Below are 230686 nucleotides of genomic sequence, written 5' to 3'. Positions count from 1 at the left end.
TTGAAAGACGACGGGTATACACCCATCAAGAAGAGGATATCTATATGAGTACCGCTAAACTGGTGAAAACGAAATCTTCTGACCTGTTGTACACACGTAATGACGTGGATGAGCAAACCAAGCAGGCCGCAATCAAGGCGCTGAACCATCAGGTTGTGCAGTTCATCGATCTGTCGTTGATCACCAAGCAGGCGCATTGGAACATGCGTGGTGCCAATTTTATTGCCGTGCATGAAATGCTCGACGGCTTCCGCACCGCCATCACCGACCATCAAGATACTTTTGCAGAACGTGTCGTACAGCTCGGTGGCGTTGCGCTGGGTACGGTACAGGTGGTGAATGACAAAACCCCGCTGAAAAGCTACCCGACCAATATTCACAGCGTGCAAGATCACCTGAAAGCGCTGGCCGATCGTTATGCAGCCGTCGCCAACGACATCCGCCAAGCCATCACGGAAGTTCCGGATGAAGACACCGCAGACATGTTCACCGCTGCATCGCGCGATCTGGACAAGTTCCTGTGGTTTATCGAATCCAATATCGAATAAAGCCAGGCATATTGGCACGAAACAACAGGTTGTGGGCCTTGCCCCAGCCTGTTTTTTTATCTGCAAGCCGAGTTGTATAAAAAACAGGCTGGATTACACTGATTATGATCCAATCAGGGTTGCAAGCATTCACAGGTTCAATAGTGAGGTGGTCATGGCAGGCGGATGGACAGCGGACGGCGCGGTGCAGGATCAAATCGACTCAACGGTAGATGATGCCGTACAACGTGCTCGTCAGGCGCTCGGCCACGGCGAAAGCGAACACTATTGCCAGGAATGTGGCACAGAGATCCCCGAAGCCCGGCGTCTGGCGCTACAAGGGGTGCGTTACTGTGTTAACTGCCAGGCTGAAATGGATAAAAAACAGGCCGACAGCAGCCTGTTCAATCGCCGGGGCAGCAAAGACAGCCAGCTGCGTTAACCCGACGTCCCTTCAAAACACGCCTGTTTGCACCAAATGAAATCGGACTATGGCTATAAAGTTAGAGTTAGTTATCATTATTGATCGATAATTGTTAATTATCGGTTGTTTCCCGGCTATTGTTTAGTTGATGATAGCTCAGTTGCACCACCACGGTCGCGCCGCACCATTTTGGTGCCCACCCATGGTGCATAAAAATTATAATTGGCTATCCAAACCCAACATCACAACGCAACCCCTTGTTTTTATAATGATTGCAAACTTGGCACGATTCTTCCATAGCACAAAATGCAACATAAAAAATGGGTAATCCGCAACCTGTACAGGAATTCCTCTCATGAAGTCTATTTTTAAAGTTTCCCTGGCCGCACTTTCCCTGGCCTTCGCCGTTAGCTCTCACGCAGCAGACAAGCTGGTTGTCGCCACGGACACCGCTTTCGTGCCGTTTGAATTCAAACAAGGTGACCAATACGTCGGTTTCGATATCGACCTGTGGGCAGCGATTGCCAAAGAGCTGAAGCTGGATTACACCCTGAAGCCAATGGACTTTAGCGGCATCATTCCTGCGCTGCAAACCAAGAACGTCGATCTGGCGCTGGCCGGTATCACCATTACCGACGAACGCAAAAAAGCGATCGACTTCTCCGACGGCTACTATAAAAGCGGCCTGCTGGTGATGGTCAACGCTAACAATGACAGCGTGAAAGGCATCCAGGATCTGGACGGCAAAGTGGTGGCAGTGAAGAGCGGCACCGGCTCGGTGGATTACGCCAAGCAGCACATCAAAACCAAAGATCTGCGTCAGTTCCCGAACATCGACAACGCCTATATGGAACTGGGCACCAAGCGTGCTGACGCCGTGCTGCACGATACGCCAAACATCCTGTACTTCATCAAAACTGCAGGCGCTGGCAAGTTCAAAACCGTAGGCGAATCCCTTGAAGCCCAGCAGTATGGCATCGCCTTCCCGAAAGGCAGCGACGAGCTGCGTGAAAAGGTCAACGCCGCACTGAAAACGCTGCGCGACAACGGGACTTACAACGAAATCTATAAAAAATGGTTTGGTACCGAACCTAAGTAATTGATGAAGTTAATAAGCCAATAAGTTAATAGTTAAGCACAGGGGAGGTGTACCCGCCCCCTGTGCTTTGTTGTTTATTGATCCCCTTGCTTGGATCACCGGGAGATAACACTATGCAATTCGACTGGAGCGCCATTTGGCCCGCCATCCCAATTTTGTTAGAAGGCGCCAAGATGACCCTGTGGATTTCGGTCCTCGGTCTGATTGGCGGCCTGATCATCGGCCTGGTTGCCGGCTTCGCCCGCACCTATGGCGGCTGGATCGCCAACCATGTGGCACTGGTATTCATTGAAGTGATCCGCGGTACGCCGATTGTGGTACAGGTGATGTTTATCTACTTCGCCCTGCCAATGGCCTTTAGCGATTTCCGCATTGATCCTTTCACCGCCGCCGTGGTCACCATCATGATCAACTCGGGCGCCTATATTGCGGAAATTACCCGTGGTGCGGTGTTGTCGATCCACAGCGGTTTCCGCGAAGCCGGGCTGGCGCTGGGGCTGTCACGCCGCGAGACCATTCGCTATGTCATCATGCCGCTGGCACTGCGCCGCATGCTGCCGCCATTGGGAAACCAGTGGATCATCAGCATCAAGGATACTTCGCTGTTCATCGTGATCGGTGTAGCGGAACTGACCCGTCAGGGGCAGGAAATTATTGCCGGTAACTTCCGTGCGCTGGAAATCTGGAGCGCCGTTGCGGTGGTGTACCTGATTATTACCCTGATGCTTAGCTTCGTGCTGCGTCGTCTGGAAAGAAGGATGAAAATCCTGTGATTGAATTTAGAAACGTCTCCAAGCACTTTGGCCCGACCCAGGTGCTGCACAATATCGATCTGCATATCAAACAGGGTGAAGTGGTGGTGATCATCGGGCCTTCTGGTTCCGGTAAATCAACCCTGCTGCGCTGCATCAACAAGCTTGAAGAGATCACCAGCGGTGAACTGGTGGTCGACGGCCTGAGGGTGAACGATCCGAAGGTGGACGACCGCCTGATCCGCCAGGAAGCCGGTATGGTGTTCCAACAGTTCTACCTGTTCCCGCACCTGACGGCGCTGGAAAACGTGGCCTTTGGCCCAATCCGCGTACGCGGTTTGAAAAAGGCCGATGCCGAAAAGCTGGCACACACGCTGTTAGCCAAGGTTGGGTTGGCCGAGCGTTCTCACCACTACCCTTCCGAGCTTTCGGGTGGGCAGCAGCAGCGGGTGGCCATTGCCCGGGCGTTGGCGGTGAAGCCTAAAATGATGCTGTTCGATGAACCCACCTCGGCGCTCGATCCGGAATTGCGCCACGAGGTGCTGAAGGTTATGCAGGATCTGGCCGAAGAAGGCATGACGATGGTGATCGTGACTCACGAAGTCGGCTTTGCCGAAAAGGTGGCCTCACGCCTGATCTTTATCGACAAAGGCCGGATTGCCGAAGATGGCAACCCTCATGACCTGATCAACAACCCGCCAAGCCCACGCCTGCGCGAGTTCTTGCAGCACGTTTCCTGAAGCGATAAACAAAAAGCCCCGCAAGGGGCTTGAGACTGCTGACAAACCCTCACCGGGCTTACAATGTAGGGGCGCTGCATGCTGCGCCCGTCTGGATAATCAATGGGTTAGCAAATACTGGTAAAGATAGATCCCGACCCATTCAGCAATATTGCCACTTTGTCATCAATCTGAAGCCCCGCAAGGGGCTTTTTATTGATGGCAATTTTGCTCAATCACATGTTCAACCGCAGAATCATGCTCGCTGCCCCCGTTTAACAGTATGCAACTCTGCAAAACCTCAGTGGATCACATCACCCTGTTTGACCGAGGTAAACGCCTGCATCAGCTTGACCACGTCCTGCATACCCACATTGACCTGATTGATCACCTCTCCCGCATCCTTGGCTAGCGCCACGCCGCCGCCCGCCTGCTCCACACAGGTCACCATCTTGTTGATAGCCGCCGTTACCCCTTGCTGAATGGTCTTGGTGACTTGCTCAATTTCGCTGGCGGCTTTACGGGACTGCTCGGCCAAGGTACGCACCTCATTAGCCACTACGGAGAAACCGCGCCCATGCTCGCCCGCATGCGCTGCTTCAATCGAGGCGTTAATCGCCAGTAGATTGGTCTGGGCGGCAATTTTGCGGATCGCCTCAACCATATTGCCAATCTGTTGCGAACAGCGCCCCAAGTCGCTGACCACGTCCGAAGTCTGCCGCGCGGCCATCTCCACCTGCTGCATCCCCTGCACCGCCTGCTGAACAATGATCGCCCCTTGGGCAGCGGTTTTATCGGTCCCCATGGAGAGATGGTGGACATTTCGCACCATTTCCTCTTCATGCTGCTGTTGGAAAGTCTGGCGGGTGATGTCCTGGGCGATTTTCACCACCTTTAATACCCGCCCTTCATTGTCGATGATTGGGTTATAGCTGGCCTCCAGCCATACCCGCTCCCCACGCCGGTTGAGGCGTTCGAAACGCCCGGTCAAAAACTCCCCCTGGGCCAACCGTTGCCAGTGCTGATGATACTCGTCAGAGCCGGCGAACTCCGGCGTACAAAGTATGCTGTGCGCCTGGCCGCGTGCCTCTTCCAGCCGATAGCCCATCAGATCGAGCATATTGTCGTTGGCATCCAGGATGATGCCGGTTGGCGAGAAGGTGATCATCGCCATTGAGCGATTCAGCGCCGTTAACAGGCTCTGATGCTCCTGGGCCTGAGTGATACGGCTGGTCACCTCGCTGGCAATCTTGATGATCTCCACCACCTCACCGTACTTATTTAACACCGGGGTATAAGTTCCCTGCAGCCAGACCACTTCACCATCCTTGCGAATGCGTCTGATATTATCGGTAATGGCTTCGCCGCTATTTAACTTTTGCCAGTGGCGCTGGTAGGCCGGGCTGGCGACATAGCTTTGATCGCAGAAAATACGATGATGCTGACCAATGACTTCCTGGCGCTCAAACCCCATCGTTTGCAAGAACAGATCGTTGGCACGTAATACGGTGCCGTCGGGTTTAAATACGATCATCGCTACCGCGTCTTCAATGGCTGCCAATTCAGCATGCCACGGGCTATTCGACTGACGGAGGTTTAAAAACATCGGGTAAATCCTTCTGGCAGATGGAGTTAACGGCAAGCACTCTCTATTTTTTCTGCATCTATTGCTCGCCAGTAAGCGCGCTATCGCCCTGAACATTGCGCACGACAATGCTCCAGATTAACTGGATAAAAACGGTTATTAAGCTAGGTAATTATTGTTTTTTTAACTAATGAGCAGCGTGGGAATTTATTAACAGTATTGAGGATAACGCAAGCCAGACAGAATGAAAGGAACCAAAGAATAAATAATCGTTGCCGGCACGATCGCCGGCAACGGTCGGGCAATTACTGCCAGCGTTCTGCCGCCCAGGCGGCTTGCTGCTCGGCATCAAGGAAGGTCCAGGCCACAAAGCGGCTAATCTTCTGCCCCTGTGCCATTTCGATGGTGCGCACCTCAGCGGCCCCGGCCTGCTTGAGCGCGTAGTAAATGGCAGGCAGCGTGGTGTTTTTCGAGATCAGCGAGGTGAACCACAGGCAGTTCTGCGCTTTGCCGACGCTCTCTTCCACCATCTTGCGAACAAAGGCCTCTTCGCCTCCTTCGCACCACAGTTCGTTGTTCTTGCCACCGAAGTTCTGCACCGGCTTTTCTGCCACCGCCCCTTTGCCCAACTTATGCAACTTGAGGCGAGTGCTGGCGCGCGCTTCCTGCTCGGAACCGTGGAAAGGCGGGTTACACAAGGTGGCATCGAAGCGCTCGGCAACGCCGATAATGCCGTTGAAGATACACTCCAGCTGTTTCTGTTGGCGCAGGCGCACGGTATTTTTTAACGTCGGGTTCATGGCCACGATCATCTTGGCTGCCCCCAGCGAGACCGGATCGGTTTCCGAGCCGGTAAAGCGCCAGCCATATTCGCGCTGGCCGATGATCGGGTAAATACAGTTGGCCCCCACGCCGATATCCAGGATCGCCACGCCTTTACCACGCGGGATCTCGCCGCCGTTGCTAGTCGCCAGCAGATCGGCCAGGTGATGCAGATAATCGGCACGCCCCGGGATTGGCGGGCAAAGATAGTCGGCAGGGATATCCCAATGTTCGATGCCGTAAAAGTGCATCAGCAAGGCACGGTTGAGCATTTTCACCGCGGCAGGATCGGCGAAATCCACCGAGATATCGCCCCAGGCGTTGGGCTTCACAAAGGGTTCCAATCCCGGACAGGTAGCGATCAAGGTAGGGAAATCATAGCGTGAGCGATGGCGATTGCGCGGATGCAGGCCGCTTTTCTGCTGCGGGAAACTTTTCTTTTTTTCCACCGTGACGGGCTCTCTGAAAGGGTTTTCTGGCGCGTAAGATAGCACAAAGCCCGGCGAGGCGCTTGCCGCTGAGGTGAGAAGCGCCAAAATGGTAAGAATGCGGGACTGGTGAATGGCCCCTCACCCTAACCCTCTCCCAAGGAGAGGGGACCGATCGAGTTGGCTTAAAGTTCGAGTGAATCACCTTAGATGAGGGGGTGATCGAGTTTGCTGAGACTACATCTTTACTTCCAAACGAGCAGGGGCTATCAGCTCCCTCTCCCTGTGGGAGAGGGTTGGGGTGAGGGGACAAGTTGGCTGCGCTGCGCCCAGTAGGCCAGCAGGTGCAGGCTGGCAGAATAGTAGTCCTCATCAGGCGCCAGGCGATCTTTCAGCGGCCCCCGATCTCCCACCGTCAGATCCCTGACCGCCCTCATTCCCGGACTTTGATTATACTCTGAGCGTTGGCCGCTAAGCACATCCAGCCAGGCCGGTGTCGCCCGGCGATCAAAGCCGCGCCAAAAGCTGGCAAACGGACTCAGTGACAGGCTGTCGGCCTTGTCCCAATAGAGATAGAGCGGAACCCGCACCGCATCAAAACCAAAGCGCGGCGCCCAGTCGCTAGCCGGAGCCATTTGCCCATTGGCCTGTAGCGTGACCCAGTCGCTGGGCAGATGCTGTTTGCCAAAGCGCATTCTGCTGACCATGGTCATGCTATCGTCGATAAGCTTTTTCCACGCCGGCAAATGGCTTTCCTGGTAAAACGCGTGCCAGGCGGGAAAGACAAAATAGGAAGGATTAACGATCACCGAACCGTTTTGCCTGAAACCGTTAGCACCGGGTAACATCACCCTATAACCGCCGTAGTCGATCACAGTATGTTTGAGCAGGGCCTGCTGTATCTGCGCCGAGGAGGCTAGGTAGGCAGGCACATTCCAGCGTTTCCCCGCCTTCAACAAGGCCCAGGCGATTAGGATATCGCCATCGGTGGCATTATTTTTATCGGCTATCGGCACCGCCTTCCCCGGCTCATAGCGCCAGGAAAACAGGCCGATATCCTGGCGATACAAGGTGTTGCGGGTCCATTGCCAGACGTTGTCAAACGCAGGACGGTCGTCATTGTAGACCGCCAACAGCATGGCAAACCCTTGCCCTTCGGTATGGCTGACGTTGTTATTACCGGTATCGACAATCCGTCCGTCAGCTAACAGGAAACGCTGTTTGTATTGCGCCCAACCGCTGTCGGCAGCCTGGGCACCAAGGGAAAACACCAACCCCAGCCAAAGCAGGAGTACGCGGAGCCTACCAAACCTGCTTTTCGTCATCATGTTTACCTGCGTTGCTCGTTTCTGTAGCAAAAGACCAGGGTGTTATCTTTGGCCGGGCTGCGCCAGCGCAGGGAAACATGCGGCTCACCGCCCTGAGCCAGCAGCCAGGTGTCATAGGCCCCCTCAAGCACCGTGGCAAAAGAGAGTGCCCAGACGTCCTCGTTGGCCGGATCGGCACTGTGCGGGTAGGCATAATGGGTCAGGATCATCTGTTCGCCATTCGCCTCAATCTGCACCCTGCCCCAGTCAAACTGACGTAGTAAGGCATTGAGAGCATCCTCCAACTCTCCCACCGTTTCCGCCTCCGGCAATGGCAGCTTCTTCGCCAGGTTACTCCCCATCAAACGCAGAAAATCGCGGCTGTCCGTATCATCAGCAGAAGCAAGAATGCCGGAGAACACCACTTCGATCAGATCCTGCCAACCCGCCTTAAACTGACGCTGGCGATAATAATCAAGCTCATACCAGGTATTATTAATATCTTGCATGGTTATTTTCCATCTAACAGATATTTAAAATAGAGCAAAGCCGTGCTCTCGGAATAGCTGCCGAAAGTGTCATAACCCAACTGCCCCCCAACCAACACGCTTGGCGTAACCTTATAGGTTCCCCCCGCCTTCAGGCTGTAACCAATACCACTCTTGTCCTCGCTGGCATACCTGGCTTCAGCGCCGTAACCCTGGCTGACCAGGCTTTCCAACTGAGACTGGAGCTCCGGATCGTTCGGGTAATACAGGCTTTCCTGATTGTTATAGGTCTGATAACCGACGTTGCCACTCAGAATATAGGTGAAGTTATCCTGCCTTTTGGTGTACTCCACCGGCAGCGAGATGCTGAGATAGTCCTGCGGGCTGAAGTAACCCCCTTGGCCGTAGCTGAAGTAGCTGAGGTTTTTGTCAAAATCCATATAGTTGACGTTAACGCCCACCTTCAGCTCGCTATCATCATCCTTATAAGGGCGGATGTAGGCCCCCAGGATGCCGGTCACGCTATGGTTATCCGCCACGTTATCACCCACGTAGCTGTAATATCCCGCGCCACCGTAAGCTCCGAGCACGCCATCATCGTATCCAAGATTTACGCCGCCGCCGTTCTTGGTCACCGCCCCCCATTTCTTGCCGGTAATGGTATCTTCGGTCCCGACATAGGAGAGCAGGCTATCTTTTACCGCGCGGCGTTCAAGCGTCATATCCAGCGTTGAGTGCTCGGTCAGCTTGGGCGACCATTTCACCCCGCCCACCACCGAACTGATGCCGCTGCCCATCGGCGTACTGCCAACGTCCAGTTTATAGCTGTCACCGCTTAGTGCTAACGCCAGCTCTACCCCGGTATCTTGCTGCTGCCCCGGTGAATCGGCATAGATATCGTTCGGGCCAAAGGTCTTCGGCTGCGTCACCAGGCCAGCCAGCGTCTGCCTTTCGTTAAAGGCCTGATCCTGCGCCACCGTGGCGGCGGCACACTCCGGCGAAGTGGCGTCAATAGAACACATACTATCGCGGGTGGCATGCAGTTGCTGATAACGCAAATCGGCGGCCTGTGCAGCAGCAATCGAGGTCTGTGAGGCAATGACGGAGGCTTGCGTCGCGGCCTCGATAGCCCTGGCCTGTTGCAGAGCCCCGGTACCAAAACGACTGTTGGCGCTGTCGGATGGCGTACCCGATTTCAGCATCACCGGCGTGACATCAAAACTGATCCTGCCATTATCGAACGGCATGCCTGACAGGGTGATCGGGCTTCTCACTTCCGTGATATTACTCAGGCCGTTTTCACCGCTGCTGTTATCGCGCAGAGAAATGTTTCCCTGTACCCAGGTGGCAGTCTTGCCCTGCACCTCGTCCATCAACTTATCAATCTGCTGCAAGGTAGGATTTTTCGCCACCGCAGCTGGAGCGCGGGCATAGCCCGGAGCTGCAACCTGCCAAGGCAGCACCTCGCCATAAGCCGAGGAAGAGGTATTCACGCTCGACGAGGCCGTGCTCTGCGCGGCAAACGGGTTATCCGCCAGCCGCAAACCGCCAATCACTGCCGGTCCCCCGCTTGGCGCACCGGTTACACCATTGACCCGGTTTTTCGCCTCGCGCAGAAACACCATCGCCTGCGGATAGTTACCGTCCGCTTGAGCAACGCGCGCGGCCAGCAGCAACTGATCCGGCGTTTTCAGCGCAGGCAAGCCACGCAGCAACTGTTTGGCCCGATCGACATCGCCTTCGGATAACGCGACCCCAACGGCACCTTCGCGCGCGCCCTGGTTCAGGCTATCGCGGCTGAGCAGGTAGTTGTAAACCTGCCCGGCCTCTTTATTCATGTTGCCAGACTGATAGAGTCGCCCCATCGCCAGCATGATATCGGCATTTTGCGGATCGTTTTGCAGCGCGCCGATCAGCTTGTCATACGCGGCACTGTATTGCCCCTGCAAACGCAGTTTATCCGCCTCATTGATCACGCTGGCGTTGCGCAGTTGGCCAATCTCGCGGGTTGAACTGCGCGCCCGCAGAGCCGGGTTATTCAGCCAGGCATCGGCCTCCTGGCTTAACCCAGCCTGATTGAGCACCGCGATCTGGGCCGCGTAATCACCCGCATTGCCTTTAACTCCCAGGCGCATGTTGTCACGCACCAGCTGTACCGCCGTTGAGGTGTCCCCCACCGTCATCAAATCTTTTGCCAGTTCCCCAAGGGCTGCCGGTTCAGTCGGCGGCTTTTGCGCCAGCTGCCGCAAGATGACCGCCGCGCTGGCCGTGTTGCCCTGGCGAAGATAACTTTCTGCGCTGGCTCGCTGCTGGTTGGCCGACGCGGTGGCCGCCAGAGCCCGCATGCTGCTGTTCTGCCTCCCTTGCGGAATACGCGCCATCAGGGTGGAAACGTTCAGCCAGTCGTTACGTTCTGAGGCAAACAGCGCTGCCGCATACAGGCTATCTGGCGAAGCGCCAACCTGCATCAGCGGGGAGATCAAAGTTTGCGCCTGCAACTCTTGCCCCTGTTTATTCAGGATGCGTGCCATATCCAGCCGCACCCAAACGTTCGAGGGCTGCTTTTCCAGCGCCTGTTGCAGGATCATCATCGCACGCTGCGGATCGCCATTCTGCATGGCGGCCTCGGCCTGCCTGCGCTGAGGATCGACATTTACCCCCACTACCGCCTGCGGAACTTTAGGCCGTTGATCGGCTGGAATAGTTTGCAGGATCTGTGCGGCTTCAGGGCCTTTGTCACGCTGTTGCTGCAACAGATAATACAACCCCAGCCTGGCGTCATTATTCTGCGGATTTTGCGTCAGCAAGCCGCGATACATCTGCTCAGACGCCGTGAAATCCCCTTTCTTGCGAGCCAGATCGGCCCGGAACAGCGTCGCCGCATTGCCTTTATCCCCTGTGGCACGGCTCAGGGGTGCACTGATCGCCAAGGCTTCATCCAATTGGCCTGCGTTGGCAGCCTGCTTGGCTTTGTCCAATGTCGCGTAAAACGCCGCTTCCTGAGCCAAAGCTCCCCACTGCGCACTCTGTGGGCCGCCCTGTTTTGCCGCCTGGGTGAGGTAGTTTTCTGCCTGCGCGAAGTCTCCGCTGCGCATCGCCGTAAATCCCATCCCGGCCAGTGCATCCGCATCATTCGGATTGCTGGCAAGAATAGCGGCAAACTGGTCCTTGGCGCTGCCCAGATCCCCTTTATTCAGTTCGGAGAACCCAACGCCTTTGGCCGAGCCGGCAATATTCTGCTGATAATAGGCTGCCACGGCCTTGTCTGCCGGGTGCCGTTGCTGATAGGCATCATACAGTGGCTTGTCAGCCGGAAGCGGAGCCAGCCACAGCAGCGCCTGTTTCAACGCCTGATCCGCTTCATTATTGTTCGGGGCCATCGCCGCCAACATATCGATCCCCTCACGACGGGTCGATTCCTGATAGGTCAGCACCTTGCCCAGCACCACGCGGGTTTGCGTGTCATTGGGTTGCATAGCCAGCCGCTGCTTGAGGCCATCAATCGCCTCCTGCCTGCCCGCCGGTGACCCCGCCAAGGTGAGGTAATACTCATTGGCAAGGTTATCGATCGGTGTCTTGCCGTTGAACACCGTCTGATAGGCCGCAGCCGCCTGGGCAAACTCCCCTTTCGCCGCCAGCTGCCGGGCCTGCGCCAACAGATTCTTGGAGACCGACGGAGCCGCTTCGGTGCTGCTCAATGCCTGGAGACGAGGATCGTTAGGCGCGACGGCACTCAGTTTTTTGCGCCAGATTTCGGCCTTGGCCTTATCCCCGCCCTGCATGGCATACAGGGAAAGCAGATACATCGCCTCGGCGTTGTTCTCGTCGATCAGCAGGACTTTTTGCAACGCTCCCTGGGCCAGTTCGTCATGCGATTTGTCATGCCAGTAAGCCGCCTGTTGAAACAGGGCTTTCAGCGCCGGGTTATTGTCATCCGCCAACGCCGACACCGAAAAAATCGTCAGCCCGGCCAGAGAGACCCAATACAGTTTCTTTTTCAGCAATAGGTTCATTGGCGGCTCCTGTCTAGCTTCTGGTCGAGACGTGTTTTAACGTTCATCTTCTGCATCTCTCCCCAGGCGTTTGGCGGCATGCTTGCGTAGCAAAATATACAGCCCCAGCCCCAACACCACGGAAATCCCCAACACGGTCAGGGATAAAAGCACCACATGTTTACTGGCATACCAGATAAAGATCAGATACCAGGGCAGCTCCCCGCTCGGGAACTGTTCGCCAACCTGGAAACTGCGTACGCCGTTCTGATCGGTGATCACCGCCAGATCGCCACGCACCCCGGCGTTGATCCGGGCAGATTTCAGATCGCCATAGATCTTGTTCAGGCCATCGTCGGAAGAGGCGCTGGCCACCACCACCACCCGCTGCGGATCCCAACCGGAGCGGAAGCTGAAAAATCCACGCCAGTCCGTCAACGAGGAGAGATAACGATCGGCGTCGATGCCCTGGGTCCGCCAGTTACCTTTCAGGTAGGACTGCAGTTTTTCCAGCGTAGACTGGGCCTTCACCGCCAGCGCGCCGCTATCGTTTAGCGCAAAAGGCACCTGTTGCAACAGCCGCTGATAGAAGGCGCTCTGAGCCAGTGAGGCGACCACCAGCACATCCTTGCCCTTGAAGTCGTCTAACTCGTTCTCGTTGCCCCGCAAGCCAAAGCGAATATCCACGTTACCCACAGAGCTGCCAGTAGCCGCACCGGAACGAGCAGTCAGGTTCAACAGCGCACGCACTTCGTTGGCCGTAGGCTTTTCCGCCATTAACAGCACGGTTTGCGAGAAGTCCGCCAGCTTGGAGAATGGGAAGGAGGCCCCGACGTAATAAGAGAGATTGGGCAACTCGGCGAAATGGTAGGTATCGCTCAGATCAATATACGAGTTGGGCCCGATATGGCTCTTGAGGGTGTTGCTATCCGCCGGATCGCAGGAGGAGCCGTTTTTCGGCACGATAGAGAAATAAAGCTCCAGCATGTTGTCGCCGTAAATCAGATACGGTGGCAGGGCCAAGGTGTATTGTTCCTGGCGAATATCACCGCCAAACTGGTGCCACAGCAGCTCCAGCAGCCCGCGTTTGTTCACCGACAGGTTACGCAGGAAGGTGCCATTCAGCGTGGCACTGAGCTGGGATTTATTTTCATCGATCCAGTTATCGGTGGGAAAACGGTAGTTGATTTGCAGCGGGACGTTTCTACCATCCCACATAAACAGGTCCGGGGCGGCACGGAAAGCAATGCGCACCGCGTCATGGTAAACGCCCGTGACGGTCAGTTCCTCAGTACTGGCCACCAGCTTATCAAAGCTGACCGGCTTGCTGGTATCGATCCAGCGCGGGGCGTCGTAGGGCTGGCGCACCGGAATAGTCACCGGCTTCACCGCCAGCGAAGCCGTTTTCTCCGGCAACGGCTGGCTGACCAGACGATAGGCAGCCTGGCGCATCTCGGTGGCGTTACGTCCCATCACCAACAGCAGCTTGTAAACCGGGTTCAGCGGATTATCAATCATCTGAATGGTCGGGCCGTCGGCCTGTGGCAGAGTCAACTGGCCAATCTGCTCGCCGGGGCGCGCAAAGATAATGCCGTTCTGCTCAGGCAAGCTGTCCTGCAACACCTGGAAGTTCAGGTTGTTATGGCGCGTCATTTTCCCCAGATAAGAGCTGACGATAGCGGCTGCAGCCACCTCCTCCGGCCGTTTTTCCTGGCCGAAAATCACATCAACCTGGGTGGGTTGCATGGCCTGAGGATCGAAGAACGGATTGGGGAAACGGCCGAGGTTCGGGCTGATATTCAGCACCTGGTTTTCCAGATGCAACTGGCTGGTTGGCAGCACCTTGAGCCAATATTTGTTAGCCGCCCCCTTCTCGCACAACATGGCCGCATTGCTGCCATTGCCGATGCTGAAACTCAGGTTGTTGCGCGCTACGATCATGGCAGCCGGGATCGGTACCTGCAAACTTACCTTGCCTTCATGCAATTGGTTCAGCTTCTGGGTGCTCAAGGGTTGCCCATTGAGCATCAGTTGCAGTTCGGTATCGGTTCCCATCAGGGCCGGGGAAATGTCGAGATCCAGCACCAGATTGCCGTCCGTTACCACCCAGTCCGAAGGTAAGGTAAAGGTGAAGCCGGACTGCTGTTGCCAGTTGCTCAACGTCAATCCTGTGGTTTGCCCCATCTCGCCCACGCTGAGCGTGGAAGCGAGCGACTGATTGAAGACGGTAACCGGTGGCGTAGCGATATCAAGCGGAGCTGCTTGCGTAGCCGGTTGCTCAGCACTGCTCGGCACTGCACCCGCTGGTGGCGCATCAGTTGGCCGCGGCAAGGTAGGAAAACCTGGCATCTCGACACCCTCGCTGGCATAGGACGGCGCAGGTTGCGGATCGGCTGCAATCGCGAGACCAGAAAGCCCCATCCCCAACAGCAGGCCGCTGACCAGGACAATGAACGTAGATCTGCCTGTTGACAACTTGGTATTCACCCGGCTCATAGGGCTTGTTCCTTATCCCGCTTTAGCTCAGGCCGTTTCTGCTGCTTCTTGGCCCGACGATCGCGCCAGGAAAAATAGAACAACTCGAAAATGCAGCGCAGGACGCCCAGCAACGAACGCAGTGGCCGATCCTGCGGGAAAGGTTTGGTCTGGATCCAGGCATCTGCCCGCGCCAATACCACCCGTACCAACTCCCGCCGTTTTTCAATCGGCATCTCTTTGAACATTAAGCGGGTCACCGACTTGTCGGCATCGATCAGCTCAACCGGGAAACAGACGGCGCCGGACTTGAGCGATATTTCCACCTCTTCGATCGTATCGTTGAGGAAACGTTCGTCCGGCGTTTTCAATTTGACCCCGCCCATCGAAAGATCCAGGGTTTCGGTACGCATCGCCGCGCCGCTGGCAAAATACAGCACCGCGGGCAAAGTGGCATCGATACGGATGGTTTTCCGGACCTGGCGCGTTTCCCGCGCTACGGCAATGGCGGCCAGCAGGATAATCATGCTGAAGCTGGCCCAGGCAATATTTAGCCAGATAACCTGCGGGTTAGCGCCATAGTGATCCGGCATCACCAGACGGATCACGCCCCAGGCGGTACCGATTAACAGCAAGGACACGGCGATAATATGCGGCCGGACAATATGGGAATCGAAATAGTTAACGTCCAGCAACGCGCCTTTATCCGTCACGTTAAACTTGCCGTGCTTTGGCGAGATCATCGTCAGCAGGGTCGGTATCACCAGATGGAAACACATCACCGTTTCATAGATTTCCCCCCAGAACGAATAGCGATAACGTCCGTTGGCTCTGGAGTTGATATAGATCGACATCACCAGATGCGGTAACACATAGGCGAAAATCAGCCCCGCGGAGGAGGCAATGATATTGAGGTTGAACAGCAGATAAACCAGCGGTGCCACGCAGAATATCACCCGGGGTAAGCCGTACTGGAAATGCAGCATGGCGTTCAAATAGCATAAACGTTGCTGCCAGGTCAGGCCGCGCCCCAGCAAGGGGTTATCCACCCGGAAGATCTGCGTCATGCCACGCGCCCAGCGGGTACGTTGGATCACGTGCAGCCCCAAGCGTTCGGTGGCCAGCCCGGCTGCCAATGGCAATGCCAGGAATGCCGTGTTCCAGCCCCGGCGCTGCATCTTCAAGGCGGTGTGGGCATCTTCGGTCACGGTTTCTACCGCAAAGCCGCCCACCTCTTCCAGCGCCGAACGGCGGATCACGGCACAGGAGCCACAGAAGAAAGTGGCGTTCCAGTTATCATTACCCTGCTGCACCGGCCCATAGAACAGCGCACCTTCGTTAGGGACTTTGCTCGCCTCTGACAGGTTGCGTTCAAACGGATCCGGGGAATAGAAATAGTGCGGGGTCTGGATCAACGCCAGGCGCTCATCCACCAGGAAGCTGCCGACCGTTGCCTGCAAGAAGGCACGGGTTGCCACGTGATCGCAGTCAAACACGGTGATCAATTCACCCTGAGTCACTTTCATCGCGTTATTCAGATTACCCGCTTTGGCATGAAGGTTATTATTGCGGGTAATATAGCCCACGCCTGCATCGGCACAGAATACGGCAAATTCATTGCGCTTACCGTCATCCAGCACGTAGATTTTCATTTTGTCTTTCGGGTAGTCAATACACTGCGCCGCCAGGATGGTGTCGCGCACCACGTCCATACTTTCGTTGTAAGTAGGAATATAGACATCTACCGTTGGCCATAGCGACGTGTCGTCAGGCAGCGGTTCAATAGTGCGTTTTAATGACCAGGTGGTCTGAATATAACCAAACAGCAATATCACCAGGGCATACAGCTCGGTGATAAACAGGGCAATACCTAGCACAGCCTCCAGAGTACTGTTGAAATGCAGGGTTTCTGTCGCGCGCCAGTAGATGTAACGTAATGACATCAAGGTCGACATCACAATCATTACCAGGGTAACTTTTTTGCTTTTACTTACCCCTAAAATAAACACGATCGCAATACAGATCAGGCCAAAGATATACTGATTATCACTGCTCATGGGGGCAATGATAATCAACAGGATAAAAGGTAAGGCTAACAGCAGTAAGAAATAAAAGAGTATTTTATTCATAACTAACCAGACAATCCTTACGAAGAGCCATAAATAGACGTAGTATGATGATACGTACCATCTCCAACACTAAGCCCTAAAATTACCGCGACCTTTTTACTTATCTGCTCAATATCAAATGCAGCGGCCGACACCGGGCTTATATCCATGATCGCCCGTTGCGATGCGTTGGCCTCTGGGACGCACTCATCGCGGTGGATGGTTCCCAGCAGTTTGTCTTGCAGACGCTGCTCAAAAAATTGCGTCACGTCCCTGCTCAGGGTGCGCCGCATGTCACTCTGGTTTACCACATAATACTCGCCAACTTCATTGCTGACGGGCGCACTCATAAACTTATGCTGCTCAATGTTGGGCAATAGACTGAGCGATGCGGTATCGGCCAGCAACACCATAATGCGCATGTCCGCCGCGGCCTGCATGGCCTGCACTGCCGCGTTGCGCCCCGGCGGCATATCGGCGATCACCACCATGCCGGGGATCTTCAGCACCGCACTCAGGCCACGTTGAATGAACATGGGCTCATTGAGCAGATTGTCATCGAACTGAAGGCGCTGCTCATCGGTAACGTCACCGTAAGGTAAAACGAACAGGTTCGGCCCGACCTTGAGAATAAACTGGCTCCAATCGGATAAACTTGCCGACTGGGCAACAAAACCTCGGTTATCGGAAATAGGCACGCCAAAATGCAGCCTTAACGCATTCTGCGTGTCGAAGTCGACAACCAACACCTTACTGCCGCTACGGGCCAATGCATAAGCCAGATTAGCAGTAACAGTGGTTTTCCCTACCCCTCCTTTCGGAGAACAAACACAGACTAACGGCATGAGGCAATAGACTCTAAAAGTGGTTTAAGTAATGTATTACGGCCAGCGTCCATCACTTCACCGGCAGAGGACGTTTTCTTGCTGAACATCTGCTTAAAACGTTGGTTCTCTGGCTGCGGAGCGGACGGCGGAACGCTTGCAGGGGAATTAACAGGGTTACCCTGAGCAAGAACGTCACGCGGGCTTTCCGGTTGGGCGGTTTTAGTGAGTTTAGACTCCACCGGTGGAGCAAAACGCTCAAAATTATGAGGAATGTGGCCGGGCAAGGCGGTATTTTCTGTTATCACAGCCTTGGGTTGTGCAGGAGGCACGAACCCTAAAGGTGCATTGGAAGAGAGATCCGTACTAGTGATCGGCGTTGGCTGCGAGATGCTGGCAGGGATGCCACCATTACCTGCCACTTGATCAACAATAGACCAACGGTGCGGAGCCGATGCCACATCGTCGCGAGGAAATTCTTTATAATCAAGCCCTTTGAGATTTGTCTTATCTTTAAATCCTTGGACATCATCATATTTACTCATAATCCAGACCTATAAGATTACACTTGGCACTGTATGAATACATACAAATCACGAATACAAAATAACGTGATCTATAACCCAAATACATAATGGAAAACGTCTATGTATTTTAAGCGCTTCTCTTCTTATGGTTTAGATAGAGTAGCTTACAAGTCCCTTTTTACAACCAAGACGGAGCAAACCTCCGCAATCGATGGAAAATCCTGCAAGACCCCAAAGCTGATGGGCTGAGTGTAATCTACTTCTTTAAAGTTATACACTGAGTTTTAAACGTTTTTACCCCGCTTTATCACATATCCCACCAGCTTATGCCATAATTTAAGTGGTTAGTAATATATAGTTTGGCATTTGAGATTTTTTTTACTCAAAATAACCAGCACAACAGTGATAAATACTCGGGGCAAAGGTTTTCGCCCCTGGTAATAAAGGTAATTAGGCAGATTATCGCAGTCTGACCAGCCCCTGCTCCAATGTCTCCACTTGGCCGGCAGCGACCAGACAACAAGCAACCTGTCGAGCGATAGGCTCGGGAATGGCAACCTCGCCAGCCAGACAACGTTCCGTCCAACGCGCCGTGGTTGCAGCATCCTTGGCGGCAGGCACCTCAGCTAACGCATCCAGTTCTGGCCGTTCCAGCAAAATATGCTGCTCACCACCGACGATATAGTGGATTTTTGGACAGCGTTGCGGATTGGCGTAAGCCTCCCCTTCGGTGCCATGCATCAGTAATCCCCGTGCACCGATCTGGCAGAAAAATGAGGCAACGCGCTCGACGTATTCCGGATGAGAAACGCTGGCGATGCGCAGCACGTCCTGCTCACCAAATGGCGTCGCCAATTTTGCCAGCGTGTGGGCGCTGTTACGCACGCCCATCTTCCAACGCAAGCCAAGCTGGTTTTCCAACGCTGGCGCAAGCGCCGACACAGGGATAAACACCGCATCTCCGCCGTCCAAACGCTGTTGGGCAGTCTGAGGATCTTCAGACCACGGCACCCCAAGCTCACGGAAAATCTCTGCGCTGGTGACACGCGTGCAGTCGTTCACGACACCGTGAACCACTACCGGCAGCCCGACTTTGGCCAACAACAGCGCCAGTAATGGCGTCAGGTTGGCCTGTTTACGAGCACCATTGTAACTGGGTAGCACCACCGGCATCGGGCGGCCCTGCGGGGGTTGCAGCCGCATCACCTGCTGTTGCATCGCCTGATAGAAGCCAAGCATTTCCTCCTCGGCTTCCCCCTTGATACGCATGGCGATCAGGATAGCTCCCAACTCCAGGGGCGGCACGGCATCGGCCAGCATCGCCTGATAGAGCTCAAAAGCCGTTTGCCGATCCAGATCGCGCGCATGGTTCTTGCCACGGCCTATTTCTTTGATAATTTTGCTGTAATCCATTGCTCGCTCCGCTGATTCGGTTTGCGATAAGCATACCTTATCCGCGACGGCGCTCAACCCCGGTAGATTGGCCCGCACCAAGGCTGGCTAGACCTAGCAAGATTTACCAGCCATAGCGGAATAAGATAGTATCCGTAAACATACAATGGAATGATGTATTCCCCCGTCAAACATGGAATGAAAAATGGAAATTTATATCGCTGTGGCCGCGATCGCCGTGGTGCTGATCTGGGCCATGATGACTTATAACCGCTTTATCTCACTGCGCCGTTTCAAAGACGACGCATGGAGCGGTATAGCGGTGCAGCTCAAACGCCGCCACGATCTGGCCCCCAACCTGTTAACCCTGGTAAAGCGCTACGCTCTGCATGAGAAAGAGCTGTTTGAAACACTCTCGCGCCAGCGCAGAGACCTGGTTAGCAACACCCCTCAGGTTGCCGAGAGTGAAAAAGAGTTTTCTGGTGCTTTGAGCCGCATTTTTGCGCTGGCAGAAGCCTACCCAGAGCTTAAAGCCAACGAGAACTTCCTCTCCCTGCAACAATCCCTGGCAGAGATCGAAGAGCAACTGCAAATGGCACGCCGCTATTTCAACGGTACGGTGCGCGATTTCAATATTCTGGTGGAGTCGTTCCCCAGTTTAATCCTGGCTCGCCTGTTTAATTTTAAAGCGGATGCGTTCTTCGAACTCGAAGATCCCGAAGAAGCTAAAGTGCCACGGATGGACTAGCGCGATGGCTGCAATATCTGGTTGGGTAGTACGCGTTTTATGGGTGTTATCGCTATTGATGGCAGGAGCCGCGCCGGCTACGGCTGATGATATCGCCGTTGGGGCAGCTCCCGTTGCAGAGGCCCCAGACAGAGAGGCGGCACCAAGTGATCCCCGTTGGGTGCGCGCCTATGAGCATATTCTCTCATTTGATACCCAGGCGCACTTTAACCCGGACGGCAGCATGGAGATGCGGGAAAACATCAAGGTGCTGTCTTTAGGGCAAGAGATACGCCGTGGGATTTTCCGCACTCTGCCGCTCACCTGGAACCGCCAGGACGGCAAGATTTTCAGCGTCGATTATCATATTAAAGAAGTGTTGCGCGACGGAGTCGCCGAACCCTATAGCCTGGATAAGTCTTCGAAAACGCTGACGGTGCGTATTGGCAGCGCTGAGCACATCCTGCAACCGGCGATCTATAACTACCAGATCCGCTATCAGGTCAGCAACCACTTCAGCCGCTTCCCCGAATGGGACGAGCTCTACTGGAACGTCACGGGTAACGATTGGGCCTACCCGATCACCAAAGCCAGCTTCCAACTGGAACTGCCAGACACCAGCAATTATCTGGATAACGAAGGCAGAGATACCCGGCTGCGCACTATTGATGTGTATACCGGAGCGCGGGGAGCGAAAGAGCACAACGCCAGAATACTTCCCAACGGTGGAGTGCAAACCACGCAACCGCTGGACCAAGGCGAAGGGCTAACCGTGGTCTACACCTGGCCACGAGATATTCTAGCCGGTGCCGCCGCCCCACAAGCTTCTTCACCGTTGGTACACCTGCTATTGCCCACTCTGGCAACCAGTGCACTCTGGATACCGGTGCTGCTGCTCGCAGTCTATTGTTTATGGTGGTGGCAAAAAAACGTGACCGCCATCGGCTTGAAGATGCCGCCGGTTGTGCCGCTGTATGCGATGCCTACCACCATGTCGCCAGGCTATCTGCGGTTTATTACCCAGCGTAAGTACGACGACGTGGCCTTCAGCAGCGATCTGTTGGATCTGGTCGCCAAACGCGGCGCGGCGATCACGCTCAAAGCGAGCAAATCCTCAGGCCCGTGGTTTTCCAAGTTTCAGTCGGCGGATGAACAATGGCTATCGTACCAATCGGATAACAATAACCAGCGGTTGACCACCAGCGATAAGCAGTTACTCGGCCTGCTGTTTAGCGGCAGCCGCAAAAATATCAACCTCGGCCTGGCCTATCAGCGGCCAATGCAAAATGCCCGTAAATGGTTGGAAAAGCGCAGTGAGGACCAGCGTGAGATATTATTCAACAAATGGGGTAAACCGGTGCGCCGCGCGGTTTATCTCATGCTGCTGATCCCGGTGATCTGCGGAGCGTTGTTTAATCTCGGCGCGGCAGTGATCACCATTCCTGCCCTGATATTCCTGCTGCTCGGGATCTCGCTACTCTCTTTACCGCTGAGATTTTTATTTAGCCCGAGAAAAACCTGGAATACTTTTGGCTTCATCCCTTTGGTTATTTCGCTGATATTTGGCCCGCTAGCTACCTTTGGCGGTGGCGCTTTCTTGTTTGGCATGTTGCCCCTGACTCAGTTTCCAGCCGGCTATATTGGCGCGCTGCTGGTCGCCATTCTGCTATGCATAGCTTTTGGCTTGATGATCCCGCGATACACCCAACGGGGGCTGAATGATTTGGCCACTGCGCAAGGGCTGAAACTGTACCTGGGCACGGCCGAGCGGAATCGCTATCAGGCGCTTTACCCACCCGATCAGTTGGTTGCCCACTTTGAGAGCTTGCTACCGGCTGCGCTAGCGCTCGGCGTGGGCAAGACTTGGGCCAACACCTTTGCCGAATATCTCAGTAAATCCGGAGCTATGTCGGAAGCCTTTGCCGACGCAGACTGGCAGCGCGTGAATCGCTTTAGCCGCTCCTGTACCGCATCGTCTATGGCTACACCCAGCAGCAGTTCAAGTTCCGGTTCAAGTTCATCAGGCTCCAGCTCTCGGGGTTCTGGATCGTCGGGTGGGGGCTCATCCGGTGGGGGTTCCGGCGGCGGAGGTGGTGGTGGCTGGTAAATGGTAACGCAGCGCCGGGCAAACCGGCGCGATAATGCTTTAACCGCCCCTGCCTAGCTGCCGGTGGGTGTAGAGCAGCAACACCAAGGCAACCAGCATCGCCAGCAGGTTGTAACCCATAGCACCAGCAAAGGCTCTGGCATAGTGCTGTGGCTCTGCGCCCCCGGCCAGCAGCGGAACAAAGAACATACCGCTGGCCGCTATCCCCAGAGCACCGCCTACCTGCTGCACCGTTGACACCAAGCCTGCCGCCATACCGGCCTGATGCTCCTTCGCCAGGCCAAGCACCCAATTAAGCAAGGGCGTCATACTCAATGCCTGACCAAAGCCCAAAATCATCAGGCCGGGTAAAAGTTGTAACGGATGGCTGAACGCCCGTCCCCATAGCACCTCCACCATCAACAATACCAAGCCACTGGCGTAGACCACCACCCCGCCAGCCAACACAATATTCCCCCAGCGTTGCACCCAGCCCGGAGCCAAAAAGGAGGCCAGCATAAAGGCGGCGCTGGCCGGAGCGAACAGGCAACCCGCCTGGAACGGCGTCAGCCCTATTCCGGCCTGTAACAGCAGGGCAAAACAAAGAAAGAATGAGGATGCGGTGGAGTAAATCGCCAGCACAATTGCCGTGCCACGGGCAAAGTGACCTTGGCGAAATAGCGCCGGATCGAGCACCGCATCACCGGAATGACGGGCAAGTTGCCGTTCCCAACGGACAAACCAGGCTAATAGCGCCACTGCCAGCACCATCATCGGCACAGTCCACCAAGGCCAGTGGCGCGATGGGCCTTCCAGTAACGGGAACAGTAACAGCAGCAAACCGCCAGCGGCCAGCTGCAGGCCTTTAGCATCCAGCCGCTGGGCCTGCGCCAGTCTGGACTCAGGAATGCGTCGCGCCGCCATCACCGCCAGCACGCCAATCGGCAGGTTGATCAGAAAGATCATGCGCCAACTGCTGCCCAGAATATTAGCCTCGATAATAAAACCACCTAACACCTGGCCACAAATCGCCGCCAACCCCAGCGTCATCCCCAAACGAGCAAAGGCTCGCCGCCGCTGCTCTTCACCATACAGCACGCGCAATAAGGCATAAATTTGTGGAAACAGCAGCGCGGCCGCTGCGCCTTGCAAAAAGCGGGCAACAATCAGCACCCACAGCGAACCCGCCAGACCGCAAAGCGTCGAGGTCAGCGCAAAAGCCAACATGCCATAGCTGAACATACGCCGCCGGCCGAAGCGGTCTCCCAAGCGTCCGCCAGCAATCAGCAAGATGCCAAAAGCCAGTTCATAACCGGCGATAATCAACCCAACCCCGGCAAAGCTGGCGTTGAACTGTTGCTGGATCACCGGCACCGCCACGTTAACCACAAACAAATCGAACATAGTGACGAACCCACCGAGTAGCAACACCGGCAGCCCAGGTAATCCAGCCTTGCTGTTAGAAAAACTCTGTTCCATAACGCCCCCTGATATCATGATGGCGGCAGTATGGAACATGCTTTAAACTGTTACTATATAGCCAGTTATACTATTACTAAGAGTAACAGGACCCGTCGATGCCACCACGTACCCTTAACCGAACCCGCCAAGAGTTGGCAGATTTTCTGCGTATGAAGCGTGAAAAACTCTCTCCCCAGGCCGTTGGCCTGCCGAGCGGTACGCGGCGGCGTACGCCTGGGCTAAGACGTGAAGAGGTTGCCGCATTAGCTGGCGTGGGCCTGACCTGGTACACCTGGCTGGAACAGGGGCGGGAAATCAATGCTTCGGTGGAGTTTTTGGAGGATCTGGCACGGGTTCTGAAGCTGGATGCGACCGAACGCTATCATCTGTTTTTACTGGCGCATCAGCGGCCCCCGGTGGTAGCAGGCCATCAATGGTGCCAGGTTACCCCCTTAGTACGCCGCTTGCTGGACGATCTCACCCTGCGCCCGGCCTATGTGATGAACCTGAGTTGGGATATTATCGCCTGGAACCCGGCGGCAGACCGCCTGTTTACCATCGCTGAGCGTCAGCCACAGCAGCGCAATATGCTGTGGATGCTGTTTGCCGATCCCGAACTCAATCAGCGGTTGATGGAATGGCAGGAGCAAGCCCCGCAAATCCTGGCCAGCTTTCGACGTGATTACGCCCGCGCCCCGCAAGATGCCACCATGTTGCAACGCATTCAGGCTCTGAGCAATGTGTCACCCCAATTTCGCCAACTGTGGCAGCAGCACGATATTCATGGCCGCTGCCAGGGGCAACGCACTTTCCTGGTTGCAGGGGCAGGCGAAGTCACGTTTGAACACGCCTCGTTTATTGTCGATGAAGACAACCACCTGCGGCTGGTCATGTACAGCGCACAACCTGATTGCCCCACCAGTGCCGCGTTTGAAGCAATGCTGTAATCAGCGGGTACGGCGGCGAGCAAACGGATTTTTGCGCTTTTTCTCTTTCTTGGTGGCCTCTGCCGCAGATTTTAACGCCGCCTTATGGGCTTTGTCCGCTTCCGGCACCTCGCGCTGTTCGATCGGGAACACCGGCAGCGCCGCCAACAGGCGTGAACCATAGCTCTTGGTCAACAGGCGGCGGTCATAAATCACGATTTCACCGTGGCACTCGTTGCTTCGGATCAGGCGGCCCACCTGTTGGATCAGGTTAAACGACGCGCTTGGCAAACTCTGCACCTCAAACGGATAACGATTGAGGGATTTAAGCCATTCGCCCTCGGTGAGGATCACCGGGCTGTCGATCGGCGGGAAAGCTATCTTGTGGATATGCACCTGGGTCAGCAGTTCACCTTTCAGATCCAAACCTTCGGCAAATGACTGTAGCCCGACCAACACGCTGGCAGTGCCCTTCTCTACCCGCTTACGGTGTTCTTCCACTAGCCGGTAGCGCGGCTGATCGCCCTGCACCAGTAACATCAGACGCAGATCGGTGACATAGCTGAGGAAGGTCTGCATCGCACGGTGGCTGCTGAACAGGATCAGCATCCCCTTATGCTGGCCGCTGGCCTGCTCGCCACGGAAAAAGCGCGCCATCTCTTCCAGATGCTCGGCCTCGTTGGCCATCGCCGGTTCAAAACGCATTTTGGGAATGACGATTTTACCCTGTTCGACGTGATTAAACGGCGAAGACAGCGTTTCGAAGCGATCGCCCGCTTTTTCGCTCAGCCCGCTCATCTCTTGCAACCGTGAAAAGCTATTCAATGAGCGTAACGTTGCCGAGGTGATCACCACGTGCGGCACCTTGCGCCACAGCAGTTTTTCCAACTGATCGCTGACACGGATGCCCACGCAATGCAGATAAAGATGGGTAACGTTATCGCGCAGCTCACGCGCAATCCATTTGGAGATCGGCGCGTTGGAGGATTTATCCATTGCCGCCAACCGCCACAGTTTGCTCATCGCTTCAAGGTAGCCCAGCGTGCGGCTCATCTGGATGATGGTACGATGCAACCGCACAATGTCGTGCTTGCCGGTCTGCTCGGTGAGGTCGTTAAGAATAAATTCGGCCAGGCCGCGCAGGCCGTCCGTCAGTTTGAACAGACGCGCGCAGATCTCAACCATCTCCGCAGGCAGTTCGCCCATTTCGAAGCGATATTCGGCGTTACCGCTATCTGGCGGCAGGTAGGCATTGGCCTGGTGCTCAAAAATCTGGATCAGCTCGCGCAATTCTTCGCAGTGGTTTTTTAGCCGTTCGCTATTGGCCAACCCCGGCGGGTTCTTTGGCCGGTACTGTGTCATGCACTGTTCTACCTGGCGCACGATCATATCGAGCTGGAGGTTGGTTGACAGCGCGGTGATCTCACCGTCAATCTCCAGCGCATCCCGTGCCACCTCCGGCAAATGATGGCCTTCGTCCAGCACCAGCAGCAGCTCTTTTGGGTTCGGCAATACCGACTCGGTTTCCAGCGCCGCCATCACCAACGCGTGGTTGGCTACCACCACGTCGGCGGTTTCAATTTCTTTGCGGGCGATGTAGAACGGGCATTCACGAATATAGTGGCAGTTGCGCCCCAGGCAGTTGGCCTTGTCGGTACTCAGCTTGCCCCATAGGGGGTCATCGATCGATAGCTGGTAGTGATCGCGCAGGCCATCCCATTCATGGCGCGCCAGGGCTTTCGCCAGCTTTTGGCACAGCGCCTGCTCTTCACCGCTAGATGGCGCCAGCTCGTCTTCGTCCAGGTACAGCATCAGATCGCCCTGCTCGACCACGTCGGTGCTCATCGCCGCCAGATTGCGCGGGCAAACATAGCGCCCACGGCCAAACGCGCCGGTGAATTTCAGATCGGGAATGATCTTTTTCAACAGCGGTAAATCTTTGCTGTAGATCTGATCCTGCAGCGCCACGTTGGCGGTACTGACCACCAGCGGTTTGCTTTCGGCACGGCCAACGGCAATACCCGGTATCAGGTACGAGAGCGTTTTACCCACGCCGGTTGGCGCTTCGATCGCCAGATGGCGTGGGTAATCTCCGGCCAGGGTCTTCGCCACTTCGGCAATCATCTGCCGCTGAGGGGCACGCGAAATAAAATCCGGTATTTGCTGCTGCAGGGCTTTGTACCACTGGCCGATCTGATCTTTAACTGCGGGGGAAAGCGCCATTCAACTCTTATCTAAACGAAATGATGGCGCTATTGTCCCACAGACCGTCCGCGGCGTCAGCCCGAGTTACGATTGGCTGGTCAACATTGCGAAACGCACCTCAAGGAGGCCCCTTCTCCCACAGTGGGACATCGAATTTTTTGCGCATAATCTCGCATGTTTGCACAACAGAACCCCTCTCATCTGCAACAAAAAATGCATCTCCTGGGTTTATTTTCACTATTCAATATCCATTTACCTGGCCTGTCATAAATACATCACACAACTGCGGTAAAAAATCTGCGCTGCGCTAGCTCCGGCAGCAAAGTAGCATCGTAATAAAACAGATGATCAGCGTCTTTCAATCATATAAAGCAGGGAACACCATGAAACCTAATCTTCTTGCCGTTATTGCGGCACTTTTCATTGCCCAGACTGCACAGGCAGCAGAGATCTACAATAAAGATGGCAACAAGCTTGATTTTTATGGCCGGGTAAAAGCACTGCACTATTTCTCTGACGATACCAGCAATGATGGTGATAAAACCTACGTACGTATCGGCTTTAAAGGGGCAACCCAGATTAACGATATGCTGACCGGCTATGGCCAGTGGGAATATCAGATCGCCGCCAACCATAGCGAATCGGATGGCACTAAAGACACTAAAACCCGTCTTGGTTTTGCTGGCTTGAAAGTGAAAAACTTTGGTTCATTCGACTATGGCCGTAACTACGGCGTTATTTACGACGTTGCCGCCTGGACGGATATGCTGCCGGAATTTGGCGATGATACCTATATCAAAACCGACAACTTTATGACCGGGCGCGCCAACGGCGTGGCTACCTACCGTAACAACGACTTCTTCGGCCTGGTCGACGGCCTGAAGTTCGCGTTGCAGTATCAGGGCAAGAACGAAAACGATGCCCGCGCTAACAGCAAAGCTAACGGCGACGGCTTCGGTCTGTCTTCCAGCTACGAGATCATCGATGGCGTCAGCGTTACCGCTGCCTATGCCTCTTCTAACCGGACTACCGGCCAGAAACAGAGCAGCTATGGCAAGGGCGATAAAGCCGACGTGTGGGCAACCGGCCTGAAATACGACGCCAACAGCGTGTATCTGGCCGCTACCTATGCAGAAACTCATAACCTGACGCCAATTTCCGGCACTGCGACCATTAATAATGCCGCGACCTCCGTAAGCGGGTTTGCCAATAAAACCCAGAACGTGGAAGTGGTTGCGCAATATCAGTTCGACTTTGGCCTACGCCCGTCACTGGCTTATGTCCAGTCCAAGGCTAAAGACATTGAAAATATCGGTGACACCGACCTGGTGAAATATATTGATGTGGGTGCTTACTATTACTTCAATAAAAACATGTCCACCTATGTGGATTATAAAATCAACCAACTCGATGACAACAACAAGCTAGGTCTGAAAACCGACGACGTGATTGCCGTGGCTCTGACCTATCAGTTCTGATTTACGCTGTGACACATAACCACTACTGCAATTTATAGCTACGGCTATTTCTGAAGTGACTTCGCCGGGCAAATTCGCCCGGCTTTTTCATCACGACTCTTCAGCCAGAACCACACATGCCGCCGAAACTGCAGAGCCTGCTATTAGACGGGCGCAGCATGCGTCGCCCCTACGGTCGAACATGTTCCCCCCCACAGGTTTGTGGCGTAAAGCTTGCCTGTTAATCTATTCCCGGCTAAATGTATAGCTTTGGTTATTTGCTTTGGAACCGTCATGCCTATCGATAGTCAGTTCGAGTTTCACACCGCTTTGCCCTACAGCAGTATGCAGTTGGCGCAAATACTCAGCCACTGTTTTGAGAACTACATTGTTCCCTTTGTGATCGACGGCGAAACCTTTAGCAGCCGCTTTGCCGCCGAAGACCTCAGCCTGAATCACAGCATTGTCGTCACCCACCAGCAGCACCCGGTGGCTCTGGCCCTGATCGCGCGCCGGGGCCAACATAGCCGTGTAGCGGCCTTGTCTATCCGCCCGGAAATGCGTGGCAGAGGGTTAGGCAGGACGTTGATGCAACGCATTATCACGGATGCCCGTACGCGAGGCGATCGCCAGCTTTCGCTGGAAGTGATCGCCGGTAATCAAGCGGCACTGGCGCTGTATCAACAGGCTGGCTTGGCCATCACCCGTACGCTATTGGGATTTCACGCCCCCTTGGCAACCCCGGAACCCTCGGCAACCTTGCAACCGATCGACCCGTTGGCACTTGCCCAGCAAATGACCGCCGACGGCCAGCATGGCTTGCCGTGGCTGATCGCCCCAGAGTCACTGTACAAGCTGCCCGGTACCCCACGCGCCTTCACTCTGGACCAGCAGGCTTTTGCTTTGGTGATGCCGGGCGCACAACAGTGCCATCTGCGCATGATTTATGTGCCACCAGCGCTACGCGGCCAAGGCCAGGCGCGCCGTCTGTTGCAAGCGCTGCAAGCACAGTTTGCCCCACTGGCGCTGTCGGCCAATGTGTTTGTCCCAGACGACATCGCTCCCTTCTTCCAGCACCTTGGCTGGCGCGAAGATCCGTTGCGTCAGTTTGAAATGACAATGGCAATGTGATGCTCTCCCCCTAATTGATCCAGGGGGAAAATTGTGGGGCGTGGGTTACAGCAGTGTACGTAGCAGAATAAACATCAGCATACTCAACACCACGACCGCCAGCGTATTACGCAGGAAAACGGCCAGAACAATGGCGAACACGGCTCCCCATAGATAAGGGTTTTCGGGCAGTGCACGCCACTCATCCCCGTTGAAAGCGATGATTGGTCCGCAGATGGCGGTCAGTACTGCAGGTACCGAGAAGCTCAACAGTGTCCTCATCCGTTGCGATAAGCGCACCGGCAGGCCAGGTGCCAGGAAACAGTAGCGGTTGAAGAAGACGATCACGCCCATCAACACAATGGTCAGCCAGATCATTCTTTCCCCCTACTGCACAGCAGCCCAACCAGCATCGCCACCACGGTGGTAATAATCAATGCCCCAGGCACCTGATAATGGTGCAAACCAATCGACAGCACCAAGGATGTCAAAACGCAGGCCAGCACCGGCAGATTACGTACCAGCGGCACAATGATGGCGATAAAGGTCGCGGCGATCGAGAAATCAAGCCCGTAGCGATCCAGATCGATGCTGCTGGCCGCCACTACGCCGAGCAAAGTGGCAAAGAACCAGCTCAAATAAAACGCCAGCCCAGCCCCCAATGCATACCAACGGTTAAAGCGTGCCGGGCCATGATCGCCGGTCAGGGCAAACAGCTCATCGGTCAGCAAAAACGCCAGTGCGACACGCCATCTCAACGGTAACGGAGCAATACATTCCCGCAGGCGCAGGCCGTAGAGGAAGTGCTGGGCGGTGACAAAAAAAGTGGAGATCAGGATCGCCAGCATACCGGCACCGGTCTTGATCATCCCCATCGCCACCAGTTGGGAGGCCCCGGCAAAAACAATCGCCGACATCCCCAGCCCCTCTGCCGCCGTCAGGCCACTCTGGATCGCCATTGAACCTGCCAGGATCCCCCAGGGCAATACCGCCAGGCACAGCGGCAGGATCGCCACCGCACCTTGCAAGGCCGGGCGCAGGCGCAACGTTGGCGGCTCCGTGAGTGTTGATTGGTAAGTCATTATTTTCTCCTTCGAACGAAGGAGTAGAATAGCGCAGGAAAGAGGGCGAGTATTGTATCCGCTTGCGTATTTATCTCAACGATTTGACGTAGTCACCGGGCGTCACGCCGATGGACTTGCGGAAATGACGGTGGAAATGGCTCTGATCGTGAAAACCGCAGGCCAGTGCCGTCTCCAATACGCCATTGCCCGCCTTTAACAGCTGGCGCCCTTTACGTAAACGCGCCTGGATCTGATAGGCATGGGGCGGCAAACCGGTCGCCTGTTGAAACTGACGCAGCAGATAATAAGGGCTCAGCCCGGCCTTCTCTGCTAATTCCAGCAGGGAGATATTAGCCTCGGGGAAATCATCCAGGAAGGCTTTGATCCGCGCTATCTGGCTTTGCGCCTTACTTTGCGTGGCAGGCTCTATGCGGCTTTTGCCGTGACGCAGCATTAACCAGGTCAGCGCCGAAAACACCAATGTCTCCTTCACCAGACGGTTTTCGTTACTGCGCATCATGCCAAAGGCTAAGCGTAATTGTCCGGCGAGCCCGGCATCCTGCACCACTGGGTTAGGGAAATAGGGGGTGGCCCCGGCGACGGTTTTCAGATCGCGGGATAAGAACGCCAACAGCTCCGGTTTGGGGTACATGGCCTGATAGGACCAACCGTCTTCGCTGGCGGAACTGCCGGTATGGATATCATCGGCGTTGACCAGGATCACACTGCCCAACGGCGCGACATGCTCGCCGCCAGTACGGTAAAAACGCTGGGCTCCATCATCAATCACGCCTACGCAGAACCCCTCGTGACTGTGGCGGGAGAAGGTCTGGCGGCGATAGGTGGCCTGCAACACTTCCAGCCCGCCGAGATCGTCGACGTGCATGAAATTAGCCTGTTCCTGACGCCCTTTCCTGCTCACGCTCTCTGCCATACTTACCTTCCACGCGGATTGAAACTCATTCTAGCACTCGGCAAGATCGGGCGTTTGTACAAAATTGCCCATATCCCCCTGCAGCTAAATAGCTGGGTTTAATGGTGCAACAGGTAAGAAGCATGTAGAACGCCGACACGCAGTGGCTCCGTCCATGAAGGCTCATACCGCGCATCCATGCGCTTAACGGTCGTCTAACCTGCACGCTTCCCACCGGTTTCACACTTAAATGAGTATTAAACGGCTAAATGATAAAATTAAAACATCTATTTTAGTCTATTCAGTTAAACCTTCTAATAATATTATCAACCTTAGTGCCATCCTAATAGGAAGTTAGATTATCTATGGAATTTAAAAACATATTACATTTTAAACTTACGACAACCATTAAAAATAAAAATATCACAATCATCCCCTCAAAAAACCATTGATATACGATTATGGATGAGTTAATAATAACTTGCATTTAGAAAAATACACTCAAAAAACACCTCATCAAAAGGAGTTTCCTATGGAAGTTATTGACTTATCGTTATTAGGCTATGTAGCTGGCGGACGAGGTAATAATGGTGGAGATCGTTCGGATAACGGCGGAGGAAATCGCAATAACCGTGGAAATAATAGTGCCGGAAATAGCTCCGGCGGTTTCTATAACAAGTATGGCAATACCGATTGTATCGAAGGCATGCTGGCAAACATGGCTAAAGGTACTGTTGGTGGTCCGGGAGGTATGGCTGCTGGCCTGGCTTATGGCGCTGCGACCGGCGGCTGTTTCAAAGATGGTGGCCGAGGAGGTGGTAATGTCGGCACTGGCCCTGGCGGAAATAAAAGCTCTGGCAGTTGCAGTGGCAAAAATGGCAGCGGCGGTTGCAGCTGGTAAGAAAAAATGAATAAACTCTATTGGATCGTCTCTGTCGTCATCGGGCTGGTTTTATCCTCAATTTTTCTGTCCGGCGCCGGAATTGAAGCTAATCGTTTCTACTCGGCCCCTGAGAGAATATCCAAACTTGTCGTCTCAATGGTTTTTTCAATTTACTTTATCATGGTACTCCATAAAGTTATTTGTGCCATCTTTAAAAAAAACAAACCCTAAAGGCCTCCATCCATCGGCAACCGCATGGATGGAGGCTACGTTAAATAACGGAGATTCCTACTGCACCACTTAGGTCTGAGGCCGTTACTAAGGAAAAACATGAAAAAAACCTATTGGACCCTTTCTGTCGTCATCGGCCTGGTTTTATCTTCATTTTTTACATCCGGTGCAGGTATCGGTGTTAACTCTCTCTACTCTGCCCCAGCGGGAATATCCAAACTTATCGTCTCGGTATTTTTTTCAATTGCCGTGATCATAGTTATACATAAGTTTATTTTCGCCATCTTGCAAAAACCGCCATCTATGGATGGCGGCTGATTAATTTAGCTCACTCACCCTTTCGTTATCAGGAAGTCGATGTGCTCGGAGAATGACTAGACTCCTCGGCTGGCTGGCTAATGGCCGCACTGCGCCAGGCGCTGTAGATCGCCAACAGTGGGGCCAAGGCAAACAGCAGGAACAGCCAATGAGCAGCGGAGGCCGCGCCCTCAATGCCACCCGGCGTGGTAAATCCGGCCAGGTTGGTGACCATCCCCGCCAATGCCGCGCCAAACGCCGTGGCGAACAGCTGCACCGTGGTGATGGAGGCCCCGGCGATATCCTTATCGGCCTGCGGGGCCACCTGCAAAATGCGTGTCAGCAGGTGCGGCCAGCCAAAACCGATACCGAAACCGACCAACGTCAAAGCCAGCACGATCGGCCCCAGCGCCTGCCAGTGGCCGTTAGAAGGAATTGGCATCAGCACTGCCAACCCCAGCAAACCAAGCAGTACCAGGATCGGCCCGCTGATTATCGCCAAACGGATCCCCACGCCGCGCCAACCGGAGCTAAGGATTTCTGAGAGGGTCCAACCCGCTGCCATAGTGGCTGCGATATAGCCGGAAATCAGCGGTGACTGACCATGCAAGGTTTGCAAAAAGTAAGGCACAAAGATCTCGCTGGTCATGCCGATCACCAATAGCGTTACCGTAACGTACAACGAAGCCAGCGCTGAACCACGACGCAGTGCCTGATATGGCAGCAGGCGGGCGCGGGAATGTCCCTCACGCCGGATTAACCCAATCAACAACAGCAACGCCAGCACGATGCCGCCCACGTTTAGCCAACCGCTATCTGCCAGGCTGCCAGCCGATACCACCAATACCGCGCCAGCCAGCAGCAGCAACTGCATCAACGGTAACGGCGTTGGCCGCTGCTGCGGTTTACCTTTGGGCAGGATACGGAACGTAAAGGCGGCGTACAGCACCATGATCGGCAACAGAATACCGAACGCCCAGCGCCAGGCGTTCAATTCGGCAAAAATCCCGCCGACGGCAGGGCCCACCAACGTGGCAATCCCCCACATCGCGGAGATTAGCGCCATGGCGCGTGGCCAGAGTTTCTGTTCAAACACCAGGTTAATCATCGCGTAGGACAGTGCAAAGATCAGGCCGCCGCCAAACCCCTGTACCGTGCGGCCAATCAACATCACCGGCATGGAGGGGGCCAGCGCACACAGCATCGCGCCCACGATGAAGAACAGCGACGCCACCAGATAAGCACTACGCGCCCCGTAGCCACTCAGCAAACGTGCCGACAGCGCCGAGCCTAATATCGAGGCCACCACAAACAGGGTGGTGTTCCAGGCATAGAGATCCAACCCACCGATGTCCTGCACCACTGAAGGTAAAATGGTGGTCGCCACCAGAATATTGATCGCATGCAAGGCGACGCCGAGCGACAGTGCGATGGCACTGGCGGCATTTTTGCCGGAAAAGAGATCGCTCCAACGGCTATTATCATCGGTTATCACGGTTATCGTCCTGTTTTCAGAGGAATGGCATTGAGTTGATCTTGCTATTAGGCTAAATTTAACAAGCAATATCTTGGAATAATTAAGGGCGAGGCGCTGTAATATGTCAAGAATTAACTTGGAAAATGGCGAATGCACCGCACATTCGGTCAGTGACCGCTTGCTGAAGCTGTTGAAAACCCACGGTCCGCAGCAAGCCTCAGAAGCGGGAAAAGTCCTCGGCACCACCGGTGAAGCCGCTCGTCAGCAATTCGTCAAGCTGGCAAAAGAAGGCCTGGTGGAAGCCAAGGCCGAAACCCGCGGCGTTGGCCGCCCAGTTCAGCTCTGGCAGTTGACCGCCGCAGGTAACGCCCACTTTCCCGACGCCCATGCCGAATTAACCGCCCAACTGTTACGCACGGTGCGTGACAAGCTGGGTGAACAGGCGATGGACCTGCTGATCGACAGTCGAGAGCAGGAAACTCGAATTAATTATAAACAGGCGATGATCGGTGCAGCCGATTTACGTGAACGTGTTGCTCGTCTGGCAGCCATCCGTTGCCGTGAAGGGTATATGGCCGAGTGGAGTGAAGAGAAAGACGGCGAGTTTCTGCTGGTGGAAAATCACTGCCCTATTTGCAGCGCCGCAGCGGTTTGCCAAGGATTTTGCCGCGCCGAACTAAACGTATTTACCGAGGTGCTGCAAGCCAAGGTTGAGCGCAGCGAACATATTCTTACCGGGGCCCGCCGCTGCGCCTACCAGATCTCCCAGTCGTAATCCCTTGATTGTAGGCCAGGGACTGGCAGCCTCCCCCGGTATCACGACATCACTAAACGAGTAGAAAAGCATTGCTTATCGGCCATGGCTTAAGGTTTACTGAGTGTCCTAACGATTTTTCACCCTACCGAATAAAAACCCATGCTGAGCCAACAAAATCGTCATCTCCTGCCGTTAATCGGGGCGCTGTTTACGTTATATATTGTCTGGGGATCGACCTACTTCGCTATCCGCGTGGGGGTAGCAAGCTGGCCCCCTTTGATGATGGCGGGCATTCGCTTTCTGATTGCCGGTATCATCCTGTTCGTTTTCCTGTTGCAGCGGGGCCATGCCCTGCCCACCCTGAAACAATGGGTCGCCGCTGGCACCATTGGCATTCTATTGCTGGCCGTGGGTAACGGCCTGGTCACGGTAGCCGAGCATCAGGATGTGCCTTCCGGCATTGCCGCGGTGATGGTCGCTACGGTTCCGCTGTTCACCCTATGCTTCAGCATGTTTTGGGGTATCCGCAATACTAAGCTGGAATGGACCGGCATCGCCCTTGGCCTGGTGGGCATTGTGTTGCTCAACACCGGCAATAACCTGGTGGGTAACCCGACCGGCGCGCTGTTAATCCTGTTGGCTTCGGCCAGTTGGGCTTTTGGTTCGGTACTCGGCTCACGCATTTCGCTCCCTGCCGGGCCGATGGCCGGTGCCGCAGAAATGCTGGTGGCCGGCGTGGTGCTGACCATCGCCAGCCAACTGAGCGGTGAGCATTTGGATAAAATGCCTACCTTCAGTGGCTTCATGGCGCTCGGTTATCTGATTGTTTTCGGTTCAATGCTGGCGATCAGCGCCTATATGTTCCTGCTGAAAAACGTACGCCCGGCGGTAGCAACCAGCTATGCCTACGTCAATCCGGTGGTGGCGGTGCTGCTCGGCGTCGGTTTTGCTGGCGAATCCCTGGGCCCGCGCGAGTGGCTAGCGTTGGTGATTATCGTCTCGGCGGTGGTGTTGGTGACGCTGGGTAAATACCTGTTTGCCCGCCCGGCCAAGGTGCAACCAGCCGTCAAGTAAAGCATTACTCCTAACTTCTCCCCAAGGGGGAGGTTAGGTCTGCTAGTTGTTATTCCAGCCTCAGCCTAACCACTAATGAATAATAAACTCGGGGGTCACTAGACCTACCGCCGATGTTAGTGGCGGATTTGCGCCAAATCGTCCGCGGAAAGACCGGTCAACTTCATTACCATGGCACGATCAAAGCCTTCAGCCAGCATGGAACTCGCTATTTCCAGCACGGTTTCCCGCCCTTTTTCCATGCCTTGCTCAATGCCTTTCTCCATGCCTTGCTTAATCCCTTTCTCGAACCCTTTTTGCTCGAGATATTCTGCAATAGTCATCAATTCCTCCTCATGCCGCGGCGCGCGTCTGGCCAACTCACGGATCAACGTCTCCGGCTCGGTTGCTTTCCCCACCAACAGCATATAGTTCACCAATGATATGAGTTGCTCTTTAGTAGTGTATCCGGCCAACAACAATGTGACCAGTTGTTCTAACAGCTCAACCAGGTCGCGCTGGCGTACATGCTTTTGTAACAGCTCAAGAATGGCCATGCGGCGGTGCTGCATGATTTCATCGTCCGGAATGACGGTAACGTCAACCAACGGAAAATGCCCCGCATAGAGCTGCCTGGCTAGTTCAGGCTCACTAAATTCCTCTAACCAACTCATTGAATAGGGATAAGGCGTCACCTGACCGTGATAAAACAGCATAGGAATAACCAGAGGAAGCTGGTCGTACCCTGCCTCAAGGTGGCGTTGCATTGCCGCAATGGCATAGCGTATTAAACGAAATGCCATATGTTTGTCGGGTGAGCTTTGATGTTCGATCAAAACGTACACATAACCATCCCCTCTCTCGGTTCGCAACGAGTAAAGTACGTCAGAGTAATGGGCACGCAGGTCGCTCTCGATAAAACTACCGGGTTCCAGCTTTAGCGTGTTCAGATCGCAATACTGCAGTAAGGCAGGCGGCACATGTAATTCCAAGAAATCACGGGCCGTGTCTGGATGGGTGAGGAACTGCTTAAATAAAGCATCATGCGGGGTGGAGGTGGCTTTTTTCATGTCGGTCATCCTTGGACTTAACATAAAAAACCTACCATAGGCTGTCATCGGCGCACATTATGAGCGAATGGGTTCTGAATCCGCCTCGCAAAACCTTTGAACCTCAGTTGCGAACCTGATCCTGCCCAAAAAGACCAGAGGATCGGTGCAGTCCGCATACCCCCAATTAAACGAGTGTTGTTTCACCCGGGGAAGGGGCTATAATTCCCGCTGTTCTGGACAACCTGCGAAATCATCATTATGCGGAAAAAAGCGTTCCTCATCGTCATCGCCTTATGTGCCTTCGGCTCTCTGAGCGGCGTGTTCCTGGCCGGGCTGAATATGTACACCCGTTCCACTACGCCACAAGAAGAGACCACAACCACCAACGATGCCGCTACCGATAGCGCCCCAACGGCCACTATCCAAGCGAAATAACCCGCTTTATAACGCCGTGACGCCAGCGTTGGCCGCTAGCCTTTCAAGCTCGGCCACCCGCTGATAAGCGGCACGCGGCACCAGACTAAAATCGCCGATCAGTAGGCTTTCACTGGCCGTATGGTTGACCATGGCACTGGCCGCGGTGCGCAGGATTGCCAATTGTGAGTCTGGCGTTCCGGCCGCCGTGATCAACGGCAAGCCTGGTACTGCAGCGGTACGGCCAATAATCTTCAGCCCAGCAACGGCTTGTGGCCTTGCCCGTTTCAACAGGGCAAAGCTGATGCAGTCAATGGCCGCAATATCCGCCTGCCCCTCCAGGATCATCTCCAATGAGCGATAGTGGCTACCAGAGGCGATCGCCTGGCGGAAAAACCGCCCTTCTCGCGCCAACGGTGCAATCAAGGCTCGCAGGCTGTTATACCCCGACTGTGAATCACGGCTGTTATACGCCACCACGCGATCGCGAAAATCTTCCAGACGGTCAGCCGGTTCATCCTCACGCACCACCAGCCAACTGCTATAGTTCGCTCCGCTGCAACCCTCCACGCGGTAATGGTAAGTGCCCACCAGCTGTACCTGTGGTAACACCGTCACCAATGGATAACCGCAGGTCTGGCTAAGTAGCAGATCCGGCCGTTGCCAGTGTTGCGGCAAATCCTGCGGCCAACTCAGCGTCTGGGGAACCTCCGCCATACCCAGTTGCTGCAGCTTATCGCGTAGCGCCTGCCAGAACGGTTCCACCTGTTGGTGGCTAACGCCGTACATCGGTAAAGAGACTATCGCCATGGAAGTTACCCCGCAGAAGATGAGACAGTCAGCCGTTGCTGACGCCAGGCGGTGAGGTAGCCTACCCAGCGTTCGAACAGCATGTCGGTAATGATCGCCAACAACGCCACTACCACCGCTCCCTGGATCACATACGCCGTATTGAAGCCGCTCAGGCCAATAATGATCGGCGTTCCCAGCGTTTTGGTGCCCACCGTCGAGGCTATCGCCGCCGTGCCGATATTGATAATCACCGAAGTACGGATCCCCGCGACGATCACCGGGGCCGCCAACGGCAACTCAACGCGCCACAAAACTTGCCAGCGGCTCATCCCCACCCCTTGAGCCACTTCACGCGTACCCGCCGGAACCGACTCTATCCCGGTCAAGGTGCCTTGCAGGATCGGTAATAAACCATACAGCACCAGCGCAATAATCGCTGGCTGTTCACTAAAGCCCATTACCGGTACCGCCACCGCCAATACCGCGACCGGTGGAAAAGTCTGCCCAACGGCAACCACGGTTTCCACCAATGAGCGAAACTCCCTCCCGGCAGCGCGCGTCACCGCAATGCCAGCGGTTACGCCAATCATTACCGCAATCAGGCTCGATACGGCTACCAGCGATAAGTGCGCAACAACCAGCGAGAAGAAGCTGTCCTGCTGATACACCGGCCGCTCCAACTGTGGGAACCAAGCGGCAAACAGGCCGTGCAGATGGTTCATGCCGAAGACCAACGCCACTAGCAGAGCAAATGTCCACGGCAGAGGATCGCGCCACCCGCGCGTGATATTCATGATAGCGCCTTGTGTGTAATCAAATCGCTGAAATGCAACACGCCAAGCGCTTGCCCCTGTTCGTCAACCACCGGCAAACGTTCGCTGCCTCGGGCAACAAACACCGAAAGCGCCTCACGCAGGCTCATCATGGCCTGGATAGGTTCCCCTTCCGCTTCGCCCGGCCGCACCCTTTCGGCTACCGTGCCCAACGCCAACAGCTTGATCCCCCGATCGCTGCGGCCAAAGAAGTCACGCACAAAATCATTCACCGGGTTGGTCAGCAGCTCCAACGGAGTGCCCTGCTGCACCACTCGCCCCTGATCGAGCAGCACGATCCGATCGGCCAGCCCCAGCGCTTCATCGATATCGTGCGTCACCAATACGATGGTGCGGCCAGAAAGTTGATGAATGCGGGCAATCTCCGCCTGCAACGAGGCCCGGGTAACCGGATCGAGCGCACCAAAGGGTTCATCCATCAGCAACACCTCTGGATCGGCGGCCAGCGCTCGTGCCACCCCAACCCGCTGCTGCTGTCCGCCGGAAAGCTGATGTGGATAGCGGCGGCGGAACAGGTCCGGCTCCAGTTGCAGCAGCTCCATCAGCTCAGTCACCCGATCGCGGATCCGCGCCCGTGGCCACTTCAGCAACTGCGGCACCGTGGCGATGTTCTCTTCCACCGTCCAATGAGGGAACAGGCCGATCGACTGGATGGCATAGCCCATACGGCGGCGCAAATCCTGTGGCTTGAACTTATGGATCTCCTCACCGGCAAACCTGATCTTGCCTTTATCATGCTCGATCAGGCGGTTGATCATCTTCAAAGTGGTGGATTTGCCAGAGCCAGAAGTGCCGATCAGCACGGTAAACTCCCCTTCCGCCATGCTCAACGAGAGATCGTCCACCGCCGGTTTCCCCTGAAAAATCTTGCTTACCCGGTCAAAGTTAATCATCTGGCAGTCACTTCCAACATTGAAATTATGAATTTAAACAGCGAATCGACGATCACCGCCATGGCGATCACCGGGATCACCCCGAGCAGCACCAGATCCAGCGCGCTGCTGAGTAATCCTTGAAACACGATCGCACCAAAACCCCCTGCCCCGATCAGCGCTGCCACCACCGCCATTCCCACGGTTTGTACCGCCAGGATCCGCACGCCGGTCAGGAACAGTGGCAATGCCAGTGGCAGCTGTACGCCAAAGAAAATCTGCCCGCGCGTCATTCCCATGCCGCTGGCGGATTCAATCACGCTGGCGGGCACGCTTTGCAAACCGGCGACCACGCTGCGCACCAGCGGCAGCAGGGCATAGAGCACCAATGCCACAATCGCCGGGGCCATGCCGATACCGCTGATGCCTAAGTTAGCCAACCAAGGGAGCGCCGCCGCCAGCCCGGCCAACGGGGCGATCAACAGGCCAAACAGCGCAATGGAGGGTACGGTCTGGATGATATTCAGCGTAGAGAAGATCGGGCCCTGCCAGCGGGTTGAACGAAAACACAGCACGCCCAACGGTACGCCAATCAGCAGAGCCGGTACCAAGGTAGCCAGCAAGATGGTCAAATGCTGGAGTAACGCAGCGTCAAACACCTCTTGCCGGTTGTGGTACTCCTTCATCAGGGAAAGCTGGTCCAACTGATGGGTAAACAGCAACAGCGCGGCAGGTAGCATCACCAAAGCGTTACCCAGAATGCGCCACAGGTGCGAGGGGGTGATCCGCGTCATGGCATCTGCGGCGATCAGGCCGCTCAATGCTGCCATTAGCGCACAGCCGCTGCTCCAGGAAGTCCGCGCCAACGGCGAGCCCTGCAATGCCAGTTGCTGCGCGGTATAGCCGCTCAACCAAAAGATCATCGCCAATAGAACAGCGGCAACGCAGGCGGTCAGCCGCGCCCGATTGCGCGTGGGGGTCAACAGGCTGAGCACGGCCAACGCCAGTAATGGCAGCAGCAGCCACAGCGCTGGGCCATGCAACAGTGAAATCAGAGAGATACTCTTGCCAGACAGCAGGCGATTAGGGGCATAACTGAGGAACGGCAGGCCAAAGGCCGCAAGCAGCAGCAAAACAAACAGTGTCAGTAATACGCGGTTTTTCAAGACAATAATCAAAATCACTCCCAGGGTCTAATCAGCCAGTTAAGCGCAGAATGCATAGCTACGCGTAAGCTGACGTCCCCTCACCCTAACCCTCTCCCACAGGGAGAGGGGACTGAACGTGCCACAAATGGGCTCCTGCACCTAATCCCAATGCCGCATCCGTTCCATCTCCTGCGGGGAGGGGATTAAACGTTCTAAAGATTGAATCCTGCCCTTAATGGCTGCTCTATACCAGCTCCCTCTCTCTGTGGGAGAGGGGACTGAACGTGCCACAAATGGGCTCCAGCACCTAATCCCAACGCCGCATCTTTCCATCTCCTGCGGGGAGGGGATTAAACGTTTTAAAGATTGAATCCTGCCCTCAATCGATGCTCCGTATCAGCATCCTCTCTCTTTGGGAGAGCATTGGGATGAGGAGCAATATCAGATTCAGTCGTCAAATCAAGGTTACTTAATCAACCCTTTCTGTTTCAGGTAATTGACCGCTACCTGTTTGGCATCCTGGCCTTCTACGGCGATCTGCGCGTTCAACTGCTGCAAGGTTGGGCCGTCTAACGTAGCGAATACCGGTTTGAGCAGTTCGGCGATATTGGCGTGCTGCTGCAGCGTTGCCTCACGAATAATCGGAGCCGGGGCGTAAATCGGCTGCACGCCCTGTGGGTCTTCCAACGTTTGCAGGCCCAGCGCGGCTACCGGGCCATCGGTCCCATAGGCCATTGCCGCATTCACCCCAGAGGTTTGTTCCGCCGCCGCCTTGATGGTCACCGCCGTGTCACCGCCAGCCAGTGACAGCAACTGATCCTGATTAAGCTTGAAGCCATAAGCATTCTGGAAGGCCGGTAGCGCGTCCGGGCGTTCGATAAACTCTGCCGATGCCGCCAGTTTGAACTTACCACCGTCGTTGATCCACTTGGCCAGGTCTGCCAGGGTTTTCAGATGGTTGGCCTGTGCCACGTCCTGGCGAACGGCGATCGTCCAGGTGTTGTTTGCCGGGGCGGCATCCAGCCAGACGATCTTGTTCTGGTCATAGTCGAGCTTTTTGACCTTCTCGAACCCGGCCTGAGCGTTTTTCCACGCCGGATCTTTTTCATCGGAGAAGAAGAAGGCACCGTTACCGGTGTACTCCGGGTAGATATCAATCTCGCCGGAGGTGATCGCACCACGCAGCACCTTGGTGGTGCCTAGCTGCAGTTTGTTGGTGGTTTTTATGCCATTGGCTTCCAGCACCTGCACAATGATATTGCCAAGCAACGAGCCTTCGGTATCAATTTTAGAACCCACGCGTACCGTATCGGCCGCCTGTGCAACACCGCTGGCTCCTGCCAGAACGGTCAAAGCCAATGCCAAAAAACGTGCGCGTAATGGGGTAATAGCCATGCTTTATCCTCTTTGATGATGCTTTCCGGCTATTTCGCCAGATCGATTGGAAAATCCTGCGCGGTATGGGTCCAGCGTATCACATGCTGTTTCCCGACACTCTCCTGTTCAAACGGGTGTACTTCAACGGCAATCGGCGTCACGGCATGATCGACAAACCAGTTGCCATAGCCCTGTACCACAAACCCCTGGCTGCGTTGCCGGTAGGCCTGCTGCTCTGCCAGATAGACTTTTCGCAGCCCATACCAAGGCAAACCGGGTAAATCATGATGCACTAAATGATAGTTCAGATTAAGAAACAGCAGCCGCCACGGCCAAGAGGCCTCATTAATAATAGAACGTGCCTGCGGAGCGTCCACCGCGCGATGCTCGTAAAACGAACGGATCTTGGTCAACCCCAGCGCCGGGTAGCTCACCGCCAGCAGATAAAAGGCGGCAGAAATGCCCTGCGTTTGCAGCCAGGCAAGCAGAGCCACCAACAGTGCACCCTGTACCAGCCACATCGCCAAAGTCCGCAGATCCCCAGCCAGTATGGCTTTCAAGGCATTGGCCAGCGTGGCGGCAATATCCCATGCCGGGCCAAGCGTGACTCGCCCAATCAGGGTGTTACGCACCTTGGCCAACAGAGGCAGCAAAACAGGAAAACGCTGCCACTGCGCCCGGCTGAAATAGTAACTTTCCGGATCTGCGGCAGGTTGGGTCAGATGATCGTCGCGATGATGCTGAATATGGCTGTCACGGTACAGCCCATAGGGATACCACACCGCCAGGGGAAGCAGGCCGAACAGTTGGTTGAGCCGTGGCCAGCGGGTGGGATGGCCGTGGATCAGCTCATGCTGCAACGAGAGATACCAAGTGGTCGCCACAGTCAGCAGCGGTGCGCCCAGCCAGGGGCCAAGCTGCTGCCAATAATGCACCACACCGAACCAACTACCGTAAACCAGCAGCATAATTCCCCAGGTCGGCAGTTCCAGCCGCCAGACCCATTGCCGGTTAAGCTGTTGGATCCACGCTCGTTGTTCGCCGTGCAGATAGTGGCTATGGGGTTTGGCTGAAGACATTTTCCGGCTCGCTGACGGCTATTTTTCTCAGTATCAACCAGGCAGATCGGCGCTCAAAATAACAAAAGTGGCAAAGCAAAGTTGAAAATCAGCGGGTTGTACAGATCCCAACCTTAAACCATGTAAACTACATGGATTATTATTACCCGAAGCCAAGGAAACGTTATGCAACCCATACATCAGGTCAGGAAAATTTTGGCCGTGCTCTTAGCCACATTGCTGTTACCCACGGCAGTATCGGCAACCCAAACTTTGGTCTATACCGATCATGAACCGCTGGGCGGGATGCGCACGCGGTTTATTCAAGAGGTATTTTTCCCTGCTATTGAAAAAGAATCCCAAGGACGTCTGAAAATAGAAGCTCATTGGGATAGCAAACTCGCTACCGGTTATGATGCCCTCAGCGTGGTGGGCAAACCAGGTACGGCGGATATGGCCATTGTGGTGCCCGAATACTCCGCTAAAACGCTGCCCCTGCACCAAATATTCAAAAGCTTCCCCACTGGCCCAACTGGTGACCAGCAGGTTGCCTTCTTCCGCCATGTCTATGCGGAAATCCCCGCGTTCCCTGCTGAGTTAGCCAAACAAAACGCCGTCAATCTGTTGTTCAGCACCGGCTATCCGGTGGCCTTTTTCAGCACCAAGCCGTTAGACCGTCTGGAGGATATAAAAGGGCAAAAGTGGCGTTCCGCCAGCTTCTGGCATCAGGACTTTTTGCGTAATGCCGGAGCCACCCCGGTTTCCATGCCTTGGGGAGACGAGATCTACCAAGCCATGCGAGCCGGTAAGCTGGATGGGTTAATGGTGAACGTGGACGGCGGTTATCAGCTAAACGTGCATAAAGTCGCTCCCAACGTCCTGTACTCCGAAAAGCTTTGGATGGGGCACGTCTATCTGTTGGTGATGAACAAGGACACCTGGGATAAGCTGGCACAGCAGGATAAGCAAGCCATTGAGCGCGCTGCCGCAACCGCCTATCAAACCTTGGGCACGGTGATGAACGCCAGCTTTGACGCTCAGGTAGCCGAGCTGAAAAAAGACGGCATAAGCATTCGCACGCTGCAACCCAAGGAGCTGGAGCAATGGCAGGCAGCTACCCGCTATCGGGAAGTTCAGGCTGCCTGGGTGAAGGAGCAGGAAGGAAAAGGGCTTAAGGAGGCTGGACCTGTCCTGCAACAGGTCGGTGAAATGGTGAATGACGCCATGCAATAGCGTCAGGCTATCGGTTTATTGTGGTGGTTGACAGCCTCCCCGGTGCCCCTACAGATAACGCATCAGTTGCAGTTTCGTTAGCCGCCTATGCAAGTTACAGAGTCAATCGCGGTTGATATCCAGCCAGCGGCGCTGTTCGGCGGAGGCGGCAATCGCATCCAGCACGCAGGATACCTTCCAGCCTTCCTCAAAATCTGGCCACATCCGATCACCCGCTGCAATGCCATTGACCAAATCGCGGATCTCCACCGTTTTCTGATCGTTAAAGCCGATACCATGCCCGGCGCTGATGCAGAATGCGGCATAATCCGGATGCTTTGGCCCTACCATGATGGTTTTGAAGCCCTGCCGCTCCGCCGGTTCATCATGGCGATACAGTTTCAGTTCGGCCATACGTTCCTGAGTGAAACTCAGGGTGCCCTTGGTGCCGGTCACCACATAGGTCAGACCCATTTTGCGCCCGCAGGCAATGCGTGAGGTTTCTATGGTGCCCATCGCGCCATTGGCAAAGCGCACCAGCGCGCTGGCCTGATCTTCGTTTTCAACTTGGCACATCTTGGCCGGGTTGTTCGGATCGGGCCGCTGTTTGATCAGGGTTTGCATATCGCCCGATACCGCAACAATATCCCCCACCAGATAATGCGCCATGTTCACGATATGCGCCGCCAGATCGCCCAACGCCCCCAACCCAGCGGTGGCTTTGCGGCAGTGCCAGTCGATCGGCGTACGCGGGTCGGCCAGATAATCTTCATTATGCGTACCGTAAAAATGCACCACCTCGCCAATTTCACCGTTAGCGATGATTTCCCGTGCCAACTGGCTGGTTGGGTTTTTCATATAGTTGAACCCAACCAGGGTTTTGACCCCTTTGGCCCGCGCGGCCTGCACCATCTCGGCGGCGTCTTGCGCATTCAGCGCCAGCGGCTTCTCGGAATAAACATGCTTGCCCTGTGCAATTGCCGCCAGGGCCATCTCTTTATGCAGGAAGTTCGGGGCACAGATATCCACCACGTCGATGGCAGGGTCGGCCACCAGTTCGCGCCAGTCACCGGTTGAACGAACGAAGCCAAACTCCGCCGCGCGCAGGGCTGCCAGCTCGGGTGTGACCTCCGCCAACATCTCCAACACCAACTCCCCTTTCAGCGGGAACACCGTGCCAGCCTGTGCATAGGCGATAGCATGACAGCGGCCAATATAGCCGGTACCGATCAATCCAACGCGCACCTGTTTCATCGTTTTCTCCCTTGCCTATCTTTGGAAAATAAAAATCATTATGTATTTATATGAAATTTAAATTTCATTAACAAGCCGATAATCAACTTTGCCACGGATCCGTGACTGCCCTCATAAAACGCGGTGGATAAAGAACACAGGGTTAGCAAAATAGTGGGGAGGTACGGCTGGTATTAAGCTAAACCGCGCTGCTATTATAAAGCCGCGCGTGTGGGCCTTGATGCCACACTTTCGCCCCCTCAACAGAAGACACCTCATGCCGCCGAAAATCTTGCTCAGTGCCTGCCTGGCCGGTTTCAACGTACGTTATAACGCCTCCAGCAAAACCGTTATCGATACCACCTTACAGCAGTGGCAAAAGGAGGGGCGATTGGTGGTGTGCTGCCCCGAATTGGCCGCAGGTTTCTCCACGCCGCGCCCGCCAGCAGAGATTGCGGCCGCTGCTAATGGCGCTGAGGTGATAGCCAACCAGGCCAGAGTGATCGACGCGCAAGGGAACGACGTTACCGACCAGTATCTGTTGGGTGCCCATCTGGCGCTGGATACCGCTCGCCTGCATGGCTGCCGTTTTGCCCTATTGAGCGATCGCAGTCCTTCCTGCGGGAGCCAGACCATTTACAACGGTGCATTCAACGGTCAAACCCAGCCCGGCAGCGGCGTCACCGCTGAGCTGCTACGCCAACATGGCATCGAAGTATTTTCCGAGCATCAGGTCGACGCGTTGATCGAGCGTGTCCGGTTAGTCGAGCTGGGCCAGACGATCCGCTAACCGCTGACGCAGATGGGCAATGCCCTGCGGGTGCCGTACAAATTCATCCGCAGGCATCATTTGCCAGCACTGCCCTTCATTACCGAAGCGGATCGCCGCAATCTGTGCGAGAGTGATTTCACCTACCATAAACCAGGTGGGCGGCGAGCCAGGCTTGATCCCGGCGTAACGCTGCTGCCAGACAATTTGCCGGGCGGGCAATAGAATACCGAACTCCTCCTCGGTTTCCCGTTGCACACATTGCACCGGGGTTTCGTCCCCTTCACGTCCGCCGCCGGGCAAGTCCCAGCAGCCGGGCCAGGGGATTGCCGGGTTGTCATCGCGCAGGTAAACCAGCACCTGGCCGCCGTACAGCAAGGCGATTTTCGCCCCGCCAAAGTCTTGGTCAATCATCTGCCCTGCCCCCTTTCAAACCGCAGCATACCAATATGCAAGATCGTTGAGGTATAGTGAAAACCTTCTTTGTCCTGACAGGCGAACAATAACCATGAACTCTGCTTTTTTAGTGACCGCGCAATGGCTTGAGCAACATATCAACGATGAAAATCTGACGCTGGTTGACGTGCGTATGGCACCTGTCGGTCAGGTGCCGAAGCAAGACATGTTGGCCGAATTTGAGCGGGGCCATATACCCGGTGCGGTGTATTTCGATATTGATGACGTCGCGGATAAAAATACGACGCTGCCGCATATGCTGCCCACGGCAGAAGCCTTTGCCGCCGCCGTAGGTAAACTGGGCATCAATGACCAACAGACCATTGTTTTCTATGATGGAGGCAATCAGTTCTCTGCCCCACGCGGTTGGTGGACGTTCCGTAATTTCGGTGCACAAAATGTATTCGTGCTCGATGAAGGTTTGCAAGGTTGGACATCACGCGGTAACGCCTTGGAAACCGGCCCCGCACAGCCTACCCCTGCCATCTTCCGCTCACACTTTAATGCCGAAGCGGTGGTGGATATGCAGCAGGTGGAACAGGCGATGAACGACCAGCGGCAAATCCTCGACGCCCGTGCCGCACCACGTTTCTATGCCCAAGCCCCGGAACCCCGCCCTGGCCTGCACCGTGGCCATATTCCGGGCAGCATCAATATTCCATATGGCGATCTGCTTGAGAACGGGCGTTTCAAATCACTCGAAGCGCTGAAAAAAACCTTCGATGAAAAAGGGGTCGATATCAACGCCCCCACCATCGTCAGCTGTGGTTCTGGCGTCACCGCCGCGGTGCTGGCCTTTGGCCTGCAATCACTGGGTGCCAAGCAGGTGAAACTCTATGACGGTGCCTGGAGCGAATGGGGTGCATTGAGCGGCAAGCAGCCGATCGCCCAAGATGAGTCAACTGACCACTAACAAAGAGGCTATCGTGTTCACGATCCGTCAAGCGTTGCCCGCTGATTTAGCGACCGTGCGGGAAATCGGGATTGCCAGCTACCTCGCTCACTTTGCTGAACTTTGGCAAAACCAGCAGGAGTTGCAGGCGTTTCTGAGCAAGGATTTTGCCGAACAGGCGTTGGAGCCCTCATTGCAAGACCGCGATACCTGCTGGCTGCTTGCCTATGAGGGGGAGACGCCGGTAGGCTTTGCCAAGCTTAATTTCGACAGCCTGCAGGCAGCAACCGCAACCCTCGGGGCCGAGCTGCAGAAGATTTATTTCCTGCCGCAGTTTGCCGGACGCGGCTATGGGGAACGGCTATATGCCGAAATACAGCGACGAGCCATTGAGAGAGGGCAATCCATCCTGTGGCTGGACGTGCTGAAAAGCAACTTGGCTGGCCAACGCTTTTATCAGCGGCAAGGCATGGCGATCGTGGGTGAGGAAAGCTATACCAGCGTCAGCCAATCCGTGGCCATGTGGGTGATGGCGAAAAACCTATAGCCACTTGGCGTTATGGGTAAAGGAGATGGTCAGCCAGCGGTGCGGGCTATCTTCACCAATGGCGTCGGCTATCTGGTCACGGATTTTATCCAGCTTGTGCACGCCGCTGTGTTCCATCTCTGGCGGGATCACGATGTGGATCTCAATAAACAGCCCGCGGCCAACGCGGGTGGCGTAATTGGAATAATCCAGGAAGCCATACTCCAGCGTCAACTGAGCCATAATGGCTTCCACCTTGGCATCCAGGCTGTCCGGCGTCATCTGCAGCACCTCCTGAATGGCAGATTTTACCGTTTTGATCGGCACCGGGATCAATACCAGCGTCAACAGTGCCAACGCAAAGGGGTCGGCATAGACGTTGAGGTATTCATAACGGGTTCCTTCCATTAGCCAGGAAAGAATAAAAGCCACCAATAGCGCCGAACTGATGCAGGCCGACATCAGCCAGCTTTTGTTATCCAGCGCGATCAGTTCCGATTTAACCTGCTTATTCAGCCGGGTTTGCTTAACATAGAGAGTGAAGCAGAAAACGCTGACGGTAACGGCATAGACAATCGCCCAGCCCAGCTCGAGTTCGCGCCCTCCGTCGGCAATCCCTTTGACGGCATTCACAAAGGCATACAGACACAACAACGTCAGTAAACTGCCGTTAAATGCCAGCACCAGCGGTTCGACATGCCAGAACCCATACTGAAAACGGCGGCTATGGGGTTGCCCCAGCAGGCGGGATACCAGCAAGGATAATGAACACATGCCCGCATCCAACGCCGAGAACATACCGTCAAACACGATCGACATGGAACCGCAGACAATCCCGAACACGATCCCGGCACTGGCGATAAACAGCGTGCAGAAGATCGACCTGCGCAGGATTTTTTGTTCTATTGCCGTGCTGGTTAACACTGGTGGCAACGTCGTGGGTGCTGTCGTCATAATTCCCTTATTTCAGTCGGAAAGTTCGGACATGTACTGCCGCAAAGTGACATCGTACTGAGTATGATCGACAAATGCAGGGTACACAAAAAAAGCGCCCTTAATGAGGGCGCCTGATGCCTTGCTACGCGGGATTATGCGCCGCGGATGCGCTGGGTCAGCCCTTTCAGGAAGTAGCGCAGCATCTGATCGCCACATGGGCGGTAGTTTTTGGTGCCTTCTTTGCGGAACAGCGCGCTCAGCTCAGGCTTGGAGATACGGAATTCCACCGCGGTAAAAATCTGGTGCAGATCGACATCTTTCAGTTCAAACGCCACACGCAGCTTTTTCAGCACCAGGTTGTTGGTGATCGGCAGCTCTACCGCCGGCGCCGGGAATTTATCGTCTTTGCCACGCTTGAAGAACACCAGGCCATTGAGGAAATGGGCCATCACTTCGTCGGGGCAGTTGGCAAAACCCGGCTCGCCTTCCTTGATCATGTAGGTCCCCATGGCTGCGACATCGACGTCAAAACCGTCCAGCTTGACGATTTCTACCATCTTCGAGTCATTAATAGCCAGCATGTAGCGCACGCTGCGCAGCACATCATTGTTAATCATGGAATAGCCTTTCGCTTGTCAATCAGGAGAGGCGTGCAGCGCTGCACACCTTGCATGGCGGCAGTATAGGGATCCGGCGGGGGTTTCTCAATGGAATTTCCACGGGCAAACCAGGGTTTACCCGCAGAGGTTAATGATTTTTCGGGTAAAGCGGAATTTCTTCACCAACGATATATTTGTTACGCAGGATGGCGGAGATCTTGTCCATCAGCATCACGATCACCACCAGGATCAGGGTGATAAACATCACGACGTCCCAGTTCCACAGCCGCATGTTCTCGGCATAGACCAGGCCGATCCCCCCAGCGCCGACAAAACCGAGCACCGCCGCCGAACGGGTATTGGACTCAATCTGGTACAGGCTCAGCGCCAGGAAGGTCGGGAAGGATTGGGTGAAAATGCCATAACGGTGTTTTTGCAGCCCATTAGCGCCCACCGCCGTCAGCCCACGACTGGGAGATTTATCCACCGCTTCGTGGCCTTCGGCATACAGCTTGCCAAGCAGGCCGATATCCTGCATCACGATGGCCAACACCCCGGCCAGCGGCCCCATGCCCACGGCACGCACAAAAATCAGACCCCAGATAGCCATATCAATCCCCCGCAGAATATCCAACAGGCGGCGAACCAGCGTCGCAATTGGCCGTAGCACAGGCGAGGACATTACGTTGCGCGCGGCAAGAAACGACAGCGGTAAAGCGAGCAGCGTTGCCGTAATAGTGCCAGCAAACACGATCGCCAGAGTGATAAAGATCTGTTGGAAATAATAGCCAAACGGCCAGTTGGCAAAGTCATGCCAGACAAACATGCGCATAAAGTAGCGGCTAATCTGTTGGCAACCGTTGGCAAACTGCGGCCAGGAAATGCCACACACCAGGAAGAAGAAGACGTAATACAACACAATCGCCACGGTAATCATGCCTAGGGTACGCAGATAGCGCCCTTGGCGTGAGAAGATTTCCGGGTTCTGCTGCTTGAGTTGCTGCAGATTGGTGGCAGAGATCGGCTGAACGGACATTAGGCTTTCCCCTCGACAACGCGTTTACGTAATTCACCGGAGGCGTAATCCAGCAGCGAAACCACCACGATAATCAGCAGCAGCGTCATGCTGACCTGATCGTAACGGTCGAGTTTGATATTGGTCATCAGCTCCTGACCAATTCCGCCTGCTCCTACCAGGCCGAGGATGGTCGACTGGCGGAAGTTGATCTCCAGTCGCATAAAGCTGTAGGACAGGAAGATCGGTTTGACCTGCGGCCACAGGCCAAAACGCATGCGCTGTAACGGCGTGGCCCCACAGGCGGCCAGCCCGCGCACCGGCTTGTTGGAGGCGGTTTCGATCGATTCATAGAACAGCTTGGTCAGGCTGCCGATGGTGTGTAGCGCCAACGCCATAAAACCGGGAATGGCACCGATGCCAAACGCCATCACAAACATCACCGCCCAGGCCAGCTCCGGCATGGTACGCAGGAACGCCACCAGCGTGCGGATGGCAAAGCGCAACGTCGCCGGGCTGTGGGTGTTATTGGCCGCCAAAAAGGCCAGCCCGCCTGCCACCAGCACGGAAAGAATGGTCGCCGCCAGCGCCAGTTGTAAGGTTTCCCAGATCAGCGGTAATTGGATATGTAACCGGTAGCCCCAATAGGCGAAGGAGCCTTCGGTATGACCGTCGGCGAACAGCAGCGGCCAGTGCAGCACCGGGATGGTTTCTGCCAGATAGTCAAAGAAATGGGGGATCGACACCCAGACGGTATGCAGGTTGAACTCGGCAATATTGCCTGCGCCAAGATAAAGCGCTACCAGCCCGAGCGACCAGAGCAGGGTTTCACGCTTCTGCTTACTGCGGATCCGTTGGTAGTAGTGTGCAAAGTCGGTATTCAAAATCGCTTTCCATCTTCTTGTAGTGGAGAGTATTGTCCCCTCACCCCAACCCTCTCCCACAGGGAGAGGGAGCTGATGCAGTGTTGCCATCAGGTACAGAGTTCGGTCTTGGGCCCATTCCTACGCAACTCTCTTCGAAGTAGAAGGCGCAGGTTCAGATATGACATTCCCCTCACCCCTACCCTCTCCCACAGGGAGAGGGAGCGGCCCGGAGCGCTTGGTTAGCCCCCACTACTCCGGAAAGTAGGGAGTAAAAACCAGAAAGGCAAGGTATTGCGCAGAGCAATCAACAAGCTCGATCGGTCCCCTCTCCCTGTGGGAGAGGGTTAGGGTGAGGACCGGGAACGAAGCCGCCTTAGCGATCGCCCTTGGTCAGCTCACGCTTCATATCGATAATGGTCTGGTATTCCGCCAGCGTGACCTCGCCAATGTGCTGCTTGCCGCCCATCGCCTTGATAAAGCACTGATGGTTGTCGGTATCCAGCTTCTTGATGGCGGTGACCACCTTGGCTTTGAAATCCGCAGGCAGGGAGTTGCTCACCAGGATCGGGCCATTAGGGATCAGCGGCGACTGCCAGATAATGCGGATCTGCTTCATCAAATCCGGATGATCCATACGGATCATCCGATTGAAGGCTCCGCTGGTATAGCCGGTGTTGTAATCGCCAATCATCGAGGCCCAGGTGACCGCGCCTTCAAACTGGCCGTTCAACACGCCGAGTACGTCCTGCTCATGGCCACCAGAGAAGGTGACACTGGAGAAGAAGTTGTTGTATTTGTTATCCGGCGTGCCGCCAAACTGCTTCTTGAACACCTGGTTTGGCACCAGGAAACCGGAGGTCGAATCCGGATCCGCAAAGCCGAAGGATTTGCCTTTCAGATCTTCCAGCTTTTTGTAAGGGCTGTCGGCTTTCACCACCACCACCGAGTGATAACCGCGTGACTGATCGGTATCATCCACCGCGATCCCCACCAGATCGACCGCCTTGGGATCCTTGATATACACCGAAGCAAACGACGAAGGCGACATGCTTAACACCAGATCGATCTTGCCCCCGAGCAGGCCCTGGATCACGCCAGAGTAGTCGGAAGAGTTACGCAGCTTGGTGTCTACGTTCAGCTCTTTATCGAGAAAATCTTTCACACACTGGTTATCACCAATCTGTTGGGTGGCGTTCTGTCCACCCAGGATCCCCAGGTTCAACTCTTTCGGCGCATCCGCTGCACCTGCAGTAAATACCATCATTACGCCGGCCATCATGGTGGTCAGTGTGAATACTTTTTTCATTGCGCATGCCCTGTGTGTAAAGGTGACGTTCAAGTGATTAATGGATCTGATTGGCTTCTTCGCCATACAGCTGCTGCAAAACACGTTCATTAAGCTGCGACGGGTGGCCGTCGAAAATGATTTTGCCCTGGGCGATGCCAATCACCCGGGTGCAGTATTCCCTCACCAGTTCGACCGAGTGCAGGTTCACCATCACCGCGATATCGTTCTCGCTGACTTTCTGTAGCGCATCCATAATGCGGCGGGTGTTTTTCGGATCGAGCGAGGCAACCGGCTCATCGGCCAGCAGAATTTTGGGGTTTTGCATCAGCGCGCGGCAGATGGCGACGCGCTGCATTTGGCCGCCGGACAGATTTTCGGCACGTTGCAGCGCATGTGGCAGCATATTCAGCCATTGCAGTAGCTCGATGGCCCGCGCACGATCGGCATCGTCGAACACTTTGAAGAAGGATTTCAGCGTTGAGGTGTGGCTGAGGCGGCCAAGCAGCACGTTGGTGATCACATCCAATCGGGGAACCAGGCAAAAGTCCTGGAAGATCATGCCACAGCGGGCACGCCACTGGCGCATCTGGCGGGCTGAGAGCTGCGCGATATCCTGTGCAACCCCATCGTCCTCAAAATGCAGCATCTCGCCACAGCTGGAAGGAATGGTGCCGTTCAGCGTATGCAGCAGGGTTGATTTGCCGGCCCCGGAGCGGCCTATTACCGCCACAAACTCCCCGGCGTGCAGATCAAAATTGATGTCGTCGAGGACGCGTTGCTGAGATTGATAAGCCTTACCCAGCCCTTTTACCGCTAATACCTTGCGTAACGGGATCGGTTGCTGCCCTGGATAGTCGGTCGGTGCCAGTTTTAACAGTGCCTGCGCCATATGATTTCTCTGATTTCAGTGGCTAATCTTATGGGCACCTATTAACGAATAACTGTATGACACGCAGATGATGGTTTTATGGCCGGGAAATGACGTTCAACGCCATTTCCCGTGATTGGCAGGATTAAAATAAGCGAGTAGAGGTTTTATCGGCGTTCTATTTCGCTCAATGCCGCACGCATCCCGTGGTCAAGAATGGCTTGCAGATCGGTGGTCACGGCAACAGTCAGCCCAGGAACGGCATTGAGATTTTGCCCCCAGTGCGCTTCATCTGCCAGCACGCTTTCTACCAACGCCGCGAGCGTCAGGTCGTGATGTTCCACTCCAGCCCACAGCGTTGCGAACCTCGTCAGCCAATGGGCGTCATCCTGTAATGCATAGCTACCCGCCTGTCGTTCGCCACGATAGAAGGCCAACAACGCGGCCAAGGCAAAGGTCAGCCGTTTCGGCAGCGCGGCATTTTTCTGTTGGCCAGCCAGCAACTGCGGCAAAATACGCGTGCGGAATTTGGTCATGCCGTTCAGCGCAATCGACAGCAACTGATGCTGAATAAACGGGTTACGGAAACGGTTCTGTACCGCTTCGGCAAATGGCCGTAACTCTTCCTGCGGCAGATCGAGCACCGGCATAATCTCTTCGGCAATGGTGTTCGCCACATAGCCGCCGATCTGCTCATCGCTCATGGCCTCGCCCACGGTATTCAAACCGGCCAGGAATGCCACCGGCACCAGTGCCGTATGCGCCCCATTGAGGATCGCTACCTTGCGTTCTTTATAAGGTTTGATGTCATCGACGATGTGGACATTCAGATCCAACTTATCCAGATGCAGCTCTTGCGCCAGCCACTGCGGGCCCTGGATCACAAACAGGTAGAAATGTTCCGCCGTGTCGAGGAAGCTATCTTGATAACCCAACTGCTGTTGCCACTGATCTACTTCATCGCGTGGGTAGCCCGTGACGATACGATCGACCAGCGTTGAGCAGAAGGTGTTGCAGTCGTTCAGCCAATCGGTAAACGCCTGCGGTAACTGCCACTGTTGTGTATAGCGCAACACGTACTCTTTCAGCGCTTCGCCGTTGTAATCGATCAGCTCACACGGCAGCAGTACCCAGCCCTTGTCTGCGGCACCGTCAAAATGGCTGAAACGCTCAAACAGCAACCGCGTCAGCTTGGCCGGGAAGCTGGCCGCCGGAGCGTCGGTGAACTTATCGTCTGGTAAATAACTGATCCCCGCCTCGGTGGTGTTGGAGAACACGAAGCGGATCGCCGGATCCCGTGCCAATGCCAGATAGCTGTCGTACTGGTGATAAACGTTGATTTCCCGGTTGACCGAACGGATCAGGCGCGGCTCGCAAACCGCTTCCCCCTGCTCATTCAGCCCACGGATAATGGTGGTATACAAGCCATCCTGAGTATTAAGCGAAGGCGGCTGCTGGCTGTCAATTGGCCGCACTACCACCACGCCAGCATTCAACCCGGTATGCTGGTTTAGCAGGTCGATTTGCCAATCGACAAAGGCGCGCAAGAAATTACCTTCACCGAATTGGATAATGCGATCGGGATATTGCGCGCCAGGAAATTCGCTACGATTAAGTTGTTTCATTATTGCTCCTTGCATCCGGTGATCCCCCAGGTCGTAAATTACTCTCGGCAAGACCTGGGGAGTAATCAAGTTAATTAAAATGAATCACGCCTTTAATCAGCTGCTTATTATTAATTACTTCCGCTTCATAAATATCTGCCAGCGTGGAAAACTCGAATTGATGGGAAAGCATCATCCCGGCTGTTATTTTTCCGGCAGCCATTAAGCGCCCAACCTTGATAAAGTCTTCTTTGGTCGCATTGCGGCTCCCCATCATGGTGGTTTCCTTTTTATGGAATTCCGGATCGGAGAACTGCAGATCGCCCTTGAACAAGCCGACAAACGTAATGCTGCCACCATGGCGGATCAGGTTGACGCTATGGTTCATCGCATGCTGATTGCCGGTGGCATCAATGATTTTTGCCGCCAACATGCCGGAAAACTGGGCTCTTAAGGCCGCGTCAAAACCGTCGTCCGATGGATCTAACGTGGTCAGCCCAAGCATTTTTTCCACATGACTTCGGCGCTCTGCGCTGGTATCGGCCACGATCACGGTTGCCCCGTCCGCCTTGGCGATAGCCGCAACCCCTAGGCCAATCGGCCCTGCTCCTACCACCAATAGATGATCGCCCTGCTCAATGGCCGCTCGGCGTACGGCGTGAGCACTGATAGAAAATGGTTCAATCAGCGCCGCCGCTTGGGGCTCCACATCATCCACGGCCAGCAGGTTACTCACCGGCACGCTTAAAAACTCGCTAAAACCGCCGTCTTGATGCACGCCAATCACCGAGATATTTTCGCAGCAATTGGGTCTGCCGCTGGTGCATGCTCCGCAGTGATGACAGGAAACATAAGGGATCACCGCCACACGCTGCCCGACGCGCAATTCACTAACCTGGCTACCGACGCTGACAATCTCGCCGCATATTTCATGCCCCAGCACCCGCGGGTAGCTGAAGAAGGGTTGCTGACCAGACCAGGCGTGGATATCGGTACCGCAAATGCCTACCGTCAGTATTTTTAGTACCGCTTCGTCCTGCGCAGGCTGCGGTACCGGCCTTTGTTGGTAAACCAGCCGGGTCGGCTCCAGACAAACTAGCGTATTCATTGTGGTCATGATCCCTCCTCCTGTGATGTGGCGCTGTTATCCCGCAAAAAGAACAGGCGTATTGAGCTGATGTGGAGAATTTGTGAGTCAGCACAAATTAAACCGGTTTAAATGGGTTTTAAATGCTTAAAAAACAGCTAAACCCACAGAGGGATCTCATGAGCAGAACGCAAAACCTCCGCCAGAACGTGGTTAATCAGATGATCGACGGCATCATCAAGGGCCATATCCGCTCACCGCTGCCTTCCCAGGCGGGGCTGGCAGAAATGTATAACATCAGCCGCACCACGGTGCGCCATACGCTCACGCACCTGCATCAACGCGGGGTACTGGAGAAGGTCAATGATGATTATGTGATCCTGCGCATGCCGCTGGCAGAAGACGGTTTTGAATGCATGAGCCACTCACTGGACGAGCAAGGCAAGCTGTTTGAGAAAGCGTTCTATCAGATGATTAACCAAAAGCAGCTGCGCGCGGGGGATTCGTTCACCGAATTGCAACTTTCACGCGCGGTTAACGTCAGCCCGGTAGTGGTGCGGGAATTCCTGCTGCGCTTCAGCCGCTTTGACCTTATCGACAACGTACGACGCGGCCAATGGAGCATGAAAAAGTTTGATCAGAACTATGCCGAGCAGCTATTTGAACTCCGTCAAATGCTGGAAACCCACGCGCTATCACGCTTTATCAACCTGCCCGCACAGGATAGCCGCTGGTTGCAGGCCAAAGAGTTGTTAAACCGCCATCGCGAGCTGCGCGACACCATCAGCGACAATTATCGATTATTTTCCCAGTTGGATCGTGACTTCCATACCCTGATCCTGTCGGCTGCCAACAACCCGTTTTTCAATCAGTCGCTGGAAATCATTTCGGTGATTTTTCACTTCCACTATCAATGGGATGAAACCGATCTGAAGCAAAGAAATATTATTGCGATTGAAGAGCATATGGCCATTTTAAGCGCCCTGATCTGCCGCAGCGATCAGGAGGCCGCCCGTGAGCTGCACCGCCATCTTGATACCGCCAAACAGTCGATGATCCGTTCTATCAAACAGGATGCTGGCTGATTTTTATTGATAAAAAACCGAAGAAAACGGGATTTAAAACCGATTAAAAACAGCAAAATCGTAACCGCCGCACGGAACCGATTAAAAAAAGCACCAGGAAACATTTTCGCCGCCTAGGCTCACTGCCGAAAGACATACCGTTGTTAACACCGAACCAGGGCCATGCCCCGGAAGAATAACTATTATTAATACGGAATATAGAGGCGAGTGATGGAAAAGATAACCACCGTGAGCACTGGAAAAGAACCGGCGGACAGTTATTCAGATAGCATTAATCCTATACCCAAGGGCGGCATAGTAGAGCGCTCTGAAAAAATTAAAAAAATCCAGAATACGGCAATGATCCTGTTATTTTTTGCTGCCGTGATTAATTTTCTGGATCGCAGTTCTCTGTCCGTCGCCAACTCCACCATTCGTGAAGAAATGGGGTTGAGCGGTACCGAGATCGGCCTGCTACTTTCCGCCTTTTCGCTGGCCTATGGGATTGCCCAATTACCCTGTGGACCGCTGCTGGATCGCAAAGGCCCGCGTATCATGCTGGGTCTGGGAATGTTTATCTGGTCTGCGTTCCAGACGATGTCTGGCATGATCCACAACTTTACCCAGTTTATCTGGGTGCGTATCGGCCTGGGGATCGGCGAAGCGCCAATGAACCCTTGCGGCGTGAAAGTCATCAACGATTGGTTCAACATCAAAGATCGCGGCATGCCGATGGGGATCTTTAACTCAGCCTCCACCATCGGGTTAGCCATCAGCCCACCCATCCTCACCGCCATGATGCTGTTGTTAGGCTGGCGCGGGATGTTCATCACCATTGGTTTACTGGGCATTGTCCTGTCCATTGCATGGTACATGCTGTATCGCAACCGCGAAGACATCAAGCTCAGCGAACAGGAGCAAAGCTATCTCAACGCCGGTAGCGTCAGCGCACGCCGTGAGCCGATGAACTTCAAGGAATGGCGGTCGCTGTTCAAAAACCGCACCATGTGGGGGATGATGATTGGCTTTAGCGGCATCAACTACACCGCCTGGCTGTATCTGGCCTGGCTGCCGGGCTACCTGCAGACCACCTACCATCTGGATTTGAAAAGTACCGGTATGTTGGCGGCAATCCCGTTCCTGTTTGGGGCGGCGGGCATGCTGTCAAACGGCTTTGTCACCGACTTCCTGGTGCGCCGCGGCATGGCTCCGCTCAAGAGCCGTAAAATCTGTATCGTCGCCGGTATGCTGCTTTCCGCAGGTTTTACCTCCGTCGTGGCACAAGCCACCACCACCACCAGTGCGGTGGCGTTAATCAGTATGGCGTTGTTCTGTATCCACTTTGCCGGTACCTCCTGCTGGGGGCTGATCCACGTGGCGGTCACTTCCCGTATGACCGCCTCGGTGGGCAGCATTCAAAACTTTGCCAGCTTTGTGTTCGCTTCGTTTGCCCCGGTGATCACCGGCTGGATCCTGGATACTACCAACTCATTCAGCCTGGCACTGACCATTTGTTCCTGCGTTACCCTGATCGGGGCGCTGTCCTACGTGTTTATCGTCAAACACCCGATCACCGACAGCGCGGCTTGATCGTCAGACTTTCCCTCTCCAACCGGAGAGGGATACTCAATCCAAGGCAAAAAAATCCAGACCCAGCGCGGATTTGACCTGTGCCAAGGTGCCCTGGGTCACCTGATTAGCCCGCTGGCTACCTTCTCTCAGGATGCGCATTAGCTCGCCCTTATCGGCGCTGTACTCGGCCCGCCGGGTGCGGATAGGCTCCAGCAGCGTTTGCAGGCAATCTTCCAGCAACCGTTTAATCTTCACGTCACCTAACCCGCCCTGACGATAGTGATCCTTCAGCTGTGCCACCAACGCCGCATCCTCGCAAAACGCGTCCAGATAGGTGAACACCATATTGCCTTCCACCTGTCCGGGGTCGCTGACGTTCAGGTGGTTGGGATCGGTAAACATACTCATCACCGCCTTATGCACTTCGTCAGCGCTGGCCCCCAGCATGATGGTATTGCCGCGTGATTTCGACATCTTGCCCTGCCCGTCCAGCCCCGGCAGCCGACCCACGCGGCTCAGCAACGGCTGGCACTCCACCAACACCTCGCGATCGACGATGCGGTTAAAGCGCCGGACAATCTCGTTGGTTTGCTCCAGCATTGGCAACTGATCTTCGCCGACCGGCACGTGAGTCGCCCCAAAAGCGGTGATATCCGCCGCTTGGCTGACCGGGTAAATCAGGAATCCGGCAGGCAGGCTGCGTGAAAAGTCTTTTTCGATGATTTCGCTTTTCACCGTAGGGTTACGTTCCAGGCGGGCAACGGTGACCAGATTGAGGTAATACATCGTCAGTTCTGCCAGCGCCGGAAGCGCCGATTGCAGGCACAGCGTGGTCTTGGCAGGATCGATCCCCACCGCCAGATAGTCGGCCACCACGTTTAGCACGTTGGCACTGATTTTTTGCGGATTGCTGCCGTTATCGGTCAGTCCTTGCAGATCGGCCACCATCACCGTTTGCTGATGATGATGCTGTAGCTCAACGCGCTGGCGCAGTGAACCGACGTAATGACCCAAATGCAGTGAACCGGTGGCGCGATCGCCAGTCAGAATGGTGTAACTCATAGCCTTGCTCCTGGAAGTATACAGACCGCCGGATCAACGCTATAAAAATGCCGCCAAAACCGGCGGCATTAAAAAAGAGGGATGAATACCCGTGCCGCCCTTAGAAAAGGCGCCACCAGCTAAAACAAGATGTGAACTGCGGGAAGATATTCATTCGGCTACGTTACACCCCGCTCAGAACCGCGTCAAGAGCGACATCCGGCTCAGAAACTCACTTCAGCTGTAGGCACGGCGCGGATCGCTACACCAAAACTTTCGATACTCGACAAGGTGGCATTATGGTGAGTACGGATCTGTAGCCCACTGGCGTGGGGTTTGTCATGGCTGGTATGTGCATCTGCCGCCAGCACCACCGGGTAACCCAGGCCAGCGGCCCGGCGGGTGGTGGTATCGACGCAGTATTCCGTGGAATAGCCGCAGATCACCAGTTGTGTGACCCCTTCGGCAATCAGCAGCTTGCCCAGATTGGTGCATAAAAAGGAATCCGGCGTGGTTTTATCAACCCGATGATCCCCTGCCTGCACCTGCAGCTCCGAATGGATCTGCCAGGCTGCGCTGCCTGCTGACAGCTCTTCATGAGCCGTCTGATGCTGAATAAAAATCACCGGTGCGCCAGCTTGCCGGGCACGTTCACTCAGTTGATTAATCCGCGTAAGCACCTGCTCGGCCTCTGCCGGTGGGGGATTAAACAGGCCCTGCTGCACATCGATAACTAACAACGCTGACTTCATAGCTGGCTCCAAAAGCGATCATTAAATAGACAATACCCCGCCCTCGTTAAACGAGAGGCTGACGCGGGCGGAAGATATGATCGACCCCCTGTTCACGCAGCATTTTTACCAAATCGTGACCACCGTTGGGCGTGGCCTGAGCCAATTCCCGCTCGGTGGCAAACACCGGGCTGGCCCAGAAAATATTCACCGTATCACCATATTGTTTAGGCAATACCAAGTGCTCACTGTAGGGATAAAATGACGAAGAGAGCACATAGCCTTCATAACCCTGCGGAGCTACCGCCGACGCCAGCGTATGCCCTTCGCCAAACCAGGTGATGTTCGCCCAGGGCACATGGGCAAATCCCGCTAATGCGCTGGCCATCTGCACCGCATTCTCTTCGGTCATATACTGCCCATCGATGGCGATTGCCATCTCCATCCGGCGGAACCTGGCGGCATCGTCGTTGAACAGAATCTCTACCCACGGCATTGGCCGGATGCTGGCCCCCATGGTCAGGAAATAGTAAACCCCGTCGCGCTCATGCTGGGTGATGGCCATCGGCGGCCATTTGCCCTGATCGATAGCGTAATACTTCACCGAAGGGCCAAAGTGTTGTTCGTACTGTGCCTGGTAATCGCTCTGCATTTTTGGCCAGGGATTACCCTCTTCCCGCTGCCAGCTACGCCAGAACTGCCGGGTATTTTCCGCCAGCGCATATTGCGTATTGGTGGATGCGGAGCCCAGCGGATAGGCCAATGGATTCTCTTTGATGCAGCTTGCCGAATAGCAGACCGAGTGATCGATGTATAAACTCCAGCCGGGGATCACTGCTAGCAGTTGCCCGTGATACCACAGGGCAGCCCCGTCGTCGCTTTCCGTCCAGATCACCATCAGCCCAGCGGGATCCAATGGCGCTTCGCCTTCCAGATTACGGCAAAACTCGGCCGCCAACATTGGGGGAAGACCGGCTTCCATAGCGGCGCGATCTTCCTGCTGCGGAGCCGTAGCCAGGTTGCGCAGCCAACAGGCACGCACCTGAAAACGTTCACTGTACTCTTCCGTTGGGTAGATATAAAAATAGGCGGCCCGGCTATCTTGCTGAACCACCGCGACCAGCGTTTGATTCTCGTTATTCACTTCAGCAAGTACGTTTGACTCGTTCATATCACCTCAAGGAGTTGCTGGCGCACAAATAGGCTGTACGCTAAAAATAGAATATTTCTCTGGGCCAGTGTAGAACGCATCGTCAATCGGGATCACGGGCAATAGTCTCAAAAGTGGCCGCGCTGGCTAACATTGCGCTGATGCGCTCTTATTCATGCGCCGCATCGCCCGATGGTAGGAGCCATTGCGTACCGAAGAGCGCAGCACCCGCCCAACACCGCCAACGCCAATACGCACGCACCGCCGCCGGGTCGCTCCAGGGGTAAATCCCAACTGTTGCTGCGCCCAGTCCGGCAACAGATCGATCCCTGCCTGCATCACCAATGCGCCGAATGGCCGGGCCAGCGCGCTGGGAGGCGGGGCCGCCAGCAGAATGCGCGCCACTTCCAGCGTGCGTTCATCGCAAACCAACTGCGGGCGCATCTGTTGCAGATAATCGTCAACCGCTGCACAGGATTTTGGGACATCGCGCGCGCCCAAGGCTTCCGCGACGAGAGCCGCTTCACGGTAATAGGTATCCTGTTGAACAAGGGACAGATGCGGATTGCGGTAACGCAGGTGCGAGGCCAGGAAACGACTGCTTTCGGCGACATGGACCCAGGTGAGCAGATGCGGATCGCTGGCGGCATAAGGCTGGCCGTTATTATCGGTGCCGTTGACCTGTAAATGGATGGCTTTGACTTTGTCGATCAGGCGTTGCGCCTCTGCACTGGGGCCAAACGTGGTGACAGAGATAAACTGGCTGGTACGACGCAGGCGGCCCAGCATATCCTCGCGGAAGTTGGAATGATCCCACACGCCCGCCAAAGCCAACGGGTGCAGCATCTGCAACAGCAGCGCACTGACGCCGCCGCAAAGCATGGAGGTGAAGTCACCATGCACTTGCCAGGTGACCGACTGCGGGCCAAACAGCCCCGGATCGCCAGCTGGATTTTCAAAGTCAATCCCGCCGAGTGCCAGCCCGGTCAGGCTGAGCACCTGTTTCTCTATCGCTGCGCGTATCACTTCCATCCCCCTGTCCACGGCCTATGGCGCAGTTTATCATAGTGAGGGGCTGAGACTGCTCAACTCGCTATGTGGATAGCTTGACGAACAATGACAATAGATTGGGAATGTCGATGATAACGATAAGAACGCGTGTGGCTGCGGATAACGTGCAGCTAGTAGAAATCTGGCAGCGTTCGGTGCGCGCCACCCATCACTTCCTGGCCGAAGAGGATATTGCGCGCCTGTATCCGCTGATCCTCAACGACTATCTCCCGGCGGTTCACGTCTGGGTGGCCGAAGATGCTGCCGGGCAGCTATGTGGTTTTATCGGCCTGGATGGCAACAAAGTGGAAATGCTGTTTATTGACGCCGATCGGCGTGGCGAAGGTATTGGCAAGGCCCTGCTGGCCGAGGTTGAGTCCATGCATCAGGAACTGCTGCTGGACGTCAATGAGCAGAATCCGCAGGCATTGGCGTTTTATCAGCATTACGGTTTTGTGGTGACGGGCCGCAGCGAGCTGGATGGCCAAGGCAAGCCTTTCCCATTACTGCATATGATGCTTAATGGCTAGCAATCACACATGTCCGAACGTAGGGGCGCCGCATGCTGCGCCCCTTGTTTTCAGCCTGTTGGGCTTTCAACAGCCCCGATCAAACTTTATTGCCCACCTGGCTCAAACGCGGCCATACCATCATGGTGGTATCCAGCAACCGCAACAGATCTTCACGGCTGGCCCCTTCACGCGCCTGGGCGGACATTCCGGCAATCATGCAAATAATGTACTTCGCCAATAATCCTGTATCCGTTTTTGCCAGCAACTCCCCCTGTTGTACCTTGCGGTCAAAGCAGGCTTTCAGGCTGGTTTCCTGCGCAAAATGCTTGTTGCGCAGCATCTCGGCCAGATCGTTTGAAGAGTCGGACAAGGCTGCGTTGGCGCATACCATAAAACAACCAGCAGGGTTTTCCGGATCGGTGAACACCTCTGCCGAGGTGCGCAAATAGGCTTCGACGATGTCGGCGATCGGTAACTCCTGGGCCAGCAGGCGGTTGTAACATTCTACGTAGCGGCTCAGATAGCGCTCAACCGCGGCGCGAAACAGCCCCTCTTTGTTACCAAACTCCGCATACAGCGTAGGCGCTTTAGCCCCGGTCGCTTCCACCAGATCGGCCAACGAGGTGGATTCATAGCCATGGCGCCAGAACAGCTCAAGCGCCTGCTCAACGGCCTGATCGCGATCAAACTGCTTCGGCCTGCCGCGTGATTTCTTCGCGCATGCGTCTTCATTATTGATACTCATAGACCCCTCACTTTCCCGGTGGCCCAACGCGGGCACAATCATTAAATTATCGATCGGTATAAAAAATAGTACGCCGCCGATGATAAGCGAGCAACTTTTAATTAGCGATCGGTAAGCAATGTGTCCAATGACGCCCCCTGCCGGGCAAAAAACGGCGTTCAATCCGGGTTGCGTCTTGCTACAGGATGACGAAAAATACGAGAAAACATTAGAATTCAGATTAAATAACAACAAGTTAATTTAAAATCCTATCTTAACATCCCTTCCCCATCGGCCCGCGGCTTGAGCGGGATAGCACGAATTAATTAACGACCAATAAAAAAACATTTGCAATCGTTCGGGCAGGAGCCTACCATTAAGTTATCGACCGTTAAGTAATTAAACGGGATAACACCAAAACTTTATTGCTCATGTAGAGATAGGAAACCAAATCATGAAAAACCTGAAAATGACCGTCGCCGCCATCGCACTAGCTTCTGTATCTTTCGGTAGCTTCGCCGCAGAGTTGGTCAGCAGCCAACCCACCGATCTGCAACAATCAGGCGTGATCACCGTGAGTGGCGCTTCTGACCTGACATCACTGGAAAATAAACTGGCGGCTAAAGCGGATGCAGCTGGCGCCAAATCCTTCCAGATCATCGCAACCACCGGCAGTAACAAACTGCACGGCACCGCGATTATCTATAACTAATCATAAACTCGTCGGCCGGAAGGGCGCAGCATGCAGCGCCCCTACGTTTTGAGCCGGTGGGAGAATGTTTGCAGTATCAGGCGGCCTTGGTGCCGCCTTTTGCTATTTACCCCTCAGCCAAACCAGCCCAATAGCCCGAACCATAGATAATCCAACGGTACCAACAGCCCAAAGGTTAACAAGGCCAGCAGCAGACACAGTTTCAGTCCTTCACGCGGCGGAACTTTCCCCATCCCCATTGCCACCACAATCGGTGATGCCTGATACGGCAGCAGCGGCGTGGCATAGCCAATCACCTGCGTCATCAATACCGTGGTTAGCGGCAAGCCACTCCCCTCTGACAGAACCTGTGCCAGCGGCGTGAACAGCGCGGGTACGCCATTGGCCGTCACAACAAAATTCAACAGCGTCGTAATACCGATCAACAGGCCAAAAGCGGTAAATGGCCGATCCTGTGTTTGCGGTATGACGTTCAGCAACGCACTGCCTAACCAATCCCCCAACCCGGAGTGGCTCACCAAAGCCGTCAACCCAAGGATCCCCGCCACATAGAGACAGGTGCGGATGTTGACACCGGCTGCAAACTGCTCCCCCGTCAGGAAACCAATACGCGGCAACAGGCAAACGCAGGCGGCAGCCAGCCCTACCCAGGCGGGAGCGATGCCGTGCCAACTATCGGTGATCCACAACAGCACCGTGATCAGTAGCAGCGCGATCAACCGCCATTCCGCTACGCTAAGTGCACTCTGCTCGGAGGTTTTTTCCACCGGCTGCGGTTTGGCGCGGAACAGCCAGCAGATGCATAACGTCAGCAACGCGCCTTTTGCCAGCCCCAGGATCGGCGCATGCAGCAGCAGATAAGACAGGTAGGTGAAGTGAATACCATAGGCGCTTTCTGCCGCCCCGCTCATCACCAGATTAGGTACGTTGGCAGGCAGAATGCTGGCGGAAAGTTGGAAGGTACCAAACCCTACCGCCAACGCCAGGCCATAGCGGCCACGCGATCCTTCCGCCAACCCGGCACGTTCGGCTAACGCCATGATGATCGGCATCAGCAGGGTAATACGCCCCATATTCGACGGCATGACAAAGGCCAGCGCATAGCTGATGGCCACTACTCCGCCCACCAATCGTGGCCAGGAGCCAGCCAGTAGCGGCAGAATACGGTTGGCCAGCCGATCGGCCAGCCCCGTAGAACGAATGGCCGTCCCCAGCACAAAGCCGCTCAATACCAGCCAGAATGCCGATGAGGCAAACCCGGAAAACACCACTGCCGTCGGCGCTAGCTGTAACACCATCACCGCAGCAAAAAACAGCAGCGCAACCAGATACTCCGGCAAACGCGACGTTGCCCATAAGGCGATCACCACCAAAGTCACCAGCGCGGAAACGCCCATCGGGTAATCCATCATCCCTTCTCCCTGTCATCGTTAGTTTTTTGTTATCAACTGGTTATATCTTCACATAACGGAAACGCCCGAACGGTGAAACGGCTCACAGTTCACGGGCGGCGGCCAAATCGGCCATACTCTCCCCGCGCCAAGAGGCTACTCTGCTTGCAGGCTAGCGCCAGCTATTTTCCCTTTTGCCAAAAGTGGCCCATGCTTAGAGGGGCCGAGCATTTGGCACACGTTTACTGACGAACCGGGGTACTGACTGATGACGAAAAAGACCACGCTGTTACAGTTTTTCCATTGGTACTACCCGGATGGCGGCAAGCTATGGCAGGAGGTCACCGAACGTGCCCCCGCCCTGGCCGAGCTAGGAGTAACCGATCTATGGCTGCCACCAGCCTATAAAGGGGCTGCTGGTGGCTATTCGGTGGGGTATGACAGCTACGATCTGTTCGATCTGGGGGAGTTTGATCAAAAAGGCACCCGCGCCACCAAATACGGCGACAAAGAGGCGTTGACGCAGGCCGTTAATAGCCTGCGCGAACACCAGATCCGGGTGATCTATGACGTGGTGTTCAACCACAAGATCGGCGCCGATGAAAAAGAGCAGGTGCACGTCTATAAGGTCGATGAAGATAACCGTAACGATATCGCAGAGGTTGGCATCGACGCGCTGGCCTACACTCGCTTTACCTTCCCAGGGCGGCAAGGGGCCTATTCCAAATTTATCTGGGACTATACCTGCTTTAGCGGCGTCGATTATATCGAGCAACCGGATGACAAAGGCATCTTCAAGATAGCCAATGACCATGGCGAAGAGGGTTGGAGCGATCAGGTTGACGACGAAAACGGCAACTTTGACTATTTGATGGGCGCCAACGTGGAGTTCCGTAACCAGGCCGTCGTCGAGGAGCTAAAATACTGGGCACGCTGGTTGATGGAAATCCTGCCTTGCGACGGGTTCCGGTTGGATGCCACCAAACATATCCCAGCCTGGTTCTTTAAAGACTGGGCAGATCACGTGCGCGATGCGGCACAGCGCGATCTGTTTATCGTGGCCGAATACTGGTCACACGATCTGGCGGCATTACAACAGTATTTAACACTGGTCGATGGTAAGGTGATGCTGTTCGACGTGCCGCTACAGCTGAAATTCCATCTGGCGTCAAAACAGGGCGATGGTTACGATATGTCGCAGCTGTTTACCGATACGCTGGTCGCCGTCGACCCTGCCCATGCGGTAACTCTGGTGGCAAACCATGACACTCAGCCGTTGCAATCGCTTGAAGCGCCGGTCGAACCCTGGTTCAAACCGCTGGCCTACGCCCTGATCCTGCTGCGTGAACAAGGCGTTCCTTGCCTGTTTTACCCGGATCTGTACGGTGCCAGTTATAGCGATCAAGGCGATGACGGCCAGCAATACCAGATTGACATGCCGGTGATTGCCGAACTGGAGAAGCTGATCCAGGCGCGTCAACGCTTTGCTAACGGCGAACAACACGACTATTTTGACGATCCGCACTGCATCGCCTTCAGCCGCAGTGGCACTGCCGAGCAACCCGGTTGCGTGGTGGTGATGACCAACGGGGCTGAAAGCAGTAAAACCGTCGCGCTGGGCGAAAATTTTGCGCATAAATCCTGGCGTGACTTCCTCGGCAACCGCGAGGACGATATTATGACAGATGAGCACGGTAACGCCGCCTTCCCGGTCAACGGCGGCAGCGTTAGCGTCTGGGTCATGGCCGAAGCAGAGTAAGGTCCTCCGGGGAGGCAATGTACCACCCCGGCGGCAAAACCCATTTTTGCCTTTTTGGTCCGATTTTTCATTAAGACCATAAGCAAATATTCACAGCGGAGCCTAAATAGGGTACAAGGCTGCATGAAAATTCCAAAACGACTCCAGCCATTGGTAGATGATGGTTTAATCGACGACGTCATCCGCCGTTTGAAAAGTGGCAAAGAAGCCGACGTATTTATCGTGCGTTGCGGTAAAGAGATCCGCTGCGCCAAAGTGTACAAAGAAGCCGATAAACGCAACTTCAAGCAGGCCGTGAACTACCAGGAAGGCCGCAAGGTGCGCAATAGCCGCGACGCCCGCGCCATGAGTAAAGGCTCCAAATTTGGCCGCCAACAGCAGGAAGAGGCCTGGCAGAATACCGAAGTGGACGCGCTATACCTGCTGGCCAAGGCCGGCGTACGTGTGCCACAGCCGGATATCTGCCTGGACGGTGTATTACTGATGGAGCTGATCACCGATGAAGAAGGTCTGGTAGCCCCACGCCTGAGTGACGTCACGTTAACGCCGGAACAGGCGTTGAACGATCATGCCTTGATGATGAACTATGCCGTGCGCATGCTCTGTGTTGGGCTGGTTCACGGCGATCTGTCAGAGTTCAACGTGCTGATGGATAAAGACGGGCCGGTGATTATCGATTTGCCGCAGGTGGTAGATGCCGCCGCCAACAACCATGCCAAAAGCATGTTTGAACGCGATATCAACAATATGACTCACTACTACGGCCAGTATGCGCCGCAGCTGCTGGGCAGCAAGTATGCCAAAGAGATTTGGGCGCTGTACCAGGAAGGCAACCTGACGCCGGAGACGGAGTTGACCGGTAAATTTGTTGAAACCAGCAAGCGGGCCGACGTTGACTCGGTGCTGGAAGAGATCCAGGCGGCCAGCGATGAGCACCAGCGGCAACTGATGGCGCGTAACGAAGAAGAAGATTGAGATCCAGCATCAAAATGACCCCTCACCCTAACCCTCTCCCACAGGGAGAGGGGACCGATCGAGTTCGCTATCAGTATAGAAATTTACCTAATCACGGCACTAAATCAGCTCTCTGTTGCAGTGAAATAGCTGGTTCGCGGTACCTGACGACAACGCCGAATCAGCTCCCTCTCCCTGTGGGAGAGGGTTGGGGTGAGGGGCCTGCTGGCTGGAATAACTACTCAAAGCCAACGCCTTACCCGGCGGCAAAACACATCGTAGTCTTGCCCAAAGTTGGCTCGTAGGAACGTCTCTTCACGCGGGATCTGCACGCGATCCAGATAGGCAAAAAATAACCCCCACCATAACCAGACGCCGATACCTCCCAGCAACAGTCCCCAAGCCGCCAACAGCAGGACCTGCCCTAGATACACCGGATTACGGCTGAAACGGAAAACGCCGTTAACCAGCAACGCGCTGACCTGCTGAAATTTTTGTGGATGCAACGTGGTGCCAGCCCGGTGAAAAGCATAACTGGCACTAAACATAATTAGCACGGAAGCCACCGCTAATGCACCAGCAGTCCAGAGCATAACCCGGTTATCTTGCCAGCCCTCCTCGGCTAGCCAGCGGGTTGCCGTCATCCCCGCAGCACAAACTGCCATCACCATCGGCGGCAAAACTAACCGCTGCAACCACGCTACCATTTTCTTGCTCCCTCTCGACCACGCAATGCTATTTGCGCTATAACAAGCTCTCCCCGTAACAACGCCAGAGAAGAGACCATGAGCCAATATGCCCCACAGTTCTGGCGTGATGAACGCCTGCCGTTCGTTGAGGCCCGCCACGTCGAAGATGGCCGCAAGCTCTGTTATGCGCTGCATAGCCACGAGTTCTTCTGTATTGGTACCATCACCGCCGGCACCAGCACCTATGTTAACGGCGACCAGCACCTACAGGTTAAAACCGGTGACGTGGTGATCATCAACCCGCAGCAGGCGCACGGCTGCAACCCCATTGGTGACCAGCGTTGGGCCTATACCATGTTTTATATCGACCAGCACTGGTTGGCAACGCTACAGCAGGACCCTAGCAGCGGCTTTGTGCCATTCAAGCAGATTATCAGCCAGGATAAGGCGCTGTTTAGCGGCCTGAATCAACTGTATGGGGTACTGACCGATCCACTCTGTTGCCATCTGGAAAAGCAGATCGCCCTGGTGGATTACTTCAGTAACCTGCCGCAGTTACTTGGCGAGTCTCCGGTTTTACAGCAGGATATGACCCCTAAATTGGAAATGGCTGCGGCGTTTATCCGTGCTCATTGTACCCAGTCGCTGACGTTGGAGGCGATCTGCCAAGCGTCGGCCCTCTCCCCTTCTTATCTGATCCGCGCTTTCAAGAAGCGCTACGGCATGACTCCTCATGCCTACCTGGTCAATCAGCGCGTGCAGCACGGCCAGCGGCTACTGAAACAGGGCTTATCCATTGCGGCCGCCGCCAACGAAAGCGGTTTTGCCGATCAGGCGCACTTTCAGCGCACCTTCAAGCAGTTGCTGGCAGCCACCCCCGGCCAGTATCAGATCCCTTCGGCCAGCAAGTAACAGGCGCTGAACGCCAGCAGCAGCGCCATCAAACGGTTAAAGCGGCGCAGATTGTGCGCCCGTTGCAACAGGCCGCTAAGCATCGCCCCAGCGTAGGCCCAACAGGCTATCGACAGGTAGCAAATCACAAAGTAGAGCGCAGCAAATTGCCACAGCAGATGCATCTCCCCATCACCGACAAAGGCTCCCATACTGGCAACAGAAGCCAGCCAAGCCTTGGGGTTCAGCAATTGCAGCAAGGCACCATACCAATAAGAGGGAGTTTGTTGCCGATTGCCCTGGCTTAGTGTCCCGTCATCCGCTGCAAGCTGATAGGCCATATAGAGCAGAAAGGCTACGCCGCCCCAGAGGATCACGGTGGTCAGCCCCGGCCATAAGGTAAGCACTTCATGCATTCCCAAGCCAACCGACACCAGCAATAACGTGAAACCCAAGGTCGCACCGGTCACATGCCGCAGGCTGGTCGTAAAGCCAAACTGCGCGCCACAGCTAAGTGCCACGATGTTTACCGGACCAGGAGTAATAGAGGAGGCCAACGCAAAAGCGGCCATAGAGAGGTAAAGCGTCATAGTCAGCACCTGTAGAAGATAATTACAGGTGCCAGCGTGCCGGGTTACCACGGGGGAGTATTGAAGGAAATTACCCTAACGAGGCCATCAAATTCTCAGTTGGTCCTTTGCCAGGCGATAAAGCTCCATATTGGTAATAATACCGAACTTTCTCATCAGGTTACGTTTATGATGACTGAGTGTTTTAATGCTTCTGCCATCCAGGCAGGCCAGTGTCGACAAGCTGACCCCTTTCATCACGGAATCAAACACCGTGATTTCACAAGGCGTCATGGAGATCTTTTCCACGCGGTCATAGGTGGAGCTTTCTCTCTCCTGCGAGATGGCTTTGGTTATCAAACTTTCACTGCTGGATACGGCGAAGATTAGTCCAATCAATTCATCAATGGGATCTCTGATCGTCGCAATGCCGTTGGCAAGCCCATTACTGGTCAATTTAAAGTAAATACTTGAATGGCAGGATAATATCACGATGATTTTTGCTTCGGGATTTTTACAACGAAAAACCTGCAGCAAACGGAATGATTCAAAGTAATTATCCCGAATATCAACGATCACCACCGTGTTTTCAAGGTTGTACTCGTCACAGGCTTTTAACGAATGGTATTCCAGACATCTTCCGCTACTTTCGGTTTTCTGTTCATACAAACATCTAAGCCCCAGCAATAAGTACTGGCAACCACTGATGAGCATCAGGTTATTCATTTTACCCCTCACGGACTAGTAACAGCATCACATCCCTGACTACCTAATCAATGAATCTGATTTCAATTTGAAATAAAGTTCGGTAATGGTTCTAACATGAAACTTGCTATAGATATTAGAGCGGTGCGTGCCCACCGTTTTACTGCTAATAAATAACTCATCAGCAATTTCCTTGTTCTTCATGCCGGAGAGAATTCTTTTCAGAATGTCATTCTCTCTTTTGGTCAGTGCGAAGAAACGCATATTCCCTATATGGCTGATGACATTATGAAGTTCGCTATACGGGTTATCCATTTTAGTCAACAACTTTTCTATGGTACGCGTAATAGTTTCAACATCCGATTTTTTCTTCAAGACAACATCAGAAAAAAGTGATAGCAGTTGATAATTATCGCTCGCATCATCATCTTTACATAACGTAACGATAACACTCCCCTGATTATTGCCCTTTAGTTTATTAATGAAGTCAATACGATCGGAATAAAAAATATCATCCACGTCTAAAATCACCATGGAGTTCTCTTTTTGTATGACTTCATCCGTCACGCTGGAAATGCTTTTACACAGAGTGATGTTAACTTCTTTACCAAGATATTTATTTGATGAGACTAAATCATCAACTAATTTATTAAATGCATAACGAATGAGTTCACAATCACTAAACATGATAATATTTAACATCATCTTTCCATTTTACGTAAAACTGCGCATCCCGGCTAACGAGGAAATTTTATTGAGAATTTTCCTTCATTTTTAACACTATCTCTTAATGCGTCAAAAGAGTCATTAAGAATACATTTATTAAAAATAGGAAAAATCCCATAAATAAAATTGCAGTTACCCAACGTGCTTGATAACGTCATTAAACGCGCAAGACACCTTCACGGCAAACCAGGGAGTAAAAATGTGTTTTTTGATTTTTTAAAAATCATTATAAATCATGGTATTATGAAAGAAATACCCTAAGAACCTTCCTGATTACATATCAATAATGATTCGCACGTCCCTGTTTCTACGATTTTCACATAAATATGTTAGACATAATGACTGCTAGTCCTGACGTCTCCCTTCCGCTACCCGCCTATACTTTCAGCTGAATCTGAAATTTTCAATCAGCTAACAGATGTCTTTTGATGTAAGTAAACATTTCTAAAAGTCACTCACTTCAATACTATACTTGAAGACGCCGTAACAAGATGGCGGGAAGCACAGTTGGTAAAGGGATAGACCCACTCTCTGGCAAGCGATAACAAGGTTAAGGTCCATGACTCACAATATGAACGATGAAAAAAATCCTAGATTAGACTTAAATCTGTTAACCATCTTGAGCAGCGTGATAGAAACAGGCAGTGCCACACTAGCCGCGGAGCGGCTTGGGCTCAGTAGCTCATCTATCAGCTACGCGCTCAACAAACTCAGAGAGCATTTCTCTGATCCTATCGTGATCCGCACCAGCAGCGGTGTCAAACCGACACTATTGGCAATGAACCTCTACAACAACACCCAGCCACTGCTCGATGAACTGAATGCAACGCTGAAGACACTCGATCTTGGAGGCAACTCCACCTCTTCATCACAGATAAGAACCATCCGTATTAGAACTAACTCAATATTTGATTTTTGGCTATCACATCAAATACTTAATGATGAAAAATATCAAAATGGCTATACCTTTGAGTTCTACTCATACCCTAATGATGCGGAACAATGTCTGGAGCAGTTAAGAAGCAAACAGATCGATATGGATATAGGGTTTCATCTGGGCAATGACCGGTCCATCGTAAAAAAACCCTTACCTGCGATCAAACTAGTGGCATTATTTAGAAATGATCATCCAAGGATCAATAATAAGTCTGGCATGGAGCAGTTGGCGCAGGAAAAAAAATTTGGTTGGATGAGTCGTGACGGTGTGAATTCGGCAGAAAATCCCTTACTCGCCTGGTTCACGGAAAAAAGCATCCGCAGAACCTACCTGAGTGACTCACTGATTAATGCGGTTTTGCACACTTCGCACTCAGATGCCATCACCATTGTCCCTGAGTTTGTCGCCCCTTTATTTTGTGACTTATTCTCAATGCAATCCTTGGATTGCAATATTTTCGACAATGATAAATACGCCCTCTATTGTCATATCCACAGAAACGATCGCGATGATCCGGTGCTGAATGACATTATCAATATTATGACAGGGATATAGAAAGGGGCTCGGTGGTTAACCACTGGGCCCCTCGATAAGATAGAGATCACTTACGTTTTTTGGATGCCTTACCTTTAGGTTCGGCATTAGTCGCCGCGCGGCTAAAGTAGGGCACATCAAGATAGTAGTCTTTACCTAGCAGCTTGCCATTGCCAAACCAGGTAATGCCTTTAACTTCCAGCTCAAACGCCCCCTGGGAGAAAGACATCACGTAACCCTTGTCATCCATCACGCGGTAATCACTGTTTGACAGGCTGAGTACGGTAATATCCCCCTTCTTGCCACCATACAGCTGCTTAACACGATCCAGGTAGAACGGAGCCAATTCGGTAAACATGTCGAAAATCTGGTTTTTATACGCGGCGTAACTCATATTCCCCTTGTCAGCCAAGGCATTGCCCATCAACGAATAAAACTCTGCATTGGCTTCGGCAATTGCCATCCGGGTACGCATAACCTGATTAAGCTTATCCTGGTCAACCTCTTGTTTCACGCTGAGGGTTTTGTCTTTATTGGCAACATTAACCCCTTGGTACAAGTATTTGTTATCCCCAGGCAGGATCACCGAGGTGGCAATATAGCTGGCACACGCGGCTTTCTGTTTCTGAGTTTCACCATTCACCAATAACGACAAGGCATTTCCGCTGGCTGGAATTTGGCTGACGTCGACACCGTTTCTTTGCAGATAAGTGTCTACCTCAGCCTGACTCTTCTCATTTCTAGCCAGATCGCACACCAGCTTCATCATCAGGTCATTACGCTCATTATTGACCGATGGCGTCATTTCCAGCAGCGTTTCGCTGATTAATGATGAACTAGGATAAGAAACAACATAATCCCTGCTCGCTGCCTGAGCACTAAAACCCCAAACGCTGGCTAGTAATAATACGGCAGACCTGGCTAAAAATTTCGATTTCATCTTATCTGTCCTGAATAGCTTATTTGCTGGTGAACTCAATCACGATCCGGCGGTTAGGTGCCAAACACTCAACCACTTTCGCCGATTTTTTGCCTGGGCAAGCGACTAACGGCTCGGAGGCTCCTGCCCCCTCCACCTGAATAATCTGACGGCTGATGCCGTTTGACACCAACAGATCGCGCACAGATTCGGCACGCTTTAAGGAAAGCTGCTGATTATAAGCTTTGCTACCCAGACGATCGGTATGGCCGATAATGATGATGCTCTTTTCATTCAGGTTGGTTTGCTTGATTTTGTTCGCAAACCCCGTCAGTTCATTAACCCCTGCCGCCGACAATACCGCGCTGTTAAAACCAAACAGCATGTTGGCATTGAAAGTCACCGGTGAAGATGGAGCCTCATGCTTCACGACAGTTGGAGCCGCCTTCAATTTTTCCAGGCAGTTTTCTGGTTGGAAGAAGAAGGACTGCGCGATCAGATCCTGATCGAACACCACTTTGTACTGACAAACCAAATCATTACCGCTGGCCATTCTGAACTTCAGAATGTAATCCCACTCTTTCACACCGAATACCCCCTCAGAGAAATGAGGCGCACCGATCAGTTGATAGAGTTGGTTTTTGGTCATGCCCGGCTTGATCATATTGAGGTTATCCAGATTGACGTAGCTCCCCTCTTTACGGGTTGCGTTGTCCATCTGCGGGAAAACCGGGTTTGCGGTATGCCCGGCATTGTCTACCTGGCTGATACTACGAGTACATCCCGACATGGAGAGCACAATGGCTGCCGCCAGAACCACACGAGCGCTTTTGGAAAAAGAAAACATAAGTCCGCCTAGTTTAAGAGTTTTTACTGTTGCTCTGGTGACGTTGCCGCCACCAGAGCTTGTACATTACGGTTATCGATTAAATTAACGTTTTACCATTGATAACCTACCCCTACTGCGACACCTACATCCCCTTGCGTGGTCGTGGTCCCTTGCAGTTTGGTCACCCACTTGCCGTTGTCGGAAATGGTTGACACACCCATTGCTACTGCACCCTGGCTACCGTAGCTGGCGCCACCCATGCTGAACATGCTGGCCCCTGCTGAGTATGGCTGTGGCATACTTGCCATCGCCATCGCACCGGCAATCCCGCCTTCCAACTTGTCGTTTTGCTTATCAACCTGGTTTTTCAGGTCGCTAAACTTGCTGTTGGTATACTCTTTCGACTCGTTGATACCGCTGGTCAACTGGTTGACGTTAACGCCATCCGTGCCTTTGGTACCGGCTGCCACGTTGGTGATCTGACGTTCGTTACCGGCAGAACCGACAGACACGCTGTTGGTTCTATCCGCTACCGAGCCAGAACCCAGAGCGACCGAGTTCTCCGCAGTGGCAGAAGACCCGTTACCCAACGCGACTGAGTTGGCACCAGAGGCTGTGGACGACGTGCCCACCGCCATGCTGTTGTTACCCGACGCTTTGGAGCCCGCACCACCGGCAACCGAGTTATTACCCGTCACACTCGGTTTCGGCAGGTTGTCAGTATTCTTAACCTGGAACATGCCGTCGGTACCGTTTTGGATATTGGTGATATCCGTGCTGTTCTGCTTCACTGAGTTGTCGATATTGGTGATATCACCCGATACCTGCTTCAACTGAGCCAGGTTCACCGCATCGGTATCCTCAGTACCCGCAGCCACGTTGGTGATCTGGCGTTCCTTACCTTTGGAGCCCACAGAAACCGAGTTCATCCGATCCGCAACCGATCCAGCCCCCAGCGCCACAGCGTTATCCGCCGTTACGATGGCACCATCGCCAATTGCCGTACCGGTCTTACCGGTCACGCTGCTTGAACCACCGATAGCCACTGAATGGTCAGTGCTGGTCTGAGCATTGCTGCCCATGGCGATGGAACTCACACCGGAAGCTTGTGCATTACCCCCCACCGCAATTGACTCGGCGCTCACAGCTTTGGAGTCAGCCGCCGTTGAGTTGGCGTGGAAGTACTTGACCCCATTGTTAGTGATGTTGGTGATTTCAGTCTGCAAGCCAAACAGCTGCGAACCGTTCACCGCATCGGTACTGGTGGCACTAATATCCCCTGCAGCGACGTAGGTGATCTTGGCAGGGCCATTACCCATATGGTTGGCACTGTAAGCCCCTTTGCCCCCGTTGGCTTTGGCATCCCACTGCAACGCATCATCCTTCAACCCATTAATGTCATTGGTGTTGTTAGTGATATTGGTGGTGTTGATGGCCACCTGGTTATTGGTCTCGGTCAATTGAGAGTAGTTAACCGCGTCGCTTGGTGCTTTACCGTCCGCCACGTTAGTGATGGTGGTACCGCCGGTGTGCGTGCTGTTGTCGTAAGTGGTGCCGCCCAGGGTAATGTTGTTATGGGTGCTGTTGTCATACATCACCGCATCGGCAACCGCACCGGAGGTCACTTGTTTCAGCTGCGCGACGTTCACCGCATCTGCATCGTCCGCACCGGCAGACAGCCCGGTAATACGACGATCGCCCACGTTCACTTCACCCTTCGCAGTCCCGCCAACCAGATACGCCTGGTGAGACAAAGTGCTGCCGTTGGCCAGAGAACCTGCGCCCAAAGCGATACTGCCATCAGCACTGGCGACTGCGCCCATACCGATTGCTACTGCATCAATGCCCGTGGCGACAGAATCCGTGCCGGTAGAGTTGGCGTGGAAGTACTTGGTGCCCTTGTTGTTGATGTTGGTAACGGTATCACCCAGGTTGGTGATGTTGGTGTTGGTTTCGGTCAGCTGTGAATAGTTCACCGCATCGCTTGGTGCCTTACCGTCCGCCACGTTAGTGATGGTGGTACCACCGGTATGCGTGCTGTTGTCGTAAGTGTTGCCATCCAAGGTGATGTTGTTGTGGGTACTGTTGTCATATTTAACAACATCGGCAACCGATTCAGTGGCAACCTGTTTCAGTTGTGCCACGTTGACCGCATCCGCGTCGTCAGCACCGGCAGCCAACCCGGTAATACGACGATCGCCCACGTTCACTTCCCCCTTCGCTGTGCCACCTACCAGGTAGGCTTCATGTGCCAGCGTGCTGCCATCGGCCAGAGAACCTGCGCCCAAAGCAACGCTGCCGTCAGCACTGGCCACTGCGCCCATACCGATTGCCACTGCATCAATCCCCGAAGCCACAGAATCCGTGCCAGTTGAGTTGGCGTGGAAGTACTTGGTGCCGTGGTCGTTGATGTTGGTAACGGTATCGCCGAGGTTGGTAACAGTGTCACCCAGGTTGGTAACGGTATCGCCCAGATTGGTCACGTTGTTGTTGGTTTCGGTCAACTGCGAGAAGTTAACCGCGTCGCTTGGTGCCTTACCATCCGCCACGTTGGTGATAGTGGTGCCACCGGTGTGGGTGCTGTTGTCGTAGGTGTCGCCACCCAACGTTACGTTGTTGTAGTTCACCGTGCCGTCAGTATGCTTATCATACTGAACGCTGCCGCCTTGCAGGCCATCGATCGCCTGGTTGGTGGCAAACAGTTGTGAACCGTTCACCGCATCGGTGCTGTCACCATTCAGACGGCCTGCGGCCACGTTGGTGATAGTCCGTTCTGCGCCCACAGCTCCTACGCTGACCGAACTGGTCGGTGTAGTCCCGGCGAAGGCATAGTCTTTACCGTTGAGGGTCACACCCGTCGTTGCCACAGCAGCGCTGGCCGTAGAGCTATCGCCCAGCACGACCGCTCCATCCAATCCGGCGTCGACTTTCACGTTACTACCGACAACAAAGACTTTGTTGGAGTCAATAAGGTTGTCGTTACCCAGTGAATAGCTGTCATCACCGTTGACCACGGTTGGATCACCAATCGCCGCCGAGCGTGCACCATTAACGACGGTGCCGTAGCCCAGGCTGATTGAATGGCTCCCATTTGCCATTGCAGCCACACCAGTAGCAACCGATCCGTCTCCTCTCGCTGCGGCGTTGATACCTGCAGCAATTGAGTTGGCCCCTGTCGCGCCAGCGTTGTCGTAGTTGATATCGTGAGTGCCCGCATCATTAAAGCTGTAATAATGGTTCACTACGGCGGCCAACTGCTCCACGTTCACCGCATCCGTTGCGTCTGCACCAGCAGCCACCCCGGTAATACGGCGATTACCCACGTTCACTTCACCCTTCGCAGTCCCACCGACCAGATACGCCTGGTGAGACAAGGTGCTGCCGTTGGCCAGAGAACCTGCGCCCAAGGCAATGCTGTTATCCGCACTGGCAATAGCGCCCATGCCGATGGCTACCGCATCCAGACCCGAGGCTACAGAATCCGTACCGGTGGAGTTGGCGTGGAAGTACTTGGTCCCGGTGGTGTAGATGTTATTAACGGTGTCGCCCAGGTTGGTGACGCTGTTGTTGGTTTCGGTCAGTTGTGAGAAGTTCACCGCATCGCTTGGCGCTACGCCATCAGCCACGTTGGTGATAGTAGTGCCACCGGTGTGGGTGCTGTTGTCGTAGGTGTCGCCACCCAGAGTGATGTTGTTGTGGGTGCTGTTGTCATACATCACCGCATCGGCAACCGATTCAGTGGCAACCTGTTTCAGCTGTGCCACGTTGACCGCGTCCGTATCGTCTGCACCGGCAGCCAGCCCGGTAATACGACGATCGCCCACGTTCACTTCACCCTTCGCTGTGCCGCCTACCAGGTACGCTTCATGAGACAAGGTGCTGCCATCTGCCAGCGAACCGGCACCCAGAGCGATGCTGCCATCGGCACTGGCAATAGCGCCCATACCAATTGCTACCGCATCCAGACCAGAGGCCACAGAGTCCGTGCCGGTAGAGTTGGCATGGAAGTACTTGGTCCCGGTGTTGTAGATATTCTCTACGGTATCGCCCAGGTTGGTGATAGCTGTGGTGTTACCCGCGATATTGGTGGTGTTGATATCCACCTGATCGTTGGTCGCTTTCAGCTGTGAACCATTGACCGCGTCGGTGCTGGTATCCGTCAGGTCACCCGCAGCTACGTTGGTGATCTTGGCCGGGCCGTTGCCCATATGGTCGGCGCTGTAGGCATTCAGAGACGCATCCCACTGCAGGGCATCATCCTTCAACCCATTAATGTTGGTGGTGTTGTTGGCGATGTTGGTGGTGTTCGTCGTTACCTGGTTATTGGTTTCGGTCAGCTGTGAATAGTTCACCGCATCGCTTGGCGCTACGCCATCCGCCACGTTAGTGATAGTGGTACCACCGGTGTGCGTACTGTTGTCGTAAGTATTGCCACCTAGGGTAATGTTGTTGTGGGTGCTGTTGTCATACATCACCGCATCGGCGACAGAACCCGCAGCTGTGGCTTTCAGCTGTGCCACGTTGACCGCATCCGTATCGTCTGCACCGGCAGACAGCCCGGTAATACGACGATCTCCTACGTTCACTTCACCTTTCGCTGTGCCGCCGACCAGGTACGCTTCATGAGACAAGGTGCTGCCGTCTGCCAGCGAACCGGCACCCAGAGCGATGCTGCCATCGGCACTGGCGATAGCACCCATACCGATGGCTACCGCATCCAGACCCGAGGCCACAGAGTCCGTGCCGGTAGAGTTGGCATGGAAGTACTTGGTCCCGGTGTTGTAGATGTTGTCTACGGTATCGCCCAGGTTGGTGATCGCTGTGGTGTTACCCGCGATGTTGGTGGTGTTAATGTCCAGCTGATCGTTGGTCGCTTTCAGCTGTGAACCATTGACCGCGTCGGTGCTGGTATCCGTCAGGTCACCCGCAGCTACGTTGGTGATCTTGGCCGGGCCATTGCCTTTGTGGTTGGCACTGTAAGCTCCTGCACCGCCGTTCGCGGCCGGATCCCACTGCAACGCATCATCCTTCAACTCATTAATATTGTTGGTGTTACCCGCAATATTCGTGGTGTTGTTGGCGATGTTGGTGGTATTGGTCGCGATATTGGTGGTGTTGGTCTCAACCTGCGTACCCAGCGTATCGATAGACTGGTTAGTCGCAAACAGCTGTGAACCGTTCACCGCATCAGTACTGTCCGCATTCAGACGACCTGCGGCCACGTTAGTGATGGTACGTTCTGCGCCGACATCACCCACGCTGACGGTGCTGCTTGGGGTAGTCCCAGCAAAGGTGTACTTGTCACCGTTGATGGTAGTCCCAGCAGTTCCGACTGCTGCTGTCGTTTTAGAACCTGCACCCAGTGCCACATCGTTGTCATGCGTCGAGATAGCGCCCATACCAATCGCCACGGAATCCTGACCCAGCGCAGATGAATCTGTGCCGGTAGAATTAGCATGGAAGTACTTGGTGCCGTGGTCGTTGATATTGGTAATAGTGTCGCCCAGGTTGGTAACGGTATCGCCCAGGTTAGTCACGTTGTTGTTGGTTTCGGTCAGTTGTGAGAAGTTCACCGCATCGCTTGGTGCTACGCCATCAGCCACGTTGGTGATAGTGGTACCACCGGTGTGCGTGCTGTTGTCATAGGTATTACCACCCAGAGTGATGTTGTTGTGGGTGCTGTTGTCATACATCACCGCATCGGCGACAGAACCCGCTGCCGTGGCTTTCAGCTGTGCCACGTTGACCGCATCCGTATCGTCCGCACCGGCAGACAGCCCGGTAAGACGACGATCGCCAACGTTCACTTCACCCTTCGCTTTGCCGCCTACCAGATACGCTTCATGAGACAGCGTGCTGCCGTCTGCCAGCGAACCGGCCCCCAGAGCGATGCTGCCATCTGCGCTGGCAATAGCGCCCATACCGATGGCCACCGCATCCTGACCCAGCGCAGACGAATCTGTCCCGGTAGAGTTGGCGTGGAAGTACTTGGTCCCGGTGTTGTAGATATTCTCTACGGTATCGCCCAGGTTGGTGATATCGGTGGTGTTGGTCGCGATGTTGGTGGTGTTGATGTCCACCTGATCGTTGGTTGCCTTCAGCTGTGAACCATTGACCGCGTCGGTGCTGGTATCCGTCAGATCGCCCGCAGTAACGTTGGTGATCTTGGACGTGCCATTGCCTTTGTGGTTGGCACTGTAAGCTCCTGCACCGCCGTTCGCGGCCGGATCCCACTGCAACGCATCATCCTTCAACCCATTAATATCGGTGGTGTTGATATCTACCTGGTCGTTGGTGGCTTTCAGCTGTGAACCGTTCACCGCATCGGTACTGGTATCACTCAGGCGACCGGCGGCCACGTTGGTGATGGTACGTTCTGCGCCGACATCACCCACGCTGACAGTGCTGGTTGGTGCCGTACCGGCGAAGGTATAGCTATTCCCACCAATAGTGGCACCGGTGGTCGCCACGGCTGCAGCAGTCACAGAACCAGCACCCAGGGCAACATCATTGTCATGGGTAGAAATCGCGCCCATACCGATGGCTACCGCATCCAGGCCAGAGGCCACAGAGTCAGTGCCGGTAGAGTTGGCGTGGAAGTACTTGGTCCCGGTGTTGTAGATATTCTCTACGGTATCGCCCAGGTTGGTGATATCGGTGGTGTTGGTCGCGATGTTGGTGGTGTTGATGTCCACCTGATCGTTGGTCGCTTTCAACTGTGAACCGTTCACCGCATCGGTGCTGGTATCCGTCAGATCGCCCGCAGTAACGTTGGTGATCTTGGACGTACCATTACCTTTGTGGTTGGCGCTGTAAGCACCCGCACCGCCGTTCGCGGCCGGATCCCACTGCAACGCATCATCCTTCAACCCATTAATATCGGTGGTGTTGTTGGTGATGTTGGTAGTGTTGATACCTACCTGGTCGTTGGTGGCTTTCAGCTGTGAACCGTTCACCGCATCGGTACTGGTATCACTCAGGCGGCCTGCGGCGACGTTGGTGATGGTACGTTCTGCGCCGACATCGCCCACGCTGACAGTGCTGGTTGGTGTAGTCCCGGCGAAGGTATAGCTATTCCCACCAATGGTGGCACCGGTGGTCGCTACGGCTGCGGCGGTAACAGAACCGGCCCCCAAGGCGACATCGTTATCATGGGTAGAAATCGCGCCCATACCGATTGCCACCGCATCCTGACCCAGCGCAGACGAATCTGTACCAGTAGAGTTGGCGTGGAAATACTTGGTCCCGGTGTTGTAGATATTCTCTACGGTATCGCCCAGGTTGGTGATATCGGTGGTGTTGGTTGCGATGTTGGTGGTGTTGATGTCCACCTGATCGTTGGTGGCCTTCAGCTGTGAACCGTTCACCGCATCGGTGCTGGTAGCCGTCAGATCGCCCGCTGTGACGTTGGTGATCTTGGACGTGCCATTGCCTTTGTGGTTGGCGCTGTAAGCACCCGCACCGCCGTTCGCAGCCGGATCCCATTGCAACGCATCATCCTTCAACCCATCAATATCGGTGGTGTTGTTGGTGATGTTGGTGGTGTTGATGTCTACCTGATCGTTGGTCGCTTTCAGTTGGGAACCGTTCACCGCATCGGTACTGGTATCGCTCAGGCGGCCTGCGGCCACGTTGGTGATGGTACGCTCTGCGCCGACATCGCCCACGCTGACGGTGCTGGTTGGTGCAGTCCCGGCGAAGGTATAGCTATTCCCACCAATAGTGGCACCGGTGGTCGCTACGGCTGCGGCAGTCACAGAACCAGCACCCAGGGCAACATCATTGTCATGGGTAGAAATCGCGCCCATACCGATGGCCACCGCATCCTGACCCAACGCAGACGAATCTGTCCCGGTAGAGTTGGCGTGGAAGTACTTGGTCCCGGTGTTGTAGATATTCTCTACGGTATCGCCCAGGTTGGTGATATCGGTGGTGTTGGTTGCGATGTTGGTGGTGTTGATGTCCACCTGATCGTTGGTGGCCTTCAGCTGTGAACCGTTCACCGCATCGGTGCTGGTAGCCGTCAGATCGCCCGCTGTGACGTTGGTGATCTTGGACGTGCCATTGCCTTTGTGGTTGGCGCTGTAAGCACCCGCACCGCCGTTCGCAGCTGGATCCCACTGCAACGCATCATCCTTCAACCCATTAATATCGGTGGTGTTGTTGGTGATGTTGGTGGTGTTGATATCTACCTGGTCGTTGGTGGCTTTCAGCTGTGAACCGTTCACCGCATCGGTACTGGTATCACTCAGGCGGCCTGCGGCCACGTTGGTGATGGTACGTTCTGCGCCGACATCGCCCACGCTGACAGTGCTGGTTGGTGTAGTCCCGGCGAAGGTATAGCTATTCCCACCAATGGTGGCTCCGGTAGTCGCCACGGTAGCGGCGGTAACAGAACCGGCACCCAGGGCAACATCATTGTCATGGGTAGAAATCGCGCCCATACCAATCGCCACCGCATCCTGACCCAATACAGACGAATCTGTACCGGTAGAGTTGGCGTGGAAGTACTTGGTCCCGGTGTTGTAGATGTTGGTGACGGTATCGCCCAGGTTGGTAATATCGGTGGTGTTGGTCGCGATGTTGGTGGTGTTGATATCCACCTGATCGTTGGTTTTCTTCAACTGTGAACCGTTGATTGCATCGGTACTGGTGTCAGTCACATCCCCCGCGGCTACGTTGGTGATCTTGGCTGGACCATTACCCATATGGTCGGCACTGTAGGCATTCAGAGAAGGATCCCACTGCAACGCATCATCCTTCAACCCATTAATATCGGTGGTGTTGTTGGTGATGTTGGTGGTGTTGATATCTACCTGGTCGTTGGTGGCTTTCAGCTGTGAACCGTTCACCGCATCGGTACTGGTATCGCTCAGACGGCCAGCCGCCACGTTGGTGATGGTACGTTCTGCGCCGACATCGCCCACGCTGACGGTGCTGGTTGGCGCCGTACCTGCAAAGGCATGAGGGTTGCCGCCGATGGTAGCACCGGTGGTCGCCACGGCTGCAGCGGTAACAGAACCAGCACCCAGAGCCACATCGCCTACGTTGTGAGAAATAGCACCGGTACCGATCGCCACGGCAGACTCACCGTTTGCCGTCGCACCCACACCTTGGGCAAGGCTAGACTCGCCCGCAGCATGGGAATTATTACCCATAGCCACAGAGCCTTCGCCTGCTCCGTTAGCACCAATACCCGCAGCCAAGGCATTCAGCCCGGTTGCGCCGTCGTTATTATAGTTGGCCCCCTGTACACCGTTGTCATTGACGCTGTAGTAATGGGTTTTATTATCGTCGATAGCCTGGTTGGTTGCTGCTAGTTGCGAACCATTGACCGCATCAGTACTGGTACTGTCAACGCGCCCAGCGGCCACGTTGGTAATGGTACGCTCTGTGCCCACATTACCCACACTGACGGTGCTGGTTGGGGCAATACCGGCGTAATCATAAGTTTTTCCTGCGATTACACCCGTTGGGGTTGCAACGGTTATATCGCTAACGGACTTAGCACCCAATGCAACATCGTTTTCATTCTGTGCGTTTGCAAACCAACCCAACGCTACAGCGCCATCTCTCCTGGCAGCACTCCATGTGCCTATCGAGATACCATTTGCTGATTGGGCTGCAACAAAGTTCCCTTGACCAATGGCAATACTGCTATAACCGTATGCTGCGTTACCTGTACCCAACGCAATAGAACCATCTCCAGTCGCTGTAGAAGTGGCACCAATAGCTGTGGAGTTTGGCCCAAAAGCCCTGGCTCCTGAACCTACCGCCGTCGAGAGACTGCTCCCTGTAGCTTGCGAGGAAACACCAATAGCAATGTTGTGATCCCCACTTGCCACGGCTTGATGACCAACCGCCGTGGCAGAGATGCCAGAAGCTTCTGCCTCTACACCTGCGGCCAGAGCACCCTCGCCGGTTGCACCGTCGTTATTGTAGTTGGTAGTCTGCGCACCGTTATCGTTGACGCTGTAGTAATGGGTTTTATTGTCGGCGATCGCCTGATTGGTGGCTGCCAGTTGTGAGCCGTTGATAGCATCGGTGCTGGTGGTACTGACACGGCCAGCAGCTACGTTGGTGATAGTACGTTCAGCCCCCACTGTACCCACGCTAACGGTGCTGGTTGGTGTAATACCGGCGTAATCATAAGTTTTCCCTGCGATCACACCCGCTGGGGTTGCAACGGTGGCGCTGGTAATAGAATTAGAACCCAATGCGACATCGTGTTCATACATTGCATGAGAATTCCAACCCAGTGCAATTGCAGCGTCACTGTCGACGCTACTCCATGCGCCTATCGCAATACCACCAACTGACGTGGCGCCAATAACATTCCGTTCACCAATGGCGATACTGCTATCACCGTATGCTGCGTTGCCTGTACCCAACGCAATAGAACTATTTCCGGTTGCTGTAGAATTGGCACCAATAGCGGTGGCATAACTCCCATTCGCTCTGGATCCAGAGCCTAGCGCTGTCGAGTAACTGTTCCCAGTAGCTTGCGAGGAATAACCGATAGCAATGTTTTGCGGCCCGTTTGCCAAGGTATTATAACCAACCGCCGTGGCATAATCGCCAGCCGCCGCCGCCCCTGCCCCCGCGGCCAGAGCATTCGCGCCGGTTGCACCGTCGTTATTGTAGTTGGTAGTCTGCGCACCGTTATCATTCACGCTGTAGTAATGGGTCAACCCCGAAGCGACAGATTTCAATTGGGATACGTTAACCGCATCGGTGTCTTGTGCTCCCGCAGCCACGTTGATGATGCGGCGCTCATTACCCGCTGAACCAATAGAGACTTCGCCTACCGGTGCAGTACCCGCCAAGGTAAACAAGCTATTTGGATTATAAGCCGCGCTTGCCAGAGTGCTGCCATCTGATACGGCACCGGCACCCAATGCAACATTATTCTTACCGCTTACAGCGGTGTTTTTACCCACAGCAATACTGTTGTCTGCCCCGGTAGCAACACGTGCAGAAGTACCGATGCCAACGGCATCTTTGGCCTGGTTTTGCACATCGTAACCCAAGGCAACGCCATCAAGCGCGTTAGCTTGGGCACCTTGCCCCAACGCCAAGCTATAGTTGCCTGCGGCAATACTGTATTGACCCGCAGCAATACCACCCACGCCAGAAGCCGTTGCCCGGTTACCCATGGCAAGAGAATAAGCGCCGGTACTTTCTGAAGACATACCTAGTGCGGTACTACCGCCGCCGCTAGCTTTTGAGAAATAACCCACCGCAGTGTCAGCAGTTTTAGCTGCGGAGGTATATACCCCCAGAGCGGTAGAGTTTTGGCCGCCAGCATACGCACCGTAGCCATAAGCGGAAGCGCCACCAGAGCCTGCAGCATGGGCATTGTCCCCTACCGCCGTGCCAGCACTTTGATCGGCAAGTGCCTGGTAACCAATGGCAACGCCAAAATCACCAGAGGTTTTCGCGGCATTACCAATGGCTACGCTGCTGGCTAAAGTCGCCTGGGCACCATAACCGATGGCCACACTTTGATCGCCACCGGTGCTGGAAGCACGCCCTATAGCCACGCTGCCTTGTCCTGCTGCATTATTCAATGAACCGACTGCGGTTGCATATAAACCGGTGGCTGAAGAACCGTCGCCCAATGCGGTAGAGCGGGCTCCGGTAGCGCTAGTGTTATTACCAACAGCGGTAGACCGCTCACCAGCCGCCGATGCATTACTACCGATGGCCGTAGCAAGACCTAACCCTGAGGAAGCAGTACCATCGGCGACAGCCCCGCTTCCAATCGCGGTGTTAGTTGCCATGTTAGTATCCGAAGCTGCGGTGCCACCGTTGAGAACATTGGTAGGGTTAACGGTCCAGGCTTCTACCGGTTCAATACTGACCAGCGCCGCTGCAAACACACCAGCCATACTGCCTGCACGCATCAGTGCGCGCCGAGCACGGCGAGTACTGCTGCCATCTTTGCCCTTGCCTTTGGCCGACGCGAACTCGCTGGCGACAACCCAGGCTTGCTGCGCGGCACTCCAGACTAAACGATATATCGTATTCATAAGTTTGTTCCAATAAAAAGTATTTAGCACGCGTATTGCTTCGCGTGATTATGCTAATCATGTGTAATCAAAAAAGTTGATTCTCAGATTAGATTCCCTGGGTGTTGCTCACTTACTTTAATTTCCATGTAAAATCCCCCTTCACGTTACTAGCGTCTTACTAACAAATCAGACATGCTTTTTACGCCAAAAATTTCAAGGCGTTTATCTTATGGCTGGTGATAGCATTAACACTTTAATCACGTATTAAGGTGATATCGTCGAGTGAAGCCCTCGTTTGATATCGCTCGAGGCACTTAATTCTGACGTAGTTGATCTTCTTTTATAAAATTCATCACACCGGTATTGATTACCGCCCCCTTTAATCGCCGTCTTTGATGACTTGATTAAACGCAAAAAACCCCCTACCGGCAAACCAGGGAGTAAAAATGTGTTTTCTAATTTATAAAAAACACTGATAAAACCTACAGTTAAGTAATGAAGTATCATAGGAACATTCTCAACAAGGTATCGATAACGATACGTTTTTCCCTGTTTAATTACCTTTACCGGTGCGAACTTGGTAGCGGCGACTCAGACCCACTGCGCTCACTGATCCTAGCCTCCATGTAAAACCGGCCTTCACGCCATTAGCGTCTGATTAATAAATCAGACATACTTTTCACACCCAATTTTTTCAAAGCGTTTATCTTATGGCTGGTTATCGTTTTAACACTTCGATTACGTGTCAAGGCAATATCGACGAGAGAAACGCCTTGTATAATGTCGTTCAGGGTACTTAATTCTGGTGTAGTTAACTTTCTTTTATAAAAATCATAACAACGAAACTGACCACAGCGCTCAGCCGGTAAGTTACTGCTCATTGCTGATTCTATTCTTCTGATAAAAACGAGGAATTGATGCCTAAACAAGTTAATCTCGACATCCTTATCGATACAAACGATTGATTCATCCTGAGTGTCATTCATTAACGTCGTCAGATATTTTTTATCATGCAGAAAAGCACAATGGGTGGTCACTTCCTCATCGCTAAACTGCTGAGAAAGACTTTCAAAAAGCTTGACCAAATCAAAGAAGTTACCGCAACTATCAATAACAACGCCGTTGTAACAGGGGTTATCATTCAAGTGAGACCTAAAGGCCCGGTAGTCGTTAAAAAAGACCAGCTTTACCTCAGGTAAAAAGCTACCCTCCCTTTTTAACCTTGATGAAACATACAGTAACGCCTGTCTGAGATAGTAGTTACTGGTAACACAAGCAATCCTTACCTGGTTCATAATCAAGTCCGTTTTATTGATGCTGCCCTAGCCCTGAAGAAACGCCGGTTGTCCCGTTTTTCCAAGCTCTCCGGCCAGATGTTGTCTTACCACCCTTTGAGACTGAGGTTATTAGATAGGAACAAACTTAGATAAGCTGTAAGACAAGGTTGATACTTTCTAGGAAAATTCTCTAAAAAATATTTTTAGTCAATAAAATCATAAGGATAATTAAAATGTATGTTTTATACACCTCAATGCTAATTAGGATTCATGGTCGGTTTCACGTTGTTATTCTGAATTCAAAAATAAAATAGCAATCAAAGTAGGAGTTATTATCACTGACCTTAAGTATAAACAACATGGTTACTCTATAAGTGTAACGTTTGGTTAACTTAATATCATTGATTGGCGGGATGATGGGTAGCCACCCCCGAAAGGGTGGCAAATGCTTACAGCATGGAAGGGACTAGCGGGGGAGATTACTTAAACCAACCAAACACGGTGTTGATCAGCAGCGACGAAATGGTGAAGTCAGGGTCGGCAAAGGTCACACCATTGGCACCCAGGCCAGCGAACAGATGCAGAGTCAGCGCTGGGAACACGCACAACAGCAGGCCGTTGATGGTACTGGCAATGATAGCCCCACGGAACCCACCGGTCGCGTTACCGAATATCGCCGCTGCGCCACCGGTAATAAAGCTGGCCATAATACCGGGTACAATAATCGGCAAACCGATAAACGGGAAAATCAGGATACAGACCAGTTCCACCAGGAAACTGACCAGGAAGCCGATCAGGGTGGCATTAGGCGCCTTGGTAAACAGCACCATCACATCCACTGCTGGCACCGCACCTGGGGCAAACACTTTGGCAAACCCTTTGAACGCCGGCACGATCTCTGCGGTAAACATGTTAACGCCAGCCTTGGCCATATACAGGCCGCAAGCGAAAATCGCCGATTGTTCGAGTACAAAGATCAGTACGTTTTTATCCGCAGCCCCGGCACCATAAACCATGGCCATGGCGTCCTTAACCTGCGGTTGTGTGGCGAAGATGCTGGAGATGACCAGCAGGATTAACATCGTTAACAGCGTAGCGACGTTAGGCTCACGGATAAAGTCAAACTTGTTGCTGATCACCACGTGTTCGGTATCGTGCTTTTTATTACCGAACCATTTCCCCATATAAGAACCGATAATATAGGAGGAGATCGCCGCATGGGAAATAGCGTAATCGTTAGAACCGATAATATCCCGGCTGAACTTGCTCAATATATACGGCGATATGGCCATATAACAGCCAATGAAGATTGAAGCGATAGTCACGATAGCAACATGGCTGTAGCCCAGCTCGGCCAGCACCGCCGTCAGCGCAAAGGCCATAAACAGCACCAGATGCAGGGAAAGATAGATATTTTTAAAGCGGGTAAAACGCGCCAGCAAAATATTCAGCACCATCGAGAACAGCAGGATCACCGCCGCTGTTGCCCCCAGCTTATCAATGGTCGCTGCCATAATCGCTTCGTTGCTCGGCACCACGCCAACAATGTTAAATGCGTTAGAAAACAGTGAACTAAATGCGGTCAGCACTTTCATCAGAATGCTGCCACCGACCTTGATCATGGTAAAACCAATGAAGGAGAGCAATGTCCCGGTGATAATCCTTGAAATCGGTGCTCGTTGAAAAATCAGCCCCAGGAAAGCGACGATCGCAATGATAACCGATGGTGTTTTTACCAAACTAAGCAATATGTCCACGATATCCCTCATTATTTACATTATTTATGCAGGAAGGACGGATTTCTTGTTACCCAATAGATCCCAAGCCGCAGTTTGCTAGGGCAAAACGCGCCCTGGCCTACGGTGCTCTAGCTTGAAAGGTGAAGGGAGCAATGTGCCTTCGATGGGCACATTGATACCATGCTGGATTTTGTTTTACTCCCGGTACGTGATTGATTCGAGATCTCAATCACGAAAAATGAAACATTGTTTTATTTATGTAAAACACCTTTTCATTTTTAGTTTTACCCGATGAGGCGCCTTGTGAAAACGTTGACCATGATGCGTCTAACTGGCGAGCAGACCAGCGGTTTAGCTACTTGAGGCATAAGCTTATGCAAAAATGTCTTTTTACCTTCTTCACCCCGCCAACCCGCGCCAACCGGTGATCCAAGTGATTGCTCCCCTGTAGAAACAGTGTAACCACCGCAGATGGATTTATTCGCCGCTCATTGCTACGTAAATTGTGATCCCGATCACTCGTACAGCTGTCGTACGACGTGCATATTCACCTGAGATGAGCGCTACTATGTTGAATAATAAAGATAAACCTGCATCATCACCGTGGCTGGCGATCTTCTCGCTGACGGTCGCCTGTTTTGTCATGGTCACCACCGAGTTTCTGCCCATCGGGCTACTCACCAACATCGCCCCTTCCCTGGACGTCAGCACCGGTAAAGCTGGCCTGATGGTCACCATCCCCGGCGTGGTTGCCGCCGTGGCCGCACCGGTCCTAAGTCTGCTCTCTGGGCGACTCGATCGGCGGTTGCTGATGCTGGGCCTGTCCGCGCTGCTGATTATTTCCAACCTGGTTTCCGCGCTGGCGGTGAACTTCCCGATGATGCTGCTTGGCCGTGTGCTGTTGGGCGTCTGCGTCGGGGGATTCTGGTCTTTCGCCGCCAACTATGGCCGCCACCTGGTGCCGGTTGCTAGCCAAGGCCGGGCGACCGCGCTGATCCTGAGCGGCATATCGGTCGGTGCCGTCTGTGGCGTACCCGCAGGAGCATTGATCGGCGATCTGTTCGGCTGGCGTGCGGCCTTCTTTGGCAGCTCAGTATTAGCGGGTATCGTGCTGCTGGCACAAATGCGTCTGCTGACGTCGGTGCCAGCAAGCCGCCCGGTGACCCCGAGCGATCTACTATCACCGCTGCGCCTGCCAATGGCTCGTATTGGGTTAATCGCCATCGTGTTGCTGTTTGTCGGGCACTTTGCCGCCTATACCTACCTGCGCCCACTGTTGCAGCAGGTGTTTGTCCTTAGCCCTTCAGCGATTTCGCTGCAACTGCTTGCCTATGGCGCTATCGGCCTGCTTGGCACTTTCCTGGGTGAGCGGTTGGCGGAACATAGCCTGCGCGCCACCTTTATCCTGATCACCGCCATGCTGGCCAGCATTCTGATTGTTTCCCCTTTCCTCAGCGGGATCCCTGGTGCCACCCTGATGGTGTTGGTTTGGGGGCTAGCATTTGGCGCGGTGCCAGTCTGTGCCACCAACTGGATGTTTGCAGCGGTACCCCAGGCACCGGAGGCCGGGCAAGCCTTATTGGTGAGCGTGATTCAGATTGCTCTGGCCTCGGGCGCATTGCTCGGCGGGGAAGTGGTTGACTGGCAAGGCGTCAGCAGCGCAATGCTGTTCGGTGGTGCCCTGATCCTTTCGGCTATGCTGGTGTTCGGCTGGTCATTACGTAGCGGCATGATTAGCGTTAAGCAGCCATAATCATTATTCCCCTAGAGAAACATGCCCCGGAAAATTGCCGGGGCACATTATTGAGAGCGCTATGGATCACCATCTGCTAGCTATTCGCGTGTTTAATCGCGTGGTGGAAACCGGCGGCTTTACTCGTGCCGCCGATTCGCTGCGTATGCCAAAAGCCACCGTCACCAAACTGATCCAGAGCCTGGAAAACCACCTGCAAACCAAGCTGTTCCAACGCACCACCCGCAGCGTTTCGGTCACTTCAGAGGGAGAATGTTATTACCGCCGCACGGTAAAATGGCTGGCGGAGTTGGAGCAGATGGAAGGCTGTATGACCGAATCGCAATCCGCACCACAGGGTGTGTTACGCATTGATGCCGGAGGTTCCACCGCACGGTTGGTGCTGTTACCTGCACTACCCGAGTTTATCGCCCGCTACCCCCAGATCCAGATCGACCTTGGCGTGGGCGATCGCAACATCGATTTAATCAACGACAGCGCAGACTGCGTGATCCGCAGTGGTCCTTTAGCTGACTCCAGCCTGATCGCCCGGCGGTTGTTCGCATTACAATGGGTGACCTGTGCAACACCAGCCTACCTAGCCCGCCACGGCACTCCGCAGCACCCTTGCGATCTGGAGCAGGGATACCCGTTGGCGCACTATCGCCACGCACTGAACGATCGCATTCAGCCGCTGCAATTTGTCGATCAGGGCAAAACCATCGATATCCAGCACCGCTACCAGGTTAGCGTTAATGAAAGTAATGCCCATCTTGCCTCCGGATTGGCGGGCCTGGGCATCATTCAAATACCGCGTTTTATGGCACAGCCGCATCTGGACAACGGCGAACTGATCAGCCTGTTGGATAACTGGCAACCGCCGGATGAACAGATGTATGTGGTTTACCCTTCAAACCGCCATCTCAGTGCCAAACTGCGGGTCTTTATCGACTGGGCGGTAGAACGATTCCACTAGCCTGTCTGCGTGCGGTTTGTGGTAATATTGAGCGCAATATTATTCTGATCCAGTAGGTGCCCACATGGCATACATTCCAAAAAACTACGCGAGACTGGAAACCGGTTACCGCGAAAAAGCACTGAAAATCTTCCCGTGGGTCTGCGGGCGCTGTTCACGCGAATTTGTTTACTCCAATCTGCGTGAACTAACGGTGCATCACATCGATCATGACCACAGCAACAACCCGGAAGACGGTAGCAACTGGGAAATGCTGTGCCTGTACTGCCACGATCATGAACACTCCAAATACACTGAAGCCGATCAGTATGGCTCCACGGTGGTCGCCGGTGAAGATGCACAGAAAGACGTAGGGTTAGCCACACATAACCCCTTCGCCAATCTGAAAAACATGATGAAAAAATAAGACCGCAGATCACCATGAGTAGGAGCGACTGTAGGGGTCAATAATTGGGGGTGGAGGGGAAACTACGATCTCTGGCCAACCATTGATTATCCGGACGGGCGCAGCATGCAGCGCCCCTACGTTTTGAGTCCAGTGAGAAAATATCGGCCTTCTTCACTTCACAAGATAACAACCTGATAAGCTATTAACTTAGCCAAACCCAACACCTATCAGAATCCACGAACACACCTCAACCAAGCCGCAATCTATGCCGTAGGGGCGCCGCATGCTGCGCCCGGTGAGCAGCTTTACCATCAATCCTGGCTGCCTTCCCCTTCAATTAAAACTTATCAAGCTAGTAAGTTATTAAACAAATAAACACGCAAGTTGAGACTTTACCTACTTGGCAAGCCGCTGCCAATGGGGCATATTGTCGTCATACGCACTTGTTAACTCATTTAATTACCAACCTAGCAAGCGCATTAACTTATTAAGTTAGTTAATTGATAAGTTATCCGCTTGGCAACTTGAGAGATGGCAACATGATTGTTTTGATTGGTTCGCAGAAAGGCGGCGTCGGCAAATCGACCATGGCGGTAAACATCGCCGGATATCTGATCCTGCAGCAGAAGAAAACGGCCATTATCGTCGATGCCGACGACCAGAAATCCATCATGACCTGGTTCAACGACCGTCAAAATGTCGAAGGGCTTCCGCAGATCCCGGTGGTGGCTGCCTCAGGCAAGATTAAAGAAACCCTGCTGGAACTGAACCGTCACTACGATTATGTGATTGTCGATACCGCTGGCCGCGACAGCGCAGAATTACGCTCCGGGCTGCTGGCCGCCGATCTGTTTATCTCGCCGTTGCGCCCTTCGCAGATGGACCTGGATACTATCGGCTACCTGTCCGAGATGTTCTCCACCGCCCAGGAATACAATGAAAAGGTAAAAGGCCACATTGTGCTCAACCTGTGCCCAACCAACATCTTCATTAACGAAGCCAACGAAGCGGCCGAAGTGCTAAGCGAATACCCGGAACTGAAGTTGGTAAACAACCGCCTGTGCGATCGCAAAATTTATCGCGATGCCTGGGGCGAAGCGCTAACCGTGCATGAAGCGCACAATGAAAAAGCGCAGCACGAAATCGAAAGCCTGGTAACAGAGGTGATCCTGTGAAAAAACGTACGCCAACCCACCGCATGTCGGAAGATGAATTTATCAACAGCGCCACTTCACATACGTTGATTGTTCCCGCTCCTGCCGCCGTTGCCGAAAAGCCCCAGGGCCGTAAGCGCGTTTATAAAGCGCTGTCCGTCAGCCTGACGGATAACCATGTGGAGATGATCGACGAAGTGATCGGCCATGCGGCGCGTAACGGCATCGTGCGCATCACCCGTTCCGATGTGATCAAGTTAGCCATCGACACTTTGGCCGACAAGAGCGAGGCGCAATTGCTGGCCCTGCTAAAGAAGATCTGAGCAACTCAATAAATTGCCAGCTTAGCAAGTTAACAAACGAGTAAGCTGGCAAGCTCAATAAGCAAGTTACCAAACTGTTACATTATTAAGCTAGTAACTTAATGTTGTTGATAGTAAAGCATTAGTCTAACGCCAGCATGCCCATACGCTGTAAAATCCTCTGCCCTCTAACACCCAGAATAAAGGCCACCAACTCCTCTGCAACCATACAACCTTCATCCAATAGACACAGGCCATAGGTCACTTTGAAGTCGAGGGCAGCAGGTAACATTCGTACTTTTACCTGCGGGCAAGCAGCTAGCGCAGCTGCATAGCTGGCATAACCCAGAAAAATATCCGCCTGACTTTCTGCAATCAGATACTCAGCCGCTAACCGGCCCGCCGGTATTGGCGCAGAATCTGGCCCACCAACCAGCGCCACTGCCCGGCTTCGCAATGCGCTCCCCTGCCCCGGCAATAACCGCTCCAGGTGATCGAACAACTGTTGCGCATAGTCACCGGAAGGATCGGCTAGCGGCGTTGAGGTGCCGACACGCCATTGTGGGTCACACAGTAACGTCAGCAAATCCGGTTGAGTTAACTCCGGGATATTACGCACCGTGGCGCATAGGCGATTGCGGGTAAACGGCTGTACCGCCTGCGCAAAATCGAGTGCCACCAGCCGCTGTGGATGTTCAAGATTGGCAGAGGCAAACACCTGCGGCCTTTCCCATCGCTCAATCCGTTCCCGCAGCATCCCTGCCGGGCCAAAGGTGGCCTCGACCTGGTGACCGCTCTCCTGCTCAAACGCCGCCAACAGCGGAGTGAACGCCAGCCGCAAACTGCCTGCGGCAAAAAGAGTCATGTTATTCACGATTGCGCTCCCGCTGGCTGTGGAAGATGGGCACCAACGTTTCCAACTGGCTGCCAGCAAAGGGAATGGATACCCGTTCAATCGGCAAATGGAACAGCGGCGAAAGATTGTCTGCCGTCAGTACCTGCTGGCAACTGCCCAACTGATGTCGCCCTTCTGCCCCCAGCAAGAGTGCACGGCCTGCCACGGCATGAGCATGATTAGGTTGGTGAGTCGAGAATATCACCGCCATCTGCCGGTCACCCGCCAGTTGGTCGATCAGGGTCAGCACCCGGTCCTGATGGTGTAAGTCCAGTGCCGAGGTCGGCTCATCGAGGATCAGCACTTCACAGGCCATTGCCAACGCCCGGGCTATCAGCACCAATTGGCGCTGCCCACCGGAAAGGCTGCCAAACTCACGATCGGCAAATGCCAGCATATCCAGCGAATAAAGGGCCTGTTTGGCTAACTGATGATCCTCAGCCGAAGGGGCACGAAACAGCCCTACATGCCGAGCCCGGCCCATCAACACAATATCCAACACCTTGTAGGCAAAGGGCGGCGTGAAATACTGCGGCACAAACCCTAATCCGCAATGGGCGACAACGCTCCCTTGCTGTAACGGCAAAGTGCCCAACAAGAGTTGCATCAAGGTGCTTTTGCCACGCCCGTTGGGGCCAAGCACCGCCAGCACTTCCCCCCGCTGTAACTGCAAATCAAGTTGTTGGAACAACTTGGGTTGTCCTGGCCAGCCAAAGCTCAGGTTGCTGACCTGTAGCAGCGTTTCAACCATTCCAGCCCCTTACCTGCGCACGCCGTAGCAGCAAGGCAAACAAAGGAGCGCCGATCAGAGCGGTGAGAATACCCAGAGGAATTTCACTGCTGCTTAAGGTGCGCGCCAAATCGTCGATCAGCACCATATATAGCGCCCCAAGGCACATAGCTGCAGGTAATAAACGCCGATGGTCCGGCCCCACCAGCAGGCGGGCCAGATGCGGGATCAGCAACCCCACCCAGCCAATACTGCCGCTGACTGCCACCTGTGCTGCCACAATCACCGCGCACAGCGTCAAAATCAGCCAACGGGTGCGTTCAACGTTAATCCCTAATGCAGCCGCATCCTCATCTCCCAAAGAAAGCAGGTTAATACGCCAACGCAGTGCCAATAACAGGCCACCGGCCAGCAGTAGCGGCAGGAACAACATCAGCAACTTATGGCTATCCGCCGTGGCAAAGCTGCCTAGCAGCCAGAACACGATGCTGGGCAGCTTCTCTTCGCTATCGGCCAGATACTGCACCAGGCTGACGCAGGCAGAAAAGAAGCCGCTGAGGATCACCCCGGCCAGCACCAAAGAAAGAATATTCCTCCGGGCAACGGCGCTGGTGATGGCAAAAATCAGCAACAGCGCCAACATGCCAAAGACGAAGGCACTCAGCAACAGCATCAATACCGGCAGGCCAAGCAGGATCGCCAAGGTGCCGCCAAAAGCGGCTCCAGAAGAAACTCCAATAATATGTGGATCGACCAACGGGTTACGAAAGACCCCTTGCAAGGCCGCCCCACACAGCGCCAAAGCCGAGCCCGCCCCCATCGCCAACAGCACGCGTGGCACACGCACGCCGAGGATCACCTGCCGTTCGATCTCCGTGATATCTGCATGCTGGCCTATAATCGGTTCCAACAAAATCATCAGGCTATGACCAGCCGTAACCGGATAGCGGCCAAAACCCAGGGAGAGCAATGCGCAGCAGGCGGTGAGCAGGAGCAACAACCCCAGTTTCATTTGCCGCTCTGGCAGCAACTGGCGCGGTAATAGCGTTGGTAGTAGTTGTCTACGTGCTGTTGCAGATCAACATCGGTGAAACGCTGTGGGTAGAGCGTTTTTGCCATCCACAATTCCCCAAGCGCCAGTGCTTCCGGCATTGGGTAGCCCCAGGCTTTGGCATATTCCGGCATCAGGTAAACCCGTTTGTGTTTCACCGCCTCGATCGGCTGCCACTGTGGCGAGGTGAGGATCTGCTGCACCACGTCGGGATAACGTTCCTGCACAAAGATCACCGCCGGGTTCCACTTCAGCACGTCTTCGATGGAAATCTGCTTAAAACCCTGAATGTCTTTGGCCGCGACGTTCACGGCACCGGCATGTTGCATCATCAGGCCGGTGTATTTACCCGAACCGTAAGTAGTGAGATCCGGGTTGGCCATATAGACCCGCACCCGTTGATCCTCTGGGATATCCTGCAGACGCTTGGCCACCAACGCGCGCTGTTGGAAAACATCTTTCACCATCGCATCCGCCTGTGCCTCGCGGCCCATCACCTTGCCAATCAGGCGAATACCATCCTGCAGGCCAAGGTTATAAACCCGATCTTCATTTTCTAGTACCGGATTGATTTTCCCAGCCTGAGCCGCCGGTTCACGGCGCAGCGAGATTGCCACCACCGGAATACCTGCCTGCTCGATCTGGGCGATCATATCCGCCGGGGCATAGTTGGCCACAAACACTACCTGCGGGTGCAGAGCCAGCAGGCTTTCAATATTGACCGCCGTAAGATCGCCCGGCATGGGCATCTTGGCCAGGCTGGGAGCCAGCCGTAAATAGTTCGGCCCGAGCTGTTTCTGCCAACTGCTGAGCACGCCAACCACCTGCGGCATGGCGTCTAGTTGTACCAGCAGGTTTAACGTCTGATGTTGTAGCACCACGGCACGGGTAATGTGGTCCGGCAGCGTGACGGTGCGGTTGAGTTGATCGGTGACCTGGCGATCCGCCAAGGCGGCGGATGAGAAAAGAAGAGCAAGCAGTAATAGGCGTTTGAACATGGGAGTTTCCGGTGGACTGTCGTTATATACAAAATAATATAGCGATAACCACAATGAAACAATCTGCCGGATCAAACAACGCGTTGAAAAGGGAAATTGCTAGCGGTTAACGGAGCGAGCTATGCGGGTATAGGTGTGGCGTACACCGCGGATCGCCACGCTGTAGGCAAAGATATTCTCCGGTAACGCCAAGCCAAGATAGCCGGTATCGCCAATATGGTGCAGATCGGCTCCGGCCATTTTGCTCATCAGGGCAATCTGGCGAATGGTTTGCACATCGGCCCCCTCCTGAGAAGTGCCGATAGCGGTCATCGCCAGCGCGCCCTGTTGCTGAGTAAACGTAATCAGCTCGGCGACCTTTTCCTGCGACATTCCGGGGATGGTGCCCGGTGCAGGTAATAGAACAATGTCAGCCCCGTTTTCAATAAACAGCGCAATATCTTGTTCGGTGATCAACTGACTGCCGCTTTCACGCACAATCCCTGCGCCGTGCATTTTCCCGGTCACCAGCACCAGCTTATCGCCCACTTCGTCACGAATGTGCTTCAGCGCCTCGGCGATGGCCTGGTTGCTGACGCCGTTATTCGGGTTACCGGTCAAGACCACCATGCGAGCGCCAAGCTCATACAGTTTTCGGGCGTTTTCCGCCGTGGCCGCGCGCCCCGCTGTCATCTGCCAAAACTCATTGTGCGTGGTGGCAAACGCCGGATCGACGGCTTCCAGATTGACCCCGATGACGCGCCCGGTCAGCCGTTGCAGTTCGCGTATGGCTTCTTCTGGTGGTACATCGGCAGGCAGCCCGGCAATGTGCGGCTGATTGACATCAAACAGGTTCAGTAGCAGGATGTCGGCCCCCTGGCTGGCAGCCAGTTCGGCATTGGTGACGTTATTGAGCAGCGGCTGGGTTACCGCAATGGTCTCACTGACCAGAATGCGCCCTTCGCTGGCACGGATGGCGTAGATCAGATCGTCTTTGCTGATGTTGGCCAGATCGCTGGCGCTACAGTCCAGATATCTTTTCATGGTGCAATCTCCGGTGATTTTTTCTGTGTGCTGCTTGGCGTTTTACGAGGGGGACTGTCCGAACTAAAAACCGCCTCCTGCGTCTGACCTCAACACCGAATACGTTAAACGGGCGCAGCATGCGGCGCCCCTACGCCGTCCTGACCACAACACCGTTTCGGCTCCCTCTCCCTGTGGGAGAGGGTTGGGGTGAGGGGAAAACAGCGAAAGTAAACGCTCACAAACTTATTTCAGGGTAAAGCTCTGCTGTTGCAGGTTGTCCGAATCCAGGCCAACAAACACGTTGAATTTACCCGGCTCCGCGCCCCATTTCAGGCTGGCGTTATAAAACTTCAAATCGTCCTCGGTAATCGGTAATTCCACCCGCTGTTCCTGCCCGGCACGCAACGTCACCTTCTTGAAGTTACGCAGCTCCTTGATCGGGCGGCTGACCGAGGCGGTCACATCCTGCACATACAGCTGTACCACGGTGGCACCGTTATATTTACCGGTGTTTTTCAGCATCACGCTGGCGGTAATTTTGCCGTCGCGCGCCATCTCTGGGCTGGAGAGCTTGAAGTCCGACAGGGCAAACTGGCTATAGCTCAGACCATACCCAAACGGATACAGCGGGCCATTCGGCGAATCAAAGTAACGCGAGGTGTACTTGCCCGGGTTTTCCTTGCCGAACGGTCGGCCAGTGTTGAGATGGTTGTAGTAAATCGGGATCTGCCCCACCGAACGCGGGAAGGTCATTGGCAGCTTGCCGGAAGGGTTGTAGTCACCAAACAGCACGTCGGCGATGGCATTCCCACCTTCGGTGCCGCTGTACCAGGTTTCCAGCATCGCATCTGCCTGTTCACTTTCCCAGCTCAAGGCCAACGGACGACCATTCATCAGCACCAGAACCAGCGGTTTACCGGTGGCTTTTAACGCCGCGATCAGGTCACGCTGGCTTTGTGGAATGGTGATATCCGCCCGGCTGGAGGCTTCATGAGCCATTCCCTGCGCCTCACCCACTACCGCCACGACCACATCGGCCTGTTTAGCGATCTTTACCGCTTCATCGATCATCTGTTGTGGCGAACGCGTATCAAAGGCCACCGCAGTTTCATACTCGTTCAGATAATCAACAATGCTCTTGTCCTGAGTAATGTTGGCCCCTTTGGCGTACAGGATGCTGGCCTTATCGCCCACCGCATTCTGCAACCCTTCACGCACGGTGATCGACTGCTTCACCACGCCTGCTGCCGACCAGCTCCCCATGATATCGCGCTGGCTGTCGGCCATCGGCCCGATCAACGCAATGGTGCCCTGCTTTTGCAATGGCAACGTCTGCTTGTCATTTTTCAGCAACACCATGGTCTTGCGGGCAATCACGCGGGCTTCCGCACGGTGCAGACGGCTTTCGGCATTGGTATCCTGCAGGTCGGAGCCTACCGGACCGAGGTGGTTATACGGATCTTTAAACAGGCCCATATCATATTTGGTGTTCAGCACGTCACGGCAGGCCCGGTCGATCTCGCTTTCAGCAACCAGACCTTCCTTCACCAGCCCCGGCAAGTATTGGTCGTAATACTCGTCGCTCATGCTCATATCGACGCCGGAGGTGATCGCCAAACGCACCGCATCACGCGCATCCTGAGCCACGCCATGCTTAATCAACTCTTTAATCGCGCCGTGATCGCTGATGGTGATGCCTTTGAAGCCCCACTGGTCACGCAGCAGATCTTTCAGCAGCCATGGGTTGGCCGTCGCTGGTACGCCGTTGATTGAGTTAAGCGAAACCATCACGCCACCGCTACCAGCATCTACCGCCGCCTTATACGGCGGCAGGTAATCCTGATGCATACGCAACGGGCTCATATCAACGGTGTTGTAGTCACGGCCCCCTTCAACTGCGCCATACAGGGCAAAGTGCTTCACGCTGGCCATCACCGAACCCGGCTTGGACGGATCGCCATTCTGGTAAGCATCCACCATCACTTTGGCAATCTTCGATACCAGCCAGGTATCCTCTCCAAACCCTTCAGAGACCCGGCCCCAACGCGGATCGCGGGTAATATCCACCATCGGCGAGAAGGTCATGTTCAGGCCGTCATCACTGGCTTCCTGCGCTGAAACACGCCCGCTCAGGGCGATAGCCTCCAGATCAAAGCTCGCCGCCAGCCCCAGGCTGATCGGGAACACGGTACGCTGGCCGTGGACCACGTCATAAGCAAAAAACAGTGGGATCTTCAGGCGACTGAGCTGCATGGCCTGATCCTGCATTACGCGGATATCTGGCCGGGTCACGGTGTTGAAGATCGCCCCGATCTGGCCTTTGCTGATACCATCACGGATGGCCTCTTTCGGGTTATCTGGCCCCACGCTGATCAAACGTAGCTGGCCGATTTTCTCTTCCAGCGTCATCTGCTTCATCAGGTTGGAGACAAAGGCATCACGCTCCTGAGCATAGATCCCTTGGGTCGCACTGCTTTCCTGCGCAAAAACCGGGCTGATAGCCAGGCCGGACAACATACTCACCACACAAAGCCATTTCATAGTTTGATTCTCAGGCACGTCCCCGCCAGCAATGTCGGCCAGGAGGCATTAATAGATGTGAGCACGCAGTTTGCCATACTCTTTTTGTTTGCAGAATCAATTCGTCTGCGTTGTTGTTAGCAGATGATGCAGTCTGGTCCGGCTGGCTTGCGCCTCTGCCCCCAGCCACTCCACCAGCCGGGTTAAAGCCGCAGGCACCACCGCATGTTCGGGGTAAACCAGATAATAGGCGGCACCGCTGACCACGCTGATCGGGAACGGCGTAATAATGCGATTGGCCTGAATATCCTCCTCCAGCAGGCACAGATCGCCGATGGCGATACCACAGCCCTGTAATGCGGCGCTCATCGCCAGATCGAGCGTATCAAAATGCTGTGACTTGGCGGAAGGCAAAGCCGCCTGCCCCGCCGCTTTCAACCATAGCAACCAATCACGGCGATCGCGCGTGGGATGCAGCAAGGTTGTCTCCGCCAGATCGGCAGGTTCTGGTGGCCTAACCTGCTCGGGCAGATAGTTTGGCGTGCAGACCGGCGTCAGGATCTCATCAAACAGATGGTGCACCACCAGCCGTTTGCCCTGAGGTTTGCCAAACACCACCGCCGCATCAAAATGTTCGCTGCCAAAATCCAGCCCGTGCGACACCGACGCGGTCAGTTCGATATGCATCTCTGGCCGTTCATTCTGCAGGCGAATAATACGCGGCAATACCCAGCGCATCGCACAGGTTGGGCATTTGACGCGTAGCGTACCCGGCTGTTCCCCGGCCTTGGCCAGCGCTTGCGCCAATTGCTCTAACGCCAGCTGCACCGGCGCCAACAGCAGCGCGCCCTGTGGCGTTAGCGTTAGCCCACGCGCGCGGCGGCTGAACAGCGGATAACCCAGTTGCTGTTCCAACCCCAGGATCTGGCGGCTGACCGCACCCTGCGTCAGATGCAGCGTCTGGGCGGCATGGGTGAAATTGAGACGCTCAGCGACCACCACAAAGGTTTTCAGCACGTCGAGCGACGGCAGCGATGTTTGCATAATAAATCCCGATACCTGCATTTATTTTCACTGTCAGCCATGATCTGGCTGCATGGCAAGCATGACGAATTTTCTCTTGTTAGCCCATCCTAACTGATGCTTAATCATTCGACACTCGAATCTTTTGCCAGGAGCCCCCATGCACAGCGCCTGCTCGCAACGCTCTAAACTGCCGGACGTTGGCACTACCATTTTCACCGTGATTGGCCAACTGAGCGCCGAACATCAAGCTCTGAATCTTTCGCAGGGCGCCCCCAATTTTGCCTGCGATATACAACTGATCGAAGGCGTCGCCCAAGCCATGCGCACAGGTCATAACCAGTACGCCCCAATGAGCGGCGTAGCGGCACTGCGTCATGCACTGGCGGAAAAAGTTGAGCGGCTGTATGGCGCCCGCTATGACGCCGACGACGAAATCACGGTGATCGCCAGCGCCAGTGAAGGGTTGTACTCCGCCATCAGCGCGCTGGTGCATCCCGGCGATGAGGTGATCTATTTCGAACCCGCCTTCGACAGCTACGCCCCGATTGTGCGTCTGCAAGGGGCGACCCCGGTTGCCATCAAGCTTTCGCTGCAAGATTTAACCATCGACTGGAATGAGGTGGCGGCGGCAATCAACAGCAAAACCCGCATGATCATCGTCAACAGCCCGCACAACCCTACCGGCAGCGTATTCGATGAACACGATATCGAGCGCCTGACCGCCCTGACCCGCAATACCGATATCGTCATTCTTTCCGATGAAGTATATGAGCACGTGGTCTTCGACGGCGGCATTCACCACAGCATGGCCTGCCATCCCGCTCTGGCAGAGCGCAGCGTGATCGTCTCTTCCTTTGGCAAGACCTATCACGTTACCGGCTGGCGCGTCGGTTACTGCATGGCACCGGCAGCGCTGATGGATGAAATCCGCAAGGTGCACCAATTTATGGTGTTCTCTGCCGATACGCCGATGCAATATGCCTTTGCCACCGCGCTGAATAATCCACAGAGCTACCTGGGGTTGGCGGAGTTTTACCAGCAAAAACGCGATCTGCTGGCAGCCGCGTTGCAAAAATCACGCTTTGAGTTACTGCCCAGCCGTGGCAGCTTCTTTATGCTGGCCCGCTTTAGCGGTTTCAGTAATGAAAGCGACAACGACTTTGCGGTGCGCTTGATCCGCGAAGCCAAGGTGGCAACCATCCCGCTGTCGGCGTTTTACAGCGACGGCACCAATACCGGCATTATCCGGCTTAGTTTCTCGAAAGATAATGACACCCTGCAGGAAGGCGCTCGCCGACTGTGTCTGGTGTGATCCATTGATTTTTACCATGGGGAAGCAACAACAATGAAAAAAACACTGAAAACGCTGATCGCGGCGGGATGTTTACTGGCAGCCGGTTCCACACTGGCGGCAGAGAATAGCCTGCGTTTTGGCCTTGAAGCGCTATACCCGCCTTTCGAGTCCAAATCCGCCAGCGGCCAGTTGGAAGGGTTTGATATCGATCTGGGTAACGCCGTGTGCGCCGCCGCACAGGTCAAATGCAGCTGGGTAGAAACCTCGTTCGACAGCCTGATCCCGGCACTACAGGCCCGCAAATTTGACGTGATTAACTCGGCGATGAACGTCACCGAGCAGCGTAGGCAGGCGATTGCGTTTACCGATTCGATTTATCAGGTGCCAAACCGCCTGATTGCCAAGGCCGACAGCGGCCTGAAACCCGATGCCAAATCGCTGGCGGGGAAACACGTCGGCGTGTTGCAGGGTTCCATTCAGGAAAACTATGCCAAGGCACACTGGGCACCGGAAGGGGTTGATGTCGTATCCTATCAGGATCAAAACCAGGTCTATCTGGATCTGACCGCTGGCCGCCTGGATGCCACCTTGATCATGGCCCCTGCCGGGCAGAGCGGTTTCCTGGCTCATCCAGATGGTAAAGGCTTCGCATTTGTTGGTGATGCGGTACAGGACGATAAAATCCTGGGTGAAGGCATCGCCTTCGGTCTGCGTAAAGACGACACCGCGACGCTGAAAAAGCTCAACGAAGCCATCGCCAAGGTGAAGCAGCAAGGCACCATTGGCGAACTGTCCAAGAAGTATTTTGGCGATATCGATGTGACGGTGAAATAAACCGTTGTCTTCTGGCACTCTTCAACTCGGAGAGTGCCAGGAAAACACCATTTACTTGCTGTCAAACACCGAGCTGTTCAGCCCGCGATCTTGCTGATGGCGCTCAAGAGCCAGCTCAATCAACGCGGTGATCAACTGGGTATAGCTCACCCCGCTGGCTCCCCACAGTTTTGGATACATGCTGATATTGGTGAAGCCAGGCAACGTATTAATCTCGTTGATAATCACGTTATTATCCGGCGTCAGGAATACGTCGACGCGCGCCATACCCAAGCAATCCAGCGCCTTGAAGGCTTGCAATGCCACTTCGCGGATTTTATCGCTGACTTCCTGATCGATCGCCGCCGGTACCACCACCTGAGCGCCCTGCTCATTAATGTACTTGGTGTCGTAAGAGTAGAACTCATCGCTAAGGATGATTTCGCCACAGACGCTGGCCTGTGGATTATCGTTGCCCAATACCGCGCATTCGATCTCACGGCCCACAATAGCCGACTCCACCAGCACTTTATGGTCGAAACTGAATGCCAGGGCGATAGCCTGCTCGAACTCAGCCTGGTTATGTACCTTACTGACGCCAACGGAGGAACCCTGGTTCGCCGGTTTAACAAACAGCGGTAACCCCAGGCTTTCACTTAATTGCGCAAAACCGTACTTGTTGCGGTTGGAACGCGTTAACGTGACGAACGGGGCTACTGCCAGCCCAGCATCCCGCAGCAGGCGTTTGGTCACGTCTTTGTCCATGCTGACGGCAGAGCCCAACACGCCCGCTCCTACGAACGGCATATTTGCCATCCGCAGTAGCCCTTGCAGCGAGCCATCCTCCCCCAAGGTGCCATGGACGATCGGGAACACCACGTCGAGCTGGCCCAGCGCACCGGCCCCATCAGCCTCTATCAGTTGCTGTTTCTCATACCCAGGGACCAGCGCCACGTTTTTATTCGAGTGGTTCAGCGCGATCAACGCCGGGTTTTCCGCATTCAACAGGAAGTTGGAGGCATCGTTAAGGTGCCACTGCCCCTGCTTATCAATGCCCAGCAGCGTGACGTCAAACTTCTCTTTGTCGATGGCATCCAGAATATTTTTTGCCGACTGCAGCGAAACCTCATGCTCCGCCGATTTGCCCCCAAAGATCACCCCAACACGTAGTTTAGTCACGCCCTAAATCCTTCTTAAAAAAGTCATGGCAACAAAGCCGACGATCACAATAAACGCATTGTGCGACCCCGGCAATGACCATTCGGCCTAAAATGCCTGCGCCACAGAATGCCAAACCCACAGCATCCAAAACGTATACACTCCGTATATTGTTCGCTTACGGAGTCTGCTATGGGGATCGTAAAAATCTCGGAGACGCTACATGACGATCTCAGGCTCGCCAGCCTGACCATGTCGCGTTCTATTAACGCACAGGCGGAACACTGGATCAGGATCGGTATGCTGGCAGAGCTGAACCCGGAGCTGACCTATCCGCAACTGGTAAAGAAAATGATGAAAGATAACGCGCTGACGCTGAAGGAGATTGTTGGGTGAAAGATATTGTGATTAAAACGCCGCAGGAGATAGCCATCATGCGCCACTCCGGCGCGCTGCTGGCCAAGGTGTTTGCCATGCTCGATGAGGTGATCTGCGAAGGGATCACCACCATGGAGATCAATGACCGTACCGAAGCCTTTATCGTCAATGAGCTGAAATCGCGCCCTGCCAGCAAGGGCCAGTATGATTTCCCCTACGTGCTCAATACCTCGATCGACGAAGTGATCTGCCACGGCATCCCATCGGCCAGCAAAATTCTGCGTTCCGGGATGATCGTCAATGTCGATATCACCTTGGAAAATAATGGCTTTATTGCCGATTCCAGCAAGATGTACTGCATCGGTCAAACCACCCCGCTCGCCAAGCGCCTGGTCAACAATGTCTACGAGTCAATGTGGCAAGGCATTCGGGCTGTGAAACCCGGTGCTACGCTAGGTGACATCGGCCACGCCATACAGCAACATGCAGAGCAGGCCGGTTACAGCGTAGTACGGGAATATTGTGGGCATGGCATTGGCCGTGAAATGCACGAAGGCCCAGCGGTGCTACACTTCGGCCAGCCAGGCACCGGTACGGTGTTGCAGGAAGGGATGGTGTTTACCATCGAACCGATGATTAACCAAGGCGACCACCGCATCAAACAGAAGAAAGATGGCTGGACCGTGGTCACCCGCGATAAAAAGCTTTCCGCCCAATGGGAGCACACCGTGGCAGTTACCGCTGACGGCGTGGAGATCCTGACGTTGCGCGCAGAAGAACGTGAGGCGGGATATCAGGAACGCTATTAAACATTAAACCCCGTTGCAGCCAGGCGGGGACATGGAGATGGGCATGACGCAGGCATTTATCACTCAGTTGAAGAATATCGTTGGCAACGCGCAAGTGCTGACCGGCGAGCGTAGCACCGAACGTTATCGCAAAGGTTTCCGCTCCGGCGGTGGCAAGGCATTGGCCGTAGTGTTCCCTACCCGTCTGCTGCAACTGTGGCAGATCCTGCAAGCCTGCGTCGCCGCCGATAAGATTGTGATTATGCAGGCAGCCAACACCGGCTTGACCGAAGGCTCTACCCCCAGCGGCCAGGATTATGACCGTGAGATTGTGATTGTCAGCACCTTACGGCTCGATCATATTCAGGTGTTGGATAACGGCAAGCAGGTAGTCGGCTTCCCCGGCAGCACGCTCAATAAGCTGGAAAGGCTGTTGAAACCTTATGGCCGTGAACCACATTCGGTGATCGGCTCTTCATGCATTGGTGCTTCGGTGATCGGTGGCATATGCAACAACTCCGGGGGGGCGCTGGTCAAACGCGGCCCGGCCTATACCGAAATGGCGCTGTACGCCAAGCTGGACGCCGATGGTCAGTTACGGTTGGTCAATCATCTGGGGATTAACCTGGGCGATACGCCGGAAGAGATCCTTACGCGGTTGGAAAAGGGCGATTACCGACCAACCGATGTTGAACATGGCGAGCTGCGCGCTTCGGACAACGAATACGCCAGCCGGGTGCGCGATGTCGATGCCGATACCCCTTCCCGCTTTAACGCCGATAAACGCCGCCTGTTTGAAGCTTCCGGCTGTGCCGGTAAGCTGGCGGTGTTTGCGGTACGTCTGGACACCTTTGCCAAAGAAGATAAAGAGCAGGTGTTCTATATCGGCACCAACGACACCGCAGTATTAACCGAGTTGCGCCGCCATATGCTTAGCCAGTTTGAAAATCTGCCGGTGGCCGGGGAATATATGCACCGCGATATTTTCGATATCGCCGAGGTGTATGGCAAAGACACCTTTATGATGATCGACAAGCTGGGCACCGACCAAATGCCGCGCTTCTTCACCCTGAAAGGCCGGGTGGATGCCACGCTGAACAAACTGCCACTGATACCGCACAACCTCACCGATAACCTGATGCAGAAGCTGAGCAAGCTGGCCCCTAACCATCTGCCGCCGCGCATGAAAGAATATCGCCAACGCTTTGAACACCACCTGCTGCTGAAAATGGCCGGACCGGGTGTGGCAGAGGCCGAACAGTATCTGAAAAGCTACTTTGCCCAGGCCGAAGGTGACTTTTTCGTCTGTACGCCTGAAGAAGGCAAGAAAGCGTTCCTGCACCGCTTTGCCGCAGCGGGCGCCGCCGTGCGCTATCACGCGGTACATGCCGATCAGGTCGAGGACATTCTGGCGCTGGATATCGCCCTGCGCCGCAACGATACCGAGTGGTTTGAAACTCTGCCGCCGGAGATCGACAACCAGTTGGTGCACAAGCTGTATTACGGCCACTTTATGTGCCACGTGTTCCACCAGGATTATGTGGTGAAAAAAGGCGCGGACAGCCATGCGCTGAAAGAACAGATGTTGGCGATCCTCAATCAGCGTGGTGCGGAGTATCCGGCCGAGCACAACGTCGGCCATCTGTATCATGCCAAGCCGGATTTGCAGGCGTTCTATCAGAATGCCGATCCCACCAACAGTTTTAATCCCGGCATTGGCAAAACCAGCAAGCAAAAACACTGGGGTAATAACATTCAGTAACATTTTATTCTACCCCCCTCACCCCAACCCTCTCTCACAGGGAGAGGGAGCTGGTAGAGCTTGCCCTTTTGGGGGCAAAGGCTCATCTCAGCACAACTCGTATTAAGCCTCTGCATGCGGGGCACTGGCGCACGATCGCCCTTTATGCACCTCCTTCGCAGCCCTGTCGTCTAGACTTAACGTTCTGAATAAGGCGTCTGTCAGGCGTCAACATGAGCGACGAAAGGAGCACTTCATGCCATACCAGACAGTAAACCCCTTTAACAATCAGCTGATTAAAGAATATACCCCGCATAACGACGATCAGGTGGAGCTGGCGCTGGCCCAAGCCGATGCGCTGTATCACTCCGACTGGGCCAAGGGTGAAATCATCCAGCGCTTACCCGTGTTGCATAAGCTGGCCGATCTGATGGAGAGCCGGGTAGAGGAACTGGCGAACATTGCCAGCGTTGAGATGGGTAAGCTGATCGAGCAAAGCCGTGGCGAAGTAAAACTGTGTGGCCAGATTGCCCGTTACTACGCCAATAATGCGCAAAAATTCCTGGCCCCGGTAAGCTATGAGTCCAGCCTGGGTGAGGCCTGGGTCGAGCATCATCCCATCGGGGTGTTGATGGCGGTCGAGCCTTGGAACTTTCCTTTCTACCAACTGATGCGCGTACTCGCCCCTAACCTGGCGGCCGGTAACCCGGTAGTGGTCAAGCACGCCAGCATCGTGCCGCACTGCGCCGAAGCGTTCGAGAAGCTGGTGCATGAGGCTGGAGCGCCCAAAGGGGCCTATACCAACCTGTATATTTCCCAGGATCAGGTGGCCAGCATCATCGCCGACGATCGGGTGCAAGGTGTGGCGCTGACCGGTTCTGAAAAAGCAGGCAGCATCGTGGCGGCTCAGGCGGCCAAGAAGCTGAAAAAGGCCACGCTGGAACTGGGGGGTAACGACGTTTTCGTCGTGCTCGACGATTGCGATCTCGAGAAGGCCGTCAAAGTGGGGGCAGAGGCACGGCTGAACAATGCCGGGCAGGTCTGTACCGCCGCCAAGCGTTTTATCGTGCAGGAGAAAGTGGCGAAGGCCTTCCTGCAACAGCTCACCGAGCATTTCAAGAATGTGAAAATGGGCGATCCGCTGGATGAAACCACCACCTTAGGGCCGCTATCCTCCAAGTCTGCCCTGGAAGGGCTTATCGAGCAGGTCAATGACGCGGTGAAACAAGGGGCCAAACTACACCTGGGCGGCAAGGCGTTACAGCACGAAGGCAACTTCTTTGAACCCACCATCCTCACGCATATCAGCCGCGATAATCCGGCCTATTTTACCGAGTTCTTCGGCCCGGTGGCGCAGGTCTATGTGGTGAGCGATGACGAGGAGATCGTCAAACTGGCCAATGACTCCCACTACGGGCTAGGCGGGGCCATCTTCAGTACTGATATTGAACGAGCCAAAAAGCTGGCCTCACGTATTGAAACCGGCATGGTGTATATCAACTCATTAACCGATACCGCACCTGAGCTGCCGTTTGGCGGTGTGAAACGTTCCGGCTTTGGCCGTGAACTGTCAGATCTGGGGATTAAGGAGTTTGTGAACCAGAAACTGGTGGTGGTTAGCCATAGCTGAGGTTTTATACTGGAGGGGCGCAGTATGCTGCGCCCACTATAAAATCAATCGGTTAGTTTAGCCAACCCTGCGACGGCCATTTCAAGATAGGCGCGCGGGCAACCCAGATTGATGCGGATAAAACCCTGCCCCTGCTCGCCAAATCCGCAGCCCATCGAAGGCGCAATCTTGGCCTGTTGGCGCATGGCTAGCTGCAAAGCTTCATCATCCAACCCCAACGCACGGCAATCCAGCCAGGCCAGATAAGTGCCTTGTACTGACATCATCCGGCACCAGGGAGCCGCCTGCTCCAACGCCTGTGCAAACCAGCGCCGGTTCTCGGCCAAATAAGCCAACAAGGCATCAAGCCACGGGCCGCCCTGCTGGTAAGCCGTCGTCGCCGCCGTCATGGCAAGCGCGTTGAAAACGTCTAACCCGTGCGCATTGAGCCGTTCGACAAATTGCTCACGCAGCGCCGTATTCGGGATCAGGAAATTGGAGATGCGTAGCGACGACAACCCAAAGGTTTTACTGGCAGAGGTAGCCACAATCACCCTATCGTGCCACTGCGGTCCCAGGTGTAACACTGAGGTAAAGCGCTCCTCTGGCAGGATCAAATCCGCCCAGATCTCATCAGAGATCACCGTCACCCCGTGTTGCTGGCATAGCGTCAGCAATTGCGTCAGCTCCTGCTGGTTCCAGCAGCGGCCGGTTGGGTTATGCGGATTGCACAACACCAGCAACGGCGGCTTCTCCCGCTGCAACAGCTCGGCCAACTGGGTAAAGTCAAAGTGATACTCCCCTTCCCGCTCCTGCAATGGGTTCTCTAGTACCCGCCGACCATTGAGGGTGATCACCTTCTTAAAGGAGCCGTAATAAGGCCCCTGCACCACGACACCCTCACCAGGTTGGCTGAGCATCTGGATCAGCAGCGCAATCCCCGGCACAACCCCTTCGATCGAGGTAAACCATTGCCGTTCCAGCAGAAGTTGGTGGCGTTGGGCAAACCACTCAATCGCAGCCCGGTAGTAATCCTCATCGCGTTCGCTATAGCCAAATACGCCATGATCGACACGCGTATGCAGCGCCTGCTGCACTGCAGGCGGGCAAGGAAAGTCAAAGTCAGATACCCACATCGGCAACAGGTTGGTTTCATGCAATTGCAGATAATGCCCCATGAAATCCCATTTTACCGAGCTGGTATGGTGGCGATCGACCACCTGGTTGAAATCAGGCTGTTTCATTTGGCATCTCCTGTTGTTGAGCCTCTGGCGTCACTCTGGCGATGCCAAAACCGGTAAAACCGTAAATCAAAGCGAAGAAGACCGCCGCGTAACACTGCACCGCCCAAGGCAGCAGATCCAGCGTGTTAACTCCCAACGTTGTCGCCATGTAAACACCGGCCGCCGTCCAGGGAATGAGGGGTTCAATCACCGTACCGGCATCTTCGATGGTGCGCGACAGGTTGGTGTTGTCCAAGCCCATGCGGCGATAGGCGTCCTTATACAGCTCTGCCGGGATCAGCAGCGCCAACTTGCCATCGCTGGTCGCTCCGGTAACCAGAATGGTGGTTCCCACCGTGGCGGCAATCAGTTGGCCCGTGGTACGTACCACTTTCAGCAACCGGTTGATAATCACCGTCAGCGCACCGGTCAAGGTCAGTGCACCAGCAAACGAGAAGGCACACAGTACCAGCAGGATGGTGCTCATCATTGAGAACATGCCACCCCGGTTAAGCAAGCGCGGAACATCGGCGATCACGCCGCTGATGTCATGCCCGCGTTCAGCAAACATCGATAGGTTGAAGCCGTCCATCAGCGCGTTCAGACCCTGTTTCAGGCTAAAGCCCTGCATCACCACGGCGAGGCCGATCGCTAGCACACAGGCCGCCAGCATGACCGGGATCACCGGCCGTTTGGTCACCGCCCCCCACAGCACCAGCACCGGTGGCAGGATCAGCAACAGGTTGAAATGGTATAGGCTTTCCAACCCAATAATGATGTCAGTGACCCGCTGTGGCGTAGCAACCGTTCCCACCACGCTGCTATGACCGGCGATCAGGTAAACGGTGGCTGCCAGCACAAAGCTGGGCAGTGTGGTGTACATCAGGTGTTTGATATGCGCATAGAGATCGGTTTCGGCCACGATAGCGGCAAAGTTGGTCGAATCCGACAGCGGAGAGATTTTATCGCCGAAATAGGCACCGGAAACCACCGCGCCCGCCGCCGCCGCCAACGGCACATCCAGCCCCGCGGCAACGCCCATCAGTGCTACACCGACGGTACCCGCAGACCCCCATGAGGTGCCGGTACAGACGGAAATCACGCTGGTGAGGAAGAAGGCTGCGATCAGAATATATTGCGGACTGATCACTTTCAGCCCCCAGTACACCATGTAAGGAATAGTGCCGCTGATCATCCAGGTGCCAATCAGCCCGCCGACGCAGATCAGGATCATGATCACCGGCATGGCCTTCGCCAGTTTGCTGACGATCGAGTTGATAATGTCATCCCAGCTATAGCCCTGCCACAGTGCCAGCCCGGCAGCAACGGCCGCTGAAAGCAGTAACAGCGGTTCAATACGTAATTCCCATACCCCATAGCCGACGATCAACAGCGTCAGCATGGCAACGATTGGCAGCAAAGCCAGCCAAAGGTTGAGCGTTTTTTTACCATCCATAGGTCACCCCGAGTTGTTATTGATGTGCCGCTAGCGTAGTGAATCCTGATTTACCGGGGTGTGAGCTAGCGCCTCAAGCCATGTAACCGCTTTCATGGAGAATAGCTTTGTGATGCAGATCTCAGAACGACCTCTGGACAAGCTATCCCTGCCAGCGAGTGACCGAGTCACGCAGCACCAATTCAGCGCTAAACATATTATTTTGCGGCGGTAACCCTTGCTGTTGCTGGCTCAGCAGCGCCAGCTTGGCTGCCCGCTTGGCCATACGCTCGATGGGATAATGCAGGGTGCTTAACGCCGGATAGAGATAACGCGCCAGCACCACATCATCAAAGCCGATAATCGACAGTTGCTCCGGCAAGGGGATTTGCCGCTGGTGCAAGGCTCGCATCATGCCGGCGGCCATCACGTCATTAAACGTCACTGCGGCCGTAAAGTGATGACGGCTGGAAAGTATCTGCTCTGCGGCCAATTCTCCCCCCTCTTCATCAAAGGACACGCTGATCACCCATTCCCCCGGAACGTCGATCCCCGCCTGTGCCATCGCATTGCGATAGCCCTGTAAACGCTGCTTGCGATCGTCGATGGGTAAATCGGCGGTCACACAGGCAATGCGCCGATGCCCCTGTTGCAGCAAATATTCGGTCGAGGCCTGAGCCGCACTGACGTTATCCAACCACACGCAACGGTTCGCAATGGCAGGAAAGTAGCGATTGATAATCACTAAACCGGGGGTATGAGCAGCATAGCGCAGTACATCGGCATCGCTCATGCGGGTGACGTGGGCGACAATCGCCTCACAGCCCTGATTAATCAGAAAATCCAACCCGGCCTTTTCGCGCTCCGCCTGGTGCCCACCGCTGCACACCATCAGCTTGGCCCCTTCTTTGCGGGTCACCTCTTCCACCCCACGCGCTAGGCGCGAGAAAAAGGGATCGGCCAGATTGCCGGTCAGCAATCCCAGCATGTTGCCACTGCGTTTGGCTAACGCCAGGGCCGCCGCATTGCGGTGGTAATTGAACTCGCGCATCGCTTTTTCGACACGTTCGCGGGTAACCGGCTCAACATAGGCGGTATTGTTAATCACCCGAGAGACCGTCGCAGCGGAAACCCCGGCTCGCTGCGCCACCTCTTTCATTGTCGCCATCAATTATTCCAGTCGGTATCATTTAATAAGTTGATAATAAGCAGGCGGGAACAACAAATCCAGATGGGCGAGTTCGGCTCCTTTAAACAAAAGCCCCCCATACCGCAGGGTATGAGGGGCAACAATCACGCTAACTTCAGAATAACCAGGAACCATACCCCCACAGTAATACCGTCAGACCGAGCAACAGCTCAAGCAACAGGATGCCCATAGCCAATGTCGAGCTGGAGAAGATAAACCCTTCTTTGCGATCGATATTCAGGAAATGCGGAATACCGAGATACAGCAGATAGCCCGAATAGGCCAGACCGATAACCCCGACAAACAGGCACAGCCAAACTACAGGGTACAGCGCCACTAATCCGCTGAGGAACATCGGAGTCGCCACATAGCCCGCAAAGACCATACATAGATGCAGGCTTGGCCGTGACTCATAACGCCGCGCCATCCAGTGGATCACCTTGCCCATGATCGCCACGCCAGCCAGCATCAACAGATAAAACGCCACGGCGGTGTAGAAAGCGGTGAACATATCCAGGCGGATTGCCTGCCCCTGACCAGAGAGCCAGCCCAACTGCGTGGTACCGATAAACGCGCTGACCACCGGTATCAACGCCATTAGCAACACGTGGTGGGTATACAGGTGCGAGACGGATTCATTCTCGCTTTTGATCTGTTTCAACTCGACGTTGGGATGGGCCAGCAGACCCCAGACATGATTGACCATGAGACACCTCCTCATTTCGCCGCCAACCGCGATCGGCGAACGGAAAACACACCACTGGCGGTTCAGACACCGCGCAAGGGTTGCGGCTATCAGGCTCTCTGCCCTGTATCAATTATAGTCTTTGGTTGAAAAAACGTACGCTGTCAGCGGCCTGTGGGTTACTCTGCACTATAATCAATATGTTGCGTTACTTGATGGAGGGAGACCATGACAACCAAGATCCGCACCCGCCAAAGCGGGATTAATAACGTGCAGGCCGGGCAGAACGTGATGGTGATCGAGCCCAGCAACCTGTATGGCTGCCAGTTGGGGGACGACGTGTTTGTCGGCCCGTTTGTCGAGATCCAGAAGAACGTCTGCGTGGGCGCGCGCAGCAAGATCCAGTCGCATAGCTTTATCTGTGAATACGTGACCTTGGGCGAAGATTGCTTTATTGGCCACGGCGTGATGTTTGCCAACGATCTGTTCAAAGGGGGCACCCCAAATGCCGACCCGGCAAGCTGGGGACACACTCGGCTCGGCAACCGGGTTTCTGTAGGTTCTGGCGCCACCATACTGGCCGTGGAAATCTGCGATGACGTGGTGATTGGGGCTGGTGCAGTAGTCAGCAAGAGCATCACCCGCAAAGGCATTTATGCGGGCAACCCCGCCAGGCTGCTAAGGGAGCTGGAATAATTGCATCAGGCGATCGGCATCGAAATCATCAGCGAACTCCCCTTCGGTTACCTGGAATACGGTGACTTTTCCTTTGCCGTCTCCTGTTACGCTCAGCCCTGTTTTGATAAGCCGGTCGAGCTGTGGCCGACCCAGCCAGTGGCTCCTTTCAATAAAGTCTACCCGCTGGCCCCGTTCCTCAATGACGATGGGGAGACCTTCCTCGCTCGTTACCAAGGGGAAGCCGTAGGGCATATCACACTCAGCAAAAACTGGAACGACTATACGCTGATCGAGGAGATTGCCGTCAGCCGCCACGCTCGCCGCCAAGGCATAGCCACGGCGCTATTGGATGCCGCACGTCATTGGGCACGGGAGCAGGACACCGCCGGGCTGATGCTGGAAACCCAAAACAATAATCTGACTGCCTGCAGTTGCTATCAGCGTTATGGCTTTGTGCTCGGTGGCATCGATCATTTACTCTATCGTGGCCAACCGGACATTGCCGATCATGAGATCGCGCTGTTCTGGTATCTGCCATTCAATAATGAAGTGGGCTATTGATTTACCGCTTTTTGGGTGACGCTGGGTTTACCTTGCGTACGCCATACTGGCCGAACCAATGATCGCTTGGGAGAGAGGGATGCGTGGCTTGGCCCTGATAATATTGTGTACGACGCTGATGGGTTGCAGCGGTAAACAACCGGCCAAAATCCCGGTAGAATCACTACCGCAACAGGTGAAACCTCTGACAATGGCGATAGTAATGGACGATTACACAGTAAACAAACTGCAGGCAGCGCTGGCTCTGCATGCGGCGGTGCCGGATATCGATAAAGGGCGGGCCATCGAGCTGCTCTCACAGACTTTCCTGGAAACCCCTTACGTAGCCAACCGGCTGATCGGTTCCGCCACCACTGCGGAACAATTGGTGATCGATTTCCGTGGGGTGGATTGCTTTACCTATCTGGATTACGTGCAGGCGCTCAGAACCGCCACCAGCGAAAACGAATTCGTCGAAAATGTGATTCAGACGCGCTATATCAATGGTGACGTCAGTTTCCAGCAGCGCAAGCATTTCTTCACCGACTGGGCGCACACCCGCCAGATCCTTGCCGACGACGTCACCGCACAACTCAGCCCGCATGCCATCACCGTGGTCAAACAGCTCAACCGCAAAGCGGATGGCGAACTCTATCTGCCCGGCATCGCGGTCACCGAGCGCAGCGTGACCTATATCCCCAGCGAATTTATTGATGAGCAGGTGATTAGCCAATTACAGACCGGCGACTATATCGGCATCTATACCAAGCTGGCTGGGCTGGACGTTACCCATACCGGCTTCTTTATCATGACCCAAAATGGGCCGGTGCTGCGCCATGCTTCCTCACGCCCGGAAAACCACAAAGTGATGGACTCGGCGTTTGCCAGCTATGTGCTGAATACGCCGGGCATCGTGGTGTTACGGCCGCGCTGATCGCCGCGTTATGAGCTATAAGAAATTGTGCTTAACCAGGATTTGACTTGGCTACGGCCATAGGTTTAGCTGTTGGCACAACACTGACCGATCTTATTGTTTTTACAGGGAGTCACTCATGGCAATTGTTTGGCGCTGCACCGCCTTGGCCGCAGCATTAGCAGCAACGTTGTTATTACAAGGGTGCGATCAGAAGGTCGATCAAAACCATATCAAGGTTGGCGTCATTAACGGCGCCGAGCAGGACGTGGCAGAGGTCGCCAAACGGGTGGCCAAAGAGAAATATGGCCTGGACGTGGAGCTGATTGGCTTTAGCGGTTCGTTGCTGCCCAATGATGCCACCGACAAAGGCGAACTGGATGCCAACGTATTCCAGCACCGCCCCTTCCTGGAACAGCAAAATAAAGATCACGGCTACAAACTGGTGGTGGTAGGCAATACCTTTGTGTTCCCCATGGCTGGCTATTCGAAAAAGATCAAATCGCTGTCAGAGTTGCAGGACGGCGCGGTAATTGCCATCCCGAACGATCCTACCAACCTGGGCCGCGCCCTGTTGCTGTTGAAAAAGGTTGGGCTGATCGAGCTCAAGCAGGGCAAAGGCCTGCTGCCAACCTCGCTGGATATCAGTGCCAACCCGCACAACTACCAGATTATGGAACTGGAAGGTGCGCAACTGCCCCAGGTATTGGACGATCCTAAAGTCGCGGTGGCAGTGATCAGCACCACCTACATCAACCAGATTGGCCTGACGCCGACCAAAGACGGGATTTTTATCGAGGATAAAGATTCGCCGTACACCAATATCGTGGTGGCGCGCGAAGATAATAAAGATGCGCTGAACGTGCAGAACTTCGTGAAAGCCTACGAGTCCGATGAAGTCGCCAAAGCGGCAGAGAAGATCTTCAACGGCGGTGCCGTCAAAGGCTGGTAACTTCCCCGCGATCTTGTTGCAGGTGCCGGTTGTTGGTGCCTGCAACGCGTCACAAAAATTCCCCCATCTCCCTGCTTGACCCTCACGTAACGTCAGGCTGTAGTATCTCAGCTCACACCAGGGAGATAACCAGCATGTTACTGAAAGTCGGCGAACTGGCCCGCCGTTCGGGCATCACCATAAGAACCTTACATTATTACCACAGCATTGGGCTGCTGGTTCCCTCCGCACGTTCCGATGCCGGGTATCGCCTCTACAATCGGGAAGATATTACTCGCCTGCACCATATTCAAGCCTTGCGGCGAATGGGAGTTGCACTGGCAGAAATCGACTCGATTCTGGCGCACTCGGGGCTGGCGTTACCAGCGGTTATTGAACAGCAAATTGCCATGCTCGATCGGCAACTGACACAGATAACCACGCTGCGCAGTCGCTTACAGCATATGCACGCCCAATTGACCCAAGGCAGTGAACCCGAACTGAATGATTGGCTGATCACGTTGGAGATGATGACCATGTACGATAAATACTTTACCGCCGACGAACTGGCGCAGTTGCCGTTCTATCAGGCCGACGAAGCGCGTAATCGGGAATGGCAGGAGATGGTGAGCACGGTACAAGAGCTGATGAACGATGGGGCAAGTGCCGAGGATCCGCGTGCTCAGGCTATTGCGCGCCGCTGGATGTGCACGCTGGAGCGTGATACCGCAGGCAATCCGGCATTTCTGACCCGTCTCAACGCCATGCACGCCGATGAGCCTTCGATGCGCGCACAAACGGGGATCACACCGGCCATGACCGATTACATCACCCGTGCCTTTGCCGAAACCAAGCTGGCGATCTATCAAAAATACCTGTCTGATACCGAATATGCCTATGTCCGCGCTCACTATTTTGATCGCATTCAGGAATGGCCAGCGCTCATTGCCCAATTCCAGCAAGCGATGCAGCAGGAGGTTGCACCTGCATCGACACAGGCTAAACAGTTGGCGGCCCTTTGGCTAGAGCTGTTCCAGTCCTATGCCAGTGACAATCCAGCCACCCAGATGAAGATCCGCCAGGCGATGGAGCAAGAGCCGACCTTGACCGAGGGTACCTGGCTCACCCCGGAGCTGTTGGACTATCTGCGCCAGTGTGTCACGCAACTGATGCGGGGGTAACCTGTGTGCCCTCACCCCAACCCTCTCCCACAGGGAGAGGGAGCTAGAGCAGGGTCGTCGTCAGGTGTGGGAGATGGTCTATGACTTCACCTAACAAGGCATGATTTGAGTCAGATGCGGACGTTAATCTATAGCACGTAAGTTGCCGTTCGCTAATAGGAAGCCGAAGTTAGGCACGGAAACAGATTTGTGGCACGTTCTGTCCCCTCTCCCTGTGGGAGAGGGCTAGGGTGAGGGGCAACACCTAACGCAATAACATACCTTTCTTCACTTAACAGATTTCTCCGCATGAAAATGCCATCATTTTTTCTTATCCCCACCAGACAAAAAGCCAATTTATCTTGTCGCCAGGCGCGGTGCATAATGCCTTGGTACTCTGATTTATCATCATAAAAGGGAGCACTATGTCACTTGCAACCCCACCGCTGGCAACGCTAAGCGTCTCCGATGCCAGCACTGAGGATATGGCGGCCATTCAACAAATTTATGCTCATCATGTGCTTTACGGGCCAGCCTCGTTCGAAGAAACGCCCCCAACGTTGGAGGAGATGCAACAGCGCCGCCACAACGTCTTGGCTGCTGGGTTGCCATGGCTGGTGGCGAAGATGCAAGACCGCGTCGTGGGCTATTGCTATGCCACGCCGTATCGGCCACGACCGGCTTATCGCTACACCATCGAGAATTCGGTCTATGTTGCCGAAGGCCTGCAAGGGCACGGTATTGGCAAGACATTACTCGGCGCATTGATTGCCCGCTGTGAACACGGCCCGTGGCGGCAAATGCTGGCAACGATTGGCGATGCTGCTGGCAATGCAGGCTCCCTTGCCCTGCACCGCAAGCTAGGCTTCACCAGCATCGGCACCCTAAGCGGCGTCGGGTTTAAATTTGGCGGTTGGCTGGATACCCACATTATGCAGCGGCCACTGAATGGCGGCAGCCATACGCTGCCTTAGGCCCTTTCCGGGCAAGCTGCTGATTTTCATCTATAGTTAATTCTGTCGTGGCTTAGCGATCTCAGCGTGCATTCACGCATTCACTAAACATAAACAGTCGGGAGAGACGGATGAAAATTTTTCTGTGGATTATTGCGATTATCTTTATTGTTGGCCTACTGACCATTACCGGTGTGTTCAAACTGATCTTCTAGTTCTCACCACCATTGGGCGCTTCAATGCGCCCTGCATTACTCTGCAGTGATGTAAGCATATCAATGAGCTCAGATTATTTTCGAGCCGCTTCCCAACTCTCTAATATTGTTGTCAAAAACCGCTAAAAATCGTGTTGAATGCCTTCATTGCTACGTTAAAGAGAGCACAGGATGGCCTCAATTCATCACCTAACTCTTCCGTATCCTTTGGAAATCAACCGAGACTACGGAAAGCCCTACGTCACTGGTACATTTGAAGTTGGAGGCAAGCTATTTCTTGTGGTGTTCAACAAAATAGCCACAGCGACAGAGGCTCGAACCAAAGGCTACGGTATCAACGTGCCTGACATACCTTTTCCGTCCAATGGTATGGTAGAAATCTTTTTCGACGCTCTGAGCGTACCTGAAGAATACGGCCAATTTAGACACGTGCCGTTGCCGGGTGAAAACGGATCCAGGGTCTTGTTCAACGTTGCCAAGCTGGTGAGACTTCATTATAGTGTTTGCAAACCTGGTGGATATTTGTTCTATGCAGCGCCTGATGTTCACAGTGAACGCAAAGTTGATCTGGTCGTCATCTATAATAGCCTGCTAGGGTTACGGAACCCGCAAAGGGCCCAAAGTCATACCAGACTCTGTCGATTGCCAGCTGGCTGGCATGCTTATAACGGACTGTGCGCAGATGGGAGGGGTTATGTCATTACTTGCTGAAAAACCTGTGGTTAACAAAATATTGGCCCGTCAGCGCCTGATGATGCAGATGGCTGCGACCCAGGTTGTGAACCAGAAATTATTGACCGGGGAGTTTGAGTTGCGTGATGGGAAAATCACCAAAGGGAAAAACTTCCCTGAGCCCCACAATCCGCAACTTTACAGCGAATGCTAAACCTGCCGGCAAAACGCCCTGTTGCCGACAGCGCCAACGTTAAAAAAGCCCCAACTTTTCTGAGTTCACTACCAACCCCCGAAAAAACACATTTCGGGGGTTGGTCATTAATCTGCGGCATCAAGCCTTAAAACGAGCCCGCACCGAACTAATCCCAGAGACCACCAGCATCACAACGCCACCGGCGATCAGGCCAAACACTGCATTCAGCAGCGTAGGGGTGAGGCCCCCCAGGATCGCACCTACGCCAGGTACCACCGCAGAATAACTCGCCCAGTCGGTAAACAGGTGATGCACAGGCGGTAAGCCGTGGGTCAAAATCCCGCCCCCCACCATAAACATGGCCAGGGTCCCCACCACCGACAGCGTTTTCATCAGATAAGGTGCCGCACTGACGATACCGCGCCCTAACGATTGTGCTAACGCGCTACTCTTACGAGCTAAGTAAAACCCCAGATCGTCCAGCTTGACGATGCCTGCCACGATGCCGTATACCCCAACCGTCATCACAATGGCGATGCCACACAGCACTATCACCTGCTGGCTAAAGGTGGCTCCGGCTACGGTCCCCAGCGTGATGGCAATAATCTCGGCGGAGAGTACAAAGTCGGTACGAATGGCGCCTTTGATTTTGCGCTGTTCATAGACCGCAACGTCCTCACTGGTATCCAGTTCCGCTTTCTCTTCTGCCTCTGCGCCCTTGCGGTGCGTCAGGCTGTGGTAAACCTTTTCAAACCCTTCATAGCAAAGGTAAGCCCCACCGACCATCAGCAGCGGTGTAATCGCCCAAGGGGCAAAAGCGCTGATCAGCAATGCCAGCGGTACCAGGATCGTCTTGTTGATAAACGAGCCCTTGGCCACCTTCCACACCACGGGGATTTCACGATCGGCCTTAACACCGCTGACCTGTTGGGCATTGAGCGCCAGATCGTCTCCCAGTACCCCGGCGGTCTTTTTGGCCGCCATTTTCGTCATCAGTGAAACATCATCCAGTAACGAAGCGATGTCGTCGATCAGGGTTAATAAGCTACTGCCTGCCAAAATGCACTTTCCTTATCAAAGGGTGGGATAGCCATACCGGTTTAGCATAGCGGGTTGAAAACATGAAGAGGGAAAATCTTAATGATTTTACTGTAGCTGCGGGCTTAAGTCGTGAATTTTGCAGAAGGGGACAGTGATAGCCTGCCGCGACAGGCGGCAGGCTAATAAGTCACGTTTTATTCCGTGTCATTCTTCGCCAAGGCGGCATCTTTCTGGCGGCGATAATCCCGTGCCGCCGCCGGGATCGGCGTTACTTTGCCGGTTTCAATCCAGGTACGCAGGCGGCTAGCGTCCGCAAAATGGGTATATTTGCCAAAGGCGTCCAACACCACCAGCGAAACGGAGCGGTTACCGATCACGGTACGCATCGCCAGGCAATGCCCGGCCTGGTTGGTAAAGCCGGTTTTGGTCAGCTGGATATTCCATTTCTGGTTGTAGACCAGATGGTTGGTATTGCGAAACGGCAGCGTATAGTTGGGATCCTTGAAGGTCGCCATCCGTTCGGTAGTGGTGCTCAACTGGCCGATCAGCGGGTACTGCTTGGTCGCCAACATCAGCTTGGTCAGGTCACGCGCAGTGGACACGTTATGAATCGATAGCCCGGTCGGTTCAACGTAACGGGTATTAGTCATGCCTAGCGCTTTCGCCTTGGCATTCATCGCCTTGATAAAGGCGTTATAGCCCCCTGGATAATGATGCGCCAAGCTGGCCGCGGCCCGGTTTTCCGACGACATCAGCGCCAACAGCAACATATCCTTGCGGCTGATTTCGCTGTTCAACCGCACCCGGGAGTAGACCCCTTTCATTTCTGGCGTCTGGCTGATATCGACCGACAGCATTTCGTCCAGCGGCAGGCGGGCATCCAACGTCACCATCGCCGTCATCAGCTTGGTGATCGAGGCGATAGGCACCACTTCATCGGGGTTACGTGAATAAATCACCCGATGCGTTTGCATATCCAGCACCATGGCACTGCCAGAAGCCAACTCAGGCTGGGAGGCCTGCACTGCGGCGGTTTTATTGCTGGCTAATGCACTCGGCACCAGTCCAGTACCGGCTTGCAACGCGAGCAGGGTTAGAACCAAAACACGGATTTTCACATGTATTACTCTGTAACGGAGGAGAGAACCGACTGCGTTGAATTATAAGTGAGGGGTATAGAATTGCACTGTGATTGTGAGTAGCGATTTGTGACAAAATCTATCGGCGCAAAATTTATGCAACCCGCGAGCGTACTGGGTTGTACGCCCGCAGGGTAAAAGTTACAGCGCTGGCTGCCAGGCAGATTGCGGCAACAGGTACAATCCGGCAGCATGCTGCTCACCGGCCCCCACAATATGCCCGATACCGGCGGCCATCACGGCCAGGGTCACATCGAAGGCATTCAGGCTATCACCGTAGCCTGCCGTCAGGTTGAACATCGACCCGTTGGCCAGCAGATACAGCGTTTTGTCTGCCAGTTGGTAAGCATTCACAAATGGCATTGGCTCACTGTGCGGAAGGCCTTGCAGGAAACCGACATCGATCTCTTCCGCCACATGCCCAACGTTGAGGATAAACATCCCATCCTTGGCCCGCTCCAGGTGCCGTGCAGACAGCACGTTTTTGGCTCCGGTGGCAGTGGCAATAACATCGGCCTGCTCTACGGCAGTGGCTAAATCGACTACCGCCCAACCATCGTAGCGCGCTTGCAAAGCCCGGGCCGGATCGATTTCCGCCACGATAACTTGCCCGCCATAAGCCTTGGCAGAAGCGGCTACGCCCTGGCCTACCAGCCCATAACCAATCACCACCACACATTTTTCATGCAGCGTCAGATGGGTGGTCTGGAAGAAAGTATGCCAGGCGGTCAGCCCAACCATGTGGCGATTATGCAGCCCTTCTTTTACCGGCAGGTCATCCCAGTTAAAGATCGGATAACGTGGCGCGATGCCCCCCAAACGGCTGATGCCTGAACCGGTCGCTTCCAGCCCAGCCTTGATCTGTGGGCCATTGGCAGATTGATGCAGGCGAGTGGTCAGATCGGCTCCCATCTCACACAGATGAGTCGGCTCCCAGGCCAGCGCTCGGTCGAAAGATTCAGACCAGTCGGCATCGCTCATATCACGCCAGGCGTGCGCTTGGGCACCGTGACGTTCCAGCCAGGCCACTACGTCATCCTGCACCGTCGTCGGGTTACAGGTGGTGAGATAAATGGCCGCGCCCTTATCCAACAGCCCGGCTACCAGCGGGGCCATTTTCAGATCCAGGTGCATGTTACACGCCAGGCGCACGCCGTGCAGATCCGGTAACGCCGCTACTGCCGCGCGGGTACGTGGCATATGGCGCATGGCCCACTTCAACTCACTGTCAAAATCCTGATACATCGGTTACTCCTCTACTACGCCACGCCGCCAGGGCATGGCAGAATGATTAATCTGCATCGCATGGCGGCTATTATCACTTATCTCACCGCAAAAAACCGAGGTGACTGTCATGACAGCAGTATGAGTGATGGTTTTTCCGATCTATCAGGGGGAAGAACTTCCGGACGGATTGTTCAGCAGGTACAGGCCGCGATGGCGAAACTCACGGCCCGGTATCAATGATAAGGTTAGAACAGGTAACGCACACCTAAGGCAAACTCACTGGAAACCAGGCGCGCTTTCATTTGCTCATCTTTTAACCCACGGGCATTGGTAAAGTTATTGTAACCACTTTCAATCTTGCCCATATCCACGTAGCGGTAGCCCAAATCAAGATTGAGCCGCTCCATAGCCGCATAGCTGATCCCTGCGCCAATAGAGTAAGCCAGATTATTTTGCGTGCTTGCCGCGTATTGGCGCGAGGTATTCCCCTGCCAGCCGTCGGATTTCACTTTGGCGATACCCAGGCCAACCGTGCCATAAACCGAGAAGTCATACCCTAGCGCGTAGTCACGATAGGCATTGAGCATCAGGCGCTGAGCGTCCACTTTGTGGTGATTGTAGCTGCTGGCAAAGGTGGTTGAGCCGCTGGTGTATTCGCTTTTCTTTTTGAACACATACTCTGCCTCACTGCGCCAGCCATTGCCAAATTGATAGCCTGCGGCGATGGCCCCGTTATAGAAATTATGCTTTTCGTCACCGCTGACAAAATCACCCACGCCTGGGCGGCTGCTGGTATCCATATCTTCTGCCGACTGTCTGGCGTGCAATAGTTTTATCGCCCCATAGTATCCCTCTAAATAATCATCGGCTAAAACATTACCGGAAACAACGGAGAGGGAAACCAGCAGTACCAGAGGTTTAATATTCATGCGATCCTCGCTTGAAAGGTTATTTATGAAGAACAATGAAGGTTCAGCTAAAATAACCAACGCGCAAAAGTGTCGCAATTCGGTTGAATACCTAAGGCTCTAGGTATTTTTACTTAACTCTTGTTGAAGAAAACAGCTCACCATAGACTTTCATTAACTTCACCGACGAGTTGATCGCCAGCTTGGCAAATAAATTGGCGCGATGGGCCTCTACCGTGCGCGGTGAAAGCTCCAGCTCCTGAGCAATTTCCTTACTGGATTTCCCTTGCATAATCAGCCCAGTGACCTCCAGTTCCCGGGCTGACAGCGCATTGAGCCTCTCTTGCAACTCGGCAGTTGCTTGCCGCTGTTGTTGCAACATTCGCTGATGTTCCAATGCCCCAGCAACAGTTTCGATCAACAGATCGGCATCAATGGGCTTGGTCAAGAATTCAAAAGCCCCGTTTTTGAAGGCCCGCCGACATAAATCAATATTTCCGTGGCCGGTCATGATGATAACGGGGATCTCCAGACCCTGTTGTTGCCACTCTTCCAGTAGCGTGATGCCGCTTTTGCCCGGCATACGAATATCCAGCAGCAAGCAACCGCACAGCGCCTGCGGTTCCCCCATCCGCTGTTGAAAATCCAGACTATTTTCATAAGCCAGCGTTTGCCAGCCCATGGTTGCCAATAGTGAAGTTAGCGAACTACGGATGGCCCGATCGTCATCAATCAGATAAATAAACTGTTCCATCACTCCTCCTGAGTGTTAAAGGGAAACCACAGGGTAAAACGCGCCCCCTGATCGGCCATATTTTCCACCGTAATAGTGCCGTTCAGGCGCTGCACCAGAGTTTCCGTCAGCGCCATGCCCAGCCCCAATCCCTCTTGGCGAGTCGTGAAGAAGGGAATAAAGACCTGTTGTAATGCGGGTTCAGAAAGCCCTGGCCCACCATCGGTAATCATCAGTTGGATCCCTTGCTTCGAGTATTCAGCATCGATTGCCACCCAACCTGGCTCCGGCTGATTGGGCTGTTGTGCCTGAATGGCGTTGGTCACTATGTTATGGAAGATTTGTTCAACCCAGAGAGGATCGGCTCGTAGAGTGGGTAACGCATCGGGCATCCGGTTAACGATCCTGACCTTGCCCTTGTTGATCTCATCTTCCAGCAGCATAGTGACGCGCAACCAGACCTTATGCAGATTGACCTCTTGCAATACTACCTGCTCATGCGCCAACTTTTGCCGAAATTGCAGCAGCAACGTGCTGATGCGTTTGATTTGTATCACTGCCGCATCAAGCAACGGCACGGCTTTATCCTGCTGCTGTTGATCTAACAGGCGCAGGGCAGCCTGGTTATAACTTAACACCGCAGTCAGCGGCTGGTTGAGTTCGTGAACCATACTGGCCGTGATTTCCCCCATGGCGTTAAGCCGCGTCAATTGCGAGAAGTGTTCACGCAAAACGGCAATATTGCGTTGGCGTTTTTGAATACGGTATTGGTCGATAAAATAGACGACACCAGCCCAGAAAACCGGCAGCAGCAATAACAGCAACCAAGGCAAACGCGCCCAATCAGGGTCGTTTCGGGCGGATAATGCAAAAGGCTGAGAGGCACTGCTGATCCACTTGTCCCATTGCCAATACGCTGGTTGAGCATGATCCCCCTGCTCAAATAAAGGTTTGTTGTGCCAGCTCAGGCCGATCTGCCGGAAATCATGACGCTGTGGAATGTCCGTAAATAGCAGCGCAGGATCGATCAACAACGCAAAATGTTGGTGTGCCAGCCAGTAAGTTCCCTCTCCCGTTGGCGTTAAAGTCGGGATTGGCTGTGCCTGTGGCATACGTTTCCAAGCCACAATCTGCGGGAATTTTTGCTGGACGATGGCGGGATCGCTGGACACCGACAGTAAGGAAAGCACCGTCTCAAGCTGGGATAATTTAACCGTAACCTCACGATATAAAATACGATAGGTAACTGATTGCTCTTCATATTGCTGTTGCAAAGCATAAATTATCATCCCGCTCCCTGAAAACAGAGATAGAACCAACCAGAGAGCAACCTTGAGCATAATATCTCCATATCATTGGCAGACGAGTTTATTAATAGCGGATTAAACACTATGCGAATGCAAGAATCTATTATTAACATCGGGCCGTTTCAATTCACCTCCCGCTGCGGGGACAGGGTGTTATAATCCTATTTCATCGCAATAAAGGAACAACAATGACGGATTTGGCCCACTACATTACACAATATGGCTACTGGGCACTGCTGATTGGCTGCCTGCTCGAAGGGGAAACCATCACCCTGCTGGGAGGAATTGCGGCACACAACGGATTGCTGCGCCTGCCGCTAGTGATTGCAGTGGTTGCCATTGGCGGCGCCTTGGGCGATCAGGTGCTCTATTTTGCCGGGCGCCATTTTGGTGGGCGGGTGCTTGCCCGCATCGAGAGCCAACAAGCCCGCATTGAACGCGCCCAAAAGCTGATTGCCAGCCACCCGATTTTATTTGTGATTGGCGTGCGTTTTATGTACGGGTTCCGGCTTATCGGCCCGGTGCTGATCGGTGCCAGCAAGCTGCCCCCCTCGCGCTTTATCCCGCTGAATATTCTGGGGGCTATCCTGTGGGCCACGCTATTTGTACTGCTTGGCTATTTTGGTGGCCAGGCCATCAGCAGTTTTGTCAGCGGTAGTGACAAAAAGCTGTATAGCCTGCTGTTCTGCGTGGTGGTGATAGCCGCTATTCTGCTGCTTCGCTACTGGTGGCGGAGGCGTCACGCACAATAAGACTATTTGTTGAGCATCAGCTTCAGGCCCAGTAAGGCCAGCACGCTGCCGCCCAGGCGATCGAACCAGGCTTTGAAGCGCAGGTAGACGCGGCGCGGGCGCGGTGATGACAGCACAAACGCCACAAAGGCATACCACAGCAGATCGACGGCCAGAGCAATCAGCGGCAGCACGATATACAGCACCATGGGGATCTTATGGCTGAGCAACGCCGCAAACACGCTGCCGAATACGATAGCGGTGTTCGGGTTGCCCAACTGGGTTAGCAGCCCGGTGGTGAACGCCCGACGAAAGCCTAGCTGCTGGCCGCCAACCGCTTCGATCATCAACGGCTGATTGGCTCCGCGCAGCATTTTGAACGCCAGATAGATCAGATAGGCCCCTCCCAGCATTTTCAGCGTGGTATACAGCCAAGGCAGCGCCAGCAGCAGCGATTGCAGCCCCAACAAGGCGATTAGTGCGAAGATAAAACAGCCGATCCCCATCCCCAATGCTACCGCCATCCCATCGCGCCGTGACGAAGCCACCGCCGTTCGCGCCACCAGAATAAAGCTTTGCCCTGGGCTCATCGCGCCAAGCGTAATAGCCCCGGTAATGCTGAGTACCGATAATAGCGTTTCGTTGATCATGCCCTTTCCCCTTGCCTGACTCCATCATTCAAATTAACGCGCTGGCCAAAATAAAAGCAATAGAAACGTAAGGATACGGGGTTAAAACTGCCCCTCACCCCAACCCTCTCCCACAGGGAGAGGGAGCTAGTTCGGTGTTGCCGTCAGGTACAGAAGCTAGTCTGTGGCATGGCTGATATTGAGGATGAATGCCGTTGTTAATTTGTGGCTCGATCAGTCCCCTTCCCTGTGGGAGAAATACAGAGGTTAGTCTGTGGCATGGTTGGTGTTGAGGATGAATACCGTTGTTAATTTATGGCTCGATCGGTCCCCTCTCCCTGTGGGAGAGGGTTAGGGTGAGGGGCCCATCATCAACGCCACCAACTCCCTGGCCGCCTTCTGTTGCGGCTGGTGCTTCAGCCAAATCAGGTGCACCGGCAGACGCAGTTCGTTTTTGGTATTTTTAAATTTCAGGCGGATCAACCGGCCCTGTTCCAGCAACGGCGCAGTTAACGACAGCGGAAAGTTGCCCCACCCCAGCCCGGCTTCCACCATGCTTAACGCCATCGGCAAACTGTCAGTACGCCAAAAGGATTCCGCTACCTGTGGGCGTTTATCGGCCATAGGCAAATCCCGGCTGGCCACCATGATCTGCCGCACGTTGACCAGTTCCTCCAGAAACAACTCGGCACCACCAGCGCCCAGGGCTGAATGTTGCGCCGCAATGGTTGCCACCAACGACTCGCTACCCACATAGTGAAAATGTTCCTGGCTGTTAACGTCCAGCCCGCCGAATGCCAGGCACAGGCTGACCCGCTGTTGATGCAGCATATGCAAAACATCATCTTGTGGGGCAGTCAGCACCTCGATATCCAACAGCGGGTAGCGTTCCGCCAACGCTTTCACCGCCGCCAATAGACCGCTGCTGTTGATATCAGATGCCACACCGATCGACAGCCTGCTTTCCAGCCCTTGAGAAAGCTCAATGGCGTGGTTCTGCAGCTGCTTGAGCTGCTCGGCAATCAAGCGCGCGTGGGGAGCCAGTGCCAATGCCAGCGCGGTGGGCACCGGTTCACGGTGCGAGCGGTCAAACAGCTGAAAACCCAGCTCCGCCTCCATATTGGCGATCCCCATGCTGACCGCCGAAGGCACCCGCCGCAACGCCCTGGCTGCCGCCGAGAATGAGCCGCGATCCAACACGGCCAAAAACAGTTCGATATTGTCACTGGAAAAATTCATCGCCTCACCTGTCAGTAAAATTGACAGCTCCTGACTTTTTCTATCAATAGCATTGACGTTATCTTACGCATCGTGTTGCCTGACGTCATCAGGCACGAAAAATAAAGCAGGAGAAAAGCATGCAAGGCGTGAAACGCAAACTGGTCTATGTGACCGCTTATGAAGTTATCGGTATGGTCATTTCGGCCCTTGGGTTGGCACTACTCTCCGGCTCCGCCCCGAGCAGCACCGGGCCGTTGGCGGTGATCATCACCACCATCGCCGTCACTTGGAACCTGATTTACAACTACTTGTACGAATTCTGGGAAAGCCGCCAGGCATCACGCACCCGCACGCTGAAGCGCCGCATTCTGCACGCGGTGGGCTTTCAACTGACGCTGGTGGTTTACCTGATCCCGCTGATCGCCTGGTGGATGGAGATTTCCCTGCTGCAGGCCTTGCTGTTGGATATGGCGCTGATCGTGATTATTCCCTGCTATACCTTTGTGTTTAACTGGGCCTTCGACAAAATATTCGGGCTGCCGACCTCTGCCCTGCCTGCCGCCGAATCGGCCTGAGTGACACCCTCTTCCTCTGAACCGCAGTTTTTTTGCCTCAATTCCTTAGAACGGGTAGCATGCCTCGCCGTTATTTAACGGCGTTGGTATCAACCAAAACTGCGGAATGTTGCCATGACCTCATTCCCATGATGCAAACAGACAGGAACAGGACAAATAATGCACTCAGACAAAACGACTGCACATGACAAGCAGGCGGCGAGAAAGCGTTGGTTGGACTCACACGAGTCCGGTTACCACAAAAGCATGGGTAAACGGCAGATACAGATGATCGCCATTGGCGGCTCTATCGGCACGGGCCTATTCCTTGGCACCGGTGCACGTCTTCAGATGGCGGGTCCGGCACTGGCGCTGGTGTATCTGGTATGTGGCGTGTTTTCTTTTTTCATCCTACGCGCCTTGGGCGAGCTGGTATTACACCGCCCATCCAGCGGCAGTTTCGTTTCCTATGCACGCGAATTTCTCGGTGAAAAGGCCTCCTACGTTGCAGGCTGGATGTACTTTCTTAATTGGGCGATGACCGGCATTGTCGATATCACCGCAGTAGCGCTGTATATGCATTATTGGGGTACCTTCGCCGAGGTTCCCCAGTGGCTGTTTGCCCTGGGGGCGCTTGGAATTGTGGCTACCATGAATATGATCGGCGTGAAATGGTTCGCCGAAATGGAGTTCTGGTTTGCGTTGATCAAGGTCGCCGCCATCTCTCTGTTCCTGGTCGTGGGGGTCATCTTCCTTGGCGTCGGCACACCGGTAGCGGGTAATACAACCGGCATCCACCTGATCACCGATAACGGCGGCATGTTCCCACATGGTCTGTTGCCTGCTTTGGTATTGGTACAAGGGGTGATTTTCGCCTTTGCCGGTATCGAACTGATAGGCACCGCCGCTGGCGAGTGTAAAGATCCGGAAAAAATGATGCCAAAAGCGATCAACAGCGTGATCTGGCGTATCGGTTTGTTCTATGTCGGCTCGGTGGTACTGCTGGTTCTGCTGTTACCCTGGAACGCCTATCAGCCTGGGCAAAGCCCGTTTGTCACCTTCTTTTCCAAGCTTGGCGTACCCTACATCGGTACCATCATGAATATCGTGGTGCTGACCGCCGCCCTTTCCAGCCTGAACTCTGGCCTGTACTCAACAGGCCGTATCCTGCGCTCACTCTCCATGGGGGGATCAGCACCAAAGCTGATGGCTAAAATGAGCAGCCAGCAGGTACCTTACGCCGGTATTCTGGTGACCTGCGGCATCTATGTGATTGGCGTGGTGCTGAATTATCTGGTGCCATCGCAGGTGTTCGAGATCGTGCTGAATATCGCTTCGCTGGGCATCATCTGTTCTTGGGCGTTTATTATCGTTTGCCAGATGCAACTGCGTAAGGCGATCAAGGCGGGGAAAGCCAAACCGGTGGCGTTTAAAATGCCAGGAGCACCGGTCACCTCGTGGCTGACGCTGTTGTTCCTGTTCGCGGTGGTGATCATGATGGCCTTTGATTACCCGAACGGTACCTGGACTATTGCCACCATCCCAGTGCTGGCCGTGTTACTGCTACTTGGCTGGTTTGGCCTGCGCAAGCGTGCTGCACAGGTGAAGCTTGAACAACAGGCTCACGAGCAACACAACGGCCAATAAGGGTTAACTTATTAGGTTTACCTAGCACTTTCGCTGGGTAAACCTGGCAACGACACGAAGTGGCATCTTTAATTACAGTTCACCCATAGAAAATCAGAACTGACGATTTCTTGCAAAGTTACAGCTTGGCCAGATGGCGCAGCATGCCGCGCCCACCAGCGGTTTACTGCGCCGTATAACCCCCATCAATGCTGTAAAAGGCCCCGGTGGTAAAACTGCTGTCTGTAGAAAGCAAAAAAACCACCGTTTTCGCTACCTCTTCACGCGTAGCCATACGCCCCATCGGATGGGAGGCAGCCATTTTCTCCCGCACCAAGGCTGGTAATCTGGCCATCGAAGGCGTATCGACATAACCAGGCCCGACGGCGTTGATGCGTATCCCCCGATCGGCAAACTCCAGAGCGGCGGCCCTCGTCAAACCGATAATGCCGTGCTTGGCCGCGGTATAAGGCGCAATACCGGCAATGCCGACTATGCCATTGGCGGAAGAGAGGTTCACTACCGCGCCACCGCCTGCTGCCACAATAGCGGGCAACCCGTACTTCATCCCATAGAAGGTGCCGCTGAGATCGGTTTCAATCACCGCGTGCCAATCATCAATGGAATATTCATTCAGCGGCACATCGTGCGGCCCGGTAATACCGGCATTGTTGACCAGCAGATGCAATTGCCCGCCAAGGGCCAGCGTTTGCGCTACCGCACTGCGCACCGATTCAGGATCGCGAGCATCCATCACCAACGGAAATACCGATTTGCCTGTCGGATCCATACGTTGTGCCGTTGCTACCAGTCTTGCGCGATTTCTGGCGGTGATCGCTACCTTCGCTCCGCGATCGACCAACTCTTGAGCAATAGCTTCACCAATACCAGTGGAAGCACCGGTCACCAACGCCACTTTACCCGTAAAATCTTGCATAACGCCCCCAGATAACTTTAGTGAGGCGTTCAGGATAAGGCTTGGGCATGACAGTTTCTGGCAGTGGCTATCCGCCAAAAGGTGCTGGAGCGTCACCATCCAGGTCACAGCCTGGCAAAAGGATATACAATAAATATCCTCCGGCATAGCCGGAGGTTTTTCATATGCGCCTATAAGGCTCTCTTGCCAGCCGCGCCCTAACAGGCGCATCGCGATCTGACATTTGCATCTATGGATTACTTACGGCCCGTAAACGGGCTACCCGGATAGGGGATCGACAACTGCTCACCCATCTTATCCTCTTCCAGTTGGTGCTTTATGTATTCTTGTATCCTGGTTGTATTTTTACCAACCGTATCAACGTAATACCCTCGACACCAAAACTCCCTGTTACGATATTTGAACTTCAAATCGCCAAACTGCTCATAAAGCATCAGGCTGCTCTTTCCCTTCAGATATCCCATAAAACCCGACACACTCATCTTGGGTGGGATTTCCAGAAGCATATGGATGTGATCCACACAGCATTCCGCCTCCACAATATTCACGTTCTTCCATTCGCACAGCTTTCTTAAGATGCTGCCAATCGCTTTGCGTTTTTCCCCGTAGAACACCTGTCTTCGGTACTTCGGCGCAAATACTATGTGATATTTACAGTTCCATCGCGTGTGCGCTAAGCTCTTTTCGTCCCTCATTGGGACCCCCTTTTGATTTCTTGTTGAACGTTTGCAGTTGCCAGACCGCAAACTGTTTTAACAAATCAAAAGGGGTTTTTATAACTGGTTCAAAGCTGAAAGCTTTACGGAACCTCCAGCCTAGCTGGAGGTTTTCTGTGCACAAAAAAGCCCTGACAATATTTGCCAGGGCTTTTAGGTTACTGCATTTTTAAAATTCAACATTAATCAACTTACTAACTGGGTACTACTTTCGATACTGCTTAAAATGTACTTGTTTATCACAGATAATATTGGGTATTGAAAAGCTAACTACATCCTCCCCTATACTGGCTGATTTACAAATTCGACTTACCTACCTCACAATAATTAGCCGAGATAAAGCAAGCTAAACTGGTACATTCCCCCTCGCGATATAAACTTTTGACGCATGGCTTTACTTTCATTGCAACAAACTTACAGGATAAAATTAACAAGTTGCAACATTAACACTTGAGAAACAGAGCCTTACATCATCGCGTTATGGTACACACCCTGCGATCGTCGGTACTGACTACGTGGCCTTAAAGCATTGTCGTTTGAGTCCGAACTGGCTACTCAACGACGACTTCCCCATACAACAGAACTTCGTGGCCTTTATCGCAATATCACTAAATAACTTATTAAAGATAACCTTTCAATCTGTTATTTAGCTAAGCAGCTAACTATCAATTTCCTGCTGCTGGATACTAATCTACGACTTTTTCAAACTATGTCAATACTGTTTTTAACAACATACGTTTATTGGCTAAATCGCTAATTTTAAACGGAGTGAAATCGATTAGCGTTTACCTTGCTGGTTAATTACAGACGGCTCTCACATGCTTGCAAGCTCGGTGGCCACGACCTGTCAGGAAGACGAGTGTAACGCAATGGCACAAGCGGCTCTTTTCGGCACCGCACATATTGCTTCCCCGACTGCCACAATTCCCGCTAATTTATGCAAAATTTCCCGTATAGCGAGAATTCTGGTGGACATACCACGCTACCTGCAACACATCGGCTTCACAGGCACACCACAAGCCGACCTGCAAACTCTGCAACAGTTGCATCGCTGCCATATGCTGGCGGTGCCCTTCGAGAATTTGAGCATTATCTATCATCAGGGGATCGATCTTAGCGAGACCGGGCTGTTCAGCAAAATCGTCGAGCATAATCGCGGGGGGTTTTGCTATGAATTGAACCGGATATTCGCCCTACTGTTGCAGCAGATCGGCTTTCAGGTAGCGTTTATATCCGGGGAAATCCACGCCAGAGACGGCTCTTTTGGCCCGCCGTTTGACCATATGGCGCTGGTGGTGACCCTGGATCAGCCGTATCTGGTCGATGTAGGGTTTGGCGATTCTTTCCTCGCCCCGCTGAAAATCACCACCACCGATCAACAACCGCAGGCCAGCGGCACCTTTCATCTTGAGCAAGACGGTGAGTGGTATCATCTGGAGCGCCGCAACGGCGATCGGACTTCCCACGCCAAGACGCTTTATCGCTTTACCCTGCAACCCCGGCAGCCGGAAGAATTTAACGATATGTGCCACTATCACAGCACTTCCCCACTGTCGCACTTTACCCAAAAGCTGGTGTGCTCCCGCCCCACAGAGGATGGCCGCATCACCCTCAGCGAGTTAAAGCTGATCGTGACCCAAGACCATCACCGTAAGGAGTCTACTCTGCATTCGGAGGAAGAACGGTTGGAGGCGTTGCGGCACTATTTCGCCATTGAACTAAGGGGTTAGCGGCAAATCACCCGAGCAATATCCTTGGAGTTGTTTAACGTGCGGATCTCGGTAAACAGCTCAGTGGCTTCCTGATACTCTTTGCGCAGGTAGCTGAGCCACTGTTTGATACGGGCAACGTGGTATAAACCGGTATCGCCCTGCTTTTCCAGATGCACATACTTTTGCAATAGCTGCACCACCTGCGGCCAAGGCATACGCGGTTCGTTATATTTCACCACCCGGCTCAGGTTGGGGATGTTCAACGCCCCACGGCCCAGCATTACCGCATCGCAGCCGGTGGCCTGCATACAGGCCTGCGCACTTTGATAGTCCCAGATTTCCCCGTTGGCAATCACCGGGATGGTCAAACGCTGGCGGATCTCACCGATCGCCTGCCAGTTGATGCGATCGGCTTTATAACCGTCCTCTTTGGTACGGCCATGGATGGTGATTTCGGTCGCCCCCGCTTGCTGCACCGCATCGGCAATTTCAAAGCTACGGGAATCTGAATCCCAACCCAAGCGCACTTTTACCGTCACCGGCAGATGCGCTGGCACCGCGGCGCGCATCGCTTTGGCACCCTGATAAATCAGTTCGGGATCTTTGAGCAAGGTGGCCCCGCCGCCGCTGCCGTTGACATGTTTGGACGGGCAGCCGCAGTTCAGATCGACACCGTAAGAACCCAGTTCGACTGCCTGAGCAGCGTTTTCCGCCAGCCATTCGGGATACTGGCCCAGCAGTTGCACCCGCACCTGGGTGCCAGATGGCGTTCTGCTGGCATGGTGCAGTTCCGGGCATAGCCGGTAGAAGGATTTGGCTGGCAGCCGCTGATCGATCACCCGCAGGAATTCGGTGATGCAGAGATCGTAATCGTTCACCTCGGTGAGCAATTCCCGCACCAGAGAGTCGAGTACCCCCTCCATTGGAGCCAATAATACGCGCATGCCTACCCCTGTAATCAAAGAGGGCGCAATGATACGGGCGAAAGGCGGTGCCAACAAGCCTCCCGCCGATAAAATTAGCCTAGCTTGCGCAGCGGCTCGCCGGCAATAAAAGCCTGGATATCGGCAATCGCTTCCCGGAAATAGGTGCGGTAGTTATCATCCGCCACATAGCCCACATGCGGCGTAGCCAGCACGTTGGGCAAGCGGCGCAATGGGTGATCGGCTGGTAGTGGCTCTACTTCAAACACGTCCAGCCCGGCACCGGCGATCTGCCCGATTTGCAGTGCTTCAATCAGGGCTTGCTGATCGACAATCGCTGCGCGCGAGGTGTTAATCAGGAAAGCGCTGTTTTTCATCTGCGCCAGCGCCTGACGGTCGATCAGCCCACGGCTGCGATCGCTTAACACCAGATGCACCGAAACAAAGTCACTCGCTGCCAGTAACGCCTGTTTTGACTCGGCAAGTTGCACACCGAATTCCTGTGCCCTTTCAGCCGTCATATTTTGGCTCCAGGCAACGACGTTCATGCCAAACGCCTGTGCTACCTTCGCCATCTGGCCGCCGATCTTGCCCAGCCCCAGTAGGCCTAACGTTTTTCCATGCAAGGTGATGCCAACATGTTGCTGCCAAGGCCCGTTGGCACGCAATCCGCTGCTTTCAGCCACCAGATGCTTGGCCAAACCGAGGATTAGCGCCCAGGTCAGTTCCATCGGCGCTTCAGAGCCGCTGGCGGTGCCGCAAACGGTAACACCATGCCGAGCTGCCGCTGGCAGATCGATCGAAGCGTTGCGCATGCCTGAGGTGATCAGCAATTGCAGTTTTGGCAAACGGGCAAGCAATGCGGCGGTGAACGGCGTACGTTCTCGCATAATCACCACGATCTCGCAGTCTTTGATGCGGCTCACCAGTTGGTCTTCATCGTCAATATGCTCGCGCAGGGAGAAGACCTCAACCTGCTCGCCAAGGACGGACCAATCTGCCATCGTCAGCGCTACACCCTGGTAATCATCAAGAATTGCACACTTCAATTTCATCGGTAACTCCTGGAAGACAGGCGAAAAAAAACCGCCAATAATTGGCGGTTCAGTATAGATCAACTAAATACCCGTCGTCTTTCAAGCCGCAGCGTTGTTACCTGCACTTGCCCACCCCAGTCATTTACAATAGTAAACTCCTGGGGATGGGCAAGCTTGTCGCCTAGCTGCGGCTTGAAATCCATAGGGTATAGAAGGTTACTCAGACGGTTTACGGCTATGCGGACGGCGCGATGGAGCACCTGAACGTGGTTTGCCGTCACCCTGCGGGCGAGCACTGCCGCCGCCGCGATTTTCACGCTGACCGCCGCCATTGCCACTACGCTGGCCGCCACCGTTACCGGTACGCGGAGCGCCGCCGCCGTTGCCACGTGGAGCACCACGGCCACCGCCAGCCTGACGGCCATTGATGATCGGTTCGGCTTTGATGCTTGGGTCCGGCTCATAGCCTGGCAGGGCAATGCGTGGAATTTCACGCTTGAGCAGGCGCTCAATATCACGCAGCAGTTTGTGCTCATCCACACAGACCAACGAGATCGCCTCACCGGTACGTTCGGCACGGCCGGTACGGCCAATGCGGTGGACGTAATCTTCCGGTACGTTTGGCAGTTCGTAGTTCACTACGTGTGGCAACTGATCGATATCCAGGCCACGTGCAGCGATGTCTGTTGCTACCAGCACGCGGATTTTGCCATCTTTAAAGTCGGCGAGTGCGCGGGTACGTGCGCCCTGGCTTTTGTTACCGTGGATAGCCGCAGCGGTGATGCCATCTTTATTCAGCTGTTCAGCCAAATGGTTGGCACCGTGCTTGGTACGGTTAAATACCAGCACCTGCTTCCAGTCACCTTCGCCGATCATCTGGGAAAGCAGTTCACGCTTGCGCTTCTTATCAACAAAGTGAACGCTCTGTTCAATTTGCTCAGATGCGGTGTTGCGGCGAGCCACTTCTACCGAGGCCGGGTTGGTCAGCAGTTTACTGGCCAGCCCTTTGATCTCATCAGAGAAGGTCGCGGAGAACAGCAGGTTCTGACGCTTGGCAGGCAGCTTGGACAGCACGCGGCGGATATCATGGATAAAGCCCATATCCAGCATGCGGTCGGCTTCGTCCAGCACCAGAATTTCAATTTTGGACAGATCAACCGCGTTCTGATGTTCCAGATCCAGCAGGCGACCTGGCGTTGCCACCAGGATATCGACGCCGCCGCGCAGCTTCATCATCTGCGGGTTGATGCTCACACCACCAAACACCACCAGCGAACGCAGGCGCAGGTGTTTGCTGTAAGCCTCAACGTTTTCACCGATTTGTGCAGCCAGTTCACGGGTTGGCGTCAGGATCAACGCGCGCACCGGGCGGCGGCCTTTGATTGGGTGATCGTGTTTGCTCAGCAGCTGTAATAGCGGCAAGGTAAAACCAGCTGTTTTACCGGTGCCGGTCTGGGCGCTGGCCATCAGGTCACGGCCTGCCAATACCACCGGGATTGCCTGGCGTTGAATTGGCGTAGGTTCGCGATAGCCCTGTTCTTCAACAGCGCGCAGAATTTCAGCACTTAAGCCGAGGGTTTCAAATGACATAGTAGAGAAAAACTCCAGATCCCCCCTAACCTAAACAAATGTTCGGTGCAGTTTCCGGGAGGATTATCAGACGGGGCATAAGGAGGTACTCGCACTTTTTTGCGGCACATCCTCGGCATGACCTCGAGGGATTGGCACAAACTGCAGTGCACCAAGCGCGAGAGTGTAGCAGAAATCGAACAAGAAAAGGCAATTTTACGTGTTCACAGCACTTTTCGCCGAGCAAGCTCACGGAAAAGCAAAATGTTCTGGCCTGTGGTTTACATTTTAACCCGCCCGGCCTAAAGTTAATCATATGATTGATTAACTTTTCGGGTAAACCCATGTCCTCTGCAGAAAACCCGCCGCTAAGCCCTCTCAAACGGGGTGAGCAAGCGCGTCAACAACTGCTCACCGCCGCGATTGAAGTGTTCGGCGAATATGGCCTTTCGGGGGCCACCACGCGGCAAATCGCCCAGCGTGCTGGGCAAAACATTGCCGCCATCACTTATTACTTCAACTCGAAAGAGGGGTTATATCTGGCGGTAGCCCAGTGGATTGCCGACTTTATCCAGCAAAGCTTCCGCCCACTGAGCGAAGAAATCGAACGTTTCTATCAACTGCCGGCAGAGCAACGCCAGCCGGAACACTACCTGTACCATCTCAAAAGCGGGTTGCTGGCCTTCAGCCAACTGATGACCGAGCCCCATACGCTCAACCTGAGCAAGATTATGTCTCGCGAACAGCTTTCACCAACCGATGCCTACCCGCTGATCCACCAGCAGGTGATAGCCCCGCTGCATCACTTACTGTGTCGCCTGTTGGCGGGCTATACCGGCATCGATGCGCGCTCCACCAAAATCATCTTGCATACCCATGCGCTGATCGGTGAGGTTCTGGCATTCCGCGTTGGCCGGGAAACCCTGCTACGTCAGGCAGGCTGGCATCAGATCGCAGCAGAAGAAGCCAAGCAGATTAGCGAGGTGCTGGCCGAACATATCGACATTCTGGTTAACGGGCTACGCCAGCGTTACGCCGTCTAACTTTCCGTCTTGCTAGTAAGGAACAGTATGAACAAGAAAAGAGTTGCCATTGTGGGTGTAGCGATTGTGCTGATCGCCGCTGCGGCCTACGGTTTCTGGTCTTACCAACGCCAGCAGGACAAGCCTTTGACGCTGTATGGCAATGTGGATATCCGCACGGTCAACCTGGGTTTCCGCGTTAATGGCCGGTTGGCCTCACTGGCGGTAGACGAAGGGGACAGCGTGCAACAGGGGCAGTTGCTGGGCAAACTGGACGATGCCCCTTACCAGAACGCGTTGCTACAGGCACAGGCCAACGTTGCCAGCGCCAAAGCCAAGCTGGATTTATTGCAGGCAGGCTACCGCAACGAGGAGATTGCCCAGGTGCGATCCGAAGTAGCTCAACGGCAGTCGGCCTTTAGCTATGCCGACAGCTTCTTCCAACGTCAGCAGGGATTATGGGCGAAAAAGGCTACTTCAGCCGATGCCCTGGAAGATGCCCGCACCGCGCGTAATCAGGCGCAGGCAAATTTGCAGGCGTCGAAAGACAAACTGTCGCAATACCTGACCGGTAATCGCCCGCAGGAAATTGAAGAAGCCAACGCCAATCTGGCACTGGCCGAGGCGGCACTGGCGCAGGCCCAGTTGGATCTGCATGACACCACCCTGCTCTCTCCGTCCGTTGGTACGGTAATGACGCGAGCCGTGGAGCCAGGCACCATGCTCAGCGCTGGCAGCACAGTGTTTACCCTATCGTTGACGCGGCCGGTATGGGTTCGTGCCTACATCAATGAAGCCAGCCTGGGTAGCGCTACGCCAGGTACCGAAGTCTTGATCGAGACCGACAGCCGCCCTGGCAAGCCTTATCACGGCAAGATCGGCTTTGTTTCCCCCACCGCGGAGTTCACCCCCAAAAGCGTAGAAACGCCGGATCTGCGTACCGATCTGGTCTACCGCCTGCGGATCATCGTCAACGATGCCGATGATGCCTTGCGTCAGGGGATGCCGGTTACCGTCCATTTCACACAACCGTAAGGAACCGTGATGGCACAGGCACATACGATTGAACTGGTTGCGTTGGAAAAACGCTTTCCATCACTCGATAAACCGGCGGTGGCCAGCCTGACGACCACGTTGCGCAGTGGCGCGGTGACCGGGCTGGTTGGCCCCGATGGCGCGGGCAAAACTACCCTGCTGCGCATGTTGGCAGGATTGCTGCTACCCAGCAGCGGCAAGCTGACCGTCGCCGGGTTGGATCCGATCGCACAGGATCGCCAGTTGCACGCCATTCTCGGTTACATGCCGCAAAAGTTCGGGCTGTATGAAGATCTGACGGTGATGGAAAATCTCACGCTGTATGCCGATCTGCGCGGAGTCACCGGCGATCTGCGTAAGCAAACCTTTGAGCGGTTGCTGACGTTTACCGATCTGACCCGCTTTACCGAACGGCTGGCGGGCAAGCTTTCCGGCGGGATGAAGCAAAAGCTCGGGCTGGCCTGTACGCTGCTTGGCCAACCTCAGGTGTTGCTGCTGGATGAGCCCGGCGTCGGTGTCGATCCCATTTCTCGTCGTGAACTGTGGCGAATGGTGCATGAGCTGGCCAACGACGGCATGCTGATCCTGTGGAGTACCTCCTATCTCGACGAAGCCGAGCAGTGCCGCGAAGTGCTGCTGATGAACGAAGGCGAGTTGCTGTTCAGCGGTGCGCCACAGGATCTTACCCAACGTATGGCTGGCCGCACCATCCTGATCGATACCCCAGCCGGTAGCCACCGGGCGCTGTTGCAACGGGCGATCTGTCTGCCTGCGGTTAGCGACGGGGTGATCCAGGGGAAATATCTGCGGCTGATCCTCAAGCCGGGTGAAGATCACCAGCAAGTATTGCGGGATCTGGATCTGCCACAGGCCGAATTAACCGAAGCCGATCCACGTTTTGAGGATGCGTTTATCGATCTGCTGGGCGGCGGCCCGAACAGCAAATCCGCCCTGGCCGAGATCATGCCTACGGTAACGGGCGACAGCTCGGAAACGGTGATTGAGGCGCAAGGGTTGACCAAAAAATTCGGCGATTTTGCGGCTACCGATCATGTAGATTTCAAAGTGCAACGCGGCGAGATTTTTGGCCTACTTGGCCCCAACGGCGCGGGTAAATCCACCACCTTCAAGATGATGTGTGGCCTGCTGGTGCCTAGCGATGGCAAAGCACTGGTGCTGGGTATGGATCTAAAAACCAGCTCGGGAAAAGCGCGCCAGCATCTGGGTTATATGGCGCAGAAATTTTCGCTGTATGGCAACCTGACGGTGGCCCAGAACCTGAAATTTTTCTCCGGCGTTTATGGGCTGAGCGGCAAGAGCCAGCGCGATAAAATTGACGAGATGTCTCGCGCCTTCAACTTCGCCCCGATCCTCAACCAAACGCCGGACTCGCTACCGCTCGGCTTCAAACAGCGGCTGGCGCTGGCCTGCGCGCTGATGCATGAGCCAGATATTCTGTTTCTTGATGAGCCCACCTCGGGCGTCGATCCCCTGACCCGGCGCGAGTTCTGGTTGCACATCAACGGCATGGTGGATAAAGGTGTGACGGTGATGGTCACCACCCACTTTATGGATGAAGCGGAATACTGCGATCGTATCGGCCTGGTGTATCGCGGCAAAATCATCGCAGCCGGTACGCCGGACGATCTCAAGCAGCAGATAGCCAACGAGCAAAACCCCAACCCTTCGATGGAAGAGGCGTTTATCGAACTGGTGCAGGGCTACGATCGGGAGGAGACAGCATGAGCAACGACAACGGCTTTTCCTGGCGGCGGCTGCGGGCACTGTGCCTGAAAGAAACCCGGCAGATATTGCGCGATCCCAGCAGTGGACTGATTGCCTTCGTCATTCCGCTGATGCTGCTGTTTATCTTTGGCTACGGCATCAACCTGGATTCCAGCAAGCTGCGGCTGGGGATCTTGATGGAACAGCAAAGCGAAGAGGCCCGCGATCTGGCCAATGCCTTTATCGGCTCACCCTATATTGAACCGACCGTCAGCGATAACCGCCAGCAGTTGATCCAGATGATGCAGGCTGGCAGCATCCGCGGCCTGGTGGTGATCCCCAGCGATTTTGCCGAGCATTTGGCAAGGCCTAACGACCGCGCTCCGTTGCAGGTGATTACTGACGGCAGCGAGCCCAATACCGCCAACTTTGTGCAAGGCTATACCCAAGGGATCTGGCAAATCTGGCAGCAGCAGCGTGCCACCGATCTCGGGCGTGATGACAAGCCGCTGATTGAAGTCCAAGTGCGCTACTGGTTTAACCCGGCGGCCATCAGCCAGCACTTTATTATTCCGGGGGCCATTACCATTATCATGACGGTGATCGGTGCCATTCTGACCTCGTTGGTGATCGCCCGAGAATGGGAGCGTGGCACCATGGAGGCGCTGCTTTCTACCCAGGTCACGCGCAGCGAGCTGCTGCTGTCCAAGCTGGTGCCGTACTATTTCCTGGGTATGATCGCCATGGTGCTGTGTATGGTGGTTTCGGTATTTGTACTCGGCGTGCCCTACCGTGGCTCCCTGCTGCTGCTGTTCGTGATCAGTAGCCTGTTCCTGGCCAGCACGCTCGGCATGGGGCTGTTAATCTCGACCATCACCCGCAACCAGTTTAACGCGGCAATGGTGGCCCTGAACGCCGCCTTTTTACCGTCAATTATGCTGTCTGGATTTATCTTCCAGATCGACAGCATGCCCGCCGTGGTACGTGCGGTGACCTATATCATTCCGGCGCGCTACTTTGTCAGTACGCTGCAAACGCTGTTCCTGGCGGGCAATATCGGCACCGTGCTGGTGATTAACCTGCTGTTTTTGATCGCCTCGGCGGTGGTGTTTATCGGCCTGACGGCCTGGAAAACCCAGCGGCGGCTGGATTAAGGGGAAGCCATGTTTCACCGTCTCTGGACGTTGATTGTTAAAGAAATGCAGTCGCTACTGCGCGATCCGCAGACCCGCGCGATCCTGATTATGCCGGTGTTGTTGCAGGTGGTGCTGTTCCCGTTTGCCGCCACGCTGGAAGTCACCAACGCCACTATCGCGGTATACAGCGAAGACAGCGGCCAGCACTCCATTGAGCTAACTCAGCGCCTTGCCAAGGCCAAAGCCTTTTCTCACGTGCTGTTGTTACGCAGCCCGCAGGAGATTAGAACCACCATTGATAATCAGAAGGCGCTGCTGCTGGTTCGCTTCCCGGCCAACTTCTCACGGGATATCGCCAGCGGTAATACCGCGCCGTTGCAGCTGATCCTCGATGGCCGTAACTCCAACAGCGCGCAGATCGCCGCCAACTATGTGCAACAGATCGTGCAGGACTACCAGAATGAGCTGATTGGGCAGCGTACCAAGCCCAACAACAGCGAACTGGTGGTACGCAACTGGTATAACCCGAATCTGGATTACAAATGGTTCGTGGTGCCTTCGCTGATCGCGATGATCACCACCATCGGCGTGTTGATCGTTACCTCGCTTTCCGTCGCGCGTGAACGTGAGCAAGGTACCTTAGAGCAGTTGTTGGTTTCGCCTTTAACCACCTGGCAGATCTTTATTGGCAAAGCGGTACCGGCCCTGATCATTGCCACCTTCCAGGCTTCGATCGTGCTGTTGATCGGTATCTTTGCCTATCAGATCCCGTTTGCCGGTTCGTTGCTGCTGTTCTACGGCACCATGCTGGTTTACGGGCTGTCTTTGGTGGGCTTCGGGCTGCTGATTTCTTCGCTGTGCGCGACACAGCAGCAGGCGTTTATCGGGGTGTTTGTGTTTATGATGCCGGCGATACTGCTTTCTGGCTATGTCTCGCCGGTGGAGAATATGCCGGTTTGGCTTCAGCATCTCACCTGGGCCAACCCTATCCGCCACTTCACCGATATCACCAAGCAGATCTACCTCAAGGATGCCGGTTTCGGCATCATCTGGCACAGCCTGTGGCCGTTACTGGTGATCACCGCCACCACCGGCAGCGCGGCCTATGCCATGTTCCGGCGCAAGATTGCCTGAATTTCGGGCGTAAAAAAACCGACGGGTGAGGTCGGTTTTTTACACTTCCTAGCATGAAACTAATGCCTCTAGCCGGAATGGAACGGTCTTTAACTAACGGTTAAATAATACGTTAATAATGGTTTATTTTTCAATAAGATGAGATATCGTTCGTAGACAGTGCCCGCACTAAAAAGCTGTTCCATTAACTTTCTATATGGATAACTGAAAGAACAAAAGACTCCACGATACCCTATGGATTTCAAGTTGCAGCTAGGCGCCAAGCTATCTCATCCCCAGGAGCTTACGTTTAGTAAGTGACTGGGGTGAGATAGTGCAGGTAACAACGCTGCGGCTTGAAAGACGACGGGTATTAGCGGCGGTTGCCGAAGATACGCAATAGCATCAGGAACAGGTTGATAAAATCGAGATACAGCGTCAATGCGCCAACGATGGCGTATTTGCGGAAGCTGTCTTTATCATCGGCATTCAGTTGTTCACCCATCGCTTTCAGTTTCTGGGTGTCGTACGCCGTCAGGCCCACAAATACCAGCACACCGATATAGGTGATCGCCCACATCAGCGCCGGGCTTTTCAGCCAGATGTTCACCAGTGAAGCCAGCACAATACCAATCAGCCCCATAAACAGCATACTACCGAAACCGCTCAAATCGCGTTTGGTGGTGTAGCCGTACAGGCTCATCGCGCCGAACATACCCGCAGTGACCACGAAGGTGCTGGCGATCGAGCTATAGGTGTAGGCAATGAAGATGCTCGATAGCGTTAACCCGGTCAGCGCCGAGTAGAGCATAAATAGCCCAGTGGCCATGGTGCCGCTCAGGCGGTTAACCATGCCGGAAATCACAAACACCAGGCCCAGCTGTAGAATAATCAGCCCAAAGAAGGTGATCTGGCTAGAGAAAATAAAGTTGATGATCGCAGGCGTATGCGCTGCATACCAGGAAACAAATGCGGTCAACAGCAAGCCACAGGTCATCCAGCCATACACCTGCGCCATATAAGCCTGAATGCCGCTGTTGGCACGTTCAACGATCGAACCATTACGTGGATATCGGTCCATGACGGTTACCTTTTACATGTGAGCCAAGTTTCGGGGAACTTCCCCTGCCAATAATAAGCGTACCACAGAAAACACCGCGCGAAACGGACAAAGGTATTGATTTATTTCCGCTGTTGAGGCGGTATTTACCAACGCTTGGCGGCTTGTTTATCCGTATCGCGAGCTTCTACCCAGCGCTCCCCCTGCCCGGTCGCCTCACGCTTCCAGAAGGGAGCTCGGGTTTTCAGATAATCCATAATAAATTGTGCCGCCTCGAAAGCCATGCTGCGGTGGGCGCTGGTCACGCCGACAAACACAATTTCATCACCAGGGAAGAGATCACCGATGCGATGGATCACCGTTGCCCGCTGCAATGGCCAACGGGATCGCGCTTCTGCAACGATCTCTTCAAGGGCTTTTTCAGTCATGCCAGGGTAATGCTCCAACGACAAGGCACTGACGTCATCCCCCAAATTGTGATTGCGTACCTTGCCGGTAAAAGTCACCACTGCGCCATCATCATCACACTGTGCCAGCCACTGGTATTCTTCACCTACGCTAAAAGTTGCCTGGCCAACGCGGATACGAGTATTTTCCACTGTTAACCTCCGGTTACCGGTGGAAAGAAAGCCACTTCATCACCGGCTTGCAGCTGATGCTCGGCGGCCACCAGCGATTGGTTGACCGCCGTCAGCAATTTACCGGGCTCCAGCGCCAGCGCCCAACGATCGCCACGCTCGCACAGCGATTTACGCAGCTCTTCAACCGTTAGGTACTGTGCTGGCAGGCTCAGCGTGCTGGTGCCGACCAGTTCACGTACCTGCGCGAAAAACAGAATAGTGATCATAATTCCACCTTAAAATCACCGGACTTGCCGCCGCTTTTTGCCAGCAGCCGCACCGGGCCAATTACCATATCTTTCTGCACCGCTTTGCACATGTCGTAGATGGTGAGCGCGGCCACCGAAGCGGCAGTCAACGCCTCCATTTCAACCCCGGTTTTACCGGTCAAACGGCAGCAGGTTTCGATACGCACGCGGTTAAATTCCGGCTGCGCTTCGAGCTGTACTTCCACCTTGCTTAACATCAACGGATGGCAAAGAGGGATCAGTTCCCAGGTGCGCTTCGCCGCTTGAATTCCAGCAATACGCGCCGTGGCGAATACGTCGCCTTTATGGTGGCTGCCGTCGATAATCATCGCCAGCGTTGCCGCCTGCATTTCAACAAAAGCCTCGGCACGGGCTTCACGTACCGTCTCCGCTTTGGCAGAGACATCGACCATATGGGCCTCGCCAGCGGCGTTAATGTGGGTTAGCTGCGTCATGGATTATTTCTTTAAATGAGGTAAGAAGTTGCACGGGCGATGGCGCGCGTCCAGTTGTTCTTCAATAATGCGTTCCCAAGCGGTACGGCAGGCTCGGGTGGAACCCGGCATGGCGAAGATCACCGTCTGGTTGGCAATACCGGCCAGAGCACGGGACTGAATGGTCGCGGTGCCGATCTCTTCGTATGACACCATACGGAACAGTTCGCCGAACCCTTCCACTTCGCGGTCAAACAGCGGCAATAGCGCTTCTGGCGTATTGTCCCCAGAGGTAAAGCCGGTGCCGCCGTTAATCAACACGGCCTGCACGTCATCGCTGGCAATCCATGCGGAAACCTGCGCACGGATCTGATAAATATTGTCTTTGACCAAGGCACGTGCCACGACCTGATGGCCGGTTTCCTGCACGGCTTCTTGTAGATATTGCCCGGAGGTATCGTCCGCTGCAGTGCGGCGATCAGAAACGGTCAGAATGGCAATCCTGGCCGCAATAAATTCACTGCTGGTTTGGCTCATTGTGTGTTGTGCTCCTTATTGTCGATGGCCCCTCACCCTAACCCTCTCCTTTAGTGAGAGGGGACCGTTCGAGTTAAAGCTAGCCGCCGATAAACGATAAGTTCTGCGTGAGACCGCTATTGCCCTGATGCAGGAAGTGGGTCTGCTTTTTGGTTTGCAGCCCGCTTTGAATGCGCATTTTCAGCTGTTCCAACTGGCCGTCATCCGCCAGCAGATCGCGCAGGGTAATCCCTTGCTCACCAAACAGGCACAGATGCAGATTGCCGATGGCGGAAACCCGCAGGCGGTTGCAACTGGCACAGAAATCTTTTTCGTACGGCATGATCAGCCCTATCTCGCCCTGATAATCCGGGTGGCTGAATACCTGCGCCGGGCCATCGCTGCGGCCACGGACTTGGCGCTGCCAGCCCTGCTGCTCCAACTGCAGGCGGATCACTTCGCCAGATACATGGTGCTTGCGGAACAGATCGCTGCCATCGCCGGTTTCCATCAGTTCGATAAACCGCAGTTGGATTGGCCGATCCTTGATCCAGTTAAGGAAGCTGCCCAGTTGCTGGTGATTGACATCACGCATCAGCACCGCATTCACCTTCACCTTGCTGTAACCGGCGGTAAAGGCGGCATCGATGCCCTCCATCACCTGGCGGAACTTGTCCTGGCCGGTGATGGCATGAAACTGGCGCGCATCAAGGCTGTCTACGCTGACGTTAATCGCCGTGAGGCCCGCATCACGCCAACTGGCCACATCACGCGCCAGGCGGTAGCCATTGGTAGTCACGGCCAGGGTACGGATCGCTGGGTTTTCGCGTACGGCGGCAATGATGTCGGTAAAATCGCGGCGTAAAGAAGGCTCACCGCCGGTCAGGCGTACTTTTTCGGTACCCAGTTCGGCAAAGGCACGGCTGACGCGCCGAATTTCATCCAGAGAGAGGAAAGTCTTGGGGCTGCCGCTCGGTTTATAGCCATCCGGCAGACAGTAAGTGCAACGAAAGTTACACACGTCGGTGATCGACAGGCGCAAATAATAGAATTTGCGCTCAAAAGCATCAATGAGTTGCGGCACCTGTAACACCTTCCAAATACGGGAGATGCGAGCGTTTCCACTCTGCACCCTGGTGGCTGACATCGCCACGGCCAGGAGACCTTATCGCTCTAATGAACAACGTAGGTATCAAGGCTAGGAGTTTTGATCTCATTCCCACTACCTCAAGTAGCCGGAACAAAACCGTGGTTTTCCTGAGAATTCTAGCGCTAAACAGCCGCGATAGCCAATGTGGATTTACGCTATATACTTGTGTATACAGCGATTTTTCACCCTCTCAAGTCTTGATAACCATAATAAACAACCGTTACGCCAGCGAATTGACCAGAATCACGCAAATCGCACTCTTTATCGCGTTTTTGTGTCAAATCCGCTACTTTATGCAGGCAGTCTACCTACCCTGAGTTAAGGAATTTTATGCGTAACCGTACCCTGGCCGATCTTGATCGCGTCGTGGCACTAGGTGGTGGTCACGGTCTTGGCCGTGTGATGTCTTCGCTGTCGTCGTTGGGCTCTCGCCTGACCGGCATTGTGACCACTACCGATAACGGCGGTTCTACCGGCCGCATCCGCCGTTCTGAAGGCGGCATTGCCTGGGGTGACACCCGTAATTGCCTCAATCAGCTGATTACCGAGCCTAGCGTCGCCTCGGCGATGTTTGAATACCGTTTTAGCGGCAACGGCGAACTGGCGGGCCATAACCTGGGGAATCTGATGCTGAAAGCCTTGGATCACCTGAGCGTTCGCCCGCTGGAGGCGATCAATCTGGTGCGTAGTCTGCTAAAGATCGACGCGGCGCTGATCCCGATGTCGGAACAGCCGGTCGATCTGATGGCCCACGATCATGAGGGGCACCAGGTCTACGGTGAAGTCAATATCGATCAACTGAGGATCATGCCGCAAGAGCTGATGCTCTCCCCGCCGGTACACGCCACCCGCGAAGCGGTTGAAGCAATCGCGCAAGCCGATCTGATCCTGATCGGGCCAGGCAGTTTTCTTACCAGCCTGATGCCACTGTTGCTGCTTGAGGATCTGACTCAGGCCCTGCGCCGCAGTAGCGCCAATATGGTGTATATCGGTAACCTGGGCCGCGAGCTGAGCGTCGCCGCAGCCGCATTGACGCTGCAAGACAAACTGGCGCTGATGGAAGAGAAGATCGGCCGTAAAATGATTGACGCGGTGATCGTTGGCCCGGCGGTGGATACCAGCGCCATGCAGGATCGCATTGTGGTGCAACAACCGCTGGAAGCCAGCGATATCCCGTATCGCCACGATCGCCAACTATTACGCCAGGCGCTGGATACCGCGTTGGTGCAGCTAGCTAGCCGCGGTTAATCTTGACCCCGGAGCCAAGGATTATCGCTAACGCTGTCGATGTAGAGATCTTCCACCTGCTTGCGTGCCCACGGGGTGCGGCGCAAGAACTTGAGGCTGGATTTGATGCTCGGATCGCTGCTGAAGCAGTTGATGCGAATACGCTCTGCCAGCCCGTTCCAGCCATATTGGGCTACCAGCTTGTTCAGCAGTTGCTCCAGCGTAATGCCGTGTAACGGGTCTTTGGATGGGGTTGCGGTCATGGCGGCTACTCGTCTCAATACTTGGGGCGCACACCTTAATCAGCAAACGGGCGTACGGCAAGAAAATTTACCGGGGCGTGCATACCACGCCCCTTGGGTTCACTATGATAGCGCGATAAATTGCTCGCGCAGCTGGTGGATTTCATCACGCACCGCAGCGGCCTGCTCGAACTCCAGATTCTGTGCATGAGAATACATCTGTGCCTCCAACTCCTGGATTTTTTGCTCCAGCGCTTTGGGGGTGAGCAGTTGGTATTGCGCCGCACTCTCTGCCGCTTTGCCCTTCCCTTTGTGCTTGCCACGGCTGCTTGGTTGCCCAAGCTGCAGAATATCCGAAACCTTCTTGTTCAGGCCCTGAGGTACGATACCGTTGGCTTCGTTATGCGCCTGCTGCTTGGCACGGCGGCGTTCCGTTTCGCCGATCGCCTTGGCCATGGAATCGGTGATCCTGTCGCCATACAGGATCGCTTTACCGTTGAGGTTACGCGCCGCTCGGCCAATGGTCTGGATCAGTGAACGCTCAGAACGCAGGAACCCTTCCTTGTCTGCGTCCAGGATCGCTACCAGCGACACCTCTGGCATGTCCAGGCCTTCCCTTAACAGGTTGATGCCCACCAGCACGTCAAACTCACCCAGGCGCAAATCACGGATGATTTCGACACGTTCTACCGTATCAATGTCCGAGTGCAGATAACGCACCCGCTCCCCGTGTTCTTCCAGATATTCCGTCAGGTCTTCTGCCATGCGTTTGGTCAACGTGGTGACCAGTACGCGCTCGTTGATGGCAACGCGCTTGCGGATCTCGGAAAGCAGATCGTCCACCTGAGTGGTGACCGGACGCACTTCCACGATCGGATCCAGCAGGCCGGTTGGGCGCACCACCTGATCGATAATATCGCTGCCGGATTTCTCCAGCTCATATTTGCCCGGCGTGGCGGATACGTAGATGGTCTGCGGTGCCGCAGCGGCAAACTCTTCAAAACGCATCGGCCGGTTATCCAGCGCCGAAGGCAGACGGAAGCCGTACTCCACCAGCGTCTCTTTACGCGAGCGGTCACCTTTGAACATGCCGCCAATCTGCGGGATGGTGACGTGGGATTCATCTACCACCAGCAATCCGTCTGCTGGCAGGTAGTCAAACAGGGTTGGCGGTGGCTCGCCCTCACCGCGCCCGGAAAGATAGCGCGAGTAGTTTTCGATACCGGAGCAGTAACCCAACTCGTTCATCATCTCCAGATCGAACTGGGTACGCTGCGTCAACCGCTGCTCTTCCAACAGCTTGTTGTTTTCCAGCAGCACTTTGCGCCGCTGGGCCAGTTCCACCTTGATCTCTTCCATCGCCTGCACGATACGTTCACGCGGGGTAACGTAGTGAGATTTGGGATAGATGGTAAAGCGTGGCACCACCTGCTCAATCTGGCCGGTTAGCGGATCGAACAGGGACAGGCGTTCGACCTCTTCGTCAAACAGCTCAACGCGCAGCGCCAACTCGTCCGATTCCGCCGGGAAAATGTCGATCACTTCGCCACGTACGCGGAAGGTGGCACGCTGGAAGGCCTGATCGTTGCGGGTATATTGCAGCTCGGCCAGACGGCGCAGGATCGAACGCTGATCGATGATCATGCCCTTAGTCAGGTGCAGCATCATTTTCAGGTACAGATCCGGATCGCCCAGGCCGTAGATCGCAGAAACCGAAGCCACCACCACTACGTCACGCCGCTCCAGCAGCGCTTTGGTGGCCGACAGACGCATCTGCTCGATATGTTCGTTGACCGAAGCATCTTTCTCGATAAAGGTATCGGAGCTAGGTACATAGGCTTCTGGCTGGTAGTAATCGTAGTAGGAGACAAAATATTCCACCGCATTCTCGGGAAAGAACTCTTTCATCTCGCCATACAGCTGTGCCGCCAGGGTCTTGTTGGGCGCCAGCACCATGGTGGGCCGGTTGAGATCGGCAATCACATTGGCGATGGTAAAGGTTTTACCCGAGCCGGTCACCCCCAGCAGCGTTTGGTGCGCCAGGCCGTCTTCCAGGCCCTCTTCCAGCTTTTGGATGGCTTGCGGCTGATCGCCGGCCGGTTTGAATTCGGAATGCAGTTTGAAATGTTTGCTCATATCCCCATCATCTTTCAGGTTTGCGGCCAGGCGGTAGCGGCCTAATTATGGAAAGACCGGAAGATTTCCGCCAGTGCCCATGATACTGGATATAAAACCAGCTTCAAGCGGATTTACGCTATTGCGTCCGTTAACGGAGCGCGAACGCACCGGCAAGGTGACAATACCATGACATTTTTATTGTCAATCACCCTGTTATCCCCAGATTGCGTCACGAATTAACTTTTGGCCGTGATTTCGCTGAAAAACCGCCCATCGGCACGTTAACGATATCCGTTGGCTTGATTTTAAATAACCTATTGATATTAAATTAATTTAATAAAAAGACGAGAATGCGGACAACCTGCGCACAACCCGCGCCCGCTCTCTGTTCACACCGCTTTTCTAAGTATAATGCACAAGGTTATCCACAGGAATAGTGGATAACTCTCACTACCCCACGGGGGACGGGAGTTGCGGAAAGAACGCTTTTCCCAATGAAACGTCAACGGAGCCGGTTTTTTAGTTATTTTTTTACAATAATTCTGCTTTGGTTATGCCGATTAATGCTAAAAGCCGTGATAACGAAAACACTCTTTTCGCTATTTTGCTTTTCAGGGGTTGCAAGTTGCGGCAACAACCTTTAGGGCTTGCACCAACAGCTTGCCATGCCGCACGCTAACGGTGCAAAAAACGCCCAAGTTAACCTTCTGGCCCTGGCAGAGCCCCCTGCGTACCGGGCCCAAATACAGTTAACAAAACAGTAACAAACCGTTTTTTTTGTTGCGCAACACCTGATGGCCTGGGAATTGCATTTCCTGATCCGGGGGCGTTACCTTGCAGAAGAACCGGCAAATTCTGGCGAAAACCGGCCACAGCCAGCTCGGTTATCTGCGGCGAAAAAGTTCATTGCATACCAAAAACCCCCCCTAGAGCCGCCAAACGACCGGTAGCGGCCATTTTCCAATTTTTAGCCTGAGCCGCGATTAGGGTAATCAGCACAGCATTTGCCACACCCGGGAGAGACACCGCTTGCTGCGGTCAACGTTATCCATACGTGAATATCGGTCTTGGAGGAGATGCCAAATGTTAAGCTTAAGGGCGGTAAACCAATATTATGGGCAACAGCATACGCTGTGGGATGTCAGCCTTGAGTTACCTCGTGGGCAATGCACCCTGTTGCTTGGCCGCAATGGAGTGGGCAAAACCACGCTGATCAATTGCATCATGGGACACCTGCCGATCGTCAGCGGCAGCATGACCTGGCAGTTGGCGGATGAGCCACCGCAAAACCTGTTGCCACAGCCGGTAGAAAACCGGGCATTACTGGGCATTGGTTACGTGCCACAAGGGCGGCAAATCTTTTCCCAACTGAGCGTAGAAGAGAACCTGCAGGTGGCCTTGCTGGCCGGGCGTGACAAGGTCCGCCGTATGCCCCCCATCATTTACAATCTGTTCCCCCGGCTGCAGGCGATGCGTATGCGCCGTGCGGGTGACCTGTGCCAAAGTGAGCAACAGCAGTTGGCATTAGGCCGCGCTTTGATGCTGGAACCGGAACTGCTGATCCTGGATGAACCCACCGCCGGTATGTCACCTTCCCTGGCGACGGAGATCGGCCAGGTGCTCCGTAAGCTGAATCAGGAGTTGGGCATGACCATTTTGCTGGTTGAGCACCAACTCCCCTTTGCCCGCCATCTGGCAGACCGCTTCTGTCTGATGGATAAAGGCCGTAGCGTGGCAAATGGTACACTGGGGCAGTTGGATGAAGGGCTGATTGATACCTATCTGACGGAGTGATTCTGGCCCCTCCGTGGGCCATCAGGTTAAGGGTTCAACCTGGTTAAATCGAGATACTGTCCCAGTGCCTGCTGCTCTACCTGCGGTAAATGTGGGATCTCGCCCAACAGGGGCGCGGGCAATAGGCGGCAAAGAGTGGCAAGGTACTCTTGATGTCGTTTTCCCGGCAGGGTGACGTCATTGGCGATCCAGCCTGCCAGAGTCAGACCTGACTGTTGGATCGCCAGCGCAGTCAATAGAGCATGATTGATGCAGCCCAGCTTGATGCCCACCACCAGGATCACCGGCAATTGCTCCTGCTGCACCCAGTCGGCAAAGGTTTCATGCTCAGAAAGCGGCGTAAACCAACCGCCTGCGCCCTCTACTAAAAGCCAGTCTGCACGTTGCTCAAGATGACGTAAACCAGTGGAAAGCCGTGTTAGCGAAATGGGCCGTCCTTCGGTCTGGCTGACGATATGCGGCGAGGTCGGTTCGGCAAAGGTGTAAGGGTTCACTACGGCGTAATCCAGCGCTACGCTGCTGTTTCTCTGCAGCAACAGCGCATCGCCGTTGCGCAACCCTTCATCGGTCATCTCACTACCTGACGCCACCGGTTTATAGCCAGCACAGCGCCATCCCGCCGCGCTGGCGGCCTGTAACAAGGCGCTGCTGGCCACGGTTTTACCCACTTCGGTGTCGGTTCCGGTAACGAACCAGCGCTTAATCACGATAAATCACTCCATAAACCAGATGATAACTGAGAGGAAACTGCCCGTCCCGGCAAGGATAAGCAGCCTGCAATGCGGCAAGCCGCTGGCGGGAAAGCAGGCCAGCCTCGCGCCCTTGGTGCAGATGAGTCGCACCGATGCCCTTTAGCGATCGCATCAGCGTCATCACGTCGGGATAACTGAGCGTTTGCCAATCGGCCGTAAGCTGGTGCCGATAGGGATGACAGGCGGCGGCGATGTTAGCTGGCGGCAGGAAGTCATTAACATGACGCTCGCCATCGACTTGCTGCCAGGCGTCGCCTAACTCGTGTAAAGCCCCTTGTGCCAAAGTAGAAAACAGGATCAGTCCACCGGGCCGCGTCACCCGATACAACTCAGCCAACGCCAGAGGCAGATCGCTGCACCACTGCACCACCAGGCTGCTAAAACAGATATCCACCGAGGCGGTCGGCAAAGGGATGTGTTCGATATCCCCCAGCAGATAGCGATCCGCCGCTTGCTGCTGGCGGGCAAAAGCCAGCATGCCCGGAGCCAGATCCAGCGCGCTGACCTGCTTGCCCAGCTCGCGCCAGCGACGGCTGAAATAGCCCGTGCCGCAACCGGCATCCAATACCTGTTGGCCAGGATGAGACAGTCCCATCCCCAGTAAGCGTTCACCAACCTCCCGTTGCAGCACCGCTGCGGTATCGTAACTCGTCGCTGCCCGGCTGAAGGCGGCGGCCACCGCCTGCTTGTTCACCGCATCAATGGCAGACGTCATGCAATACCTCCAACAAGCGATCGATATCCTGTGGCTGGTGTGCCGCAGTGAGCGTAATGCGTAACCGCGCGCCCCCCGGTGGTACCGTTGGTGGGCGGATGGCGCTGACCCACAATCCCTGCTCTCGCAGGCGCTGCGCCAAATCCAGCGCCTGTTGGTTATCCCCCACCAGCAACGGTTGGATAGCGGTATCCGACGCGGTTAGCGTTAACGGCAGACCCGCCAACCCGGCACGAAAATGCTGGATGTGTTTTTGCAGCCGACTACGTAGTTCATCCCCTTGCTGAATACAGCTTAACGCCGCTTGCAAGGCACAGGCTTGGGCGGGCGGCATCGCAGTGCTGTAAATCAGATGGCGGGCGAACTGCAGCAGATATTCCGCCAACGGTTCATCGCAGAGGATCGCCGCGCCGCTGACGCCGAATGCCTTGCCAAAGGTGGCGACCAACACCTCCGGGCGCACACCTTGCTGCCAGCAACTGCCGCGCCCCTGTTCGCCACGTACGCCAATGCCGTGCGCATCATCCACCATCAACCAGGCACCTGCCTGCTGCGTCAACCGATGTAGTTCGGTCAACGGTGCGCTATCACCGTCCATGCTGAACACCCCTTCGGTGATCGCCAACTGTTGGCCTGCACAGGTTTTTTGCAGCAAGGTGGCCAATGCCTGGGGCTGGTTATGCCGAAAGCGCCGCAGTTGTGCCGGTGAGTGAGTGGCCGCTTCCAATATAGAGGCGTGGCTGAGCTTATCCGCCAGAATGCGATCGTCGGCCTGCATCAGGGCAGCCAGCAATGCCTGATTGGCCGCGTAGCCGGAAATAAACAGCAACGCCCGCGGGTAGCCTAGCCACTCTGCCAGTTGCTGCTCGAGCTCATGATGAGCATGGCAAAAACCGGTGACGTGACCGGAACCGCCACTACCCACACCGTAGCGCTGTGCCCCCTGCTGCCAGGCGGCGATCACCTCAGGATGTTGGCTCAGGCCCAGATAGTCGTTACCGGAAAAATTCACATAGCGCTGACCGTCGAGTTGCAGATAGCGGCCATTACCGCCTTGATTCACCTGCCGTTGGCGATAAGCGGCTGCTCCTCGCCGCTCCTCCAGCGCCTGTTCGATCCGTTGCTGCCAGCTCATTACAGCGCCGCGTTGTAGAATTCGGCGGTATCGGCGTGCAGCAACTGCTCGGTGAGCACCTGCTGCTGCTGATTGTCACCCTGTTCGGTGGCGGTTTGCTGCGGATTCAGGCCCAGCTTGCGGAACAGTTGCAGATCCTTGTCCTCTTCCGGATTGGGCGTGGTCAGCAATTTGCAGCCATAGAAGATGGAGTTGGCCCCGGCCATAAAGCACATCGCCTGAGTCTGCTCGCTCATCTGTTCACGGCCTGCCGACAGGCGGACATAGGATGTCGGCATCATGATGCGGGCAATGGCAATGGTGCGGATAAAGTCGAACGGATCGACGTCGTCATTATCGGCCAATGGCGTACCTTTCACCTTCACCAGCATATTGATCGGCACGCTCTCCGGTGGCTTGGGCAGATTGGCCAGTTGCACCAACAGCCCAGCGCGGTCACGCACCGTTTCGCCCAGCCCGACAATCCCACCGGAGCACACTTTGATCCCGGCGTTACGCACCTTATCCAGGGTATCCAGACGTTCCTGATAGCTGCGAGTGGTGATGATGTTGCCGTAGAATTCCGGCGAGGTGTCCAGGTTATGGTTGTAATAATCCAGCCCCGCTTCGGCCAGCCGTTCTGCCTGCGCGCCATCCAGCGTGCCCAGCGTCATGCAGGTTTCCATTCCCATCGCCTTGACGCCCTGCACCATCTGTTGCAGATAAGGCATATCGCGCTCGTGCGGGTTTTTCCAGGCGGCCCCCATACAGAAACGGCTCGAACCGGCCGCTTTGGCCTTGCGCGCCGATTCCAGTACCTGTTCCACCTGCATCAGCCGCTCGGATTCCAGGCCGGTTTTGTAGCGCGAACTTTGCGGGCAGTACTTACAGTCTTCCGGGCAGGCACCGGTTTTGATCGACAGCAGCGTGCTGACCTGCACCTGTTGCGGATCAAAATGTTGGCGGTGAACGGTCTGTGCTTCGAACAGCAGTTCGAGTAGGGGTTTATCAAACAGGGCCTGGGCTTGCCCTACTGTCCAGTGAATGCGATCGGCCATTTACGGCGTCTCCAAAAGGGAAAAAAGTGTCGTCAGTGTAGAGTTTGCGATTATACTGTCAACCATTCTATTAAAATTTGGTTTACGGTTAATGTCTGTTTCTCCCTGCGATATTGAATTCGATCGACGCCACATCTGGCACCCTTACACCTCCATGACCCAGCCCTTGCCTTGCTATCCGGTGGTGTCCGCCAGCGGCGTCGAGCTGCAACTGGACGATGGCCGCCTGCTGGTGGATGGCATGTCTTCCTGGTGGGCGGCGATCCACGGTTACAATCATCCACAGTTGAATCAGGCAGCCGTACAGCAGTTGGAAAAAATGTCGCACGTGATGTTCGGTGGCATCACTCATCCCGCCGCTATTGAACTGTGTCGCAAGCTGGTAGCGATGACCCCGGAAGCTTTACAGTGCGTATTCCTGGCAGATTCTGGATCGGTGGCGGTCGAAGTGGCGTTAAAGATGGCGCTGCAATATTGGCAGGCCCGTGGTGAACGGCGGCAACGCATTCTGACCTTACGCCATGGCTATCACGGCGATACCTTTGGCGCGATGTCGGTCTGCGATCCGGACAACTCCATGCATAGCCTGTATCAGGGCTATTTGGCCACCCACCTGTTTGCCACTGCGCCGCAGTGCCGTTTTGACCAGCCTTGGGACGAACAGGACATTGTGCCGTTTGCCGAATTACTGGAGCAGCACGCCGGGGAAATAGCCGCGGTGATCCTGGAGCCGGTGGTGCAAGGAGCCGGTGGGATGCGGATCTATCATCCAACCTATCTGCAACGCGTGCGGGAGCTATGCGATCGCTACCAAATCCTGCTGATTGCCGACGAGATCGCCACCGGTTTTGGCCGCACTGGCAAACTGTTTGCCTGTAAACATGCCGACGTGGTGCCGGATATTCTTTGCCTGGGCAAAGCGCTAACCGGTGGCTATATGACCCTTTCCGCCACACTGACCACGCGCCACATAGCAGAAACGATCAGTAACGGGGCCGCAGGCTGCTTTATGCATGGGCCAACCTTTATGGGCAACCCGCTGGCCTGTGCCGTCGCCTGCGCCAGCCTGACCTTGCTGGAGGAAAATAGCTGGCAACATCAGGTCGCCGCTATTGAAACACAGCTTAAACAGCAACTCTTACCGCTGGTGGCATCACCCAAGGTGGCCGACGTGCGGGTGCTTGGGGCAATTGGCGTGGTGGAGATGCATCAGCCGGTGGATGTGGCGTTGCTGCAACGCGGATTTGTCGAACGCGGCGTGTGGATCCGGCCGTTCGGTAAACTGATCTACCTGATGCCGCCTTATATCATCACGCCAGAACAACTCACCCGGCTGACGGCGGCGATCGCCGCGGCGGTGGAGTAACGGTTTTAAGGTTGTATTGTGGCGGCAAACCGATCTAGCTTAGGGGTTCGGTATTTTAGACAACTGGGAGTCATTATGGCTTTTCGTTTGTACAGCAACGATCTGCAAGACGGCGCAAAAATGCCTGAACGGCAGGTATTTAACGGCATGGGCTACCACGGGGATAACCTCTCCCCTCATCTGGCCTGGGAAGATGCACCAGCGGGCACCAAGAGCTTTGCCATCACGGTTTACGATCCCGATGCCCCTACCGGCTCCGGCTGGTGGCACTGGGTGGTCGCGAATATCCCGGCAAACGTAGATGAACTGCCGCAAGGTGCGGGTTCCGGCAAACCGGGGCTACCCGCTGGCTCAGTGCAAACCCGTACCGATTTCGGTAAGGCCGGTTACGGTGGCGCGGCTCCGCCGCAGGGTGAAAGCCATCGTTATCAGTTCACCGTGCATGCGTTGGACGTAGAAAGCATCCCAGTGGACGCAGAAGCGAGCGGCGCGATGGTCGGTTTTAACATCCACTTCCATAGCCTTGGCAAAGCGACGTTGACGGTAAAATACAGCTGAGATACGTTGAGGGGCGAAGCGCTTCGCCCCGATTTTTAACACATTATTTTGCCAGCACGCTCACCCACATTGGGCCTTTGCCCACCGGGTAACGCGCCAGGTCCGTCAGCTCACCGCTGTCTTGGTCAATCTGATACACGCCAATATGGCCAGATTTCTGCCCTGCCGCAATCACGAAGCGACCGCTGTGATCGATGTTGAAACCACGTGGCTGTTCTTCTGTGGCATGGTGGCCAACCACCACAATCTGGCCGCCATCTTCCGACACGCTGAATACGGTTAAAATGCTGGCGGTGCGATCGCTGGTATACAGGAAACGGCCGTTTGGCGTGAGGTGGATATCCGCCGCCCAACGCGTGCCGGTGAAATCGGCAGGCATCATGTCCAGGCTTTGCACCAGCGTATATTTGCCACCGTTGGCTTCGATGGCGAACACGTCCACCGTGCCATCCAATTCATTGACGCAGTAAGCGAATTTATCGTTGCCATGGAATGCCATATGGCGAGGGCCTGCTCCGCTTGCCGTTGCTACGGCCTCTTGGCCGTGTGGCGTCAGTTGGCCCTGCTGGCTCAGATTGAACAGGCGGATGCGGTCTTCCTTCAGGCACGGCACCAGCAGCAATTGATTGGTCGGGTCAATATTGGCCGAATGCGGCGCGGTCAGGCCATCGATCTGCTGGGTAGGCGCAAGCACCACACCATCATGGCCAATCGGGCTGATGCTGGCACAGTTGCCGCTGTAAGAGGCGGAGAACAGATAACGGCCCTGCAAATCGGTGGAAATATGGGTTGGGCTGCCTGGTAGCGGTGCCATCCCTGCCTCATGCAATGTGCCATCGTCCGCGATACGGTAGCTGACAATGCCAAACGCCGGACGCACACCAACATACAGATGAGTCTTGTCCGGGTGGATCGCCATCGGCTGTACCTGCCCCGCGACCTCGACCGTTTGCAGCAGCGCCAGTGCGCCCTTGTCGTCTAACTGCCACACGTGGATCTGCTGGCTCTCCGGGCTGGCGACATAAACGATTTGCTTCATTTGCTCTCCTTAATGAGAAAGGGTAACCGGTTTCAGTTTGTTCTAGCTTACGCGACATTTGTGACATGGCAACCCTGGCAGGTTACGCAGTTTTATCGAACGGTTATCCGGTGTACCATCGAGGTAATTTTCTTGCTAACTATAATGAGACCGCTATGAGCTACCGTGTTATTGCCCTCGATTTAGACGGCACTTTGCTAGACAACCAGAAACGTATCTTACCGCAGTCGCTGGCCGCACTGGGGGAAGCCCGTGCCGCCGGGGTGAAAGTCGTGGTGGTCACCGGCCGCCATCACGTGGCTATCCATCCGTTTTATCAGGCACTGCAAATCGATACGCCAGCCATTTGTTGTAACGGCACCTATCTGTACGACTTCCAGCAGAAAAAGGTACTGGCTTCCGATCCGCTGGCAAAAGAGCAGGCCAAGCAGGTACTGCAACTGCTCAAGCAAAACGATATTCACGGCCTGATGTATGTTGACGACGCCATGCTGTATCAGGAGACAAGCGGTCATGTGATCCGTTCGCTGGCCTGGTCAGAGACTTTGCCGGTAGCCCAGCGCCCAACGTTGTTGCAGGTCAACAGCCTGATGCAGGCGGCGGATGACGCGCAGGCTATCTGGAAGTTTGCCACGTCACATAGCGATCTCCCAGCGCTGCGCAGCTTTGCCGAAATGGTAGAAAAAGAGCTGGGCCTGGCCTGTGAATGGTCCTGGCACGATCAGGTGGACATTGCCAAAGGCGGCAACAGCAAGGGCAAACGCCTGCAGCAGTGGGTGGAGTCACAGGGGTTGAGCATGGATCAGGTGGTCGCCTTTGGTGACAACTACAACGACCTGAGCATGCTTGAGGCCGTTGGGCTGGGCGTTGCCATGGGTAATGCCGATAATGCCATCAAGGAACGTGCGGATCTGGTGATTGCCGACCATCTGCAGCCGGGTATTGCCGAGGTTATCCGTTCTCGCGTGTTGAATTAAAAAGATACCCCTCACCCTAACCCTCTCCCACAGGGAGAGGGAACCGATCGAGTGGGTTGAAAGTATCGTGATCCTTCATGATCCCCGGCTGATTCACCTTGGATGAAGGTGCGATCGCAGTTGCTGAAATGACCTATTTACGACCAAAAGAGGATCGTGACTCTTCATGAGTACCCGTTGATTCACCTTGGTTGCAGGAGCGATCTCCATTGCCAAGATCATCTCTTTACTTCCAAAAGAGCAGGGGCTAATAGCTCCCTCTCCCTGTGGGCTGAGGAATCCCCAGAAAAATTGAGACGAGAAATAGGCTGTTTTTTACCCAAAAACGGACTAAAAAACAGCCTCAAGCAGACGAGAAGAAGTGGTTCGTCATTCTCTCACTGCCAATTTACGAACAAAATGGAACAGATTGATCGTAAAACACTCGCTCTAATTCTCTGAAATCACTAAGAAAAAATTAGTGGGGATTCCTCAGCCCTGTGGGAGAGGGTTGGGGTGAGGGGCCATCACGGCTGATCGACACGCTCTTGACCTGTGCATACAGCCACTGGCCGGGCCTGATAGCCAGATCGTCACGTGCCCATGGGGTGATGCGCGCCCAGAGGATATTTTCCCCGACCATCAGCTTCACCTCAACCTGCCCTGCCACATCCAGACACTCCACCACCTTGGCGGGCAGAATATTACGGATACTGCTGTTGGCTGGCGGTTGTAGCACTAAAGAAACGTCGGCGGCGTTGATACGAATACGCATTTGGCTGCCCACCGGCGCTTCAATACCGCCGACCCACAGCCGCTGATCGCCCAATGCCAGCGCGGTCATGGCATAGCGCGGGTGATGCTCAATCACGCTAACGCTCAACACGCTACTCTGATCTTCACGTTGTAGCCAAGGCCGCAGCGCGCTGCTGGCCCAAACCTCCTCCAACCCGCCGTACGCCCGCACCTGGCCGTGATCCAACACCATCACCTGCTCTGCCAGGCGTAAAATCTCGTCCATGCTGTGGCTGACATAGAGGATGGGGATGTTGACGTCTTGCGCCAGCCGCTCCAGATACGGCAACAACTCACGCTTGCGTGGCATATCGAGCGAGGCCAGCGGTTCATCCATCAGCAACAGTTCCGGCGCAGTCAGCAGCGCCCGACCAATCGCGACGCGCTGTTTCTCACCGCCGGAGAGGGTCAAAGGCAAGCGGTTGAGCAACGGCGCAATCCCCAACAGTTCGACAATGCTGTCAAACTGGCCGCGCATACTGGCCGCCATACCGTATTGCAGATTGCCGCGTACCCGATAATGTGGGAACAGGCGCGCATCCTGGAAAACATAGCCAACCCGGCGTTTTTCCGGTGGCAAACAGACACCGCTGGCGGTATCCACCAGCGTGCGGCCATTAAGCACAATACGCCCCTGCTGCACCAGCGTCAGGCCACCGATGGCATTGATCAAGGAGGTTTTACCGGCCCCGGAAAGCCCGAAGATCGCGGTGATCCCCTGAGCTGGCAGATTAGCCTGCACGTTGAGATTGAGATCGCCAAGCTGCTGGGAGAAATCCAGTTCTAACATCTATAAGCCCATACGCTTGCGGCCCCAGCGGGCCAGCCATTCGGAAACCATCAAAGCAGCCAGTGCCAACACGATGGCAATCACGCACAAACGCGCTGCCGCCGCCTCGGCCCCTGGCGTTTCGATCAGGGTATACATTGCCAACGGGATGGTACGGGTTTCACCAGGGATATTGGAAACAAAGGTGATGGTGGCGCCAAACTCGCCCAAAGAGCGGGCAAAGGCCAGCACCACACCAACGATCACACCGGGCAGCGAAAGCGGTAAGGTGATGGTGAAAAACACTCGCCACGGATTGGCGCCCAAGGTGCGGGCTGCCTGTTCCAAACGGGTATCCACCGCTTCCAGCGACATGCGGATAGCTCGCACCATCAGCGGGAATGCTACCACCGCCGAAGCCAAGGCAGCACCACGCCAGCTGAAACTGAAGCTGAAACCAAACCAGTTGTACAGCCATTCGCCGATAAAGCCGCGCCGCCCCATGGCGATCAGCAGCAGATAGCCCACCACCACCGGTGGCAGGACTAACGGCAGATGAATAATGCTATCCAACAACGATTTACCGGGGAAATTGCAGCGAACCAGGATCCAGGCCATCAAAATACCCAGCGGCAAACTGCAGATCACCGCCAGGCTGGAGACTTTCAGGCTCAGTTCGACCGCCTGCCATTCATACTCACTTAATATCATTTACGCGGGGTGAATCCATAACGTTCGAAGATAGCCGCAGCAGCCGGTGTCTTCAGGTAATCGTAGAAAGCCGTCACGGCTGGCGTTTGGTGATCTTTAACGATGGCCATTGGATACTCAACCGGCTTGTGGCTGTCTTCCGGGAAGATGGCAATCACTTTGACCTTGTCGCTCGCCACGGCGTCAGAGCCATAAACGATGCCCAGCGGGGCTTCTTCACGCTCAACCATGGCCATGGCGCTGCGCACGTTATTAGCCCGCGCCAGCCGTGGTTCCAGCGTGGTCCAGGCCCCCAGGTTCTGCAACGCTTCTTTGGCGTAGATGCCCGCAGGAACATGATCCGGATCGCCTACGGACAAGCGGCCACCGTTGAGCAATTTGGCCCAGTCGGTTTGCTTGTTGATAGTGATTTTATCTTGTTTGGCCGATTTGGCAGCGATCAGCACCAGTTCGTTACCTAACAGGGTATAACGGGTGTCTTTCACCATCTGCTGCTTATCGATGGCGTAATCCATCCATTGCTGATCGGCAGAGATAAACATATCCGCAGGTGCCCCTTGCTCAATCTGGCGTGCCAGCGTTGAGGAGGAAGCAAAAGAGGAGACGACTTCGACGTCTTTGCCTTTCTGGTATTCAGTGGCGATATCTTGTAAGGCGTTGGTCAGCGAGGCTGCGGCAAACACGGTGATTTTCTCCGCCGCAGAAACCTGTGCCACCAGCCCGCAAGCCAAGGCCACACCGCCAACCCAGTTAATCCATTGCTGTTTCATTGTTTTCTCCGCAAGTTAACTCTCATCACATCGCTATGTAAAAAATAATATAACGCAGCGAGAACGATTGTCATGCGGTTTATCGGCAAAGCGAGAGATAACTTGAGAAATACCCGCCAAGAGAGCTCAGCGGGCATTTGGGAGGGGATTAGCTGCGGTTTTCTTTAGGATGGCCAACTTTGGAGAAGAGGTTAAACACCTCGCCCAAGCCATAAATCAAGCCTAAAATAATGGCCATCACTACCGGCACCATTACCACGGCAAACAACAGACTTTTCAATAATTCTAACATCGTAGCCTCACTTGACTGCTTTAAACCGCTGCGTAGGCTTCACTGTAAACCAAAACGCAGGCGAAAACGCGGTTATTTTACCGACTGCGGGAAATTTGTAACCGGCTAAACGTGCTCAGTTGGCGCTTTGCGGCAAATCGGCGACAATAGCCTGACTTACTGCCTTATAAGGACCCATCATGCAGGCCGAGATCCTCCTTACCTTAAAGCTGCAGCAGAAACTGTTCGCTGACCCACGCCGCATCGCGCTGCTCAAGCAAGTGGTGCATACCGGCTCGATCAGCCAGGGAGCCAAACTGGCGGGGATCAGCTACAAAAGCGCCTGGGATGCCATCAACGAGATGAATCAGCTGGCCGAGCAGACGGTGGTCGAACGTGCTACCGGCGGCAAAGGCGGCGGCGGTGCGCAGGTGACCCGTTATGGCCTGCGGCTGATCCAACTTTACGATCTGCTGGGCCAAATCCAGCAGAAGGCCTTTGACGTGTTGCAGAAGGACAATTTGCCGTTGGACAGCCTGTTGGCCGCCATCGCCCGTTTCTCGTTGCAAACCAGCGCCCGCAACCAGTTTTTCGGCACCGTGATTGAACGCGACCATCAGCAGGTCCAACAGCATATCAGCCTGCTGCTGGCCGACGGCCACACCCGCCTGACCGCTGCCGTCACTCAGCAAAGCGCCGACCGGCTACAGTTGACGCCGGGCAAAGAGGTATTGGCCCTGATTAAAGCGCCTTGGGTGAAGCTGAGCACCGATCCGGCTTCGACTGGCCTGGCCGATAACGCGCTGCCGGGTTCCGTTGCCAGCATTCAGCCTGGTAGCGATCACAGTGAGGTTCTGGTGACGCTCAACGGCGGAGAAACGCTGTGCGCCACCGTCAGCAACCAGGAACTGGCGCAGTTGAAACTGAGCGTCGGCACGCCGATACACGCCTTGTTCAACGCCGATCGGGTGATTGTCGCGACGTTGTGTTAAACGCAACGTCACGTTGCAGTATTGCCGATTGACATCTTTTCCGCTTGCGCCTATTTCTAAAGCGAAACATTGCAGAATAGGGATTAGAAGATGTCGTCGTTGCACATTTCGCAAGGTTCATTTCGTTTAAGCGATACCCGCACGCTGGAGCTGGATCGGCTTGATATTCAGTCCGGCGATAGCTGGGCGTTCGTCGGAGCTAACGGCAGTGGGAAATCTGCGCTAGCCCGGGCGCTGGCCGGTGAGCTGACGTTACTGAAAGGCGAACGCCACAGTGATTTTCGCCACGTAGTACGGCTCTCCTTTGAGCAGTTGCAAAAGCTGGTCAGCGATGAATGGCAGCGCAACAATACCGACCTGCTCAGCGCGGACGAAGACGACACCGGCCGCACCACGGCGGAAATCATTCAGGAAGAGCACAAAGATCCCGCTCGCTGCGCACAGTTGGCCGAGCAGTTTGGCATCACGCCCCTGCTTACGCGCCGCTTCAAATATCTCTCTACCGGTGAGACCCGTAAAACCCTGCTGTGTCGCGCCCTGATGGCCAAACCCGATTTATTGATCCTCGATGAGCCGTTCGACGGGCTGGACGTCAATTCACGCGCTCAGCTCGCCACCCTGCTTGGCAAACTTTCACAGCAGGGTTATACCGTGGTCCTGGTGCTCAACCGGTTTGATGAAATCCCAGGTTTCATTGAGCGGGTCGGCGTGCTGGCCGATTGCACCCTCACCAGCCAAGGGCCACGGGAGCAGGTGATGGCCGACGCGCTGGTCGCCCAGCTGGCTCACAGTGAAAATCTCAACGGCTTGACGCTGCCAGAAACCGAAGATCCCACCCAGGTCATCAGGCTGCCGGACGATCGGCCACTGATCGTTCTGCGTGATGGCGTAGTGAGCTACAACGATCGCCCCATCCTCAACCAACTCAGTTGGCAGGTTAATCCCGGTGAACACTGGCAGATCGTCGGCCCGAACGGGGCGGGAAAATCCACCCTGCTCAGCCTGATCACCGGAGATCATCCGCAAGGCTATAGCAACGATCTGACGCTGTTTGGCCGCCGACGCGGCAGTGGGGAAACCATCTGGGATATCAAACGCCATATCGGCTACGTCAGCAGCAGCCTGCATCTGGACTACCGGGTCAGCTCCAGCGTGCGTAACGTGATCCTGTCCGGCTTCTTTGATTCGATCGGCATTTATCAGGCAGTTTCCGATCGTCAGCATCAGTTGACCTCGCAATGGCTGGCGCTGCTCGGGCTTGGCGCTATGGGCGATGCCCCCTTCCAAAGCCTGTCCTGGGGGCAACAACGCCTGGCGCTGATCGCCCGGGCGTTAGTCAAACATCCGGCGCTGCTGATCCTCGATGAGCCACTGCAAGGCTTGGATCCGCTAAACCGCCAGTTGGTAAGGCGCTTCGTGGATGTGCTGATCCAACAGGGCTCGACCCAGTTGCTGTTTGTTTCACACCACGCAGAAGATGCGCCGCAATGCATCACCCACCGTTTCTCCTTCATCCCTGAAGGCGATGGCTACCGCTATCAGCAAGACGTCCTGGCTTAACCTACTCAGGATGAGTGCTACAGCGCTCATCCTGGGGACATATCCGGCAACACTTCCTCCATAACGCATCACATTTGGCCTTTTATCATTAAAGGATACAGAGACGTTTTTGGAGAAGGTATGTCCGCCGCGCTGATGATTATTGACCTGATTGAAGATCTGGCTGGTCCTAAAGGGCGGGCGAATCACTGCCGCGAACAGATCGTAACGCGTGATGTGATCGCACACGTCAATGCTGCTGCGGCCTACGCGCGGGTGCGTAAAATCCCGGTGATTTGGTTACGTACCGGTTTTGCCGACAATTACCACGATATTCCCCGACACTCACCGCTGTTCAATCAGCTCAAACATATCGGCGCGCTGCGCTTAAGCAACGAGGGATGTCATTGGCTGGCCGGTCTGGAGGTAAAAACCGAGGATCTGTGCCTGGAAAAGAAAGGGCTTAGCGCCTTTGCCGGTAACAATTTGTTAGCCTGGTTACAGCAACATCGCTGCCACCACCTGTTATTGGGCGGTATCAGCACCCCGCTAGCCATTGAGAGCACCGCCCGGCAGGCGCACGATGCAGGTTTACAGGTAACGGTGCTACAAGATTTATGCGCCGCCCCAACGGAAGAGATCCACCAGCAAAGCCTGGAGACCTTGCAGAACCTTGGGGAGGTTATGCGTTCGCAGGCGTGGATGCGCGGTTAAAACCACGACACCATAAGTTTGAGACAGGAGGGAGTCATGCAGGTTAACCCACCGTTGAGCGCATGGATGCGCGACTCGAGCCCCCAGGGACGGGTTTACGGCGTGTCGGTGATCTGCATGACTCCCTCCTGCAGCACAATTAGAAACAGCTAGTTAGCCGTTATAAGCACGATTAACTACTGTCCCGACCTTTACTAGCGCTAGCTTGTGCTACTATCCCAATTAGTGCTCATTTAACCAGACATTAACACGCCGGACTTCCGGCATTGAGCGCCGTGTATCTATTTTAAAGGGATAGCTATCATGTGGGGCGTACTTTCGGCTTCGTTGTTTTTTTTGCCATTTAATCGGCTGATTGCCTCGGTAGTATTGGCTGCGGCCGCCGCAATGGGGATTTACCATCATATCCTGACGCCCGTCGGGCTGGGTTATCTGGCTGTTATCGCCATTGCCATCTGGCTTCATCAGCATTATCGCCAACAGCGCAGCATCACGCTCGCGCTGGAAGTGTTTTTAGTCGCCTGCTCAATTGCGCTGTTTTATCACCTGATACCGGGCTTCAATAACCAATTGATGGTCGATCAGGACAAAGTGGGCCCGATGAGCTCGCTGTATTCCATGTATTACAACTTCGATAAGGCACTGGTGCCCTTTCTGCTGGTAGCCTGCCTGCCAACGCTGTTTAACGCGGGTAAACCCGACAAACAAGTAGGCCTCAGCGCCTGGCTGATCCTGGTGCTCTGCGTACCTGCTGTGTTGCTGTTGGCGGTGGCGCTCGGTGGGCTCAAAGTTGAGTTGCACCTGCCCTCCTGGATCCTGGCTTTCATTATGGCCAACCTGTTTTTTGTTTCGATGGCAGAAGAAGCGCTGTTCCGTGGCTATTTGCAACAGCGCCTGCGCCAGTGGCTGGGTGCCTATCCGGCACTGATTATCACCGCCCTGCTGTTTGGTGCCGCTCACTTTGCTGGCGGCACGTTGATGATGGCATTTGCCACGCTGGCGGGGGTGATTTATGGCCTGGCCTGGATGTGGAGCGGCCGCCTGTGGGTGCCCATTCTCTTCCACTTTGGGCTAAATCTGGTCCATTTGCTGTTCTTTACCTACCCGGCTTACCAATATTAGTCCCCTACAGGCTGGCAGATTTCACTGCCAGCCTGCATCGTGTAATCGCTACCACTTAACCAACCCCACCGCCTTACCTACCTCAACCGGATTAAAGCCTCAATCGATGTAAGCGATTCCATTTTTCGCGCTAGATCACCTTTTTCTCACCGCGACCGTGCTATCTTCTAGCCATTATTTTCCAAAATGCACTCGGCTAAAGTCGGTCACACAGCAGGTGAAAGCGATTACAACTAGCCCCGTCGCGAGATAAAGGAAGCGCAATGCCTGATTTCAATCCTATCGATCATCCACATCGCCGTTTTAATCCCCTTACCGGGCAATGGGTGCTGGTATCTCCGCACCGGGCCAAACGCCCGTGGCAGGGCCAGCAGGAATCCCCCGCTCAGGAAACACTGCCAGCCCACGATCCTGACTGCTTCCTTTGCCCCGGCAACACGCGCGTGACCGGTGATAAAAACCCTGACTATCCGGGCACCTACGTGTTCACCAATGATTTTGCCGCACTAATGCAAGATACCCCGCAGGCACCGGAAAGTGACGATCCACTGATGCGTTGCCAAAGTGCCCGTGGCACCAGCCGGGTGATCTGCTTCTCCCCCGATCACAGTAAAACGCTACCGCAGCTGACGCTACCCGCGCTGGAGCAGGTGATCGCCACCTGGCAGGAACAGACCGCCGATCTGGGGCGCAGCTACCCCTGGGTGCAGGTGTTTGAAAATAAAGGGGCCGCGATGGGCTGTTCCAATCCTCATCCACACGGTCAGGTATGGGCCAACAGCTTCCTACCGAATGAAGCCGAACGAGAAGATCGCCTGCAACAGGAGTATTTCAGCCAGCATCAATCCGCCATGCTGGTGGACTATGCTCAGCGCGAGCAGGCCGATGGTAGCCGTACGGTGGTGGAAACCGAGCACTGGTTGGCGGTTGTCCCTTACTGGGCAGCCTGGCCATTTGAAACGCTGTTGCTGCCAAAAGCGCCGGTACAACGCCTGACCGACCTTAGTGCAGCACAAAGCCGCGATCTGGCCATCGCGCTGAAGAAACTCACCAGCCGCTATGACAACCTGTTCCAATGCTCTTTCCCTTATTCCATGGGCTGGCACGGCGCGCCCTTCAACCAGGCCGATAACCGCCACTGGCAACTGCATGCCCACTTCTACCCGCCGTTACTACGCAGCGCCACGGTGCGCAAATTTATGGTGGGCTATGAAATGCTGGCGGAAACCCAACGCGACCTGACCGCAGAACAAGCCGCTGAACGCCTGCGTGCGGTCAGTGATATCCATTACCGCGAAGCCGGAGTGAAATAATGAGTCTAAAACAACTTACCCAAGCCCTGTTTACCGAACACTTTGGCTACGCACCCACCCTGACGATCCAGGCTCCGGGCCGAGTCAATCTGATCGGTGAACACACCGATTACAACGACGGCTTCGTCCTGCCCTGCGCCATTGATTATCAAACCGTGATCAGCGGAGCTCCACGTAACGATCGCCAGATCCGCGTATTGGCCGCCGATTACGAGAACCAGCAGGATCAGTTTTCGCTGGATGAGCCGATCGTCAGCCACGCCAATCTGCGCTGGGCCGATTATGTACGCGGCGTGGTGAAACACCTGCAGACCCGCGATGCCAGTTTTGGCGGTGCCGATCTGGTGATCAGCGGCAACGTCCCGCAGGGCGCCGGGCTTAGCTCTTCCGCCTCACTGGAAGTTGCCGTCGGGCAGGTGTTGCAGGCGCTCTATCAATTGCCGTTGGACGGCGTAGCGCTGGCGCTCAATGGCCAGGAAGCAGAAAACCAGTTTGTCGGCTGCAACTGCGGCATTATGGATCAGCTGATTTCTGCGTTGGGCAAGAAAGACCACGCCCTGCTGATCGACTGCCGCTCTTTGGAAACTCGGGCGGTGCCAATGCCAGCCGATGTCGCGGTGGTGATCATCAACTCCAACGTCAAACGCGGCCTGGTTGACAGCGAATACAACACCCGCCGGCAACAGTGCGAAGCGGCAGCTCGCTTCTTCGGCGTCAAGGCGCTGCGCGACGTCAGCCCGGATCTGTTTTTCCCGATCATGCATGAACTGGATCCGATCGTGGCCAAACGGGCGCGCCATGTGATCACCGAAAACGATCGCACCTTGGCCGCTGCCGATGCCTTGGCCGCTGGCAACCTGAAGCTGATGGGCAAACTGATGGCCGAATCGCACGCGTCGATGCGTGATGACTTTGCCATCACCGTGCCCCCTATCGATACGCTGGTCGAGATTGTTAAAGAGGTCATTGGCGATCGTGGCGGTGTGCGCATGACCGGAGGGGGCTTTGGGGGTTGCATCGTGGCCCTGATGCCGCAGGATCTGGTAGAGTCGGTACGTACGGCGGTAGCTCGCGAATATCCATTGCGAACCAACGGCCTGCAAGAAACCTTCTACGTCTGCAAAGCTTCACAAGGATCCGGCCTATGCTGAGCGATAATTCCGCCGTTGCCCCAGACGGCCAGCCCTTTATTCTCACCACCCTGCGAAATGCCGCGGGAATGACGGTCACGTTTATGGATTGGGGCGCAACCTGGCTTTCCGCCGTGCTGCCCTTAAAATCAGGGGAACAACGTGAGTTGCTGCTGGGATGCCAAACCCCGCAGGACTACCTGCATCAGGGAGCTTATCTCGGGGCCACGGTCGGGCGCTATGCCAACCGTATTGCACATGCCAGCCTGAGCATCGATGGCAAGCCACACCCGCTGATCGCCAATCAAGGGGAGCATCAGTTGCACGGCGGGCCAAACGGCTTCCACGCTCGCCGCTGGCAGATTGTGAAGCAGGATGAGCAGCAGGTGATTTATCAGCTCCATTCACCAGACGGCGACCAGGGCTTCCCTGGCAACCTCGACGTAACGCTGACTTATCGACTCACCGCCGATCACCGGCTGGAGATTGAGTATCAGGCACAGACCGATCGCGCCTGCCCGGTCAATCTGACCAACCATGCCTATTTCAATCTGGATGGTGCAGGCCACGACGCCCGACAACAGCGCTTGCAGCTGTTCGCCGACCGTTATCTGCCCGTAGATGGCGATGGCATCCCCAGTGCCGATCTGACGGCGGTTGCAGGCACAGGGATGGATTTCCGCCAGCCGAAGACCCTGCAGCAAGATTTATTGCGCGACCGCGATCAGCAACGGGTAAAGGGTTACGACCATGCTTACCTGTTGCACGATACCTGCCACGGGTTGGCAAGCCCGGCGGCTCACCTGTGGTCTGCAGACGGCAAGGTCGCGATGACGGTATTCACCACCGCACCAGCGCTCCAGCTATACAGCGGCAATTATCTGGGTGGCACACCTGCGCGTGACGGTGGTAGCTACCAAAATTACGCCGGGGTGGCGCTAGAAAGCGAGTTCCTGCCGGACAGCCCGAACCATCCCGAATGGCCACAGCCGGATTGTTGGCTACAACCTGGCCAGCGTTATCAGAGCGCAACGCACTATCAGCTTATTCCTATCTGAGCCGCCACGCCCCTTGTCATGCGGTAAGGGGCGTGATTGTTATAATTGCTTACATTGCGCCCCCAGGCCGTTACCTTTCCTTATTGCCATCCCCGCACTAGAATCAGGCTACCGTGGTATGCACAAGTCCGTGAGTGATATCACAATTTTCGGCCCGTTGGCCGTTCAATAGCTGAAGGAACACCTAATGCGTCTGATCACTGCACTTCCATTACTGGCAGGTTTACTGCTGAGCACCAACCTGATGGCTGCCGACACCGCAGCAAAAACGCCTTCTCCGGCGCAGGCTGCCCAGCAAAAACGCATGACCGATTGTAATCAACAGGCTACCACCCAATCGCTGAAAGGTTCTGACCGCACCACCTTCATGAGCACCTGCCTGAAGGCCGAAGGCCACCATACCGAGAAGGCCCTGACGCCGCAGCAGCAGAAGATGAAAGACTGTAATGCCGACGCCGCTAAAAAGAGCCTGAAAGGTGACGAGCGCAAAACCTTCATGAGTAGCTGCCTGAAAAAAACCGCCTGATCGCATTAACGCTGTGGCGCGAGTGAATAGCTCTCATTCGCGCCCTTCGACCAGCCTGAACGATTCAGCTTTTTCCTTTGCGCCCCTCTTACCCTGCGGCCAAAAATTGGCTATGGTTAACACTATGCCCAGTGGCAGTAAGGGTTAGACAATGTCGCATGTCGTACGAAACCCTCGCCTTTTAGTGGATATATTCACGGGTATATCGATTGCCGAGTAAGTAGCAGCGGAATATAATGATATTCGTTATCATTAAACCTTCAGATTATTAAGGAGTTAAGCTATGGCTGTAACTAAGCTGGTTCTGGTGCGCCACGGCGAAAGCCAGTGGAACAACGAAAACCGCTTCACCGGTTGGTATGATGTCGATCTGTCCGACAAAGGCCGTACCGAAGCAAAAGCAGCGGGCAAGCTGTTGAAAGACGAAGGCTTCTCTTTCGATTTCGCTTACACCTCCGTACTGAAGCGTGCTATCCACACTCTGTGGAACATTCTGGACGAGTTGGACCAGGCCTGGCTGCCTACCGAAAAGTCCTGGAAGCTGAACGAACGCCATTATGGCGCGCTGCAGGGTCTGAACAAGGCTGAAACCGCAGAAAAATACGGTGACGAGCAGGTCAAGCAATGGCGCCGCGGCTTCGCAGTCACTCCACCAGAGCTGACCAAAGAAGATGAGCGCTACCCGGGTCACGATCCGCGTTATTCGGCGCTGAGCGACAAAGAGTTGCCGCTGACCGAAAGCCTGGCGCTGACCATCGATCGCGTTATCCCTTACTGGGACGAAGAGATCCTGCCACGCATCAAGAGCGGCGAGCGCGTGATCGTCGCGGCTCACGGTAACTCCCTGCGTGCGCTAGTGAAATATCTGGATAACCTGAGCGAAGACGAAATCCTCGAGCTGAACATCCCAACCGGCGTGCCGTTGGTGTATGAGTTCGATGAGAACTTCAAGCCAATCAAGCGTTACTACCTGGGTAATGCCGATGAGATTGCAGCCAAAGCTGCGGCCGTCGCCAACCAGGGTAAAGCGAAGTAAGTTTCGCCCCTAAAAAGCAACAAGCCCCCGGTGTTGAGCCGGGGGCTTTTTTATTGCTCTTTGATCCTGGCCGCTTCGATAGCCTGCAAACGCGCCTGCATCCCTGGATGGGTACTTAACCACTCCGGCACCTCTAGTGCCACGGTTGACGTACTTGCCGCCTGTTGCAATGCGCGGTAAAGATCTTCCATCGCCAATAACGAACGCCCCTGGCGTTGCATTTCTGCGATTGCCCAGTCGTCTGCCTCACGCTCCACGCTGCGGGAGAACTGCATTTCATGCATAAATGAGGCTGATTGCAGCAAGGTATCACCAATGCCGCTGACATCGCCGGTCATCCACATAAACGTCAGTGCCACCAGGGATGAACGCACCACCATGCGCATGGGATGACGGTACGCATGATGCCCCATTTCATGGAGCATCACCGCAGCCAGACCGTCGTCATTGGTCGCCAACTTGGCCAGATCGTCGGTGATCACCAAAGTCCCGTCAGGTAACATGAACGCATTGGCAACCTCTGGCACCGCCAGCAATTTCAACTTGAGCGGAGTGCGCTCGTGCCGCATCTGCTCCGGCATCACCTGCAGGAATAGCTTCTGTATCGCCTGCTGTTTCTCGGTGGGCAATTGCGACGGCTTGAAGCCACTGGTTTGCAGGAAATCGAGCGTATGTTTACCCAGTTTCTGTTCGGCCGCGGTAGGAATGCGCATGGCGATTTCACTGCTCGCCCAAGGGAGAACCAGGAAAACATAAACCAGGGTCAACAGAACGGTTAGCAACAACGTCAGCAACACGCCACGCTTATAACGCTCTAAGCGGTGCACCAACCCCGGTGAACGGCGTTGATAAAACCACTGGCGGAATGACGCGTCATCGGCGGGCACAAACCGGCCACCGTCTGGGAAAGTCAGGGTCAGCGGAATGCGACCCAATGACTCGGAAACGGTAATTTGCGCTAAAGAAAAATAGCGATGTTCGCCATCATATTGCAGCGTTACCCCGTCGCCCATATCGTTTAACAGCAGCCGGGCCGCCTGTTGGGCGGCCCGGCCAGGGCACTGATAGTGTCCTTCAAGGATCATCAGTCTTTACTCAAAAACTGGTGCTCAGATCGAGCGCCTGTACGGCTTCTTCAGCGATAGCGGTATTGGCCGTATCGTGATGAGCCTGTACCGACAACAGCGACAGATCGCCTTCAACCTGAGTTGACTCAGCAATATAGCGAGCATGACGTACGTGAGCCACCGGGGCTGCAAGGCCCAATGAGAACACGGTGATCAGGCTGTTGGTGATCAACAGTCCCATATACGGCAGAGTCTGCATGGAAGAACGCAGTTTAACCTCACCTTGCAAGGTGGTTTGGTTAAACACGTAGTTACGCTGAGCGACAACCATATAACTGCTGGACACCATCACACCTAGCAACAGCACCAACATCATCATGAACAGGCTACCAATATTATTTGCCATCTGGGCTTGCAGCATTGCATCGGACATCCCGCCAAACAGCGCCATTTGGAATAAGCTGACAAAGAATGAGCCAACCAATACCAAGGCGATGACCAGGAATGGCAAGAAGATCAGCAGGCTGAACAGCGCAATCTTAATGAACTCCGCTTTCTTGAATTTGGCCACAAATGGTGAAGTGCCAAAACGTAGGTTGTTCACATACAGATCATGTTGCAGGGTCGCCAAGATACCATTGATTGCGGCCAGCATCGGCACAAACAGGATGACCGTAATAGCTGCCAACACAATGATCGCAGTCGGGCTGCCCAAACTGCTGCCAATCACACCCAATACGATCATAACCGCATACAGACCAATCACTAGCAGTATCGGGCAGAACAGTAATACCCAGTAGGCGCGCCCGGTTTGGCATAAGTAATTGAAGCGAACACCACGATAGCTAGACATAATCGCGTTATAACGCCAGCTACGGATAATAATCCAAGGGATCAACGCAAGGAGTGCCAGCATGGCTACCATACCAAGCAATGGGTTGATAAATAAAAGAATATAGAACAGGATCACGGCGCCGATCACCAGCAGACGGCCCTTGAGGATTTGCATTGGCTGCGCGTGGTAATCAAAGCGGTCGCCATTCAATTCGGTATTGCCATAAAAATAACGACGACGACGCACCGTTGCCCAAGCTGAGTATATTCCCAACGTAATAGCCGTCAGTAATATGTTAACCAGCCAGATTGCGAAATACTCCCCACCCGTACCACGAAAATAAATTTGATGCCGAGAACTATTGTTTTCCATCAGCTATTCATCCTGAAATTAAAGTCATTCACCATAATGCCCTTATTTTTAGATTGGGTATTTTGGTTGTAAAAAACGCATCATCATAATCATACCGTGCGGCAAGAGCAAATTGTGTTTAACGAGTAACAGTTACGCAAGATGAAAACCGCGGCGGGCCAAATAAGATGTTTCCTGGAAATAAAAAGTATAGCCGGTAACACCGACTTATTATCATCAGAAAAGGCCCAGCAGAACGAGGAAAGCTCTACAAAATTAGTATAACGTCAGATTTTGTTCTGGTGATATTGTTGCATGAGGAATTTCTTAAAACCACACTAAACTTGGCCCCGCAGCAATGCTGCAGGGCCACAAACACGGGTAGCTTATCGGCTACGGCGCGCCTTCACCGCTGCGGCCAGATCGCGCAGTACGGTTTCGGTATCTTCCCAGCCAATACAGGCATCGGTCACGCTTTTGCCGTAAACCAGCGGCTCGCCGCTTTCCAGGTTTTGATTTCCTTCCACCAGGTGGCTTTCGATCATCACCCCGATAATGGCTTTTTCACCACCACGCAGCTGCTGGCAAACGTCCGCGTTCACCTCCAGCTGTTTTTTAAACTGCTTGCTGCTGTTGGCGTGGCTGAAGTCGATCATCACCTGTGCAGGCAGGCCCGCTTTGGCCAGACCCTCTTTCACTTCTTTCACATGGGCTGCGCTGTAGTTTGGCTCTTTGCCGCCACGCAGAATAATGTGGCAGTCGCCATTGCCGCTGGTGTTAACAATCGCGGAATGACCCCATTTGGTGACGGACAGGAAACAGTGCGGTGCGCCAGCGGCATTGATAGCATCGATCGCGACCTTGATGGTGCCGTCGGTGCCATTTTTGAAGCCCACCGGGCAAGACAGGCCAGAGGCCAGTTCACGATGCACCTGGGATTCCGTGGTGCGTGCACCGATAGCTCCCCAGCTCATCAAATCTGCCAGGTATTGCGGAGTGATCATATCCAGGAACTCGCCCGCAGCAGGCAAACCGCCGTCATTGATATCGAGCAGCAGCTTACGCGCCAGGCGCAGGCCTTCGTTAATCTGGAAGCTGTTATCCATCTGCGGATCGTTGATCAGCCCTTTCCAGCCAACGGTGGTACGTGGTTTTTCGAAATAGACCCGCATCACCACTTCCAGCTCACCGTTGAGCTCCTGGCGCAGGGTCATCAGGCGCGCGGCATACTCTTTCGCCGCTTTGGTATCATGAATGGAACAAGGCCCAATCACCACCAACAGGCGGTCGTCATTGCCACGCAGGATGTTGTGGATCGATTGGCGAGCCAGTGACACCGTCTCTGCTGCCTGAGCCGAAGCCGGAAACTTTTCCAACAGGGCCACCGGCGGCAGGAGTTCCTTGATTTCTTTAATACGTAAGTCGTCGTTTTGGTAATTCATCACTTTTCCATTCGGTATCGGGTGTATCGCACAGCGCGTAAAGTAGATTTTACCAATCTAGCTTGTGAGGCTGGCGCTGTAAATCACCTTTAGATCCCATAATCGCCACCGGCAAATATTCAGCTCTCTACCAAGGCCGCCTATAATGAGCTAAGTAACGGCCAAACTTAGACTTTGGCACCCGACAAATTTTGCAAAAGGATAAGTAATGTCTGGAGCTTCCCATGCCCATCAGCCTAAAGACGGCAACAGTAAGCGCCTACTAGCCGCATTTTTAGTCACTACCCTGTTCATGGTTGTTGAGGCCATTGGCGGATTACTTTCTGGCTCACTGGCGCTGCTGGCAGACGCCGGGCATATGCTGACGGATTCCGCAGCCCTGCTCGTCGCACTGATGGCGGTGCACTTCTCGCAGCGAAAACCCAACGCCCGCCATACTTTTGGCTATCTGCGCCTGACCACCTTGGCCGCCTTTATCAATGCTGCCGCATTACTGCTGATCGTCGTATTCATCCTGTGGGAGGCCATACGGCGTTTCTTCGAACCACAGCCAGTGATGGGTACCCCAATGCTGGTGATCGCCGTAGCGGGTCTGCTGGCTAACCTGTTCGCCTTCTGGCTGCTGCACCGCGGCAATGAAGAGAAAAATATCAACGTGCGTGCCGCCGCCCTACATGTTCTTGGCGACCTGCTTGGCTCAGTCGGGGCGATCGCAGCAGCCATCATCATTCTCACTACCGGCTGGACCCCCATCGATCCGATACTCTCGGTACTGGTTTCCTGCCTGGTATTGCGCAGCGCCTGGCGCCTGCTGAAGGAGAGTTTCCATGAACTGCTGGAGGGAACACCGCAGGAGGTAGATATCAATAAACTGCAAAAGGATTTGTGCCTGAATATTCCGGAAGTGCGCAACATCCATCACGTGCATGTCTGGCAGATTGGCGAACAAAAGCTGATGACGCTCCACGCCCAGGTGATCCCACCCCACGATCATGACGGGCTGTTACGCCGTATCCAGGCCTATTTGCTGGAGCATTACCAGATTGGCCATGCGACGATCCAGATGGAGTACCAGCATTGTGATACCCCTGACTGCGGCATTGCGAGTGACCACTCACACTCCGGCCATCTGGGGCATCATCATTAACATCCAGGGGTGCTTGGTGCGCCCCTGGCGTACTAAGGTGCTGAAGAAAACGGTTGGGAGTGATTCTTCGCGGCGCTGCGTATCCATAGCCAAGAGCCATTGAGCGCAATCAGCGTCAAAATGACGTATTCCAGCGCCATGGCGTACACGCCCTGGTAAGCAAAGATTGCCACGCTGATCACATCAATCACTACCCACAGCAGCCAGTTTTCGACGTATTTTCGCGTCATCAGGATCATGGCGACGATAGACAGCACCATCATGGCAGAATCCCAGAACGGGAAAGCGTCCGGTTGCAGTTCTGGCATCTGTACGTTAAGACCCAGCCCCTGCATGACCGCCACCGCAATTTGTGTCAGGTAGGCAAATACCCGGTCGATATTAAACGTCATCAACGCGATACCAACCACGCACACCGCCCCCCATGCCAATGCTTTAGGCAGTGGCAACCAACGTATCTGCAATTCCGCCTGATTATCCTGCGTCTGGCGGCTCCAGGCGTACCAGCCGTAAATATTGGCCACGAAGAAAAACAGTTGCAGCAACAGGCTGGCGTACAGCTGGATCTGAAAGAAGATCACCGCAAACAGCGTGACGTTGATCAGCCCAAACAGATAGTTGATAATTTTCTCTTTGCTGGCATACCAGATACAGAGTAAACCAAACAGCGTACCGATGGCCTCAATCCACGACAGGTCATACCCCCCTGCACCAATCGGAATATGGACCAGAATGTTGCCGGTGCTGAAAAAGCTCATATGTCTTCCTTATAAAAACGTCAGCCTGGATTCAGGCGTTGCCTTTAACCTGCATTTTCAACTGCGCTGCAAAGTCCAGCATGCGGTTGAGCGGAATAAGCGCCTGCTCACGCAGTGCGCCATCAACAAAAATCTCATGCTGTGAACCGCCTTGTTCCAACCCTTCGGCAATGGCCTTCAGGCCGTTCATCGCCATCCACGGGCAGTGGGCACAGCTGCGACAGGTAGCCCCCTCGCCAGCAGTAGGAGCTTCAAACAGTTCTTTATCCGGACAAGCTTGCTGCATCTTGTAGAAGATACCGCGATCGGTAGCCACGATCAGTTGCCGGTTGGGCAAGGTTACCGCCGCCTGGATCAGTTGGCTGGTCGAACCGACGGCATCAGCCAGATCGACAATCGCCTGCGGTGACTCTGGATGCACCAGTATCGCGGCCTCCGGATATAGGGCTTTCATACGTATCAGTGCCTGGGTTTTAAACTCGTCATGGACGATACAGGCCCCCTGCCAGCATAGTACGTCTGCGCCGGTCTGCTTCTGTACATAGTTGCCCAGATGGCGATCCGGCGCCCAGATGATTTTCTCCCCCAGGCTATCGAGATGTTCAATCAGCTCAACGGCAATGCTGGAAGTGACCACCCAATCGGCACGCGCTTTGACGGCTGCTGAGGTATTGGCGTAAACCACCACTGTCCGATCAGGATGGCTGTCGCAGAACGCGGCAAACTCCGCCTCAGGACAACCGAGGTCCAGCGAGCACTCGGCATGCAGCGTTGGCATCAGCACCTGTTTTTCCGGGCTGAGGATTTTGGCCGTTTCCCCCATAAAACGCACGCCAGCAACCAGCAAAGTAGACGCAGGATGTTGGCTGCCGAAACGCGCCATCTCCAGTGAATCGGCGACACAGCCACCAGTCTCTTCGGCCAGTGCCTGGATCTCCGGATCGGTGTAGTAATGGGCTACCAGGACCGCATCACGCTGCTTGAGCAAGGTTTTGATCTTCTGCCGATAAAAAGCCTTCTCTGCGACGTCTAACGGCACCGGTTTCGGCGGGAATGGATATATCGCCGCATTGACATCAAACATTTCACTCATCGCTGTTATCTCTATGCTAGGCTGTGGGTCTGCTTTTTAGGCTGTATCTTGCCGCTTGCTCAACCGCCTCGTTTTATATACTAAACAAAATACCTAATTTTTGGCTAAAAGTCGCTGAACATTTCTTTTTTTGGCTTTATTTGTTTATTAGATTGAAAATTTCGGGTTGTAAAAGGGAGTGGCGGCTGGCAATACACAGGCTGAGCAAAGTACGGGCGCTGCATGCTGCGCCCACCTGACCGATAAATTGGCGAGATTAAGTGTTGAGGAATTAAAGGCAAGTTAGACGGGAGTACGATTAAAGAACTGGTGGATCTGGCAGGATGACCGGCTGCCGCCGTTGTCTCGCAAGCGAGACTCGAACCTGAGCGCAGGATCTCACCTACACGACTGGTGCAATATGCGATTTTATTGCTGGGATTTTATTATTGAGAATTCTTTGAGATGGTGGGCCTGGCAGGATGACCGGCTGCCGCCGTTGTCTCGCAAGCGAGACTCGAACCTGAGCGCAGGATCTCACCCGCACGACCGGTGCGATATGCGATTTTATTGCTGGGATTTTATTATTGAGAATTCTTGAAGATGGCGGGTCTGACAGGATGACCGGCTGCCGCCGTTGTCTCGCAAGCGAGACTCGAACCTGAGCGCAGGATCTCACCCGCACGACCGGTGCGATATGCGATTTTATTGCTGGGATTTTATTATTGAGAATTCTTGAAGATGGTGGGTCGTGCAGGATTCGAACCTGCGACCAATTGATTAAAAGTCAACTGCTCTACCAACTGAGCTAACGACCCACTGATGTGGTTTACTGCTGAACCGCGTTAGCAACGAGAGGACTCGACTGCAATGCTTTACCAATTCATCAAGAATTGGTGGGTCGTGCAGGATTCGAACCTGCGACCAATTGATTAAAAGTCAACTGCTCTACCAACTGAGCTAACGACCCACTGACGTGGTTTACTTCTTAATACGAGAGCAACGAGGAAGGACTCGAATGCACATAATGGTGGGTCTGGCAGGATTAACGGCTATTGCCGTTGTCTCGCTTCGCTCGGCTCGAACTTTTAACGGTTCTCATCCTCACGATTTGACTCACAAATAAATCTTAAAAATGGTGGGTCGTGCAGGATTCGAACCTGCGACCAATTGATTAAAAGTCAACTGCTCTACCAACTGAGCTAACGACCCACTGTAGTGGTGGGTGATGACGGGCTCGAACCGCCGACCCCCTCCGTGTAAAGGAGATGCTCTACCAACTGAGCTAATCACCCACTGTCGTGGTTACTACTCCACTCTTTACCAATTCACTATGAATTGGTGGGTCGTGCAGGATTCGAACCTGCGACCAATTGATTAAAAGTCAACTGCTCTACCAACTGAGCTAACGACCCACTGATGTGGTTACTGCTGAACTACAAAATTCTAACTTCACAATTCGACAACGATATCTCATTACGAATTGGCGGGTTTGCAGGATTACCGGCTGTCGCCGTTGTCTCGCTGCCGCTCGGCTCGAACCTGCGACCAATTGATTAAAAGTCAACTGCTCTACCAACTGAGCTAACGACCCAATTTCCTAGCTGCTTTAACATCTTGCAAGTTGTCTTGGCAACGGCGGCATATATTACTAATTTATCTCAGCAGCGCAACCTAAATTTTGGCGCAATAGGTTCAACTGCTTGTTCTTCACGCGAATGAGCCCAGAATTCGGTCAAATCGACTAACTTCTGGGCTCGATTTTTACTTACAAACTCGCTTCGCGTTTCTTGGCCTGCTTGGCCGCATCGCTGGTCGGGTACGATTTGATCACCTGCTGGTAAACGGCTTTGGCTTTATCAGCCTGCCCTTTTTCCTGCATGATCACCCCAACTTTATACATTGCGTCCGGCGCCTTGGGTGATTTTGGGTAACTCTTAACCACCACTGCATAATAGTATGCCGCGTCTTCCTTCTTACCCTTGTTGTAGTACAACTGGCCCAGCCAATAGTTGGCATTAGGCAGGTAATTGGATTTCGGATACTGCTTTATGAAAGCCTGAAAAGCGGAGATCGCCTGGTCATACTGCTTTTTTTCCAGCGCCAGTGAAACAGCGGCGTTGTAGTCGCTGTTTTCATCGCCCGTACTAGCCGCAGCGGCTGTCGCACCCGCAGGAGCGCTGCCAGCGCCGTCAGAAGACGCCGCGGCGGCTGTACCACCTGCGGCCCCTGCTGCTGCACCAGCGGAATTCTGTGCGCCACCCTGGCTAAGGCTATCCATCTGTTGATAGATCTGTTTCTGGCGTTCAACTACCTGATTCAACTGATACTGACTTTCCTGGATCTGCCCACGGAGCGTATCGATATCGCGTTGGTTGTCAGAGAGTTGTTGCTGGAGTTGGTTCAAAAGCTGGCCCTGAGCATTACTGATACGCTCAAGTGATGTGACACGGTCTTCGACCGAGCCGGACCCGACATTACTGATTGGCGCTTGGGCAGTAGCGGCCCATGGGACCGCTACGCCAACCAGTAACGCCAGACTCAACAAGTGACGTCTGAAGTTACTGTTCATGCGATTCTCTTAGTAAACCAGAACGGCACGACGGTTTTTAGCATAGGCTGCTTCGTCGTGGCCCAGTACTGCTGGTTTTTCTTTACCGTAAGAAACGATAGAGATTTGGTCAGCAGAAACGCCTTTGCCTTGCAGGTACATTTTAACTGCATTAGCACGACGCTCACCCAGAGCGATGTTGTATTCTGGCGTGCCGCGCTCATCCGCGTGACCTTCAACAGTCACTTTGTAGGATGGGTTGTTACGCAGGAAAGCAGCATGCGCATCCAGCATCTGAGCGAACTCAGAGCTGACGTCATATTTGTCCAGGCCGAAGTAAACAATGTTGTTACGTTGCAGTTCTTGCATCTGCAGACGTGCTTGTTCTTCAGAAGACAGGTTGCTGCTGCCGTTTTCTGTACCAGTGCCAGCGCCCATACCGGATTGATCGTTATTAGCGCTTTTGTTAGAACTACAAGCTGCTACAGCCAGAACTGGCAGTGCCAGCAGAAGCCCTTTCAGCACTTTGTTCAGTTGCATTTCTTTGATCCTTTTATAGTTTTTGCCATACATATTTTAAACATGCATCACAGATACGGCGACCAGGCAGGGAATTTGACCTGTCCATCGGTTGCCGGAAGACGCGCTTTGAAGCGCCCATCAGTCGATACCAACTGCAGCACGGAGCCCATACCTTGCGTGGAGCTATAGATCACCATGGTGCCGTTTGGTGCGATACTAGGCGTTTCATCCAGGAACGTGTCCGTTAACATTTGAACGGCTCCCGATCCGAGATCTTGTTTGGCGATATGCTGAACCCCATTATTGGAGCTCACCATCACCAGGAATTTACCGTCGAAGCTGACATCAGAGTCCTGATTCTGGGCACCTTCCCAGGTCAGACGCTGTGGTGCGCCGCCGTTGGCACCAACCTTATAAATCTGTGGGCGACCGCCCTGGTCAGAGGTATAAGCCAGAGATTGACCATCTGGGAACCAGCTTGGTTCGGTGTTGTTGCTACGACCATCGGTGATCTGGCTGATTTGGCCAGAGCCCAGGTTCATCACGTACAGATTCAGGCTGCCAGTTTTAGACAGCGCGAATGCCAGGCGGCTACCATCTGGAGAGAAAGCAGGAGCACCGTTGTGACGTGGGAATGAAGCTACCTGACGGATAGCACCATCAGACAGATTCTGGATCACCAGCGCAGATTTGCCGCTCTCAAAGGTCACGTAGGCCAGTTTGCTGCCATCCGGCGACCAGGCTGGTGACATCAGTGGCTCTGGTGAACGATGCACTGGAACCTGGTTATAGCCGTCGTAATCCGATACGCGCAGCTCGTACGGGAATTTCCCGCCGTTGGTCTGCACCACGTAAGCGATACGGGTACGGAATGCGCCTTTGATACCGGTCAGCTTCTCAAATACGCCATCGCTGGCGGTATGAGCAGCATAACGCAGCCACTGTTTGGTCACTTTAAACTGGTTTTGTGCCAATACGGTGCCAGGCGAACCTGAAGTATCGACCAGTTGGTAGGAAACCAGATAGCTGCCGTCGGCACCAGGCTGAACCTGGCCAACCACTACGGCATCGATGCCCAGCGCAGTCCAGGCCGCCGGCGTTACTTCAGACGCGGTGGTAGGCTGCTGCGGCATACGTGCCACATCAATCGGGTTGAATTTGCCACTGTTACGGAGATCTGCGCCAACGATCTGGCCAACATCTTCCGGAGGCGTGCCTGGACCCGCCCATTTGAATGGCACCACGCCAATTGGACGAGCAGAGTCGACCCCTTGGGTGATTTCAATGCGAACTTCCGCGTGCAGCACGGATGCCCACAGAACAATAAGACCTAACGCTACTCGAAATGCCTGCTTCATCTCATCTCCCTTATCCAGGCGGTATGCCTGCGATAATTTAGCAGAATTTTAACAAACCAACGCCAACAACACTACATATTCCCTGTTGGTTACCTTGGTACATCCATGCGTTTAACTCGGTTTAAGACAATCATTATTGAGGCTTAAATGTAAGAGGAGCATTCTTAAATGCCTCATACACCGCCTGGCTAGGTGGCTTTGGAATACGAGCCTGCTTAGCTGCCGCCAATGCGGCCTGACACAAGGCAGGATCCCCACCTTCAGCCTTAACATCAATCAACAAGCCATCCGGTGCCAATTTAATCCGTAAATCGCAGGTCCTTCCTTTGTAAAGGTCAGCATCGTAAAACTTGCTCTGTATTGCGGCAGTAATCTGCCCCAGGTAACCATTAATCTCGGCACCGCTTGCCCCTGCAGTTTTGGCATTACCCTGCCCTGCTGGTTTGCCGTCACCTTTAGCCTTGGCACCGCCACCTTTCGGCGCGTTTTTACCATCGGCCAAGCTACCGAATAAGTCATCTACATCAGCAGACTGTTTGGCTGCTTCAGCAGCGGCCTTCTTCTTGGCATCTGCGGCTTTCTTGGCGGCAGCAGCCTTCTCGGCAGCGGCGGCTTTTTTCGCTTCTTCTGCGGCAGCTTTTTTCTCAGCGTCGGCAGCGGCTTTCTTCTCTGCAGCCTCAGCTGCTTTCTGTTCAGCGGCCGCGGCGGCTTCTTTCTTCGCCTCTTCCGCCTGCTTTTTAGCAGCGGCGGCAGCGGCAGCTTCTTTCTTGGCTTCCGCTTCGGCTTTCTTCTGTGCGTCTGCCTGCGCCTTGGCTATTTTATCCGCCTCAGCTTTAGCTTTTGCCGCAGCTTGCTCAGCTGCCTTCTGTTGTTCTTTGGCCTTCGCCGCAGCGGCTTCTGCTGCTTTCTGCTGCTCAGCGGCCTGCTGTTGCTGCTCAGCGGCTTTCTTCTGCTGTTCGGCCTGTGCCTTGGCGTCCTGCGCGGCTTTTTCCTGCGCGGCCAAACGCTCTTGTTCCAGTTCTTTCAGGCGCTGCTGTTCCGCCGCCTGCTTCTGCTGCAGCTCTTCAGCCTGTTGCTCCGCCTTCTTCTGGCGCTGCTTTTCTGCACGCTGTGCATCACTGCTCTGTTGTTGCTGGCGATTGTACTGCTCTACCACCGCCCCTGGATCGACCATCACGGCCCCGACCACGGAACCATCACCGCCGCCGCCTGCACTACTCATTTCAGTATTTTCGTACAGCGAACCCCAAATCAACAGGGCAATCAATAGAATGTGCAGAACCACCGATACAATCACGGAGCGGTTCAGCTTATCATTTTGCTCAGTTGCCTTTACCAAAATAGAATCCCAAAAACTGCTGCTTAAACGGGGTTCCTGCGCCACAGGGCAGGAACCGGGTTGCCACTGACCTTACGGTTAGATTGGCTGGGTCATCAACCCTACGGAAGCGACACCCGCCTGATGCAGAATATTCAATGCCTTGATAATCTCATCGTACGGTACTTCCTTGGCCCCACCGATCAAAAACACCGTCTTCGGATTAGCTGCCAGACGCGACTTGGCTTCGGCCGCCACCTGCTCAGGCGGCAACAGCTCCATACGGTTGTGATCAACCACCAGGGTGTACTGACCTACGCCGGAAACTTCCAGGATCACCGGTGGATTATCGTCACTGGACACCGTCTTGGAATCGGTGGCATCAGGCAAATCAACTTCAACGCTTTGGGTGATGATTGGCGCGGTTGCCATAAAGATCAGCAACAGCACCAACAAGACGTCCAGCAGAGGAACAATGTTGATTTCCGACTTCAGCTCACGCTTGTTACGACCACGAACTCTCGCCATGCTACCCTCCTACTTCTTATTTGCTGTCGCTGGAGAAGGCCTGACGATGCAGAATAGCGGTGAACTCTTCCATAAAGTTGTCGTAATTCTGCTCAAGCTTGTTAACGCGCTGGTTTAGGCGGTTATAGGCCATAACGGCAGGGATCGCGGCAAACAGACCGATGGCCGTGGCGATCAACGCTTCGGCGATACCCGGTGCTACCATCTGCAAGGTGGCTTGTTTTACCGCGCCCAGGGCGATAAAGGCGTGCATGATCCCCCACACAGTACCAAACAGGCCGATATACGGGCTGATGGAACCCACGGTGCCGAGGAAAGGAATATGGTTTTCCAGCGTTTCCAGCTCACGATTCATCGAAATACGCATCGCACGCGTTGCGCCTTCGATCACCGACTCCGGCGCATGGCTGTTAGCGCGGTGCAAACGGGCAAACTCTTTGAAACCGGAATGGAAAATCTGCTCTGAGCCAGTCAGGCTATCGCGGCGCGCCTGGCTTTCCTGATACAGACGGGAAAGCTCGATACCAGACCAGAATTTGTCTTCGAAGGCTTCGGCGTCGCGAGTGGCCGCATTGAGGATGCGGGTCCGCTGGATGATGATCGCCCAAGAAGCCACTGAAAAGCATATCAAAATCAGCATGATAAACTTGACCAGCAGGCTCGCCTTCAAGAATAGATCTAGGATGTTCATGTCAGTCACTGCTTAAACTCCGCGACAATAGACTTAGGAAGCGCTATCGGCTTCATTTGGTGTGGATCAATGCATGCAATCAATACATCGGCCTGACTCAAGAGAGTACCGTCAGAATTAACAATGCGTTGAGCAAACGTAAGAGAAGCCCCGCGTATTGAGGTGATTTTGCTCTGCACTTCCAGCAGATCGTCAAGACGAGCTGGTGACAGATAATCCACCGTCATACGCCGGACAGCGAAAGCGACATGTTCTTCACTGAGCAGCTGCTGTTGATGAAAGTTATGTTGACGCAGCATCTCGGTGCGCGCTCTTTCATAAAAAGCGACGTAACGGGCGTGGTAGACCACACCACCGGCATCTGTGTCTTCAAAGTAAACACGAACCGGCCATCGAAACAACTTATTACTCACGAGACTTCCAAACCAAGGCAATTGAACGATTGCTACTATACGCAAGACGGATCGGGTTGGGAATGGGTTACTGAATGGGAATGAAAATAATTATGGGCCTGAACGGCCCATAACATGGGGGATGCGTAATAGATTATAAAGAAACGTAAAGTAATCCTGCGGCCAGGATCACAATTGCAGGTAATGGCGCGAAAAATGCACGCCAAAACGTGCTCTGTGACCGGAAGCCGACACCGTGAACGATGCCCGCACATACCGCCCAGATCAGCAAGATGCCCTGCCAGATCTCTAACGAGCTGGTACGTGCTGCAAAACGGCTAGGATCCCAAAAGACACATCCCGCCAAAATCACCGCCAGCACCAATGAAAGGGCCCGAACCGGGCCCTTGTCGGTGATAGCGTACAGCTTATCCACCAGTGACGAACTCATCACTTACCGTCTTGCTGCGCTTTTGAATCTTCACTGTGCTCAAGCGCCAGCGCCGTGATGATACCGAAGGCACAGGCAAGAAGCGTTCCGAGGATCCAGGCAAAATACCACATGGTTTAGCTCCTTTTGCTTAGTACAGCGAATGCTTATTTTTTTCGATGAAGTTCTTATCCAGGCGACCAAACATTTTGTAGTACGCCCAAGCGGTGTACGCCAGAACGATTGGCACGAAGATAATGGCAACAACGGTCATCACCTGCAGCGTGAACAGGCTGGAAGTCGCATCCCACATGGTCAGGCTGACGTTAGGCACGGTGCTTGATGGCATAACGAACGGGAACATGGTTACCCCAGCCGTCAGGATCACACAGGCAATCGTCAGTGATGAACTCAGGAACGCCATCGCAGCTTTGTCCAAACGGGCAAACAGGATAGTGAACAGTGGCAGAACCACGCCCAACGCCGGCAGTGCCCACAGGATTGGATACTTGTTGTAGTTGATCAACCAGGCACCCGCCTGATGAGCCACTTCTTTACGCAGTGGGTTGGATTCCGCTGCCGTATCCAGTGCTGAGGTGATCACGAAACCGTCGATACCTTTCACCAGCCAGATACCCGCCAACAGGAAGCATACGCCCATCACCAGCGCAGAAATCTGCGCCGCAGCGCGTGAGCGCAGGTGAATCTCGGCAGTGGTACGCATCTGCAGGTAGGTTGCCCCCTGAGTCACCAGCATGGTCAGGCTGACAATACCGGCCAGCAAACCAAACGGGTTCAACAGTTGGAAGAAGTTGCCGGTATAGAACAGACGCAGATATTCATCGATATGGAACGGCACGCCCTGTAACAGGTTACCGAACGCCACGCCGAACACCACCGCAGGCACGAAGCTACCGACAAAGATGCCCCAGTCCCACATGTTACGCCAGGTGCTGTTTTCCAGCTTCGAGCGGTAGTCAAAACCGACCGGGCGGAAGAACAAGGCAGCCAGCACCAGGATCATGGCCACATAGAAACCAGAGAACGCGGCAGCATAAACCATTGGCCAGGCGGCAAACAATGCGCCACCGGCGGTGATCAACCACACCTGGTTACCGTCCCAGTGCGGGGCAATGGCGTTGATCATTACCCGGCGCTCGGTATCGGTTTTACCGATGATGCGCATCAGAATACCGACACCCATATCGAAACCATCGGTGACGGCGAAACCGATCAGCAAGATGCCAACCAGGAGCCACCAGATAAATCGCAGTACTTCGTAATCAAACATATCTTGGACTCCTGTTTAGCGCGCTTCCTGCACGGCGGCAGTCGGTTGTTCAAAGTGGTAGCGGCCAGTTTTCAGGCTGCTTGGACCCAGACGTGCAAACTTGAACATCAGGTACATTTCAGCCACCAGGAACAGGGTGTACAAGCCGCATATCAGCCCCATTGAGAACAGAATGTCGCCTGCGGTCAGCGAAGAGGTGGCGACTGCGGTTGGCAGCACCTCACCTATCGCCCACGGCTGACGGCCATACTCTGCCACGAACCAGCCCGCTTCAACGGCAATCCATGGTAATGGCAGGCCGAACAGCGCAGCGCGAAGCAGCCATTTCTTCTGACCGATACGACCACGTACCACGCTCAAGAATGACAGGCCGATGATAAACAGCATCAACACGCCAGCCGCCACCATGATACGGAAGGCGAAGTACAGTGGAGCAACGCGCGGGATAGAATCTTTGGTTGCCTGCTGGATCTGCGCTTCCGTTGCGTCGGTGACGTTTTCGGTATAGCGCTTGAGCAGCATGCCGTAGCCCAGATCCTGTTTGGTATCGTTGAATGCGGTACGCACTGCCGGATCGGTATTACCGCCACGCAGCTCTTCCAGCAGTTGGTAAGCCTTCATACCGTTACGGATACGCACCTGGTGCTGTGCCATCAGATCGCGCAGGCCGATAACCGGGGTGTCGATAGAACGGGTAGCAATCAGGCCGAGCGCCCAAGGAATTTGAATTGCGAAGGAGTTCTCCATTTTCTCCTGGTTCGGAATACCGAACAGGGTAAATGCGGCCGGAGCCGGTTGAGTTTCCCATTCGGCTTCAATGGCAGCCAGTTTGGTTTTCTGCACGTCCCCCATTTCGTAACCGGATTCATCACCCAGCACGATAACGGAAAGGATAGCAGCCATACCGAAGCTGGCAGCAATGGCGAACGAACGCTTGGCAAAAGCAACGTCACGCCCTTTCAGCAGATAGTAAGAGCTGATACCCAGCACGAACATCGCGCCGGTGGTGTAGCCAGCAGCTACGGTGTGAACGAACTTCACCTGTGCAACCGGGTTGAAGACCAGCTCGGAGAAGCTGAGCATCTCCATACGCATGGTTTCAAAGTTGAAGTCGGAGGCGATTGGGTTTTGCATCCAGCCGTTGGCGACCAGGATCCACAGCGCAGACAGGTTTGAGCCGAGGGCAACAAACCAGGTGACCGTCATGTGCTGGATCTTGCTCAGGCGATCCCAGCCGAAGAAGAACAGACCGACCAGCGTCGATTCCAGGAAGAACGCCATCAGACCTTCGATAGCCAGCGGGGCCCCGAAGATGTCACCGACGTAATGAGAGAAGTACGACCAGTTGGTCCCGAACTGGAACTCCATGGTCAACCCGGTGGCCACACCCAGAGCAAAGTTGATTGCAAATAACTTGCCCCAGAATTTGGTCATATCTTTATAAATTTGTTTGCCGGACAGCACATATACCGTTTCCATAATTGCCAGCAAAAACGCCATACCCAGCGTTAATGGGACAAATAGGAAGTGGTACATCGCCGTTAAAGCAAACTGTAAGCGCGACAGTTCGACAATATCAAACATCTTGACTCCTTGCTCCTCGCAGGAAGACTCCGACTTGCGGTTATCGGTATTACTCCCGAAAGAGTAGCCGGTAACGCCCCGCAGTGAATGCCCTTAAACACAACAAAATTTGATCCAGCCTCTCCGCTTTCAACCGTACGTTCAGAGCCAGACCACGAGGGGCGGGAGCAAAACGCACCAATGAAAACCGACAGCGGGTAACAAATGCAACAAGATCAACCATCCATAATTACACAATGGCATGATACTCGCCAAAGCCCATACAATAAATAGGTATTTGCGTGACGCAGGTTGGACTTTTGGCTACAGGTCAAAAATCAGCCTAAATAGGTAGCCAGGCCAATATTGATCTAAAACAATTTAAGCCTATCTGCATATTATTGCTAGGCTCATTACACATTTTACTGTAATTTCCCAGCGCCCATGTTAAGCAATGGTTTAATTGTTTTTTATTGATATCTTTGTGTTAAATAAATGTAATTTAAAATACCCCCAATTGTATTACTTCAGCATTACCATTCGATAGATATTAACTTTTTATTTTCAATGGCAATTGCAGTGAGTTAACTCACAAATCTGCTTTTTGCTAAGTAATCATAGACCATGTTGCGAGGTTGATCCCAGAACCTGCAAGCATTGAGTGATCAGCTCTCACCTCCCGCAACAATGCCTTGCAAAACGCCCTTCTCTCTCAGTGACATACATAAAAAAGGCCGCCCAAAGGCGGCCAAACATGTCGAGATATTATTATTTGCTATACGGTACTAACGATTCAGGATCGCCTTCACTGCATCACCGATATCAGCCAGGCTGCGTACGGTTTTCACCCCTGCCGCTTCCAGAGCCGCGAACTTCTCATCCGCAGTCCCTTTGCCGCCGGCAATGATGGCGCCAGCATGGCCCATACGCTTGCCTTTAGGTGCAGTAACACCAGCGATATAACCGACTACCGGCTTGGTGACGTGCTCTTTGATATAGGCCGCCGCTTCTTCTTCCGCGCTGCCGCCAATCTCACCGATCATCACGATAGCTTCGGTCTGTGGATCTTCCTGGAACAACTTCAGGATATCGATAAAGTTGGAACCCGGGATCGGGTCACCACCGATACCGACGCAGGTAGACTGCCCCAGACCGGCGTCAGTGGTTTGTTTTACCGCTTCATAGGTCAGGGTACCTGAACGGGAAACGATGCCCACCTTGCCTGGCAGGTGAATATGGCCAGGCATGATACCGATCTTACATTCGCCTGGGGTGATCACACCAGGGCAGTTCGGGCCAATCATGCGCACGCCGGCTTCATCCAGCTTCACTTTCACGGTCAGCATATCCAGGGTCGGGATGCCTTCGGTGATGGTGATGATCAGTTTGATGCCTGCATCGATGGCTTCCAGAATAGAATCTTTGCAGAATGGCGCTGGCACGTAGATAACAGACGCGGTAGCGCCAGTCGCTTCAACAGCCTCACGCACGGTGTTGAACACTGGCAGACCCAGGTGCTGAGTACCGCCTTTGCCCGGAGTCACGCCACCCACCATTTTGGTGCCGTAAGCGATAGCTTGTTCGGAGTGGAAGGTACCCTGGCTACCGGTGAAACCCTGGCAGATTACTTTGGTGTTCTTATCGATTAAAATGGACATTATTTACCCTCCACTGCCGCAACAACTTGCTGAGCCGCATCAGTCAGGCTGGTCGCAGCAATGATATTCAAACCGCTGTCCGCCAGTTTCTTGGCGCCCAGTTCGGCGTTGTTCCCTTCCAAGCGCACTACCACCGGGACGTTAACGCCCACTTCAGCTACCGCGCCAATGATACCGTCTGCGATCAGATCGCAACGCACAATGCCACCAAAGATGTTAACCAGTACCGCTTTCACCTTGTCGTCAGACAGGATGATTTTGAAGGCTTCGGTCACGCGCTCTTTGGTTGCGCCACCGCCCACATCCAGGAAGTTGGCTGGTTCGCCACCGTGCAGTTTCACGATGTCCATGGTACCCATCGCCAGACCGGCACCGTTCACCATACAACCGATGTTACCGTCGAGGGCGACATAGTTCAGTTCCCACTGGGCCGCACGGGATTCACGCTCATCTTCCTGAGAAAGGTCACGCATTTCACGCAGTTCGGACTGGCGGAACAGGGCGTTGCCATCAGCACCCAGCTTACCATCCAGGCAGATCAGATCGCCCTGCTTGGTCACTACCAGCGGGTTGATCTCAACCATCGCCAGATCGCGCTCCAGGAACAGCGTTGCCAGACCCATAAAGATTTTGGCAAATTGGCCGACTTGCTTACCGGTCAGGCCCAGTTTGAACGCCAGCTCACGACCCTGGTAAGGCTGTGGGCCTGCCAGTGGATCGATGGTCATTTTGTGGATCAGTTCCGGGGTCTCTTCCGCAACTTTCTCAATTTCAACGCCGCCTTCGGTGGAAGCCATAAACACTACGCGACGGCTGGCACGGTCAACTACCGCACCCAGATACAGCTCTTTGTCGATGTCGGTGGCCGCTTCTACCAGGATCTGGTGAACCGGCTGGCCCAGCGCATCGGTCTGGTAGGTCACCAAGCGTTTACCCAGCCAGGCTTCGGCAAAAGCACGGATATCTTCTTTGCTGTTAACGACTTTAACGCCACCAGCTTTACCACGGCCGCCAGCATGAACCTGACATTTTACCACCCACGGGCCGGAGCCGATTTTAGATGCGGCTTCTTCTGCTTCACGCGGAGTGGTACAGGCGTAACCGGTTGGTGCTGGCATGCCATACCGAGCAAACAGCTGTTTTGCCTGATATTCGTGTAAATTCATGATGTTCTATCCATTCAGGTCAGAAAGTTTTAGCCGGGTCACTTTCGCGGTATTCCGCATGACTTATCGGCCACATAGCACAGGGTGTGGGCGCGGCAAAAACCGCGCCCTTGCAGGGATTAAACGTCCAGCAGCAGACGAGCCGGATCTTCCAGCATGTCTTTCACCGTCACCAGATAACTCACCGACTCTTTGCCATCGATCAGACGATGATCGTAAGACAGAGCCAGATACATCATCGGCTGGATCACGACCTGACCATTGACCGCCATTGGGCGATCCTTGATGGCGTGCATACCCAGAATGGCGCTCTGCGGTGGGTTGATGATCGGGGTAGACATCAATGAACCGAACACGCCGCCGTTGGTAATAGTGAAGTTACCGCCAGTCAGCTCTTCCACGGTCAATTTGCCGTCACGGCCTTTGATCGCCAGCTCTTTGATTTTCTTCTCGATGTCCGCCATGCTCATGGAATCAACGTCACGCAGTACCGGGGTTACCAGGCCACGCGGGGTTGATACCGCAATGCTGATATCGAAGTAGTTGTGGTAAACCACATCGCTACCGTCGATAGAGGCGTTCACTTCCGGGAAGCGTTTCAGCGCTTCGACTACCGCTTTGATGTAGAAGGACATAAAGCCCAGACGTACACCGTGGCGTTTTTCGAAGGCTTCGCCGTACTGCTTGCGCAGATCCATGATCGGCTGCATGTTGATTTCGTTGAAGGTGGTCAGCATCGCGGTGCTGTTCTTCGCTTCCAACAGGCGCTCGGCCACGCGTTTGCGCAGACGGGTCATAGGAACACGTTTTTCGCTACGGCCGCCCAAGGCTGGCTGAGGTGCCGCCGCTGGGGCTGCTGCCGGTGCCGCTTTCTTGCTGGCAGCCAGGTGCGCTTCTACGTCTTCACGCGTGATACGGCCACCCACGCCGCTGCCTTTGATGGCGGCAGCATCGAGATCGTGTTCGGCAATCAGGCGGCGGATCGCCGGGCTGAGTGCGTCGTTGTTTTCTTCTTCCAGGCTAGCGGTTGCGCGCTGTGCCGGAGTTGATTCAACGCTCTGAGCTTTCGCTTCGGTCGGCTTGCCAGAGCTGTCACCCTGACGGATGCGCCCGAGAAGCTGACGTGAAGTCACGGTTGCGCCTTCGTCTTCCAGGATCGCTTCCAGTACACCGGCTTCACTGGCTGGCACTTCCAATACAACTTTGTCGGTTTCAATCTCAACCAGCACTTCGTCACGCTGAACGGTATCACCCGGTTTTTTATGCCAGGTGGCGACGGTCGCATCGGCAACGGATTCAGGGAGGTCAGGAACCAGAATATCTACGCTACTCATTAGCTTTCCTTTAAATTTTTTCTTCAATATTCAGCGCGTCATTCACCAGAGCCTGCTGCTGCTTCTGGTGTACGGACATATAACCTACCGCCGGAGAGGCAGAGGCTGGACGTCCTGCGTAACGTAAAGAGGCCCCAAACGGGATCACTTCACGGAAATTGTGTTGGCTGCAATACCAGGCGCCCTGGTTCAACGGCTCTTCCTGACACCAGACGAAATCATGCACGTGGGCATACTGTTCCAATACCGCCTGAACGGCCTGATGCGGGAACGGATACAGTTGCTCGATACGTACGATGGCCACGTCTTTCTGGTCGTTCTTGCGGCGTTGTTCCAGCAGATCGTAATAAACCTTACCAGAACACAGCACCACGCGTTTCACCGCTTTGGCATCCAGCTCGTCAATTTCGCCGATGGCCGGTTGGAAGGTGCCGTTTGCCAGTTCTTCCAGGGAAGAGACTGCCAGCGGATGACGCAGCAGGGACTTCGGTGACATCACCACCAGCGGACGGCGCATACCGCGCAACGCCTGACGGCGCAGCATATGGTAGACCTGTGCCGGAGTGGATGGGATGCACACCTGCATGTTCTGTTCTGCACACAGCTGCAGGTAACGTTCCAGACGCGCAGAGGAGTGCTCTGGGCCCTGGCCTTCGTAACCGTGCGGCAGCAGCATCACCAGGCCACACATACGGCCCCATTTCTGCTCACCGGAGCTGATGAACTGGTCGATCACTACCTGAGCACCGTTGGCAAAGTCACCAAACTGCGCTTCCCAGATGGTCAGGGTGCGCGGCTCTGCGGTGGCGTAGCCATATTCAAATGCCAGAACGGCTTCTTCAGACAGCACCGAGTCCCAGACTTTGAATTCGCCCTGGCCGCTGTGGATATTCGCCAGCGGGACATAGACAGAACCATTTTTCTGGTTGTGCACCACCGCATGACGGTGGAAGAAGGTGCCACGGCCAGCATCTTCACCGGAAATACGGATCGGGATGCCTTCATCAGCCATGGTGGCGTAAGCCAGCGTTTCCGCTGCGCCCCAGTCGAACGGTTTGTTGCCTGCAGCCATCTCGGCACGATCGCCATAGATTTTCGCGACGCGCGACTGCATTTCGATCGCTTCCGGTACGCTGCTGATGCGGCGAGCCAGTTCCTGCAGGCGCTTCATCTCAACCTTGCTTGGGTACTCTTCGTCCCACTCATGGTTCAGGTATGGCGACCAGGTGAAGGAGTGCAGGTTCATCGGACGCCACTCTTCAACCACACAGTCACCGCGGTCGAGAGCATCGCGATACAGGTTGACCATTTCCGTGGCATCTTCCAGGCTGGCAACCTTCTGTTCGGTCAGCACGTCAGCGTAGAGTTTGCGTGGCGTTGGGTGTTTCTTGATCTTCTGATACATCACCGGCTGGGTTGCACTTGGCTCATCGGCCTCGTTATGCCCATGGCGACGGTAGCAGACCAGATCGATCATCACGTCACGTTTAAAGGTGTTACGGAAATCCAACGCCAGACGGGTGACAAAGGCCACCGCTTCCGGATCATCGGCATTCACGTGGAAAATTGGAGCCTGCACCATCTTGGCGATATCGGTACAGTATTGGGTGGAACGCGCGTCCAACGGGTTGGAGGTAGTGAAACCAACCTGGTTGTTGATGACGATACGCACCGTGCCGCCCACTTCATAACCGCGAGCCTGCGACATGTTCAGGGTTTCCTGAACCACGCCCTGCCCGGTGATTGCTGCGTCACCATGAATGGTGATTGGCAGAACCATGTTGCTGCGCGCTTCGTCCAGACGGTCACGGCGGGCACGTACAGACCCCATGACAACCGGGCTGACGATTTCCAGGTGCGACGGGTTAAACGCCAGCGCCAGGTGAACCATGCCGCCTTCGGTTTCCACGTCGGAAGAGAAGCCCTGGTGATATTTCACGTCACCGGTGCCCAGGTGTTCTTTATGCTTGCCGGCAAACTCGTCGAACAGGTCGGCCGGTTTTTTACCCAGCACGTTGATCAACACGTTCAGACGGCCACGGTGGGCCATACCCAGCACCACTTCACGCGTGCCGTTTTTGCCCGCGTGACGCACCATTTCTTTCAGCATCGGCACCAACGCGTCGCCACCTTCCAGCGAGAAACGTTTGGCCCCAGGGAATTTGGCACCCAGGTAACGCTCCAGCCCTTCGGCTGCTGTCAGTTCGCTCAGGAAACGGCGTTTCTCATCGGTGGTGAAGCTGGCACGCCCCGCTACCGATTCAATGCGCTGCTGGATCCAGCGTTTCTCTTCGGTGTTGGTGATGTGCATATACTCGGCACCGATCGAACCGCAGTAGGTCTGCTTCAGCGCCGCGTACAGATCGCTCAGCTTCATGGTTTCTTTGCCGATGGCAAAAGAACCCACGTTGAAGGTTTCCTGGAAGTCGGCTTCGGTCAGGTTGTGGTACGCCGGATCGAGATCGGGAACGCGCTCCTGTTTCCACAGGTCTAACGGGTCGAGGTTAGCGTGCTGATGCCCACGGAAGCGGAAGGCGTTGATCAGCTGCAATACCTTGACCTGCTTGGCATCGGTTTCAGGATCGTTGATGGTGGTGTTATAACGAGCAGAATCTTTCGCCAGGCGGCGGAAGTAATCTCGCGTTTGGGAGTGGAGCTGATCGGGTTTGACACCCGCAGTTGGTAGTTGCTGGAAAATCGAACGCCAACTATCTTCAACGGAACTCGGATCGGTTAAAAAGTCTTCATAGAGCTGCTCTATGTAGGACTGGTTCGCGCCCGCCAGATAGGAGGAATCCAGCCAGGCCTTCATTGCGCCGTTCTGCATTTTGATCCCTTAAGCTTTAAAGCTTCAGTTTTCGCCGTGGTTAACATAATTACCGTAATGGTACGCTTAACGGTTCACTAGACGTGCTTATACAAGTGCACGTTCTGTTTTGGACCTTGCGGCCCCATACAAGGAACCTCTAAAAACCGGCGGGACAAACCTGATTGCCTTTAACCACAATCACGGGTCAGTTTTTAGAGATCCCCTCTTGGGATGTGCGCCGGTAAAGACACCGGCGCAGCATCTCGTTCTGTTTATGCGCCGCGTTGCAGCAGCATAGACTTGATATGACCAATTGCACGGGTCGGATTCAAGCCCTTAGGACATACACTGACACAATTCATAATGCTATGGCAGCGGAAAACACTGAAAGCGTCGTTCAGATCGTCCAATCGTGCTTCAGTTTCCGTATCACGGCTGTCGATCAGGAAGCGGTACGCCGCCAACAGACCGGCCGGGCCAACAAACTTGTCAGGGTTCCACCAGAACGATGGGCAAGAGGTGGAGCAACAGGCACAGAGAATACATTCGTACAATCCATCCAGTTTTTCCCGCTGATCCGGCGTTTGCAGGTGCTCACGCGCCGGAGGATTCTTGCCATCATTAATCAAGAACGGCTTGATCTTTTCATACTGGGTATAGAACTGCCCCATATCCACCACCAGATCGCGCACCACCGGTAACCCCGGCAGCGGGCGGATCACAATCTTGTTGTTGCCTTTACGCAACGACGAGACTGGGGTGATACAGGCTAGGCCATTCTTACCGTTCATATTGATGCCGTCTGAACCGCACACGCCTTCACGGCAAGAGCGGCGGAAAGATAAGGTCGGGTCCTTTTCTTTCAGCTGGATCAACGCATCCAGCAGCATCATGTCACGGCCTTCTTCCGCTTCCAGGCTGTAGTCCTGCATATGCGGGGCGCTATCAACATCCGGATTGTAGCGATAGATAGAGAATTCAAGTTTCATCAATCGAGCTCCGCAATTAGTAAGAACGCACTTTCGGCGGGAATGCCGCGCGCAGCTTCGGTTGCATGTTCACTTCACGACGCGTCATGCTTTCCGATTGCGGCAGATACAGCGAATGGCACAGCCAGTTGGCATCGTCACGCTCCGGGTAGTCGAAGCGGCTATGCGCGCCACGGCTCTCGGTACGGAAGTTGGCCGACACGGCGGTGGAATACGCGGTCTCCATCAAGTTATCCAACTCCAGGCATTCGATGCGCTGGGTGTTGAATTCGCTGGAGGTATCATCCAGGCGTGCGTTCTTCAGACGTTCACGGATCACTTTCAGCTCTTCCAACCCTTTCGCCATCGCATCACCTTCGCGGAACACCGAGAAGTTATGCTGCATACAGGATTGCAGTGCCTTACGAATTTCCACCGGATCTTCACCAGAACGGGTGTTGTTCCAACGGTTCAGACGATCCAGCGAAGCTTCGACGTCCGATTCGCTGGCTTCGCGGCTTTCGCCCTGCTCTGCCAACGACTCTTGCAGGTGCATACCGGCAGAGCGACCAAACACCACCAGATCCAGCAGCGAGTTGCCACCCAGACGGTTGGCGCCGTGTACCGATACGCAGGCAATTTCGCCGACCGCGAACAGACCCGGGATCACCACGTCTTCGCCTTTCTCGTTCACGGTCAGCGCCTGGCCGGTTACTTTGGTCGGAATACCGCCCATCATATAGTGGCAGGTTGGAATAACCGGGATCGGCTCTTTCACCGGATCGACGTGAGCGAAGGTACGGGACAGCTCCAGAATGCCCGGCAGGCGGGACTCCAGCACTTCTTTGCCCAGGTGATCCAGTTTCAGTTTGGCATGTGGGCCCCATGGACCGTCACAGCCGCGGCCTTCACGGATCTCAATCATGATCGAACGTGCCACAACGTCACGGCCCGCCAGATCTTTGGCATTTGGCGCATAACGTTCCATGAAACGTTCGCCATGTTTGTTCAGCAGGTAACCACCTTCACCGCGACAACCTTCGGTGACCAGTACGCCAGCCCCGGCAATACCGGTTGGGTGGAACTGCCACATTTCCATATCCTGCACCGGTACACCGGCACGCAGCGCCATACCGACACCGTCACCGGTATTGATGTGGGCGTTGGTGGTGGATTGGTAAATACGGCCTGCCCCACCGGTAGCCAGAATGGTTGCCTTGGCCTTGAAGTACACGACTTCACCGGTTTCGATACAGATAGCGGTGGTACCGACTACCGCACCATCCTGGTTTTTCACCAGATCCAGCGCATACCACTCGGAGAAGATGGTGGTGTGGTTTTTCAGGTTCTGCTGATAAAGGGTGTGCAACAACGCGTGACCGGTACGGTCTGCCGCCGCAGCGGTACGGGCCGCCTGCTCGCCACCAAAGTTCAGTGACTGGCCGCCAAACGGGCGTTGATAAATGCGGCCATCGTCCAGACGGGAGAACGGCAGGCCCATGTGTTCCAACTCCAGAATCGCTTCCGGGCCGGTTTTACACATATATTCAATGGCGTCCTGGTCACCGATATAGTCGGAACCTTTCACCGTGTCGTACATATGCCATTCCCAGTTGTCTTCGTGGTTATTGCCCAAGGCTACGGTAATGCCGCCTTGTGCAGACACGGTATGGGAACGGGTCGGGAATACTTTGGAAAGCAGGGCACAGGTTGAGCCCGCCTGGGAAATCTGCAGCGCCGCGCGCATACCTGCGCCACCAGCACCGATAACAACTGCATCAAACTCTCTGATTGGCAGTTTCATTTAAGCACCCCACACTACGATTGTTCCGTACAGTAAATAGACCAGCAACGTGACGACAATCGCCAGTTGCAGCACCAGGCGTAACGCCAGTGGCTTGATATAGTCCGTCAGCACCTGCCACATTCCCACCCAGGCGTGAACCAGGATCGATAGCAATGTCAGCAAGGTGAATACTTTCGTAATGGAGGTGGCGAAGAAGCCGCGCCAGATTTCATAGGTGATGTCCGGAGCCGTAGCCACGAAGCCCAGGATATAGAGAACATACAGGGTGATGACGATAGCGGAAGCACGCAGTAACAACCAGTCGTGTACGCCGTTACGTCCTAATGCAGAAACGTTGCTTACCATACGAGGACTCCAGCCAGAATTGACAGCACGACGGTCAGACCGAACGCCACCTGGGCAGAACGGGTACCTGCGGCTAAACTCTCTTCGATATAGCCAAAATCCATTAACAAGTGACGAATGCCACCGCAAATGTGATAGGCCAACGCGGTGAGGATCCCCCAGAAAATGAATTTCACGAAGAAGCTATTCATGATGGCGGCAGCGTGCAGGAAGCCCTCTTGAGAAGAGAGAGAGATACCCAGCAGCCAGAGGAGAATGCCCACGGCAACGAAAGTAATTACGCCAGAGACTCGGTGTAAGATGGACGCTATCGCAGTTACAGGAAACCGGATCGTTTGCAGATCCAGATTGACAGGTCTTTGTTTTTTCACGGTTTTGCCCACACAGCTCTTATTATTTTCCTTCCTCCGGACCTGGGTGGGGATCAGACAGCGTCCAAGAGTTTTCACTCTTACACCTCACGCGCTCAAACATCGATATCCTAGTGCTTAAACGGCGCGTAGTGATAACGCTGGGTGCTCCTACTTCAGGGTAATCCGGAGACCTGGCGGCAGTATAGGAGGTTCACATTCTTATTACAATTCCCATACAATCCCTTTGGTCACATTTCCCCAGAACAGTGATTTAGATCACGATTATTACATTTAGCACGAAATTAATTATCTGATTTGACAAGAGATCAACATTTCCATTACAAATAGGGCAGCAATCAACCCTATGATGCACTAGCGGTCACCGGATACACTTCCCCCTAAGCACAAGTTATGCAACAGTGTAGCGATAGTGTATGTGGTTAACATTCCAAACAGATCGTAGGTAATGATTAAAAGAAAATAACGAATCCCGATGAATCGTTAACGGCTGCTAACCCGTCTTGTTCGCCTGGTGCAAACTCTGTCCCCTACCGGCGCAAATGCGCTGTCGCTCACAGAGTTAGCGTTCGCTCGACTTTATTGCGGGCAACCTGCGGAGATTTAAGGTATTTCAGTTGTTAGAGGTTTTTAAAATAAGGCGTTAAGGAGACTGTAAATGACTGATAAGAAAGCGACGCTAAGCATCAACAACGGCGAAGCTCCGATCGAACTGGGCGTGCTCACCCCTTCACTGGGCCCTGATGTGATTGACGTACGCGCCCTGGGCTCCAAAGGTTATTTCACATTTGATCCCGGCTTTACTTCTACCGCTTCCTGTGAATCCAAAATCACGTTCATCGACGGCGACAAAGGTATCCTGCTGCACCGCGGCTTCCCGATTGAGCAGTTGGCAAAAGAGTCCTCCTACCTGGAGGTGTGCTACATCCTGCTGTACGGCGAAACCCCGAGCGCTGAAGAGTTCGAAACTTTCAAAACCACGGTAACCCGCCACACCATGATCCACGACCAGATCACCCATCTGTTCCGTGGTTTCCGCCGTGACTCGCACCCAATGGCGGTGCTGTGCGGCGTGACAGGTGCCCTGGCTGCGTTCTATCACGATGCGCTGGACGTCAACAATGAACGTCACCGTGAGATCACCGCGTTCCGCCTGCTGTCCAAAATGCCTACCGTGGCAGCGATGTGTTACAAGTATTCTCTCGGCCAGCCGTTTGTTTATCCACGCAACGACCTGTCCTACGCCGGTAACTTCCTGCGCATGATGTTTGCTACACCTTGCGAAGAGTACGTGGTGAATCCAGTGCTGGAACGCGCCATGGATCGTATTCTGATCCTGCATGCCGACCATGAGCAGAACGCGTCCACCTCCACCGTGCGTACCGCCGGTTCATCAGGTGCCAACCCGTTTGCCTGTATCGCGGCCGGTATCGCTTCCCTGTGGGGGCCAGCGCACGGCGGTGCCAACGAAGCAGCACTGAAGATGCTCGAAGAGATCAAAACCGTTGAGCACATCCCTGAGTTCATCAAACGCGCCAAAGACAAGAATGACTCGTTCCGTCTGATGGGCTTTGGCCACCGCGTGTACAAAAACTACGATCCACGCGCCACCGTGATGCGTGAAACCTGTCACGAAGTGCTGAAAGAACTGAACAAGAAAGACGACAACCTGCTGCAGGTGGCGATGGAGCTGGAACACATCGCGTTGAACGACCCGTACTTCATCGAGAAGAAACTGTACCCGAACGTCGATTTCTATTCAGGTATCATCCTGAAAGCAATGGGTATTCCTTCTTCCATGTTTACGGTGATCTTCGCAATTGCCCGTACCATTGGCTGGATTGCCCACTGGAACGAAATGCACGACGAAGGCATCAAGATCGCTCGTCCGCGTCAGCTGTATACCGGCTATGCCGAGCGTGAGTTCAAGTCTCAGGTTAAGAAGTAAGCTTTAGCAGGGGCGTCATATTCGCCCCAACTCGGCTAATGACCCAATCGACTTGACGCTGCCCCACTGGCAGCGTTTTTTTATGGGTTACTTCTGGCAAACCGGGCACCAATAAAACGGTCGCGAAGATAGCGCCGTTTTCTCGATCATTGCCCCACAGCGCGGACAAGGCTCACCGCTGCGATGAAACACCTTGAAGCTGAACAGTGTGCCGTGATGGCGATTTTCATCTACCTGACCACGGGTCTGATATGAAATGCGTGGAATATCCAACAGCGCCTGCGCCAACTGATGTAGCGCATCAGGGGTGAGATCCTGCGGTTTATGCTTGGGTGCAAGTTCTGCCTGCCACAAAATCTCGGCTCGCAGGTAGTTGCCCAGGCCAGCCAGAAAAGACTGATCCAGCAGCATCCCGCCTAACTGGCGCTTACAAAACGCCGGCGATAACAACCGCTGTTCCACCTGCTCTACGGTCAGAGCCATATCCAGCACGTCAGGGCCAATACGTTTTAAAAACGGGTGCTGCTCGATCTCACCGCGCGGCGCAATGGTGATATCCGAAGCGCTGTACAACAAAATCGCCCACTCGGCCGTCTCCAATCGCACCCGCAAATCGCGCTTGGTTTCTGGCGTTTCGCCAGCTAGCACCACCTTCCACACGCCATAGAGCTGGTTGTGGCTGTACATGGTCAAACCGTTGGAGAAATCGGTTAACAAGGCTTTACCACGCGGTTCGATGGCGGTGATACGTTCACCGACCAGCTCGACCTGATAGTGTTTCAGTTGCGGGAAAGCAAACCAGACTTCGGTCAGTGGTTGCTCGATCATCACCGCCGCCAGCTTATCTGCCGCCCGGCGGATCTCCGGCCCTTCTGGCATGGACAAACTCCTTGATTGAAAAGGGTCCGGCAAGCCGAACCCTAGGGTTAACATGGAGGTAGCATAAATGACCTCAGTGCGTGGCGCCACCCACCACTTTCAAGTCATGCTCTACCTGCAAGGCAATCGAAATTGCCATTTCCAAAGCAAACAGCACCGTCTGGGCTGCCATGCTCGGTGCACCAGGATGCTGTGCCGCTTGCTCAGGCAGGTAAGGGATATGGATAAAGCCGCCCTTCACCGCCTGCTGCCCGCTCAAGCGGTGCAACAGACCGTACATCACATGGTTGCAGACATAGGTCCCGGCGGTTTGTGATACCGAGGCCGGAATGCCAGCCTCACGCATCGCATTCACCACCGCCTTGATCGGCAAGGTGCTGAAATAGGCCGCCGGGCCATCTGCCACAATGACCTGGTCGATCGGCTGTTGCCCCTGATTATCGGGAATACGCGCATCATCGACGTTAATAGCGACGCGCTCCAGCGTGATGTCGGTACGCCCGCCCGCCTGGCCGATCGCCAACACCATCGCTGGCTGAACTTCGTCAATGGCCGCGTTCAGCACCGTCAACGCCTCTCCGAAGACGCAAGGTAGCTGGCGCGCGATAATGTGCGCCCCACCAAGCTCCAGATCGTTAAGCTGCTTCACCACCTCCCAGGATGGGTTGACACGCTCGCCGCCAAACGGCTCAAAGCCGGTAATCAATACTTTCTGCATGCGTTCTCCTAGAGGAACATCAGGAAATAAAGCAGGAATACGTTAACCAGCAGCAACGTGACCCCGGTCGGTATCTGCGCCTTGATGACCGCATTCTTGTCCGGCAACTCCAGTAACGCCGCCGGTACAATATTAAAGTTAGCAGCCATTGGCGTCATCAACGTGCCGCAATAGCCGGAGAACATGCCGATAGCCGCCATCACCGCGGGGTTACCGCCGTGTTGCAGTACCAGGATCGGGATACCGATACCCGCAGTGACAATTGGGAAAGCCGCAAACGCGTTCCCCATGATCATGGTTAATACGGCCATGCCGATGGCATACACCGCTACGGCGATAAAGCGGTTATCTACCGCCAGGTATTCCTGCGTTAAATGGGAGATAGCCGTGCCGACGCCCGCAACGGTGAACAGCAGGCCAAGAGTAGCCAGGATTTGCGGCAGGATGAAGGCCCAGCCGATGGAATCCAGCAGACGACGAGCTTCCTGCACTGGCTGCGACATTTTCTCACGGGTCATCTTCACCGCAATAACCAGGCCAAGCAAGCAGCCGAGGGTCATGGAGAACAACGTGATCAAGGTGGAGTGGTTACCGCTGCCAAACACCGCCTGTTGCAAGGCTGGGATGTTATTGAACAGCAGCACGCCGATCACCGTGACGACAGGGATCGCCAGCGCCGGGATAAACAGACGGTTGCCCAGGCGTTTGGCACTGGTTTCGCGCTCTTGCTGGCTGCGCTGATGATAGCTACCAAGACGCACACCGCCAAAACCGGCGATCAAAGCCATCACCACCACCAGCACGCCCACGGTGATATGCAGTTGACGTTTGGCTTCGGCCCCTGAACCAAATAGCCCATAGGTCCAATCCCCCACCAGGAAGATCAATCCATACAAGGCCCAGAACAGACCGGTAGAGATACGACGTGGGTTGGCCTTATCGCCAAACGACATCGCGGCGACGATCAGTAATACCGCACCCGCCAGCCAATAGAGATATTGTTGTTGGAATATCATTGGCCTTCTCCCTTGGCCTGCAACGCAGCCTGGTTAAGTTTGCTCAGTTCAGCGTTGAGTTGTTTGTCCATGCGGTACAAACGGAACGAGTGGATCAGGAAGGCAAAGATCGCCGTTGGGATCCCCCACAGCGCAATGTGCAGCGGTTCGGTCTGAATGCCGCCGGATTCCAGCATAAAGTTATGCATAAAGATGATCGCGCCAAAGGCGACAAAAATATCTTCACCAAAGAACAGCCCGACGTTATCGGTCGCAGCAGACATTGCCCGCAGACGATAGCGCACACGCTCCGGCAGTTCCCCATAGCGGTTTTCCGTAGCCCCCTCTGCCATCGGTGCCAACAGCGGACGTACCATCTGAGGTTGGCCGCCCAGGCTGGTCAGCCCCATTGCCGCCGTTACTTCACGCACAAACAGGTAGACGATCAGTAAACGCCCGGCGGTAGCGCTTTTGATTTTGGCAATCCACGCCTGCGCACGTTCTTTCAAACCGTGGCGCTCTAACAGCCCGATAATCGGCAGCGGTAACAGCAGGATCAGCGGCAGGTTACGGGTATTGAGGAAGCCCTCGCCGAGCTTTTCCAAAATGACATCCAGCGGCATCAATGCCGCCAGCCCGGTGATAATACCGGCGGCGATCACCACCAGCACCGGGTTAAAACGTAATACAAATCCAACCACGATGGCAGCGATGCCTATCAGTGGCCAGAGGTTTACCGCTTGTTCCATATTCACTTCCCTCTTGTCGCCCTCGGTCTTGCGGGCAATGTTGTGTTTGCTGTAGTCATTATTTTTTTATGCGGCGCTGACGCCAATCTGCTGCTGAGCAAAGCTCTCTCTCAGCTTCCTGGCATAGGCCAGTGCATGTTCCCCGTCGCCGTGCAGGCAAACGGTTTCAGCCTTGACGGAGGCCCAGCCCCCCTCAACGGTTCGTACACGCTGGTGGCGAACCATTTCCAGCGTCTGTTGCAATGCCAGTTCATCACTGGCGATCAGTGCTCCTGGTTGCCCACGAGGCACCAATGTTCCATCGGCCTGATAGCCGCGATCGGCAAACACTTCCTGCCGCGTCGCCAACCCCAGTTTTTCACCTGCGCGGATCAGCTCACTGCCAGCCAACCCCACCAAGCGTAACGAAGGGTCTACCGCCAACACCGCGCGAGCAATGGCTTCGGCCAATTCCGGCTCCACCGCCGCCTGGTTGTAGAGCATGCCGTGCGGTTTCACATGGACCATCACGCCGCCTTCAGCACGGGTAATGGCAGCCAGTGCACCCAACTGATACACCACTTGGGCATACACCGTTTCTACCGGTAACTGCATCCGGGTGCGGCCGAAGTTTTCCCGATCCGGGAAACTGGGATGGGCACCAATCGCCACACCGTATTGCAACGCCCAGCGCACCGATTGGCGCATGGTCTGGGCATCCCCGGCATGGAAACCGCAGGCAATATTGGCCGAGCTGACCAACTGCAACAACGCTTCATCATTGGCGCAGCCTTCACCGAGATCGGCATTTAAATCGACGATCATTGAACCCCCCAGGCAATCTGTTGAATAAAGTGATCCTGCTCGGCCTTGGCGCGCTGCGCCTCTGCCAGGGTGCAGGGGATAAAGTGAAGCGCATCCCCCAGACGGATCTGCGCCAAGTGGAACAGATCGGCCTCGATCACGCAGGCAATCCGCGGGTAACCCCCGGTAGTCTGGGCATCGGCCATCAAGACGATCGGCTGGCCGTTGTGTGGAACCTGGATGACACCGGGTATCAGGCCATGGGAGAGCATTTCCCGTTCAGTGGTGCGCGTCAGAGCGCTGCCACCGTGCAGGCGATAACCCATGCGGTTACTCTGCGGGCTGAGCTGCCAGGCGGTACGCCAGAAGTCATCCTGTGCCTGTTGGCTGAACTCGTCATATTCCGGCCCGGTCAACACCCTGATCCGGTTGCTGAACAGCGGCTGTTTCACGCCGATAACCGTAGTCGGCAGCGCCTGCGGCTTACCCGCTGGCAGCAGGTCGCCTTCCTTCAACTGTCGGCCTTCCAGTCCACCAAAGCCCGCTTTCAGATCGGTGCTGCGTGAGCCCAGCATCTCCGGGACATTGATGCCGCCAGACACCGCCAGATAGCTGCGCATCCCGCGTTTAGGCATCTTAAGCGTCAGTTGCTGGCCTTTTTTTACCGGATAGCGCCAGCCCGTCCACAAAGATTTTCCGTCCAGCTGAGCATCGCAGCCCGCGCCGGTCAGCGCAATCCACCCATTATGGGTAAATTCGGCACTGAATTGCCCCAGCGTGATCTCCAACCCGGCCGCTTCGGGCGAGTTGCCCACCAGCAGGTTGGCTATTTTCAGCGCGGGGATATCCAGAGCACCGCCCTGGCTGATGCCCAAACGCCGGAAACCGTTACGCCCCAAGTCCTGGACGGTGGTGTAAATACCGGCTCGCAAGATCTTCAGCATACGCCCCCCTTTTGCGGCACAAAGCGCACGTTGTCGCCTGGGCGCAGCAGCGTCGGCGGCATTTCATTAGGATTAAACAGCGCCAGCGGCGTGCGGCCAATCAGTTGCCAACCGCCCGGCGTAACCAGCGGATAGATCCCCGTCTGGCCGCCACCGATCCCCACAGAACCCGCAGCAACAGACAGGCGCGGTTCCGCTCGGCGAGGAGTGGCCAGACGCTCCGGCATCCCCCCCAAGTAGGTAAAACCAGGTTGAAAGCCCAGGAAATAAACCACATACGCGGTGGACGAATGGCATTCCACCACCTGTTGCGGCGTCATGCCGGTATGGCGCGCCACCTCATCCAGGTCGGGGCCATATTCGCCGCCATAGATCACCGGGATATCGACATCGCGGGACTCTGGCACCAGACTTTCGTTACCCTCCCATCCTTGACGCAGCAGTTCCAGCATCGCCTCGGCATCGGCCTGCGGCGTATACAGCAACAGCGTCAGGTTATTCATTCCCGGCACCACTTCCCGTACGTCAGTGTGGTGATTCAACTTTTCTGCCAATGCCCAGATGCGCTGCTGACTTTGCAGCGTCACCGGAGGTGCCAATTCAAGCACTACAGCGCGTTCCCCTAGCAGGTAATATTGTGCTCGTTGCACCCCTATCTCCTTATACTCGTCGTGTTTCAAGCCGCAGCATGACTGACCGCTCACGAACGAATGAGCGGGTCGCTGGGTAGCAACTTGAAGTTCACAGGGTATTTTATTATTTGAAAAGCGTATCAGTTATGCGGGACGTAACGTCGGCTGTCAAGAGAGCAACCTTCGGGAATATAAGGGATTAGCAGCGCTAAAGGGTTCGTTTTACCGAACCCATAGGCAAATCAGGCCGGATTGGGGATATCGATAAAGGTGACGTCAAAGCCGTGATGTTGCGCTAACCACTCGCCTAACGCCTTGATCCCACCGCGTTCCGTCGCGTGATGGCCGGCGGCAAAAAAGTGCACCCCCATCTCCCGCGCCGTATGAATAGTTTGCTCAGAAACTTCACCGCTGATAAACGCATCAACGCCAAATCGCGCCGCGCTGTCGATAAATCCCTGGCCGCCACCGGTACACCAGGCCACCCGACGGATTGCCTGCGGAGCATTATCGCCACAGTGCAGCACCGCACGGCCAAGACGGCTTTCGATACGCTGTTGCAGTTCACCCGCGCTGAGCGGTTGCTCAAATTCTCCGTGCGGCACCAAAGGCTCGATCTCGCCGATCACGCGGATGCCCAGCGCCTTTGCCAACTGCGCGTTATTACCCAGTTCCGGGTGTGCATCCAGCGGCAAGTGGTAGCCATACAGGTTGATATCGTTGCTCAGCAGAGTTTTCAGCCGGTTACGCTTCATGCCGCGTACCGCGGGTGCTTCGTTTTTCCAGAAGTAACCATGATGCACCAGTATGGCATCCGCCTGATGTTCCACCGCCGCATCCAACAACGCCTGGCAGGCCGTCACTCCCGTCACGATGCGCTGCACATGTGCCCGCCCTTCCACCTGCAAGCCATTTGGCGCGTAGTCCTGGAAGGCCGCACAGTTGAGTTCGCTGTTGATCAGATGTTCCAGATCGAGGTTACGCATAGTCATCTCACTCTCATTCAAAATTGTTGCCGATCGCCCTGTTCCATCAGGATAAATTTCACGCCCAGATCGTTGCCCTGATCCAGCTGTTGTTTGATGGTAGCACGCACATCTTCCCCCTGTTTCAGGCTGGGCTTGATGTGGCTGATGATCACCGGCAGATCTTTTAACGATCCCTCTCCGCCGCTGTACTGCTGGAGGTTTTTCAGCTCCTTCAGTAGCCAGGCCGGGGTCAGATGACCATACAGGTGTTTGTCATCCACCTCGTTCGGGTAAGAGGTTTCGATAATCATGCCCTTTAGCTTCTTCTGCTCAATCAGCGGCCCCAGCTCGCGCCAGGCGTTATCCAGATTACGTGACTGCTCCAGCGCGTCCGGCCCGGTATCGCCAAAGTAGGCAAATGATCCTTCACGGTCGGCCACCAGCAACATCGAAGAGGGGTAGCGATCGTGGCTAAGTGGGTACATCACCCCGCTCAAACCGGTCAGGCCCAGGGTGACTCGCTGCAGCGGGCGCACCGTTTGCAAGCGGTAAGTACCCAGCCGCGAGCCATTACCGGCATCGGTAAAGTTAGGCCAGGCTTTCCAGTTAAAATAATGATTGCGCAGCGTCAATACGGTATCGGCCTGCGCATAAACGGTTTTCTTACTGTCTTCCGGTGAACCGAGGATCAACCCAGCGACGTGATCCAGATGGCCATGGCTAATGAAGTAACCGCCAATCAGCTGACGGAAAATATAGCCCTGAGGGGTGAAGGGAGCGGCCAGCTCGGGCGTGACCTGTGGAAAACTGCCCTTTTCCAGCCCTTTGGCAATCCCCGGCAGCAGCGTTCCGGCATCCAGTGCCAGATACTGCGTCTGGCTATCACTGCGGATAAGATAAGAAGTCAGATTGCCGTCGCTGACGCCACCGTCGACGCCCAGCGCCACTACGTCAAAACCGGCCACGGCCAACGCGGAATAGCCGCCCAGGCACAGGGCCAGTAGTTTCTTCATCATCAGGAAGCTCCTTGCTGTTACTTTAAAGTCCCCCTCGCTTGGCCGCTTCAAAAGCCGCCAACGTCTCCAGCCGAGCCTGCTGGTGTTGGACTATCGGCGGCGGATAATGCAGAACCTGCTGCTGCTTTTCCGCCCAGCGATGGGGTTGATGGAGCTCATTGTCCGGTACATCCGCCAGTTCAGGCAACCATTTACGGATAAAAGTGCCTTTTGGATCAAAACGTTCGCCCTGAGTGGTCGGGTTAAAGATGCGAAAATAAGGTGCGGCATCGGTACCGGTAGAAGCGGCCCACTGCCAGCCACCGTTGTTGGCAGCCAGATCGCCATCCAGCAATTGGGACATGAAATACTGTTCACCGGCGCGCCAGTCGATCAGCAAATCCTTGACCAGGAAACTGGCCACGATCATCCGCAGGCGATTATGCATCCAGCCGGTTTGATTGAGCTGACGCATGGCAGCATCGACAATCGGGTAACCGGTATTGCCCTGTTGCCAGGCCAGTAACGCCGCGTCGTTGCGTTGCCAGCATACCTTATCCGTCCAGGTGATAAAGGGACGGTGCTTGCATAACGCAGGATACGCCACCATCAGGTGACGATAAAATTCTCGCCAGATCAGCTCATTAAGCCAACAGAAAGCACCACTTTGCGGATCTTCCAGCACATCAGGGCACTCAACGCGCAGACGGTTGACGCTCTGGCGGGGGGAGATAACGCCAATAGCCAGATAGGGTGACAGATTGCTGGTGCCGGCAATGGCGGGCAAATCGCGCTGTGTCGCATAGTCTTGCACCTGCTCGCGGCAGAAAGCACGCAGCCTGTGCAATGCAGCCTCTTCGCCCGCGGGATAGCCCTCTCCCACCTCAACCAAAGGATAATCGAACGCCGCAGCTGCGGTAAAACCAACGGCTTCCCCACGCGGGCGTGGGGCTGGCAGAGAGCTCACGTCGGACTCGGTCAACCGCTGGAGAAAGGCTTTGCGAAAAGGCGTATACACCTTGTACATCTCACCGTTGCCGGTTTGCACGCTGCCGGGGGGCAACAGCAGGCTATCATCAAAACTGTGGCAACTCACCTGCCCGGTCAATGCCTGCTCAAGGCGGGCGTCACGTTGACGCTCATTGATTTCATACTGACGGTTATAAAACAGGGCTGTGACCTGCTGGCGCTGGCAGAACTCCACCAGCCAGTTAATCGAACCGGCAAAATCGTCGCCCTGATGGCAAATCAGTTCAATGCCCCGAGCTGCCAGAGCCGCTTGCACCTGCAGCAAATTAGCGTGGATAAACGCCGCCTGACGTGGTGCCATATGGTGCTGGCGCCATTGCGCGGGGGTGGCGATAAATACCGCCAGCACCTTGGCTTGCGGATCGCTACAGGCGGCAGAGAGGGCTTTATTGTCCGTAATGCGCAGATCGTTACGCAACCAGACCAGATGCGTGGTCATAACACTCCTTGCGGGTTAATGGCCGTAGCGCAGGCGCAGCGCCTCCGGGTAGGGCTCAAAATAGCGCTGTTGCGCCAGATAGCTATCAGGATATTCGGCCATGTCATGTTTTAACAGCGTAATCGGTGCCAGCAGCGGTTGCATCCCCTGGCGATAGTGGTCGATAAGCCTAGCCAGTTCCTGGCGCTGAGAGCTGCTGAGCTGGCGGCGGAAGTAGCCCTGCACATGCATCAAGACGTTGGTGTGGTTGCGCCGGGTCGCCTTGTGTTGCAACAGCCTCATTAGGCGCTGGCGATATTCCACCGCAAAAGCCTCCAGCGATTCCCAGCATTCGATATCTGCGACGAAACGCCCCAGCTCCCGGTACTCCGGCTGTGAGTGCGCCAGCAGTGAAAGTTTATAACGACTATGAAAAGCAATTAGCCCGCCACGAGTTAACCCCTGGCGCCACAGCATATTCAGTTCATAAAGGGCAAACACCCGTTCGACAAAGTTTTCCCGCAGCACGGGATCGGTCAGACGACCGTCTTCTTCTACCGGCAACCACGGCATTTGCTGGAGCAGCTCGGCGGCAAACAGCCCGACGCCACTTTTATGCGCCCCCTGGCCGTTCTCGTCCCAGAGCTTGACCCGTTCCATGCCGCAAGTAGGTGATTTTGCGCAGACTATGTAGCCGCATAAATGTTGCAACTGGCTAACCCGACGCTCGGAGAACTGTTGCATCCGTTCGGTAAGATCTACATTGGGGTCATTGCTGTGGAGCAACCGCGTCTGCTGTTGGCTTTTAACCAAACGCAGCGCAGGCCGTGGCGTTGGCAAGCCAATCGCCATTTCGGGACAAATCGGCTCAAACTCTACATAGGGTGCCAATTGTTCCACGGCAAATTCACAGCGTTTATGTCCACCATCGAAACGCACCGCGCTGCCCAACAGGCAGGCGCTGATCCCGATAGGGATCTTATTGCCCATATCTTGTCTCCCACCAACGGGTTAATGCTAGAAGTGTAGAGGAGTTAATGCGTTATTGCGGCTTAAAACGCAAAAACCCCCGCCAGAGGGGCGAGGGTTCGTCGTAGTGCGACGGGCCAGGATTAATAAAAATCGCAGGACGCCGTTTCTGCCTGTTGCAGCCAGACCGGTTTATTGCTGGTTTTTGTCCAGACGCGGTGTAAATAGCTGTAAAAACGTGCGCGATCGGCACGGAACAGCATCACCGGCAAAGCAAGAACACCGACCAGAATCACTGCGCTACGGCGCAGGAGGACCCGATGCAACGGATAGGCTTGGTAGTTAGACATACGAACCTCCTTAAAAACATCCGCGCCAGGTTGTCAGGACCCGACGCAATGCGAAACGATAAATGATGGCCAATTGGAAACTGAGCAAAATATTACCGCACATGGTGTAATTTTACAACTCATCCGACCACTAAAATGCGCAAAAAGAGCACAAAAAAGGCCTCCACAACGTAATTTTGTTACATCAAGGTTAATAACTAACTTAACATTGGTTACATTGTGGTTATTGCCAGCGTTAAGCTAGGAAATACCTGTAACGCCCCTCACCCTAACCCTCTCCCAAAGGGAGAGGGAACCGATCGAGTCCGCTGAATTTTCTGCGTAACACCCTGACTTTCGTTTTACTTACTCCACACTTACCGAAGCAGCACAACCTCATCAAAAACACCGGGCAGCTCCCTCTCCCTGTGCTGTCTCTTATACACATCTCAAGTTGCGGTCAAATGACCGTAATTTGAGAAACATAGCAGGCTGATTTTAAAGAGAATTTTTCCGAGCGCCCTATTGATGCGCTTGAAATAATTCCCATAAAAAACAGTAAGATGCCGAGTTGTGTATAAGAGACAGCTCCCTGTGGGAGAGGGCAGGAGTGAGGGGCGACTGATAGCCTTAACTGATAAACCATACGTTTTCTGTCTATATTTCAATCATTTTTATACTTTTTTTACACCCGGCCCCGCTATTTTTTCATCTTCTTTCTACTGCCCTCCCTACACTCAGGCTATCAAAAACAACACCTCTGGAGGTGTCCCGTGAGTTTCAGCGTTATTGGTGGTGCGCTGTTGGTCCTGCTGCTGTTGGGCTATCTGGTTTATGCCCTGTTTAATGCGGAGGACTTCTGATGGCAGCTTCAGCCTTCTTGTTGATCGCCAGCTTTGTGCTGGTGCTTCTGGTGCTGGCTCGTCCCCTGGGCAGCTTTATAGCTCGCCTGATCGAGGGAGAGCCACTACCGGTGCTGCGCCATGTGGAAGCAGCCGTCTGGCGTTGCTGCGGTAATGACACCGCCGAGATGACCTGGTGGCAATACGCACTGGCGATCCTATGGTTCAATATCCTCGGTTTGGTGCTGCTGTTGGTGCTGCTGATGGCACAGGGTTCCTTACCGCTCAACCCGCAAGGGTTCCCCGGTTTATCTTGGGATCTGGCGTTCAATACCGCCGTCAGCTTCGTCACCAATACCAACTGGCAGGCCTACAGTGGGGAAAACACCCTCAGCTATCTCAGCCAGATGGCCGGATTGACGGTACAGAACTTCCTGTCTGCCGCCACCGGTATCGCCGTTGCCTTTGCCCTGATCCGGGCCTTTGCCCGCCGTTCCAGCGCCACCATCGGTAACGCCTGGATCGATATTCTGCGCATTACCCTGTATGTGCTGTTGCCGCTGTCGCTGCTGATCGCGCTGTTCTTCGTCAGCCAGGGGACATTGCAGAACTTTCTGCCTTACCTGCATGTGACCACGCTGGAAGGGGCACAGCAGACCTTGCCGATGGGGCCAGTGGCCTCGCAGGAAGCAATCAAGATGCTCGGCACCAACGGTGGCGGCTTCTTCGGTGCCAACTCGGCGCATCCGTTTGAAAACCCGACCGTATTGACCAACTTTGTACAGATGCTGGCGATCTTCCTGATCCCTTGCGCCCTGTGCTTCGCCTTTGGTCAGGTCGCCGGTGAAAACCGTCAGGGTCACGCGCTGATCTGGGCCATGGCGCTGATCTTTATCGTTGCGGTGATCGTGGTGATGAATGCTGAACTGGCTGGCAACCCGCATCTGAGCGCGCTTGGCAGTAGCAGCAACATCAATATGGAAGGTAAAGAGTCCCGCTTTGGCATTCTCGCTAGCAGCATGTTCTCGGTGGTAACCACTGCGGCCTCCTGCGGTGCCGTCAACGCCATGCATGATTCCTTTACCGCGCTGGGTGGCATGGTGCCGATGTGGCTGATGCAGATTGGCGAAGTGGTGTTCGGCGGCGTCGGTTCCGGCCTGTACGGCATGCTGCTGTTCGTACTGCTGACGGTATTTATCGCCGGGCTGATGATTGGCCGCACGCCGGAATATCTCGGCAAGAAGATCGATGTTTATGACATGAAGATGACCGCGCTGGCAATCCTGGTGACGCCAACCTTGGTACTGCTGGGCACCGCGTTGGCGATTGCTACCGACGCTGGCCGTGCTGGCATCCTCAACCCAGGGGCGCATGGCTTCAGTGAAGTGCTGTATGCCTTCTCTTCGGCAGCCAACAACAACGGTAGCGCCTTTGCTGGCCTGAGCGTCAACACGCCGTTCTACAACCTGCTGCTGGCCTTGGCGATGTTTGTTGGCCGTTTCGGGGTGATCCTACCGGTGCTGGCCATTGCGGGTTCGCTGTGTGTCAAAAAACGCCAACCGGCGGGGAACGGCACGCTGCCAACCTACGGGCCACTGTTTATCGGCCTGCTGGTCGGTACCATCCTGCTCGTCGGTGCCTTGACATTCGTTCCTGCACTGGCACTAGGCCCGGTAGCCGAACATTTACAACTGTGGTTGGCCAATTAACAGTCATAACAGAGAGAAGAACAAGATGACTCGCAAACAACGCGCACTGTTTGAACCGGCACTGATGCGTACCGCGCTGATCGATGCGGTGAAAAAGCTGGACCCACGCGTTCAGTGGCGTAACCCGGTGATGTTCGTGGTGTACCTCGGCAGTATCCTGACTTCGGTCATTTGGCTGGCGGTGCTTTCAGGCAACGCTGAAGGTAGCGCGGCCTTTACCGGCAGCATCGCTATGTGGCTGTGGTTTACCGTACTGTTCGCCAACTTTGCCGAAGCGCTGGCGGAAGGACGCAGCAAAGCTCAGGCAGAAAGCCTGAAGGGCACCAAGAAAACCAGTTGGGCGAAGAAACTCGCCACGCCGAAGCGTGATGGCGCCACCGAGCAAGTCTCGGCCGAGAGCCTGCGTAAAGGGGATATCGTGCTAGTGGAAGCCGGTGACACCATTCCTTGCGATGGCGAAGTGCTGGAAGGCGGTGCCTCGGTCGATGAAAGCGCCATCACCGGTGAATCTGCACCAGTGATCCGTGAATCCGGCGGTGACTTCTCCTCCGTGACCGGCGGGACGCGTATCCTGTCCGACTGGCTGGTGGTGCAGTGTAGCGTCAACCCGGGCGAAACCTTCCTCGATCGCATGATCGCTATGGTCGAAGGTGCCAAACGCCGTAAAACCCCAAATGAAGTGGCACTGACCATTTTGCTGGTGGCATTGACTATCGTGTTTGTACTGGCGACCGCTACCCTGTTCCCTTACTCGCAATACAGTGTGGAAGCCGCAGGCAGCGGCAGCATAGTGTCGATCACCGTGTTGGTTGCCTTGCTGGTCTGCCTGATCCCGACCACCATCGGTGGGCTGTTGTCCGCTATCGGCGTCGCCGGGATGAGCCGTATGCTGGGTGCCAACGTGATCGCCACCAGCGGGCGCGCCGTTGAGGCCGCCGGTGATGTTGACGTATTGCTGTTGGACAAGACCGGTACCATCACCCTCGGTAACCGTCAGGCATCAGAATTCCTGCCGGCACCCGGGGTAAAAGAGCAAGAGCTGGCCGATGCCGCCCAACTCTCTTCGTTAGCCGATGAAACGCCGGAAGGCCGCAGTATCGTGGTGCTGGCCAAGCAGCGCTTCAATCTGCGCGAACGCGATTTGCAGGCGTTGAACGCCACCTTCGTGCCTTTCTCTGCGCAAACCCGCATGAGCGGTGTCAACGTGCAGGACCGGATGATCCGTAAAGGGGCGGTGGACGCCATTCGCCGCCACGTCGAATCCAACAATGGCCACTTCCCACGAGCGGTGGACGAGTTGGTGGAAAGCGTCGCTCGTACCGGCGGTACGCCGTTGGTGGTCGCCGAAGGGCCACGCGTGCTGGGGGTAGTGGCGCTGAAAGACATCGTCAAAGGCGGGATTAAAGAACGCTTTGCCGAACTGCGCAAGATGGGCATCAAGACGGTGATGATCACCGGGGATAACCGCCTGACCGCCGCCGCCATTGCAGCCGAAGCCGGCGTGGATGACTTCCTGTCGGAAGCCACACCAGAGGCCAAACTGGCGCTGATCCGTCAGTATCAGGCGGAAGGACGCCTGGTCGCGATGACCGGCGACGGCACCAACGACGCCCCAGCACTGGCGCAGGCCGACGTGGCAGTTGCCATGAACTCGGGGACGCAGGCAGCCAAGGAAGCGGGCAACATGGTCGATCTGGACTCCAACCCGACCAAGCTGATCGAAGTGGTGCATATCGGCAAGCAGATGCTGATGACGCGCGGTTCATTGACCACCTTCAGTATCGCCAACGATGTGGCGAAGTACTTTGCCATTATCCCGGCGGCCTTCGCGGCAACCTATCCGCAGTTGAATGCGCTGAACGTAATGCAACTGCACTCCCCCGCCTCGGCGATTATGTCGGCGGTGATCTTCAACGCTCTGGTGATCGTCTTCCTGATCCCGCTGGCGTTGAAAGGGGTGAGCTATAAGGCAATGAGCGCCGCCGCACTGCTGCGTCGTAACCTGTGGCTGTATGGTGTGGGTGGCCTGCTGGTACCGTTCGTAGGTATCAAGCTGATCGACCTGCTGCTGACCGCGCTGAATATGGCCGGCTAAGAAAATAAGGAATTCATGATGTCTTATTTACGTCCTTCTTTAGTTATGCTGATCCTGCTGACGGCGATCACCGGTATTGCTTATCCATTACTCACCACTGGGCTGTCACAGTTGCTGTTCAGCGGGACGGCCAATGGCTCGTTGCTCTATCAAGGGGATAAAGCGGTCGGCTCGGCGTTGATTGGCCAGCATTTTACCCAACCGGGTTATTTCTGGGGGCGCCCTTCTGCCACCAGCGATTCGGCCTATAATGCGATGGCATCCGGCGGCAGTAATCTGGCCGCCACCAACCCGGCGCTGGATAAAGCAATCGGTGAGCGGGCAACGCAGCTGCGCCAGGCGAATCCGGCGATGAGCGGGCCGATCCCGGTCGACCTGCTGACCGCTTCCGGCAGTGGCCTGGATCCGCAGATTTCGCTGGCCGCCGCCAAGTACCAGTTAGCGCGTGTCGCCAACGCTCGTCAGTTGCCACAGGAACAAATTGCCAAGCTGATTGATGAAAATACCGAGCGCGCCACGCCCAATTTTATGGGGGAATCGGTGGTCAACGTGCTGAAGCTGAATATGGCGCTGGATGCGTTGAAATAAGGCTAACTAGCCGTGTTTAATACCGCGACACCAAAAGCTTGAGGCAGGTGGAAGTCATGCAGGTTAACCGACCGTTGAGCGCAAGGATGCGCGATTCGAGCCCCCATGGACGGGTTCACGGCGTGTCGGTGATCTGCATGACTTCCACCTGTAACACGATTAGGTGCAGCAATCAGGTTAAGACCGACAAGGAAATTTGATGGTGGATGACGAACTGCAACGCCCCGATCCAGACAGCCTGCTGGCGTTAGCCAATGAAAAGCCACGCGGAAAACTGAAGGTCTTCTTCGGGGCCTGCGCCGGGGTAGGTAAAACCTATGCCATGTTGCAGGAGGCTCAGCGGCAACGAGCACAGGGGCTAGACGTGCTGATTGGCGTGGTGGAAACCCATGGCCGCCAGGAAACGGCGGCGTTGCTGCAAGGGCTGTCGATCCTGCCAGCAAAACGCATCCAACATCGTGGCCGCCAGGTGCAGGAATTCGATCTCGATGCCGCTTTAGCACGCCACCCGGCCCTGATCCTGATGGATGAGCTGGCACACAGTAACGCCCAGGGTTCACGCCATCCCAAACGTTGGCAGGATGTAGACGAACTGCTGGATGCCGGTATCGATGTGCTGACCACGGTTAACGTCCAGCATCTGGAAAGCCTGAACGACGTTGTCGGCGGTATCACCGGGGTGCGGGTCAGGGAAACCGTGCCTGACCACGTGTTTGACGAGGCCACCGAAGTGGTGTTGGTGGACTTGCCCCCAGACGATCTGCGTCAGCGGCTCAACGAAGGTAAGGTCTATATCCCAGGCCAGGCCGAACGCGCCATCGAGCATTTCTTCCGTAAAGGTAACCTGATCGCTCTACGTGAGCTGGCACTACGCCGCACCGCCGACCGCGTTGACGATCAGATGCGGGCCTTCCGCGATAACCAGGGGCGTGAAAAAGTCTGGCACACCCGAGACAGCATCCTGCTGTGCGTCGGCCATAACAGCGGTAGCGAAAAACTGGTGCGCATCGCAGCAAGGCTCGCGGCGCGCCTCGGTTGCCACTGGCATGCCGTGTATGTCGAAACCCCCAAGCTGCACCGTCTGCCGGAAAACCAACGGCGAGCCATTCTGCGGGCCTTGCGGCTGGCGCAAGAATTAGGGGCTGAAACCGCCACCCTTTCCGATCCTTCTGAAGAACGTGCGGTACTGCGCTATGCCCGGGAACATAACCTGGGCAAAATCATTATTGGCCGCCGTGGCGAACAGCGCTGGAAGCTGCGCGGCAGCTTTGCCGATCGCCTTGGCCAGCTTGGGCCGGATCTCGACCTGGTGATTGTAGCGCTGGAAAACGATACGCCGCAGCCGCAGGCCAAAGAGCATGATAACCGCACCTTTAGCGAAAAATGGCGATTCCAGCTGCGGGGCTGCGCCGTTGCCGTCATTTTATGTGCCATCATCACGCTGCTGTCGCAATGGCTACTGCCGGGCATTGATTCGGCTAACCTGGTGATGGTTTATCTGTTGGGCGTGGCACTTGTCGCCCTGTTCTTTGGCCGTTGGCCTTCGGTGCTGGCCGCGGTGATCAACGTCGCCAGCTTCGATCTGTTCTTCGTACAGCCCGAATGGTCGTTCGCCGTCAGTGATATGCAATACCTGCTGACCTTTGCCGTGATGCTGATCGTCGGTATCACCATTGGTAATCTGACCGCCGGGGTGCGTTATCAGGCCCGGGTGGCACGCTATCGCGAACAACGGGCGCGCCATTTATATGAGATGTCTCGTGGGCTCAGCCAAGCGTTGAGCAGAGAAGATATTGCCAAAACCAGCCGTCATTTTATCTCCAGCAGCTTCCAGGCCAAAACCGTGCTGCTGCTGCCGCAGGAAGATGGCTCCCTGCAACAGATGGTGGGTGAAGAAGGTGGCTTGCTGTCGGTGGATGAAGCCATCGCCCGCTGGAGCTATGGCAAAGGCTTACCCGCCGGGGCCGGTACCGACACCCTGCCCGGTGTGCCGTACCAACTGCTGCCGCTCAGCACCTCCAAACAGACCTTTGGCCTGCTGGCGATTGAACCGAACAACCTGCGTCAGCTGATGGTGCCAGAGCAACAGCGCCTGTTACAGACCTTTGCGGTGCTGATCGCCAGCGCGCTGGAGCGCCTGCATCTGGCCCGCAGCGCCGAAGAAGCCAAGCTGGATGCCGAACGCGAACAGCTACGTAACTCGCTGCTGGCCGCCCTTTCTCACGATCTGCGTACTCCGCTTACCGTGCTGTTTGGTCAGGCCGAGATCCTAACGCTGGATCTGGCCACCGAAGGCTCCAGCCACGCCCCACAGGCCAGCCAAATCCGCCAGCAGGTGCTCAGTACCACCCGCCTGGTAAACAATCTGCTGGATATGGCGCGCATTCAGTCCGGTGGTTTTAACCTGCGTAAAGAGTGGCAATCGCTGGAAGAGATCGTCGGTGCCTCGCTGCATATGCTGGAACCGCTGCTGGTATTACACGAAATTAAGGTGGAGTTGCCGCCAGAGATGGTGTTGATCAACTGTGATGGCAGCCTGTTAGAGCGGGTATTCACCAACCTGGTGGAAAATGCCAATAAATATGCCGGTGCCGATGCTATCATCGGGATCCGCGCCCACGCAGTTAAAGACTGGCTGGAAGTGGAGGTTTGGGATAATGGCCCCGGCATCCCGGAGGAACAGACCCAACTGATATTTGACAAGTTCTCCCGTGGCAATAAAGAATCGGCGATCCCCGGCGTCGGCTTGGGGTTAGCGATTTGTCGTGCCATTATTGAAGTACACGGCGGCCGCATCTGGGCGGAGAACCGCGCCGAAGGCGGAGCCAGTTTCCACTTTATGCTGCCGTTGGAAAAGCCCCCCGAACTGGATGGAGCAGATTTTGACTTGTAACCCAAGAGTAGAGGCCCCGTGACCACATCACCGACTAACATTCTGATTGTGGAAGACGAGAAAGAGATCCGTCGCTTCGTGCGCACCGCGCTGGAGAGCGAAGGGCTACGGGTGTTTGAAAGTGAAACCTTGCAGCGTGGGCTGATAGAGGCCGGCACGCGCAAGCCGGATCTGATCATTCTTGATTTGGGGTTACCCGATGGCGACGGGCTGGACTACATTCGCGATCTGCGCCAATGGAGCGCCATGCCGGTGATTGTCCTTTCCGCTCGCCATGCCGAAGAGGACAAGATTGCCGCGCTGGATGCGGGTGCCGATGACTATCTGAGCAAGCCGTTCGGCATTGGTGAACTGCTGGCTCGGGTGCGGGTTGCGCTTCGCCGCCACGCCAATAGCCAACAGGAAAGCCCGTTGGTCAGCTTCTCCGATATCACCGTCGATCTGATCAACCGCAGCGTCTTGCGTAACGGTGAAGATCTGCATCTAACGCCCATCGAGTTCCGCTTACTGTCCGAGTTGCTGGCCAACTCCGGTAAGGTGATCACCCAGCGGCAGTTACTCAGCCACGTCTGGGGACCCAATTACGTCGAACACAGCCACTATCTGCGCATCTATATGGGCCATCTGCGGCAAAAGCTGGAAACCGATCCGGCGCGGCCCAGGCATTTGCTCACTGAGACCGGCGTCGGCTATCGGTTTATGCCTTAATCCTGCGACGATGTGGGCCCTTTCTTCAGACCGATCATAAATTCTTTAAACGAGTCACGCAGTGGCTCAAACAGCGGATGCTTGCGGTTTTCTATCATCACTTCAGAGAACAGCTTGAGCCCGACGGCAAAGGCCGCGCTGTTCTGTTCGCCAAAGTTCAGATCCTCTCGCCCTTGAATGCGCTCTACAATGGCCAGAATATCGTCGTGATTTTCCACCTCAAACACCAACTCCGGCTTGTCGACGGGTTCACCTTTACGGTCTGTCAGGGCTTCTACGGTAATGCGGAAACGGTGACCTGGCATCAGTTATCCTCCTGTGGCTGTTTTGGCGATACCATTTCGGCTTCGATAGCCTCCACGGCGGTCAGTAGTGCCTGATTGATACGCCCGACCTGCTCCTGAGACAAATCCGCACGCATCATGTTGCCGCGCAGCAGATAGCGCAGGCGATTCATCACTTCGGAGATCCCTTCGGCCAGATTGCCCTCATGGCGATGGTCACGCCCAGCGCCAGCCAGGCGAGCAAAAATCACTTCGATGGCCGCCTGATGCTTTTGCAGCTCCTGCTTGCCGAGTTCGGTAATTTGGTAGCTCTTACGGCCATTACCAGCTACCGCCGGTTCCAGGAAGTCTTGCTCCTCCAACAGCGTGAGGGTTGGGTAAATCACGCCTGGGCTTGGCACATACAGGCCGGAAGAAGCCTCTTCGATCGCCTTGATCAGCTCGTAGCCGTGGCTAGGTTTACGCTCTACCAGCGCCAGTAGCACCAGGCGCAGATCGCCGTGCTCAAACAGGCGATGACGCCCGCGCCCGCCCCGGCCATGTTCTTCACCACCACGGCCGTGTTCCCCGCGGCCAGCAAAATGATGACGGCCGCCACGGCGGTGGTGGCAATGCCCCTCTTCCCGTTGGTCGTGGTGGCGTGCAAATCGATTAAACATCATGGTTGTTACCTCTTGATTGATGATTTGAGTATCGACGCATTTAGATATATCTAAACCACGTCGATGGCTCTAATCTAGATCGATATATCTAAATGCGCAAGAGGTAACCTGAAATTAGATATATCTAAATTGCAGGCATAAAAAAAGCGCTGTAAAAACAGCGCTTTTTCATTATCGAAGGAGAGATTACTTGGCTGAAGCTAACACTTCGCTGACGATCTCGACCGCTTCATGCTCGATCTTCTCGCGGTGCTCGGCACCCAGGAAGCTTTCGCAGTAAATCTTGTAAGCCTCTTCGGTACCCGATGGGCGAGCGGCAAACCAGCCGTTGTCGGTCATCACTTTCAGACCTCCGATGGAAGCGCCGTTACCCGGAGCTGCCGTCAGACGCGCGGTAATAGGATCGCCCGCCAGCGTGCTGGCCTTGACCATTTCCGGTGACAGCTTGGACAACGCCGCTTTCTGCGCGGAGGTTGCCGGAGCCTGGATACGGTTGTAGCTTGGCGCACCGAAGCGTTTGGCCAGATCGTTATAGTGATGCTGCGGGTTTTCACCGGTAACGGCGGTGATCTCGGCCGCCAGCAGACACATGATGATGCCGTCTTTATCGGTAGACCAAGGCGTGCCGTCGAAGCGCAGGAACGAAGCACCGGCGCTCTCTTCGCCGCCGAAGCCGAAGCTACCGTCGAACAGGCCGTCAACAAACCATTTGAAACCGACTGGCACTTCCACCAGTTTGCGGCCCAGATCGGCCACAACGCGGTCAATCATCGCGCTGGAAACCAACGTTTTACCCACGGCAACGTTGGCACCCCATTGCGGGCGATGCTGGAACAGGTAATTGATGGCAACGGCCAGGTAGTGGTTCGGGTTCATCAGGCCCGCAGGCGTGACGATACCGTGGCGGTCATAGTCAGGATCGTTGGCAAACGCCAGATCGAACTTGTCGCGCAGGGCCAGCAGGCCAGCCATTGCCGATTCGGACGAGCAGTCCATACGGATGATGCCGTCATGGTCCAGATGCATAAAGCGGAAGGTCTGATCGATGGAATCATTCACCAACGTCAGATCCAGCTTATAGTGCTCGGCAATGCGCTGCCAGTAGGCAATGCCGGAACCGCCAAGCGGGTCAACGCCCAGTTTCATGCCCGCACGCTGAATGGCTGGCATATCGACAATGTCCACCAGCCCTTCCACGTAAGGCTGCACCAGATCCTGCGCATGCAGATGGCCGCCAGTCCAGGCTTTATCCAGAGATTGACGCTGCACGCCCTGCAGCTTGAGGCTCAGCAGTTCGTTGGCACGCTTTTCAATCACGGAAGTCAGGTTGGTATCGGCTGGGCCACCGTTTGGCGGGTTATATTTGATGCCGCCGTCTTCAGGTGGGTTATGCGAAGGGGTAATCACGATGCCGTCTGCCTGCGCGCCCCCTTTACGGTTGAAGCACAAGATAGCGTGTGACACGGCAGGGGTTGGCGTAAAGCCGTTGTTTTCCTGCACCACCACGTCAACGCCGTTGGCGGTCAGCACTTCCAGCACGGAAATAAAGGCGGGTTCGGACAGCGCATGGGTGTCTTTACCCACGTAGCAAGGGCCAGTGGTGCCCTGTTGACGACGCACTTCGGCAATGGCCTGAGCGATCGCCAGGATATGTGCTTCGTTAAAGCTCTGACGAAGCGCGCTGCCGCGATGCCCTGAGGTCCCGAATTTCACCGCGTGTGCAGCATTACCGGCCTCTGGTTGCAGCACATAGTACTGCGACGTCAGCTGGGCTACGTTGATCAAATCACTTTGCTGAGCGGGTTGCCCGGCACGTGGGTCATTAGCCATCGACTACTCCCTAAAATGCCAGTACTGTGGCCGGGCAATGAGTCGCTTACGGCCACCGTGACGGGCTGTTCGCTAAATTAGACGGTGCCGCAAACTTTCTCGATCAGTTCCGCTGGGAACTGCATGGCCAGCATGATGTGTTCGATCATGCTGCGTTTACGACCAGTGTTGGTATTGGTGATCACCCAGTAAGGCGTACCTGGCACATGCTTGGGCTTGGTATGCGTTCCGTTGGCCAACAGCGTTTGCTGATCGCCAGCAAAATAGGTACGGGTACGGCCATGCAACGAATCCGTTGCCGCAGCAAAGCCCGCCGCATCGAGGGTGTACAAGGTGGAAAGTACCAGCATAAAACGATTTACAGCTTTGTTCTGTTCGGCATATTCGTCCGACAGCAGCAGCTCACGCACCGCACGTACGCGATCGCGCGGACGCTGTGCGGCAACAGCAACCGCTGACGGCTCTGCCTGGCCACTGGCAAGCACAGGGGCCGTGCGCACAGGCTGGCCTGCGGTAAACTTCAACATACGCCGTAAAATATCAGACGCACTTTCACCGATATGTTGCGTGTGGCTGGCAATATAGCGGTAAAGTTCTTCGTCGACTTCAATAGTTTTCATCTTTATCCAGTACGTTTTTTCTACTTATGAACCTGAAGCCAATTGGTGCATTCAAGCCATGGGATTATAAGGTTAAAAGCGCGGGTGCGAACACTACAATGTTCTCCCAAACGGCAAAAGCAGACTTTAGCCAACCGCCTTGGCCGCCAACCCCTCACCATACCATGAAATATCGGCAAAATTCTGCGAACAAACCAATATCTCTGCAATCATGATAACCTAACTCATTATCTCAACATCATGAACTTCACCATGAAATTACATTATCAATTACTGGCCGCAGAGGCTGCTACGCCAGCGAGCCTACCGATCGTGCTGATCCACGGTCTGTTCGGTAATCTGGATAATCTGGGCGTGCTGGCGCGCGACCTGAACCAGCAGCATACGGTGATCAAGGTCGATCTGCGCAATCACGGGCTGTCACCGCGCGCGGCGGAGATGACCTACCCGGCGATGGCGCAGGATCTGTTGACGCTGTTAGACGACTTGCAAATCGAGCGAGCCATCGTGATCGGCCACTCAATGGGCGGCAAGGCGGCGATGGCATTGACCGCGCTAGCCCCGGAGCGGATTGAACGGCTGGTGGCGATCGATATCGCCCCGGTGGATTACGACACTCGCCGCCATGACCAGATCTTTACCGCACTGCAAGCCGTCACCGATGCGGGCATCACCCAGCGTCAACAGGCTGCGCAGCTCATGCGGGCCACGCTGGATGAAGAAGGCGTGATCCAGTTTCTGTTGAAATCTTTCCATGCTGGCAGTTGGCGGTTCAACCTGCCGGTGTTGATCGAGCAATATGAGAACATTATCGGCTGGCAAGAGGTTCCACCCTGGCCGCACCCGACGCTGTTTATCCGTGGTGGCCTCTCGCCTTACGTGCAGGATAGCTACCGCGATGACATCGCCCGCCAGTTCCCGCAGGCACGCGCCTATGTGGTTGCAGGCTCCGGTCACTGGGTCCATGCGGAGAAACCGGACGCCGTATTACGGGCAATCCACCGCTTTATTGACCAGCCCTGAGCTCAAGTGGCGAAAAAACGCGCTAGAGAGAATAGCTTAGCGCGTTTGTAGCTAAGTTAGGCATTGTCGTCGCTCCATCTGCTGGGGTAATATGGCGCGCTATAATTTTGCCACCCTGTCCAGGTGTGAAGCTGCGCTTGGCTGGGGGTGAATTTGGGTTAGGGTTTATTGGCCCGAATTGTGTAAATCGAACCGTCTGGAAGCGTAAACCGCTTTTTGATGCAAACTCCCTTGCAGTAGCGCAACAATGGCAAAAGAACAAACGGATCGCACGACGCTGGATCTGTTCGCAGATGAACGCCGTCCAGGGCGCCCGAAAACCAACCCGCTTTCCCGTGATGAACAGCTTAGAATTAATAAGCGCAATCAGCTACGACGGGACAAAGTGCGTGGATTACGGCGTGTGGAGCTGAAAATCAACGCAGACGCGGTAGATGCTCTCAACAAACTGGCCGACCAGCGCAATATCAGCCGCAGCGAATTGATCGAACAAATGCTGTTGGCTCAACTGGCAGAAGAACAGCCAGAACACTGATCTCTGCTGTCGCATAGGCGGCACGGCGTTAAGGATGACGCCAGATCGGTTCCACCTCCGCAGAGGCATCGCATAAACGCGATAAAACCTCAGGGCAAATTTCTGGCATGATACGCATTTACGGCTGAGCAAGCCTGCCCTTGGCAGCGCCTCAGGCCGCGTT

General features: G+C 54.7%; 210 protein-coding genes, 6 tRNA genes and 1 riboswitch. Of the genes, 80 read left to right on the top strand and 136 right to left on the bottom strand.

Going from position 1 to position 230686, the window contains the following annotated elements; translation table 11 throughout:
• The first annotated feature begins 44 nt into the window (after positions 1-44).
• The 5 genes from dps (at position 45) to glnQ (ending at position 3542) form a co-directional block, all read left to right on the top strand.
• Complete coding sequence (dps, locus tag WN53_RS16700; protein ID WP_024484568.1) at positions 45-548, top strand: DNA starvation/stationary phase protection protein Dps; 504 nt, start codon at positions 45-47, stop codon at positions 546-548.
• A 154-nt stretch (positions 549-702) separates the two neighbouring features.
• The gene (locus WN53_RS16695) at positions 703-969 is read left to right on the top strand and encodes a DksA/TraR family C4-type zinc finger protein (protein WP_024484569.1); all 267 of its coding nucleotides are present in this window, start codon (positions 703-705) and stop codon (positions 967-969) included.
• A gap of 337 nt (positions 970-1306) precedes the next feature.
• A complete protein-coding gene (gene glnH / locus WN53_RS16690; protein ID WP_024484570.1) occupies positions 1307-2050 on the top strand; it encodes a glutamine ABC transporter substrate-binding protein GlnH in 744 nt (247 codons plus the stop codon).
• 113 nt (positions 2051-2163) lie between these two features.
• Entirely contained in the window at positions 2164-2823 is a 660-nt protein-coding gene (gene glnP, locus WN53_RS16685) for a glutamine ABC transporter permease GlnP (RefSeq protein ID WP_021805129.1), read from the top strand.
• A complete protein-coding gene (gene glnQ / locus WN53_RS16680) occupies positions 2820-3542 on the top strand; it encodes a glutamine ABC transporter ATP-binding protein GlnQ (protein WP_021180508.1) in 723 nt (240 codons plus the stop codon). Before glnP ends, glnQ begins: the two co-directional genes overlap by 4 nt.
• A 280-nt stretch (positions 3543-3822) precedes the next feature.
• On the opposite strand, the gene WN53_RS29045 is transcribed toward glnQ, so the two are convergent.
• From WN53_RS29045 to ybiB, 10 genes are all read right to left on the bottom strand, one after another.
• Entirely contained in the window at positions 3823-5127 is a 1305-nt protein-coding gene (locus tag WN53_RS29045; RefSeq protein ID WP_024484571.1) for a methyl-accepting chemotaxis protein, read from the bottom strand.
• A 284-nt stretch (positions 5128-5411) separates the two neighbouring features.
• Positions 5412-6377, bottom strand: a complete 966-nt coding sequence (rlmF, locus tag WN53_RS16670) for a 23S rRNA (adenine(1618)-N(6))-methyltransferase RlmF (protein ID WP_167669095.1) — start codon at positions 6375-6377, stop codon at positions 5412-5414.
• Positions 6378-6625: 248 nt separating this feature from the next.
• Positions 6626-7684: a family 8 glycosyl hydrolase gene (locus tag WN53_RS16665; protein ID WP_099049924.1), complete on the bottom strand. Its 1059-nt coding sequence runs from the start codon at positions 7682-7684 to the stop codon at positions 6626-6628.
• Positions 7685-7686: 2 nt separating this feature from the next.
• Positions 7687-8172, bottom strand: a complete 486-nt coding sequence (gene bcsD / locus WN53_RS16660; protein ID WP_024484574.1) for a cellulose biosynthesis protein BcsD — start codon at positions 8170-8172, stop codon at positions 7687-7689.
• 2 nt (positions 8173-8174) lie between these two features.
• A complete protein-coding gene (locus tag WN53_RS16655) occupies positions 8175-12164 on the bottom strand; it encodes a cellulose biosynthesis protein BcsC (protein WP_024484575.1) in 3990 nt (1329 codons plus the stop codon).
• 36 nt (positions 12165-12200) lie between these two features.
• A complete protein-coding gene (gene bcsB / locus WN53_RS16650) occupies positions 12201-14618 on the bottom strand; it encodes a cellulose biosynthesis cyclic di-GMP-binding regulatory protein BcsB (RefSeq protein WP_235166960.1) in 2418 nt (805 codons plus the stop codon).
• A gap of 17 nt (positions 14619-14635) precedes the next feature.
• Positions 14636-16747 (bottom strand): UDP-forming cellulose synthase catalytic subunit, encoded by a 2112-nt coding sequence (gene bcsA, locus WN53_RS16645; RefSeq protein ID WP_037412079.1) that lies wholly within the window; start codon positions 16745-16747, stop codon positions 14636-14638.
• Positions 16748-16764: 17 nt separating this feature from the next.
• Entirely contained in the window at positions 16765-17571 is an 807-nt protein-coding gene (gene bcsQ, locus WN53_RS16640; RefSeq protein ID WP_024484576.1) for a cellulose biosynthesis protein BcsQ, read from the bottom strand.
• Positions 17562-18095: a cellulose biosynthesis protein BcsO gene (gene bcsO, locus WN53_RS16635; protein ID WP_024484577.1), complete on the bottom strand. Its 534-nt coding sequence runs from the start codon at positions 18093-18095 to the stop codon at positions 17562-17564. Before bcsO ends, bcsQ begins: the two co-directional genes overlap by 10 nt.
• A gap of 441 nt (positions 18096-18536) precedes the next feature.
• Entirely contained in the window at positions 18537-19490 is a 954-nt protein-coding gene (gene ybiB, locus WN53_RS16630) for a DNA-binding protein YbiB (protein WP_037412071.1), read from the bottom strand.
• Positions 19491-19674: 184 nt separating this feature from the next.
• Between ybiB and WN53_RS16625 the strand changes: the two genes are divergently transcribed.
• Positions 19675-20217, top strand: a complete 543-nt coding sequence (locus tag WN53_RS16625) for a LemA family protein (protein WP_024484578.1) — start codon at positions 19675-19677, stop codon at positions 20215-20217.
• 4 nt (positions 20218-20221) lie between these two features.
• Positions 20222-22303, top strand: coding sequence for a DUF2207 domain-containing protein (locus WN53_RS16620; RefSeq protein WP_024484579.1), 2082 nt, complete (start codon positions 20222-20224; stop codon positions 22301-22303).
• A 39-nt stretch (positions 22304-22342) separates the two neighbouring features.
• Here the strand turns inward: WN53_RS16620 and WN53_RS16615 are convergent, their stop codons facing one another.
• Positions 22343-23761, bottom strand: coding sequence for an MFS transporter (locus tag WN53_RS16615; RefSeq protein ID WP_046808117.1), 1419 nt, complete (start codon positions 23759-23761; stop codon positions 22343-22345).
• A 98-nt stretch (positions 23762-23859) separates the two neighbouring features.
• On the opposite strand from WN53_RS16615, the gene WN53_RS16610 reads away from it, so the two are divergent.
• Positions 23860-24690 carry a helix-turn-helix transcriptional regulator gene (locus WN53_RS16610; protein WP_037412898.1) on the top strand — a complete coding sequence of 277 codons (831 nt, stop codon included), beginning with the start codon at positions 23860-23862 and terminating at the stop codon, positions 24688-24690.
• Here the strand turns inward: WN53_RS16610 and dinG are convergent, their stop codons facing one another.
• The gene (dinG, locus tag WN53_RS16605) at positions 24691-26892 is read right to left on the bottom strand and encodes an ATP-dependent DNA helicase DinG (RefSeq protein ID WP_024485880.1); all 2202 of its coding nucleotides are present in this window, start codon (positions 26890-26892) and stop codon (positions 24691-24693) included.
• Between the two features lie 365 nt (positions 26893-27257).
• Here dinG and ompC point away from each other — a divergent pair, with 365 nt between their 5' ends.
• Positions 27258-28352 carry a porin OmpC gene (gene ompC, locus WN53_RS16600; RefSeq protein WP_024485881.1) on the top strand — a complete coding sequence of 365 codons (1095 nt, stop codon included), beginning with the start codon at positions 27258-27260 and terminating at the stop codon, positions 28350-28352.
• Positions 28353-28625: 273 nt separating this feature from the next.
• Positions 28626-29462 (top strand): GNAT family N-acetyltransferase, encoded by an 837-nt coding sequence (locus tag WN53_RS16595; RefSeq protein WP_024485882.1) that lies wholly within the window; start codon positions 28626-28628, stop codon positions 29460-29462.
• Between the two features lie 45 nt (positions 29463-29507).
• Here the strand turns inward: WN53_RS16595 and WN53_RS16590 are convergent, their stop codons facing one another.
• The 3 genes from WN53_RS16590 to WN53_RS16580 all read right to left on the bottom strand — a co-directional run bounded on the left by WN53_RS16590 (position 29508) and on the right by WN53_RS16580 (position 31439).
• The gene (locus WN53_RS16590; RefSeq protein WP_021805142.1) at positions 29508-29819 is read right to left on the bottom strand and encodes an AzlD domain-containing protein; all 312 of its coding nucleotides are present in this window, start codon (positions 29817-29819) and stop codon (positions 29508-29510) included.
• Positions 29816-30523 carry an AzlC family ABC transporter permease gene (locus tag WN53_RS16585; RefSeq protein ID WP_024485883.1) on the bottom strand — a complete coding sequence of 236 codons (708 nt, stop codon included), beginning with the start codon at positions 30521-30523 and terminating at the stop codon, positions 29816-29818. Before WN53_RS16585 ends, WN53_RS16590 begins: the two co-directional genes overlap by 4 nt.
• A 70-nt stretch (positions 30524-30593) precedes the next feature.
• Entirely contained in the window at positions 30594-31439 is an 846-nt protein-coding gene (locus WN53_RS16580) for an AraC family transcriptional regulator (RefSeq protein ID WP_024485884.1), read from the bottom strand.
• Between the two features lie 511 nt (positions 31440-31950).
• Between WN53_RS16580 and WN53_RS16575 the strand changes: the two genes are divergently transcribed.
• Both WN53_RS16575 and WN53_RS16565 read left to right on the top strand, forming a co-directional pair.
• Positions 31951-32319 (top strand): hypothetical protein, encoded by a 369-nt coding sequence (locus WN53_RS16575; protein WP_071784995.1) that lies wholly within the window; start codon positions 31951-31953, stop codon positions 32317-32319.
• Between the two features lie 312 nt (positions 32320-32631).
• Positions 32632-32850 (top strand): hypothetical protein, encoded by a 219-nt coding sequence (locus tag WN53_RS16565; RefSeq protein WP_024485887.1) that lies wholly within the window; start codon positions 32632-32634, stop codon positions 32848-32850.
• Positions 32851-32878: 28 nt separating this feature from the next.
• Here WN53_RS16565 and WN53_RS16560 read toward each other — a convergent pair whose 3' ends face one another.
• Positions 32879-34324 carry an MFS transporter gene (locus WN53_RS16560; protein WP_024485888.1) on the bottom strand — a complete coding sequence of 482 codons (1446 nt, stop codon included), beginning with the start codon at positions 34322-34324 and terminating at the stop codon, positions 32879-32881.
• Positions 34325-34427: 103 nt separating this feature from the next.
• Here WN53_RS16560 and WN53_RS16555 point away from each other — a divergent pair, with 103 nt between their 5' ends.
• A complete protein-coding gene (locus tag WN53_RS16555; RefSeq protein WP_024485889.1) occupies positions 34428-35081 on the top strand; it encodes a helix-turn-helix transcriptional regulator in 654 nt (217 codons plus the stop codon).
• Positions 35082-35222: 141 nt separating this feature from the next.
• Positions 35223-36137: a drug/metabolite exporter YedA gene (yedA, locus tag WN53_RS16550; protein WP_024485890.1), complete on the top strand. Its 915-nt coding sequence runs from the start codon at positions 35223-35225 to the stop codon at positions 36135-36137.
• Between the two features lie 116 nt (positions 36138-36253).
• Here yedA and WN53_RS16545 read toward each other — a convergent pair whose 3' ends face one another.
• Positions 36254-37195 carry an Rpn family recombination-promoting nuclease/putative transposase gene (locus tag WN53_RS16545; RefSeq protein WP_037412900.1) on the bottom strand — a complete coding sequence of 314 codons (942 nt, stop codon included), beginning with the start codon at positions 37193-37195 and terminating at the stop codon, positions 36254-36256.
• Positions 37196-37426: 231 nt separating this feature from the next.
• On the opposite strand from WN53_RS16545, the gene WN53_RS28780 reads away from it, so the two are divergent.
• Complete coding sequence (locus WN53_RS28780; RefSeq protein ID WP_164721870.1) at positions 37427-37603, top strand: hypothetical protein; 177 nt, start codon at positions 37427-37429, stop codon at positions 37601-37603.
• 6 nt (positions 37604-37609) lie between these two features.
• Here WN53_RS28780 and WN53_RS16540 read toward each other — a convergent pair whose 3' ends face one another.
• From WN53_RS16540 to WN53_RS16515, 6 genes are all read right to left on the bottom strand, one after another.
• Positions 37610-38392 (bottom strand): phosphate/phosphite/phosphonate ABC transporter substrate-binding protein, encoded by a 783-nt coding sequence (locus WN53_RS16540; protein ID WP_024485892.1) that lies wholly within the window; start codon positions 38390-38392, stop codon positions 37610-37612.
• 5 nt (positions 38393-38397) lie between these two features.
• Complete coding sequence (locus WN53_RS16535) at positions 38398-39168, bottom strand: ABC transporter permease (protein ID WP_024485893.1); 771 nt, start codon at positions 39166-39168, stop codon at positions 38398-38400.
• A complete protein-coding gene (locus WN53_RS16530) occupies positions 39165-40100 on the bottom strand; it encodes an ABC transporter ATP-binding protein (RefSeq protein WP_024485894.1) in 936 nt (311 codons plus the stop codon). The genes WN53_RS16535 and WN53_RS16530 overlap by 4 nt, the downstream gene beginning before the upstream one ends.
• The gene (locus WN53_RS16525; protein ID WP_024485895.1) at positions 40097-41251 is read right to left on the bottom strand and encodes an ABC transporter permease; all 1155 of its coding nucleotides are present in this window, start codon (positions 41249-41251) and stop codon (positions 40097-40099) included. The genes WN53_RS16530 and WN53_RS16525 overlap by 4 nt, the downstream gene beginning before the upstream one ends.
• Positions 41252-41692: 441 nt before the next feature.
• Positions 41693-42622 carry a glycine betaine ABC transporter substrate-binding protein OsmF gene (osmF, locus tag WN53_RS16520; protein ID WP_024486419.1) on the bottom strand — a complete coding sequence of 310 codons (930 nt, stop codon included), beginning with the start codon at positions 42620-42622 and terminating at the stop codon, positions 41693-41695.
• Positions 42623-42651: 29 nt separating this feature from the next.
• Positions 42652-43683, bottom strand: a complete 1032-nt coding sequence (locus tag WN53_RS16515) for a fatty acid desaturase (RefSeq protein ID WP_024486420.1) — start codon at positions 43681-43683, stop codon at positions 42652-42654.
• Between the two features lie 165 nt (positions 43684-43848).
• Here WN53_RS16515 and dctP point away from each other — a divergent pair, with 165 nt between their 5' ends.
• The gene (gene dctP, locus WN53_RS16510) at positions 43849-44895 is read left to right on the top strand and encodes a TRAP transporter substrate-binding protein DctP (RefSeq protein ID WP_024486421.1); all 1047 of its coding nucleotides are present in this window, start codon (positions 43849-43851) and stop codon (positions 44893-44895) included.
• Between the two features lie 102 nt (positions 44896-44997).
• On the opposite strand, the gene WN53_RS16505 is transcribed toward dctP, so the two are convergent.
• A complete protein-coding gene (locus tag WN53_RS16505; protein WP_024486422.1) occupies positions 44998-46128 on the bottom strand; it encodes a Gfo/Idh/MocA family protein in 1131 nt (376 codons plus the stop codon).
• 256 nt (positions 46129-46384) lie between these two features.
• Here WN53_RS16505 and WN53_RS16500 point away from each other — a divergent pair, with 256 nt between their 5' ends.
• Positions 46385-46897 carry a 2-thiouracil desulfurase family protein gene (locus WN53_RS16500; RefSeq protein WP_024486423.1) on the top strand — a complete coding sequence of 171 codons (513 nt, stop codon included), beginning with the start codon at positions 46385-46387 and terminating at the stop codon, positions 46895-46897.
• On the opposite strand, the gene WN53_RS16495 is transcribed toward WN53_RS16500, so the two are convergent.
• Positions 46868-47290, bottom strand: a complete 423-nt coding sequence (locus WN53_RS16495; RefSeq protein ID WP_024486424.1) for an NUDIX hydrolase — start codon at positions 47288-47290, stop codon at positions 46868-46870. The genes WN53_RS16500 and WN53_RS16495 overlap by 30 nt on opposite strands.
• Before the next feature lie 94 nt (positions 47291-47384).
• Between WN53_RS16495 and sseA the strand changes: the two genes are divergently transcribed.
• Together sseA and WN53_RS16485 are read left to right on the top strand one after the other, a co-directional pair.
• A complete protein-coding gene (gene sseA, locus WN53_RS16490; protein WP_024486425.1) occupies positions 47385-48245 on the top strand; it encodes a 3-mercaptopyruvate sulfurtransferase in 861 nt (286 codons plus the stop codon).
• Complete coding sequence (locus WN53_RS16485; protein ID WP_235167049.1) at positions 48226-48771, top strand: GNAT family N-acetyltransferase; 546 nt, start codon at positions 48226-48228, stop codon at positions 48769-48771. The genes sseA and WN53_RS16485 overlap by 20 nt, the downstream gene beginning before the upstream one ends.
• Here WN53_RS16485 and WN53_RS16480 read toward each other — a convergent pair.
• The 8 genes from WN53_RS16480 to WN53_RS16445 form a co-directional block, all read right to left on the bottom strand.
• Positions 48766-49704 (bottom strand): cation diffusion facilitator family transporter, encoded by a 939-nt coding sequence (locus WN53_RS16480; RefSeq protein ID WP_024486427.1) that lies wholly within the window; start codon positions 49702-49704, stop codon positions 48766-48768. The genes WN53_RS16485 and WN53_RS16480 overlap by 6 nt on opposite strands.
• A 134-nt stretch (positions 49705-49838) precedes the next feature.
• The gene (locus tag WN53_RS16475) at positions 49839-50303 is read right to left on the bottom strand and encodes a YehS family protein (RefSeq protein ID WP_024486428.1); all 465 of its coding nucleotides are present in this window, start codon (positions 50301-50303) and stop codon (positions 49839-49841) included.
• Between the two features lie 130 nt (positions 50304-50433).
• Positions 50434-51321, bottom strand: coding sequence for a phosphonate ABC transporter, permease protein PhnE (gene phnE, locus WN53_RS16470; protein WP_024486429.1), 888 nt, complete (start codon positions 51319-51321; stop codon positions 50434-50436).
• Positions 51321-52184, bottom strand: a complete 864-nt coding sequence (gene phnE, locus WN53_RS16465) for a phosphonate ABC transporter, permease protein PhnE (RefSeq protein ID WP_024486430.1) — start codon at positions 52182-52184, stop codon at positions 51321-51323. The genes phnE (WN53_RS16470) and phnE (WN53_RS16465) overlap by 1 nt, the downstream gene beginning before the upstream one ends.
• Positions 52185-52539: 355 nt before the next feature.
• The gene (gene phnD, locus WN53_RS16460) at positions 52540-53472 is read right to left on the bottom strand and encodes a phosphonate ABC transporter substrate-binding protein (RefSeq protein ID WP_046808115.1); all 933 of its coding nucleotides are present in this window, start codon (positions 53470-53472) and stop codon (positions 52540-52542) included.
• 37 nt (positions 53473-53509) lie between these two features.
• Complete coding sequence (phnC, locus tag WN53_RS16455) at positions 53510-54343, bottom strand: phosphonate ABC transporter ATP-binding protein (protein WP_024487078.1); 834 nt, start codon at positions 54341-54343, stop codon at positions 53510-53512.
• 146 nt (positions 54344-54489) lie between these two features.
• On the bottom strand, positions 54490-55947 hold the full coding sequence (locus WN53_RS16450) for a tagaturonate reductase (RefSeq protein ID WP_046808114.1): 1458 nt from the start codon (positions 55945-55947) through the stop codon (positions 54490-54492).
• A gap of 70 nt (positions 55948-56017) precedes the next feature.
• Positions 56018-57043 (bottom strand): zinc-binding alcohol dehydrogenase family protein, encoded by a 1026-nt coding sequence (locus WN53_RS16445; RefSeq protein ID WP_046808113.1) that lies wholly within the window; start codon positions 57041-57043, stop codon positions 56018-56020.
• 149 nt (positions 57044-57192) lie between these two features.
• Between WN53_RS16445 and WN53_RS16440 the strand changes: the two genes are divergently transcribed.
• Positions 57193-58098 (top strand): GntR family transcriptional regulator, encoded by a 906-nt coding sequence (locus WN53_RS16440; RefSeq protein WP_024485333.1) that lies wholly within the window; start codon positions 57193-57195, stop codon positions 58096-58098.
• Positions 58099-58437: 339 nt separating this feature from the next.
• Positions 58438-59667 (top strand): MFS transporter, encoded by a 1230-nt coding sequence (locus tag WN53_RS16435; protein ID WP_390901751.1) that lies wholly within the window; start codon positions 58438-58440, stop codon positions 59665-59667.
• 36 nt (positions 59668-59703) lie between these two features.
• On the opposite strand, the gene trpS is transcribed toward WN53_RS16435, so the two are convergent.
• The 4 genes from trpS to WN53_RS16415 form a co-directional block, all read right to left on the bottom strand.
• On the bottom strand, positions 59704-60711 hold the full coding sequence (gene trpS, locus WN53_RS16430; protein WP_046808111.1) for a tryptophan--tRNA ligase: 1008 nt from the start codon (positions 60709-60711) through the stop codon (positions 59704-59706).
• A gap of 203 nt (positions 60712-60914) precedes the next feature.
• On the bottom strand, positions 60915-61442 hold the full coding sequence (locus WN53_RS16425; protein ID WP_024485335.1) for a cysteine hydrolase family protein: 528 nt from the start codon (positions 61440-61442) through the stop codon (positions 60915-60917).
• Between the two features lie 46 nt (positions 61443-61488).
• On the bottom strand, positions 61489-62592 hold the full coding sequence (locus tag WN53_RS16420; protein WP_024485336.1) for a suppressor of fused domain protein: 1104 nt from the start codon (positions 62590-62592) through the stop codon (positions 61489-61491).
• A 126-nt stretch (positions 62593-62718) separates the two neighbouring features.
• Positions 62719-63603 (bottom strand): oxygenase MpaB family protein, encoded by an 885-nt coding sequence (locus WN53_RS16415; protein ID WP_024485337.1) that lies wholly within the window; start codon positions 63601-63603, stop codon positions 62719-62721.
• A gap of 107 nt (positions 63604-63710) precedes the next feature.
• On the opposite strand from WN53_RS16415, the gene WN53_RS16410 reads away from it, so the two are divergent.
• Positions 63711-64151 (top strand): acetyltransferase, encoded by a 441-nt coding sequence (locus tag WN53_RS16410; protein ID WP_037412657.1) that lies wholly within the window; start codon positions 63711-63713, stop codon positions 64149-64151.
• Positions 64152-64230: 79 nt separating this feature from the next.
• Here WN53_RS16410 and WN53_RS16405 read toward each other — a convergent pair whose 3' ends face one another.
• Positions 64231-64878: a TetR/AcrR family transcriptional regulator gene (locus WN53_RS16405; RefSeq protein ID WP_024485339.1), complete on the bottom strand. Its 648-nt coding sequence runs from the start codon at positions 64876-64878 to the stop codon at positions 64231-64233.
• Between the two features lie 433 nt (positions 64879-65311).
• Between WN53_RS16405 and bhsA the strand changes: the two genes are divergently transcribed.
• Positions 65312-65569 (top strand): multiple stress resistance protein BhsA, encoded by a 258-nt coding sequence (gene bhsA / locus WN53_RS16400; RefSeq protein WP_024485340.1) that lies wholly within the window; start codon positions 65312-65314, stop codon positions 65567-65569.
• 113 nt (positions 65570-65682) lie between these two features.
• On the opposite strand, the gene WN53_RS16395 is transcribed toward bhsA, so the two are convergent.
• Positions 65683-66981 (bottom strand): SLC13 family permease, encoded by a 1299-nt coding sequence (locus tag WN53_RS16395; protein WP_046808110.1) that lies wholly within the window; start codon positions 66979-66981, stop codon positions 65683-65685.
• Between the two features lie 247 nt (positions 66982-67228).
• On the opposite strand from WN53_RS16395, the gene amyA reads away from it, so the two are divergent.
• The gene (amyA, locus tag WN53_RS16390; protein ID WP_024485341.1) at positions 67229-68719 is read left to right on the top strand and encodes an alpha-amylase; all 1491 of its coding nucleotides are present in this window, start codon (positions 67229-67231) and stop codon (positions 68717-68719) included.
• A gap of 123 nt (positions 68720-68842) precedes the next feature.
• The gene (locus WN53_RS16385) at positions 68843-69694 is read left to right on the top strand and encodes a PA4780 family RIO1-like protein kinase (RefSeq protein ID WP_021805181.1); all 852 of its coding nucleotides are present in this window, start codon (positions 68843-68845) and stop codon (positions 69692-69694) included.
• Between the two features lie 221 nt (positions 69695-69915).
• Here WN53_RS16385 and WN53_RS16380 read toward each other — a convergent pair whose 3' ends face one another.
• A complete protein-coding gene (locus WN53_RS16380; protein WP_051346328.1) occupies positions 69916-70380 on the bottom strand; it encodes a methyltransferase family protein in 465 nt (154 codons plus the stop codon).
• Between the two features lie 78 nt (positions 70381-70458).
• Here WN53_RS16380 and WN53_RS16375 point away from each other — a divergent pair, with 78 nt between their 5' ends.
• Positions 70459-71274 (top strand): AraC family transcriptional regulator, encoded by an 816-nt coding sequence (locus WN53_RS16375; RefSeq protein WP_024485343.1) that lies wholly within the window; start codon positions 70459-70461, stop codon positions 71272-71274.
• Here the strand turns inward: WN53_RS16375 and WN53_RS16370 are convergent.
• The 3 genes from WN53_RS16370 to WN53_RS29040 all read right to left on the bottom strand — a co-directional run bounded on the left by WN53_RS16370 (position 71250) and on the right by WN53_RS29040 (position 73229).
• On the bottom strand, positions 71250-71843 hold the full coding sequence (locus WN53_RS16370) for a LysE family translocator (protein WP_024485344.1): 594 nt from the start codon (positions 71841-71843) through the stop codon (positions 71250-71252). The two genes, WN53_RS16375 and WN53_RS16370, sit on opposite strands and share 25 nt — an antisense overlap.
• A gap of 87 nt (positions 71844-71930) precedes the next feature.
• A complete protein-coding gene (locus tag WN53_RS16365) occupies positions 71931-72548 on the bottom strand; it encodes a helix-turn-helix domain-containing protein (protein ID WP_024485345.1) in 618 nt (205 codons plus the stop codon).
• Between the two features lie 39 nt (positions 72549-72587).
• The gene (locus WN53_RS29040) at positions 72588-73229 is read right to left on the bottom strand and encodes a helix-turn-helix transcriptional regulator (RefSeq protein ID WP_024485346.1); all 642 of its coding nucleotides are present in this window, start codon (positions 73227-73229) and stop codon (positions 72588-72590) included.
• Positions 73230-73812: 583 nt separating this feature from the next.
• Here WN53_RS29040 and WN53_RS16355 point away from each other — a divergent pair.
• Positions 73813-74745, top strand: a complete 933-nt coding sequence (locus tag WN53_RS16355; RefSeq protein ID WP_024485347.1) for a LysR family transcriptional regulator — start codon at positions 73813-73815, stop codon at positions 74743-74745.
• Positions 74746-74791: 46 nt separating this feature from the next.
• On the opposite strand, the gene WN53_RS16350 is transcribed toward WN53_RS16355, so the two are convergent.
• The 5 genes from WN53_RS16350 to WN53_RS16330 all read right to left on the bottom strand — a co-directional run bounded on the left by WN53_RS16350 (position 74792) and on the right by WN53_RS16330 (position 91520).
• Complete coding sequence (locus WN53_RS16350) at positions 74792-75664, bottom strand: hypothetical protein (RefSeq protein WP_037412659.1); 873 nt, start codon at positions 75662-75664, stop codon at positions 74792-74794.
• 19 nt (positions 75665-75683) lie between these two features.
• On the bottom strand, positions 75684-76490 hold the full coding sequence (locus WN53_RS16345; protein WP_024485349.1) for an OmpA family protein: 807 nt from the start codon (positions 76488-76490) through the stop codon (positions 75684-75686).
• 92 nt (positions 76491-76582) lie between these two features.
• Positions 76583-88504 (bottom strand): YadA-like family protein, encoded by an 11922-nt coding sequence (locus WN53_RS28680; RefSeq protein ID WP_046808109.1) that lies wholly within the window; start codon positions 88502-88504, stop codon positions 76583-76585.
• 629 nt (positions 88505-89133) lie between these two features.
• Entirely contained in the window at positions 89134-89781 is a 648-nt protein-coding gene (locus WN53_RS28950; RefSeq protein WP_024485352.1) for a LuxR C-terminal-related transcriptional regulator, read from the bottom strand.
• Between the two features lie 461 nt (positions 89782-90242).
• Complete coding sequence (locus WN53_RS16330; RefSeq protein WP_024485353.1) at positions 90243-91520, bottom strand: PTS ascorbate transporter subunit IIC; 1278 nt, start codon at positions 91518-91520, stop codon at positions 90243-90245.
• A 550-nt stretch (positions 91521-92070) separates the two neighbouring features.
• Between WN53_RS16330 and WN53_RS16325 the strand changes: the two genes are divergently transcribed.
• The 5 genes from WN53_RS16325 to WN53_RS16305 all read left to right on the top strand — a co-directional run bounded on the left by WN53_RS16325 (position 92071) and on the right by WN53_RS16305 (position 96075).
• Positions 92071-93255: an MFS transporter gene (locus WN53_RS16325; RefSeq protein WP_024485354.1), complete on the top strand. Its 1185-nt coding sequence runs from the start codon at positions 92071-92073 to the stop codon at positions 93253-93255.
• Between the two features lie 61 nt (positions 93256-93316).
• Entirely contained in the window at positions 93317-94210 is an 894-nt protein-coding gene (locus WN53_RS16320; protein ID WP_024485355.1) for a LysR family transcriptional regulator, read from the top strand.
• A 64-nt stretch (positions 94211-94274) separates the two neighbouring features.
• The gene (yajD, locus tag WN53_RS16315; protein ID WP_021180444.1) at positions 94275-94616 is read left to right on the top strand and encodes an HNH nuclease YajD; all 342 of its coding nucleotides are present in this window, start codon (positions 94275-94277) and stop codon (positions 94614-94616) included.
• 521 nt (positions 94617-95137) lie between these two features.
• Positions 95138-95773, top strand: coding sequence for a division plane positioning ATPase MipZ (locus WN53_RS16310; protein ID WP_024485357.1), 636 nt, complete (start codon positions 95138-95140; stop codon positions 95771-95773).
• Positions 95770-96075: a hypothetical protein gene (locus WN53_RS16305; protein ID WP_024485358.1), complete on the top strand. Its 306-nt coding sequence runs from the start codon at positions 95770-95772 to the stop codon at positions 96073-96075. The genes WN53_RS16310 and WN53_RS16305 overlap by 4 nt, the downstream gene beginning before the upstream one ends.
• Before the next feature lie 121 nt (positions 96076-96196).
• On the opposite strand, the gene WN53_RS16300 is transcribed toward WN53_RS16305, so the two are convergent.
• From WN53_RS16300 to WN53_RS16270, 7 genes are all read right to left on the bottom strand, one after another.
• On the bottom strand, positions 96197-96928 hold the full coding sequence (locus WN53_RS16300) for a substrate-binding domain-containing protein (protein WP_024485359.1): 732 nt from the start codon (positions 96926-96928) through the stop codon (positions 96197-96199).
• Positions 96921-97700, bottom strand: coding sequence for an ABC transporter ATP-binding protein (locus WN53_RS16295; RefSeq protein WP_024485360.1), 780 nt, complete (start codon positions 97698-97700; stop codon positions 96921-96923). The genes WN53_RS16300 and WN53_RS16295 overlap by 8 nt, the downstream gene beginning before the upstream one ends.
• Positions 97693-98691 carry a FecCD family ABC transporter permease gene (locus WN53_RS16290; RefSeq protein ID WP_024485361.1) on the bottom strand — a complete coding sequence of 333 codons (999 nt, stop codon included), beginning with the start codon at positions 98689-98691 and terminating at the stop codon, positions 97693-97695. Before WN53_RS16290 ends, WN53_RS16295 begins: the two co-directional genes overlap by 8 nt.
• The gene (locus WN53_RS16285; protein WP_024485362.1) at positions 98688-99728 is read right to left on the bottom strand and encodes an ABC transporter substrate-binding protein; all 1041 of its coding nucleotides are present in this window, start codon (positions 99726-99728) and stop codon (positions 98688-98690) included. Before WN53_RS16285 ends, WN53_RS16290 begins: the two co-directional genes overlap by 4 nt.
• 99 nt (positions 99729-99827) lie before the next feature.
• The gene (locus WN53_RS16280; RefSeq protein ID WP_024485363.1) at positions 99828-100751 is read right to left on the bottom strand and encodes a DUF7916 family protein; all 924 of its coding nucleotides are present in this window, start codon (positions 100749-100751) and stop codon (positions 99828-99830) included.
• Positions 100752-100976: 225 nt separating this feature from the next.
• Entirely contained in the window at positions 100977-103274 is a 2298-nt protein-coding gene (gene bglX, locus WN53_RS16275) for a beta-glucosidase BglX (RefSeq protein WP_046808108.1), read from the bottom strand.
• A 96-nt stretch (positions 103275-103370) separates the two neighbouring features.
• On the bottom strand, positions 103371-104297 hold the full coding sequence (locus WN53_RS16270; protein WP_024486875.1) for a LysR substrate-binding domain-containing protein: 927 nt from the start codon (positions 104295-104297) through the stop codon (positions 103371-103373).
• 139 nt (positions 104298-104436) lie between these two features.
• Here WN53_RS16270 and WN53_RS16265 point away from each other — a divergent pair, with 139 nt between their 5' ends.
• Together WN53_RS16265 and WN53_RS16260 are read left to right on the top strand one after the other, a co-directional pair.
• Positions 104437-105591 (top strand): pyridoxal phosphate-dependent aminotransferase, encoded by a 1155-nt coding sequence (locus WN53_RS16265; protein WP_024486874.1) that lies wholly within the window; start codon positions 104437-104439, stop codon positions 105589-105591.
• A gap of 33 nt (positions 105592-105624) precedes the next feature.
• Entirely contained in the window at positions 105625-106407 is a 783-nt protein-coding gene (locus tag WN53_RS16260) for an ABC transporter substrate-binding protein (protein WP_024486873.1), read from the top strand.
• A gap of 51 nt (positions 106408-106458) precedes the next feature.
• On the opposite strand, the gene ddlA is transcribed toward WN53_RS16260, so the two are convergent.
• Positions 106459-107565 (bottom strand): D-alanine--D-alanine ligase, encoded by a 1107-nt coding sequence (gene ddlA / locus WN53_RS16255; protein WP_024486872.1) that lies wholly within the window; start codon positions 107563-107565, stop codon positions 106459-106461.
• Between the two features lie 171 nt (positions 107566-107736).
• Here ddlA and WN53_RS16250 point away from each other — a divergent pair, with 171 nt between their 5' ends.
• The 4 genes from WN53_RS16250 to WN53_RS16235 all read left to right on the top strand — a co-directional run bounded on the left by WN53_RS16250 (position 107737) and on the right by WN53_RS16235 (position 112081).
• Positions 107737-107940: a ParD-like family protein gene (locus WN53_RS16250; RefSeq protein WP_024527427.1), complete on the top strand. Its 204-nt coding sequence runs from the start codon at positions 107737-107739 to the stop codon at positions 107938-107940.
• The gene (map, locus tag WN53_RS16245; protein ID WP_024487122.1) at positions 107937-108731 is read left to right on the top strand and encodes a type I methionyl aminopeptidase; all 795 of its coding nucleotides are present in this window, start codon (positions 107937-107939) and stop codon (positions 108729-108731) included. Before WN53_RS16250 ends, map begins: the two co-directional genes overlap by 4 nt.
• A gap of 43 nt (positions 108732-108774) precedes the next feature.
• A complete protein-coding gene (dld, locus tag WN53_RS16240; RefSeq protein WP_099049966.1) occupies positions 108775-110472 on the top strand; it encodes a D-lactate dehydrogenase in 1698 nt (565 codons plus the stop codon).
• A 235-nt stretch (positions 110473-110707) separates the two neighbouring features.
• Positions 110708-112081: an NAD-dependent succinate-semialdehyde dehydrogenase gene (locus tag WN53_RS16235; RefSeq protein WP_024485758.1), complete on the top strand. Its 1374-nt coding sequence runs from the start codon at positions 110708-110710 to the stop codon at positions 112079-112081.
• 44 nt (positions 112082-112125) lie between these two features.
• Here the strand turns inward: WN53_RS16235 and WN53_RS16230 are convergent, their stop codons facing one another.
• From WN53_RS16230 to WN53_RS16215, 4 genes are all read right to left on the bottom strand, one after another.
• Positions 112126-113304, bottom strand: a complete 1179-nt coding sequence (locus WN53_RS16230; RefSeq protein ID WP_024485759.1) for a MalY/PatB family protein — start codon at positions 113302-113304, stop codon at positions 112126-112128.
• Complete coding sequence (gene nhaC, locus WN53_RS16225; protein ID WP_024485760.1) at positions 113291-114739, bottom strand: Na+/H+ antiporter NhaC; 1449 nt, start codon at positions 114737-114739, stop codon at positions 113291-113293. Before nhaC ends, WN53_RS16230 begins: the two co-directional genes overlap by 14 nt.
• Before the next feature lie 142 nt (positions 114740-114881).
• Positions 114882-115886 carry a LacI family DNA-binding transcriptional regulator gene (locus tag WN53_RS16220; RefSeq protein WP_024485761.1) on the bottom strand — a complete coding sequence of 335 codons (1005 nt, stop codon included), beginning with the start codon at positions 115884-115886 and terminating at the stop codon, positions 114882-114884.
• A 136-nt stretch (positions 115887-116022) separates the two neighbouring features.
• Positions 116023-116613 (bottom strand): Yip1 family protein, encoded by a 591-nt coding sequence (locus WN53_RS16215; protein WP_024485762.1) that lies wholly within the window; start codon positions 116611-116613, stop codon positions 116023-116025.
• Between the two features lie 207 nt (positions 116614-116820).
• Here WN53_RS16215 and WN53_RS16210 point away from each other — a divergent pair, with 207 nt between their 5' ends.
• The 9 genes from WN53_RS16210 (at position 116821) to WN53_RS16175 (ending at position 122868) form a co-directional block, all read left to right on the top strand.
• Positions 116821-117288 (top strand): acyltransferase, encoded by a 468-nt coding sequence (locus WN53_RS16210; protein WP_024485763.1) that lies wholly within the window; start codon positions 116821-116823, stop codon positions 117286-117288.
• Positions 117289-117831 carry a GNAT family N-acetyltransferase gene (locus WN53_RS16205; RefSeq protein ID WP_024485764.1) on the top strand — a complete coding sequence of 181 codons (543 nt, stop codon included), beginning with the start codon at positions 117289-117291 and terminating at the stop codon, positions 117829-117831.
• 79 nt (positions 117832-117910) lie between these two features.
• Positions 117911-118744 (top strand): DUF1460 domain-containing protein, encoded by an 834-nt coding sequence (locus tag WN53_RS16200; protein ID WP_024485765.1) that lies wholly within the window; start codon positions 117911-117913, stop codon positions 118742-118744.
• 118 nt (positions 118745-118862) lie between these two features.
• Positions 118863-119675: a MetQ/NlpA family lipoprotein gene (locus WN53_RS16195; protein WP_024485766.1), complete on the top strand. Its 813-nt coding sequence runs from the start codon at positions 118863-118865 to the stop codon at positions 119673-119675.
• Positions 119676-119809: 134 nt separating this feature from the next.
• On the top strand, positions 119810-120835 hold the full coding sequence (locus WN53_RS16190; protein WP_024485767.1) for a MerR family transcriptional regulator: 1026 nt from the start codon (positions 119810-119812) through the stop codon (positions 120833-120835).
• Positions 120836-121239: 404 nt separating this feature from the next.
• Positions 121240-121788, top strand: a complete 549-nt coding sequence (locus WN53_RS16185; RefSeq protein ID WP_024485768.1) for a GNAT family N-acetyltransferase — start codon at positions 121240-121242, stop codon at positions 121786-121788.
• Positions 121789-121898: 110 nt separating this feature from the next.
• Positions 121899-121982: a small membrane protein YohP gene (locus WN53_RS29205; protein ID WP_023654377.1), complete on the top strand. Its 84-nt coding sequence runs from the start codon at positions 121899-121901 to the stop codon at positions 121980-121982.
• Between the two features lie 171 nt (positions 121983-122153).
• Positions 122154-122693, top strand: a complete 540-nt coding sequence (locus WN53_RS16180; RefSeq protein ID WP_024485769.1) for a hypothetical protein — start codon at positions 122154-122156, stop codon at positions 122691-122693.
• Positions 122677-122868, top strand: a complete 192-nt coding sequence (locus WN53_RS16175) for a hypothetical protein (RefSeq protein ID WP_024485770.1) — start codon at positions 122677-122679, stop codon at positions 122866-122868. The genes WN53_RS16180 and WN53_RS16175 overlap by 17 nt, the downstream gene beginning before the upstream one ends.
• A gap of 120 nt (positions 122869-122988) precedes the next feature.
• On the opposite strand, the gene WN53_RS16170 is transcribed toward WN53_RS16175, so the two are convergent.
• The 6 genes from WN53_RS16170 to WN53_RS16145 all read right to left on the bottom strand — a co-directional run bounded on the left by WN53_RS16170 (position 122989) and on the right by WN53_RS16145 (position 129187).
• Positions 122989-123909: a DUF808 domain-containing protein gene (locus tag WN53_RS16170; protein ID WP_024485771.1), complete on the bottom strand. Its 921-nt coding sequence runs from the start codon at positions 123907-123909 to the stop codon at positions 122989-122991.
• A 176-nt stretch (positions 123910-124085) separates the two neighbouring features.
• Positions 124086-125015 carry a D-alanyl-D-alanine endopeptidase gene (pbpG, locus tag WN53_RS16165; protein WP_024485772.1) on the bottom strand — a complete coding sequence of 310 codons (930 nt, stop codon included), beginning with the start codon at positions 125013-125015 and terminating at the stop codon, positions 124086-124088.
• A 156-nt stretch (positions 125016-125171) separates the two neighbouring features.
• The gene (locus tag WN53_RS16160; protein ID WP_024485773.1) at positions 125172-126275 is read right to left on the bottom strand and encodes an adenosylhomocysteinase; all 1104 of its coding nucleotides are present in this window, start codon (positions 126273-126275) and stop codon (positions 125172-125174) included.
• A 227-nt stretch (positions 126276-126502) separates the two neighbouring features.
• Positions 126503-127186 (bottom strand): outer membrane protein, encoded by a 684-nt coding sequence (locus tag WN53_RS16155; RefSeq protein ID WP_024485774.1) that lies wholly within the window; start codon positions 127184-127186, stop codon positions 126503-126505.
• Positions 127187-127295: 109 nt separating this feature from the next.
• The gene (locus WN53_RS16150) at positions 127296-127919 is read right to left on the bottom strand and encodes a response regulator transcription factor (RefSeq protein WP_024485775.1); all 624 of its coding nucleotides are present in this window, start codon (positions 127917-127919) and stop codon (positions 127296-127298) included.
• Complete coding sequence (locus tag WN53_RS16145) at positions 127919-129187, bottom strand: sensor histidine kinase (protein WP_235167002.1); 1269 nt, start codon at positions 129185-129187, stop codon at positions 127919-127921. Before WN53_RS16145 ends, WN53_RS16150 begins: the two co-directional genes overlap by 1 nt.
• A 206-nt stretch (positions 129188-129393) precedes the next feature.
• Between WN53_RS16145 and WN53_RS16140 the strand changes: the two genes are divergently transcribed.
• Complete coding sequence (locus WN53_RS16140; RefSeq protein ID WP_021805212.1) at positions 129394-129957, top strand: DedA family protein; 564 nt, start codon at positions 129394-129396, stop codon at positions 129955-129957.
• A gap of 2 nt (positions 129958-129959) precedes the next feature.
• On the opposite strand, the gene WN53_RS16135 is transcribed toward WN53_RS16140, so the two are convergent.
• On the bottom strand, positions 129960-130586 hold the full coding sequence (locus WN53_RS16135; protein ID WP_029710842.1) for a LysE family translocator: 627 nt from the start codon (positions 130584-130586) through the stop codon (positions 129960-129962).
• 330 nt (positions 130587-130916) lie between these two features.
• Positions 130917-131804, bottom strand: coding sequence for a LysR family transcriptional regulator (locus WN53_RS16130; protein ID WP_024486923.1), 888 nt, complete (start codon positions 131802-131804; stop codon positions 130917-130919).
• A gap of 119 nt (positions 131805-131923) precedes the next feature.
• Here WN53_RS16130 and WN53_RS16125 point away from each other — a divergent pair, with 119 nt between their 5' ends.
• Entirely contained in the window at positions 131924-132361 is a 438-nt protein-coding gene (locus WN53_RS16125; RefSeq protein WP_024486924.1) for a PACE efflux transporter, read from the top strand.
• Positions 132362-132520: 159 nt separating this feature from the next.
• On the top strand, positions 132521-133987 hold the full coding sequence (gene ansP / locus WN53_RS16120; RefSeq protein ID WP_024486925.1) for an L-asparagine permease: 1467 nt from the start codon (positions 132521-132523) through the stop codon (positions 133985-133987).
• Positions 133988-134150: 163 nt separating this feature from the next.
• Here the strand turns inward: ansP and WN53_RS16115 are convergent, their stop codons facing one another.
• Positions 134151-134903, bottom strand: a complete 753-nt coding sequence (locus WN53_RS16115; protein ID WP_024486926.1) for an SDR family NAD(P)-dependent oxidoreductase — start codon at positions 134901-134903, stop codon at positions 134151-134153.
• Between the two features lie 236 nt (positions 134904-135139).
• Positions 135140-135598: an IS200/IS605 family transposase gene (gene tnpA / locus WN53_RS16110; protein WP_046808052.1), complete on the bottom strand. Its 459-nt coding sequence runs from the start codon at positions 135596-135598 to the stop codon at positions 135140-135142.
• Between the two features lie 989 nt (positions 135599-136587).
• Here tnpA and WN53_RS16105 point away from each other — a divergent pair.
• A complete protein-coding gene (locus WN53_RS16105) occupies positions 136588-137349 on the top strand; it encodes an arylamine N-acetyltransferase family protein (protein ID WP_024483099.1) in 762 nt (253 codons plus the stop codon).
• On the opposite strand, the gene dusC is transcribed toward WN53_RS16105, so the two are convergent.
• The 3 genes from dusC to rhlE form a co-directional block, all read right to left on the bottom strand.
• Positions 137346-138275 (bottom strand): tRNA dihydrouridine(16) synthase DusC, encoded by a 930-nt coding sequence (dusC, locus tag WN53_RS16100; protein WP_021180408.1) that lies wholly within the window; start codon positions 138273-138275, stop codon positions 137346-137348. The two genes, WN53_RS16105 and dusC, sit on opposite strands and share 4 nt — an antisense overlap.
• A gap of 74 nt (positions 138276-138349) precedes the next feature.
• Entirely contained in the window at positions 138350-139309 is a 960-nt protein-coding gene (locus WN53_RS16095; protein WP_024483100.1) for a D-2-hydroxyacid dehydrogenase family protein, read from the bottom strand.
• 198 nt (positions 139310-139507) lie between these two features.
• Positions 139508-140881 (bottom strand): ATP-dependent RNA helicase RhlE, encoded by a 1374-nt coding sequence (gene rhlE, locus WN53_RS16090; protein WP_024483101.1) that lies wholly within the window; start codon positions 140879-140881, stop codon positions 139508-139510.
• A 323-nt stretch (positions 140882-141204) separates the two neighbouring features.
• Between rhlE and WN53_RS16085 the strand changes: the two genes are divergently transcribed.
• The 5 genes from WN53_RS16085 to WN53_RS16065 are packed head-to-tail and all read left to right on the top strand — an operon-like array spanning position 141205 to position 146912.
• Entirely contained in the window at positions 141205-141903 is a 699-nt protein-coding gene (locus WN53_RS16085) for a transcriptional regulator (RefSeq protein WP_024483102.1), read from the top strand.
• 27 nt (positions 141904-141930) lie between these two features.
• Entirely contained in the window at positions 141931-142917 is a 987-nt protein-coding gene (hlyD, locus tag WN53_RS16080) for a secretion protein HlyD (protein ID WP_024483103.1), read from the top strand.
• 9 nt (positions 142918-142926) lie between these two features.
• The gene (locus tag WN53_RS16075) at positions 142927-144663 is read left to right on the top strand and encodes an ATP-binding cassette domain-containing protein (RefSeq protein WP_037411375.1); all 1737 of its coding nucleotides are present in this window, start codon (positions 142927-142929) and stop codon (positions 144661-144663) included.
• Positions 144660-145796 (top strand): ABC transporter permease, encoded by a 1137-nt coding sequence (locus WN53_RS16070; RefSeq protein WP_024483105.1) that lies wholly within the window; start codon positions 144660-144662, stop codon positions 145794-145796. The genes WN53_RS16075 and WN53_RS16070 overlap by 4 nt, the downstream gene beginning before the upstream one ends.
• Positions 145797-145805: 9 nt before the next feature.
• Positions 145806-146912, top strand: a complete 1107-nt coding sequence (locus tag WN53_RS16065; protein ID WP_024483106.1) for an ABC transporter permease — start codon at positions 145806-145808, stop codon at positions 146910-146912.
• A gap of 352 nt (positions 146913-147264) precedes the next feature.
• Here WN53_RS16065 and WN53_RS16060 read toward each other — a convergent pair whose 3' ends face one another.
• From WN53_RS16060 to moaA, 6 genes are all read right to left on the bottom strand, one after another.
• Positions 147265-147972 carry a Bax inhibitor-1/YccA family protein gene (locus WN53_RS16060; protein ID WP_021180400.1) on the bottom strand — a complete coding sequence of 236 codons (708 nt, stop codon included), beginning with the start codon at positions 147970-147972 and terminating at the stop codon, positions 147265-147267.
• 125 nt (positions 147973-148097) lie between these two features.
• Positions 148098-148550, bottom strand: a complete 453-nt coding sequence (gene moaE, locus WN53_RS16055) for a molybdopterin synthase catalytic subunit MoaE (RefSeq protein WP_024483107.1) — start codon at positions 148548-148550, stop codon at positions 148098-148100.
• Positions 148551-148552: 2 nt separating this feature from the next.
• Positions 148553-148798, bottom strand: a complete 246-nt coding sequence (gene moaD / locus WN53_RS16050; RefSeq protein ID WP_024483108.1) for a molybdopterin synthase sulfur carrier subunit — start codon at positions 148796-148798, stop codon at positions 148553-148555.
• On the bottom strand, positions 148795-149274 hold the full coding sequence (gene moaC, locus WN53_RS16045; RefSeq protein WP_021180397.1) for a cyclic pyranopterin monophosphate synthase MoaC: 480 nt from the start codon (positions 149272-149274) through the stop codon (positions 148795-148797). Before moaC ends, moaD begins: the two co-directional genes overlap by 4 nt.
• Before the next feature lie 3 nt (positions 149275-149277).
• Positions 149278-149790 (bottom strand): molybdenum cofactor biosynthesis protein B, encoded by a 513-nt coding sequence (gene moaB, locus WN53_RS16040; protein ID WP_024483109.1) that lies wholly within the window; start codon positions 149788-149790, stop codon positions 149278-149280.
• A 79-nt stretch (positions 149791-149869) separates the two neighbouring features.
• A complete protein-coding gene (moaA, locus tag WN53_RS16035) occupies positions 149870-150853 on the bottom strand; it encodes a GTP 3',8-cyclase MoaA (RefSeq protein WP_021180395.1) in 984 nt (327 codons plus the stop codon).
• Positions 150844-150986, bottom strand: a riboswitch (molybdenum cofactor riboswitch). (Overlaps the previous gene by 10 nt.)
• A 263-nt stretch (positions 150987-151249) precedes the next feature.
• On the opposite strand from moaA, the gene WN53_RS16025 reads away from it, so the two are divergent.
• Complete coding sequence (locus tag WN53_RS16025; protein ID WP_024483111.1) at positions 151250-152167, top strand: gluconeogenesis factor YvcK family protein; 918 nt, start codon at positions 151250-151252, stop codon at positions 152165-152167.
• On the opposite strand, the gene WN53_RS16020 is transcribed toward WN53_RS16025, so the two are convergent.
• A complete protein-coding gene (locus WN53_RS16020; RefSeq protein WP_021180393.1) occupies positions 152164-152409 on the bottom strand; it encodes a VF530 family protein in 246 nt (81 codons plus the stop codon). The genes WN53_RS16025 and WN53_RS16020 overlap by 4 nt on opposite strands.
• Before the next feature lie 102 nt (positions 152410-152511).
• Positions 152512-154524, bottom strand: a complete 2013-nt coding sequence (gene uvrB / locus WN53_RS16015) for an excinuclease ABC subunit UvrB (RefSeq protein ID WP_024483112.1) — start codon at positions 154522-154524, stop codon at positions 152512-152514.
• Positions 154525-155589: 1065 nt separating this feature from the next.
• Here uvrB and WN53_RS16010 point away from each other — a divergent pair.
• The gene (locus WN53_RS16010; RefSeq protein ID WP_024483113.1) at positions 155590-156300 is read left to right on the top strand and encodes an ABC transporter ATP-binding protein; all 711 of its coding nucleotides are present in this window, start codon (positions 155590-155592) and stop codon (positions 156298-156300) included.
• Positions 156301-156326: 26 nt separating this feature from the next.
• Here the strand turns inward: WN53_RS16010 and bioD are convergent, their stop codons facing one another.
• Genes bioD through bioB form a run of 4 tightly spaced genes read right to left on the bottom strand, consistent with a single transcriptional unit; the run spans position 156327 to position 159939 of the window.
• On the bottom strand, positions 156327-157007 hold the full coding sequence (gene bioD / locus WN53_RS16005; RefSeq protein ID WP_024483114.1) for a dethiobiotin synthase: 681 nt from the start codon (positions 157005-157007) through the stop codon (positions 156327-156329).
• Positions 157000-157767 (bottom strand): malonyl-ACP O-methyltransferase BioC, encoded by a 768-nt coding sequence (bioC, locus tag WN53_RS16000; protein WP_024483115.1) that lies wholly within the window; start codon positions 157765-157767, stop codon positions 157000-157002. The genes bioD and bioC overlap by 8 nt, the downstream gene beginning before the upstream one ends.
• Entirely contained in the window at positions 157751-158902 is a 1152-nt protein-coding gene (gene bioF, locus WN53_RS15995; RefSeq protein WP_024483116.1) for an 8-amino-7-oxononanoate synthase, read from the bottom strand. The genes bioC and bioF overlap by 17 nt, the downstream gene beginning before the upstream one ends.
• Positions 158902-159939, bottom strand: coding sequence for a biotin synthase BioB (gene bioB, locus WN53_RS15990; RefSeq protein WP_024483117.1), 1038 nt, complete (start codon positions 159937-159939; stop codon positions 158902-158904). Before bioB ends, bioF begins: the two co-directional genes overlap by 1 nt.
• 91 nt (positions 159940-160030) lie before the next feature.
• Between bioB and bioA the strand changes: the two genes are divergently transcribed.
• Entirely contained in the window at positions 160031-161305 is a 1275-nt protein-coding gene (gene bioA, locus WN53_RS15985) for an adenosylmethionine--8-amino-7-oxononanoate transaminase (protein ID WP_024483118.1), read from the top strand.
• Between the two features lie 75 nt (positions 161306-161380).
• On the top strand, positions 161381-161863 hold the full coding sequence (locus tag WN53_RS15980; RefSeq protein ID WP_024483119.1) for a kinase inhibitor: 483 nt from the start codon (positions 161381-161383) through the stop codon (positions 161861-161863).
• Positions 161864-161906: 43 nt separating this feature from the next.
• Here WN53_RS15980 and pgl read toward each other — a convergent pair whose 3' ends face one another.
• Complete coding sequence (gene pgl / locus WN53_RS15975; protein ID WP_024483120.1) at positions 161907-162902, bottom strand: 6-phosphogluconolactonase; 996 nt, start codon at positions 162900-162902, stop codon at positions 161907-161909.
• Positions 162903-163057: 155 nt separating this feature from the next.
• Between pgl and WN53_RS15970 the strand changes: the two genes are divergently transcribed.
• Positions 163058-163879 carry a pyridoxal phosphatase gene (locus tag WN53_RS15970; protein ID WP_024483121.1) on the top strand — a complete coding sequence of 274 codons (822 nt, stop codon included), beginning with the start codon at positions 163058-163060 and terminating at the stop codon, positions 163877-163879.
• A 457-nt stretch (positions 163880-164336) separates the two neighbouring features.
• Here WN53_RS15970 and modC read toward each other — a convergent pair whose 3' ends face one another.
• The 4 genes from modC to WN53_RS27370 all read right to left on the bottom strand — a co-directional run bounded on the left by modC (position 164337) and on the right by WN53_RS27370 (position 167195).
• Positions 164337-165443 carry a molybdenum ABC transporter ATP-binding protein ModC gene (gene modC / locus WN53_RS15965; protein ID WP_024483122.1) on the bottom strand — a complete coding sequence of 369 codons (1107 nt, stop codon included), beginning with the start codon at positions 165441-165443 and terminating at the stop codon, positions 164337-164339.
• Positions 165444-166133 (bottom strand): molybdate ABC transporter permease subunit, encoded by a 690-nt coding sequence (gene modB, locus WN53_RS15960; protein ID WP_024483123.1) that lies wholly within the window; start codon positions 166131-166133, stop codon positions 165444-165446.
• Positions 166130-166903: a molybdate ABC transporter substrate-binding protein gene (gene modA / locus WN53_RS15955; protein WP_024483124.1), complete on the bottom strand. Its 774-nt coding sequence runs from the start codon at positions 166901-166903 to the stop codon at positions 166130-166132. The genes modB and modA overlap by 4 nt, the downstream gene beginning before the upstream one ends.
• Before the next feature lie 148 nt (positions 166904-167051).
• Positions 167052-167195, bottom strand: coding sequence for an AcrZ family multidrug efflux pump-associated protein (locus tag WN53_RS27370; protein ID WP_024483125.1), 144 nt, complete (start codon positions 167193-167195; stop codon positions 167052-167054).
• A gap of 179 nt (positions 167196-167374) precedes the next feature.
• On the opposite strand from WN53_RS27370, the gene modE reads away from it, so the two are divergent.
• The 9 genes from modE to gpmA all read left to right on the top strand — a co-directional run bounded on the left by modE (position 167375) and on the right by gpmA (position 176604).
• The gene (modE, locus tag WN53_RS15945) at positions 167375-168166 is read left to right on the top strand and encodes a molybdenum-dependent transcriptional regulator (protein WP_024483126.1); all 792 of its coding nucleotides are present in this window, start codon (positions 167375-167377) and stop codon (positions 168164-168166) included.
• Positions 168167-168256: 90 nt separating this feature from the next.
• Positions 168257-169726: a molybdate ABC transporter ATP-binding protein ModF gene (gene modF, locus WN53_RS15940; protein ID WP_024483127.1), complete on the top strand. Its 1470-nt coding sequence runs from the start codon at positions 168257-168259 to the stop codon at positions 169724-169726.
• 120 nt (positions 169727-169846) lie between these two features.
• Positions 169847-170419: a cysteine hydrolase family protein gene (locus WN53_RS15935; RefSeq protein ID WP_024483128.1), complete on the top strand. Its 573-nt coding sequence runs from the start codon at positions 169847-169849 to the stop codon at positions 170417-170419.
• Between the two features lie 303 nt (positions 170420-170722).
• Positions 170723-171541, top strand: a complete 819-nt coding sequence (locus tag WN53_RS15930) for a CPBP family intramembrane glutamic endopeptidase (protein ID WP_024483129.1) — start codon at positions 170723-170725, stop codon at positions 171539-171541.
• 263 nt (positions 171542-171804) lie between these two features.
• Positions 171805-172854 carry a galactose-1-phosphate uridylyltransferase gene (gene galT / locus WN53_RS15925; protein ID WP_021180330.1) on the top strand — a complete coding sequence of 350 codons (1050 nt, stop codon included), beginning with the start codon at positions 171805-171807 and terminating at the stop codon, positions 172852-172854.
• Positions 172854-174005, top strand: a complete 1152-nt coding sequence (gene galK / locus WN53_RS15920; RefSeq protein ID WP_046808106.1) for a galactokinase — start codon at positions 172854-172856, stop codon at positions 174003-174005. Before galT ends, galK begins: the two co-directional genes overlap by 1 nt.
• Complete coding sequence (gene galM, locus WN53_RS15915) at positions 173999-175042, top strand: galactose-1-epimerase (protein ID WP_024483130.1); 1044 nt, start codon at positions 173999-174001, stop codon at positions 175040-175042. Before galK ends, galM begins: the two co-directional genes overlap by 7 nt.
• A 187-nt stretch (positions 175043-175229) precedes the next feature.
• Positions 175230-175568, top strand: coding sequence for a PsiF family protein (locus tag WN53_RS15910; protein ID WP_024483131.1), 339 nt, complete (start codon positions 175230-175232; stop codon positions 175566-175568).
• Positions 175569-175851: 283 nt separating this feature from the next.
• A complete protein-coding gene (gene gpmA, locus WN53_RS15905; protein ID WP_024483132.1) occupies positions 175852-176604 on the top strand; it encodes a 2,3-diphosphoglycerate-dependent phosphoglycerate mutase in 753 nt (250 codons plus the stop codon).
• A gap of 50 nt (positions 176605-176654) precedes the next feature.
• Here the strand turns inward: gpmA and WN53_RS15900 are convergent, their stop codons facing one another.
• The 3 genes from WN53_RS15900 to aroG all read right to left on the bottom strand — a co-directional run bounded on the left by WN53_RS15900 (position 176655) and on the right by aroG (position 180299).
• Positions 176655-177689 (bottom strand): M48 family metallopeptidase, encoded by a 1035-nt coding sequence (locus WN53_RS15900; RefSeq protein WP_024483133.1) that lies wholly within the window; start codon positions 177687-177689, stop codon positions 176655-176657.
• Positions 177690-177699: 10 nt separating this feature from the next.
• On the bottom strand, positions 177700-178878 hold the full coding sequence (locus tag WN53_RS15895; RefSeq protein WP_037411376.1) for a YjgN family protein: 1179 nt from the start codon (positions 178876-178878) through the stop codon (positions 177700-177702).
• 365 nt (positions 178879-179243) lie between these two features.
• Positions 179244-180299, bottom strand: a complete 1056-nt coding sequence (aroG, locus tag WN53_RS15890) for a 3-deoxy-7-phosphoheptulonate synthase AroG (RefSeq protein ID WP_021180323.1) — start codon at positions 180297-180299, stop codon at positions 179244-179246.
• Positions 180300-180507: 208 nt separating this feature from the next.
• On the opposite strand from aroG, the gene zitB reads away from it, so the two are divergent.
• Complete coding sequence (zitB, locus tag WN53_RS15885; RefSeq protein WP_046808105.1) at positions 180508-181446, top strand: CDF family zinc transporter ZitB; 939 nt, start codon at positions 180508-180510, stop codon at positions 181444-181446.
• A gap of 32 nt (positions 181447-181478) precedes the next feature.
• Here zitB and pnuC read toward each other — a convergent pair whose 3' ends face one another.
• The 27 genes from pnuC to sdhC form a co-directional block, all read right to left on the bottom strand.
• On the bottom strand, positions 181479-182204 hold the full coding sequence (gene pnuC / locus WN53_RS15880; RefSeq protein WP_021805254.1) for a nicotinamide riboside transporter PnuC: 726 nt from the start codon (positions 182202-182204) through the stop codon (positions 181479-181481).
• A 31-nt stretch (positions 182205-182235) separates the two neighbouring features.
• Positions 182236-183297 (bottom strand): quinolinate synthase NadA, encoded by a 1062-nt coding sequence (gene nadA / locus WN53_RS15875; protein WP_024483135.1) that lies wholly within the window; start codon positions 183295-183297, stop codon positions 182236-182238.
• A 721-nt stretch (positions 183298-184018) separates the two neighbouring features.
• A tRNA-Lys gene (locus tag WN53_RS15870) sits at positions 184019-184094 on the bottom strand.
• A gap of 76 nt (positions 184095-184170) precedes the next feature.
• Positions 184171-184246, bottom strand: a tRNA-Lys gene (locus WN53_RS15865).
• A 166-nt stretch (positions 184247-184412) separates the two neighbouring features.
• Positions 184413-184488: transfer RNA gene (locus WN53_RS15860), tRNA-Lys, on the bottom strand.
• Between the two features lie 7 nt (positions 184489-184495).
• Positions 184496-184571, bottom strand: a tRNA-Val gene (locus WN53_RS15855).
• A gap of 44 nt (positions 184572-184615) precedes the next feature.
• A tRNA-Lys gene (locus WN53_RS15850) sits at positions 184616-184691 on the bottom strand.
• Between the two features lie 69 nt (positions 184692-184760).
• Positions 184761-184870: transfer RNA gene (locus WN53_RS15845), tRNA-Lys, on the bottom strand.
• Positions 184871-185044: 174 nt separating this feature from the next.
• Complete coding sequence (gene cpoB / locus WN53_RS15840) at positions 185045-185848, bottom strand: cell division protein CpoB (protein ID WP_024483136.1); 804 nt, start codon at positions 185846-185848, stop codon at positions 185045-185047.
• 9 nt (positions 185849-185857) lie between these two features.
• Positions 185858-186367, bottom strand: a complete 510-nt coding sequence (gene pal / locus WN53_RS15835) for a peptidoglycan-associated lipoprotein Pal (protein WP_021805257.1) — start codon at positions 186365-186367, stop codon at positions 185858-185860.
• Positions 186368-186414: 47 nt separating this feature from the next.
• Positions 186415-187707 carry a Tol-Pal system beta propeller repeat protein TolB gene (gene tolB / locus WN53_RS15830; protein WP_024483137.1) on the bottom strand — a complete coding sequence of 431 codons (1293 nt, stop codon included), beginning with the start codon at positions 187705-187707 and terminating at the stop codon, positions 186415-186417.
• Positions 187708-187840: 133 nt separating this feature from the next.
• On the bottom strand, positions 187841-189046 hold the full coding sequence (gene tolA, locus WN53_RS15825; RefSeq protein ID WP_024483138.1) for a cell envelope integrity protein TolA: 1206 nt from the start codon (positions 189044-189046) through the stop codon (positions 187841-187843).
• 78 nt (positions 189047-189124) lie between these two features.
• A complete protein-coding gene (gene tolR, locus WN53_RS15820; RefSeq protein ID WP_021805261.1) occupies positions 189125-189553 on the bottom strand; it encodes a colicin uptake protein TolR in 429 nt (142 codons plus the stop codon).
• A 16-nt stretch (positions 189554-189569) separates the two neighbouring features.
• The gene (gene tolQ, locus WN53_RS15815) at positions 189570-190253 is read right to left on the bottom strand and encodes a Tol-Pal system protein TolQ (protein ID WP_024483139.1); all 684 of its coding nucleotides are present in this window, start codon (positions 190251-190253) and stop codon (positions 189570-189572) included.
• The gene (gene ybgC, locus WN53_RS15810) at positions 190250-190657 is read right to left on the bottom strand and encodes a tol-pal system-associated acyl-CoA thioesterase (protein WP_021805263.1); all 408 of its coding nucleotides are present in this window, start codon (positions 190655-190657) and stop codon (positions 190250-190252) included. Before ybgC ends, tolQ begins: the two co-directional genes overlap by 4 nt.
• Before the next feature lie 133 nt (positions 190658-190790).
• A complete protein-coding gene (ybgE, locus tag WN53_RS15805) occupies positions 190791-191087 on the bottom strand; it encodes a cyd operon protein YbgE (protein ID WP_024483140.1) in 297 nt (98 codons plus the stop codon).
• The gene (gene cydX / locus WN53_RS27365) at positions 191087-191200 is read right to left on the bottom strand and encodes a cytochrome bd-I oxidase subunit CydX (RefSeq protein WP_021805265.1); all 114 of its coding nucleotides are present in this window, start codon (positions 191198-191200) and stop codon (positions 191087-191089) included. The genes ybgE and cydX overlap by 1 nt, the downstream gene beginning before the upstream one ends.
• Positions 191201-191217: 17 nt before the next feature.
• Complete coding sequence (gene cydB / locus WN53_RS15800) at positions 191218-192357, bottom strand: cytochrome d ubiquinol oxidase subunit II (protein WP_024483141.1); 1140 nt, start codon at positions 192355-192357, stop codon at positions 191218-191220.
• 15 nt (positions 192358-192372) lie between these two features.
• Positions 192373-193941 (bottom strand): cytochrome ubiquinol oxidase subunit I, encoded by a 1569-nt coding sequence (cydA, locus tag WN53_RS15795; protein ID WP_024483142.1) that lies wholly within the window; start codon positions 193939-193941, stop codon positions 192373-192375.
• Positions 193942-194705: 764 nt separating this feature from the next.
• On the bottom strand, positions 194706-195578 hold the full coding sequence (gene sucD / locus WN53_RS15790) for a succinate--CoA ligase subunit alpha (RefSeq protein ID WP_024483143.1): 873 nt from the start codon (positions 195576-195578) through the stop codon (positions 194706-194708).
• Positions 195578-196744 carry an ADP-forming succinate--CoA ligase subunit beta gene (sucC, locus tag WN53_RS15785; RefSeq protein WP_024483144.1) on the bottom strand — a complete coding sequence of 389 codons (1167 nt, stop codon included), beginning with the start codon at positions 196742-196744 and terminating at the stop codon, positions 195578-195580. The genes sucD and sucC overlap by 1 nt, the downstream gene beginning before the upstream one ends.
• A gap of 119 nt (positions 196745-196863) precedes the next feature.
• On the bottom strand, positions 196864-198078 hold the full coding sequence (gene odhB, locus WN53_RS15780) for a 2-oxoglutarate dehydrogenase complex dihydrolipoyllysine-residue succinyltransferase (protein ID WP_024483145.1): 1215 nt from the start codon (positions 198076-198078) through the stop codon (positions 196864-196866).
• 10 nt (positions 198079-198088) lie between these two features.
• On the bottom strand, positions 198089-200905 hold the full coding sequence (gene sucA / locus WN53_RS15775) for a 2-oxoglutarate dehydrogenase E1 component (RefSeq protein ID WP_024483146.1): 2817 nt from the start codon (positions 200903-200905) through the stop codon (positions 198089-198091).
• A gap of 254 nt (positions 200906-201159) precedes the next feature.
• Complete coding sequence (locus tag WN53_RS15770) at positions 201160-201876, bottom strand: succinate dehydrogenase iron-sulfur subunit (RefSeq protein WP_021805271.1); 717 nt, start codon at positions 201874-201876, stop codon at positions 201160-201162.
• A 16-nt stretch (positions 201877-201892) separates the two neighbouring features.
• A complete protein-coding gene (gene sdhA, locus WN53_RS15765; RefSeq protein ID WP_024483147.1) occupies positions 201893-203659 on the bottom strand; it encodes a succinate dehydrogenase flavoprotein subunit in 1767 nt (588 codons plus the stop codon).
• Complete coding sequence (gene sdhD / locus WN53_RS15760; protein ID WP_024483148.1) at positions 203660-204007, bottom strand: succinate dehydrogenase membrane anchor subunit; 348 nt, start codon at positions 204005-204007, stop codon at positions 203660-203662. It abuts the gene before it with no gap.
• Positions 204001-204390 (bottom strand): succinate dehydrogenase cytochrome b556 subunit, encoded by a 390-nt coding sequence (gene sdhC, locus WN53_RS15755; RefSeq protein ID WP_024483149.1) that lies wholly within the window; start codon positions 204388-204390, stop codon positions 204001-204003. Before sdhC ends, sdhD begins: the two co-directional genes overlap by 7 nt.
• Before the next feature lie 646 nt (positions 204391-205036).
• Between sdhC and WN53_RS15750 the strand changes: the two genes are divergently transcribed.
• Positions 205037-206326, top strand: a complete 1290-nt coding sequence (locus WN53_RS15750) for a citrate synthase (RefSeq protein ID WP_021805275.1) — start codon at positions 205037-205039, stop codon at positions 206324-206326.
• An 87-nt stretch (positions 206327-206413) separates the two neighbouring features.
• Here WN53_RS15750 and nei read toward each other — a convergent pair whose 3' ends face one another.
• The 12 genes from nei to WN53_RS15690 form a co-directional block, all read right to left on the bottom strand.
• Positions 206414-207205, bottom strand: coding sequence for an endonuclease VIII (nei, locus tag WN53_RS15745; RefSeq protein WP_024483150.1), 792 nt, complete (start codon positions 207203-207205; stop codon positions 206414-206416).
• 73 nt (positions 207206-207278) lie between these two features.
• Positions 207279-207923: a pyroglutamyl-peptidase I gene (gene pcp, locus WN53_RS15740; RefSeq protein WP_024483151.1), complete on the bottom strand. Its 645-nt coding sequence runs from the start codon at positions 207921-207923 to the stop codon at positions 207279-207281.
• An 8-nt stretch (positions 207924-207931) separates the two neighbouring features.
• Positions 207932-208939: a DUF979 domain-containing protein gene (locus WN53_RS15735; RefSeq protein ID WP_024483152.1), complete on the bottom strand. Its 1008-nt coding sequence runs from the start codon at positions 208937-208939 to the stop codon at positions 207932-207934.
• Entirely contained in the window at positions 208936-209667 is a 732-nt protein-coding gene (locus tag WN53_RS15730; protein WP_021805279.1) for a DUF969 domain-containing protein, read from the bottom strand. Before WN53_RS15730 ends, WN53_RS15735 begins: the two co-directional genes overlap by 4 nt.
• 66 nt (positions 209668-209733) lie before the next feature.
• Positions 209734-210471 carry a 5-oxoprolinase subunit PxpA gene (gene pxpA, locus WN53_RS15725; protein WP_024483153.1) on the bottom strand — a complete coding sequence of 246 codons (738 nt, stop codon included), beginning with the start codon at positions 210469-210471 and terminating at the stop codon, positions 209734-209736.
• Complete coding sequence (gene pxpC, locus WN53_RS15720) at positions 210468-211394, bottom strand: 5-oxoprolinase subunit PxpC (RefSeq protein WP_024483154.1); 927 nt, start codon at positions 211392-211394, stop codon at positions 210468-210470. The genes pxpA and pxpC overlap by 4 nt, the downstream gene beginning before the upstream one ends.
• Complete coding sequence (gene pxpB / locus WN53_RS15715) at positions 211388-212044, bottom strand: 5-oxoprolinase subunit PxpB (protein WP_024483155.1); 657 nt, start codon at positions 212042-212044, stop codon at positions 211388-211390. Before pxpB ends, pxpC begins: the two co-directional genes overlap by 7 nt.
• 224 nt (positions 212045-212268) lie before the next feature.
• Positions 212269-213012, bottom strand: a complete 744-nt coding sequence (locus WN53_RS15710; protein ID WP_024483156.1) for a type 2 GTP cyclohydrolase I — start codon at positions 213010-213012, stop codon at positions 212269-212271.
• A gap of 17 nt (positions 213013-213029) precedes the next feature.
• On the bottom strand, positions 213030-214010 hold the full coding sequence (locus tag WN53_RS15705; RefSeq protein ID WP_024483157.1) for an MBL fold metallo-hydrolase: 981 nt from the start codon (positions 214008-214010) through the stop codon (positions 213030-213032).
• Between the two features lie 22 nt (positions 214011-214032).
• Entirely contained in the window at positions 214033-215457 is a 1425-nt protein-coding gene (phrB, locus tag WN53_RS15700; RefSeq protein WP_024483158.1) for a deoxyribodipyrimidine photo-lyase, read from the bottom strand.
• Positions 215458-215472: 15 nt separating this feature from the next.
• Positions 215473-216426, bottom strand: coding sequence for a YbgA family protein (locus WN53_RS15695; protein ID WP_024483159.1), 954 nt, complete (start codon positions 216424-216426; stop codon positions 215473-215475).
• Positions 216427-216548: 122 nt separating this feature from the next.
• Positions 216549-216755 carry a YbfA family protein gene (locus WN53_RS15690; protein WP_024483160.1) on the bottom strand — a complete coding sequence of 69 codons (207 nt, stop codon included), beginning with the start codon at positions 216753-216755 and terminating at the stop codon, positions 216549-216551.
• Between the two features lie 752 nt (positions 216756-217507).
• On the opposite strand from WN53_RS15690, the gene WN53_RS28425 reads away from it, so the two are divergent.
• The 6 genes from WN53_RS28425 to kdpE all read left to right on the top strand — a co-directional run bounded on the left by WN53_RS28425 (position 217508) and on the right by kdpE (position 225569).
• A complete protein-coding gene (locus WN53_RS28425; RefSeq protein ID WP_037375124.1) occupies positions 217508-217597 on the top strand; it encodes a K(+)-transporting ATPase subunit F in 90 nt (29 codons plus the stop codon).
• Entirely contained in the window at positions 217597-219285 is a 1689-nt protein-coding gene (kdpA, locus tag WN53_RS15680; protein WP_024483161.1) for a potassium-transporting ATPase subunit KdpA, read from the top strand. Before WN53_RS28425 ends, kdpA begins: the two co-directional genes overlap by 1 nt.
• Positions 219286-219310: 25 nt before the next feature.
• A complete protein-coding gene (gene kdpB / locus WN53_RS15675) occupies positions 219311-221380 on the top strand; it encodes a potassium-transporting ATPase subunit KdpB (protein WP_024483162.1) in 2070 nt (689 codons plus the stop codon).
• Between the two features lie 18 nt (positions 221381-221398).
• Positions 221399-221968, top strand: coding sequence for a potassium-transporting ATPase subunit KdpC (gene kdpC, locus WN53_RS15670; protein WP_024483163.1), 570 nt, complete (start codon positions 221399-221401; stop codon positions 221966-221968).
• 199 nt (positions 221969-222167) lie between these two features.
• A complete protein-coding gene (kdpD, locus tag WN53_RS15665; RefSeq protein ID WP_024483164.1) occupies positions 222168-224861 on the top strand; it encodes a two-component system sensor histidine kinase KdpD in 2694 nt (897 codons plus the stop codon).
• Positions 224862-224879: 18 nt separating this feature from the next.
• Positions 224880-225569: a two-component system response regulator KdpE gene (kdpE, locus tag WN53_RS15660; protein ID WP_024483165.1), complete on the top strand. Its 690-nt coding sequence runs from the start codon at positions 224880-224882 to the stop codon at positions 225567-225569.
• Here kdpE and WN53_RS15655 read toward each other — a convergent pair.
• The 4 genes from WN53_RS15655 to seqA all read right to left on the bottom strand — a co-directional run bounded on the left by WN53_RS15655 (position 225566) and on the right by seqA (position 228965).
• Positions 225566-225874, bottom strand: a complete 309-nt coding sequence (locus tag WN53_RS15655) for a DUF3861 domain-containing protein (RefSeq protein ID WP_024483166.1) — start codon at positions 225872-225874, stop codon at positions 225566-225568. The genes kdpE and WN53_RS15655 overlap by 4 nt on opposite strands.
• Positions 225874-226512, bottom strand: coding sequence for a PadR family transcriptional regulator (locus WN53_RS15650; protein ID WP_024483167.1), 639 nt, complete (start codon positions 226510-226512; stop codon positions 225874-225876). The genes WN53_RS15655 and WN53_RS15650 overlap by 1 nt, the downstream gene beginning before the upstream one ends.
• Before the next feature lie 189 nt (positions 226513-226701).
• Positions 226702-228345: a phosphoglucomutase (alpha-D-glucose-1,6-bisphosphate-dependent) gene (pgm, locus tag WN53_RS15645; protein WP_024483168.1), complete on the bottom strand. Its 1644-nt coding sequence runs from the start codon at positions 228343-228345 to the stop codon at positions 226702-226704.
• Between the two features lie 77 nt (positions 228346-228422).
• Positions 228423-228965: a replication initiation negative regulator SeqA gene (seqA, locus tag WN53_RS15640; RefSeq protein WP_024483169.1), complete on the bottom strand. Its 543-nt coding sequence runs from the start codon at positions 228963-228965 to the stop codon at positions 228423-228425.
• Positions 228966-229205: 240 nt separating this feature from the next.
• Here seqA and ybfF point away from each other — a divergent pair, with 240 nt between their 5' ends.
• Positions 229206-229988, top strand: coding sequence for an esterase (ybfF, locus tag WN53_RS15635; RefSeq protein WP_024483170.1), 783 nt, complete (start codon positions 229206-229208; stop codon positions 229986-229988).
• Between the two features lie 247 nt (positions 229989-230235).
• Entirely contained in the window at positions 230236-230523 is a 288-nt protein-coding gene (gene ybfE, locus WN53_RS15630; RefSeq protein WP_021805298.1) for a LexA regulated protein, read from the top strand.
• Positions 230524-230686: the final 163 nt, after the last annotated feature.

Source organism: Serratia fonticola (genome assembly GCF_001006005.1).
In the GTDB taxonomy this organism is placed as follows: domain Bacteria; phylum Pseudomonadota; class Gammaproteobacteria; order Enterobacterales; family Enterobacteriaceae; genus Chania; species Chania fonticola.
This window is presented reverse-complemented; position numbering and strand designations above follow the sequence as displayed.

Bases quoted from the DNA above. Each gene is read 5' to 3' on its own strand.
- dps (WP_024484568.1), top strand. From the start codon at position 45: ATGAGTACCGCTAAACTGGTGAAAACGAAATCTTCTGACCTGTTGTAC.
- WN53_RS16695 (WP_024484569.1), top strand. From the start codon at position 703: ATGGCAGGCGGATGGACAGCGGACGGCGCGGTGCAGGATCAAATCGAC.
- glnH (WP_024484570.1), top strand. From the start codon at position 1,307: ATGAAGTCTATTTTTAAAGTTTCCCTGGCCGCACTTTCCCTGGCCTTC.
- glnP (WP_021805129.1), top strand. From the start codon at position 2,164: ATGCAATTCGACTGGAGCGCCATTTGGCCCGCCATCCCAATTTTGTTA.
- WN53_RS29045 (WP_024484571.1), bottom strand. From the start codon at position 5,127: ATGTTTTTAAACCTCCGTCAGTCGAATAGCCCGTGGCATGCTGAATTG.
- WN53_RS16665 (WP_099049924.1), bottom strand. From the start codon at position 7,684: ATGATGACGAAAAGCAGGTTTGGTAGGCTCCGCGTACTCCTGCTTTGG.
- bcsD (WP_024484574.1), bottom strand. From the start codon at position 8,172: ATGCAAGATATTAATAATACCTGGTATGAGCTTGATTATTATCGCCAG.
- WN53_RS16655 (WP_024484575.1), bottom strand. From the start codon at position 12,164: ATGAACCTATTGCTGAAAAAGAAACTGTATTGGGTCTCTCTGGCCGGG.
- bcsA (WP_037412079.1), bottom strand. From the start codon at position 16,747: ATGAATAAAATACTCTTTTATTTCTTACTGCTGTTAGCCTTACCTTTT.
- bcsQ (WP_024484576.1), bottom strand. From the start codon at position 17,571: ATGCCGTTAGTCTGTGTTTGTTCTCCGAAAGGAGGGGTAGGGAAAACC.
- bcsO (WP_024484577.1), bottom strand. From the start codon at position 18,095: ATGAGTAAATATGATGATGTCCAAGGATTTAAAGATAAGACAAATCTC.
- ybiB (WP_037412071.1), bottom strand. From the start codon at position 19,490: ATGGATTACAGCAAAATTATCAAAGAAATAGGCCGTGGCAAGAACCAT.
- WN53_RS16625 (WP_024484578.1), top strand. From the start codon at position 19,675: ATGGAAATTTATATCGCTGTGGCCGCGATCGCCGTGGTGCTGATCTGG.
- WN53_RS16620 (WP_024484579.1), top strand. From the start codon at position 20,222: ATGGCTGCAATATCTGGTTGGGTAGTACGCGTTTTATGGGTGTTATCG.
- WN53_RS16615 (WP_046808117.1), bottom strand. From the start codon at position 23,761: ATGGAACAGAGTTTTTCTAACAGCAAGGCTGGATTACCTGGGCTGCCG.
- WN53_RS16610 (WP_037412898.1), top strand. From the start codon at position 23,860: ATGCCACCACGTACCCTTAACCGAACCCGCCAAGAGTTGGCAGATTTT.
- dinG (WP_024485880.1), bottom strand. From the start codon at position 26,892: ATGGCGCTTTCCCCCGCAGTTAAAGATCAGATCGGCCAGTGGTACAAA.
- ompC (WP_024485881.1), top strand. From the start codon at position 27,258: ATGAAACCTAATCTTCTTGCCGTTATTGCGGCACTTTTCATTGCCCAG.
- WN53_RS16595 (WP_024485882.1), top strand. From the start codon at position 28,626: ATGCCTATCGATAGTCAGTTCGAGTTTCACACCGCTTTGCCCTACAGC.
- WN53_RS16590 (WP_021805142.1), bottom strand. From the start codon at position 29,819: ATGATCTGGCTGACCATTGTGTTGATGGGCGTGATCGTCTTCTTCAAC.
- WN53_RS16585 (WP_024485883.1), bottom strand. From the start codon at position 30,523: ATGACTTACCAATCAACACTCACGGAGCCGCCAACGTTGCGCCTGCGC.
- WN53_RS16580 (WP_024485884.1), bottom strand. From the start codon at position 31,439: ATGGCAGAGAGCGTGAGCAGGAAAGGGCGTCAGGAACAGGCTAATTTC.
- WN53_RS16575 (WP_071784995.1), top strand. From the start codon at position 31,951: ATGGAAGTTATTGACTTATCGTTATTAGGCTATGTAGCTGGCGGACGA.
- WN53_RS16565 (WP_024485887.1), top strand. From the start codon at position 32,632: ATGAAAAAAACCTATTGGACCCTTTCTGTCGTCATCGGCCTGGTTTTA.
- WN53_RS16555 (WP_024485889.1), top strand. From the start codon at position 34,428: ATGTCAAGAATTAACTTGGAAAATGGCGAATGCACCGCACATTCGGTC.
- yedA (WP_024485890.1), top strand. From the start codon at position 35,223: ATGCTGAGCCAACAAAATCGTCATCTCCTGCCGTTAATCGGGGCGCTG.
- WN53_RS16545 (WP_037412900.1), bottom strand. From the start codon at position 37,195: ATGACCGACATGAAAAAAGCCACCTCCACCCCGCATGATGCTTTATTT.
- WN53_RS28780 (WP_164721870.1), top strand. From the start codon at position 37,427: ATGCGGAAAAAAGCGTTCCTCATCGTCATCGCCTTATGTGCCTTCGGC.
- WN53_RS16540 (WP_024485892.1), bottom strand. From the start codon at position 38,392: ATGGCGATAGTCTCTTTACCGATGTACGGCGTTAGCCACCAACAGGTG.
- WN53_RS16535 (WP_024485893.1), bottom strand. From the start codon at position 39,168: ATGAATATCACGCGCGGGTGGCGCGATCCTCTGCCGTGGACATTTGCT.
- WN53_RS16530 (WP_024485894.1), bottom strand. From the start codon at position 40,100: ATGATTAACTTTGACCGGGTAAGCAAGATTTTTCAGGGGAAACCGGCG.
- osmF (WP_024486419.1), bottom strand. From the start codon at position 42,622: ATGGCTATTACCCCATTACGCGCACGTTTTTTGGCATTGGCTTTGACC.
- WN53_RS16515 (WP_024486420.1), bottom strand. From the start codon at position 43,683: ATGTCTTCAGCCAAACCCCATAGCCACTATCTGCACGGCGAACAACGA.
- dctP (WP_024486421.1), top strand. From the start codon at position 43,849: ATGCAACCCATACATCAGGTCAGGAAAATTTTGGCCGTGCTCTTAGCC.
- WN53_RS16505 (WP_024486422.1), bottom strand. From the start codon at position 46,128: ATGAAACAGGTGCGCGTTGGATTGATCGGTACCGGCTATATTGGCCGC.
- WN53_RS16500 (WP_024486423.1), top strand. From the start codon at position 46,385: ATGCCGCCGAAAATCTTGCTCAGTGCCTGCCTGGCCGGTTTCAACGTA.
- WN53_RS16495 (WP_024486424.1), bottom strand. From the start codon at position 47,290: ATGATTGACCAAGACTTTGGCGGGGCGAAAATCGCCTTGCTGTACGGC.
- sseA (WP_024486425.1), top strand. From the start codon at position 47,385: ATGAACTCTGCTTTTTTAGTGACCGCGCAATGGCTTGAGCAACATATC.
- WN53_RS16485 (WP_235167049.1), top strand. From the start codon at position 48,226: ATGAGTCAACTGACCACTAACAAAGAGGCTATCGTGTTCACGATCCGT.
- WN53_RS16480 (WP_024486427.1), bottom strand. From the start codon at position 49,704: ATGACGACAGCACCCACGACGTTGCCACCAGTGTTAACCAGCACGGCA.
- WN53_RS16475 (WP_024486428.1), bottom strand. From the start codon at position 50,303: ATGATTAACAATGATGTGCTGCGCAGCGTGCGCTACATGCTGGCTATT.
- phnE (WP_024486429.1), bottom strand. From the start codon at position 51,321: ATGTCCGTTCAGCCGATCTCTGCCACCAATCTGCAGCAACTCAAGCAG.
- phnD (WP_046808115.1), bottom strand. From the start codon at position 53,472: ATGAAAAAAGTATTCACACTGACCACCATGATGGCCGGCGTAATGATG.
- phnC (WP_024487078.1), bottom strand. From the start codon at position 54,343: ATGGCGCAGGCACTGTTAAAACTGGCACCGACCGACTATCCAGGGCAG.
- WN53_RS16450 (WP_046808114.1), bottom strand. From the start codon at position 55,947: ATGAAACAACTTAATCGTAGCGAATTTCCTGGCGCGCAATATCCCGAT.
- WN53_RS16445 (WP_046808113.1), bottom strand. From the start codon at position 57,043: ATGACCACAATGAATACGCTAGTTTGTCTGGAGCCGACCCGGCTGGTT.
- WN53_RS16440 (WP_024485333.1), top strand. From the start codon at position 57,193: ATGAGCAGAACGCAAAACCTCCGCCAGAACGTGGTTAATCAGATGATC.
- WN53_RS16435 (WP_390901751.1), top strand. From the start codon at position 58,438: ATGATCCTGTTATTTTTTGCTGCCGTGATTAATTTTCTGGATCGCAGT.
- trpS (WP_046808111.1), bottom strand. From the start codon at position 60,711: ATGAGTTACACCATTCTGACTGGCGATCGCGCCACCGGTTCACTGCAT.
- WN53_RS16425 (WP_024485335.1), bottom strand. From the start codon at position 61,442: ATGAAGTCAGCGTTGTTAGTTATCGATGTGCAGCAGGGCCTGTTTAAT.
- WN53_RS16420 (WP_024485336.1), bottom strand. From the start codon at position 62,592: ATGAACGAGTCAAACGTACTTGCTGAAGTGAATAACGAGAATCAAACG.
- WN53_RS16415 (WP_024485337.1), bottom strand. From the start codon at position 63,603: ATGGAAGTGATACGCGCAGCGATAGAGAAACAGGTGCTCAGCCTGACC.
- WN53_RS16410 (WP_037412657.1), top strand. From the start codon at position 63,711: ATGATAACGATAAGAACGCGTGTGGCTGCGGATAACGTGCAGCTAGTA.
- WN53_RS16405 (WP_024485339.1), bottom strand. From the start codon at position 64,878: ATGAGTATCAATAATGAAGACGCATGCGCGAAGAAATCACGCGGCAGG.
- bhsA (WP_024485340.1), top strand. From the start codon at position 65,312: ATGAAAAACCTGAAAATGACCGTCGCCGCCATCGCACTAGCTTCTGTA.
- WN53_RS16395 (WP_046808110.1), bottom strand. From the start codon at position 66,981: ATGATGGATTACCCGATGGGCGTTTCCGCGCTGGTGACTTTGGTGGTG.
- amyA (WP_024485341.1), top strand. From the start codon at position 67,229: ATGACGAAAAAGACCACGCTGTTACAGTTTTTCCATTGGTACTACCCG.
- WN53_RS16385 (WP_021805181.1), top strand. From the start codon at position 68,843: ATGAAAATTCCAAAACGACTCCAGCCATTGGTAGATGATGGTTTAATC.
- WN53_RS16380 (WP_051346328.1), bottom strand. From the start codon at position 70,380: ATGGTAGCGTGGTTGCAGCGGTTAGTTTTGCCGCCGATGGTGATGGCA.
- WN53_RS16375 (WP_024485343.1), top strand. From the start codon at position 70,459: ATGAGCCAATATGCCCCACAGTTCTGGCGTGATGAACGCCTGCCGTTC.
- WN53_RS16370 (WP_024485344.1), bottom strand. From the start codon at position 71,843: ATGACGCTTTACCTCTCTATGGCCGCTTTTGCGTTGGCCTCCTCTATT.
- WN53_RS16365 (WP_024485345.1), bottom strand. From the start codon at position 72,548: ATGAATAACCTGATGCTCATCAGTGGTTGCCAGTACTTATTGCTGGGG.
- WN53_RS29040 (WP_024485346.1), bottom strand. From the start codon at position 73,229: ATGTTAAATATTATCATGTTTAGTGATTGTGAACTCATTCGTTATGCA.
- WN53_RS16355 (WP_024485347.1), top strand. From the start codon at position 73,813: ATGACTCACAATATGAACGATGAAAAAAATCCTAGATTAGACTTAAAT.
- WN53_RS16350 (WP_037412659.1), bottom strand. From the start codon at position 75,664: ATGAAATCGAAATTTTTAGCCAGGTCTGCCGTATTATTACTAGCCAGC.
- WN53_RS16345 (WP_024485349.1), bottom strand. From the start codon at position 76,490: ATGTTTTCTTTTTCCAAAAGCGCTCGTGTGGTTCTGGCGGCAGCCATT.
- WN53_RS28680 (WP_046808109.1), bottom strand. From the start codon at position 88,504: ATGAATACGATATATCGTTTAGTCTGGAGTGCCGCGCAGCAAGCCTGG.
- WN53_RS28950 (WP_024485352.1), bottom strand. From the start codon at position 89,781: ATGAACCAGGTAAGGATTGCTTGTGTTACCAGTAACTACTATCTCAGA.
- WN53_RS16325 (WP_024485354.1), top strand. From the start codon at position 92,071: ATGTTGAATAATAAAGATAAACCTGCATCATCACCGTGGCTGGCGATC.
- WN53_RS16320 (WP_024485355.1), top strand. From the start codon at position 93,317: ATGGATCACCATCTGCTAGCTATTCGCGTGTTTAATCGCGTGGTGGAA.
- yajD (WP_021180444.1), top strand. From the start codon at position 94,275: ATGGCATACATTCCAAAAAACTACGCGAGACTGGAAACCGGTTACCGC.
- WN53_RS16310 (WP_024485357.1), top strand. From the start codon at position 95,138: ATGATTGTTTTGATTGGTTCGCAGAAAGGCGGCGTCGGCAAATCGACC.
- WN53_RS16295 (WP_024485360.1), bottom strand. From the start codon at position 97,700: ATGGTTGAAACGCTGCTACAGGTCAGCAACCTGAGCTTTGGCTGGCCA.
- WN53_RS16290 (WP_024485361.1), bottom strand. From the start codon at position 98,691: ATGAAACTGGGGTTGTTGCTCCTGCTCACCGCCTGCTGCGCATTGCTC.
- WN53_RS16285 (WP_024485362.1), bottom strand. From the start codon at position 99,728: ATGTTCAAACGCCTATTACTGCTTGCTCTTCTTTTCTCATCCGCCGCC.
- WN53_RS16280 (WP_024485363.1), bottom strand. From the start codon at position 100,751: ATGAAAAGATATCTGGACTGTAGCGCCAGCGATCTGGCCAACATCAGC.
- bglX (WP_046808108.1), bottom strand. From the start codon at position 103,274: ATGAAATGGCTTTGTGTGGTGAGTATGTTGTCCGGCCTGGCTATCAGC.
- WN53_RS16270 (WP_024486875.1), bottom strand. From the start codon at position 104,297: ATGCAAACATCGCTGCCGTCGCTCGACGTGCTGAAAACCTTTGTGGTG.
- WN53_RS16265 (WP_024486874.1), top strand. From the start codon at position 104,437: ATGCACAGCGCCTGCTCGCAACGCTCTAAACTGCCGGACGTTGGCACT.
- WN53_RS16260 (WP_024486873.1), top strand. From the start codon at position 105,625: ATGAAAAAAACACTGAAAACGCTGATCGCGGCGGGATGTTTACTGGCA.
- WN53_RS16250 (WP_024527427.1), top strand. From the start codon at position 107,737: ATGGGGATCGTAAAAATCTCGGAGACGCTACATGACGATCTCAGGCTC.
- dld (WP_099049966.1), top strand. From the start codon at position 108,775: ATGACGCAGGCATTTATCACTCAGTTGAAGAATATCGTTGGCAACGCG.
- WN53_RS16235 (WP_024485758.1), top strand. From the start codon at position 110,708: ATGCCATACCAGACAGTAAACCCCTTTAACAATCAGCTGATTAAAGAA.
- WN53_RS16230 (WP_024485759.1), bottom strand. From the start codon at position 113,304: ATGAAACAGCCTGATTTCAACCAGGTGGTCGATCGCCACCATACCAGC.
- nhaC (WP_024485760.1), bottom strand. From the start codon at position 114,739: ATGGATGGTAAAAAAACGCTCAACCTTTGGCTGGCTTTGCTGCCAATC.
- WN53_RS16220 (WP_024485761.1), bottom strand. From the start codon at position 115,886: ATGGCGACAATGAAAGAGGTGGCGCAGCGAGCCGGGGTTTCCGCTGCG.
- WN53_RS16215 (WP_024485762.1), bottom strand. From the start codon at position 116,613: ATGGTCAATCATGTCTGGGGTCTGCTGGCCCATCCCAACGTCGAGTTG.
- WN53_RS16210 (WP_024485763.1), top strand. From the start codon at position 116,821: ATGACAACCAAGATCCGCACCCGCCAAAGCGGGATTAATAACGTGCAG.
- WN53_RS16200 (WP_024485765.1), top strand. From the start codon at position 117,911: ATGCGTGGCTTGGCCCTGATAATATTGTGTACGACGCTGATGGGTTGC.
- WN53_RS16195 (WP_024485766.1), top strand. From the start codon at position 118,863: ATGGCAATTGTTTGGCGCTGCACCGCCTTGGCCGCAGCATTAGCAGCA.
- WN53_RS16190 (WP_024485767.1), top strand. From the start codon at position 119,810: ATGTTACTGAAAGTCGGCGAACTGGCCCGCCGTTCGGGCATCACCATA.
- WN53_RS16185 (WP_024485768.1), top strand. From the start codon at position 121,240: ATGTCACTTGCAACCCCACCGCTGGCAACGCTAAGCGTCTCCGATGCC.
- WN53_RS29205 (WP_023654377.1), top strand. From the start codon at position 121,899: ATGAAAATTTTTCTGTGGATTATTGCGATTATCTTTATTGTTGGCCTA.
- WN53_RS16180 (WP_024485769.1), top strand. From the start codon at position 122,154: ATGGCCTCAATTCATCACCTAACTCTTCCGTATCCTTTGGAAATCAAC.
- WN53_RS16175 (WP_024485770.1), top strand. From the start codon at position 122,677: ATGTCATTACTTGCTGAAAAACCTGTGGTTAACAAAATATTGGCCCGT.
- WN53_RS16160 (WP_024485773.1), bottom strand. From the start codon at position 126,275: ATGTATCAGGATTTTGACAGTGAGTTGAAGTGGGCCATGCGCCATATG.
- WN53_RS16155 (WP_024485774.1), bottom strand. From the start codon at position 127,186: ATGAATATTAAACCTCTGGTACTGCTGGTTTCCCTCTCCGTTGTTTCC.
- WN53_RS16150 (WP_024485775.1), bottom strand. From the start codon at position 127,919: ATGGAACAGTTTATTTATCTGATTGATGACGATCGGGCCATCCGTAGT.
- WN53_RS16145 (WP_235167002.1), bottom strand. From the start codon at position 129,187: ATGATAATTTATGCTTTGCAACAGCAATATGAAGAGCAATCAGTTACC.
- WN53_RS16140 (WP_021805212.1), top strand. From the start codon at position 129,394: ATGACGGATTTGGCCCACTACATTACACAATATGGCTACTGGGCACTG.
- WN53_RS16135 (WP_029710842.1), bottom strand. From the start codon at position 130,586: ATGATCAACGAAACGCTATTATCGGTACTCAGCATTACCGGGGCTATT.
- WN53_RS16130 (WP_024486923.1), bottom strand. From the start codon at position 131,804: ATGAATTTTTCCAGTGACAATATCGAACTGTTTTTGGCCGTGTTGGAT.
- WN53_RS16125 (WP_024486924.1), top strand. From the start codon at position 131,924: ATGCAAGGCGTGAAACGCAAACTGGTCTATGTGACCGCTTATGAAGTT.
- ansP (WP_024486925.1), top strand. From the start codon at position 132,521: ATGCACTCAGACAAAACGACTGCACATGACAAGCAGGCGGCGAGAAAG.
- WN53_RS16115 (WP_024486926.1), bottom strand. From the start codon at position 134,903: ATGCAAGATTTTACGGGTAAAGTGGCGTTGGTGACCGGTGCTTCCACT.
- tnpA (WP_046808052.1), bottom strand. From the start codon at position 135,598: ATGAGGGACGAAAAGAGCTTAGCGCACACGCGATGGAACTGTAAATAT.
- dusC (WP_021180408.1), bottom strand. From the start codon at position 138,275: ATGCGCGTATTATTGGCTCCAATGGAGGGGGTACTCGACTCTCTGGTG.
- WN53_RS16095 (WP_024483100.1), bottom strand. From the start codon at position 139,309: ATGAAATTGAAGTGTGCAATTCTTGATGATTACCAGGGTGTAGCGCTG.
- rhlE (WP_024483101.1), bottom strand. From the start codon at position 140,881: ATGTCATTTGAAACCCTCGGCTTAAGTGCTGAAATTCTGCGCGCTGTT.
- WN53_RS16085 (WP_024483102.1), top strand. From the start codon at position 141,205: ATGTCCTCTGCAGAAAACCCGCCGCTAAGCCCTCTCAAACGGGGTGAG.
- hlyD (WP_024483103.1), top strand. From the start codon at position 141,931: ATGAACAAGAAAAGAGTTGCCATTGTGGGTGTAGCGATTGTGCTGATC.
- WN53_RS16075 (WP_037411375.1), top strand. From the start codon at position 142,927: ATGGCACAGGCACATACGATTGAACTGGTTGCGTTGGAAAAACGCTTT.
- WN53_RS16070 (WP_024483105.1), top strand. From the start codon at position 144,660: ATGAGCAACGACAACGGCTTTTCCTGGCGGCGGCTGCGGGCACTGTGC.
- WN53_RS16065 (WP_024483106.1), top strand. From the start codon at position 145,806: ATGTTTCACCGTCTCTGGACGTTGATTGTTAAAGAAATGCAGTCGCTA.
- WN53_RS16060 (WP_021180400.1), bottom strand. From the start codon at position 147,972: ATGGACCGATATCCACGTAATGGTTCGATCGTTGAACGTGCCAACAGC.
- moaD (WP_024483108.1), bottom strand. From the start codon at position 148,798: ATGATCACTATTCTGTTTTTCGCGCAGGTACGTGAACTGGTCGGCACC.
- moaC (WP_021180397.1), bottom strand. From the start codon at position 149,274: ATGACGCAGCTAACCCACATTAACGCCGCTGGCGAGGCCCATATGGTC.
- moaB (WP_024483109.1), bottom strand. From the start codon at position 149,790: ATGAGCCAAACCAGCAGTGAATTTATTGCGGCCAGGATTGCCATTCTG.
- WN53_RS16025 (WP_024483111.1), top strand. From the start codon at position 151,250: ATGCGTAACCGTACCCTGGCCGATCTTGATCGCGTCGTGGCACTAGGT.
- WN53_RS16020 (WP_021180393.1), bottom strand. From the start codon at position 152,409: ATGACCGCAACCCCATCCAAAGACCCGTTACACGGCATTACGCTGGAG.
- uvrB (WP_024483112.1), bottom strand. From the start codon at position 154,524: ATGAGCAAACATTTCAAACTGCATTCCGAATTCAAACCGGCCGGCGAT.
- WN53_RS16010 (WP_024483113.1), top strand. From the start codon at position 155,590: ATGTTAAGCTTAAGGGCGGTAAACCAATATTATGGGCAACAGCATACG.
- bioC (WP_024483115.1), bottom strand. From the start codon at position 157,767: ATGACGTCTGCCATTGATGCGGTGAACAAGCAGGCGGTGGCCGCCGCC.
- bioF (WP_024483116.1), bottom strand. From the start codon at position 158,902: ATGAGCTGGCAGCAACGGATCGAACAGGCGCTGGAGGAGCGGCGAGGA.
- bioB (WP_024483117.1), bottom strand. From the start codon at position 159,939: ATGGCCGATCGCATTCACTGGACAGTAGGGCAAGCCCAGGCCCTGTTT.
- bioA (WP_024483118.1), top strand. From the start codon at position 160,031: ATGTCTGTTTCTCCCTGCGATATTGAATTCGATCGACGCCACATCTGG.
- WN53_RS15980 (WP_024483119.1), top strand. From the start codon at position 161,381: ATGGCTTTTCGTTTGTACAGCAACGATCTGCAAGACGGCGCAAAAATG.
- pgl (WP_024483120.1), bottom strand. From the start codon at position 162,902: ATGAAGCAAATCGTTTATGTCGCCAGCCCGGAGAGCCAGCAGATCCAC.
- WN53_RS15970 (WP_024483121.1), top strand. From the start codon at position 163,058: ATGAGCTACCGTGTTATTGCCCTCGATTTAGACGGCACTTTGCTAGAC.
- modC (WP_024483122.1), bottom strand. From the start codon at position 165,443: ATGTTAGAACTGGATTTCTCCCAGCAGCTTGGCGATCTCAATCTCAAC.
- modB (WP_024483123.1), bottom strand. From the start codon at position 166,133: ATGATATTAAGTGAGTATGAATGGCAGGCGGTCGAACTGAGCCTGAAA.
- modA (WP_024483124.1), bottom strand. From the start codon at position 166,903: ATGAAACAGCAATGGATTAACTGGGTTGGCGGTGTGGCCTTGGCTTGC.
- WN53_RS27370 (WP_024483125.1), bottom strand. From the start codon at position 167,195: ATGTTAGAATTATTGAAAAGTCTGTTGTTTGCCGTGGTAATGGTGCCG.
- modE (WP_024483126.1), top strand. From the start codon at position 167,375: ATGCAGGCCGAGATCCTCCTTACCTTAAAGCTGCAGCAGAAACTGTTC.
- modF (WP_024483127.1), top strand. From the start codon at position 168,257: ATGTCGTCGTTGCACATTTCGCAAGGTTCATTTCGTTTAAGCGATACC.
- WN53_RS15935 (WP_024483128.1), top strand. From the start codon at position 169,847: ATGTCCGCCGCGCTGATGATTATTGACCTGATTGAAGATCTGGCTGGT.
- WN53_RS15930 (WP_024483129.1), top strand. From the start codon at position 170,723: ATGTGGGGCGTACTTTCGGCTTCGTTGTTTTTTTTGCCATTTAATCGG.
- galT (WP_021180330.1), top strand. From the start codon at position 171,805: ATGCCTGATTTCAATCCTATCGATCATCCACATCGCCGTTTTAATCCC.
- galK (WP_046808106.1), top strand. From the start codon at position 172,854: ATGAGTCTAAAACAACTTACCCAAGCCCTGTTTACCGAACACTTTGGC.
- galM (WP_024483130.1), top strand. From the start codon at position 173,999: ATGCTGAGCGATAATTCCGCCGTTGCCCCAGACGGCCAGCCCTTTATT.
- WN53_RS15910 (WP_024483131.1), top strand. From the start codon at position 175,230: ATGCGTCTGATCACTGCACTTCCATTACTGGCAGGTTTACTGCTGAGC.
- gpmA (WP_024483132.1), top strand. From the start codon at position 175,852: ATGGCTGTAACTAAGCTGGTTCTGGTGCGCCACGGCGAAAGCCAGTGG.
- WN53_RS15900 (WP_024483133.1), bottom strand. From the start codon at position 177,689: ATGATCCTTGAAGGACACTATCAGTGCCCTGGCCGGGCCGCCCAACAG.
- WN53_RS15895 (WP_037411376.1), bottom strand. From the start codon at position 178,878: ATGGAAAACAATAGTTCTCGGCATCAAATTTATTTTCGTGGTACGGGT.
- aroG (WP_021180323.1), bottom strand. From the start codon at position 180,299: ATGAATTACCAAAACGACGACTTACGTATTAAAGAAATCAAGGAACTC.
- zitB (WP_046808105.1), top strand. From the start codon at position 180,508: ATGTCTGGAGCTTCCCATGCCCATCAGCCTAAAGACGGCAACAGTAAG.
- pnuC (WP_021805254.1), bottom strand. From the start codon at position 182,204: ATGAGCTTTTTCAGCACCGGCAACATTCTGGTCCATATTCCGATTGGT.
- nadA (WP_024483135.1), bottom strand. From the start codon at position 183,297: ATGAGTGAAATGTTTGATGTCAATGCGGCGATATATCCATTCCCGCCG.
- cpoB (WP_024483136.1), bottom strand. From the start codon at position 185,848: ATGAACAGTAACTTCAGACGTCACTTGTTGAGTCTGGCGTTACTGGTT.
- pal (WP_021805257.1), bottom strand. From the start codon at position 186,367: ATGCAACTGAACAAAGTGCTGAAAGGGCTTCTGCTGGCACTGCCAGTT.
- tolB (WP_024483137.1), bottom strand. From the start codon at position 187,707: ATGAAGCAGGCATTTCGAGTAGCGTTAGGTCTTATTGTTCTGTGGGCA.
- tolR (WP_021805261.1), bottom strand. From the start codon at position 189,553: ATGGCGAGAGTTCGTGGTCGTAACAAGCGTGAGCTGAAGTCGGAAATC.
- ybgE (WP_024483140.1), bottom strand. From the start codon at position 191,087: ATGAGTTCGTCACTGGTGGATAAGCTGTACGCTATCACCGACAAGGGC.
- cydX (WP_021805265.1), bottom strand. From the start codon at position 191,200: ATGTGGTATTTTGCCTGGATCCTCGGAACGCTTCTTGCCTGTGCCTTC.
- cydB (WP_024483141.1), bottom strand. From the start codon at position 192,357: ATGTTTGATTACGAAGTACTGCGATTTATCTGGTGGCTCCTGGTTGGC.
- cydA (WP_024483142.1), bottom strand. From the start codon at position 193,941: ATGTTTGATATTGTCGAACTGTCGCGCTTACAGTTTGCTTTAACGGCG.
- sucD (WP_024483143.1), bottom strand. From the start codon at position 195,578: ATGTCCATTTTAATCGATAAGAACACCAAAGTAATCTGCCAGGGTTTC.
- sucC (WP_024483144.1), bottom strand. From the start codon at position 196,744: ATGAATTTACACGAATATCAGGCAAAACAGCTGTTTGCTCGGTATGGC.
- odhB (WP_024483145.1), bottom strand. From the start codon at position 198,078: ATGAGTAGCGTAGATATTCTGGTTCCTGACCTCCCTGAATCCGTTGCC.
- sucA (WP_024483146.1), bottom strand. From the start codon at position 200,905: ATGCAGAACGGCGCAATGAAGGCCTGGCTGGATTCCTCCTATCTGGCG.
- WN53_RS15770 (WP_021805271.1), bottom strand. From the start codon at position 201,876: ATGAAACTTGAATTCTCTATCTATCGCTACAATCCGGATGTTGATAGC.
- sdhA (WP_024483147.1), bottom strand. From the start codon at position 203,659: ATGAAACTGCCAATCAGAGAGTTTGATGCAGTTGTTATCGGTGCTGGT.
- sdhD (WP_024483148.1), bottom strand. From the start codon at position 204,007: ATGGTAAGCAACGTTTCTGCATTAGGACGTAACGGCGTACACGACTGG.
- WN53_RS15750 (WP_021805275.1), top strand. From the start codon at position 205,037: ATGACTGATAAGAAAGCGACGCTAAGCATCAACAACGGCGAAGCTCCG.
- nei (WP_024483150.1), bottom strand. From the start codon at position 207,205: ATGCCAGAAGGGCCGGAGATCCGCCGGGCGGCAGATAAGCTGGCGGCG.
- pcp (WP_024483151.1), bottom strand. From the start codon at position 207,923: ATGCAGAAAGTATTGATTACCGGCTTTGAGCCGTTTGGCGGCGAGCGT.
- WN53_RS15735 (WP_024483152.1), bottom strand. From the start codon at position 208,939: ATGATATTCCAACAACAATATCTCTATTGGCTGGCGGGTGCGGTATTA.
- WN53_RS15730 (WP_021805279.1), bottom strand. From the start codon at position 209,667: ATGGAACAAGCGGTAAACCTCTGGCCACTGATAGGCATCGCTGCCATC.
- pxpA (WP_024483153.1), bottom strand. From the start codon at position 210,471: ATGATCGTCGATTTAAATGCCGATCTCGGTGAAGGCTGCGCCAATGAT.
- pxpC (WP_024483154.1), bottom strand. From the start codon at position 211,394: ATGCTGAAGATCTTGCGAGCCGGTATTTACACCACCGTCCAGGACTTG.
- WN53_RS15710 (WP_024483156.1), bottom strand. From the start codon at position 213,012: ATGCGTAACCTCGATCTGGAACATCTGATCAACAGCGAACTCAACTGT.
- WN53_RS15705 (WP_024483157.1), bottom strand. From the start codon at position 214,010: ATGATGAAGAAACTACTGGCCCTGTGCCTGGGCGGCTATTCCGCGTTG.
- phrB (WP_024483158.1), bottom strand. From the start codon at position 215,457: ATGACCACGCATCTGGTCTGGTTGCGTAACGATCTGCGCATTACGGAC.
- WN53_RS15695 (WP_024483159.1), bottom strand. From the start codon at position 216,426: ATGGGCAATAAGATCCCTATCGGGATCAGCGCCTGCCTGTTGGGCAGC.
- WN53_RS15690 (WP_024483160.1), bottom strand. From the start codon at position 216,755: ATGTCTAACTACCAAGCCTATCCGTTGCATCGGGTCCTCCTGCGCCGT.
- kdpA (WP_024483161.1), top strand. From the start codon at position 217,597: ATGGCAGCTTCAGCCTTCTTGTTGATCGCCAGCTTTGTGCTGGTGCTT.
- kdpB (WP_024483162.1), top strand. From the start codon at position 219,311: ATGACTCGCAAACAACGCGCACTGTTTGAACCGGCACTGATGCGTACC.
- kdpC (WP_024483163.1), top strand. From the start codon at position 221,399: ATGTCTTATTTACGTCCTTCTTTAGTTATGCTGATCCTGCTGACGGCG.
- kdpD (WP_024483164.1), top strand. From the start codon at position 222,168: ATGGTGGATGACGAACTGCAACGCCCCGATCCAGACAGCCTGCTGGCG.
- WN53_RS15655 (WP_024483166.1), bottom strand. From the start codon at position 225,874: ATGCCAGGTCACCGTTTCCGCATTACCGTAGAAGCCCTGACAGACCGT.
- WN53_RS15650 (WP_024483167.1), bottom strand. From the start codon at position 226,512: ATGTTTAATCGATTTGCACGCCACCACGACCAACGGGAAGAGGGGCAT.
- pgm (WP_024483168.1), bottom strand. From the start codon at position 228,345: ATGGCTAATGACCCACGTGCCGGGCAACCCGCTCAGCAAAGTGATTTG.
- seqA (WP_024483169.1), bottom strand. From the start codon at position 228,965: ATGAAAACTATTGAAGTCGACGAAGAACTTTACCGCTATATTGCCAGC.
- ybfF (WP_024483170.1), top strand. From the start codon at position 229,206: ATGAACTTCACCATGAAATTACATTATCAATTACTGGCCGCAGAGGCT.
- ybfE (WP_021805298.1), top strand. From the start codon at position 230,236: ATGGCAAAAGAACAAACGGATCGCACGACGCTGGATCTGTTCGCAGAT.